Raw genomic sequence first — 221,893 nt, 5'->3', positions numbered from 1 at the left:
GAAGAGCCGGAACCAATAAATAATTGGCACTGACATTCATCGACACACTATTGAGTTCTCAAAGAACACACGCACACACATCCGAACCAGAAAAACTCCGGTGCTTCAGTGAGGCAACTTTTCCAGCTTAGCGCGTCCAGTCCTCCGGAACCAAATCCGAACTATGGCCGAGCCAGTGTGATCGCCAGGCGCTCCTCGTCCTACCTCGTTTCCCAGGCCACGCTGAACCTCTCGGCTCGGCGTCTCGGCTCCGGGTCGGTGTCCGTGTCGCTCTGACCTGGAATAAGTTACGCAGACACTCGCACCATGTCAAATCCCCAGGTAAAGGCGAGTTCTGGTGCGACCGGGCACTATCGGGCCGACCGAATCGGGCCCGCGAGGCCGACCCGAACAGGCCCAGGGGCGTCGCTGTATTCGCCGGACGAGAACTTTCCGGTTGCCGCCACCGGATCGCGAAATCGATATGTATCGGGCACATGCCCGAACCCGCACTTCACGCGGTATTCCCGGTAAGTGCTCATCGCTCGATCGAGCGGCTCGCGCCGATAGCTGACCGTCGAGAGCCCATCGGGTTGTATCCCGAAGGCGCGCAGTCGCCGAGCGGCTCACGCTCGGCGATGCCTATGGCCCCTGACAGGCCCGCGCCGGAGTACGTGGAGACGATCGGGGCGTTCGTGGCGGAGACGGAGGGATTTGAACCCCCGGTCGCTCTCGCGACGCTCGCTTTCAAGGCGAGTGCATTCGGCCGCTCTGCCACGTCTCCAGTGCAGCGATCTTAACGTGTCAGGCGGTCGGGGCGGCTGTGGTGCCGTCGACCCGGGTGAACACCTGGTGGATGGTGTCGAGTTGGTCGGCGTCGAGGAGGTCGACGAAGTGGCGGCGGACGGCGGCCACGTGGCCCGGGGCGGCGGTGCGCAGGATGCGCAGACCGATGTCGGTGAGCTGAGCGAGGACACCGCGGCCGTCGCGCGGGCAGGAGGAGCGGCGGACCAGCCCGCGTGACTCCATGCCGCGGATCTGGTGGGTGAGGCGGCTGCGCGAGGACTGGACGCCGTCGGCGAGTTCGCTCATGCGCAGGGCGTGGCCGGGTGCCTCGGACAGCAGGACCAGGATCCGGTACTCGCCGAAGGTGAGGTCGTTGTCACGCAGGAGCTGACGGTTGAGGGTGGCCATGAGACGTTGGTGGCCGTCCATATAGGCCCGCCAAGCTCGCTGTTCGTCCGCGGACAGCCAACGGGGTTCAGCAGCGGCGAGGTTCGACGGCTCGGGCACAGCGAGATTCTAAAACGGGCATAAGTCGCACTGTGTGAACAGGCCGGTCAGAACGGCGTGGTGAGCACGGAGCGGTCGAGGGCGGCGACGCTGGACCGGCCACACAGGCCGAGAGAGGAGTCGACGTCGGCGAGCAGCAGGCGCAGGGCATGGCGGACGCCGTCGCGGCCGGCGAGGGCCAGGCCGTAGGCGTACGGGCGGCCGTACAGGACGGCTTTCGCGCCCAGCGCCAGCGCGATCAGGACATCCGAGCCCGTGCGGACGCCGGAATCGAACAGCACGTCGGCGCGGTCGCCGATGGCGGAGACGACGGCGGGCAGGGCGTCGAGGGCGGCGATGGAGCCGTCCAGTTGACGACCGCCGTGGTTGCTGACGATCACGCCGTCGGCGCCCGCGTCGACCACGATGCGGGCGTCGTCGGGATGCAGGATGCCTTTGATCGCGATGGGCAGATCGGTCCATTCGCGCAGGCGGGTGATGTCGGCGGGGCGCAAGGTGTGATTGCCGAACAGGCCGACCCAGGTGAGGACGGCGATCCGCATCGCGTCCTCGCTCTGCTCCGGCGGCATGGGGAGCTTGGCGCGGAAGACCGGATCGGACAGGTAGTTGGCGATGCCCTTGCCCGCCAGAAACGGCAGATGGGCGAGTTCGAGATCCTGCGGACGCCAGCCGAGGGACGGGGTGTCGACGGTGACGACGATGGCCTTGGCGCCGGCGCGCTCGGCGCGTTCGACGAAGGAGCGGGCCAACTCGTCGTCGGCGGGCCAGTAGAGCTGATACCACCATTCGCCCGCGGCGGCGCCGACATCCTCGATGGTGCTCGAGGCGGCGGTCGAGAGCACCGAGCCGATGCCCAGTTCCTCGGTGACCTCCGCGACGATCACCTCGCCGCGCTCGTGTACCAGTTCCAGCACCCCGATCGGGGCGGTCAGCACGGGGGCGGCCAAGTGGGTGCCGAGCACGTCGACCGAGAGGTCGCGGGCGCCGGGGCCGGTGGTGCCACGCAGCATGCGGGGCACGATGCGGTGCTTGTCGAAGGCGGCGCGGTTGGCCGCGGCGGTGCGGCCGGAGGAGGCGCTACCCGCCACATAGGCGTATTCGGCGGCGCCGAGGACATCGCGGGCGCGCTGCTCGAGCCCGTCGGCCGTCATCGGCAGTTCGGGCAGTTCACCGCCCAGTCCGCGCAGGTAGATCTCGTTCTGGAAGTCGATGAAACTGCTCACGGGTGGAACGCTAGCCCGACGGCGTCGATCGCGCTGGGCGGATTCCGCAAATCGCCGGCCGACCTGCTCGCGGCGGATTACGCGGCTGCGACTCGACTCACACGGTGCCGGATCGCGAACGGCGGGTCGCAGCGTTCCGGGTTCGATCGCTACGGGCGCGGCGAACGGAGCAGTATGGAGAACATGCGTGCGATCGAACTGAACGGATTCGGCGGACCGGAAGTGCTGGTGTGGGGGAAAGCGCCCGATCCCTCGCCCCGGCACGGTGAGGTGCTGATCGACGTGGTGGCCGCCGGGGTGAACCGCGCGGACATGCTGCAACGGCAGGGCAAGTACCCGCCGCCCGCCGGGACGAGCGACGTGCCCGGCCTGGAGTGCTCCGGCGTGATCGCCGAACTCGGTGACGGCGTACGGGACTGGCGGGTCGGTGACCGGGTGTGCGCGCTGCTGTCCGGCGGCGGGTACGCCGAGCGGGTCGCGGTGCCCGCCACCCAGCTGCTTCCGGTCCCCGACGACATGGATCTGGGGGCGGCGGCCGGATTGCCGGAGGTCGCGGCGACGGTGTGGTCGAACCTGGTTTCCACCGCGGGCCTGCACGCCGGGCAGACGGTACTGATCCACGGCGGTGGCGGCGGGATCGGCACGCACGCGATCCAGGTCGCGAAGCAGCGCGGCGCGCAGGTGGCGGTGACGGCCGGCTCGGCGGAGAAGCTCGAGCGCTGCCGGGAACTCGGCGCGGAGGTACTGATCGACTACCGCGAACAGGATTTCGTCGACGTGGTGCGCGCGCACACCAACGGCCGAGGGGCGAACGTCATCCTGGACAACATGGGCGCGTCCTACCTCTCGCGCAATGTCGCCGCGCTGGCCCCGCACGGTCACCTGGTGATCATCGGCATGCAGGGCGGGGTGAAAGGCGAGCTGAACATCGGTGCGTTGCTGGGCAAATGGGGCAGCGTGCACGCCACCAATGTGCGCAACAGACCGGCGACGGGGACCGGGAGCAAGGCCGAGATCATCGCCGACGTGCGCGCCAGGCTGTGGCCGCTGGTCGAGGACGGATCGGTGGTGCCGGTGATTCACGCCGAGATCGACATCGCCGAGGCGGGCCTGGCGCACGAGCTGCTGGACTCCGGGCAGGTCGTCGGCAAAGTCGTGCTGCGCGTCCAGGAGGAGTGAACGGCGCCCCCGCGACCCACCCACTCCGGCCCGTAGGCCGGTGAGCCGTCGTCATCGGCGAGTGTTACTCCAGCGGGCCGCTATTCCAGCGAACCGAGTGCGCGGCCGAGCTGGTCGATCTCGAACTTCGTGGTGTAGGGCGCCAGCCCGACGGTGACCGCTCCACCCTCGTCGTTCACGCCCAGCGCGTCGAGCAGCCTGCTACCGCCGTGCACGCCGCTGAGCGTGCCGATGCGTGCGTCGGCCAGCTTGGCGGCGACCTTCTCCGCCTGCATTCCGGCCACCGTGAAACTGACGGTCGGGATGCGGGTGGAGGCGCGGCCGATGACGGTGAGGGCGTCGATCTTGTCGAGGGTGTCCATCAGGTGCTCGAACAGCGAGTCGTGATAATCCTGCAGCGAGGTGATGGAGATCTCCAGACGCTCGCGGCGGGTGCCCTCGGCGCCCTCGTCGAGACCGGCGAGGTAGTCGATCGAGGTGGTCAGCCCGGCGAGCAGGCCGTACTGGTGACCCCCCACCTCCAGTCGTTCGGCGCCCTTGGCATAGGGGTTCAGCGACATCGAGGGGATGCGGTCGAGGAAGGCCGGATCACGGAACACCAGCGCGCCGATCTGCGGACCGCCCCATGCCGGGGCGCTGACCGCGACCACGTCGGCGTTGAGTTCGTCGATGTCGATCAGCGCGTACGGCGCGGCGCCGAACGCGTCGGCGACCAGCAGACCGCCCACCTCGTGCACCCGGTCGGCGGCCACCCGCACCGCGGGCGCGGAGCCCACGATCGGCGAGGCCGCGGTGAGCGCGACGAGCCGAGCGGTGGGGCCGATCAATTCCTCGAACTGCCATGACGGCATCTCACAGGTCTCGATCTCGACCTCCGCCCAGCGCACGTGCGCTCCGTAGCGGTTGGCGATGCGCAGCCACGGCGCGACATTCGCCTCGTCGTCCAAGCGCGACAGCACGATCCCGGTGCCCAGACCCAGACGCGAACTCAGCGATTCCGCGAGCCAGGCCAACAGCACCGCTCGATCCGGACCGAGCACGACACCTGCCGGGTCGCCGCCGACCAGATCGGCGACCGCCTCGCGGGCGGCGTCCAGCACAGCCGCGCTTCGCCGCGCCGCCCCATGGCGTCCGACATGGGAGAACGACGTCGTACGGAAACCCGTTGAGACGGCACGAGATACCGAATCCGGGACAAGCATGCCGGCTTGCGGATCGAGATGAATCCAGCCGTCGCCCAGGGACGGTATAAGGCCCCGAACCCTCGCGACGTCGTAAGTCATATCGGCCACTCTAATCGGCGTCCACGCGGCTCGGTACGGACCCGGCGAACGCCCGGCGTCCGGCTCCGCACGCCGGAGGTTTAGCGCGTCCGGCGACAACGCGACATGATAGGGGTCATGACGCATTCGGACGAGACACCCGATTCCATCGTCGTGGTCGGCCCCGACGGGCAGCCGCTGGTGCTGCAGGCCGGTGCGAGCGACCGCGCCGATGCGGTGCCCGCCGACGACGAAGTCACCGCCGAGGACTCCGACGAGCGCGCCGAGCAGGGCGAATCGCTGGCCGACATGGTGGAGCAGCCCGCCAAGGTGATGCGCATCGGCACCATGATCAAGCAGCTGCTCGAGGAAGTGCGCGCCGCTCCGCTCGACGACGCCAGCCGCAGCCGGCTCAAGGAGATCCACCGCTCCTCGGTGCGCGAACTCGAGCAGGGTCTCGCGCCGGAGCTGCGCGCCGAGCTCGAGCGGCTGACCTTGCCGTTCGGTGAGGAGGCGGTGCCCTCGGACGCCGAGCTGCGCATCGCCCAGGCCCAGCTCGTCGGCTGGCTCGAAGGCTTGTTCCACGGTATCCAGACCGCGCTGTTCGCCCAGCAGATGGCCGCCCGCGCCCAGCTGGAACAGATGCGCCAGGGCGCGCTGCCGCCCGGGCTGCAGATGGCCGATCCCCGCGCGGGCCGCGGCGACCACGTCACCGGCGGTTCCGGCCAGTACTTGTGAACCCGGCGAGCGGCCAGGGTCGGATGCGTCCGATGAGCTGGGACCATCCCGACCGCGGACGCCTGCTCGAAGGGTAGTGTCGAGCACCGTGCCCGCCGCTGCCGCTCGCCCCGACTCCGAAGTGAGTGCGGTGCCTCCTGAACAGAGCTCGGTACCAACCACCGAGCAGAATCCGGCGACCTCGAAGAACACCGAGAACCCCGAGGCGAACGCAGCGGTGGCTTTCGTGTCCGACTCGCAGACCTTCCGGCGCGCGTTCCGGGATATGCGCGACGGCTTCGGGCAGCGCGAGCTGTGGCTGTCCCTCGGCTGGCAGGACATCAAGCAGCGCTACCGCCGCTCGGTGCTCGGGCCGTTCTGGATCACCATCGCCACCGGCGTGCAGGCCGCCGCCATGGGCATCCTCTACGCGACGCTGCTCGGTCAGCCGTTGCGTGAGTACCTGCCCTACGTGACGGTCGGCCTGATCGTGTGGAACGTCATCTCCGCCAGCATCCTGGAGGGCTCGGATGTGTTCATCGCCAACGAGGGGCTGATCAAACAGCTGCCCTCGGCGCTGAGCGTGCACATCTACCGGCTGGTGTGGCGGCAACTGCTGTTCTTCGCCCACAACCTGGTGATCTACCTGCTGCTGCTGGTCGGCTTCGGGGTGTGGGAGAACCTCAGTTGGGCGAGCCTGCTGGCGATACCGGCGATCGTGTTGATCTTCCTGAACTCGATGTGGGTGTCGATCCTGTTCGGCATCTTCAGCACCCGCTACCGCGACATCGCCCCGATCCTGGGCTCGATGACGCTGATGCTGTTCGTGCTGACCCCGGTCATGTGGACCACCAAGACCCTCGAAGACCAGATCGGCGGCGCGAGCGATCGGGCGCGGCTGGTCGAGATCATCCCGACCTTCCACTACCTCGAGATCGTGCGCGCTCCCCTGCTGGGCGAACCGCAGGAGCTGCGTCACTGGGTGATCGTCGGCACGATCACGGTGATCGGCTGGATCGGCGCGGTATTGGCCATGAAGCAGTACCGTGCCCGCGTGCCGTACTGGGTGTAGGAGCCGCACATGAGCAGTGTGAGTATCGATACCCACCACGCGTGGGTGGAGTTCCCCATCTTCGACGCGAAGTCGCGGTCGCTGAAGAAGGCGTTCCTCGGCAAGGCGGGCGGCGCGATCGGGCGCAACCAGTCCGATGTGGTCGTGGTCGAGGCGCTGCGCGACATCAACTTGAAGCTGCGCGAAGGCGACCGGGTGGGCCTGGTCGGGCACAACGGCGCGGGCAAGTCGACGCTGCTGCGGCTGCTGTCGGGCATCTACGAGCCCTCCCACGGCAGCGCCCGCATCCGCGGCCGGGTGGCGCCGGTGTTCGATCTCGGCGTCGGCATGGACCCGGAGATCTCCGGCTACGAGAACATCATCATCCGCGGCCTGTTCCTCGGACAGACCCGCAAGCAGATGCTGGCGAAGATCGACGAGATCGCCGATTTCACCGAACTCGGCGAATACCTGCACATGCCGCTGCGCACCTACTCCACCGGTATGCGGGTGCGCCTGGCGATGGGCGTGGTGACTTCCATCGACCCGGAGATCCTGCTGCTCGATGAGGGCATCGGCGCGGTCGACGCCGAATTCATGAAGAAGGCCAGACTGCGGCTGCAGGAGTTGGTGGCCCGGTCTGGCATCCTGGTGTTCGCGAGCCACTCCAACGAATTCCTCGCCCAGCTCTGCGATTCCGCGCTGTGGATCGACCACGGCCAGATCCGCGAGCGCGGCGGCATCGAGGATGTGGTGCGCGCCTACGAAGGCCCCGAGGCAGGAAATCACGTGGCGACCGTGCTGCGCGAGATGGAAGCCGAGCGGGCAGGCCGCGCGAAGGAATCCGCGGACGACAGTGCGAAAGAACTGGAGCAGAACACTGCATGAGCGGTCAGCGCCCGGAGGCGGAAGCTCGCGTAACCACGCAGGGCGCCCGCACATGCACGAAGGAAACAGCATGAGCGGTCAGCGCCCGGAGGCGGAAGCTCGCGTAACCACGCAGGGCGCCCACACATGCATGAGGGGAACAGCATGAGCCCGGAAGCTCGCCCCACCGCGGAGTCCGGCGCCGGTGACGCGACCGGGACGGGATCGCTCGGGGAACGCGAGGCGACGCACGCTGTTCCACCGCCGGTGAACTCACCGGAGGAGGGCGCCGCAGCGTCGGAGACCTCCGCCGCCGACGCCTCGGCGGGCACACGCGGTGGTGTCGAAAGCGGCGCCGGTACCGATGGATCCGACGGCGGCGAGAACTCTGACACCGTTGCCGCGGACAGCGCGACCTCGCGTGCGGACGAAACCGCGCGGCCTTCGTTCGACGGCTTCGAGATCGACCCCGTCGGTGGCGAGGCGATGTCGTATCTGCCCGAAGCCGGCACCGGGCCCGAGGCCCGGATCGTCGCGATCGTGGTCACCCACAAGCGGCGGGAGCTGCTGGCCGAGTCGCTGAAAGTGCTGACCTCGCAGACACGGCCGATCGATCACCTGATCGTGGTGGACAACGCCAACGAGGCCGAGGTCGCCGAATTGGTCGAGCAGCAGCCGATCGAGACGACCTACCTGGGTTCGGCCCACAATCTGGGCGGCGCGGGCGGATTCGCGCTGGGCATGCTGCACGCGCTGACCCTCGGCGCGGACTGGGTGTGGCTGGCCGACGACGACGGACGCCCGGACGGCCCGGAGGTGCTGGCCACCCTGTTGGATTGCGCCGGTCGGCATGGTCTGGTCGAGGTCTCCCCGGTGGTCTGCGACATCGACGAACCCGATCGGCTGGCCTTCCCGCTGCGTCGCGGCGTGGTGTGGCGGCGGTTGCGCTCCGAACTCGGCGACGACGATTTCCTGCCGGGCATCGCCTCACTGTTCAACGGCGCGCTCATCTCCGCCAAGGCGGTCGACGTGATCGGCGTGCCGGACCTGCGGCTGTTCGTGCGTGGCGACGAGGTGGAGGTGCACCGGCGGCTGGTCCGCTCCGGGCTGCCCTTCGGCACCTGTCTGCAGACCGCCTACCTGCATCCCAACGGCGCGGCCGAATTCAAGCCGATCCTGGGCGGGCGGATGCACACCCAGTACCCGGATGATCCGGTGAAACGCTACTTCACCTACCGCAACCGCGGTTACCTGATGTCGCAGCCGGGCATGCGCAAACTGTTGCCGCAGGAGTGGATCCGGTTCTCCTGGTTCTTCCTGGTGACCCGCCGCGATCCGGCCGGGCTGCGCGAGTGGTTCCATCTGCGCTCGCTGGGCCGCAACGAGCAGTTCGGCAAACCCGACTAGATCGCATCCGCGCAGGTGGAAAATCCTTTGCCGGATACGCGCGGGGCGTGCGAGAGTATCCGGCGTCGGTGTCGGAACGAGAGAGACGAGGAGGTGGAACACATGACGGATGTGCGGTTTGTCGTGCGCCGGGTCCCGGCCCGCGCCGCGGTGTTTCCCTCCCCCGGGGTGTTCTTCTCCCCCGAGGGCCTCCACAACTCTTAGCCGAGCCCCGCGTCGGGTTCGGCCCGACGAAGGATGCTCTGGAATGGTCGACCACGACCTGCTCGTTCCCTACGGCTGGACCGAGACCGTCGCCGCGCGGTACGCGGCATATCTGGACGAGGACTGCGTCCCCGCGCGCGTCCTGCGCATGGATCGCAGCGAATGCGATGTCATCACGCCCACCGGGCCGAGGCGAGCGCAGTGCCCGCGCGCGGACTCCCCGATCAGCGGGCTGTGCACCGGCGACTGGGTGAGCCTGAACGCCCGCGGCGAGGTGCGCGCGCTGTTGCCGCGCCACACCGCGATCGTGCGCTCGTCGGCCTCCGGCCGATCCACCGGACAGGTGCTCGCCGCCAATGTCGACACCGTGTTGATCTGCACGGCCGCCGACGGCGATGTGGATCTGGGCCGGATCGAGCGGATGCTCGCCCTGGTGTGGGAGAGCGGCGCGCAGCCGGTCGTCCTGCTGACCAAAGCCGATGCGGCGGGCGAGATCCCGCTCGACGAGGTGCGGGCGGTCGCGCCGGGGGCCACGGTGCTGGCGGTGAGCGCGAATGCCGGGTTCGGCCTCGATGTGCTCACCGCACTGCTGGACGGGACCGTCGCCCTGCTCGGCCCGTCCGGCGCGGGCAAGTCGACGCTGGCCAATGCCCTGCTCGGCCGGGAGGTGTTCGCCACCGATGAGGTTCGCGCCGTGGACAAGAAGGGCAGGCACACGACCGTGCACCGGGAACTGCGCCCGCTGCCCGGCGGCGGCACGCTCATCGACACTCCCGGCCTGCGTGGCGTGGGCTTGTGGGACGCGGCCGAGGGCATCGAACGCACCTTCAGCGATGTCGAGGAGTTGGCGGCGCACTGCCGGTTCACCGATTGCGCGCACGAGTCCGAGCCGGGCTGCGCGGTGCGCGAGGCCATCGAAGCCGGGGTGATCACCGAACGCAGGTTGACCAGCTATCGCAAGCTGGCCAAAGAGAACGCCTGGATGGCGGCACGCACCGACAAGCGGCTGCAGGCCGAGCGTGAGCGCGTGTGGCGCGGCATCGCCAAACAGCAGCGGCGGAATTACCGCGAACGCGACAACCGCCGCTAGCACATCGGATCCTGGGGTCTCCGCGCGTCACACCGACGCTCGGAGGCCCCGGGGCCGTGTCACGCGAGGCCGACCATCGGGTTGCCACCGCACGAGTGCCGCGAGGCACGGAGTCGTCCAGCGCGCCGGGGCACAGACGCGCGACCATCGGACACCAGTCCCTCGCGCACCCGGCGGCCGCCGGTATTCGGCTGTGCCTCGGCGAGTTGCGCGCCGACGCCGTGGGCGCCCGATCACCGGCGCCTTTCCGGATGGGACTATGCAACTGGTTGCATATCGTCGCCGACCCGCTTACGGTGAGAGACGACCGTCGCGGAGCACCGCACCGCACCGCGACACGAGGCGCGTCCGGGCGGGCGAGACCCGCGCGGGCGCTCGCGACGAAGGAGCATGTCGATGACGGAAAACAAGCCGCTCGCGGGTAAGACGCTGATCATGTCCGGCGGCAGCCGGGGCATCGGCCTCGAGATCGCCAAACGCGCCGCGGCCGACGGCGCCAACATCACCCTGATCGCCAAGACCGACCAACCGCACCCGAAACTTCCCGGCACCATCCACACCGCGGCCGCCGAGGTCGAGCAGGCGGGCGGACAGGTCCTGCCCTTCGTCGGCGACATCCGCGTCGACGAGTCGGTGGCGGAAGCGGTGCGCCAGACCGTCGAGCGGTTCGGCGGGATCGATCTCGTGGTGAACAACGCCTCGGCGATCGACCTCTCCCCCACCGACGCCCTGTCGATGAAGAAGTACGACCTCATGCAGGACATCAACTGCCGTGGCAGCTTCCTGCTGTCCAAGCTGTGCCTGCCGCACCTGCGCGAGTCCGCGCGCGCGGGCCGCAACCCGCACATCCTGACGCTGTCCCCGCCGCTCAACCTGGACCCGAAGTGGGCGGGCGCGGCCCTCGGCTACACCATCGCCAAGTACGGGATGTCGCTGACCACCCTCGGTTTGGCCGAAGAGCTGAAGAACGACGGCATCGGCGTCAACTCGTTGTGGCCGCGCACCACCATCGCCACCGCGGCTGTGCGCAACCTGCTCGGCGGCGAGGAGATGATCGCCACCTCCCGCACCCCCGACATCTACGCCGACGCCGCCTACCTGGTGCTCACCTCACCGGCGGAGAAGACCACCGGCAATTTCTTCATCGACGACGACGTGCTCGCCGCGCACGGCATCACCGATCTGGACAAGTACCGGGTGGTCCCGGGCGACGGGCCGCTGAGCACCGACCTGTTCCTCTGAGAGACCGCGGGCAGGCGGGCGCCGACGCCGCTGCCGGGCGCCACGCGGTCGGGCCCGCCCCCGCGACGGGCCCTCCGGACGACGAGAGGCCGCACACGTGGAGTGTGCGGCCTCTTCGTCACGCGGGGGTGTGCGGCGAGTTCAGTCCGCCTTGATCCCGTAGAGACGTTCCCAGTTCGCGCGGCTGGTGAGCTCGGGCATCGCGGCCCGGTACTGCGACTGCAGCGCGGGCAGCTCGCGGCGCAGTCGGCGCAGCACCCGGATGGTGCGCAGCAGCAGCGCGCGGGCGCGCGCCTTGTCGCGGCGGCGGATGCGGACGCCGGACTGCGAGGCGTCGGTGACCACCACGTGGTCGAACAGGGAGACGTGCCACCAGTAGGCGTCCTCGCGGGTGACGCCGATCAGCCCGTGCTGGGTGCGGCCGAACCACTGGTCGACGGCGCGCTTGATCAGGATCAGCAACGCCCGGCTCGGCTCGCCGCCCGCGCGCCGGACGGAGATGTCCGCGGCGTTCACCGGCGGGGTGGCGGCCGGGTGCTTGATGGTCTCCGGGTAGTCGGCGCGCTCGGCGCGGGCGGCGGCCAGCGCGGCGATGCCGCCGTCACGCAGGGTTTTTGGGCCGTCCATGAAGTCCTCGATGCCCTGCAGGGTGGTGTGCACCAGCCCGTACTGCATGGCCACCAGCTGCTCCGCGATATTGCGGAACAGCTGCTTGGTGATCTTCCTGCCGTCCAGGTCGGTGTGCATGGCGCCGACGATCAGCGAGTTACGGGTGGAGAAATACCTGGCCCAGTCGTCGTAGTCCTTCCAGTAGAAGTCCGCGTGCCAGACCGCCGCGTTCGGCAGGGTGACGGTGACGAACCCGTGTTCGCGGGCCCGCACGCCGTACTCGACGTCGTCCCACTGGAAGAAGATCGGGATGGGCAGGCCGATCTTCGCGACCACCTCGGCCGGGATCAGGCAGGTCCACCAGGCGTTGTAACCGGCGTCGACGCGGCGTTCCTGGTTCTTCTTGAGCATGGAGGTGTTGCGCAGCGCCTTGGGCACCCGCTGACCGTGGCGCAGTTCGCCGAGATGCACTTCCTCCGCCCCGACATTGAGGTAGTCGGGGTTGAGCAGGAACAGCATCTGCGCGCCGACCAGGGTGGGTTCCACGGTCATGTTGGCGAAGGCGTTCAATCGCAGCACGGTCTCGGGCTCACACAGGATGTCGTCGTCCATGAGGATGACGTCGGCGTGCTCGTTGACCGCGGACACCTCGTAGAGACCGCGGGTGAAGCCACCCGCGCCGCCGAGGTTGGGCTGGCGGATGTAGCGCAGCTTGTCGCCGAAGGCGGGCTCGACCTCTTGGTAGCGAGCGCGATCGGCGACCGGATCGGTGCCCTGGTCGACGACGTAGACCGCGTCGATGGCGGCCAGCACGGTGGGATCGCCCGCGAGCGCGGCGACCGTCTCGGCGCAGTCGGCGGCCCGGTTGAACGTGCAGATGGCGATGGCGACCGGGCGGATCCGCTCGGGAGCCGCGGCGGTCCAGACCAGTTCCTCGATGCCCAGCTCACCGCCGTCGGCGTCGAACTCCAGCCACAGCGCGCCGCCGTCGACGAACTGGTCCAGCGGTGCGCTCAGCGTGGCGACGCCGCTGGCGGTGGTGGTCAGGCTGTCGATGATGCGGCGGTGCCCGGCGATGTCGGAGGCGACCAGGCGCACGCGAGCGCGGCGGCCGACCTCGAGGGCCATCGTGACGGTCACCTCGGTGACGGTGGTCCAGCGTTGCCAGTAGCTGGCCGCGAACCGGCCGAAGTAGGTGTTGGTGTGGACGGTGACGCCCTTGTCCAGGCGCAGGGCCAAACGCTCGCGCGTCACCTTGCCGCCCTTGGCGACGGCGTAGAGCTCGTCGTTGATCTTGGCGGACGGGCCGGTGTAGATGCCGCGTTGCAGCACGAGCCGGTCGGGGGCTCTGTGGTCGACGCGCAGCGCGGCCGGAGCGGCTGCGGCGGTTCGGCGGTCGTCAGATTCGGAAACGGCCTGGATAGCCGACTGGTCCATGAAGTCCTCGAAATTCAACTTGGTGCCGACGGGGACGAACCACACGCCCCGGGATGCCGAGCGCGGCGTGGCGAGAATATCAACCGTCGAAGGAACATGCGTGTCAGCGACCGGTGCGCCCGGCGGGTCGGTCGCCACTGTCGGTGAATACGAACTTGTCATACGCCCAGTAACGGAACACCACCGCGAGGGCCTGTCCGACGAACAATCCGGCGATATTGTCCGCCAGCGGTGAGGACAGCCCGAGCACATAACGTGAAAAGCCGAGACAGCCCAGTTGCAGGCCGATCGCGGCCACATTGAACGCCGCGTAGAGCAGATATTGCCGGGCCGCGTTGCCCGGTTTCTTGTCCCGGTAGGTCCACCACTTGTTGCCGAAATAGGTGACCACGGTGGCCGCCGCGATGGCGATGACCTTGGCGGGCAGCGGGGAGTGGAACATCACACCTTCGCCACCCCAGAACACGAGCAGGTTGTAGACGCCGGCGTCGACGACGAAACCGATGGCGCCCACCACCAGGAACGCACTGCCCTTGCGCAGCGCCGCCGCGAGAGCGGCGGCGCGGCTTGCGGGCGCGGACACCCGGTCTTCCCCCGAGGCGGGTACGGAAGCGGCCGCCGATCGCTCGGCCGGTGGAACAACAGGGTCGGGGTAGGACACCTCGGCGACGGTACCCCAGACGTGTACCCTCCCCGATGTCCCCTTCGCCCCCCGAGATGAGGATTGTGACCCGGGTGGACTCCACCGACCTTCGCATCGCCGCAGTGGTCCCCTGCCACAACGAAGAGGCATCCGTCGCCAAGGTCGTCGCCGACCTGCGTGCCGCCGTGCCCGGCATCGTCGTCTACGTCTACGACAATCTCAGTACCGACCGGACCGCCGATAAGGCGCGCGAGGCGGGCGCGATCGTGCGTTACGAGCACACCAAGGGCAAGGGCAATGTGGTCCGGCGCGCTTTCGCCGACATCGAGGCCGACGTCTACCTGATGATCGACGGCGACGACACCTACGAGGCGTCCGCCGCCCCGCAGATGATCGAGACGCTGCTGGCGGGCCCCTACGACCACGTGCTCGGCGTGCGCAGACAGGACGAGGGCGCCTCCGCCTACCGGACCGGCCACGAGACCGGCAACAAGGTGCTCAACGGTGTCGTCGGCAAGGTCTTCGGCGAGAACGTCGAGGACATGCTCAGCGGGTTTCGCGTGTTCTCCCGCCGTTTCGTCAAGAGCTTCCCCGCCGTCTCGCGCGAATTCGAGATCGAGACCGAACTGACCGTGCACTCGCTGCACTTGCGCGTGCCGCAGACCGCGGTGCCGGTGGGTTTCCGCGACCGCCCGGCGGGCAGCGAGTCCAAGCTGCGCACCTACCACGACGGCTTCAAGATCCTGTCGCTGATCATCGGACTGGCCAGGCACGAACGCCCCGTCGCCTTCTACGGCCTGGCGGGCACCCTCGCCTGGCTGATCTCGATCGTGCTGACCGTCCCGATCGTCGTCGAGTTCACCCGCACCGGCGAGGTACCGCGCTTCCCCACACTCTTCCTCGGCTTCACGCTGCTGCTGCTGGGCAGCCTGGCCTGGACCGCGGGCCTCATCCTCGACGGCATCCGGCGCTCCCGCCACGAGGCGGCTCGCCTGGTCTACCTGCGCTATTCGGCGGCCGGAGCGGACGAATCGCCGCGGTTCGGACAGCGCGGGCGGGTGCTGTGCGATGACGAGGCCGCGCGTTGACCAGGTCCACCGATCGCGACACCGCGGTTCCGGGTGAATCCGATTCGACGGCAGCGGCCGACGCCGAGAATCCCGCGGCCGCCGAGATCGAGACACCGAATTCGGCCGCGGAGACGGATCCGGACTCCGCGATCGTTCCGGCTCCGGACCGGACAGCGCCCGTGGCGGAGCCGACTCGGCTCGACGGGACGGCGCGACAGGACACGACCGCGCAGGACGGGCGGGCGCGCAACGACGAGGCGGTGGCGCGCGCGCCCGGCCGCACCCGCGTGCTCGCCGGGCGCGCGCACCGGCGATTTGGTGGCGCGACCATCGCCTTCGTGGTGCTCGCGGCGATTTTCGGCGCGGTGTTCAGCATCATCACCCCGCCGTTCTGGGGTCACGACGAAATCACCCAATTCGGGCGCGCCTATCAGGTCGCGCACGGCGGATTCCTGCCGACCGAAATCGACGACGAGCGCGGCGTCGCCTACGGCCATGTCGTTCCCGTCGAAATCGACGACCTCATGGGTTACGCGATGGGCGACTATCGGGAGAACCCGGACGAGCCGGGCGCGATGGTCGCCGATCCGATGGTCTACGAGCGGATGCGCGCGGCCGAGGTCGGCGACGAACAGCGCACCCTGTGGTTCACCAATACCGCCGCCTACTCTCCCGTCGCGTATGTGCCCGCGGCCGTGGGCATCCGGGCCGGTGAAGCGCTCGGGCTCGATGTCGGCGGCATGGTGCTGCTGACCCGGCTGGCCGGGCTGCTCAGCTACCTGCTGGTCGTCGGTTTCGCGCTCTACGCATTGCGCGCGTACCGCATCCAGTGGCTGGCCTTCACCGTCGCCGTGCTGCCCATCGCGATCTTCCAGGCGGGCACCGTCACCGCCGACACCATGACCAACGCACTCGCGCTGCTGGTGTCGGCGCTGCTGGTCAAGGGCTTGTTCCTGGGCCGCGAGTACAGCAGGGCCGAGACACTGGCCTACCTGGCCGCGACGCTGCTGCTGCCGCTGAGCAAGCCGACCTACATTCTGCTGGCCATGCTCATCGTGCTGGTCCCGGTGCGCCGCTTCGCCTTCTTCGGCAAGGTCGCCGACAGCGGGTTCGACTGGCGGCGACTGGTGCCGTGGGCGTTCGCCGGCGTCGGCGGTGCGTCCTTCCTGGCCTGGACGGCGGTCGCCGCTCCCACCGGCGAGGGCATGGGGCTGATGCGCCCGCAACACCAGTGGTACACGGTGCAGCCGGACGAGCAGCTCGGCGAGATCCTCGGCGACCCGATCGGTTTCCTCGAGGTGTTCCGCGACAGCCTGATCTACCGCGACCAGCTCTGGTTCACCCAGTTCTTCGGCGAACTCGGCTTCGCCTACATCGAGGTGCCCGCCACCGCCGTGCTCGGCTGCCTGCTGGCGCTGGCCGTCGGTGTGGGCATCGGCGACCGGATGGACGCGGCCTCGGCCACCCGATGGCGCACCACGCTGATCGCGCTGACCATTGCGGCGGGCGTCGCGATGATCTACGTGACGCTCTACATGTCATTCACGCCGGTCGGCTACTACATCATCGACGGTGTGCAGGGCCGCTACTTCGTTCCGCTGGCCCTGCTGGCCTTCGCGGCGCTGCTGCGCTGGATGCCGTTGCGGCTCAGCGACGCACAGGGGCGTACCCCGGTCTTCGGGCCGAGCATTGTGGTGGTGTCGGCGACGACGGTCGCGCTGGTGGCCACGGTCGTCAAGTACCACACCATCGTCTGGGGCTGAGGCGTTCGCCGAGTCGGCCACCGGCGGGCCGGTCAGTCGTGCGGTGCGGCCACCGTCTGCTCCCCCGCGGCCGCGTAGGCCCGCTCGGTCGCGTCCTTGTGCGGCCGCCACCAGGACTCGTTCTCGCGATACCAGGCGATGGTGGCGGCGAGGCCGGCGCGGAAGTCGGCGTAGTGCGGCCGCCAGCCGAGTTCGGTGCGCAGCAGGGTGGAGTCGATGGCGTAGCGCTGGTCGTGGCCGGGGCGGTCGGTGACGTGGTCGAAATCGTCCGGGTCACGGCCGAATTCCTCGAGCAGCATGCGCACCACGGTCTTGTTGTCCAGTTCGCCGTTCGCGCCGATCAGGTAGGTACGGCCGATGCGGCCGCGCTCGAGGACGTCCCAGACCGCGCGATTGTGGTCGTGCACGTGGATCCAGTCCCTGATCTGGTGGCCCGCGCCGTAGAGGCGGGGCCGCACGCCGTCGATCAGATTGGTGATCTGGCGCGGGATGAACTTCTCCACGTGCTGGTACGGGCCGTAGTTGTTGGAACAGTTGGACAGCGTCGCCCGCACCCCGAACGAGCGGGTCCACGCGCGCACCAGCATGTCGCTGGCCGCTTTGGTGGCCGAGTACGGGCTCGACGGGTTGTAGGCGGTGGTCTCGGTGAACGCCGGCTCGTCCGGGGTCAGATCGCCGTAGACCTCGTCGGTCGAGACGTGGTGGAAGCGCACGTCGTAGCGGCGCACGGCCTGCAACAGCGAGTAGGTGCCGACGATATTGGTCTGCACGAACGGCCACGGCTCGGCGAGGGAGTTGTCGTTGTGCGATTCGGCGGCGAAGTGCACCACCGCGTCCACACCGCTGACCAATTCGTCGACCAGGTCGAGGTCGGCGATGTCGCCGTGCACGAAGCCGATGTGGTCGGCGACCGGATCCAGCGAGGCCCGGTTGCCCGCGTAGGTGAGGGCATCGAGCACCGTGACCGTCACGTCCGGTCGTTCGGCGACGGTCTGCTGGACGAAATTGGCACCGATGAAACCGGCTCCTCCGGTGACGAGCAAGCGCACCCGCGCGATACTACGTCGCCCGTCCGGTGCACCGATACACCCGGTGACGCCCGCGGTGTGCCGCGGCGGGAAATGACGGGCACCGACCGAGAGCCGGAAGCCGGCGCAAGAGCACACGCGATTCGGGTTTCCGATTTCTCACGATGAGCGCACCGAGAATATGCGCTGGAATTGCGGCAGTCGTCACGGAAGGTTCACTGTCCCTTAGCTGCTCTCGCTTTCGATCTACAAGTCCCTTCAGAAGCTTTCCGGATCGAGGAAATCGAGCATGCTCTTCAAGAAGTTCGCCGCCACTTCGGCCCTGCTGATCGCCGCCATGGGCATCACCGCGGGCACTGTCAACGCCGAACCCACACCCGCCGACAACGGCGCGATCAACTTCACGGCGCAGGCCGGCGACACTCAGTCGATCATCACGATCGACTCCGGCTCGCTGGTCGTCGAGGACAACGCGCTCAAGGTCAAGGCCGCCAACGGCGACACCGTCGCGGGCACCCCGCTGACCTTCCGTGTCGACGAGTTCGAATTCCCGATCGCCGCGGAAGTGGCCGATCGCACCGCCACGCTGACCCCGCAGCTGGACGTGGAGAAGGCCGTCTACAAGCCGGTCGCCCTGCCCTACGAGAACAAGGCCCCGTGGAAGAGCGAATACGACCGTGAGGTCGCCGCCTGGAGCCGGCTGACCAGCACGATCAGCATGGGCGCCACCGTGGGCACCTTGGTGGGCGGCCTGAGCGGCGGCGCACTGGGCTGCGTCCTGGGCGGCATCGCGGGCGCCACCGTGGCCTCGGCGACCATCGTCGGCCTGTTCGGTCCCTTCGTCCCGGCCGCCCTGCTCGGTTGCATCGGCGGCGTCCTGGCCGTCGGCGCCATCGGCACCCTGGCCGGTCAGATCCTGGTGACCGCCCCTGTCGCGATCGGCGCCGCCATCCAGTACTTCACCACCATCAACCAGCCGTTCACGCCGCCGGCCAAGTAACACTCCGGCCAGTCGACAGCGCGAACCCCGCTCCGGCGTCCCGGAGCGGGGTTCATCGACTCGTCCGGCCGAGCGAATCAGGCCGTCCGAGCCTGCTCCCCGGCGGCCAGACAGGTGCGCACGAAGCGGGCTGCCCGGCCGAGCGCGGCCCGGCTCTCCGGCAGCCCCGGCCAGATGGTGGTGAAAGCGTGCACTTGGCCACGCCACAGGTCCAGGCTGTGCGGGACTCCGGCGGCGGCCAGCCGCGCGACCATGAGCTCGGCGTCGTAGCGCAGCACCTCGTCCTCGGCGGCGATGAGCAGGACCGGGGGCAGGCCGGCGAGGATGCCGTTGACCGGGGAGAGCAACGGGTCCAGCACGCCGTCGATCTCCGCGCCGAGGCGCACCACCGCTTCCAGAGCCGACAACGGGATGTAGGGGTCGAGCGCCACGTTCATGTAGTCCCGCTTGGCGGCGTAGTCCAGGTCGAGCAGCGGGCTCAGGCCGATCAGGCCCGCGGGCGTGGGCAGCCCGAGTTCGATGGTGCGCAGGGCGGTGGCGAAGGTGAGATAGCCGCCCGCCGAGTCGCCCGCGAAAACGACGCGGGAGCTGTCGGCACCGTGCCGCAGCAGCCAGCGGTACGCGGTCAGGCAGTCGTCGATGGACTGGGCGATGCTGCGGCCGGGCAGCTGCCGGTATTCGACGTTCACCACGGCCAAGCCGGTGCGCCGGGCCAGGCTGGCGGCCACCGGCCGATGGGTCTCCAGACCACAGATCACGAATCCCCCGCCGTGCATGTACAGCATGGCGCCGTGGCGCAGAGCGCGCCCGGCCCCGGCCGGACGGATGATCTCCATGCGGAAACCGGGCATGGTGACCTGTTCGCGTTCGATGCCGCGCGGATGCGGGCGCAGTCGGGCCAGGCTTTCCACGGCCAGCGCACCGACGGGGATGGTGGTCCGATTGATCGGCGTGGCGCGCAGGGCGGGGCGGACCACGCCACGGCAGGTCGCCATCAGCAGCCGCGCGGGAGCGCTCGGCCCTCCCGGATTGAGCACATCCATCGCACACCGCCCTCGCCGCCGAGCCGCCGTCCCCCCAGCCGGTCGGCAGCAGCCGGCCGGACCGCGTATGCGACCGGGGTGAGCATCGGCGTCGACATCTCACACATTGTCATTTCAGAAGACCACGGAAATGTGACCCACGCAACATTTATCGCCCGGACACGCCCCAATGCGAAACCCCTGTGACGCAATCGTGCGTTACCCGGAACCTCACCGAAGCCCAGCGGGACCGGGACTGGCAGACTTCAGGGCATGCGCGGAATCATCTTGGCGGGCGGCACCGGTTCGCGGCTGCACCCCATTACGCGCGGGGTGAGCAAGCAGCTCGTCCCGGTCTACGACAAGCCGATGGTCTACTACCCGCTGTCCACGCTGATGCTCGCGGGCATCACCGAGGTGCTGGTCATCACAACCCCGGAGGACGCGCCTGCCTTCCGCAGGCTGCTCGGCGACGGCAGCCGGTTCGGCATCTCGATCGACTACGTGGTGCAGCCGGAGCCGGACGGCCTCGCGCGGGCCTTCGTCCTCGGCGCCGACCACATCGGTAGCGGATCGGTCGCCCTGGTGCTGGGCGACAACATCTTCCACGGCCCCGGTCTCGGCACCAGTCTGGACCGCTTCGCCGATCTGGACGGCGGCGCCGTCTTCGCCTACCGGGTCTTCGACCCCACCGCCTACGGCGTCATCGAATTCGCCGAGGGAAAGGCGGTGTCGATCGAGGAGAAGCCGAAGAAACCGCGCTCCAATTACGCCATCCCCGGCCTGTATTTCTACGACAACGACGTGGTGGAGATCGCTCGCGGGTTACGACCCTCCGATCGCGGGGAATACGAGATCACCGATATCAATCGGGCGTATCTGGAACAGGGACGGTTGCGGGTGGATGTGCTGGCCCGCGGCACCGCGTGGCTGGACACCGGCACCTTCGACTCGCTGCTCGACGCGGCGAACTACGTGCGAACCATCGAACAGCGGCAAGGACTCAAGATCGGAGTGCCCGAAGAGGTGGCCTGGCGGCGCGGGTACATCGACGACGAACAGCTCCGGGCGCTGGCCGAGCCGCTGGTGCGCTCGGGCTACGGCAGTTATCTGCTCGATCTGCTCGAACGCGGACGGGATTGGTGAGATGGACTTCCGGGAAATGACGGTCCCCGGCGCGTGGGTGATCACACCGCGGGTGCTGACCGACGAGCGCGGCGCGTTCGCCGAATCGTTCAAGGCCTCGGAGTTCGAGAAGGCGACCGGCCGCCCGATGGATCTGCGGCAGGTGAACGTGTCGGTGTCGGCGGCGGGCGTGCTGCGCGGCATCCACTACACCGACGATCCGCCCGGCCAGGCCAAGTACGTGACCTGCGTGCGCGGCGCGTTCCTCGACGTGGTGGTGGACCTGCGTCCCGGCTCGCCCACCTACGGGCGTTGGGACAGCGTGCTGATCGACGACGTGGACCGGCGCTCAGTGTTCCTGTCCGAGGGTCTCGGGCACGCCATCCTCTCGCTCGAGGACGAATCCACCGTCACGTACCTGTGCTCGCTGGAGTACACGCCGGAAGCCGACCACGACATCGACGCCTTCGATCCCGCGCTGGCCATCGACTGGCCGCGCGTGGGGCGCGACGGCGCGCCGCTGACCTACGTGCGTTCCCCCAAGGACACCGCCGCACCACGGCTGAACGACACCGCCGCACCGCGGCCGGTCTGATCAGTCGCACCGCGGCCGGTCTGATCAGTCGCACCGCGGCCGGAACGATCAGCCGCACCGCGGCCGGAACGACTCGGGCCGCATCGTGCGGCTCGGCGCAGCGGCGGCTCGACCGTCGGTCCCCTCCGGTCGGGTCGAGCTAGGCCAACGCGGTGACGGCGTCGTCGAGCAATTCGCGGGCGTCCACCGCGACCGAGGCGATATCGGCGAACGCCACCCGGTAGCGGGCGAAATCGGCCTCCTTGTCGAGGTACACCGGACCGGTGAACGTCTCGACGTAGACCACGGGCGGTTCGGGTGCGGTCGTGCCGTCGGCCGGGAATTCGAGGATGGCGAAGCGGCTGGTCTCCATGCCCGCGTGGTAGTCCGACCCGGCGGGGATCACCCGCAGCCGCACCGTCGGCAGGTCGCAGATCCGGCGCAGGTGATCGAGTTGTTCGACCGCGACCTGCCGGCCGCCGACGCGATGGCGCAGCACGGCTTCCGGGATCACCATGTCCAGCCGCAGCGGCGCGCCGGGACGGGTGAGCAGCAACTGCCTGGTGCGGCGCAGTTCCACCCGGCGCTCGATCTCGGTCGCGCTCGCCGCCGGACGGGCGGCCCGCAGCAGGGCGCGGGTGTAGGCCTCGGTCTGCAGCAGTCCGGGAATCAGGTCGGCCTCGTAACCGGCGAGCTGGCGGGCGGCCTCCTCGAGCCCGATGAAGATGTCGAACCCCTCGGCGACCACATCGGTGTAGGCGGTCCACCACCCCCTGGCCTTGGTCTCCTTCGCCAGCGCCGCCAGCGGAGCGACCACGTCGGCGGGCGCGCCGTAGACCTTGCACATCGCTTCCACATCCAGACTGCGCAGCGACGTCTGGCCGGTTTCGATCCGCCAGATCTTGGCTTCGGACCATTCCAGTTGCCGGGCGGCGGCCCTGGTCGTCATTCGCGCGCGCGTGCGCAGATCCCGGAGATTCCTGCCCAGCCGTCTTCGCGGCATCGTCGATCCGGTGGTCATCTGCGACAGAACCATGCGTCCCCCTATGAGCCCCTTGTCATATCTCGGGTGGCTCCGCGATGCCGCGGGTCACCCGAACGGCATTGTTTCACAACAGATCCCGCGCAGCGCAACACCGGATATCCAGGGGCGCAACGGGCCCTTCGGAACGTGGGGCAAGCTACGAACTCGCTACTTCCGGGAATTGCCGCGCCGGAATCTCCAGAACTGCACCGCGCGCACATCCTCGGAGAGCTGGTTGACCGGTTCGGCGACATCCGAGAGCGCCTGGAAGAGGTCGTCGGCAAGATCGCTGATGTGCTCGACTCTGGTCGCCAGCCGGGAAGCGTTGACCAGGAACTCGAGCGCCAGACGCACGACCGCGGCGATGGTCAGGCCCAACGGGATCGACACCAGCACGGCCAGGATGCCGAGCACGAAGGTGACCTTCCACATCACCACCACCATCGTGATCGGCACCGCGACGGCGACAATCAGACCGAGCAGGTAGGCCAGCGGCAACAGGGTCCGGGTCGCGGATCGTTGGAACTGCACGTCCAACAGCGCGCCGACGGCCTCGCCCACCCAGCGCCGGAAGTCGCCACGGCTGCCGAAGGGCCGCGCGGGCTCGTCGTCCGGGTCGGCCGCGCCGACCTCGCTCCCGAGGCGGCGCAGTGCCGAGGCTTTCCAGGTGATCCACCGGGATTCGGTGTCCAGTTCGCCGGGGCCGGGCCGCACGCCGTCGCTCGGATCCCCGTTCGCGCCGGAATCGCTCATGCTCGCATAGTGCCCCTCTTCGTCGACCGAAACCACCGTGGAGTAGAAGAGTTCACAACAACCGACCGACGCGCGGGCACCGGGTTGTGCGAACACCACGATCGAGGCGATACCCGATCTCGCCGAATGAGATGTAGTGCACATTCGAAAAATTTTTTCGAGAAGGCGTAACGCGCGCACACCCGCCTGTCGATACGCCCCATGAACACAGACCCCAGAGCTATCCGGGAATGGAGAACACAGTGCGCACCACGTTTCCGACTTCCGTCTCCGCGGCCGACATGGACGCCGCGGCGCAGGACTACATCCAGCGTGGATGGACGGTCGCAGAAACGGCCAACGGGCTGTGCCTGATCACCGACGACGAGATCTCGGCCATCGAGATCACCGGCGAACTGGCGGGCGAGGTCCGGCGCTTCCTGCGCGCGAACAACCTCAGCGGTCCGGTGATCGAGGTTCCCGGCACCGAGCGTCGTGAGATCCACCTGGTCACCGGGCTACGCAAGGCCGCGATGGCGCTGGAGGCGCTGCGCGAGGCAGGCGCGATCGTCTACACCGACGGCGCGGGCGTGCCGCTGCCGCCGAGCAAGCTGTCGGCCGGTTCGGCCCACTGGGGCGTCGCGCCGCACGAGGCCCGCTGGGTTCCGCCGGTGGTCGCGGTGGCCGCCGCGGTCCGCTCGGCCGCGAGCCGTCGCCGCGCGCAGCTGACCAGCGTCGCCTGCTGAAGCCGCACCCACCCGTCGAAAACTCCTGAGCGCAGCGGCGGCCCGCACTACCCCGCTGCCCCGACCGGCATCCGCGAGGCGGATGCCGGTCTTTCTCGTTGCCCGTCGCCGACTCGTCCGGCAAGAATTTCTTCGGTGAATGTTGCCGAGAGGGCTGCGTTCGTCGTCTTCCGCGACGAAGATTGCCGACATGACCTCCGGCCGGAACCTGCTGCGCACCTGCCCACTCTGCGAGGCGGTCTGCGGCCTCGAGATCGCCCTCGATGCCGACGACCGCGTGGTCTCGGTGCGCGGCGACAAGAACGACCCGTTCAGCAAGGGGTTCCTCTGCCCCAAGGGCGCCAGCCTCGGCCGCCTCGACGACGATCCCGACCGCCTCACCGCACCGATGATCCGCGACCGCGCCACCGGGCAGCGTCGCACGGTCGGCTGGGACGAGGCCCTGGACTACATCGCCGAGCGCTTCCCGCCGCTGGTCGCCGAGCACGGGGCGCAGGCCACCGCCATGTATGTCGGAAATCCGAACGCGCACACCGTCTCGGGCGCGCTGTATCTGCCGATGCTGATCCGGTCCCTGGGCACCAGGAATCTGTTCTCGGCCAGCACGGCCGACCAGATGCCCAAGCAGGTCGCCTCGGGGCTGATGTTCGGCGACCCGCTGACCGTCGCGGTGCCCGATCTCGATCGCACCGGCTATCTGCTGATGCTGGGGGCCAATCCGCTGGAGTCCAACGGATCGCTGTGCACCGCGCCGGATTTCCCCGGCAGGTTGTCGGCGCTGCGCAAGCGCGGCGGCCGGCTGGTGGTGGTGGATCCGCGGGCGACCAGGACGGCGAAGCTGGCCGACGAGCACTTGTTCATCCGCCCCGGCTCCGACGCCTACCTGCTGTTCGGCCTGGTCCATACGCTTCTCGCGGAGAACCTCACAGATGTGCGACTGCCGGTCGACGGCCTGGACGAGGTACGCGCGGCGGCGGCCGAGTTCACCCCGCAGGTCGTGGCCGCCCGCACGGGAGTGCCCGCCGAGACCGTCGTCCGCATCGCCAGGGAACTCGCCGCCGCGCCGACCGCCGCGGTGTACGCCAGGATCGGCACCTGCACCGCGGAATTCGGCACGCTCACCCAGTGGCTGGTGGACGTGCTCAACGTCCTCACCGGCAACCTGGACTGCCCGGGTGGCGCGATGTTCGCCGACGCCGCCGCGCTGGGCATCGTGCGCAGCAAGCCGTTCCGGACCGGTCGCTGGTCGAGCCGGGTGCGCGGGCTGCCCGAGGCGATGGGCGAACTCCCGGTGGCCACGCTCGCCGACGAGATCCGCACGCCGGGCGCGGGGCAGGTCCGAGCGCTGGTGACGGTCGCGGGCAATCCGGTGCTGTCGGCTCCCGGCGGTGCGCGCCTGGACGAGGCGTTCGCCGGGCTCGGCTTCATGGTCAGCGTGGACCGCTACATCAACGAGACCACCCGGCACGCCGACGTGATCCTGCCGCCGCCGCGCATCATGGCGGCGCCGCACTACGACTTCGCGCTGTTGCAGTTCGCGGTGCGCAATTACGCGCGGTACTCGCCGCCGTTGGTCGAGCTGGAGGAAGGCACGCCCTCGGAGATCGAGATCCTGGTGCGGTTGGCGGCGGCGCTGTCCGGGCGGGAGCACCGCGATACCGGTGAGCAGAGCCAGGTGGCGGCCGTGGACGAGCTGGTCATCGCGGGGATGCTGCACAAAGCGGGCATACCCGAGCGCCGCGACGAGCTGATCGGCGAGAACAGCACCGAGCAGCGCATCGACCTCATGCTGCGCCTGGGTCCGTACGGCGAGTGGAACGGCGGCACGCTGAATCTGCGCACGCTGCTGGACAATCCGCACGGCGTCGACCTCGGCCCGTTGACTCCCCGGCTGCCCGAGGCCCTGCGGACGGCTTCCGGGAAGGTGGAGCTGGCCCCTGAGCAACTGATCGGCGACGTGGACCGGCTACGGGCCGCGCTGGCCGTCGAGGCGCCGGAATTCGTGTTGATCGGCCGCAGGCATCTGCGTTCCAACAACAGCTGGCTGCACAATGTGGCGACGCTGGTGAGCGGCACGAACAAGTGCACACTGCAGATCCATCCGGCCGATGTGGACCGGCTCGGGCTCGGCGAGCAGGCGGTGGTCCGTTCCGCGGTGGGTACGGTGACGGTGCCGCTGGAACCGACCGAGGCGATCATGCCGGGCGTGGTGAGCCTGCCGCACGGCTGGGGTCACGGCGCGAGTCCGCAGGCTGTCGCGCAGGCGCACGCCGGTGTGAACGCCAATGCCCTGACCGATGATTCGGTCGTGGACGTGCCGTCGGGTAACGCGGTTTTCAACGGAGTTCCGGTGACGGTGCGACCGGTCTGAGCCGACGAATCCCGCACGGCGAGCATTTCGGCCCGCGCGAGAACAACCCGTACGGTTCGCACTGTTGTTGCAGGTCAAGGAGTTTCACCACAACGGAATCGCCACGGTCGGTACGACCATAACCCTTCGCCGCCGAAGATCCTCGCTTAGGATCGAACCCGCTTTCCGGTTTATTCGCAGTTTCAGCTTTTCGAGGTTCGGGCATGTGATCGACGCGGAGCAACAACGACGTTCGACGCGGAGCAGACGACGACGACCCCCGGACCCCCGACCACCTTCAGGGGGCAGGAATGACGGGCAGCGCCACGACGGGCGACCAGATCGGTAGCGACGGCGAACACGCCCTGCAGGAGCGCTACGGCACCACCGCGCGAGCCGAGCGCTTCTACAACGACCAGGTACTGGATCGGCTCAACGAGCAGATGATCGATTTCGTCGGCCGGATGGAGATGGCCTTCATCGCCACCGCCGACAAGAACGGCGAATGCGACAACACCTTCCGCGCGGGGCCGCCCGGCTTCCTGCACGTCGTGGACGATCGCACCCTCGTGTACCCGGAGTACCGGGGCAACGGGGTGATGGCCAGTCTCGGCAACATCGTGGAGAACCCGCACGTCGGCATCCTGATGGTCGACTTCGTCCGTGACCTGATCGGCCTGCACATCAACGGCTCGGCGCGCATCGTGGAGGATGCCGCCCTGCGGCGCAGCCTGCCCGACCTGCCCGAGGCCACCGCGGGCAAGATCGCCGAGCGCTGGGTCGTGGTCGACATCGAGGAGGCCTACATCCACTGCCGCAAGCACATACCGCACCTGGTTCCGGCCGAACGCGAGCAGCGCGAGTGGGGCACCGACAACACCCGCGCCAAGGGCGGCGACTACTTCGGCGCCAAGGCGCAGAAACAGGCGATCCTCACCGGGTCGTAGCCGCTCACCGGCTCCGGCCGGGGCTGGTCAGCGGATCTTGAAGATCACCAGACGCTGCACGGCGAAGTTGATCACCGTCGCGGTCCCCTGGGCGACCACGAACGCGGCGGTCACCGCCAGGAACTGTCTGCCGAGCAGGAGCACCATCAGCTGGTTGATGCCGACCTGCACCGCGAAGGTGGTCGCGTAGAGGGCGACCACCGCCAGGAACCTGGCCCGGCTCGGCGGGGCCTGGAAGGTCCACCGGCGATTGATCAGGTAGGCCGTCGTGGTGCCCGCGATGAAGCCGATCGACTTGGCGACCGCCACCGGCAGGCCGATCAGCTCGAGCAGCATCAGGTACAGGCCGAAGTCGACGATCGCCGACAGGCCGCCGGTCACCGTGAAGCGGATGATCTGCGTCTTCAGGTCGACCGTGCCTTCCGGGTCTCCGAGGTATTCGTCGACCACGGGCAACTCGACCGTGGGCGGTAACTGCTGTTCGGCGTGCACGGCGACGAGCCTAACGCCGCACCCGGGCAGCGTTGTGCCGTACCGGCGAGAACGTTGTGCCGTACCGGCGAGAACGTTGTGCCGTACCGGCGAGACCGTCGTGCCGTACCGGCGAGAACGGGTTGTACCACCGGCGCCGTACCGACGAGTACAGCGAGAACGAACCCGCGTCCGCGCGGGCATGTAGCCTGTGAGCCGATGTCCACGAAAGCTCCGACCACCACCACGACGACCGGCGACGACGAGTCCCCGAGCAGCACCGACGGCGGCGCCGAGCGCGCCGGGACGTTCACGCTGCCGACCCGGACCCGCTCGCTGTCCGGGTGGGGTCGCACCGCACCCACCTCCGCCGAAGTGCTCTCGACCAGCGATCCGGAAGTGATCGCCAAGGCCGTCGCGATGGTCGCCGAGGACAACGACGCCAAGCCCGCCCACCTGCGCCGCGGCATCGTCGCGCGCGGTCTCGGGCGGTCCTACGGCGACAACGCCCAGAACGCGGGCGGCCTGGTCGTCGACATGACCGCGCTGAACAAGATCCACCGCATCGACGCCGACACCCGGCTCGTCGACGTGGACGCGGGCGTGACGCTGGACCAGCTGATGCGCGCGGCGCTGCCGTTCGGCCTGTGGGTTCCGGTGCTGCCGGGCACCCGCCAGGTCACCGTCGGCGGCGCCATCGGCTCCGACATCCACGGTAAGAACCATCACAGCGCGGGCAGCTTCGGCAACCACGTGCGCTCGATGGATCTGCTCACCGCGGACGGCACCGTCCAGCACCTCACCCCGCGCAAGAACGCCAAGCTGTTCTGGGCGACCGTCGGCGGCTGCGGCCTGACCGGCATCATCCTGCGCGTCACCATCGAGATGACCCCGACCGAGACGGCGTACTTCATCGCCGACGGCGACGTCACCGCGAGCCTGGACGAGACCATCGCCTTCCACAGCGACGGCACCGAGGACAACTACACCTACAGTTCGGCGTGGTTCGACGCGATCAGCGCGCCGCCCAAGCTTGGGCGCGCGGTGATCTCCCGAGGCTCGCTGGCCACGCTGGACCAGCTGCCCAAGAAGCTGCGCAAGAACCCGCTCGGCTTCACCGGCAAGACCTTCCTGACCTTCCCGGACCTGTTCCCGAACGGCCTGCTCAACAAGCAGACCTTCACGCTGGCCACCGAGGTCTGGTACCGCAAGGGCGCCACCTACCGGCAGAAGCCGCAGAACCTGACCGCGTTCTACCACCCGCTGGACATGCTCGGCGAGTGGAATCGCGCTTACGGTTCGCACGGCTTCCTGCAGTACCAGTTCGTGGTGCCGCCGGAGGCCGTCGAGGAGTTCAAGCGGATCCTCGTCGACATTCAGCGCAGCGGGCACTACTCGTTCCTGAACGTGTTCAAGTACTTCGGTGAGGGCAACCAGGCGCCGCTGAGCTTCCCGATGCCCGGCTGGAACGTCTGCCTGGACTTCCCGATCCGGCCCGGCCTCAACGAGTTCGTCACCGAACTGGACGCCCGCGTCCTGGAATTCGGCGGCAGGCTCTACACCGGCAAGGATTCGCGCACCACCGCCGAGACCTTCCACAAGATGTATCCCCGGATCGACGAGTGGATCAAGGTCCGCCGCAGCGTCGATCCCACAGGCGTTTTCATGTCCGATATGGCCAGGAGGCTGGAACTCCAGTGATCAATGCCGTAGGCAACCCGCAAGCCATCCTGCTGCTCGGCGGCACGTCGGAGATCGGTCTGGCGATCTGCGCGGAGTACCTGAAGAAGGGCCCCGCCCGCGTCATCCTGGCCAACCTGCCCGGCGACCGGCTCACCGACAGCGCGGTCGAGCAGATGACGGCGGCCGGTGCGAGCGAGGTCGAGGTGATCGACTTCGACGCCCTGGACACCGACAGCCACCCCAAGGTGATCGAAGCGGCCTGGGCGCGCGGCGACATCGACGTGGCGATCGTGGCGTTCGGCCTGCTCGGCGAGGCCGAGGAGCTGTGGCGCGACCAGCGCAAGGCGGTCCAGATCGCCGGCGTGAACTACACCGCCGCGGTGTCGGTGGGCGTGCTGGTGGGCGAGAAGATGAAGGCGCAGGGCTATGGGCGCATCATCGCCATGTCCTCGGCGGCCGGTGAGCGGGTCAAGCGCTCCAACTTCGTCTATGGCTCCACCAAGGCCGGTCTGGACGGGTTCTACCTCGGCCTCGGCGAGGCGTTGCGGCCGTTCGGCCCCCGCGTGCTCGTGGTACGGCCCGGCCAGGTGCGCACCTCGACGACGCTGGCGCACTGGAAGTCGACCGGCACCAAGGAGGCGCCGTTCACCGTCGACAAGGAAGAAGTTGCCGCGCTGGCGGTTTCGGCGTCGGACAAGGGCAAGGAGCTCATCTGGGCGCCCGGCGTGTTCCGGTACGTGATGATGGTGCTGCGCCACATCCCGCGGCCGATCTTCCGCAAGCTGCCGCTGTAGAGCCGGACTCGCGCCACGGGCGTGAACAGGTCTCCGATACGAGGGCCGCGCATCCACCGGGTGCGTGGCCCTCGGTCGTTCCGCCGGCAGGGCTGCCGGACGCAACCACCCTTCGCGGCGGAGAAACGGGAGAAGGCGCGCGGCAGCCGCTGCGGCGGAACAAACCTCGGGCCAACGGGCGCGATGAGGCGGGTGCGTACCTCCACTAGGCTTGCCCCGACGTGAAGGCGGACGGACAAGGCCGGAGGTTGGCGCGCCGATGACGACGAGCGACGGAGGACGGCTGCGGCCGCTGGTGCGTCAGGCGGGCGGTGCGGCCGGTGAGGCGCTGCTCGCCGTGCTGGTGGCAGTGGCGGTGGCCGCGATCGGGCTGGTCGCCTTCTCCGTGGTCGAATGGCCCGCGTTCAACGCCTCGAATGTGACCCGGGCGCTGACCACGGTCGGGCAGGTCCTGGCCGCGGCCATGCTGGTGGCGGCGATCGTGCTGGTGCGCGCGCGCCGGGCCGGGTGGGTTTCGAAACTGCTGTCCTGGGCGGGTATTTCCGCTTTCGTGACAGTGACGCTCGGCATGCCGCTGGCCGCGACCGAGCTGTACCTCTTCGGTGTCTCGGTCGACCAGGAGTTCCGCACCGAGTACCTGACCCGGCTCACCGACAGCCCCGCCCTGCGGGACATGACCTACGCCGACATGCCGCCGTTCTACCCGGCAGGCTGGTTCTGGATCGGCGGCCGGTTCGGCGACGCGCTCGGCCTGGCCGGCTGGGAGACCTTCAAGCCCTACGCCATCGTCTCGCTCGCGGCCGCCGCCGCGCTGGCTCTGGTGCTGTGGACCTGGCTGGTGCGCGCCGACTGGGCCATCGCGGTCGCCGCCGCGACCACGGCCGTCACGCTGGCCTACGCCTCGCCGGAGGCCTACAGCGCGGTCATCGTGCTGTTGCTCGGCCCCACCCTGTTGCTCGCCTGGGGAGCGCTGTACCGGCCCGCCCCCGATGTGCCGCCGACGGAGTCCGCTGCCGCTCGGACCGGCATGACTGCCCACGCACCGCGCACCTCGAAGACCACCGCCGGCACCGATACGACGCACACGGGCACCACCGGCACGGGTGCCGGTGCCACCGATACCGCGACCGCGACCGCCGCAGGCGATACCACTGTCACGGGCAACGCCGATACCGACACGACCGGAGTCCGCCCAGGCACCGGCGCTGCCGAGACCGAGGCTGCGCGGGTCGGCACCGGCGACGGCACGGCGGGTGGCTGGGGCGCGGTCATCGGCGCCGGTCTGCTGCTGGGCCTGGCCGCCACCTTCTACACCCTCTACCTGCTGGTCGCCGCCTTCGCGGTGACGCTCATGGGACTGCTGACCGCCGGGCTCGCGGTGCGGGTGCGCGGGCGGGCAGCCCGGCCGGGACGCGGGCGGACTCCGATCGCCGCGGGTCCGGCGTGGCGGGCCGCCGTGCCACCGCTGCTGCGGCTGCTGGTCATCGCGGTGATCGCCGGACTCGTGGCGGCAACCGTGTGGCTGCCGGTGCTCGTCGAGATACTCACTACCACCACGCCGCGTTCGGGCACGGCGCTGCACTACCTGCCGCGTGCCGGGGCCGAACTGCCGCTGCCCATGACGCAGTTCACGCTGCTGGGCGGCCTGTGCCTGCTCGGCACGATCTGGCTGGTGGTGCGGGCTTCCTCGTCACGCCGGGCGCAGGCGCTCGGCATGGGCGTGGTGGCGATCTACCTGTGGTGTCTGCTGTCGATGCTGGCGACCGCCGCGGGCACCACGCTGCTGTCGTTCCGGCTGGAGGCGCCGCTGCTCGTCCTGCTCGCCGCCGCCGGGACCTTCGGCTTCGCCGAGGGCGCGCGCGCGGCCTACCAGGCGTTCAACGAGCCGGAACGATTCCCGCTCGCGGTGGCGGCGATCGCGCTGGTCGGCGCCCTGGCCTTCGCCCAGGACATTCCGCACGTGCTGACCGCGGAGATCAACACCGCCTACACCGACACCGACGGCGACGGCGAACGCGCCGACAAGCGCCCGCCCGGCGCGGCGTCCTACTACCGCGAGATCGACGAGACGCTGCGCGCGCAGACCGGCGAGCCGCGCGACGAGACCGTCGTCCTCACCGCCGACACCACCTTTCTCGCCTTCTATCCGTACTTCGGTTTCCAGGGCCTGACCTCGCACTACGCCAACCCGCTGGCCGATTTCCCGGCCCGCGCCGCGCTCATCGCGCAGTGGAGCGAGCTGGCATCGCCCGCCGAACTGCTCGCCGCCCTCGGGCAGAGCCCGTGGCGCGCCCCCGATGCCTTCCTCTTCCGCCGCAGCGGCGACGACTACACCCTGCGCCTGGCCGAGGACGTCTACCCGAACGACCCGAACGTGCGCCGCTACACCGTCACCTTCCCCGGCGCGCTGTTCGAGGACCCGGCCTTCACCGTCACCGACATCGGCCCGTTCACGCTTGTCACCGTCCAGCGCTGAGGGGTGCATCGCGTCCTCGGCGCGACAGACCCCCGGGACGCCTGCCTCCGGCAGTGGCAGACGAACGAACCCCTACCGGCGGCGGGAGCGCATGACGCCGCCCGATGCCCCGATGTCGGGGCGGGCCGGGGTCGGCGTTTCGCCGCACCGGCGATTTCCGGGCGGACCGGCGGTGGGGTGCGTTCGTGAGGTGGACCGCTGCGGGCCGGTGGCTAGCATGACTGATCGTGCGACCGGACCGAACTACTCGAGCGTTCTCCCGCTACCGCCTGATCGCCCTGGTGACGGGGCTTGCGGGCTTCCTGCTGGCATTGCTGACGCCGCTGCTGCCGGTGCGCCAGGAGGTGGCGACGCTGGACTGGCCCCAGCCGGACGCGTCGAGTGTGACCGCTCCGCTGGTGTCGTATGTGCCGCTGCGCGTGGACGCTTCGCTGCCGTGCTCGACGCTGACCTCCGGCGCGGGGACGCTGCTGTCGACGATTCCGGCGGCGTCCGGGGAGGCCACCGCCAAGGGCCTGGTCGTCTCGATCACCGACGACACCGTCTCGGTGATCCAGCGTGACGTGCCGCTGCTGTCGGCGCCGGTCGCGGAGATCGCCACGTGTGGCGCGATCGAGATCGCGGCCACCGACGCGGCGACGACGGCCGAGTTCACCGGGGTCGAGCGCGAGGACGGAACGCCGTTCGCCAACACCGTGACTCGCGACATCCGGCCCCAGATGGTCGGCGTGTTCACCGATCTCGACGCGGGGCAGCTCGACGGCGCACGGCTGCACGCCGATATCGACTCCCGGTTCAGCTCCTCGCCGAGCGTGCTGAAGCTGGCGGTGATGATCGCCGCGGCCGTGTGCACCATCGTCGCGCTGATCGCGCTGCACATGCTCGACACCTCCGACGGGCGCCGCGCCAGGCGGTTCCTGCCCGCGCACTGGTGGAAGTTCACCGTCGCCGACGGCACGATCCTGGGCACCCTGCTGGTGTGGCACGTGATCGGCGCCAACACCTCCGACGACGGCTACATCCTGAACATGGCCCGCGCGTCGGAGCATGCGGGCTACATGGCCAACTACTACCGCTGGTTCGCGGTGCCCGAAGCGCCGTTCGGCTGGTCCTACGAACTGCTGGCCTGGATGGCGAAGGTCTCCACGGCGAGCATGTGGATGCGGTTGCCGACGCTGCTGGCCGGCATCATCTGCTGGCTGGTGATCAGCCGGGAGGTGCTGCCGCGCCTGGGCGCGCGGGTGCGCCGGAACAAGATCGCGCTGTGGACGGCGGGGCTGGTGTTCCTGGCGTTCTGGCTGCCCTACGACAACGGCCTGCGCCCGGAGCCGCTGATCGCCGCGGGCGCGCTGCTGACCTGGTGCTCGATCGAACGCGCGGTCGCCACCGGACGCCTGCTGCCCGCCGCGCTGGCCGTGCTCATCGCGGCGTTCTCGCTGGCCGCCGGGCCCACCGGCCTGATCTGTGTGGCCGCGTTGATCGCCGGGTCCGGACCGGTCCTGCGGATCATCGTGAAGCGTGGGAGCGGCACGGGAGTACTCGGCTACCTCGCGCTGCTGCTGCCGGGTCTGGCCGCGGGCACGCTGGTGCTCATCGTGGTGTTCGCCGACCAGACGCTGTCGACGGTCATGGAGGCGACCCGGGTCCGCACGCTGGTGGGCCCGAATGTCGCGTGGTTCGACGAGCGGACCCGCTGGGACTCGCTGCTCATGCTGGCCCCGGACGGCTCGCTGGCGCGGCGTTTCGGCGTGCTCATGATGCTGCTGTGTCTGGTGGTGTGCATCCTGCAGGTGCTGCGCAAGGGCCGCATTCCCGGAACGTCGCGCGGGCCGTCGGTGCGCATTCTGGGCATCGTGTTCGCCTCGCTGCTGCTGATGATGTTCACCCCGACCAAGTGGACCCATCATTTCGGCGTCTACGCGGGCCTGGCCGGGTCGCTGGCCGCGCTCGCCGCGGTCGCGGTGGGCACGGTGGCGATCCGCTCGCCGCGCAACCGCGCGCTGTTCGCGGCGGCGGTGCTGTTCGTGCTGGCGATCACCTTCACCGGCTCCAACGGCTGGTGGTACGTGTCCAGTTACGGTGTCCCGTGGTGGGACAAGGCGCCGATGATCGCGGGCAAGGGCGTCTCGACGCTGTTCCTCGGCCTGACCGGCGTCGCACTGCTGTTCGCGCTGTGGCATCACTACCGGCTGCCCTATCGCACCCGGCCCGCCGGCACGGGCAACGGCTTCGATCGGCTCGCCGCCGCGCCGATCACCATCGCGGCGGCGCTGCTGGTGCTGTTCGAGGTGGCCTCGCTGGCCAAGGGCGCGATCGGCCAGAGCCCGGCCTACTCCATCGCCAAGTCGAACATCGCCGCACTGGCGGGCAACCCGTGCGCACTGGCCGACGAGGTGCTGGTGGAGACCGACACCGCCGACTCGCTGCTCGAGCCCTACGACGTGGCGCCGGCCGACGGACTGGCCGCCGACGTCGAGGGCTTCACCCCGGACGGTGTGGCCCGCGACCTCACCGCCGATGCCGAGGAAACCACGACGGGCGGAGCCAACACCGTCGACGGCGGCGAGGAGAACAAGACCACCGACACCACCGGCGCGGGCACCGGCGGCGGCGTCACCGAACAGGCGGGCATCAACGGCAGTTCGGTCGCGCTGCCCTTCGGTCTGGACCCCGCACGCACTCCCGTGCTCGGCTCGTACCAGCAGGGTGACCAGCGTCAGGCATCGCTGACCACCCACTGGTACCGCCTGGACCAGACCGCCGACAGCTTCCGCAACGACCCGGCCAACCAGGTGCTGATCATCACCGCCGCCGGTCGCATCCGCTCGATCGACGCCGACGGCGTGGTCACCTACGGCCAGGACCTGATGCTGGAGTACGGCGTCCGCGGCGCCGACGGCGAGGTCGAGGTGCTGGGTTCGGCGCTGCCGCTGGACATCGGGCCCGCCCCGTCTTGGCGCAATCTGCGGGTGCCGCTGGACCAGCTGCCCACCGAGGTGAACGCGGTGCGCCTGGTGGCCGTCGACAACGACATCACCGAACGGCACTGGCTGGCGGTCACCCCGCCGCGGCTGCCGCGACTGGAGACGCTGCAATCGGTGGTCGGCGAGACCGCGCCGGTGCTGCTCGACTGGCACGTCGGGCTGGCGTTCCCCTGCCAGCGGCCCTTCGACCATCACGCGGGCGTCGCCGAGGCGCCGCAGTGGCGCATCCTGCCCGACCGGGTCGGCTCGGATGCCTCCAACGCCTGGCAGGACCACATCGGCGGCGGCCCGCTCGGCTGGACCGAACTGCTGTCGAAGGCCGAGACGGTCCCCAGCTATCTCGAGCACGACTGGCGCAGGGACTGGGGCTCGCTGGAGCGGTTCACCCCCTACGACGCGACCGCCGAGCCGGCGAGTATCGGGATCGTCACGGTCACCCGTTCGGGAATCGCCTCCGACCCGCCCATTCGCGCGCGCTGACCGGCGCGGACGTCGAATACCGGACAAGCGTCCGGTATTCGACGCCGAAATCCCCTGCGCTACGCGGGGTTTCGATGAAATGACACCTTCGTAACCGAAGCTGCGAAAACGAGACATCCAATGTTTCGGAACGTACTGTGGAGGGTATGACAGGAGCCTTCGATGACATGGATCTCCGCGATCTCGTCGACCTGCTCACCGACGAGGAGAAGCGCGAGCTACGTCCCTCGGTGCTGCGTGTGCTGGACCGTCTCCCTGCCCAGGAGGTGCTGCGCCGGGAATTAGGGCGGCGCTTACTCGAGGTCTGACACCTTCTCCAGAGGCAAGCTCTCCCCACGAACGACCAAGGGCCGTGGCCGCGGAAATCCGCTGCCACGGCCCTCTCTGTGCGGCCGGTCGGTCTCTAGAACACCCGCATCTGCCCGGGCGACCACAGCCCGTTCCTGGTCTCGGTCGAGGTGGTCAGCTCGGCGGGCACCGCGTCGCGATCGTACTGGTCGTAGCGCTCCAGGGAGCCCCAGTCCCTGGCCCAGTCGTCGCGCAGGTAGGTCGGCAGCGTGGTCGAGCGCGCCAGCATCTGCGAGAAGCCGAGCGGGCCACCGAACTCCTGGGCCTGCCAGGTGTTGGTGGAGCTGATGGCCAGCGGACGGTCCGGCAGCACCCGGTACCGCGGCACCTCGGCGACGCCGTTCTCGTGGTAGAACGGCCGCTGGCACGGGAACTGCAGGCCCACGGCCCAGTCCAGCAGGATCGGCTGCTCGGTGCCGAGGTAGCTGTTCAGCGATTCCAGCACCGCGACGCGCGGCGGGGTGAACGCCAGCCACTGGTCGCCGATCAGAATCGGGTCGTTGGCCACGATGCGCACCGCGTCGGAGTCGGCGGCCAGCGCGTCCAGCGGCACGCGCAGATTGCGCCAGGACGGGAACGGGCCGATATCGCGCGGCAGGTACTCGCCCTGCTTGGACACGGTGCCGTCGGGCTGACGCTTGCCGTATTCGAGCTTCAGCTCCTGGCCGTAGTTCATCTTGCCGGTGTCGTCGAAGGACAGCACCCGGCCCGCGGCCGAGATGACGATCAGCGGGCGATCCGCCGAGCGCGCCGGCAGCTCGTACCAGCTCGACACCAGATTGGCGGGCTTCTGCACGCCCGGCTGGTAGCTGCCCATCACCGGGGTGACGGCCGGGTCCAGACCGAAGGGCAGGGCCACGGTGCTGCCGTTGACGCCGCGCACGCCCTGGCCGCCGCCGGTGCCCGCGCTCTCGCCCTCGGCGAAGTTCGCGCCGACCGACTGGCTGGAGGTGTTGCCGGTGCCCGGCTTGACCTCGACGGCGTCGGCGGACAGGTCGTCGGGCACGCCGTTGGGATCGAAGCCGACCGGGTTCACCCCGGCCAACGGATCGGATTCGGGCGGCAGCGCAGGATCGGCGATCGGGGTGAGCCTGCCCTGGTTGGGGTCGGGCTCGACCAGCACGTCGTTGGCCAGGCCACAGGAATCACCGGTGAGCGCGTCGACGTTCGAGCGCGCCAGCGAGTAGGCCGGGTACTGCGAGACCGCGCCCTTGGCCAGCGAAGCCACTTCGAGCAGCACCATCAACGCCGCCACCACGGTCAGCGGGATCGCGGCGAAGCGGCGGATCCGCCTGCCACGCACCGTCTTCGCCGAGGGCTGCGGCGCGGTGTAATCCTCGCGCAGCGTGAACCAGGCGACCAGGGCCAGCGCCAGCCCGAACAGGATCAGGGCGAAGGTGTTGGACTGGTAGCCGCTCAGCGAGATCGGCTTGTCGAACCACGGCACACCGAAGCTGGAGACGTACCAGTAGCCGTTGATGCCGGAGAACGAGACGGCCAGCACGAACAGCAGACCGGCCAGGAAGATGGCCCGGTTCTTGCGCGCGCGCAGCGCGGTGGCCGACACCGCGACCGCCGTGACCGCGGCCAGCGAACCGGCGATGCCCGCGTACGCGCCGAAGTGGTGCGTCCACTTCGTCGGGTTGAACATCATGAAGAAGATCGTGCCGAACACGATGCCCATCAACCGCCAGGTCGGGGCGCTGGCGATACCGGGCACCCGCCTGCGGCGCAGCAACACCAGCATGGTGGTGAACAGGCACAGCAGCATCACCAGGAACGCGAAGCGCCGCGACAGCGAGCCGTCCACGGTCTCCACGAACAGGTAGTAGTAGCGCAGGTAGTCCTCGTACCAGGCCAGGTTGGGGCCGGTGGCCTGGCGTACCCGGTTGGCCTCCATGATCCCGGCGAAGGTCTGATCGCCGAAGACCACGACCAGCACCAGGAGTCCGGCGGCCGCGATCGGGGCGAGCAGCGCCGTGGCGCCGTGCTCGCGATGACGGCGCACCACGATCCGCACCAGCGGTCGGATGCCCGCCAGCAGCGCCGCCACGCACATCAGGCCGGTCGGCGCGGCGGCCAACGTGAACGCCGCGATCAGGACCGCCACACCGGCGGGCAGCAGGCGACCGGTGGCGATGGCCCGCTCGATCGAGACCCAGGTCAGCAGCGCGCCCAACGCGACGATCGGTTCGGAGCGCAGGCCGTTGTCGAAGGGCAGCCAGAACGCCAGGAACACCAGGCCGCCGGTCCACAGCGCCACCTTGCTGGTCCGCACGCCGCGCCCGAGGCGGGGCACCACCTCGCGACTGATGACCATCCAGCACAGGATCGCGCAGAACAACGCGGGCAGGCGCACCCACGGGCTCGCCGTGGAGATCTCGGCGAACACCTGGATGACGTAGTAGTACCAGCCGAACGGCGCCTCCGGCACGCCGAACCAGCGGAAGTAGTTGGCCATGTAGCCGGACTCGGGAGCCACCCGGACCATGCTCAGGATGTAACCGTCGTCGGAGGTGTTGGCGCCGATGAAGTGCCACAGCACCAGGGTGCCGATCACCGCGCCGTCCGCGCCGGTCGGCCGGAACCACCCGCTGGGCAGGAACCTGCGGTGCCCGCGGCCGTCGCTGGCGTCCAGACGGGCCAGCGCGCCCAGCGCCAGCAGCGTGCACAGCACGGCGCCGATGATCGCGGTCAGCTTGATCCAGGTGGGGCTGGAGGAGAACCGGGTGTCCACGGTCACGTCGAAGGACAGCCCGGCCGGGACCGCGCCCTCCAGGTCGGAGAACACGCCGACCACCTGCGGGCGGAAGTCGCCCATCATCCGGCCCTCGGCGGGCACCTGGACGACCTCGGTGCGTCCCGGGTCGCCGTCGACCGGCCGCTCGACCTCCCAGAACATGCCGGGGAACGCGGCGCTGGTGCTCTGGTTGTCCGAGGTGATGTCGATCGAGGTGCACTCGCCCATCCGTGCGCGCTCGGCCGAAGCCACCACCGCATTGCGGTTCACCACGTCCACCGAGGTGTCCGAGACCCGGACGAACATCGCCTCCAGCGCCGCGCGGTCGCCCTGCGGCGGCGCGGTCGCCAGCAGCATGCCGCCCTCCGGCGGCAGCGTGTTCACCGACGAACACGGAATGCTCGCGGTCAGGTCGATCGGCACCTGCGACATCAGCGGCGCCTGCACGTTCTGCAAGGAATCACCCTGCGGCCAGCTCAGCACGGCCGTGGTCTGGGTGACGGGCAGGAACGGCACCGCCACCGCCAGCAGAGCGCCCAGCACACCGGCCACCACAGCGACAATTCGCGCGGTACGGAAATCGCGAGGACGGACCTCGGGAGCGGCGGGCGGCTTCGTCAAGACAGCAGTGGCGACGTCGGACACGGAACGCAATGCTAGCCGTTACCCGGAATCCCGGTAGCCCCGCCGCGACCGGCCGGGCGTGGCCGCCGACCACGGGGTTCGGCAGTGGTCCGGCAACTCGACCGCGACCCTCCGGCGAAAACTCGACCCGACTTGCAGACCGGTGCCGGGCGGGATGGAAAGGTGGGGGTATGACCAAGGTGAATCTCGAGACGAATTTCGGACCCATCGTTCTGGAACTGGACGAGGCCAAGGCGCCCGCCACCGTCGCCAACTTCCTGGAGTACGTCAACTCGGGCCACTACAACGGCACCATCTTCCACCGCGTGATCCCCGGCTTCATGGTCCAGGGCGGCGGCTTCGAGCCCGGCATGCGCCAGAAGGGCACCAACGCCCCGATCAAGAACGAGGCCACCAACGGCCTGAAGAACGACAAGTACACCGTCGCGATGGCCCGCACCAACGACCCGCACTCGGCCACCGCCCAGTTCTTCATCAATGTCGCCGACAACGCCTTCCTCAACCACACCTCCCCCAGCCCGTCCGGCTGGGGCTACGCGGTCTTCGGCAAGGTCGTCGAGGGCTCCGAGGTCGTCGACAAGATCGTCGGCGTGCAGACCGGTTCGGCGGGCATGCACCAGGACGTCCCCACCGAGGACGTGGTGATCACGTCGGCCACCGTGGCCTGATCGGCGAACAGCCGTGCTGTTCCGCCACCGTACGCGGTGGCGGAACAGCACGACCATGTCACTGCGGGGAAGAGATCAGGGCTGGATGAACATGCCCGGGATCAGATCACACCGGACGGGCAGGCCGAGCCGATCGTAGGAACCGGCCAGCATGCCGATGCCGGGACCGGTTCCGGTCTGGACGACGACCTCGACCCCCTCGTTGTATGTGACGGTCACCGGGCCGACGAACGGCGGCGCGAGCTGGAAGTACGTTCCGCCGATGGTGCCCGTCTTGGCGGCGTTCGGGTCCTTGATCGTGATCGTGCCCGGCCCGGCGAATGTGGCGGCGCCGGGGCAGCCCGAGGCGGGGTTCGCCGGAACAGCGGTATCCGCGCCGGCGATGCCGGGGGCGACCGTGGCCGCGCCTATACCGAGGAAGAATGCCGTACACAGCAGCCTGCGTGTCATGCCGATCCCTTCGTTCAGCTCACGGCCGATGTTTGCCGCGAGTTCACTGTGTCGATCGTCTGAGACTGTTCGTCCTGGCCGGACGGCCATTTCTCGCACGTGCTGGTAGTGAATACTGCGTGAGAGTCGCGAGGATGTAAAGACCGCCGCGCTCATGTTCCGAAGAGGCCACGGAGCCGATCCTGCCGCCCGCCCGGACGCGCTCGCGGCACGTCGGAAAGCGCCAGGACCGCCCGGCACTGTCGGGCGAGCGCGCGCATGCCATATGGCTCCCGCTGACGGGACAGGCCGACCTACAAGGGCAGCAGATGGTGCTTGCGCGGGTTCCTGTCCACTGCTTTGTCGCGCAGCAGGTGCAGGGCGCGGCGGATCTCCAGCCGGGTGGTGGACGGCTCGATCACGGCGTCGATGTAGCCGCGTTCGGCCGCCACCCACGGGGTCGCGACGGTCGCGTTGTAGAAATCGATCATCTGCTTGCGGACGGCGGCGCGCTGTTCCTCCGGCGCGGCTTCGATCTGTTTGCCGCCGATGAGACTGACCGCGCTCTCCGCGCCCATGACCGCGATGCGGGCGGTCGGCCAGGCCAGGTTGACATCGGCGCCGAGCTGCTTGGAGCCCATGACGGCATAGCCGCCGCCGTAGGACTTGCGGATCACCACCGTCACCTTCGGCACGCTGGCCTCGACATAGGAGAACAGGAACCGGCCGCCGCGCTTGATGACGCCGATCTTCTCCTGCTCCACGCCCGGTAGGAAGCCGGGGGTATCCACCACGAACACCAGCGGCAGTTCGAAGGCGTCGCACAGGCGCACGAAGTGGGCGGCCTTGTCCGATGCGCGGGCGTCGAGCGCCCCGGCCGAAACCATCGGCTGGTTGGCGACCACGCCGACGCTGCGGCCGTCGACACGGGCGAAGCCGGTGATGATGTTGCGGCCCGCGCTGGAGCCGACCTCATGGAAGTCGCCGTCGTCGAAGATGCGCAGCAGAATCTCGTGCATGTCATAGGCCGAGTTGTCGGAATCCGGCACGATCGAGTCGAGTTCGCGGTCGGTGTCGGTGATCTCCGGTTCCAGACCGGGATTGACGATCGGCGCGAGCTCCTGACAGCTGGTCGGCAGGAAGCTCAGATAATCGCGCACCCACTGGAACGCGGCCTTCTCGTCGGCGGCGACGTGATGGATATTGCCGTACTCGGCCTGGCTGCGCGCCCCACCGAGCTCCTCGAGGCTCACGTCCTCGCCGGTGACCTCGCGGATCACCTTCGGCCCGGTGACGAACATGTACGCCTCTTCGGTCGCCACCACCACGTCGGTGTTGATCGGGGCGTAGACGGCACCGCCCGCACACTTGCCCAGGATCATCGAGATCTGTGGCACCAGGCCCGACAGCGGCTCCTGCCTGCGCCCCAGTTCGGCGTACCAGGCCAGGGAGGTCACGGCCTCCTGCACGCGCGCGCCGCCGGAGTCGTTGATGCCGACGACCGGGCAGCCGACGCGCGCGGCGTACTCCATGATGTAGGCGACCTTGCGGCCGAACATCTCACCGACCGAACCGCCGTAGACGGTCTGGTCGTGGGAGAACACCGCGACCGGCCGGCCGTCGACCAGGCCGTGCCCGGTGACCACGCCGTCGCCGTAGAGCGCCGTCGGATCGCCGGGCTTGCGCACCAGTGCGCCGATCTCCACGAAGGTGCCCGGATCGAGCAGCATGTTGATCCGGTCCCGGGCGCTGGGAATCCCCTTCTGCGCCCGCTTCGCGACCCCCGCCTCACCCGCGGGCTCCTGCGCCTGTTCCAGGCGCGTGCGTAGGTCCGCGAGTTTCTCGGCCGTCGTGCTCACTGGTCCCCTTTCGCCTCCATTGCCACGAGCTTCGCGGCCAGGTCGGCACCGATCTTCCCGATCCGCGGTTCGTCGACGATCTGCAGATGATCTCCCGGAATATGCACGACCTGGAGGTTGGGAAGGTATTCGTCCCAGCCGCCGTTGGGCATGCGCTCGGCGAAGCGGGGCTCCAGTTCGATCATTCCGTCGTGGTAGCGATCAGCGAGGTAGAGCACCACGTCGCCGTCGTAGCGCGAGGGCGTGGTGCGGGCCAGGTGGCGGCTCTCCACCCAGGAGGTGCGCTGATGCTCGAGCACGCCGCCGGGAATCTTCGCACCGCTGATCTTGATCAGATCACTGATCATCTGGAACTGCTCTTCGTCGGACGCGGCGGCGAGTTCCTCGAGCTGCTCACGATCGAGTTCGCCGTCGACGCCGTAGGTCTTCTTCGCGAACGCCTGGTAGCGCTCGATGCGGCGCACCCGCTCCTCGGGGCTGTTGTCCTCGTTCTGCGTCGGGATGGCCAGGTCGATCAGACCGACCACGCGCACATCGGCGCCCTCGGCGCGCAGCAGTTGCGCGACCTGCAGCGCGAACACCGCGCCCAGCGACCAACCGTAGAGCACGAACGGGCCGTCGCCCTGGATGCGGCGCAGCTCGGGGATGTACTGCTTGGCGCGCTGCTCGATATCGCCCTCGACGCGCTCGAAGCCGTACATCGGTGTGTGCGCGGGCAGCCGCTTGAGCAGCGGCTCGTAGACCAGGGTGTTGCCGCCGGAGGGATGGAACACGAACACCGGCACGGCGTTCGAGCCTTCGGCACGCGGACGCAGCGGGCGGATGAAGCCCTCCACATCGTTGCTGTTGTCCTGCTGTTCGCGCACGATGTCGGCCAGCTGCTCGATGGTCTCGCAGTCGAGCACGTCGTCGACGGTGATCTCGGCCTTGATCCGTTCCGACAGCCGCGTCGCCAGCTTCTCGGCGACCTCCTCCTCGAGGATCGGCAGGGTGTTGAACACACCGCCCGCGGACTTGCCGGTGACGATCGCCCAGGTGGCGTAGGTGAGGCGTTCGGCGGCGTCGCGCGGGGGCACGTCGTCTTCGGAGACGTCGGCCAGCGCCTCACCGAAGGCGGCGGTCTCGGGATCGACCGGCAACTCCTCGACCACCGGTTCGACGGCGGCTGCGGCGACCGGCTCGGCGGCCACACCGGCAGCCTTCGCCACGGCGTCCGGACTCTCACCCGATTCGATCGCGGCGCGGGCGGTCTCGACGAAATCGGCGTCGATGACCACGTCTTCGCCCGCGGCCTGCCGCTCGGCGATGGCGGCGACCTCGTCGCGATGCTCGATCGCGTAGCGCAGCACCTTGGCGACCTCGGTGAGGTTCGCGTCGCGCACGGCCTGCAGTTGCAGCTGCGGAATGTCGAACTCGTACTCGACGCGGTTCTTGATCCGCATCGCCATCAGCGAGTCCAGACCCAGCTCCATCAACGGGATCTCCATCGGCAGATCCTCGACCGCGTAGCCCATGGACTCCGCGACGATCAGCGCCAGGCGGTCTTCGAGGGTCTGGGAACCGGTGGGGTCCCAGCGGTCGCCGTGGTTCTCGACGACCTCGGGCTCGGTGGACTGAGCGACGGTGGACTGTGCGACGGCGGACTCGGCGACCGGGCCCGAGGTCGGCAGCGGTGCGCCGGAGGTGACGACCGCGTCGAACAGCAGTCGGAACTGCCCGCCCTCGTTGGCGTGCACCTGCACCGAGGCGCCGCCGGGATGCGGGGTCAGCGTGGTGATCAACGTGCCCACGGCCGGGACCGCGGCGTGGGTGACCGACGCGCCGAGGCTCACCTCGGACAGCACCTGCGCGGCGGCGGCCCGCACCAAGGCGGCGGGATCGGTGACCGCGCCCGCCTGTACCTGCCACACGTGCCTGCCGTCGGGCAGCGCGACGTGCGCGCCCGGCGCCCGGCCCTCGCCACTGCCGCTCGACAGGCGGCTCTGGGGCCAGAACTCCTTGCGCACGAACCTGGTTCGCGGGACGTCGGCGTAGTCGCCGGCGGGCAGCAGCGAGGGCAGGTCGACGGCGTGACCGTGGACGTAGAGCTGGGCCAGCGCGGCGATCACACCGGCCGACTCGTCTTCCTTGCGCTTGAGCGTCGGGATCAGCTGGGCGTCGTGCAGACCCGCGGCGAAGGTGGTGCCGAGCACCTGCATGAGCGCCACCGAGTTCGGGGCCAGCTCGAGGAAGGTGGTGTGGCCGCTGTCCACCGCGAGTTTCACCGCGTTGGTGAAGTACACGCTGTGGCGCATGTTGGTGACCCAGTAGTCCTCGTCGTGCACGGGATCGTGACCGGCGCGGAAGAACTGCTCCTTACGCACGGTCGAGTACAGGCCGTGCCGCAGCTTCGTCGGCTCGATGCCCGCCAGCTCGGCGGCCAGCTCGCCCAGCAGCGGATCCATCTGCGAGGTGTGGCCCGCGCCGCGGGTCGGCAGGACACGGGCGAACTTGCCCGACTCCTCGACCTTCGCGACGATCGCCATCACCTGCTCGGACGGGCCGCCGATGACGGTGTTGGTCGGCGCGGCGTAGACGGCGACCTCGACCTCCGGGTAGTCGGCGAGCATGGCCTCGACATCGGCCGCGCTCAGCTCGACCAGCGCCATATTGCGCACGTCGGCGTCGGTGATCATGGCTTCGCCCTCGCCCATCAGACGCGAACGGGCGCAGATCACCCGCACGGCGTCCTCGAGGGTGAGGCCGCCGGCGATGTAGGCGCCTGCCACCTCGCCCATCGAGTGACCCACCACCGCGTCCGGCTGGGCGCCGTGCGCGCGCAACAGCGCGGCCAGGCCGATCTGGATGGTGAAGATGCCGACCTGCGAGGTGCCGACGTCGTAGTCCTGCGCGTCGTCGAGAATCATCTCGCGCACCGAGTACCCGGCCTCGTCCACGACGAGCTCGTCGACCTCGTCGACGGCCCGGCGGAAGATCGAATTCTCCTGGTAGAGCTGCTTGCCCATCTTCCGGTGCTGGGCGCCGAAGCCCGCGAGCACCCAGATCGGCGCCTGCGCGGCGGGGGCGTCGGCGGTGAACACGCCGGTGCCCGGCTTGCCCGCGGCGATGGCGCGCAGACCGGCGACGGCCTCGTCGTGGGTGGTGGCCAGCACCACGCCGCGCGAGCGCCAGTGGCTGCGCTTGGACAGCGAGCGGGCCACATCGGCCAGCGGCACGTCGCGACCGGCCTCGGACTCCAGCCAGTCGGCCAGTTCGGCGGCGGCGCGGCGGCGGCGCGAGGGCAGGTAGCCGGAGACGGCGAGGATCACCGGCAGCGGCTCGGTCCGCAGGGAGGACCATTCGGTGTTTTCGGCGGATTCGGCGGCGATCTCGGTCGCTTCGGCGACGACCTCCGCGGCCTCGGCCTCCACCTCGGAGACGATCTCGGTCACTTCGGCGAGCACATCGGTGCTCTCGGTGTCGGGGAGCTCGACGGCCTCGACAGCCGTGCTGTGCTCTACGGCCTCGTTGTTCTCCACGACCTCGGCGTTCTCGGCGACCGGCTCGGCGACGGCCTCGCGTACGCCCGCCGGCGTGTACTCCTGGAGTACGAGGTGGGCGTTCGTGCCGCCGAAGCCGAAGCCGGAGATACCGACCGTCGCGACGCCGCTGTAGCGCGGGTACTCGGTCGGGGTCTCGACGACCTTGAGGCGGGCCTGCTCGAACGGGATGTAGGGATTGGGGCCGGCGAAGTTGATGTTCGGCGGGATGACGTTGTGCTGGAACGACATCAGCACCTTCGCCAGGCTCGCCGCACCCGCGCCGGACTCCAGGTGACCGAAGTTGGTCTTGGCCGAGCCGAGCAGCGCGGGCTTGTCCGCCTCGCGGCCGCGGCCGACCACCCGGCCGAGCGCGTCGGCCTCGATGGGGTCGCCGATCAGCGTGCCGGTGCCGTGCGCCTCGATGTAATCGACGGTGGCGGGGTTGATGCCCGCGTCGCGGTAGGCACGGCGCAGCACCTCAGCCTGGGCGTCGGGGTTGGGGGCGAACAGGCCGTTGGAGCGGCCGTCGTTGTTGATCGCCGAGCCCTTGATCACCGCGAGCACCCGGTCGCCGTCGCGTTCGGCGTCGGCCAGGCGCTTGAGCACCACCAAGCCCGCGCCCTCGGAACGGACCATGCCGTCGGCATCGGAGGAGAACGCCTTGATGTGACCGTCCTTGGCGACCGCGCCGTTCTTCTCGAAACCGAGCGTGGCCACCGGGGACAGGATCATGTTCACCCCGCCCGCCAGCGCCAGATCGGCGTCGCCGTCACGCAGCGCGCGCACGGCCTGGTGCACCGCGACCAGCGTGGAGGAGCAGGCGGTGTCCACGGTCACCGACGGACCGCGGAAATCGAAGAAGTAGGACACCCGGTTGGCGATGATGCCGGTGGAGGCGCCCAGCAGGGCGTAGGCCTCCGCCGAGATCGGCAGGCTCGGGTCGCGATCGCCCAGGCCGAGCGCGGCGATGAGCTGGAAGTCCTGGGTGGAGGAGCCGACGAACATGCCGACCTGCGTACCCCTGAGCTCGCTGGCGGGGATGCGGGCGTGCTCGAGCGCCTCCCAGGTCAGCTCCATCATCAGGCGCTGCTGCGGGTCGACCCGTTCCACCTCGATCGGCGACATCGCGAAGAACTCCGCGTCGAAGCCCTTGACCACCTCTTGGTCCAGGTAGCCGCCGCGGGTGTTGCTCTCGGCGACCAGCTGGGCGGTGCTCGGATCGGACAGGAATTCCGACCAGCGGCCCTCGGGCAGCTCGCGGATCGCGTCACCGCCGTTGATGAGGAATTCCCAGGTCGACTCCGGGGTGTCACCCGCGCCCGGCAGCCGGGTGGACAGGCCGACGACGGCGATGTCGTGCGCCTCACCCGGGGTGTAGCCGGCGGTGTAATAGGCGTCCTCGCCCGCGCTCTCGGCAGGCTCGGGCTCGCCGTGCACGATCACCTCGGCCAGCGAGCCGATGGTCGGGTGCTGGTAGACGACAGTGGCGCTCAGCGTGACACCGGTGAGTTCCTCGATGTCGCCGCCGAGCGCCAGGGCGTCGCGCGAGGCCAGGCCGAATTCCTCCATCGGCCGGTCCACGGTGATGTTGTCCACCGGCTGCCCGGTGGCCTCGGCCACCCAATTGCGCAGCCACTCGCGCACCTCGGCCACCGACAACTCGGTGCGCGCGGTTCCCACCGCCGAGGCCGGCGCAGCGGCTCCGGTGGTCGCGGCGCGGTTCGTCTGCTCGGGCGTGCCCTCGTTGTCAGCCATCAATTCCTCAAGCTACTCGTCTGCGTACCAGGCGCGCCGCAAATCGGCGCTCGACCGGGACCGATTCCCCGCCGAGCGCCGACGACCAGCGGTCGAAGCTCACCCTTGCGAATTACTCTTCCGGTGCATCGGGGAAAGCCTGCTGGGTGTAACCACCCCGCAGCGTTCCCTCGAGATAAGCGGTCTTGCAGGCGCGGCGCGCGATCTTGCCGCTGGAGGTCCGCGGGATCGAACCCGCGGGCACCAACAGCACGTCACGCACGGTGACGCCGTGACGCTGGGAGACAGCCGCACGCACCGCGTCGCTGATCGGGCCGGGATCGGCCTTGCCCGCGCCCGGACCACGCTCGGCCACGATGACCAGCTGTTCGGAGGCGTCGTCGGCGTCGAAATTCAGACCCGAGTGGCTGCCGGATTCGAAGACCTCGGCGGGCAGCTGGTTGGCGGGCACCGAGAACGCGGCGACGAAGCCGGGCCGCAGCGCGTTGCTCGCCTCCTGCGCGGAGTACTCGAGGTCCTGCGGGTAGTGATTGCGGCCGTCGACGATGACCAGATCCTTCACCCGGCCGGTGATGTAGAGCTCACCGTCGAAGTACACGCCGTAGTCGCCGGTGCGCATCCAGTTCGCGTCCGCGGCGGTGCCCTCGGCGTGGCTGCCTTCGGCGACCCGCTCGGTGACCCGGTTGCGGAAGGTCTTCTGGGTCTCATCCGGGCGGTTCCAGTAGCCGATGCCCATGTTGTTGCCGTGCAGCCAGATCTCGCCGACCCGGCCGTCGGGCAGTTCGTGGCCGCCGCCGTCGCTCTCGACGGTCTCCGGGTCCACGATCACGGCCCACTGCGACAGCGCCACGTAGCCGCAGGAGACCTGCGCGATGGCGTTCTCCGCGCCCTGCTCCACCTTGACCATGCGACCCGCGTTGAGTTCGGCCCGATCCACGTAGGTCACCTTGGCCTCGTCCTCGGCCTTGGTGGCCGAGACGAACAGGGTGGCCTCGGCCATGCCGTAGCAGGGCTTGATGGCGGTCTTGGGCAGACCGTAGGGGGCGAACGCCTCGTTGAACTTCTTCATCGAGGACGTGGTCACCGGTTCGCTGCCGTTGATCAGGCCCAGGACGTTGGACAGGTCCAGGGTTTCGCCGTTGCGGGGCAGACCGCGCGCGGCGGCGTGCTCGAAGGCGAAGTTCGGCGCGGCCGCGAAGGTGCCCGCGCCGTCGGAGACCGCGGCGAGCTCCTTGATCCAGCGGTACGGGCGGCGCACGAACGCGCTCGGCGACATGATGGTGATGTACTTGCCGCCGACCGCGGGCAGGATCACCGTCAGCAGACCCATGTCGTGGAACAGCGGCAGCCAGGTGACCCCGCGCGAGTTCCAGTCCAGGTTCAGCGCGTCGACCATCTGCAGCAGGTTGGTGGCGACCGCCCGGTGGGTGATCTCCACGCCCGCGGGCACCCGGGTCGAGCCCGAGGTGTACTGCAGGTAGGCGATGTCGTCGATCGAGATGTCCGGGCGCACCCAGCTGTCCCCGACGCTGTCGGGGATCGCGTCCACGGCGATGATGCGCGGGCGCTGGGCGGCGGGCAGCGAGCGGAAGAACTGGCGCACGCCCGCGGCGGAGGAACCCGCCGTCAGGATGGCCGAGGGCTCGCAGTCGCCGAGCACGGCGTGCAGTCGATCGGTGTGGCCGGGCTCGTCCGGATCGAACAGCGGCACCGAGATGGCGCCGGCGTAGATGGCGGCGAAGAAGGAAACCACGTAGTCCAGGCCCTGGGGGGCGAGGATCGCGACCCGATCACCCGGCTTGGTCACCTGCTGGAGTCGGGCGGCCACCGCGCGCAGCCGGACACCGAACTGTTGCCACGTCAGCTCGTGCACCTCGCCATCGCGTTCTCGCGAATAGTCGATATAGCGGTACGCGAGCGTGTTCGCGTCGTTGCGGGTGTGCTTCTCGACGTGATCAACCAGGGTCTGACCCTCGGGAATAGTGATGTTCCCGGTTTCGTCCAGGTAGTCGTCGAAAGTCTCGTCCATTCCTTCTTCTCCTCCGAGGCACACGCAGCATGACGGCGACACCGCCGTTGGTATCTGTGGGGCCCCGACTCGCTTTCGCCCGCGGGTGCTCTATGTCGCAGAGTCAACCTGCAGATTTCATGCGGTCTGCGCGGTGACCGCCTTATCGGCTAGATGTCCTCAAACCAGGGTCATGTTACAGAGAAGACCCGCTCACTCATCCCTCAGCAGGGGGATGACAGGAGCGAATGCGTCCATCTGCGTGGGATAGATGCCGACGTAGGACATCGACGTGAGCTTGCGCACCCGTTTGATCTGCTCGGCGATCTCCTCGAAACTGCCGATCGCCACGTAGGGCGAGTCCAGCAATTCCTCGACCGTGAGCTTCACATCCACCTCGAGGTCGGGGGCCAGGCCCCGCTCCAGCGCGGACAATGCCATCTCGGCGGTCTTCTCCCTGTCGTCGGTGATGACGACTGCGGTGATCGCCCAGTTCAGTTCGATGTCGGCGAATCGGTCGCCTGCCGCTTCCCTGACCAGGTTCACCTTCTCGATCGCCTTCTCGAGGGTAATCCCCGAGAGCAGGCCCTTGCCGTTCTTTGTGGTCATCGGCACCACCGAGACGATGTCGGCGTGCTTGGCCGCCAGGCGCAGCATCTTCGGGCCGCCGCCGCCGGTGCACAGCGGCGGGCGCGGACCCTGCCGCGGGCGCGGAGTCCCCTTGACCCCGTCGACCTGGTAGTACTTGCCCGAGAAGGTGCACTCCTGGCCACGCAGCAGCACATCCAGGATGGTCAGGGTCTCGTCGAGCTTGGCCAGACGCACGCCCGGGGACTCGTAGGGCAGGCCCGCGGCGAGGAACTCGTCCTGCTTCCAGCCCGCGCCCACGCCGACCTCGAGGCGGCCCTTGGACAGCACGTCGATGGTGGCCAGATCCTTGGCCAGCACCACCGGGTGCCGAAAGCCGTTGGCCAGCACCGATGTACCGAGCCGGATCTTCTCGGTGGCCTGGGTCAGGGCGCCCAGCGCGGCGATCGGTCCGATCTGGTCGCCGAGGTGGTCGGGCACGACGAAGGTGTCGTAGCCGTACTCCTCGGCCTGCTGCGCCAGTTGAACGAACTTGCGAGCGCCGCCCTCCTGCTTGTTCCCTTCGCCCGCGGCCGCGAAACGAAACGGGCGCAGCGGCGTGCCCAAAGCGGTCAGCTCACCGGCCGGTGCGGCGGCTTGTGTCATGGATACATGCTCCTGGCTGTGCGGAAAATGCGGCTCGACGGCCTTCCCGGGATCGGGGGCCGGTCGCGATCACCAGCGCACTTTACAGCGTTCCGGTGATGTGTCGTGCGGTTGTCACCGCACCGGTTGGCCCGGCACAGAACCAGGGTTACCGGTGTTGTGTGAGCTCATGGTTGTGGTGGGTGGTCGAGGTTGTGCCGGTCGGGACTGCGGTGATCGGCGATGCGCTGGTCGGCAATGGCCTGATCAGGAATGCGGTGGATAGGGCGCGCCCTGGATCAGGCCGCTCGCCCAGTCCGCCGTCCACTGGGTGGCGGTCGTGCCGTTCTCGTCGACGGCGTAGGTGTTGTACAGCGCGTGCACCGGATTTCCGGCCGCGCGCACCAGGCTCAGCACGCTGGGAATCCAGTTCACCGGGCTCAGCGCCTGCCTGGGCGAATCGCAGATCATGTCGCCGGGCGCGCAGATGGTGTAGGTGCGCTCGGCAAGCTCGCCGAAGCCCGAGCGCGCGCCGGTCATGGTGATTCCCGGCACCTTCAAGCCGTTCAGCGCGACCTCGGCGCCCTCGCCCGGCGGCGGCGGGCCGATCTCGACGGCCTGACCCGGTCCGGACGCGCCGGTGCGCCTGCCGTCGGCGATCAGCGCGACGCCGAGCACCTTGTCGGCGGGCACCGGGCCCTCGCCCGCGCCGATCCGCTCGGCCACGTCGCCGACGATGACCGCGCCCTGGGAGAAGCCGGCCAGCACGTAGGTGGTCAAGGGACATTCCCGCGCCCGCTCGGTCAGCGCGGCGACGGTGCGCGTGGTGCCCTCGGAGCGGCTGTTGTTGTAGGACTGCTGCCCGTCCGGCGGGATCGCCACCGGATTGGAGAACTGGGCCACGTACGGCACGGTGTAGACGTCCAGGCGCTGCGCCGGGAACTGTTCGCGCAGCGGTCCGGTGACATTGAGCATCAGCGACAGCGGGTTGGCCGTCGGATTGCGCGGGTCGTCGGCGCTGCTGGATTCCCAGGTGCCCGGCACCGAGATGAGTTGCACGTCAGGGCAACTCGCCGGTTGACTGGTCGGCGGGCCGGGCGGCTGCGGTCCCGGACCGGGTACGCGCAGCCTGCCCGCCAGCAGATACCACAGCAGCACGATCACCGCGATCAGCAGCGCGGCGATCAACAGCACCGGCAGACATCCCACCGGCCGGAACCGGTGGGTGGTCGGCCGCCCGCGACGTGCGCTCACTGGCAGTAGGTCTGCTTGGCGGTGTCGATGTAGATCCGGCCTGCTTCCTCGACCGGCATCTTCGACGGATCGAAGGCCGCGTCCGAACCCGCCATCGCGTTGACGAAGGTGGTCAGGTCGCTCTCGGCGGCGCCCGCGGCCACACCCTGACAGACGTAGGTGGCGACGCTGAGCGCGATGTCCGGGCTGGAGGGCTTGATGCCCTTCTCCTCGAGCGCGGCCAGGTACTGCTTGTCCTTGTCGCTGAGGCCGGAGGTGTCGGCCTCGGGGATCTGCTCGTCCGGCACCGGCTGCGGCCGCTCGGGGGCGGCGGTGTCGGTCTGCTGCTCCGGCTGCTGCTCCGCCTGCTCCGGCGCGGGCGCGGGAGATTCGGGAGCGGGGCTCGCGGGCTCGCCCTCCGCGGAGCTGGAAGCGGCGGCCGACGAGGTCGCCGTGGTGCTCAACGTCGGCGTGCTCGACGCGGTCGAATCGTCATCGCCGCAGGCGGCGAGCAGACCGGTGGCCGCGATCGCCACCGCGACGCCGAAAACCTTTCCACGAATCCGGTGCATGTATGTGGTGTCCTCGATCTGTGCGCAAGGGGGTTCGGTCGGCCCCCAGGGTAGCGGCATCGACCGGAGCCGGTCAGACGGAGTGAATCTCCGCCTTGCCGTCGCGCACGGTGACGAACCCGGCCTGGAAGTTCTGCTGCACACCGCCGGAGACCGGGAATTCGTCACTGATCGGGAAACCGAGCCTGCCGTTCTCGAAGCCCTGGGACTGCCAGGCGTCCATGATCGGGCCGTTGCGCACCGCCCAGGCGCCCGACAACGGGCTCCAGTAGACGCTGCCGCCCTCGAACCGGCTGAACCGGCCCAGGTCCTTCAGCGGAGCCTCCTCCGCCGCGGGGAAGCCGAGCCAGCTGCTCTCGTATCCCATCTGCGCGAATTTGCCCAGGATCAGCCCTTGCACCCGGAACACCCCGGTGTTCGGGCTGTAGTAGAACGGCCCGCCCTCGAAGGCCTGCACCGCGCCCGCCTTGTTCGGCGTCTGGACCTCCGGACCGATCGGGTAACCGGCCGGGCCGCGCTCGTACCCCTGCTTGCCCCATTCGTCGAGGATCGCCCCGCGCACCACCTGCGCGCCGGTCTGCGGGGTCCAGTACAGCGCGCCGCGCTGGAAGGACTGCACCCGACCTCGGCCGTCGCCCAGATCGCGCTCACCCCCGGTCGGCAGGCCGAGCACACCGTTCGGGCCACCCGCGGCCTGGTAACCACCGCCGATCATGCCCGTGACCACGTGCGCGCCGCTCTCGGCCGAGAAGAACACCCGCCCGCCCCGGAAGTCCTGGGCCACCCCGCCGCGCACCACGTACTCGCTGGTGAGGCATTCGCCCAGCCAGCCGTTGCCCTGCACCACCTGCCCGATCGCGCCGCCGGGAGCGCACGCGGGCTTTTCCGGCTCCACGGCCAGCGCCGCCGCGGCCTGCGGCCAGGACTGCCGCATCTCGAAATCCCAGTACGGCCAGCTGTGGGTGCCGGAGGGGCGGTAGTTCACCGTCGCCGGGATCTTCAGCTCGCTCAGCCTGGTCACGAAGTTCTGGGAGGTCAGCCTGGACAAGATCTCCAGCCCGGTACCCGCGTAGTTGGTGCTCACGCCGGGGATGCCGGAGGCCTGGTCGAACGGCCCCGTGCTGCCGCTGCCGCTGGAGATGTAGAGGCTGACGCCCGCGAGCTTGTCGGCCAACAGATACGGGTCGTGCGCGGCCCACTCCGGGTTCGACGGCGGGCCCCACATGGCATCGGAGTCGAAACCGCCCGCGTCGCGCATGGCGAACCCGATGGCCTGCGGCATGCCCAGGGTCGTGGTGGTGAGGAAACCGGAGTAGGACGCGGCGTAGCGCGCGAACGACGGGTTTCGTCCGGCCAGGAACATCGCCGCGGTGCCGCCCATCGACAGCCCGGCCAGACCGCGTACGTCGGTGGCGCGCCACTGGCTCTCCAGCAGCGGCGGCAGCTCCTTGGTCAGGAAGGTCTCCCACTGGTAGTTGCGCCCGTTGTCCGGACGCAGCCAGTCGGCATAGAAGCTGGACTGGCCGCCCACCGGGAGCACCACGGTCACGTTCTTGTCGGCGAAGAACTCCGCGGCGCCGGAATCCTTGGTCCAGCCGCTCTCGTCGTCGTCGGCGCGCAATCCGTCCAGCAGGAACAGGACCGGAAACCTGGTGTCGGGCCTGGCATTCCAGTCGCGCGCGAGCAGCAGCTGCACCTGCACGGGGGCGCCCATGGCGGGCGAGGTGACCCACAGCGTCACCCGCCGGTCGTTCAGCCAGACCGCCTGCTGGACAGTTGCTGAGGAAGCCGCCGCCGTCGGCTGAGCGGCCGCTTTCCCACTCATCGGGGTCGTCGTGATCGCTGCCGGCAGCACAGTCAGCGCGGCGAGCAGGGCGAATCCACCGATGATCGACCGGACACCGCCACCGCGGCGCCGACTCGGCTTACTCCAAGCAAATCCGGCCACCCGCTGTTTGTACCCCGGTCGCAGCGGGATTCCGGGTAAGGCACGCCGCGTGTGAGCCAGCGGTGACCGGAACGGACACCTCCCGGAAGCGACGCGGCAGCCGCTCGTGTGGTGATATCACTCACAGCACGCGAGCGCTGCCTCCGCCCTCGACACTCGACGTCACCGGACGAACGAACGAGGCCGTCGCTTCCGAATTCGGAAGCGACGGCCTCGTGGTCTCGGCGGCCGGTCCACGCGGACCGGCCGATCTCAGACGGTGGGTGCGGTGGTCACCAGGCGCCGGTGGCGTCCAGGATGCCCTGACGCGAGTTCCACAGCTCCGACTCCCAGTACTTCCAGGAGTGCGTGCCGGTGGCCGGGAAGTTGAAGAACGCCGGGATGTTCAGCGACTTCAGGCGGACCTGGAAGGCGCGGGTGTTGACCAGCGAAAGCGCTTCCAGCGCCATCGCGTTGCCGGTGTTGAACACGCCGACGGCCGAGGCCGGGCGATCGTGCTGACCCGGCAGGCCGCTGGAGGCCGAGATGTACATCGGCAGGCCACGCAGCTGCGGCGCGAACACGAACGGGTCCATCCGCAGCCACTGCGGGCTCCACGGAGCGGCCATCGAGTCGACGTTGTAGCGGCCCGCGTCCAGCATCGCGATGCGGATCGCCTCACGCATGCCCGGCGCCGAGATGTTCAGGTAGCCGGAGTAGGACGCGGCGTACTTGAACTGATCGCGGTGGTAGGCGGCCAGTGCCAGCGCGGCGCTGCCGCCCATGGACAGACCGGCGACGGCGTTGTTGGTCTTGGAGACGCCGTATCCGGCAAGGAAATTCGGCAGCTCTTCGGTCAGGAAGGTTTCCCACTTGTAGGTGGTCTTCTGGCCGTTGGTGCTGGAGGGGGCGTACCAGTCGGTGTAGAAGCTGGACTCGCCGCCGACCGGCATCACCAGGGTGATGTTGGCGTCCTTGAACTGATCGATGGCGTTGGTCTCGAAAGACCAGGCGTTGCGGTCGTCGCGCGCCCGCATACCGTCGAGCAGGTACAGCGCGGCGCTGCCGCCACGCGAGGCCCACTGCACCTGGACCTTGATCGGGCCCATGGAGGAGGGGACCATCAGCTCTTCGTATCCACCGGCCGGCGCGCGCAGCACCGGGGCGTGCACGGGAGCGGCGGTCGCGACCGTCGGGGCCGCCACTCCGGCGGCGACCGGTAGCGCCAGCGCGGCGGCACCCACTGCCAGGATCCGATGACGCCAACCGCGAGGTGCGCCTCGCTTACCGGACGGGACTCTGTTCGGCGCGGCGGCCCTGCCGAATCGCATGAATGTGGCTCTCTTTCTGCTGTTGTGGTGTAGCCGCGCCGAGCCGACGCGGCACCACCCGTGCTGCCAACGAGACGCGCGTCACCACGCTCCGGCCCCGACAGTCCGGCGCTTGGTGACGGCGCTACAACGATCTGGTCACACTTGTGCTCGCGGAAGAATATTCGACCGGAGATTTCTCGGCAAGACCGAGATATTTCCGTTGGCCGATATCCCACAGCGCGAGCAGTGTGATCGTGCGGTGACCATACCGCGTTCGCGCCGCGATGTCGTATCGGATGCCGGATTGCGGTCGGCCCGATGCCAAGTCCCGCACCGGAATCCGCCGACGCGGGTGTAGCCGATCACTGTGCGCACGCGCCGAAACCGCTGTGCGCACGCGACCGAACCACTGGGCGCGCACGACGAAACCGCCGAGCGCCCTCGCTGCGCCCGGCGGTTGCCTCGCGTTGCGCTAACCGATATGCGCCGACATATCCGGCAACATCCTGGTGACCTCGTCACGCCAGTTGTTCCACGCGTGGATTCCGAATGGCGGGAACGAATACACCGCGTTACCTCCGCCCAAAGTCGCCATACGCAACTGGAACGAGCGAGTATTCGCCAGCGCGAGCGATTCGAGCATCATGCCGTTGAAGGTGCCGAAACTCGGCGGGTCCGAGGAGGTGGGCAGGCCACTGGCCGCCGCGATCCAGAGGCGGGTGCCGTTGTTCACCAGGTTGGGCGCGAACACGAACGGATCCATGCGCAGCCACTGCGGACCCCACGGCGGCGCCATCGAGTCGACGTTGTACCCGCCCGCGTCGAGCATCGCGGCCCGGATGGCCTCGCGCATGCCCGGTGCGGAGATGTTGAGGTAGCCGGAGAACGAACCGGCGAAGCTGAACTGATCCGGGTGATAGGCCGCCAGCGTGAGCGCGGCCGAGCCACCCATGGACAGGCCGAACGCGCCGTTGCGGTACGGGCTGAACCCGAGCCGGTCGCGCAGCGCCCAGCGCAGGTTGTCGGTCAGAAATGACTCCCAGGTGTAGCGATAGCTCTTGCCCGGACCACCGGCGAACCCGTTCAACCCGTTCGAACCCGTATTCGACCCGGTGCCCGCCGGAACGCCGAAGAATTCACTCGGCGCGTTCCAATCGGCGTAGAAACTCGACATACCGCCGACCGGCATCACCACATTGATGTTCCAGGAAGCCAGCAGCGCCGGGACATCGGTCTCGATTTCCCAGCCGTTGAGCGACTCCGGGGCGCGCATACCGTCGAGCGCATAGACGACGCGATTGGTATTGCCGTTCGCGGCGCGCAGCACCCGGGTTTTGATGGCGCCCATATCGGAATCGACCCAGAAATCGAACGCTCGCGGCTCGAACGCCGCCGAGGCCGCCGCTCCACCGCCTGCCAGCGAGACGCCGAAGGGCACCAGCAACGCGGTTGCCAGGCCGACCGCCCAGCCTCGCCGCCACGGAAGCGACGTGGACTCACGGTGCGCTCGGGACGCCCTCGGCGTCGCACGTTTCCAGCGGAGACCTCGCATACCATCGACCTTTCTCCGGGACGATCGGCAACTGCCGAGCTATCTTGCCGGTCGCCTCGTCCGCGTCCAGGGATGCGCCCGAGAGCGGATCGGACGTAGCGACCTCGGCACATTCTCTCCGAGTATCAATCGGCAACGAATGCTTACATGTTGCTGGAAAGTGATACCAGTCACAAGCAACCGACGCCGCCGCTACTGATTCGTTGCCGATCCGGTCACGGATTCCCCCGGTCGGAGGCATGAAAAAACCGCCCGCGGCGTGACGCCGCGGGCGGTCGTGGCCCCGCCCGCCGGGTTGCCGGGTGATCGCGCACCCGCCGCCCGGTGGTCGGGCAATCGGTCAGCCGATGTGCCCCGACAGATCGGGAATCATCCGGTAGACCTCGGTTTCCCAGTAGCGCCAGTTGTGCACGCCGACCGCCGGGAAATCGTAGGTGACATTGTTCGCGCCCAGGGTCGCCATACGGATCTGGAAAGCGCGGGTATTGGCCAGCGCCAGCGCTTCCAGCCCCATCGCGTTGAGGGTGCCGAAGCTCAGGCCGTCCTGCGCGGAGGGCAGGCCGCTTCCCGCGGAGACCCACAGGCGGGTGTTGTTGGCCTTCAGTCGGGGAGCGAACACGAACGGGTCCATCCGCAGCCACTGCGGACCCCACGGCGGCGCCATCGAGTCGATGTTGTAGCCGCCCGCGTCGATCATCGCGACCCGCAGCGCCTCACGCATACCGGGAGCGGAGACGTTCAGGTAGCCGGAGTAGGACGCGGCATAGCTGAACTGATCCGGATGGTAGGCGGCCAGCGTCAGCGCGGCCGAGCCGCCCATCGACAGGCCGAACACACCGTTGCGGTTCGGGTTGAACCCGAGCCGGTCGCGCAGCGCCCAGCGCAGGTTGTCGGTCAGGAAGGACTCCCACGTGTAGCGGGTGCTCTTGCCGGGACCGCCCGCCAGCATCTGCAGCGCACCCGAGCCCGACGAGGAGCCCGAGGCCGAGCCGCTGGAACCGCCGCCGACGCCCAGAATGGTGCTCGGGGCGTTCCAGTCGGCGTAGAAGCTGGACATGCCGCCGACCGGCATGACCACATTGATGTTCCACTTGGTCAGTTCGCGGGCGACTTCGGTGTCGATCTCCCAGCCGCTGAGGTCGTTACGCGCGCGCATACCGTCGAGCGCGTAGACCACACGGTTGGTGTTTCCGTCCGCGGCGCGGAAGATCCTGGATTTGATCGGACCCATGTCCGAATCCACCCAGAAGTCGAATCCGGACGGGTTGAACGCCGCCGAGGCGGTGGCTCCACCACCGGCCACCGTCACGCCGAGCGGCATCAGCACGGCAATCGACATCACCACCGCGCGCTTGAGCCATGCGCCGGCTCTTCGAGCTCGCATTTTCTTTTCGGCCTTTCCTTCGAGCGGCCGGACTCGACCGCGTCCGGCGACCCTCTGGCAGCCGGAATTGAACTAAGTCCAGATCACGCCCGCGGGCGTCGCGGACGAGCCTAACCCCTTGCGCCGCCTCGGACGTTACCAAACCGAGACAAAGAGGTATATCCCACTATCACACTGCAACCTCTGTGCCAAGAGTGCACGCTCGAGGCCGGTGTGACAAGCCGTGATGTTCACCGGCTTCGGCGGTCAGCGCGGCGGCTGCGGGAACGGGTCGATGAGACCGCATCGCGCGATCTCGTACTTGGGCACCCGATCGATGCGGTACTTCGCGAAATCCAGCGCGTTGCGCAGGTTGTGCCGGAACCGTTCGAAGGTGAGCGGGTCGCGCGTGGAGACCAGCAGCGCGTGGGTGTCGTTGCAGCTGAGCGCGGTCCTGGCCTGGGTCACCCACTTCTCGTCGAGGAACCACGGCATCCACGGCTTCTGATCGACCATGCCCGTGTCGACGACGACCCAGTCCGAGTACAGGCTCTTGTCGTGGCCGATGCGTCCGTCCACGAGCCGGTCGCTGTGCGCGGCCAGCGGGTAGGCCAGACCCATCGGATCGATGACCCGGACGTCGAGCGGGACGTTCATGCTCGTCATGCCCAGATTCAGGAAGTAGACCGTGTGCCCGGCCCCGCCCTCGGGGATGGGCTGCGGCGGCGGCGCGATGTACCAGAACATGAACGACGGCGAATTCAGCAGCAGGCCGCCGTTGGGGTTGCGCCTGATATCGGCGACCATCGCCCGCATGCGCGGATAGTCGAGATAGTCCTCGGCGCGGATCGGGTGGTCGTGGCCGGTGTTGAGCACGTAGTAGACGCGCTCGTCGACGATGCCCGACTCGCTGATCTTGGTGCCGGAGGTGATCGCGGTGGTGCCCGCGGCGAACAACGCCCAGCCCACGGTCGCGAGCCAGGCCAGCAGCACGAAGCCGAAGCCGCCTCGCGCGAGAGCCGACCCGGAGCGCGGCAACCGCAAGGGCAGCACCGAGACCGGCAACAGCAGCAGGAACACCTGTGCCAGCAGCATTCGCCCGTGCATGAAGTCGCCACCCACGCGCAGGGCGTAGACGGTCAGAATCAGGCCGCTGAGGATCACCAGCGTGACCACCGCCGCGGGCGAACGCAGCCACCGCCTGCTCCTCGCGAACCGGGAAGCGCCGACACCCTCGGCTCCGGGCGCGGGCGACCAGGCAGGCAGTCCACCGCCGCGCACGGCGACCACCGCCGCGGCCAGCAGGATCAGCAGTGGCAGCCACAGCAGGTACGGGCCGACCAGATCCCACAGGTAGGTGAAACCCTGTTCCCACTTGGCGCCGCCCGCGTCCTTGGCGACGGCGGTGTTCGGGTAGGGCAGGCCGTAGTACCCCATCCGCCAGATCTGGTAACCCAGCGGCACCACACCGGCGACCGCGACGATCCCGATCCGGGTGGCCACCGGACCGAACCGCCATGTCGGCATCGGCGCGAAGAAGATCATCAGCAGCGCCAGGCCGCCGACCAGAGTCATCTCGGGGCGGATCAGCGGCGCGAGCCCAGCCAGGAACACCAGCCAGGCCAGCCCACCCGGCCGCACGCGGTCGGCCTGCGCCCACCGCATCATCGACCACCACAGCACCGCCAGCCAGCAGATCACCAGGCCGGTTTCCAGGCCGGAGGTGACATAGTCGCGGGCGGGCGGCAGCGCGATGTAGACGAGCACACCCGCCGGCAGCAGCAACGACGATCCCGCGCCGCCCCACAGCCGGGCCGAACCGAGCATGGCGAACACGACCGCGATCAGCGAAAGGGTCAGCGCCACACCGAGAACCACGTACTCCAGGCGAACCTGGGTGAGCCAGCTGAAGAACCAGACGATGTAGGTCCAGGCGGTACTGGTGTTCGCCTCGACCCGCTCGTCCATGTTGAACACCGGGCCGTTGCCCGCGAGCAGGTTGCGCACCGTGCGCAGCACGATCAGGCCGTCGTCGGCGATCCAGCGACGGTTCCACCCGCCGATCGCGAACAGCGCGACGGTCAGCGTCATCCCACCGACGAAGAGGGCCGAAGACAGGCGTAGCGCCGACGAGACCGAACGCTCCTGCGCGGCAGGGCGATCCGTCTCGTCTTCAGTTCGCTCCGCTGCTTCGACCAACTTCTCGTCAGGTGAGATAGACAGCGACACCTACCGCTCCGATCCAGGCGATGGCGAGGAACTGCAGAATGCGGTCCCCCAAGGCGATCTCTTCCGGTTCCCCTGCCTCACCGCCGTCGACGTCGACCGCGTAGCGCAGGATGGCGATGGTAAACGGCACCATGGAGATCGCGAACCAGGTGGTGTCGTTGGCACGATCCTGCTCGAAGGCCCACAGGCCGTAGAAGACGACGACCGCGGTGGCCGCCAGCGTCCAGATGAAGCGCAGGTAGGTCGGTGTGTAGTACTCGAGGGACTTGCGGATCTTGGCCCCGGTGCCGAGCGCGATCTGCAGTTCGGCGTAGCGCTTGCCCGCCGCCATGAACAGCGAACCGAACGCCATGATCAGCAGGAACCACTGCGAGAGCACGATATTCGCGGCCGCGCCGCCCGCCACCGCGCGCAGCAGGAAGCCCGAGGACACGATGCAGATGTCGAGCACCGCCTGATGCTTGAGCCCGAAGCAGTAGGCCAGCTGGATGCCGATGTAGACAGCCATCACCACGGCCAGCTGCCAGGAGGCCAGGAAGGCCAGCAGCACCGAGGCGGTCAGCAGCAACACCGACAGGCCGAAGGCGAGGTTGACGGGCACCACGCCCGCGGCGATCGGACGGAACCGCTTGGTCGGGTGCGCCCGGTCGGCCTCGACGTCGAGCGCGTCGTTGACCAGGTAGATGCCCGAGGCCGCCATGCAGAACACGATGAAGGCGATGGCGACGTGCCCGAGCACGGTGAGGTCGCTGACCGTCTCCGGCCCGGCCGCCAGCGGGGCGGCGAGCACGAGCACGTTCTTGACCCACTGACGCGGCCGGACAGCCTTGATCAGTCCTCCGGCCAGCGACTTGGGCGGACCCTTGACGACGGCATCGGCCAGGTCGGCGCCGGTCGGCTCTTCACTCATCTCAACCAAGGCCTTTTCTCGAGCGGTCACTGTCTTCGATCTCGTCCGTGCTGTCTGCTGTGTCGCGCGGGGCGATAGGCGTGCGTTCGCACGCTACCGTCCCGCGGCCCGTCGCTCGCGCCGCTTCTCGACGGCGAGCAGAGCCGACGCCGACGCCGCGCCCAGCACGGAACCGGCCAGCACGTCGGAGGGGTAGTGCACCCCCAGTACGACCCGGGAGAGCAGCATCGGGGGGATCAGCACCGCAGGCAAGGGTAGCCCGGTGAGTTTTCCGAGCAACACCGCCGCCGCCGCCGTGGAGGTGGCATGCGAGGAAGGGAAGCTCAGCTTGCTCGGCGTACCCACGTTGACCTGCACCGACGGGTGATTCGGGCGCGGACGGCGGACCACCCGCTTGATCACGATGGACGCCGCGTGCGCGCCGACGGCGCCGACCGCGACACCTGCCCACTGCCGCCTGCGCGGCTTGTCGACCAGCCAGCCCGCCGCCGCGATGCCCACCCAGCCGAGCGCGTGCTCGCCGAAGTGCGACATGCCGCGCGCGGCCGAGACCACCGCCGGGTTCGCGCCGATGCTCGACTGCACGGCGTTGATGATCGCGACCTCAGGCGAGCCGGGGGCCACGCCGGGCTGCTCGACGGCGGCCGCGGATTCCGCGAAGGCCTCCGCGCGGGCGTTCGGGGACACGGTCTCACGCTTCCCGGCGTCGTTCCGGCCGCCGATACCGTTCTCCCTCAGAACACCGGTCTCAGTCGCGGCGCCGTTCTCGCTCACGGCACCGTTCTCGCTCACGGCACCGTTCTCGCTCACGGCACCGTTCTCGCTCACGGCGCCGGTCCGGCTCACACCGTCGTTCTCGTCCACAGCACTGTTCGGGTTCACCGGTTCTCGCCTTCGGTCTGCTCGATGCCGAAGACGTTCTCCCAGGCGGCGGTGCTGGTCAGCCGCGGATGGGCGGCCCGGTAGCGCTCGCGCAGCTCGGGGAAACGTTCGGCCAGTTCCTTGCGCAGCCGCATGGCCTCCTTGAACAGGGCCAGCGCCTGGCGCGGGTCGCGCTTACGGTAGACCACGCCGCGCCCGTCGGCGGTGGTCACGGTCACGCCGTCGACCTGCGAGAGCAGGTACCAGCGCGCGTCCAGGGTCGGCACGTTCAGCTGCGGGGTGTCGTGGTGTTCGGGGCGGGCCGGGCGGAAGTTGTGCACCACGCCCTTGACCAGCCTGCCGATCTTGGCGATCGGATTGGCCGGTTCGCCGACCGCGCCCACGTTCAGGTGCGAGGCCAGCGGCAGTTCGGTCGAGGAAGGCAGGATCACCGCGTCCGGGTACTGCTTGCGCAGCTCGTGCACCGCGCCCAGCGCCGAGGGCAGCAGCTGGAACAGCCGCTCCGGGCCCGCCAGGTAGTCGCGGATCGCCAGGTTCTGGATGGCGACGGTCGAGTATTCGAGGCACAGCAGGTGCTTGAGGGTGGCCTTGATCGTGCTGAGGATCAGGCCGCGGCCGTCGCCGGGCATGTGCAGGGAGGCGACCACCAGCCGGTTGCGCAGGTGGAAGTACGCCTGCCAGTCGATGGCGTCGTCCTTGTCGCTCCAGGCCATGTGCCAGACCGCCGCACCGGGCAGGGTGACGGTCGGGTAGCCCGCGGCCTTGGCGCGCAGACCGTATTCGGCGTCGTCCCACTTGAGGAACAGCGGCAGCGGCTGGCCGAGCTCCTCGGCCACCTGACGCGGGATCACGCAGGTCCACCAGCCGTTGAAGTCGACGTCGATGCGCCGGTGCAGCAGCTTGGAGTTGTCCCGGTCGCGCAGCGGGTACTTCGCGAAGTCGTGGTCGTACTCGACGTTGGGCGCCGCGCTCCACATGAAGATCGACCGGTCGACGACCTCGCCCATCACGTGCAGATGGGAGCGTTCCTGCAGGTTGAGCATCTGCCCGCCGACCAGCACCGGTGACTTGGCGAAGCGGGAGAAGGCCAGCGCGCGCAGGATCGAGTCGGGCTCGATCTCGATGTCGTCGTCCATGTAGACGATGAACTGGGCGTCGGTGGTCTTCAGCGCCTCGTACATCACCCGGCTGTAGCCACCGGAGCCGCCGAGATTGGGCTGGTCGTGGATCGACAACCGGTCACCGAGCACGGCGGCCGCCTCGGCGAAACCGGGTTCGTCGACGACCTTGCGGGTGCCCTGGTCGGGAATGATGACCGCGGCGATCTTCTCGAGCACCAGTGGATCGGAGCCGAGCGCGGCCAGCGTCTTCACCGCGTCGGTGGGCCGGTTGAAGGTGGGCATGCCGACGGCGATGCTGCCCTCCCCCGGCGCCTCGATCGGGGCGAACCAGCCGCCCGACAACAGGGTCACCGCGGTGTCGGTGGTGATGTCGAACCAGATCCAGCCACCGTCCTCGAACGGGGCCAGCTCGGTCTCGAACTCCACGGTGGTCGAGTCCGCGCCTGCCGCGACCGCGAACTCCTTGCCCTGCACGTGGATTCGCGAACCGTCGGCCTTGGAGCGGTAGACGTCCACCCGGCCGTGCCCGGCCAGTTCCAGGCGCAGCACCACCGAGGTCAGAATGCTCCAGCGGCGCCAATAGCTGGCGGGCAGCGCGTTGAAGTAGGTGCAGAACGAGACCTCCGACTCCGCGCCGATGGCCAGCGAGGTGCGGGTGGCCGCGTGCGCGCGCCGAGCGTTGGTCGCCGATTCCTCCAGGTAGAGGGTGCGCACATCCAGCGGCTCGCCGGGGCGAGGCAGGATGATGCGCTGGAGCAGCGATTTCGCTCGGGTCTCGGTCGTCATGTCTTCCAATATGGGGTGGGAGGTCGCTGGAGGAGTCATCGTGACTTTCGTTGTATGCGCCCCGGGTTCTCGGCTCAGCTCTGCTCGTCGACCAGCGGGGCACCGGTTTCCAGGTGCGGGCGCAGCACGTTGTCGAACATGCTCAGCGCCGAACCGATCGCCATGTGCATGTCCAGATACTGGTAGGTGCCCAGGCGCCCGCCGAAGAGCACTTTGGCCTCGGCGGTCTCGCGTGCGGCACGCTCCCGGTAGGCCAGCAGCTTGGCACGGTCCTCGGGGGTGTTGATCGGGTAGTACGGCTCGTCGCCGGTCTGCGCGAAACGCGAGTACTCGCGCATCACGACCGTCTTGTCCGTCGGGTAGTCGCGCTCGGGATGGAAATGGCGCGGCTCGATGATGCGGGTGTAGGGGACGTCGGCGTCGTTGTAGTTCATCACCGAGGTGCCCTGGAAGTCACCGGTCTCGAGCACTTCGGTCTCGAAATCGATGGTGCGCCAGCCCAGTTCGCCCTCGGCGTAGTCGAAGTAGCGATCCAGCGGGCCGGTGTAGACGACCGCGGCGTCCGGGTTCGCGGCACGCAGCTCGTCACGCACCTCGAACCAGTCGGTGTTCAGCCGCACCTCGATGAGCTCGGAGGCGGCCATGTTCTCCAGCCACTTCGTGTACCCCTGCGTGGGCAGGCCCTCGTAGGTGTCGTTGAAGTAGCGGTTGTCGAAGGTGTAGCGCACCGGCAGGCGAGTGATGTTGCCCGCGGGCAGTTCCTTCGGGTCGGTCTGCCACTGCTTGGCGGTGTAGTCGCGCACGAACGCCTCGTAAAGCGGGCGCCCGATGAGCGAAATCGCCTTCTCCTCGAGGTTCTGGGCGTCCTTGGTCTCGACCTCGGCGGCCTGCTCGGCGATGAGCGCGCGGGCCTCGTCCGGGGTGAAGTACCGGCCGAAGAACTGCGAGATCAGGCCAAGCCCCATCGGGAACTGGTAGGCCTGCCCCTTGTGCATCGCGAAGACGCGGTGCTGATAGTTCGTGAACTCGGTGAACTGTGTGACGTAGTCCCACACCCGCTTGTTGGAGGTGTGGAACAGGTGAGCGCCGTACTTGTGGACCTCGATCCCGGTCTCGGGTTCCGGCTCCGAATAGGCGTTGCCGCCCAGGTGGTAGCGCCGGTCGAGCACCAGCACTCTCTTGCCGAGCACGGTGGCCGTGCGCTCGGCGACGGTCAGCCCGAAGAAGCCGGAGCCGACGACGATCAGGTCGAATTGTGCGTGGGGGTTTGCGGAGCCGGGAGACGATGCGACGGTCACGGGAGCCCAGAGTATCGGAAGTCCGGCGCAGCGCAGGGTGCAGTCACGCCCAGACAGTGACCGCCCGGCCCTTCGCCGCTTTCCGCCCTGGTGAAGGCGGCTCTCACCAGCCCGGCGCGGGCTGACGCGGACCCGGCTGGTGGTACGGCGGATAGGTCGTCGTGGTTCCCTCTCGACAAGCGGACCGCACCTCACCGCCCGGCGCGCGCCACCCCGGGGTCGGCGCGCGCGAACCAGCGTGTGGTGGCCGGCGCGGCGGTGACCAGCACGACGATCAACGGCAGGATCACCGCGGCAGCGCTCGGGAGCCAGGCGCCGTGCACGAGGGCGTCGATCACGCCGGGCAGGCCGGCGGTGGCGATGGCGACGTCGACGGCGGTGCCGCCGGGCTGCGACCAGTGCACGCCGTAGTCGGACTCGTAGCCGGACAGCGAGGTGAGCAGACCGACGAGGGCGAAGGCGAGCCACGCGCCCGCGCCAAGCAGGACCGTCACGCGACCTTCCTCTTCCCCGCGGTACATCCGCAGCGCGCCGTAGGCGAACACACCGGCGAGCAGAGCCGCGCCGAGCACGGTGGACACCGCCAGGGAGTTGTCGTAGACACCGGAATCGGTGACGAACGACCCGCCCAGGACGAGCAGGCTGATCAGGTTCGCGGCGGCGGCGAGCACGGCGAACCAGACGGCAACCGTCGCGGCGACGCCGCCCGGCCCGGTGGAGCTGACCACACCCTGGCTCATGAGGGTTCCTCCTGATACGCGACGACGCAACGGCTCGGCTCCGCACGATGTCGGGCGCGAACGGACCAAGTATGCGCAACCGCAGGGCCGCGTGCGTCCGGGACCCGTGACGCAAACGGCGACGCCCGCGCGAGATTCCCGCGCGGGCGTTCTTGTTCACAGTCGGCTCCCGGTATCGATCGCCGGGACCGATCCGGTGTCACCGGACCGGCGCCCCTTCGACCGACACCGCCGCGTCCTAGCGCAGCACCGCCTCGGCGTAGGACTTCATGGCGTCACGGACATAGGCGGCCGTGCCCTCGCCGTGCCTGTCGTAGTTCGCGCCGAACCGGGGATCGGCGACGTACATCTCGCCCAGGCCGATGAACGCGTCCGCGGTCACTTCCCGGTGCCGCCAGCCCAGCCCGATCCAGTCGTGGTGGCGGGCGGTGATGGCGCGCACCTCCTCGCTGTCGACCGGCAGGCCCGCGGCGTGCGCCCTGCCGAAGTCGGCGGCGATATCGAGGCAGTCCTGCCCGAACCGCTGCTTCTGCTCGTCGGTCAACGATCGATACCAGGCATCGCCGCTGGTGTAGGCCTCTTCGCCCCAGCGTTCGATCACCTCGTCCTTGTATCGCGAGTGGTCGAAGCCGTCGAAAACCTCTGCTGCCACGAGTTGCTCACCTCTTTCCGTCTTGTGCAACGTGGTCCGCACCGAGTCGATCAGCCGCGCGATCCGCTCCTGTTCCTGTTTCAGCAGGCCCAGATGGGTGCGCAGCGCGGCGGCGGTGTCCTGTTCGCCCGCGAGGACCTCGGCGATGACCGGCAGGCCGAGGCCGAGTTCGCGCAGCAGCAGGATGCGTTGCAGCCGCAGGAGGGAGTTCTGGTCGTAATATCGGTATCCGTTGGCGCCGATCCGGCTGGGCGGCAACAGCCCGAGCTGCCCGTAGTGGCGCAGCGTCCGGCTGGTGGTGCCCGCCGCTCGTGCCAGGTTCTGGATCGACCATTCCCCGGTGCGGGTGTCCGTCGCCATGACCGGTTCTCCTTCCCCGATCTTCTCGGTGAAACCAGTCTGCAAATTGACGCTACGTCAAGGTCAAGCCTCTTTTCCTGGGTTCGCCGCATGCGCCGGGGCGGCGGGCCGATCCGGTAGCCGTCACGACCATGACCGCCGCTCGGCCACGCCGAGTCGCGATGCGGTCAGGCAGCGGGAACCGCACGCGAATCCGCCTGCTCGGGCGCCTCGCAGGGACGGACCGGATCAGCCTGCGGGAGGGGGAGACATCCGCGCGCCGGTCGGAGTCACCGCCTCGATCGGCGGAATGGCGAACCGGTTCTCCACCGGTACCGAACCCAGGGCCTGACCACTTTCCGCCGGACCGACTTCTCCCGGACCGACTCCCGCCGAGTCGGCCTCTGCCGGGCCGACCTGCGCCGGGCCTGCCCCGCCGGGAGTGACCTCGGTCGGTGTGTCCAGGAGGTCGGTGCCCGGGATCATCTCCAGCAGCGTGGTGAAGTCGACGACCTGGGCGCCGAGCAGTTCGGTCACGATGATCACACCGTTGGTGAACAGCCGGTAGGTGCCCGCGTGCTGCGGGAGTTCCCCCTCCGGGCCGAGCGGGTCGCCGAGGGAGCTCGCGGGACCACCGATGCGTTCGTATTCGATGTCGATCGCCGTCGGGCCCTCGGTGGTCACCGCGGCATCGGGGACGATGTCGCCGGGCCCCACCGGCGGGCGGACGATCTCGAGGTCGGCGGGGGCGGGCCCGACCTCGAAGGTCTGGATGTCGGCGGGACTGCCGCCGCCGGGCGCCGCCGAGTACTCCGCGCGCAGAATGTGCCCGTCGCGCAGGAGGACCCGACCGGCGGTGGACGCGACGGCGGCGCCCGAGCGCGGATCTTCCCGTTCGGTGCCGGGGTAGACCTGGCAGTCGGTGCTGTCACAGGTCTGCGCGTAGGGATAGCGCGTCTCGGCCAGCGCGTAGGACCGGGCCGCTATGGCCTGGGCGCGCAGGGCTTCGTTGGCGCCCTTGTCGGCCCAGTTCGCCTGCATCTCGGCGGGCACGACGCCCAGCAGGTAGTCCTCGACGTCGACCCGGTTCACCGTCCGGAACGCGCCGTCTTCGAGGGCCACGCCGAGCGCGCCCCGGTAAGCACCTCCTCCGCAGACGGTCAGGTGTTCCGCGGCCGGACGGGCCGGTTTCGGGTCGAGCGGATAGAGCCACGGATCCGATGTCGCCGTCTGCCAGACCTCGTCGCCGTCGCACCCGATGGTGACCACGACGTTCGCGCCGCCGTCGGGCAGCGGGGTCAGGTGCGCGACCTGCCCTGGTTCGAGGACTCGTCCGGCCACCCGGGCGCCCGCCTCGGCGTAGGCGTCCAGTGCCCTGTCGTCGAGACCGGTCAATCGCACCGCGAGGGTGGTGGGACCGATCGTGCCGATGGTCGCGCCGGGGTAGTAGTGCGCCAGGATCTGCTCCGCGGTACTGCCCTCGGTGGCGCTGTCGAAAGCACCCGCCTGACTCATGCCGCGGCCGTGTCCGGGACCGGACAGGGGTGAATAGTCATGTGCGGCAGGCGGATCGGTGGCGGCGAGCGCGCCGCCGATCAGCAGTGCCGTCGCGCCGGTGAGCACCACCGGTCGCAGTCGGATCGTCGGGGGTCCGCCCCGGTTCCGAAGTCGCGTTCGGCGCCGGGTCCGGACTAGCGGTCCACAGTCGTTCTGTTGTCCGTCACGCCCACTGCTACGCATCGTCACACTCCCACCTCGTCGGCATGTCTCCCGGACCGGCCGCACCCCAGGGGCTACATTCGAGCAATCACTAATCTAACCCTAAACCATAGGTTTATATTTGTGGTGAATGTGAACCAGTGTGATGGCTGTTCTTTCCGGACACAACCCCGATCCAGCGCCTGATCACTGTTCGATCCGATGGGAGAGACCTGTGCCGTACCCCAAGCCGAAACGTTCCTTCGTGCTACCGATGGTGACCACCCTGGCGGTCGCCGCCCCACTGGCAGCGCTGACGATGAGCGACTCGGCGGAGGTCCGCCCCGCCAACGGATCGGAGACGGTCGGGGTACCCGCCCAGCTGGCGCAAGTAGTCCTGAACCAGGCTGCCGACATCACCCTCCCGCTGCGCGAACTGAGCGGACTCGACCTTCCCGACCTCCGCCTGTCCGACCTCCGCGAACTCCCGAGAACCGCCACTGACCTGCCTGTTCCCGGTGCGGCGCCCGACCAGGCGGCGGCTCCGAAGGCCATCGCCGCCCCGGGCGACCTCCCCGAGGGCATCACGCCGGACTCGCCCGCGCTCGCGCCCGGCGTGTTGCCGCAGGAGTTGCTCGACCAGCTCGGCGCCCAGGTCAAGGAGCTGTCCAGGGAGACCCCGTTCAGCATGGTCGCGCTCACCGCGCCGGACCTGTCGGGCACCACCGCGATGATCCGCGCGCGCGGCGCCGACGGCGGCTGGGGCCAGTGGTATCCGGCCGAACCGGTGGACGCGGGCGCGGGCGCCGCGGCTGCGGCGAAGCCCACCAGCGGCACGGAGCCGATCTACGTCGGTGACACCACCTCGGTGCAGATCCTGGTCAGCCGCAAACCCGCTGCTATGGATCCGCAAACGCCAAGCAGCCCAGAGCGATCCGGTCCGGTCGCACCCATCGCGCATCCCGAGTTCGATCCGGCGCAGGCGATCGACGATCTCACCGCGATACTCATCGATCCCGGCCGCGGCGCGCTCGACGCCTCGCTGCACGAAGTCGCCGCCGCGCTGCCCGGCGGCGGACCGAACGTGATCACCCGCAGCCAGTGGGGCGCCGACGAATCCATCAACTGCCAGGATCCCACCTACGACGACGGCCTCGGCGGCGTCACCGTGCACCACACGGCCGGCCGCAACGACTACGACCGCGCCGAATCGGCGGGCATCGTCCGCGCGATCTACACCTATCACTCGCAGACGCTCGGCTGGTGCGACATCGGCTACAACGCCCTGGTCGACAAGTACGGCCAGATCTTCGAAGGCAGGCGCGGCGGGCTCGACCGCCCGGTGCAGGGCGCGCACGCGGGTGGGTTCAACGAGAACACCTCCGGCGTGGCGCTCATGGGCAACCACGAGTCGGTGCCGCCCACGGAGGCCGCGATCCAGTCGATCGGCTCGTTCATCGGCTGGCGCACCCGGGTCGCCGGGCTCGACCCCCTCGGCCACACCACTATGTGGTCGGAGGGCACCGAGTTCACCCCGTACGCGCGGGGCGAGGAGGTGGATCTGCCGATCGTGTTCGCGCACCGCGACGTCGGCTACACCACCTGTCCCGGCGATGCCGCCTACGGGATGATGGATCGCATCCGCGAGATCGCCGCGGGCACACCCGGCTCCTCCGAACCGCGGCGCGTCGGATCCGATCTGGCCGCGCTCGCCCAGCTCACCGCCCGGCTGCTGAACATGGTCAACGACAATCTGATCGCCAAGCACTACGCCGCCACCGGCGGCCCGGCGGGCCCCCTCGGCGAAGCCGCCTCCGAGCCGATGCCCGCCGCGCAGGGCCAGCAGTACGCGAAGTTCGTCAACGGCTACGTCTATACCGCCCCGTACGGCAACGCGGTGGAGGTGGCGGGCGCGATCCTCGACCGGTTCCTCGCCATGGGCGCGGATTCCGGCATTCTCGGCCTGCCGCTGTCGAGCCCCTACCCGGTGCCCGAGGGTCTGCGCTCGGACTTCCAGAACGGCTCGCTCATCCTGAATCAGCTGACCGGCATCGTCACCACGGTCTGGAAGACCTACAACGACACGCTCCAGGAAGAGATGGGCCGCCATCCCGACGCGGAACCCGAAGGCGCTCCCGCCCCGGCCGAGGCACCGCCCGCCGACGCCGCGCCCGCCCCAGCCGACGTACCGCCCGCCGACGCACCGGCTGCCCCAGCCGACGCCGCGCCGACGCCCGCGGACACGGTGCCGACGCCCGCCGATGCCGTGCCGACACCGGCTGCTCCCCCGGCACCGGAACAAGATCCCGCCCCAGCTCCCGCAGGCGCCGCTCCCCTGCCCGAGGGGCCGCTCCCGGAATCAGCACCCGACAGCGCTGTCCCGGTTCCCGGCGGGGACGGGCCCGTTCCCCCGACGGCCGGTCCCACAGCCGTCCCATCCGCCTAGCGCTGCCTTTCCCCGGCCGCCCGGTCCCACAGAACCTCGCGCCCGCCAAGCGCTGCCCTCGCCTCGGCCGCCGGTCCCCACAGAACCTCGCGCCCGCCTGTTGGTCCCGGCCTCGGAACGGCGGTCCACTTCCCGCCGGGCGCCTGGCACCTGCGGTCGGCACTACTGCGACGGGCAAGCGATCCTGCGCGTGGGCAGCACTCCGATCCCCCGCCGATCATGACGCGTACGCCGCCGCCAGCCGCGCCACGGTCGCGGGGTCGGGATGACGTTCGACCCGGTAGCGCTCCGGGAACAATCCCGGTACCGGCCGCAATGCCAGTTCGCGCGCCAGGTCCGCCCAGGCGACCTCGACGGCGGCGCCGGACTCCGCCGAGGTCAGCACCACGCGGTCGGCGCGCGGCAGCAAGGTCGGCACGGCATCGACCCACGGAGTCATGGTGGACTCGACGCCGTCCCGATCGCTGACATGCAGTAGTTGCCCGGGCAACAGGTCGGTGACCTCGGCCTCGAGGTCGGCGCGCAGCCCGCCGTACTGGTCCCGGTAGACCGAGGCGGCCAGCGTCGATTCCGCCGACCGGATCCCGAGCCAGGCCGGATGCCCGGGCGGCACCCGGAAGGGAACCAGCCGACCGTGCTGATCAGCGGTGTAAGGCACCGGGGAGACCGGCCGATCCGCCTCTTCGTACAGTTCTCGCGCGAATTCGACGAGCTCGGCGGCACGCTGCGGCGAGGTGACCGCACCGGCGAGGACACCGGTATTGCCCGCGACGAACGCCATCACCTCGCAGCCGTACCTGTCGCGCAGCGCGCCGATCCACCCGGGCAGCAGCGGCAACGCGCCCGCGTAGAGATCACCGTCCTCGTCGGCCAGGTACAGAATCGGGTCGTCCTTGGCCCCGAACGCTTCGACAGTGGCTCGGGCGAGGCCGGCCAGGTTGGCGCGGGCGGTGGCGAACACCGTCTCCGCGTCGACGCCCCAGGTGGTCAGATCGTGCGGTGTCACCGTGGTCATGGCCGCCGGGGCGTCGATGACCACCCGCTCCATCAGTCCCGCCACGACCGGCCGCCACAGCGTGTTCTCGGCGAGGCTGTACCCCTGGACCCGGGTCGAGAGGATGCCTGCCTGCCGCAGCACCGGACGCAGACGCGGCGCGAGAGCTTCCCAGGACTGCGCCGGGCCCGACCCCACAGCGGCCACCAGACCGCGCACGTAGGGCTCGAGCACCTGGTGGGCGGCGGCCCCCGTAGCACCACGACAGCGCCGGAACGGCGTGGTCAACCCCAGGTGGAACACCTGCCCGTCCGAGGTGCCGTAGCGGATCACGAACTCCCGCTCGTCGAACTCCGCTCCGGCGACACCGGGGAGGGCCCGCACGATCGACAACGCGAGTCGCCCGAACTCCCGCTGCGCGTCCCCGCCGCGTCCGCGCCTGCCGAACCAGCTGCCGATTCCCATCTCACCCTCGCTCCCGCCCCACCGGCCGTCCGCGGCAGAACCGCGGGACGTTACCAGAGCGCCGCCGCAACTGTGGGGGCCGAAACCGTTGGGGCACAGCGGGACCCCGGGATCGGGACTACGTCCACCACCGTTCGAGCACCCGGGCCACGCCGTTGTCGACGTTGGTCGCGGTGACCTCGTTCGCGGCGGCGATGGCCTCCGCGTGCCCGTTGGCCATCGCCACCCCGTGCCCGGCCAGTTCCAGCATCGGCACGTCGTTGGGCATATCACCGAAGGCGATCACGCCGTCCTGGTCGATGCCGAGCCGCTGCGCCACGGTGACCAGGCCGGAGGCCTTGGTGATGCCGGGCGCGGACAGTTCGATCAGGCCGTGTTCGGTCGAGTAGGTGATGTCGGCGCGGTCGCCGACGTAGGGGGCCAGCGCCGCGCGCATCCGACCGCTGTCGGCGCCGCGTAGCCGGATGAGCAGTTTGATGGCAGGCGCGGCGACCACCTCGTGCCGCGCGACCGCGGTGTCGTCGGGGTTGAGCCAGGCGTGTTCGTATTCCGGGGCGCTCACGAACTGCGGGGTCGCGGCGTCGTGAGCGGAGGCGCCGACCCGTTCGGCGGCCAGGCCGCATCCGGGCAACACCCGTTCGGCGATCTCGGCGACCAGGGCGAGGGTCTCGACGCCGAGGGTGTAGGCGGCCATGATCCGGTCGGTGGCGCTGTCGTAGATCACCGCGCCGTTGGCGCAGACGCACAGCGGCGCGTGGTCGAGGCCCTCGACGATCGGATCGACCCAGCGCGGCGGCCTCCCGGTGGCCAGCACGAACGGCACACCGTCGGCGACGAGAGCGGTCACGACCGCCTTGGTGCGGTCGCTGACCCGTTCGTCGTGATCGATCAGGGTGCCGTCGACGTCGGTGGCGACCATCTTGGGCGGAGGCATGTGCAGGCGGGTCACTTGTCCATACTGCCGGAAAAGCGTCTCGGACCGGTTGCGAAGCCGCCGGGCCGGACATGCCCGACCCGCGACAGTCCCGCACGCGCATCGGCCCTCGTCCCTATGATCAGGGTCCGATACCCGCATCCCCACCCGAACGAGTGAGCCAGCCCGGCGAAGGACCACAACCTGATGATCGGCTTCCTGCTGCGACGCGCCGCGAACTACGTGGTGTTGCTGCTGCTGGCCTCGTTCCTGACCTTCGCCGTCGCCGGCCTGACCTTCCGCCCGCTGGACAGCCTCGAACAGCGCAATCCGCGACCGCCGCAGTCGGTGATCGACGCCAAGGCCGCCGAACTGCACCTGGACGAGCCGATCCCGCAGCGCTATCTGACCTGGGTGAGCGGCGCGGTCCGCGGCGACTTCGGGACAACGCTCGCCGGGCAGCCCGTCGGCGAGGAGCTGGGCAGACGGGTGGGGGTGAGTCTGCGGCTGCTGGTCATCGGGTCGGTGCTGGGCACGGTGCTGGGCGTGCTGATCGGCGCGGCCGGCGCGATACGCCAGTACAAATTCAGCGACTACTTCACCACGATCGTCTCGCTGGTGCTGTTGAGCACGCCGATCTTCCTGCTCGCCACGCTGTTGAAATACGGTGCGCTGGAGATCAATTCGTTGACCGGTCAGCGCATCTTCCTCTACACCGGCGAGACCTCCGCGCATCGGATCGAGGGACTGTGGCCGCAACTGCTCGACCGGCTCCAGCATCTGGTGCTGCCGACGCTGGCGCTGGCGCTGGGCGCGATGGCGGGCTACAGCCGCTACCAGCGCAACGCCATGCTCGATGTGCTGGGCAGCGATTTCATCCGCACCGCGCGGGCGAAGGGCCTGACCAGGCAGCGCGCGCTGTACAAGCACGGCCTGCGCACCGCGTTGATCCCGATGGCGACGCTGTTCGCCTACAGCCTGGGCGGCCTGATCACCGGGGCCACCTTCACCGAGAAGATCTTCGGCTGGCACGGCGTCGGGGAATGGCTGGTCGACTCGGTCAACGCCCAGGACATCTACGTGGTGGTGACGGTGACAGTGTTCACCGGCGTGGTGGTGCTGGTGTCGGGACTGCTGTCCGACATCGTCTACGCCGTGCTGGATCCTCGGGTGCGAGTCGGATGAGCGGCCGGGGCGGCGAGCGCCGGGATACGAGAGGCGGGCCGAGGTGACCGAAGCCGAGATCATCGTCGCCGGAGCGCCACAGGCGGCCACCGGCAGACGCGCGCTGGTGTGGCGGCGCTTCCTGCGCAACAAGCCCGCGGTGACGGCGGCGGTGGTGCTGATCCTGCTGGTGGTCGCCAGTTTCGTGCTGCCGCATTTCCTGCCCTACGACTACCTGGACCAGGACCGCACCGCCCTGCGGCAGCCGCCGAGCCCGGATCACCCCTTCGGCACCGACCCGATCGGTCACGATGTGCTCGCCCAGACCCTGCGCGGCGCCCAGAAGTCGCTGATCATCGGGTTCTGCGTGGCGGTGTTCAGCACCGCGCTGGCCGCGATCGCGGGGTCGGTCGCCGGGCTGCTCGGCGGCTGGACCGACCGGGCCGTCATGTGGCTGGTCGACCTGCTGCTGGTGGTGCCCTCCACGATCATCATCATGCTGTTCGCGCCCAAGGTGAAGGGCGGCGGCGGGATCGCGTTGCTGGTGGTGCTGCTGAGCGTGTTCGGCTGGATGATCAGCGCACGCGTCGTGCGCGGCTTGACGATGAGCCTGCGCGAACGCGAGTTCGTGCGCGCGGCCCGCTATATGGGCGCGCCGACCCGCACGGTGATCGCCACCCACATCGTGCCCAACATCGCCTCGATCCTCATCATCGACACCACTCTCTCGGTGGGCGCGGCGATCATGGCCGAAACCGGTTTGAGCTTCCTCGGTTTCGGTGTGCAGCCGCCGGACGTGTCGCTGGGCACGCTGATCCGCGACGGCACCGCCTCGGCGCTGACCTATCCGTGGCTGTTCCTGTTCTCCGGCGGCTTCCTGGTCACGGTGGTGTTGTGCGCCAACCTCGTCGGCGACGGGCTGCGCGACGCGTTCGACCCGAGCGCCAAGGGCGCGCGTAAACGGAAGCGGGCGAAGGCATGAGCGACAGGACCCCCGAGGGCGGCATCCCCGAGGTCACCGCGGACGACACCGGAACCGGCGGGACAAGCGGCGACCGGGCGGGCGCACTGCTGGAGGTCAGCGACCTGCGGGTGTCCTTCCCCGGCGAGGAGGGCCGCATCGACGCCGTGCGTGGTGTCGATCTGACCGTCGGCGAGGGTGAAGTGCTGGCCGTGGTCGGCGAGTCCGGGTCGGGCAAGTCGGTATCGGCGCTGGCGATGATCGGCCTGCTGCCCGATCAGGCTCGGGTGAGCGGTTCCATCCGATTGCGCGGACGCGAGCTGATCGGCCTGGGTGACCGGCCCATGTCGAAACTGCGCGGCCGCTCGATCAGCATGGTGTTCCAGGACCCGCTCTCGGCGCTGACCCCGGTGTACCGGGTCGGCGATCAGGTGGCGGAGGCGTTGCTCGCGCACGGCCGGATGAACCGCAAGCAGGCCGCCGCGCGCGCGGTGGAGTTGCTGGATCTGGTCGGTATCCCGGACGCGGCGGTGCGCGCGAAGAGCTTCCCGCACGAATTCTCCGGCGGCATGCGCCAGCGCGTGGTGATCGCCATGGCCATCGCCAACGATCCCGCCCTGATCCTGTGCGACGAGCCCACCACCGCGCTCGACGTGACCGTGCAGAAGCAGATCCTCGACCTGCTGCGCACCGCCCGCGACATCACCGGCGCGGGCGTCGTCATGATCACCCACGACATGGGTATCGCCGCGACCCTGGCCGACCGGGTGGCGGTGATGTACGCCGGGCGGGTGGTGGAGACGGCCCCCGCCGCGGATCTGTTCGCCGAACCGCGCATGCCCTACACCGTGGGTCTGCTCGGCTCGATCCCCCGGATGGACAGTCCCGCGCGCAGCCCGCTCGTCCCCATCACCGGCGCACCGCCCGCGATGCACGCTCTGCCGCCCGGCTGCGCGTTCGCCCCGCGCTGCCCGGTCGCGATCGACGAGTGCCGCGCCACCGATCCGGTACTCACGGCGACCGGCGACCGCGGCTTCGCCGCCTGCATCCGCACCGGCGAGCTGACCGCCACCGACCTGTTCACCGCGTATCGCCGCGAGCTCGACCACACCGGCGACGGGCCGGAGGCCGCTCGAGGCCCCGAGATCAGCTCCAGCAGCTCCGGCACAGCCGTTTCCAGCACCGCTGACGCCGACACCGACGGCGGCGTGGATGCCGGGCGAGATCCCCGCGCCGCGACTTCTGGTACACGGACCGCAGCCGCGGCCCCCGCCTCAGCGGACCCCCACGCCACAGCGAGCGCGGCGGGCAGCGTGCTGTCGGCCCCGCCGGTAGTCCTGCGCGTGACCGATCTGGCCAAGACCTTCCCGCTCACCTCGGGGGTGATCCTGCGCAGGCGCACCGGCGAGGTGCGGGCAGTCGACGGGATCGACTTCGAGGTCCGCGCGGGCCGCACGCTGGCGCTGGTCGGCGAGTCCGGGTCCGGCAAGTCGACCACACTGACCCAGATCCTGGATCTGGTGCCGCCGGAGCGGGGCCGGATCGAGGTGCTCGGCCACGATGTCGCCACCCTCACCTCGGCGCAGAAGCGGCAGCTGCGGCGCAAGATGCAGATCGTCTTCCAGGATCCGACCGCGGCGCTGGATCCCCGATTGCCGATCTCGGACGTGCTGGCCCAGCCGCTGCGCATCGACGGGCGATCGCGCGAGGAGATCGCGCGGCGGGTGCCGCGACTGCTCGAGCTGGTGGGTTTGCGTCCCGAGCACGCCGAACGCTATCCGGCCGATTTCTCCGGCGGGCAGAAGCAGCGCATCAGCATCGCCAGGGCGCTGGCGCTGGATCCGGAGCTGCTGGTGCTCGACGAGCCGGTGTCCTCGCTGGATGTGTCCATCCAGGCGGGCGTGCTGAATCTGTTGCGGCAGTTGCAGGCCGATCGCGGGCTGTCGTACCTGTTCGTCTCGCACGATCTGTCGGTGGTGCGCAATCTCGCGCACGACATCGCGGTCATGCACCGGGGCAAGATCGTGGAATCCGGGCAGGCCGAGCAGGTGCTCGGCGACCCGCGGCACCCGTACACGCGAGCGCTGATCGACGCGGTGCCGACACCGGCGCTGTCGCGATAGGAGGTAGACCATGGGCAACCGCACATCGCGGCTCCTGGCCGGGCTGGCGGCGGGCGCGCTGTTCGCGGCCACCCTGGCGGGTTGTTCGGCGCAGGACCGATCCGCCGAGGGCCTGTCGGACGCGATCGGCAGTACCAGCGACATCAATCCGGTCGAGCGCGACCTGGTCGCCGAGGGCGGCAATCTGCGACTGTCGATCGCCGCCTTCCCGGCGAACTGGAACACCCTGTCGATCGACGGCAACGAGGGCGATATCGCCTCCATCACCCATGCGATGATGCCGCGTTCGTTCGTCTCCGACACGGCGGGCAGGCTCACTGTCGACACCGACTTCTTCACCGATGTCGCCCTGACGAACACCGACCCGCAGCAGGTCACCTACACGATCGACCCGAAGGCGGTGTGGTCCGACGGCAGCCCGGTGACCTGGGCCGACATCGCCTCCCAGGCCGCCGCGCTGAGCGGGCGCGACCCCCGGTTCCAGATCGCCATGACCAACGGCTTCGACCGGGTCGCCCGAGTGGAGCGGGGCGTGGACGAGCGTCAGGCGGTGATCACCTTCGAGCGGCCCTACGCCGAATGGCGCGGCCAGTTCGCCGGCAACGCGATGCTGTACCCGAAGTCGGTCACCGCCGACCCGCAGGCCTTCAACGAGAGCCTGACCGACGAGATGGGGCCGACCGCGGGCCCGTTCCGCATCCGCTCCACCGACCGGGCCCAGGGCCGCATCGTGCTCGAACGCAACCCGCTGTGGTGGGGCCGCACACCCAAGCTCGACACGATCACCTTCAGCGTGCTCAGCAGCGTCGCGCGCGTATCCGCCCTGCAGAACGACGAATTGGACGTCTCGCCACTCAACACCGTCGACGAGGTGCTGCTCGTCCGCGACACCGCGGGGCTGCAGGTGCGGCGCGCACCGGGCAATCGCTGGCGTCACATCACCTTCAACGGCGCGCCCGGTTCGATCCTGGCCGATCAGGGCGTGCGGGTCGCGATCGGCAAGGCGATCGACCGGCAGGCCATCGCCTCGGCCCTGCAGAACGGGCTGGTGGAATCGCCGACGCCGCTGAACAACCACATCTACCTGCAGGGCCAGGAGGGCTATCAGGACAATGCCCCCGCCTTCGATCCGGCGGCCGCCGAACGCGAACTCGACGCGCTCGGCTGGCTGCGCCGAGGCGACGTGCGTGTCAGAGACGGGCGCGAGCTGGTGATCCGCGACGTCATGTACGACGACCCGACCTGGGTGCAGATCGCGCGGATCATCCAGGACGATCTGGCGCGGATCGGGGTGCGCCTGCAGATCGACACCCGGCCGGGGGCGGGCTTCTTCACCGATGTCATCCAGCCCGGCGATTTCGACGCCGCCCAGTTCATCTTCCAGGGCGACGCCTTCCCGCTCAGCAGCGTGCCGCAGACCTACGGGCTCTATCCGGACAACACCCAGAACAATTTCGGGCGGATCGGTTCGCCGGAGCTCAACGAGCTGATCGAGGCCACGCTGTCCGAGCTCGATCCGCGGCGGGCGATCGAGCTGGCCAACGAGGTCGACCGGGCGGTGTTCGCCGAGGGTCACTCGCTGCCGCTGTACCAGTGGGACGGCAGTTACGGCGTGCGCGCCGATCTGGCCAACTTCGGCTCGCCGGGCCTGGCGACCTACGACTACACCGCCATCGGCTTCGTCCGGTGAGTCCGAACAGCTCGCGCACGGTGCGACATTCAGGGAGGCGACGATGAAGATACGGTCGGCCATGCGATTCGCGGGCCCGATGCTCGCGATCGGTCTGGTCCTGGCGGCATGTAGCGCCGACACCGGCGAACTCCTCGGCGAGTCCGCCGTCGGATCGACCAGCGACATCAACCCGCGCGATCCGGGCGAACTGCGCGACGGCGGCAATCTGCGGCTGACGCTCACCGCCTTCCCCGCCACCTTCAACACCTTGCACGTCGACGCCGACGGGGAAGTGGCCGATGTGCTGGCGCCAACGCTGCCCGGCACGGTGACCGCCGACGCGGCAGGCCGGCTCTCGGTGGACCGCAACTACTTCACCGACGTCCAGCTCACCGGCACGCAGCCCCAGCAGATCACCTACACCATCAACCCCGCGGCGGTCTGGTCCGACGGCACGCCCATCACCTGGGAAGATCTGCGTTCCCAGGCGAACGCGTTGAGCGGACGCGATCCCGTCTACCGGGTCTCGGCCACCCAGGGCTACAGCCGCATCGCCTCGGTCGAGCGCGGCGTCGACGACCGGCAGGCGATCGTGACCATGTTCGATCACTACGCCGAATGGCAGGGCATGTTCAACCCGCTCTATCCGAAGGCCACCACCGGATCGCCGGAGGCCTTCGAGAATCTGGACCGGCAGGCGCCGCGCGTGTCCGCCGGGCCGTTCCTGGTCACCGATATCGACCGCGCCCAGCAGCGCATTGTGCTGAGCCGCAATCCCTCCTGGTGGGGCGCCCCGCCGAAGCTGGAGACCATCACCTTCAGCGTGCTCGACTACGCGGCCCGGTTGAACGCGCTGCAGAACAACGAACTCGACGCCGCGGACATCTCCGGCCTCGACGAGGCGACCGCCGCCTCGCAGTCGCCGGGCCTGGTGGTGCGGCGCGCGCCCGCGCTGCGGTTCTCGCACATGACCTTCAACGGCGCGCCGGGCTCCATCCTCGAAGACGCCCGCCTGCGGGTGGCCGTCTCCAAGGCCATCGACCGCCAGGCCATCGCCTCGGCCATCCAGAACGGCCTCGTCGCCGACCCGAAGCCGTTGAACAATCACCTGTACCTCGACGGGCAGAAGGGTTACCAGGACAATGCGCAGGCGGTCGCCTTCGACCCGGCGGCCGCCGAGCGCGAGCTCGACGCCCTCGGCTGGGTGCGTGCGGGCGACGTGCGGGTCAAGGACGGGCGGCCGCTGGAACTGCGCATCGTCATGTACCAGCAGCAGACCTGGGTGCAGATGTCGCAGATCGCCCAGCAGAATCTGGCCCAGGTCGGCGTGCGGTTGAAGATCGAGACCTATCCGGGCAACGGATTGTTCACCGACGTCATCGATCCGGGCAACTTCGACATCGCGAACTTCGTCTGGGAGAAGAGCATCTTCCCGCTCGGCGCGCTGCCGCAGATCTACGCCTACGACCCGGCCAACCCGTTGAGCAACAAGGGCAGGATCGGCTCGCCGGAACTCAACGAACTCATCGACCGCATCATCTCCGAACTCGACCCGGACAAGGCGATCGAGATGGCCAACGAAGCCGACCGGATGATCTTCGAGCTCGGTTTCTCGCTGCCGCTCATGCAGTCCGTCGGCCTCGTCGCCCAGCGCACCGAACTCGCCAACTGGGGCGCGTTCGGCCTGCAGTCGCCGGACTGGACAGCAGTCGGCTTCCTGCCGTGATCTCCCGGACGGGCGGGCGGGCGCGCCCGCTCGCCTATCCGCTCGGCGTGACCGTTGCCGCGCTGGCCGTATGCGCGGCGGTACTGCCGTTCGGCGACACCGATCAACGCGCGGGGGCCGCGGCGGTGGCGCTGGTCGTGCTCGGCTACAGCGTGATTCGGCTGGCCAGGGCGTTCGGCGTCCTGCCGCACGGGCTGCCCGACGAGGTACGGAACTCGCCGGTTCCGGTGCGCCGTGTCCGTCAGCAGCATCGGCTGGCGAGCCGGTCGTGGCTGGAATTCGGCGCTTCCGGGCAGCGGGGCCGGTGGTGGCTACCGGTCTACTTCGCCCCGGAACTGGCGACCCTGACCGAATGCGGTGGGCTGGTGGACGCGCGACAGATCGAGGCCGGGGGCCTACGGATGTTCCCGGCCGGACGGGCGCGTGACACCGAACCCGTCGGCCGGCTGATCGACAACCCGGTCCGGCCCGCACCGGACGCCGAGCAGCGGGCTCGCACCGCGAACCGCCTGTCCCGGCGACTGCTGCTGGATGCCCAGCCCGCCGTCGCCGCCCCGATCGCCGCCCTGCTGTGGGTGTACCTCGACGGCGGCGGACTCGGCGCGTTCGTCGGCGCGCTCGGTGTGGCGGCGGCGGCCGCCGTGTGGCTGACCGCGATCCGGGGCTCCGACCCGAGCTGACCGAGCGGTTGCCGCAACCATTCGGAACAACTCGAAACAACGCAGATCACCTCGAAATATTGGTATTACCACTTGACCAGCTGACCAGTCCGGCGCAGAGTGAGCGCATGGCGTTGCAACCAGTGGTCAAACGATCGGTGTCGGCGGAGGTCTTCGAGCAGATCGCCGACGAAGTCCTCAGCGGTGAACGCGCCCCCGGTTCGGCGCTGCCCAGCGAACGGCAGCTCGCCGAGGCACTGGGCGTGTCCCGGCCCGCGGTGCGCGAGGCACTCCAGCGGCTGGCCGGAGCCGGGCTGGTCGCGGTCCGCCAGGGCGACACCACCACAGTGCTGGACTACCGGCGCGGCTCCGGCCTCGAAATACTGCCGCGGCTGCTGATCCGGCAGGGCACCGTCGACCCCACCGTGGCCCGCAGCATTCTCGAGGCCCGCCTGCACAATGCGCCGAAAGTGGCCGAACTGGCCGCGCTGCGCACCCGGCCCGCGGACCGCGAGCGCCTGCGCCGCACCCTCGACACGAGCCTCACCGCGCTGGCGAACGACACCGAGCCGATCGCCCTGCAAGTGCACGCGCTCGAATTCTGGGAGCACCTGGTCGACGCGGCCGACTCGCTGGTGTTCCGCTTGATGAACAACATGCTGCGCGCCGCCTACGAGCCCGCGCTCGCCGCGCTCGCGCCCCTCATGACACTCGAGGTGGGCAATGCCGCCGGGTATCGCGCGGTAGCCGAGGCGGTGCTGGCCGGCGACGGCGCCGCTGCCGCCGAGCGCGCGCACACCCTCCTCGCACCCGCGACCACCAGCCTGATCGCGGCACTGGACAGCGCCATCGCCGCAGCCGAGACCCCCACGTCCACACAATCCGCGTTCGCACAATCCGAAGACACGCACAGCGAGGTGCCCTCATGACCGCGACGACCACCCGCCGGGGGATGACCCTGCGCGCCGCCCTGACCGAATTCGCCCGTCACCCCTCCCCCTGGCTGATCGGGAGCACACTGGCCGTCACGTCGGTCGCACGCGTCGCGGTCGGCGACTGGCAGCCGACCGACGCGCTGGTGCCGCTGGTGATCCTGGCGGCGTTCCCGGTCGTCGAATGGGTGATCCACGTCTCGGTGCTGCACTGGCGGCCCAAGCGGATCGGGCCGGTCCGGCTGGACTACGAGCTGGCCCGCAAACACCGCGAGCACCACGTCGACCCGCGCGACATCCCGCTGATCTTCATCCCGACCCGCTCGCTGCTCGTCGTCGTCGCCGCGCTGGTGGCGATCGCGGTGTTCGCCTTCCCGCGCCTCGGCCTCGGCCTGACCTTCCTGCTCACCGTGGCGGCACTCGGGCTCTGCTACGAGTGGACGCATTTCTTGATCCACACCGACTACAAGCCGCGGCACGCGCCCTACCGGGCGATCTGGCGCAATCACCGCCATCACCACTACAAGAACGAGCACTTCTGGTTCACGGTGACCAGTTCCGGCACCGCCGACCGACTCTTCGGGACCTGCCCCGATCCCGCGAACGTGCCCACCTCCCCCACCGCGCGCCACCTGCACGGCGCCTCAATCCGCCTGTCCACCCAGCCCGGCGGCGCCGCCGCCGACATTTGACAAAATACCCCAGGGGGGTATCGTCGGAATCGACCGGCGGTACCGCCCGAATCATCGGGCCCCTCCGGTCGGACCAGTTCTCCGCCATGTATTTGGCATCGACCGAAGGAGTGTGCGATGCGCCCGCAGAGCAGCCCGAGGACCTGCGCGACCACGGCAGCCGGTGACCTCGCATGAACACCACCGCCAAATTCGCCGGCTTCGCCGCGGGGATCGCCGCGGTCTTCGCCGTCTCGCTCGGGATCGGCGCGCTGGTCGGCCCCACCGGCTCCACCACCGACTCCGACGGCCACGACACCCACGCCACGGCGGACGATGCGCCGAGCGCCGATTCCACGCCCGGCGGCCTGCTCGTCACCGACGCCGGCTACACCCTGCGACTGGAGCAGCCGCCCGCCACCGCCGGGGCGCCACTGCGGCTACGCATCCTCGACGAGAGCGGCGCTCCGCTCACCCGCTACACCACCAGTCACGACAAGGAACTGCACCTCATCGTGGTCCGCCGCGATCTGACCGCCTTCCAGCACGTGCACCCCGTGCTCGGCGCGGACGGCACCTGGAGCGTGCCGGTGGACCTGAGCCGCGCGGGCGACTACCGGGTGTTCGCCGACTTCGTGCCCGAGGGCGGCGAGAACCTCACGCTGGGCGCCGACCTGCACGTCGCGGGCGACTACGCGCCACGACCGCTGCCCGCCCCCGCGAACACCGCCACCGCGAGCGGCTACACCGTGACCCTGGACGGCACGCTCACCCCCGGCGCTGAATCGACGGTCACCCTCTCGGTCGCGCGCGACGGACGCCCGGTCACCGACCTCGAGCCCTACCTCGGCGCCTACGGCCACCTGGTAGCCTTGCGCGGCGCCGACCTCGCCTACCTGCACGTCCACCCCGAGGGACATCCCGGCGACGGAGCAACCCCCGCCGGCCCCGGCATCACCTTCGCCGTGACCGCGCCGAGCCCGGGTGACTACCGCCTGTTCCTGGACTTCCAGCACGAAGGCGTCGTGCGCACCGCCGAATTCACCGTGACGGTGCCCTTCGCGTCGCAGGACCGGCCGGTGGGCGCCACCGTCCCGACCACGCCGCCCCCTGGGACACCGAGCACCCTGCCGGGTGACCAGCACGGCGACCACGGCCACTGAGCCGCACCCGTGCCACATCGAACGGAGCACCCCATGAGCACCGCCTCCCTCACACTGTCGCAGCAGGCCCCCCAGCTGATCGAACTGCAGATCGGCGGGATGACCTGCGCCTCCTGCGCCAACCGCATCGAAAAGAAGCTCAACCGGCTCGAGGGCGTGACGGCCACGGTCAACTACGCGACGGAGAAGGCCGCCGTCGAGATCACCGGCGATCTGACGCCCGAGGACCTCATCGCCACCGTCGAGGCCACCGGCTACACCGCCGAGTTGCCCGCGCCGCCCGCCTCCGCCGCTTCCGCGCAGGCGCAGGCCGAACCCGCCGACCCCACCGACGCGCTCCGGCAGCGCCTGATCGTCTCGGCGCTGCTGAGTGTCCCGGTGATCGCGCTGGCGATGGTTCCACCCTGGCAGTTCGACTACTGGCAGTGGCTGTCGCTGACACTGGCCGCTCCGGTGGTGGTGTGGGGCGGGTTGCCGTTCCACCGCGCCGCCTGGGTCAACCTCCGGCACGGCGCGGCCACCATGGACACCCTGGTGTCGATCGGCACACTGGCCGCCTTCGGCTGGTCGCTGTACGCGCTGTTCCTCGGCACGGCGGGCACGCCGGGCATGACCCACCCGTTCGATCTCACCATCGCCAGGACCGACGGCAGCGGCAACATCTACCTCGAGGCCGCCGCGGGCGTGACCACCTTCCTGCTGGCCGGGCGCTACTTCGAAGCCAGGTCCAAGCGCACCGCGGGGGCGGCGCTGCGCGCGCTCCTCGAACTCGGCGCGAAAGAAGTCACCGTCCGGCGCGGGAAGACCGAACAGCGGATCCCGATCGAACAGCTCGCCGTCGGCGACGAATTCGTGGTGCGGCCGGGCGAGAAGATCGCCACCGACGGCGTGGTCGTGGAAGGCGCCTCCGCCGTGGACGCCTCCATGCTGACCGGTGAGTCGGTGCCGATCGAGGTCGGCGTCGGGGACGCGGTGACAGGGGCGACGGTCGATGTCGGCGGCCGGTTGGTGGTGCGCGCCACCAGGATCGGCGCCGACACCCAGCTGGCCCAGATGGCGCGGCTGGTGGAGCAGGCACAGACCGGCAAGACCCAGGCACAGCGGCTGGCGGACCGGATCTCCGGGGTGTTCGTACCGGTTGTCATCGCGCTGGCGGTCGCCACGCTCGGCTTCTGGCTGGGCACCGGCGGCTCGGTGGCTGCGGCGTTCACCGCGGCGGTCGCGGTGCTGATCATCGCCTGCCCCTGCGCCCTCGGTCTGGCCACCCCGACGGCGCTGCTGGTCGGCACCGGTCGTGGCGCGCAGCTCGGAGTGCTGATCAAGGGGCCCGAGGTGCTGGAATCGACCCGGCGGGTGGACACCATCCTGCTCGACAAGACCGGCACCGTCACCACCGGCAAGATGACCCTGCGCGAGGTGATCCCCGCCGAGGGCGAGGACGCCGACCAGGTACTGGCGCTGGCGGGCGCGCTGGAGCACTCCTCGGAACATCCGATCGCCCGCGCCGTCGCCGACGCCGCCCGCGAGAAGACCGGCGAGCTCGAACAGGTACGCGACTTCGCCAACCTGGCGGGCCTGGGCGTGGAGGGCGTCGTGGACGGGCGCCGGGTACTGATCGGGCGGGCCCGGCTGCTCGCCGATCGCGGGGTGCCGCTGACCGGTGAACTCGCCGACGCGCTCACGGCCGCCGAGCACAGCGGCGGCACCGCCGTCGCGATCGCCTGGGACTCCCCCGCGGGCGGCCTCGCGCCGCGCGGTGTCCTGGTGGTCGCCGATGCGGTGAAACCCACCTCCGCGCAAGCGATCTCGCAACTGATCGACCTCGGCCTGACGCCGGTCATGGTGACCGGCGACAACGCGTCCGTGGCGCGCGCCATCGCCGACGAGGTCGGCATCGAGGAGGTGATCGCCGAGGTGCTGCCGCAGGACAAGGCGGAGGTGGTGCGGCGACTGCAGGACGAGGGCAAGGTCGTCGCGATGGTCGGCGACGGGGTCAACGACGCCGCCGCGCTCGCGCAGGCCGACCTGGGCCTGTCCATGGGCACCGGCACCGACGTGGCGATCGAGGCGGGCGATCTGACGCTGGTGCGCGGTGACCTGCGCGCCGCCGTCGACGCCATCCGGCTGTCGCGGCGCACCCTGGGCACCATCAAGGCCAATCTGTTCTGGGCCTTCGCCTACAACGTCGCCGCGATCCCGCTGGCGATGGCCGGGCTGCTCAACCCGATGCTGGCGGGCGCGGCGATGGCCTTCTCCTCGGTCTTCGTGGTAAGCAACAGTCTGCGCCTGCGCGGCTTCACCTCGTCGGGCAGCGCACACTGAACTCGCCGACCGGGCCGGGGGCAGCTCGGTCGCGGTCGGTGCCGGTCGCGGTCAGTCGCGCAATGCCTGCTCGCGCAAGCTCTTCAGCGTGCGCGACAGGATGCGCGACACCTGCATCTGCGAGCAGCCGAGCTGCTTGGCGATCTGATCCTGCGACATCGATTGGAAGAAGCGCATTTCCAGCACCAGGCGCTCGCGTTCGGGCAGCGCCGCGATGAGCGGTCGGACCGCGAGATAGTTCTCCACCGTGCTGTATTCGGGGTCTTCCTCGCCCAGCGTCTCGGCCAGCCCGGGCATCCCGGATTCCTCGCTGCTCGCCGAACCGTCGATCGAGGAAGTCTGGTAGGCATTGCGCGCGACCAGCGCTTGGGTCACCTCGGCGATGTCGACATCGAGTTCCTCGGCGATCTCCCGCGCTCTCGGGACCCGCCCGAGCCGCTGGGTCAGCGTCTCGATCGCCGGGTTCAGGGTCGCCTGCAGTTCCTTGAGCCTGCGCGGCACCCGCACCGACCAGGTGTGATCGCGGAAGTGCCTGCGCACCTCGCCCATGATGGTCGGCACCGCGAAGGCCAGGAACGGCGCGCCCTGCGTCGGGTCGAAGCGGTCCACCGCCGCGACCAGGCCGACCCGGGCGATCTGCAGGAGATCCTCGAAGTTCTCCCCGCGGCCGCTGAACTTGCGGGCGATGTGCTCGGCCAGCGGCAGGCAACGCTCGATCAGATCCTCGCGCAGCGCACGGTGGCGCGGATCATCCTCCTCGAGGGCGGCCAGCTCGGCGAACTCGGGTTCCAGGTCCTGGTAGCCCCTGACCTCCGGCTCCGCCGGATCGGCAGGAACGGCGTCAGGCATCGGCGCGACCGCGCGACCAGCGGAACCGCACGGTCGTGAGATAACCGCCGGAGACGTCGCGGGGGCCGGTGTCGATCGACACCGATTCGGTGAGGGTGGTGAGGATGTGCCAGCCGAACCCCGTGCGGTCCGGGCCGTCCTCGGTGCGGGTGCGGGCGGTGACGGAAATGTCCATCGATGCCTCGCCGTAGGCGAGCGAACAGTCCAGATCGGTGCCCGGTACCGCGTCCTGCATGAGCGCGGTGGCCACCTCGTCGAGCGCCAAGCGGATGTCGGCGACCTCGTCGATGCCGAAATCGGCGATCAACGCGACGGTCTCGGCCAGGGCGCGCAACATGACGAGCTGGTCGTACCGCGCTGGCACGCGCACGCCGATGGTGGTGGTTCGTGTCGCCGCCGAGGGGAACACCTTCTCGCCCTTACCCATAGGAGTACTCCTGGATGCGCTGCTGTCGAGCCCGGACCGTCAGCGTACCGCTGCGATGATTGCGGAGGTGACGCGGCCCACGGCACGTCGAGGAGAAACTGCTCCGGTGGAGCGGATGACGGGATTCGAACCCGCGACCCTCACCTTGGCAAGGTGATGCGCTACCAGCTGCGCTACATCCGCGTGCCCGGCCGCTACGGCCGTGCGATCGAGAACTCTAGCCGTCCGGCGGCCGGGCACAAAATCGCCTGGTCACCGGGCGGTGGACGGTGGCGGTGACAATCAGTCGCCTGCCGCGGCCCGCTTGGCATGGCGTTCGGCGATCTCGGCGGCGTCGAGCGCGTCGGCCTCGGCCAGCGTCGGCGCGCTGCCGCCGAGCCGGGCCGGTACCCAGTAGGCGCCCGGCTCGTGGGTGTAGCTCTCCTGCAATCCGGCCAGCAGCCGCTGCATGGTGGAACGCAGCACCTCGGTCAGCTCCGCGGGCGGCAGGTTCGGCGCGATCGGCTCGCCCACCGCGATCGAGATCGGAGTGTTGGTGCGGCCGAGACGCTTCGGATGCCCCTTGGTCCAGACCCGTTGCGCGCCCCAGATCACGATGGGGATGATCGGCACGCCCGCTTCGATCGCCATGCGCGCGGCGCCGGACTTGAACTGTTTGATCTCGAAGCTACGGCTGATCGTCGCCTCGGGGTAGACGCCGACCAGTTCACCGCGCTTCAGGTAGTCGACGGCGGCGAGGTAGGAATCGGCCCCCGCCACCCTGTCGACCGGAATGTGCTTCAGCGCGCGCATGATCGGGCCGGAGATCGCATTGTCGAAGACCTCCTTCTTGGCCATGAACCGGACATAGCGCTTCACCCGGCGCGCGGGCAGGCCCGCGTAGGTGAAATCGAGATAGCCGGTGTGGTTGATCGCGATCACCGCGCCACCCCGGGCCGGGATGTGCTCGGCGCCGGTGACGGTGAACTTCAGGCCTTGGGCGAAGAAGACGGTCCGGGCCAAGCCGATGATCGTCCGGTAGACGGGTTCCACAATTCCGCTAGCGTAGTCGCAGCATCGCCCGACCGGAACGGCCGCCGCCGAACCCGCGCCGACGCGCCGCCCACCGGCTGTCGTCCGCACCTGCCAGCGAAAGAGGATCGTCGAAGTGGAACGTGCCCGTCCGCACGCGAGTGAACACGACCGGACAGCAGCGAGCGGAGCGGGCGCGCCGCGCCGCGGCGCCCGCGTGCTGTCCTGTGGTCTGGCCGCGGCAGCCCTGTTGCTCGCCGGCTGCGACTCGGTGTCGGGTATCCCGGTCGACGACGTGCCGTCCTCGTCCCCGGCCTCGGTGGAAACCGCCGCCGCGGCGGGCACGGACGACGCGGGCAGCTCGGGGATCGCACCGACCCCCGCCGCACCTGCCCCCGCGCTGCCGCCGGTGCCCGAGGACGCCCCCGAGGTCGGCGCGGTGCCCGGCGTGCCCGAGGCCGTGCCCGCGCTGCGCCGGTGGGCCGCCGATCTGGAGAACGACACCATCGCCGACCTCCAGGAGAAGTGCTGGACGCTGGCTCCCGGCAATGTGACGCAGATGTACCAGTACCCGCAGGGCGTGCTCGCCGCGCTCGCCGAGCCGGGCACGGCCACCGCCGACACGGTGACCTGGGAGAGCGGCACGCTGTCGGTCACCGTGGACCGCGCGGCGCTGGCCGACGGCTACGCCTGCCCGCGGGTGGGCGCAGCGGGCGCGAGCGTCCAGTACAACGACGCCGATGCCAGGCACACCGTGCGCCGCTACCTCTCGCGCCTGGTCGGCGAACCGCTCGACCCGGCCGACACCGAGGACACCCACCCGCTGATCTGCGCCGCCTCCCCCGCCGACTGGGACCCCACCGGCAGAGGCGAGTCCGTGGCCGCCCCGCTGGCCGCGAATCCACGCAAGCTGGGCGATGTCACCGCGTTCACCGGCGAGCAGCTCACCTCGGCCTGGCTGTCGGCGGACTACATCACCGTCGACGTCCCGGTCACCGACGACGACGGAGTCACGCAGGCCCGCACCTTCACGCTGACCCAGCGCGAGACCGATGCGGGCAATTCGGCCGGCTACTGCATCGGCGACGTCACGACCTCGTAGGACCGAGGTCACCACCCGGGGCAGCCGCCTTCGGCACTCATCCGCCAGCCACTACCCTGGGTGCTGGCAACGGTCAGGAGGAACAGCTCGTGCAGATCACCAGCGTCGGACACGCCGGTTTCCACATCCGTACCGCGGCCGGGACGATCCTGTGCGATCCCTGGGTCAACCCGGCGTACTTCGGCTCGTGGGTCCCCTTCCCGGACAACAGCGGGCTGGACTGGGACGCCCTCGGCGACTGCGACTTCCTCTACGTCTCGCACCTGCACCGCGACCACTTCGACGCGAAGAACCTCGCCGAACACGTCAACAAGGACGCCACGGTACTGCTGCCGGACTTCCCGGTGCCCGACCTGCGCCGTGAGCTCGAGAAGCTCGGCTTCCACACGTTCTTCGAGACCGAGAACTCGGTCAAGCACACCGTCACCGGCCCCGGCGGCGAGCTCGACATCATGATCATCGCGCTGCGCGCGCCCGCCGACGGGCCGATCGGCGACTCCGGGCTGGTCGTCTCCGACGGCGAGACCACCTGCTTCAACATGAACGACGCCCGGCCGGTCGACATGGATGTGCTGCACGAGGCCTTCGGGCACATCGACATCAACCTGCTGCAGTACTCCGGCGCGATCTGGTACCCGATGGTCTACGACATCCCTTCGCGCACCAAGACCAACTTCGGCAAGCAGAAGCGTCAGCGCGGCATGGACCGTGCCCGCAGCTACATCGAGCAGGTCGGCGCCACCTGGGTGGTGCCCTCGGCCGGTCCGCCGGTCTTCCTCGACCCCGAGCTGCGCCATCTCAACGACGACCACGGCGACGAGGGCAACATCTTCCCCGACCAGATGGTCTTCCTCGAGCAGATGCGCATCCACGGCAACGAGGGTGGGATCCTGATGATCCCCGGCTCGGTCGCCGATGTCCGCGGCAAGGAACTCGAACTCACCCACCCGTTCGATCCGGACCGGATCTACGGCGACAAGGCCGCCTACATCGAGGACATGGCCCAGCGCTTCGCGCCAGCGCTGGAGGCAGAGAAGGCCACCTGGGCCACCGGCGAGGGGTCGCTGCTGGAACCGCTGAAGGCGCTGTTCGAGCCGATCATGGCGCAGAGTGATCTGATCTGCGACGGCATCGGATACCCCGTCGGCCTGGTGCTCGGCGAGGAGACGGTAGTGCTCGACTTCCCCAAGCGGGTCGTGCGCGAACCGATCGAGGGCGAGGGCCGCTACCGCTACGGCTTCCGCATCGCGCCGGAGCTGGTGCGCACGGTGCTGCGCGACAACGAACCGGACTGGGTCAACACCATCTTCCTGTCCACCCGGTTCCAGGCCTGGCGCATCGGCGGCTACAACGAATTCCTCTACACCTTCTTCAAGTGCCTCACCGACGAGCGCATCGCCTACGCCGACGGCTGGTTCTCCGAGGCCCACGACGACTCGGCCACCATCGAACTGGACGGCTGGCAGGTGCAGCGCCGGTGCCCGCACCTCAAGGCCGACCTGTCGAAATTCGGTGTGGTGGAGGGCAATACCCTCACCTGCAATCTGCACGGCTGGCAGTGGGATCTGGAGTCCGGTCGCTGCAAGACCTCCCGGGGTCACGAATTGCGTTCCAGCAAGCTCTGATTCGCGTGCCGTCCTCGCGTGCGCGCCGGGCGGCGGCGCGGGCGCGAGGACGGCATCGGTCCCCGCTCATTACGCGGCTCGACCCCCGCATTCGCGTGCTCGTTCGGCGCGGTCCTCGCGTTCGCGGTCCTCACGTTCCCCGCTCCGCGCGGTTCTCGTAATCGCGGCCATCACGTTCCCCGCACGGCGCGGTTCTCGCGTTCGCCTTCGGCTCGGTTCGGACGCCGCATCGCCAGGACCAGCGCGAGCAGGACGAGGGCGCAGCCGACGATCGCCCGGGACCGCAGGCCGGGACCGCCGGGGACGAGCAGGTCCAGCAGGACCGAGGCGACGAGCTGGCCCGCCACCGAGGTGAGCCCGAGCAGCAGGACGCCGATCCAGCGCACCGTGACCGCGCCCAGCCCGATGAACGCGACCCCGATGGCGCCGCCTAGGTAGAGCCACGGCTCCGTGGGCAGCGGACCGAGCCCGCTCACGGTCAGCAGTACCACCGACTCCACCGCGCACAGCGCCGCGAACCCGACAGCGAAATTGATCAATGTGGCCGGGGCCGGACCGCCCACCGCCCCGACCCGCCCGTTCACCGCCTGCTGCCAGGCCAGCCCGATCCCCGCCAGCGCGGGCAGCGCGATCAGCAGCACGTCGGGCGCCTCACGCAGGGACTCCGGCAGAGCCAGACCGGCGGGCGCTGCGCCGGAGCGCCCGCCGGACGCCAGAAACACCGCGCCGACGGCGATCACCGCGGCCGCCGCGCGCAACGGCGTCACCGGCGTGCGCCCGCTCGGCGCGAGCCCCAGCCGATCCACCACCAGACTGCTCACCAACTGCCCGGCCACCACCGCCACCGTGAACGCGGTCACCCCGATCGCCGCCACCGTCAGCCCCTGGCTCGCCACGAAGAACGCCCCGCACAACCCGCCGAGCAGCTGCCACCCGCGTAACCGTCCGTCCCCGACGGCGGCCCGCACCTCCGCCAGCCCGCCCCGCAAGCGGCCGCTCAGCGCGAAGGCGATCACCAGCAGCACCAGCCCGGTACCGAAACTGATGACCGCCGCGGCGATCCCGTCGTGCAACCGCGCTCCCAGCGCGCCGTTGATCCGTGCCTGCACCGCCACACCCGCGCCGATGCCGAACCCGCACGCCACCCCCAGCCTCATCCGCGCGGTCATGCCGAAAACCGTACCGTCCGGCGCGATGTCCCCGGCGTCCACAGCACTCGGCAGGCACCGCATCAGCCCTTGCGGCGGGGCAACCACGCGGGCATCACGGCCGCGATGACGAACATGGCCGAGCCGAGGATCGCGAGGGTCGTCGACATGGACAGCCAGGTGCCTGCCAGCGCCGCGACGCCGACGACACCGAGCGCGACTATCTCCGCGAGCAGGCCGGACACCGAGGTCACCGTGGCTCGGGCAGGTCCCTCGATCGCGTCCTGCAGCCGGGCGTCGGCGACGATCTCGGCATTGAGCACCGCGCCGTAACCGATCCCGATGGCGACGAATCCGGCGACGGTCAGCGGATACACCCACTCCGGCCTGTGCACGGCCGCCCCGGCGACCAGCGCGCCACCGACGAACAACACCGCGCCCGCGGCGACCATCCAGGCCAGGGAACGCGCCGACAGCGAACTCGTCCGCCCGGCCAGCAGCGTGCCCGCCATCGACCCGGCCACCGTCACGCCGATCAGCACCGGCACCACCGTCGTCGAGACGCCCGCCGACTGCGCCAACAGCGGGAAGTACTCGTCATAGGCGGTGATGCCGAACAGCAGCGCCCCGAGCAGCACGCCACGCCGCACGCCGCGCACCCGCAACGTCTCTGCGACACCGGCTCGCAGCATCGCCAGATAGCGCGCCACCATCGGCTCGGCGCCGGGACGATCGCGCGCGGCGATCACGGGGCCCGGGATCTCGCCCGCGGGCACGGTGCCCGCAGGCACGGCAGGCACAGCGCCCGCAGGCACCGTGGCGAAAGGCCCAGCCGCGACCGGAGCAGTGACAACCCCCGGCCCGACAGCACCTACAGCAGTAACCGTCGTCGCTCCGGCGGCCGCAGCCGCCGCTGGAGCGTCGTCAGCCACAGCCGGTCCGGGCACGACGGGCACGAAAACGTGTCCGATGGGAACCTGGCCGTCCGGGACTCCCGCCTCGCGCGGCGCGGCGTATGCCTGCGGGTCCCCGCGCCCCGGCTCGCCCGCTCCGGGCGCGTTCGGCAACAGCAGACAGATCGCGGTGTGCCCGACCGCCGTCGCCACGCTCACCCAGCCGACCAGCGCGTAACCGCCGAGGACGTATAGCGGGGCGGCCGCGAGGATCGCCACCAACACGGTGATCTCGGCGGCGGCGCGGGTGTAACCCATCAGCCGGGCGTAGGCGCCGGCCTGGTCGCGAGCGGCGAGTTCGTCGTACATCAACGCCTCGAAGGTGCCCGACTCCAGTGCGCCGGACACGCCCCACAGCACGAAACCGAGGGCGAATCCGAGGTAGGACGGTGTGGCGGTCCAGAGCGTGAAGGCGGCCGCGACCAACCCGCCGCTGAGAACGAGCAGCCCGCGTCGGGAGACCGTGTCCGCCCATGCGCCGGAGGGCACCTCGAGCAGGAACGAGGTCACCGACCAGAGTGCGAGCAGCGAGGAGATCTGCGCGGTGTTCAGGCCGTGGTCGGCGAACAGCAACGCGTAGAGAGCGTAGAGCGGGACGAACTCCCGCGAGCCCTTGAACAGCACCGCTCGCAGGGCCAGGTTCGACAGCGAACCGGGGCGGCGCGCACGCGGTGTACCGGAGCTGGGATCGGGTCAATAACCACTGAAGCGAATGCTCATGACTGCCAGCTTCGTCCCGGACCTCGTCGGGCGTCAAGCGGATTTCCGAAGGCCCAGGGTCCAGCGCGGTCAGTTCAGCGGCACCCAGCCGTTGGAGGCCACGGCGTCCTCGCGTTCCACGCTGCCGCCGATGCGGCCCTGCCCCTGATTGAGGTCGTTGATCAGCTCCGAGACCGGATGCGAGTCGCTGTAGTGGTAGCCCTGCGCCAGCGCGAAACCGAGTTCGGTCAGCACCGCGGCCTGGTACTCGGTCTCCACGCCTTCGGCGATCACCTGCAGATCCAGCGCGGAACTCAGGGCCGCGATGACCCCGAGGAGCGGCGGAGCGGGGGAATCCGAGCGGATGGCGGCGACGAAGGACTGGTCGACCTTGAGGATGTCGCTGGGCAGGGTCGCCAGCCGGCTCAACGAGGAGTAACCGGTGCCGAAGTCGTCGATGGCGATGCGCACGCCGCGATCGCGCAGGGCGTGCAGGTTGGCGATGGCGGTCTGGGATTCGGCGGCCAGCTCGCTTTCGGTCACCTCGAGCACCAGCTGATCGGCGGGCCACCCGGTCGAGGAGAGGATTTCCCACACCCGGTCCGCGTAGCCGGGTTCAGCCAGTTCCAGGCCGCTGACATTGACGTTGAGGGTCAGGTCCAACTGGGCGAAGGTCTCCTGCAACCGGGCCGCGTCGGCGCAGGCGCGACGCAGCACCAGCTCGTCGAGGTCGGAGATCAGGTCGTATTCCTCGGCGACCCGGATCAGGCCCTCGGTGGTGACGTCCGGCTGGGCGCTGGACGACCAGCGCAACAACGCCTCGACGCCGACCGCCTTGCCGCCGCCCTCGGTCAGGCTGACGATCGGTTGGTAGTGCACGTCCAACGCGCCCCGGTCGATCGCCTCGCGCAACTCCACCGCCAGCGGCAGCTGCCGCGAGGACTCCAGCACCGTGCGGTTGCGGCCGGCCTGCTTGGCGCGGTACAGGCCGACGTCGGCGCGGCTGACCAACAGCGAACCGGACTCCCCCGGCTGCCAGGAGGTCACGCCCGCCGAGCAACCGGTGGTGACCGCGGCGCGCAACTGCTCGGTGAGCAGGATGGCGGCCTGTTCGGTCACATTCGGCAGCAGCAGCGCGAAGGCGTCACCGCCGTAGCGGGCCAGGCGCTGGTCGGGTGCCAGCAGCTTCGACCAGGTGTCGCCGACCCGCTGCAGCACGGCGTCACCGGCGCGATGGCCGAGGTGATCGTTGATCTTCTGGAAGCGGTCGAGATCGACCAGCACCAGCGAGAGGCTCTGCCCGGTGCGGTTGGCCTGGGCGATCGCCGTGTTGAGCGCCCGGTCGAAACCCCGCCGGTTCAGCAGACCGGTGAGCACGTCGATATCGGCTTCCGAGGCCATCCTGGTGAGGATGCCGACGACCACGCCGACACCGAAGGTCACCCCGGCCGGGATGATGCCCGACCACCAGGGCAGATCGCGGGTCGGCAGCGCCCACAGGCACATGACCACCGCGAAGGCGATGTGCGCGTTCGCCTGGATCCACCGGAAGAACAGCGCGGCATCGCAGGCCACGAAGACGTAGAACGCGGCCAGGCTGATGGCACCCACGGTGTTCGGAAAGGCGTAGACCGCGATGGTGATCAGGATGGTCGCGATGACGACGTACCCGTGATGGATCACGTGCGGCAGGCGCGGACCCCACGCGAGCAGCGTCAAGCCCAGCAGCAGCGCGATCGCCGCCGCGGTACCGACCAGCGGCCGATTACCCTCGTCACCCGGGGCGACCGCGGTGATCACCAGGCCGAGCACGCCACCCATGACGTAGAACGCCCCGGTGGTTCTCGCCATGACCATTGCCGTCGCCAGCGCCGATGCCGCCCGCACCCGGGTTCGGGTATCGCCGCGCGCCCCGATTCCTCGCACGCCCCACAGCCTAGACACTGCACAGCACACTGGTCGCCACATCCCACAATTCCGGCGCCGGCGACCTGTCGGTTATCCCGATCGCTCAGCTCGCGGGCCGCAGCACGTCGGTGCCGACGAAGGGCACCAACGCGGCCGGAACCCGTACCGACCCGTCGGCCTGCTGATGGTTCTCCAGGATCGCCACGATCCACCTCGTGGTCGCCAGCGTGCCGTTCAGGGTCGCCGCGATCTGGGGTTTCCCGTTCTCGTCGCGGTAGCGCACCGCGAGCCTGCGGGCCTGGAACGTGGTGCAGTTGGAGGTGGAGGTGAGCTCGCGATAGGTCCGCTGGCTGGGCACCCAGGCCTCGCAGTCGTACTTGCGCGCGGCCGAACTGCCCAGGTCGCCTGCCGCCACGTCGATGATGCGATAAGGCACCTCGACAGCGGCGAGCATCTCGCGCTCCCAGTCCAGCAGCCGCTTGTGCTCGGCCTCGGCCTGATCGGGAGTGGTGTAGACGAACATCTCGACCTTGTCGAACTGGTGCACCCGGATGATGCCCCTGGTGTCCTTGCCGTAGCTGCCGGCCTCCCGGCGGAAGCACGACGACCAGCCCGCGTAGCGCTTGGGGCCCTTGCTCAGGTCGAGGATCTCCTCGGCGTGGTAGCCGGCCATCGGCACCTCCGAGGTGCCCACCAGGTACAGATCGTCGTCGGCCAGGTGATAGACCTCGGCGGAGTGCTGGCCCAGGAAGCCGGTGCCCGCCATGACCTCCGGGCGCACCAGCACCGGCGGGATCATCATGGTGAAGCCGTTGGCGACGGCCTTCTGCGCGGCCAGCTGCAGCAGGCCCAGTTGCAGCATCGCGCCGTAGCCGGTGAGGAAGTAGAAGCGCGAACCGGACACCTTCGCGCCGCGCTCCATGTCGAACAGACCCAGCGATTCGCCGATCTCCAGGTGGTCCTTGGGCTCGAAACCGAATTCCGGGATCTCCCCGACGGTTTCGAGCAGCACGAAATCGTCCTCGCCCCCCGGGGGGACGTCGGGCAGCACCACGTTGGAGATCGCGCGATGCGCGGCGTCCAGATCGGCGTCGGCGGCGGACTGGGCCGCTTCGGCCTCCTTGACCTTGGCCGACAGCTCTCCGGCGTGCGCCAGCAGAGCGGGCCGGTCCTCCTTGGCGGCCTTGCCGATCTGCTTGCTCATCGCCTTCTGCTCGGCGCGCAGGTTGTCGGCGGAGGCGACCGCCGCACGCCTGGCGGCGTCGGCCTCGAGCAGCGCGTCGACCAGAGCCGGGTCTTCACCACGCGCGCGCTGCGAGGCGCGCACCACGTCGGGGGCCTCCCGCAGGAGTCGGAGGTCGATCATGGGCAATCAGCCTAGTCGCCGCGATGTGGGCCGGTCACACCGATTACCACCAGCGACCCCGCCGGGCTCGTGACACCGCGCGAACGGTCCTGCCATGATGGAGCGCGATGTCCACCGATGATGTGCCACAGACGCCTGCGCCCGCGGACGCCGCCTCCGGCGACGCGGTTTCCGCGGACACCGCCGAGCAGGCCGGGTCGCGCGGAACGAGCCTGTCGGCGCCCAAGCTGCGCTGGGGTCTGCTGGCGACCGCCGCGGGCGCGGTGGTGGCCGCCCTGGTGACCCTGGCGGTGAGCGGGTTCGACAACGAGTCCGGCCTGGAGGTGCACAATCCGGCGGCGCCCGCGCACACCCTGCTGGACAAGGAGTTCGGCACCGCCTCCACCGGCGACTGCCTGAGCTGGAACAAGGCCGATCGCAGCGATCTGGTGAAGGTCGACTGCGCCAACCGTCACCTGTTCGAAGTGGCCGCCGACATCGACATGTCCCGGTACCCGGGCGTCGAATTCGGTCCCGGCTCGCGGTTCCCGGATTCGCTGCGGCTGACCGAGCTGAAGGAAGAGCACTGCGTGCCCGCGGTGCAGCGCTACATGAACGGCAAGTTCGATCCGCGCGGGCGCTATGTGGTGGGCCTGATGTACCCGAGCGCGGACGGCTGGTCGGCAGGCGACCGCACACTGCGCTGCGGCCTACAGTTCTCGGCCAGTACCGGTAGCCCGTTGCCGACCACCGGCAGCGCCGCCGAGCAGGACCAGTCCAAGGTCTTCGAGCCGGGCACCTGCCTCGGCATCAACCAGAATCTGCCGACCGACCCGATCGACTGCGCGCAGGAGCACTCGGTGGAGATCGTCTCCTCGGTCGATCTGGCCGCGCACTTCACCGGCGGTCCGCCCGCGAAGGCCGACCAGGACAAGTACGTCGAGGAGCAGTGCACCGAGGCGGTCAACGCCTATCTCGGTTCGCCGGAGGCCATCCGCAACAAGACGCTGACGCTGTTCTTCGACTACGTGGACGCCGCGAGCTGGCTGGCGGGCAGCCGCAAGCTCGACTGCATGATCGGCAAGGGTACCGACCGCGAGGGCTTCGCCCCGATCGTCGGTTCGGCCAAGGGCGACATCCTGATCAACGGGCAAGCCCCTGTGCCGCCGCCGAATTCGGGTCGCTCGACGCCCGCGCCGCTGCCGGGGGCGGCGCCGCTGCCCCCGCAGCCCCGGTGACGGGCGACCGGCCGTGACGGTGGCCATGTCCGAGGAGCGCTTCGAGGAACTCGTCGCCGATGCCCTCGACCTCATCCCCCCCGAATTGACCGGCGCCATCGACAATGTCGTGATCCTGGTCGAGGCGCGCGACCCCGACGAACCGAGCCTGCTCGGTCTCTACCGCGGCATCGCGTTGACCGAGCGCGACAGTCATTACGGCGGGTCGCTTCCCGACACGGTGACCATCTACCGCGAGGCGATCCTGGACATCTGCTCGAACGAGGAGCAGGTGGTCGAGGAGGTCGCGATCACCGTGATCCACGAGATCGCACACTATTTCGGCATTGACGAGGACCGGCTTCATCAGTTGGGATGGGGTTAGGTCTCGGGGCAGTCGCCGCACCCACCTGTACCGGTGGTGATCGGGGGGCGAGTAGGGCGACTGGCAAGATCTGACGAAGGAGGGGATTCGATGGAACCGATCGCGGTGCTGTCGCGTCCAATCAGTCGTAGGGGGAATTCTCGTGGTTCCGCCGAACTGTCTGCATCAGCCGGACCGCCACCAGAAGGAGTCGAGTAATGGTCGGCCACGTTTCTATCTCACCCGAGCTCGTCCTCGCCGCAGCCGCCGAGCTCGATCTGCTCGCCGAGCGGCTGGCCGGGGCCGCCGCGTTCGCCGGTCCCGCGACCCACGTGCTGCCCTCCGGCGCCGAAGAGGTCTCGCTGCTCGCGGCGAACCATTTCAACCGGGCCGCGGCCACCCATGACCATTCCATCGCCCAGGCCGTCCTCGAGTTGCACCACGCGGCCGCGGTGCTGCGCCTGCAGCTGGGCACACACGTCGCCGAGGACGTGGTCAAGGCAGGCGTGATGCAGGCCGTCGCCGGAACCATCGGGGCCTGACGGCTCACGCGATCTTCGACACAGGGGAGACACAAGCATGACCGCAGGTATCACCGGGGTGTTCTGGCTGCCCCGCATGGCAGAAGCCAATTCCATCGCGCTCAATGCGGGAGCGCACGCGGTGCCGATCTCCGCGGCCGCGACCTCGTGGGGTGGGCTCACCGCCGCCTGGACCGACGCGACAGCCACCGTCGCTCGGGTGATCGCCGAGCTGGGCGTCGGAATGCAGGGCGTGAACGGCATCGCCGCGCTTTCCCGGCTGGTCCCGTTCACCACGTGGGCCTACGAGCAGAGCGTCATGGCCGCCACCATGAGCAGCAAGGCCGCCGCGAACGCCACGGCCTACACCGTCGCCTCGCTGGCGATGCCCAGCCTGCCGGAAATCGTCGCGGTGAACGCCGCGGTCGTCGCCTCGGCCAATCCGCCGGGCGCGGTTTCGGGAGCCTTCGAGGCGGCCGAACTCGCCAAGTCGGCCATGGATGTGCGGGCCGCGCTGGTGATGGAGACCTACGAGGCCGCGACGACCGCCACGGTGATGACGCCGGGCGAGTTCCACGCCCCGCCACCCATCGCCGACGGCGCGGGCACCACCGATGTCGGCACGGCTGCCGAGAGCTCGTTCCAGGGCGATCCGCTGAGCACCGCGGTCGCTGGCGCCGTGTCGGCCCTCAACAATCCCGGCGTGGTCGGTGTGGTCAACCAGGTCGCCGGTGTGGCCGGCACCGTCGCCGGCGGCGGCGCGAGCACCGTGGGCAACCTCGGGGCAGGCATGATCGCGGCCGCGTCGACCACCGCTCCGGCCATGGCCGCCACCCCGGCGGGCATGACGGGGGCCGGCCCGGCCGCGGGCGGCGCAAGCCTCACGACGGCGACCCACTCCGCCACCGTCGGCCTCGGCTCCTCGGGCGCCCTGCAGCACGGATCGATGCAACTGCCACAGGGCTGGGGTTCGGGCACACCGGCCGCCGCGCCCGCCGCCGCACCGGTGACCGAGGTCGTCACCCGCGTCGATTCCGCCGCCGCCCGACCTGCGTCCGCCTCGGGCAGCCCTTTGCTCGGCCGCACGGCGCAGTCGGACGACGATGAGACCGATCACAAGGCTGCCGAATACCTGCGCGACGACCATTTCGGCGACCACCGCTTCGCCGCCGACGGTGTGATCGGAGCGGCGCCGACGGGGTCGGCCGAGTGAGCGTACTGGGAGCGGCCGGTGGTCCGTCGACGCTGGGGAGCGTTTCGGTCGGCCTCGACGAGATGCAGTTCCTGCTGGAGCGGTTGCAGTTCGACGAGTTGCCGGTTGTGCTCCAGGCTGTCGGACGCTACGACAACGAGGCCGATCACGACGCGGCCATGCAGGTCGCCGAGCGCGCGCTGATCGATCGTGGTTTCCTGATCGACGGCGTGGTCCATCGGGAACTCGAGGACCGGCTGCGCACCCTGTATCGCCCGCGCTGGGTGCTGGCACTCCGGCTGGTGGTGAACGGCCAGATCAACCGACTGGCGCTGGCACAGGGCGACGATCTCACGGTCGTGGCGCTACGCGGGCCGTTCTCGTACGTGCTCGACGAGGTGGACGAGGATCTGCCCGGCCCGCTGATCGCCGCCCTCGGCCCGGCCGAACCACTCGATATCGAGAGCATGAACGCCGAAACCGAACTGCTCGCACCGGTTTTCGGTGACACAGGTGATGCGGCGACCACCGCGAACCGGCTGGCGAAGATCTGCACACCCGCGCGTGATGCTCAGGCCTTGGCCTCCGCCCTGGTCGAGATTCATTCGCATTCCCAGATTTCCGCGGTGGTATACGGCGACGGCACTCGCGAGATCGCCGACAGTCACATCGCGGTCTTCGACACGAGGGGTGGACGGATCGTCCTCACCGCCGCCGTCGCCGACGACGGCACGAAGTGGACATCGATCAGCAGCGGTTCGACGGCGCGGTTGCGCACCGCGATCAAGGACCTGATCAGCTCACTGCCCGAACGCGAGGAGTTCCCGCCGCAGATGGCGCCGCAATCGCTCTGATTCGGGCGTTTCGCTCGGCACTTCGGCTCAGCCCATGGTCGGCTGAGCCGAAGTCGCTTTCGCGTAGTCGAACGGTGGGACGAACCGGCCCCACCGCACGCATTCCCAGCTACCGTCGGCACGGGGTACCAGCTCGATGGTCTCGGTGTTGTCGAGTCGGTTGGTGGTCGCGAACGGCGGCGCGATGCCTGCCAGCGTGCGGGCTACCAGGCGCATGGCGGCGCCGTGGTTCACCATCAATACGTCGCCGGTGTGCGTCAAGGGGTCCAGATAGCGGTCACGCAGATCTTCGATCACCGGCAGGAACCGGGCCAGCACGTCGGCGCCGGATTCGCCGCCGGGGACCGTGACGCTCAGATCGCCCTCATGCCAGGCGCCGTAGATCCGCTGGAACGTCTGGTGGGCGTTGTCGTCGGCAAGACCTTCCAGATCGCCCGCCTGCACCTCGTGCACGTCCTCGAGCGCGGTCGCGGGTACGCCGGTGACCTCCTCGATGTAGCTCGCGGTCTGTCGCGCGCGCAGCGCCACCGAACTCAGCAACACCGTAGGCGCGGCGGTCAATCGGGAACCGAACGTCTTGGCCTGTGCCGCACCGCGTTCGGTCAGCGGCAGGCCGGGCACCCTGGTGTCGAGCAGCCGGGCCACATTGCCCTCGGTCTCACCGTGCCTCACCAGGATCAATTTGCCCACGGTGCCCGGCGTCGTCATAGATCCGCCACTCCTTTTCGTAACTGCGTCAACCATTGTGCCGCTTCCTCGTCCGACGGCGGCGGCGTTCCTGCCTGCGACACCGTGGGCCAGGAACCTAGGAACCTGATCCGGGACGTACGGTGCAGCGCCTTGAGCGCCTCGGCTACCGCGGGATCGTCGAGGTGGCCGACGCAGTCGAGATAGAACCGGTACGTGCCCATGCCCGTTCGAGTGGGGCGGGATTCGATGCGCGTCAGATCGATACCCCTGGTGGCGAATTCGGCGAAGGCCCGCATGAGCGAACCGGGCACGTTGGGCAGTTCCAGGACGATGGAGGTGCGGTCGGACCCGGTAGGCGCGGGCGCCACGCACGGGCGCCGGACCAGCACGAAGCGGGTCACGGCCTGATCGTGATCGGCCACGCCGGAGGCCAGTGAACTCAGGCCGAGCCGTCGGCCCGCCAGCGTCGTGGACACCGCGGCGTCGGCGTGACCGGCGACGACGTCCTCCGCGGCCGCCGCATTGGACGCCGACGTGTAGATCCGCACTCCCGGCAGCGTTCGCCCGACCCACTCGCGCACCTGCCCCAGCGCGACCGGGAAGACCGCCAGGGTCCGCACATCGGAGACGGTCGTGCCCGCCGCGGCAAGGATCTCGAAGGTCACTTCCATCTCGGTCTCGGCGACGATCTGTAGCCGCGGGCCGACCGCCAGCGAATCCAGTGTGGTCGAGATCGAGCCCTCGATCGAGCTCTCGATCGGCACCACCGCGCCCTCGACCTCGCCCCGGCGAACCATCTCCAGCGCGGCGGGCGGCGACGGGGCCGGTACACGCTCGACCGGCCCGGCGATGACATTCGCGGACTCGAGTTCGGCCAGAGCCATCTCGGTGAAAGTTCCGGACGGTCCGAAGTAGGCGATGTGCGGCACGCCTTCGACTGTATTTGTTTTCCCCGAATCGTGTCTGCGCGATATTTGCCTCGCAGGTCCGACGCAGTCCTCGAACTCCGACCGGGCCGAGGTGGACCGGTCAGGGTGCCAGGGCCGCCAGCGATTTCCGGAGCGGTTCCGGGCGGTCGGTCTCGATCGCCAGCAGTACGGCGCGCACCGCTTCCACGGCAGGTGGTTTCAGCGCCGTCAGGAAGGCGATGTCGGGCTGCTCCAGGGCAGCGCGAATATCCTCCCCACACAACGCCGCGACAGTGGCCGCGACGACTGCCAGGGCGCGAGCGCCGTCGGCGGTGCGCGCGATGTAGCCGGTGTCCGCATGGGCGATGGCGGCCAGGAAACCGGCCACTTCGGCGTCGGTGGCGTCAGCGTCGAGCACGGGTTCCGTGGGGTCCGGAGTGTACGGGCGCACCAGTCCGGCGACGAGGCTGCGGCGCGCGGGCGTGCTGAGGGTGACCAGGACCGGTTCGTGCGCGGGTCCGTCCGGAGTGGGGAGTGCGTGTGCCACCGGATCACGGTATCTCGCGAGGACGGCACGCTGACGTGCCGGTGACCGCCCGCGCCGCCACCCCGGCGGCCGAGCCGACTGCCCGTTCCTCGCCGCGTGCGGACCTGGTCGCCTCCGATATCGCGGAGCGCCTGCGGCTCGCTCGAGGCGACCCGTTCGGCGCGAACATGTCGAGAGGGCGCGAGCATGTCGAGAGGGCGCGAGCATGTCGAGAGGACGCGAGCATGTCGAGAGGTCGACGGATATCGGTGGTGGCCGACGTGCTCGCTCAGGATGCCGGAAACGCGACGGCCGGTCATCGACCGCGACGGCAGGGTTGCGGATCACACCGCCGTGACTTAGCTTAGGTTTACCTAATTAGCGGCTCCGAAATGCCGCCGCAGCCCCCGGAGGTTCCGCATGCCGACGAAACCGACCACCGCGCCGAGCGCCGCCGAACGTGTGCGCAATGCCTGCGCACACGCCGAGACCTCGGTGCTCGCGCTGCCCGGCATCGAGCCCACGCCCACATCGGTGCACCATCTGCGCCGGTGCGGCGACGTGGTGATCGCGGTGCCGACCGGCTCGGCGGCGGCGGCGCTGACGGCGAACTCCGGTCCGGCGGGTACGGCCGCGGTGCTCGAACTCACCGACAACGCACCGCTGCCGCTGCGCGAGCCGGTGCGCGCGTTGGTCTGGCTGCGCGGCGTGGTCCGCCCGGTGCCGGAGAACGCCCAGCGGGCGCTGGCGGGCGAAGTGGCCGCGGAGCTCCCGCACCCGCAGCTGCTCGACGTGGGCCACGGCGCGACACTGCTGCGCCTGGTGATCGGCACCGCCGTGCTCGCCGACGCGACCGGCGCCGAATCGGTCCCCGCCGCCCAGGTGCGCTCGGCCCTGCCCGATCCGTTCTGCCAGATGGAAGCGGCCTGGCTGCACCACCTCGACGCCGACCACCCCGATATCATCGAACAACTCGCCCGCCGGCTGCCGCCCCGCCTCCGGACCGGCGACGTGCACCCGCTGGCCATCGACCGCTACGGCCTGACCCTGCGGGTCGAGGGCCACGACGGAGACCACGACGTCCGCCTGCCCTTCACCGCCCCGGTCGACGACGTCGAATCGCTGAGCCGGGCCGTCCGCACCCTCGCGGGCTGCCCGTTCCTGAACGGCCTGCGCCACAGCTGACCAGCGCACGACGCACACCACCGCCGACCGCCACGCCCGGACGCACGCACGCACGCACGGCATGTCTCAGCCGACGCCCACGCCGGCGACTCCGCCTAGATTCGACGACATGTCAGCCGACTCGGACGCGCGCCACCACCGGACCGACCTCACATCGCCCGACCCCTCGCACCCGACGCCCGGCACCGGCGAAACAGCAGCCCCCAGCCTCCCGGAGCCGGCCTCGACAACGGGCGAAACAGCATCGTCCGACTCCGGATCGGCGCCCACCACGGACGACTCGCCACCGCCCGCCCCGGCACCCACCACAGACGACTCGCCACCGCCCGCCCCGGCACCCACCACAGACGACTCGCCACCGCCCGCCCCGGCACCCACCACAGACGACTCGCCACCGCCCGCCCCGGCACCCACTCCCAGCGGATCGGCGCCGCCGGAAAGCGCCGGACCCGAGCGTGCGGGCCGACGGTTACGGAGGCTGCTCATCGCGCCGCCGCAGCCGGTGCCCGAGTTGACCGCACGCGAGCGCCTGGGGATCCGGCTCGAGATCGTGGTGGTGCTGGTCGTCACCTTCGGCCTGCAAGGCGTGAGCGCCGCGCTGTCGCTGATCGACAGTGCGCTGTCGCCGGAAGGCGTGAGCGGTCGAACGATCGCGCTCAATGCCTCGCGTTCCGATCAAGCGTTCATCGATCTGCTGTATCAGCTCATCGGCGTGGCGAGATTGGCCGGTTGGGCGGCGTTGGGCTTGTACCTGTTGTGGCGCAGCGGGATCGGGCCGCGGGTGATCGGTTTCGCCAGGCCGAGAATGCGCGCGGATCTACCACCCGGTCTGGCACTGGCCGCGCTCATCGGTGTGCCCGGCCTCGGGCTGTACCTGATCGCGCACGCCTCGGGTTTCAGCGTGACCATCGTGCCCAGCGCCATCGACGACCACTGGTGGCGGCTGCCGGTGCTGATCCTGTCGGCGTGCGCGAATTCGGTGGCCGAAGAGGTCCTGGTCGTCGGCTACCTGCTGACCCGATTGCGCGCACTGGGCTGGTCGCCGAATTCCTCGCTGCTGGCCTCGGCGTTGCTGCGCGGCAGCTACCACCTCTACCAGGGCGTCGGCGGCGGGCTCGGCAATGTGGCGATGGGCCTGATCTTCGGACGCTACTGGCAGCGCACCGACAAGCTCTGGCCGCTGGTGGTGGCGCACGCGGTCATCGACGCGGTGGCCTATCTCGGCTACGTCGCGCTGCGCGGGCGGGTGGGCTGGCTGCCCTGAGCCGCGCGAACACGATGTCGCAGGTCGGTTGCTCCGGCTCCCCACCCCATCCGGCGCCGCGCGACACCGGCGACGACATGCCGATGCGGGTAACGCGTGAGCCCGGTTACGGCGATCCGGTGTAGACCCCTTTTCCACCCCCGAACAGTAGAGTCGACATCGATGAACGGCGACGACCCCCGCATTGCGCGGACACGCCGGGTGCCGCCGCAGGCAGGTCCCGGAGTGCCCGCTACCCCGCCACACCGCCGGGATCCGCGCGGGCGCGATCCCCACGGCCCCGGCCCCGCCGATCCCCGCGACTCGGCCCCACCGCACGGTGGCGCTCCGCAGCGCGGGCGGCCACAGCAGCACGGGAGTCCGCCACAGTACGCGAGCCCGCAGCGCGGCGCGCACGATCCGCGCCGCGGTGATCCCCGCGGAGCCGGTCCGCATCCGCAGGCGGCGCGCAGGCAAGCGGGCCCGGATCATCCGCAGCAGGCCGCCGCCCCTGCGCGCCGCGTCGAACCCACCAAGGTGCTGCGACGCGACCAGAATGCCGCCGCTGGACCACTGGCCTACTCGCAGGCGCAGGAGGAGTCGCCCACGCTGCACCGCGGTCCCCGGTACGCGCCGACGCAGCGGCCGGAACCCTTCGCCGACGAGCGCCATGTCGAGCGGGCCCGCGGACCGCACCGCACCGCACCGCCACCGCCTTCGGCTCCGCCGCGGCGCAACGATCCGGCCCCGGGTCCGGCTCGCCGCAGACGCAAGCGGCATCCCTTCCGCTGGTTCCTGGTGTTCCTGCTGGTCCTGCTGATCGGTTCGGTCGCGGGCCTGATGAATCTCGACGGCAAGCTCACCAGGATCGACGCGCTGGCCGATTACCCGGATCGCGTGGGCGACACGCCGGGCACGAACTGGCTGCTGGTGGGCTCGGACGGGCGCTCCGGGCTGACCGCCGAACAGGAGCGCGAACTCGCCACCGGAGGCGAGGTCGGGCCCGAGCGCACCGACACGATCATGCTGGTGCACGTCCCGAGATCCGGCGCGACCACGCTGATCAGCCTGCCGCGTGACTCCTACGTCAGCATTCCCGGTCACGGTCGCGACAAGCTGAACGCCTCCTTCGCGCTGGGCGGACCGCAACTGCTGGTACAGACCGTCGAGGTCGCCACCGGCTTGCGCATCGACAACTACGCCCAGATCGGTTTCGCCGGTTTCGCCGACGTGGTCGACGCGCTCGACGGAATAGACGTATGCCTGCCGCAGGCGATCGACGACCCGCTGGCGGGCATCAACCTCCCCGCGGGCTGCCAGCACCTCGACGGCCCGGAAGCGCTCGGCTTCGTCCGCACCCGCGCCACCGCGCTCGCCGACATCGACCGGATGAACAACCAGCGCCTGTTCATGTCGGCGTTGCTGCAGAAGGCGACCAGTACGGCGACGCTGGCCAATCCGCTGCGGCTGTGGCCGCTGGCCTCCGGCACGGCGAAATCGCTGAAGGTCGACGAGGGCGACCACCTGTGGGACCTGGGCAGGCTCGGCTGGGCGATGCGCGGCGAGACCATCGCGACCACCGTGCCGGTGGGCGGATTCGACGATGTGTCCGGCAGCGGGAACGTGCTGCTGTGGGACAAGGACAAGGCGGTCCCCTTCTTCGAGGCCCTGGCCGACGACAAACCGATTCCCGAGAACCTGCTGACGCGGTAGCGTTCAGCTATGACCGACAGCACGCTCGCCGACGTGTTCCCGGTGTCGTTGCGCGAACACGTCCGGCGCGGGTTCGCCATCGCCCAGCAATATCTCGCTGCCGCGGTCTATTTCGATGCACAGCGATTACCGCAGCTGGCCGCGCAGTGCTATCGACGCCACACCCGGCACCGGGAGAACGCGCTGCGCGTCGTGCGATATCTGCTCGACCGCGATCTCGAGATACGGGTGGGCGGCGTCGACGAGCCGCGCTCGGAATTCGAGTCCCCGCGCGCGGCGGTGGAGATTCTGCTCGACGCCGAGCGCGTCTTGACCGACGCCTGCACCATGCTGGTCGACACCGCCCGGTCCCAGCGGGATTACCTCGGTGAACAGTTCGCCACGTGGTTCCTGGCCGAGCAGGTGGAGAACGTCGCCGCCATGACCACGCTGCTGGATGTCTTCGACCGGGAGAACGGCACACTGTTCGACGTCGAGGAGTTCGTCGACCGCGATATGCCCGCCCCGGGAAACGCTGATCCGGCTGCTCCGAGAATAGCGGGTCAGGCCCTCGGCGATTAGGTGAGACTACCCTCGGAACAATGTCGGAGACGCTCGCCGGAGCGGCATCACCTGGGTAGGGAATACTAACCTCAATAAGGGTGCACTTGGATGACAGTCGTTCTGACCAGCACTAATGTCTGGAATATGTCCAGTCATTCGGAGAGCCCGCACAGCAAATTCCACAGTCTGCTGCACGATCAGATTCGGAACGAGTTCAATGCCGAACATCAGTACATCGCCATCGCGGTGTGGTTCGACAACGCAGATCTGCCGCAGCTGGCGAAACGCTTCTACCGGCAGTCGGTGGAGGAGCGCAATCACGCGCTGATGATCGTGCGCTACTTCCTCGACCGCGACATCAGTGTCGAGATCGCCGGCATCGACTCGGCGAAATCGCACTTCGAGACCGCGCGTGAGCCGATCGCGCTCGCGCTCGCCCATGAGCGCACCGTCACCGAGCAGATCGTCCGGCTCGCGAGCACGGCCCGCGAGGAAGGCGACTACCTCGGCGAGCAGTTCATGCAGTGGTTCCTCAAGGAACAGGTCGAAGAGGTGGCCGCCATGACCACCCTGCTCAACATCGCCGATCGCGCCGGGTCGAACCTGTTCGATCTGGAGGAATTCGTGGCCAGGGAGATGAGCGGCGTAGGCGATACCTCGGGCGCACCCCCGGTGGCCGGCGGCTCGGTGGGCTGAGACGCTCGCTCGGGATCGCCGCTCGGTCGGCGGCCATCCGGGCGACTCCCGGCAGGACCCGGACAACGAACAGGCCCGGCTCGTGGTGGCGAGCCGGGCCTGTCGTGTTCGACGAATCGAATGTCACTCAGCGCTCAGGGAGCTGAGCAGACCGGTGAGCAGACCGAGAATGATTTCCATGGTGGATCCCTACTTTCCTCATCATCCCGGGTCCAGAGGTTTCCTGTCCCGGCGCCTCCTTGCGGCGACGAGATGAACCTAACCCAGAGCCGATGAGAAAAAGGGCGTTTTCACAAAACTTCTCGCACCGATTTCAGCGCAGCGTGACCTGGCGGGACCGCAGCCCGTCCCTGGACCTGCGCTCGTCGGCGGTCAGCTCGGTCCCCGCGGCCAGCGCCTCGACCAGTCGGGCACCGAAATCCCTTGCGGGCGATTCCCACTCGCTCGGATGACGCTCGGGATCGAGATCGAAGACCGGCACCAGCAGGCCGTGCGTACGGAACGAACCGGCGAAGCGCGAGCCCTCCCCCAGATGCAGTCCGCCCGCCGCGTGCAGCCGCGCCAGCGCCGCCATCAGCTCGTCCTCGTCCTCTGGACGCACCCAACGCACGTGCGCCTTCTCGCCCGCGTCCACCCACCAGGCCGCGCCGATCGAATCCGTGCCCAGCGCCAGCCGCGCCGAGGGCATGATCGCCTGCTTGGCCTGCTCGATGGTGGCGGCCACCTGCGGGTCGGGGGTCACGCCCTCGGGCACCCACCAATCGAAGTCCTGATGGACGGTGAGCTCGAGGCTCGCTGTCGGGTCGAGCACATCGGCCAGCTTCGGTCCGCCCGCGACGCTCTCCACCGAGGTCAGCGAATCGCCCGGCTCCGCCGACTGCGTCCACAGAATCGACGCGGCCAGATCCGAGCCGGGATCGGCGCCGGCGAACTGCACCTGCGCACCGACATAACCCACCGGCGGCTCACCGGCGCGCACCAGGGCCGCGACCGCGCCCGGCAGCACCGTGCCGAGCACGACCTCGCGCTCGGCGGCCACCGAGTCGACCAGCGGCAGCGTGGCCGTCGCGGACGGCACGAATTCACGCAGGGCGACCAGATCGCATTCGGCGGCCAGGCCCTCGAACGGCCGGGTCACGCTCTGGGCCGCCTGCTCCAGCGCTGCCTTGCGCTCGGCGAGACGCTGCGCCCGGTTCCCTCCGGGCTTCGGACTGTTGCGCTTGCTCTTTCCCACGAGCGCCCAAACTACACCGCAGCCGCCGTGACGCGGACAACGCGCCCGGCGTGCCGATCAGGGGTCGGTCAGCAGCGACTTGGTGCGGCCGGGATGGTTCGTCGCCACCCAGCTGACGCCCAGGTCGGCGCACAGTTCGACGTCGGCGGCCTCGTCCACGGTCCAGCAGTAGGTGGCCCGCCCGGCCGCCGCCGCCTTGTCCACCAGTTCGGGGTGCTCGCGCAGCGTCTTGACCGAGGGGCCGACAGCCGTGGCGCCGACCGTCGTTGCCGCGCCGCCACCGAGATAGCGCGAGGACTCACCCAGCAACACGGTCGGCAGCAGCGGAGCGGCCCGGCGGATGCGCCACACCGCGGTCGCCGCGAACGACATGACGACCGCGCGGGAATGATCGGCCGAGGCCGGGGTCGCGATCCCGTAGCGCTGGAGCTCGGCGAGCACTTTGTTCTCCACCAGCCCGCCGTAGCGGACCGGGTGCTTGGTCTCGATGAACAGCTTGGTGGGTCTGCTGCGCCAGTCGAGAACGAGTTCGATGAGTTCGCCGAGGGTCAGCACCGAGGCGGGTTCGCCGTCGGCGCCGAAGTCGAGATTCTTCAGCTCGTCCAGGGTCAGCTCGCTGACCAGGCCCGTGCCCGAGGAGGTACGGTCGACAGTGCGATCGTGCACGCAGACCAGATGTCCGTCCCTGGTGAGCCGGACATCGCATTCCACACCGTCGGCCCCCTCGGTCAGCGCCAGCTCGTACGCCGCGAGGGTGTGTTCGGGCCGCACCGCCGACGCCCCCCGGTGCGCGACGACGAACGGCGCGCGATTACCCCGGCTCACTTGGCCACGACCTCCTTCCGCAGCCGATCCTGCTCGTAGGACCGGTCCTGCTCGCCGTTGTCGATCCGTCGATCCTCGGTCATCGCGTCCTCGTCCGCATCCCGGGGTTCGGAACCGGCCTGCACCGGCGCGATGACCGGCACCGCCGGGTCGACGGTGACCACCCACCGATGGGCCATCCTGGCACGACCGCGCAGATCCCGGCCGTCGAAGTGCCGCACCACGGCCAGCGTCAGCACCGCGACCCCGGCGGCGAATGCGTCGGTGAACGCCGTGAAAGCGACACCGTCGGCCTGCACCTGCAGCGAATCGGCGGTGCGCCACAGCAGCGCGGCCGCCACCAGCAGCCCGTCCGCCACCCAGGCGAACCACCAGATCCGCACCGCACGCGCCAGCCGAGGATCCTCATGGGCGCCGGCGGCTTCGATGAGGTATACCCCCGGCCACAGCAGATTGACCACCGGCACCAGACAGCCGAAGGCGATGGCGATCGGCGAGCGCGGGTCGGTGGCGCCCGAGCGCGCGTAGGCGCGTCTGCGCAGGCGTACCAGCCAGCCGGTCAGTGCCACCGCGGCGGTCAGCGCGGACACCGCCGCGCCGATCGAGCAGATCCAGACGAGGACATCGGAGACGGCGAGCACCGTGGGGTCGATCAAGCGGGTCCGGTTACGCAGCAGGACGAGATAGCGCACGGTCTCGGCGAGCGCGGCCGCGCCGAACAGCGATGCGGTGATCAGCAGCAGCCGTTCGGCCCTCGGCGCGTAGCGCTCCACGCGGTGGTGGCTCGCCGGCGCGGCTGCCGCGGGGACATCGCGCAGGCCCCAGCGCGGGATCTCGCGATAGCGCGGCGTCGGCCCGAGCGATCGGGGCCGAGCGGATCGGTTCGCCTGACGTGCGGACCGGTGATCCGGTTTTCGTGCGACCCAGCGGTAATTGCGGCGCTGCGCGGGCGCGTCGATGGGCCCCGGCGAGAGCAGCACGCCGCGACAACGCGGGCACCAGTGCATCGGCGCCGTCTGGACCGCCCATCGCGCACCGCAGCGCGCACACGGCTGAACTACCGAACTCACCGCACCACCGAACTCACTCCCACTGGACTCACCGCGCATTCCCGCCCTTCGCCATCGGTAGACCGCTGTCAGTACATCGCTGTCAGTAAACCGCTGTCAGTAGACCGCTGTCGGTCAGTAGATCGCTGTCAGGAGATCACTGTCGCGAAGATCGCCGTCAGTAGATCTTCGCCTGTCGGTCTCCCTCCGCGACCAGCGGGCGACCGATCTGCTGCCAGGCCACCATGCCGCCTTCGACCTGCACAGTCTCGAAGCCGACATGGGCCAGGTACACGGCGACTTCGATCGAGCGTCCACCCTGACGGCAGATCACGTAGATCTCGCTGTCGTAGTCCAGTTCGTCGACGCGCGCGGGCACATCGACCATCGGGATGTTGACGGCCCCCGGCGCGTGGCCCGACTGCCATTCGTCTTCCTCGCGCACATCGAGCAGGATGGCGCGCCGTCCGCCCGAGTGCTCCGAGGGGACGGGCGTGTCGAATTCGCCGGGCACCTCGGCCACCTGGGCCGACGGAATTTCCGAGCTCCTCACAGTTCGATCCTGCCATGTGTCCCGCCGCGCGGGGAGATACCCGGGCCGACCGGGAGCAGCGGTATCCGCGCAAACCATTTTCCCGACCTGTGGTCTGTTTTCTCCGCCATGGCCGGTCCGTGCCCTGTTCGCTGTGGCCTGTGCATATCTTCGTCGAAGTTATCCACATAATCCACAACCTGATCCACAGGCGGCAGCTATCGCCGGACCGGGATTCACAGGGGCGAACTATAAGCAAACCCGCGATGAACGACGGTGCCCGGAAGCCGGATCACCGAGCGCCGGGAACGGGCGTCGCGGACGATCGATCCGGGACTCCCCTCCTAGAACATCCCGGAGCGATCGCCCGCCGACGCCTCGGAATCCGGCGGCGCAGCCCCTCACCCGCGGGCCGGGTGGCCGCGGGCCCGGCGCCGCCGCGGCATCCCGGCACCGGTCGGCCCGTACGGAATCCGACAACTACTTGGACGCGACGATCGCCGGATCGGTTCCATCCGAGCCACGACGTAACGAAAAGGCGAAATCTCGCATCAAGGCCCCCTGTCTCGCTAGCCTGGGCGCATGACTCAGACCAGGGGGCTTCGCGATGGATTCGATGCCGACGGACTCAACACCGCGCTCGCCGAGGCGGTCTGCCTCAATGCCGATGTCGACCCGGCCGCGGCACGATTGGTGCTCGACCTCGGCGTTCCGGTGCTTCCGGAGAACGGCGACGCCCCCCGCGAACGGCCACTGCGCCTGACCTTCAGCGGCGTCACCCGCATCGCCGCCTCGCTGCGCGTACACGCCTGGGGAGACGCGCCGCCGGACGTGCTTCCGCTGACCATCGACGGCCTGGCCAGGGCGATTCGCAGTTTCGGCGGCGGCCGCCTGCACGGCTGGGAGTACATCGACGTCGACGACAGCGGCTGGGCCCTGTGGCGCGAGCTGCTCAGCTTCGACACCGTGGTCGAGGACAGGGTGAGCGCCCACGTCCTGGAGTTCTCCCAGGAAGAGGGCACCAATCCGCGTGAACTCGACGTGCGGGTGTGGTTCGACGACCTCACCATCCACGACCGGTCGGGCACCGAGATTCCGCTGGCCGACTTCATCGCCAACGGCGCGCGGTGGTGGCAGGCCCACGACAAGGGCGATCCGCGCACGCTCGAGTTCGAGATCATCCCGCCGCTGTGACCGGGAGTGCGTGAAATCGGCCACATGACGGTCGGATCCGCATGACAACGATGTCCACATCGGTGTCATTGACATCGTTCATGCCGGGAACCAAGATCAGCTCGTCCCGGCGGGTAACGCCTGTTCCGGCGACACCGACGCCGGTTCGGGCAACCGCACCCGCCCGGCCCCGCCCGCGGCCGGGCCACCCGCTCGGATCGCGGTGGACGGCGGAATCGCGCGGTTGCCCGTCGATCACCCGATCACGGGCGGAACACCGGGGCGTACGGGTGAGTTGGTACCGAGCGGGTGTACGAATGATGGCTGGGGCGCCCACAACCGGGCGCCACAGCCCGACATCGAGGAAGGGACATCGTGGCTGAGTACACGCTGCCAGATCTGGACTACGACTACAGCGCTCTGGAGCCCCATATCTCCGGGCAGATCAACGAGATCCACCACTCCAAGCACCACGCGGCCTACGTCGCCGGTGTGAACACCGCGCTGGAGAAGCTGGAAGCCGCTCGCGAGGCCGGCGACCACAGCGCCATCTTCCTGCACGAGAAGAACCTGGCCTTCCACCTCGGCGGCCACGTCAACCACTCGATCTGGTGGAAGAACCTGTCCCCCAACGGTGGCGACAAGCCGGTCGGCGAGCTCGCCGCGGCCATCGACGACCAGTTCGGCTCGTTCGACAAGTTCCGCGCCCAGTTCACCGCCGCCGCCAACGGCCTGCAGGGCTCGGGCTGGGCGGTGCTCGGCTACGACACCCTCGGCCAGAAGCTGCTGACCTTCCAGCTCTACGACCAGCAGGCCAACGTGCCGCTGGGCATCATCCCGCTGCTGCAGGTCGACATGTGGGAGCACGCCTTCTACCTGCAGTACAAGAACGTCAAGGCCGACTACGTGACGGCCTTCTGGAATGTCGTCAACTGGGCCGATGTGCAGGATCGCTTCGCGCGCGCCGTCGGCCAGGGCAAGGGCCTGGTCTTCTGATCCGGTAGCACCCGCCCGGTGGCAGCCGGAGCACACATGGCCGCGGTCTCCTCACCCGAGGAGGCCGCGGCTTCGTCGTTTCGTACCTCATCTGGCACTCACTGGTACTTGTGTGCCAAATGACGTATCGGTCATTCTCGGGATCCAGACATTTCGCGGATGGGCACCGCCGCCCCCGGTAGCCGGAGTTCGGGAGGCACAGACATGACGATCGGCGACTCCATCGGTATCACCCCGTTCCACGCCCACGGCAGCCTGCGTGGGTTCATCATCTCCGGGCGCTGGCCCGACACCACCAAGGAATGGGCGCAGGTGCTGGTGCTCGCGGTGCGGGTGGCCTCGCTGCCCGGCCTGCTGCCGACCACGACGGTCTTCGGGGTACGCGAGGAGTTGCCCGACGATCCGCGTCCCGGCACGGTGGGCATGGTGCTGGCCGAGGGACCGGTACTGGGAGAACAGGCCCTGGAACCGGGCGCGTTCGCCGCGCACATTCCGCCCGCGCTGCTGATGCTGCACCCGCCTGCCGAGACCAGTCCTTCGCTACCGGAGTGCGTGGGCGCGGCCTCGGGCTGCGTGCTGCTGCCCGGGGTGCCGCACCTGGGGCTCGAACATCGCGCGGCCTGGGCGGAGGCGGAGGCCGACGGCACGGTCACCTCGCTGGTCAGCCGGGTCGGGCTGGATCCGATCAGCGATCCGGATACCGCGGTGCTGGCCATGCTGCTGGCCGCCTGAATCTTCGCCCTCGACGCGTGCGGGGGCGCGCTGCCGGATAGCCTGTGTCGGTCGAAAGGAATCCGGCAGACATGTCCAGTATCCCGCTGCCGGCGGCGAAGACATGGGATCTGGCCGCCGAAGGCTACGCTTCGTACTCCCGCAGGCAGATGTCGACCTATTCGGCGCGAGCGCTCGAACTCGTCGGCGTCGACGCCCGATCCCGGGTGCTGGATGTGGCCGCCGGGCCCGGCACACTGACGCTGCTCGCGGCGCCGCGGGTCGCCGAGGTACAGGCGGTCGACTTCTCCCCGGAGATGGTGCGGCTGCTGCGTGAGCAGGCCGAGGCCGCCGGTTTCGGCAACGTCGAGGTTCGGCTCGGCGACGGTCAGCACCTGCCCTACGCCGACGCGTCGTTCGACGCCGCCTTCTCGATGTTCGGCCTGATGTTGTTTCCCGACCGCCGCCGTGGCTTCGCGGAGATGTTCCGGGTGTTGCGGCCCGGTGGTGGCGCGGTCGTGTCCAGCTGGGCGCCGGTCGCGGAGTCCTCGCTGATGCGGACGGTGTACGCGGCGCTGTGCGCGGCCGGATCGATCACCGAAGAGCCCGCGCCGGTCTACTCGAGCCTGGAGAATCCGGAGGTCTTCGCGAGCGAGATGCGCGATGCCGGCTTCGCCGGGGTCTCCATCCAGCGCCACACCAGCACGGTGACATTCCCGAGTGCCGTCAGCTTCCTCGAGCACATGCTGCGGGGCAGCGCGCCGCTGACACTGATGCGTCACGAGGTCGGCGAGGTGGAGTGGCGACGGCACGCGGAGATCATGTGCGCCTACCTCGAGGAGAACTACCGGCCGAACGCCCCGCTGACGACGACCGCCTTGCTGGGAATCGGTCACCGTCCCGAGGACTGACCCGGTCGTCGGCGACGCCGGGGGCACGAACGGGCCGCCCGACTGTTGCGCACCGGGCGGGCATTCCGGCGCGGGAACGGCGAAGGCCGCCGCCGAATCGAGTTCGGCGACGGCCTTCGCGGGTGCGGAGCGGTGTTCGGGCGATCAGCGCGGCGCCATGCGCAGCGCGCCGTCCATCCGGATGGTCTCGCCGTTGAGGTAGTCGTGTTCGACGATGTACTGCGCCAGCTGCGCGTACTCGTCGGGCCGGCCCAGGCGCGAGGGGAACGGCACGCCTGCCTCGAGGCCCTTGCGGTACTCCTCGGTCACGCCGGCCAGCATCGGGGTGTCGATGATGCCGGGGGCGATGGTGTTCACGCGGATGCCGAACTGCGCCAGGTCGCGCGCGGCCGGAACCGTCATGCCGTGCACGCCGCCCTTGGACGCCGAGTAGGCGATCTGACCGATCTGGCCCTCGAAGGCCGCGACGGAGGCGGTGTTGATGACGACGCCGCGCTGGCCGTACTCGTCGACCGGCTCGGTCTTGGCGATGGCGTCGGCGGCCAGGCGCATGACGTTGAAGCTGCCGAGCAGATTGACCGTGATCACGGTGCGGAACAGTTCGAGGTCGTGCGGTCCGTTCTTGGACAGGATACGACCCGCCCAGCCGACACCGGCGCAGTTGACCACGACGCGCAGCGGCACACCGGACTCGACGACCTGCGCGACGGCGGCGGACACCTCGTCGTTGCTGGTGACATCGGCCGGGATGAGGGTGACGCCTGCAGGCACATTGTCACCGGCGCGCTCGATCGACGCGGGCACATCCAGGCCGAAAACGGTGGCGCCCAGCTCGGCGAAACGCTTGGCGGTAGCGGCGCCCAGGCCGCTTGCGCCGCCGGTGATGATGGCGGCGGAACCCGAAATCTCCACGATGGTCCTCTCGTTCGTGACAGCCAGTTGGCCCTTCGTCAATGGCACCCTAACCCGTGCCACTCGAGCCCCCACCCACGGCTCCCTCGAACACAGCGGGGAAAATCGAGGTATGCAGCGAAAGGCAGGCAGCGCGCGCCAGCTCCCCCGGGGACGCCACGGGCTGCCCAGGGAGCAGGTGATCGCCTCCCAACGGGACCGGATCCTGGACGCGATGGCCGATGCCATGGCCGCGCAGGGATATGTCAATACCTCGGTGGCGGCGGTGCTCAAGCGGGCGGGCGTGTCACGGGAGACCTTCTACGAACAGTTCCGCTCGAAGGAGGACTGTTTCGAAGCCGCCTACGCCCGCGCGGTGGAGCGGCTCGTCGCGCGGATCGCCGCGGCGGCGGACAGACACGAGGACGCACCGGTCGACCGGCCCGATCTGGAGCGGATGGACCGGCTGGTGACCGCCTATCTCGAGGGTCTGGTGGAGGATCCCGCCTATGCCCGGCTGTACCTGGTCGAGGTGTACGCGGTCGGATCGAAGGCGTTGGCCACCAGGGCGCAGTTGCAGGCCTCCTTCGTGGCGCTGATCGCGGAGGTGCTCGACGCCCGGACCGACGCGCAGCGCTTCGCGTGCATCGCCTTCGCCGCGGCGGTGGGGGCGATGGCGACGGCCCGCATCGCCGCCGACGACCTCGACGGTTTGCGGCGATTGCGCGAACCTCTGCTGGATATGGTGCGCCGGGGCGGCGCGCTCTACGGCGGGCCGCCGACGCAGGATTGAGCGCTCAGCGGGCGGCGGGCAGGGTGTCGGTCTCCGCACCCGCAGGCGCGAGCACATCCATCGCTTCCGCATCCGCCGGAGGCGCTGGGTCCACGGACGCCGGGGTGCGGCGGCCGCGCAGCAGCGGTCCGGCCGCGACACCGGCGACGAGCGCGACGACCGCCGCCACGATGGCCGCCGCCACCAGCGGCGCGACTGTCAGCGCGGACAGCAGCGTGACGGTGCCGATGACCGTGAACAGCACGCCCGAGACCACGCCGATGAGCCGTTCGGGCAGATGCTTGCCCACCAGGATGCCGACCGCGATGGCCAGGCCGTCGGCGGCCACCATGCCGATGGTCGAGCCGAGCCAGACGCCGAACCAGTGGTTGTCGGTGGCGAGTGCGGCGGTGGCGAACATTGTCCGGTCGCCCAACTCGGCGAGCAGGACGGCGGAGAGCACGACCAGGAACGGCGCGGCGGTGCTGCGGGGGGCGGCGGGCGCTTGCTCCTCGTCCGCGGACAGGTGCTCGCGCAACGTCCAGAGTCCGACCGCCAGGAAGGTTGTCGCCGCGACGAAGGCGATCGCGGTGGTGGGCAGGGACGCGCCGAGGAAGTAGCCGATCGCGACCGAGATGACGTGCACGCCCGCGGTGGCGGCGGCGATCGCGCCCAGCACGACCCACCACCGATAGCGCAGCGCGAAGGTCAGCGCCATCAGCTGGGACTTGTCCCCGAGTTCGGCCAGAAAGACGATGCCGATACTCAGTGCGATGGTGGCGGTCATGGTCGGTGATTACTCCCCTGCTCGGGCTCGTCGACTGCCCGGCCTCCGAGATTACCTCGAGCAAACCTTCCCTGCCACTGCCCTCATCTCGAAAAACCAATGCGCGCAATAAGTTTGGATGCCCAGTAGACGAAGTTCGGCTACCCTTACGCAACTGTCGGCAATCCCGGCGAGCAGGGGCACGCGCAGACGAAAGCGGCCCCCTCCCGCCGAAAGCGGAAGGGGGCCGGTGGTTTCGCGCCGCGGCTAGAGCGTGCGTGTCAGCCGTTCGGTGAGGATCTGCGCGAAGCGCGCGGGGTCCTTCAGCTCGCCGCCCTCGGCCAGCACCGCCGTGCCGTACAGCAGTTCGGCGGTCTCTGTGAGCTCGGGCACCTTGCCCTCGTCGGCATCGGGCTTGCGCTGGTCGTAGGCGTCGCGCAGGCCGGTCACCAGCGGGTGGGTCGGATTCAGTTCCAGGATTCGCTTGCTCACCGGCAGCTCCTGGCCGGACGCGCGGTACATGCGCTCGAGCATGGGCGTGAAGTCGAAGACATCGCCGACCAGGCAGGCGGGCGAGGTGGTGAGCCGGTTGGTCAGGCGCACCTCCTTGATGTTCTCCTCCAGGGTGTTGCCCAGCCAGGTCAGCAGGTCGGCGAACTCCTTGTCCTGCTGCTCGCGCAGCGCCTCGGAGGCCTTCTTCTCGTCCTCGGACTCCAGGTCGACCTCGCCCTTGGCGATGGACTGGAAGCGCTTGCCGTCGAACTCCGGCACCGAGCCGACCCACATCTCGTCGACCGGGTCGGTCAGGATCAGCACCTCGCGGCCCTTGGCCTCGAAGGCCTCCATGTGCGGCGAGCGCTCGATCTGATCCCTGGACTCGCCGGTCATGTAGTAGATGACGTCCTGGCCCTCGGGCATCCGCTCGACATACTGCGCGAGCGTGGTCGCCTCGGACTCCGAATGCGTCGAGGCGAACGAGCTGACCTGCAGGATGGTCTCGCGGTTGTCGAAGTCCGAGAGCAGGCCCTCCTTGAGGACGCGGCCGAACTCGCGCCAGAAGGTCTGGTACTTGCTCTGGTCCTCGGCGCCCTGCAGATCCTTGACCGTGGACAGCACCTTCTTGACCAGGCGCTTGCGGATCATCTGGATCTGGCGGTCCTGCTGCAGGATCTCGCGCGAGACATTGAGCGAGAGGTCCTGGGCGTCGACCACGCCCTTGACGAAGCGCAGGTACTCCGGCATGAGTTCTTCGCAGTTGTCCATGATGAACACCCGCTTGACGTAGAGCTGCACGCCGCGCTTGTGCTCGCGAGTGAACAGGTCGAAGGGCGCCTGCGAGGGCAGGAACAGCAGTGCCTGGTATTCGAACGTGCCCTCGGCCTTGAGCGGAATGATCTCGAGCGGCTCGTCCCAGGCGTGGCTGACGTGGTGGTAGAACTCCTTGTACTCCTGCTCGGAGACCTCCGAGCGCGGGCGCGTCCACAGCGCCTTCTGCGAGTTGAGGGTCTGCTCTTCGACGAGGGTCTTCTCCTGCTTCTCCTCGCCCTCGCCTTCGGTGACGGTCCGCTCGACGCTCATACGGACCGGCCAGGCGATGAAATCGGAGTATTTCTTGACGATCTCGCGGAGCTTCCACTCCTGCGTGTAGTCGAAGAGGTGATCTTCCTCGTCGGCCGGCTTGAGATACAGCGTCACGGCGGTGCCCTGCGGGGCCTCGTCGAGATCTTCGATGGTGTAGGTGGAGCTGCCCGCCGCCGACTCCCACCGGGTGGCCCCGGTCTCGCCCGCCTTGCGGGTGGTCAGCACGACCTTGTCGGCGACCATGAAGGTGGAGTAGAACCCGATACCGAACTGGCCGATCAGCTCCTCGGTGGCGGCCTCGGACTTGGCCTCGGCGAGTTGCTTGCGTACCTGCGCGGTGCCGGACTTGGCCAGCGTGCCGATCAGGTCGACGACCTCCGCGCGCGACATGCCGATGCCGTTGTCCCGGACGGTGAGGACGCGCTGATCCTTGTCGACTTCCAGCTCGATGTGCAGGTCGGAGGTGTCGACCTGCAGATCCTTGTCCTGGAAGGACGCCAGTCGCAGCTTGTCCAGTGCATCGGACGCGTTCGAGATCAGCTCGCGAAGGAACGTGTCCTTGTTGGAGTAGACGGAATGGATCATCAGCTCGAGCAGCTGATGGGTTTCTGCCTGGAACTCGAGTTGTTCGACGTGCTCTGTCACGACGACAGGGTACCGCCGCCGCCGAGCGGAATCGCCGCGGGCACGTGCGTGAAATCGGCCAGCGAGGGCACCTGCGCCACCGCGCTGTGCGGGTTGGCCACACGGGGCGCCATCCACTCCCGCAGCGTCATGGTGGCGCGCACATCGTCCTCGTTGTATTCCAGCAGGCGGGTGCGCTGGCCGAGGTCGGGTGCACCGTCGTAGCCGACCGCGAGCCGATACCAGCTCATCGACGCCTCGCCGCTCGCCTCCGGGTCACGCCAGGAGAACCCGGCCACCGGGGCGACCTTCTTGAGGCCCTTGCCGTTGGGGCAGATGAACTGTTCGGTGACCGCCTGGAACATGTCCACCCACTCGGGCCCGTCGACGAAGGCGCGCACCTGTTCGACGGTCGGCACCCCCGCCATACCGGCGAACCGCTGGGCCGACTCGTACAGCCATTTGTCCTCGGCGGTACGCGAATAGCAGTAGGCCGCGAAGGTCTTGCCCGCCGCGTGCGCCTGGGCGCGCACCGTCATCAGCCAGGTCCAGAACTCGCCGAAGGAGCGACCCTCGTCCCTGGTGGGCAGCGGATCCCAGGTCACGAACGGACGGTACCGCCCGTCGAGCAGCGTGCCCCACAGGTAGGCGCCGTATTCCTGGTAGCTCTCCAGATCGACGTCGACCTCGACGTCGGCGCGGCGCACCTGCACCCGGTCGAAGCGACGCACCAGCGGAGCGCCCGCCAACCAGGCGCGGGCGGTGACCACGGCCTCGTCGAAGGGGCCGTGCTGCCAGTCCTGCGGATCCTCCCCCGTCCACGCGGCGAGTTCCTCGATGGTGGCGACCCCGTGCCCGCGCAGCACCTCCGCTCGCGACCCGGGCGCGACCAGGCTGACATCGCGGCGCTCGGTCAGCCATTGCTCGCAGCTGGGCCCCTCGATTCCCCGTGTCCACCACGGACATTGCCTGCACTCGGGCACCTTGGCGGGTGCGGTGGGCGATTGGCCGCGCACCACGGCGATGCGATCGGCGTAGCGGCGGTCGTAGTCGTCGAGCATCACGGCGATGTCGTGCACCAGGATTCGGTCGGACTGCAGGCCGATCACACCGCCGAGCAGGCTCGGGCTGGCCAGGCCGTGGCGCTGCAACATCCGGTAGAGATGGGCCAGGCGCTGCTGGTCGCGCGGCTGCTGGCGCAACTTGCGGGACTTGTCCGGCTGCGGATCCCAGCGCACCGGGTCCGAGGTCAGGGGGTGGAAGTCGGCCGGACCCGGCCTGCGCGGATCGGTGACCTTGTGGTTGACCACGATGATCGGGATGTACCCGCCGCGCTCGGTGTCGCGCATCAGGATCTCCGAGCCGCCGCGCCTGCCCGTGTCGGGTTCCTGCGGCAGCAGCCCGCCCCAGATCCATTGCGCTCCGGCCGTCAACGCGCCCACGGTCGCCTCGGCGCGCTCGCCCGCCCGCAGCGCCGGATCCACGATCACCCACTGCGACGGGGCCGCCGCCACGAGGGTGTCGCGTACCGAGGCGCGGTGCGCGGCGGCGGCCTCCCGGCGCTGGCGCACCCCGGAATCCTCGATCACACCGGTGAGTTCACCGCCGTGCGCGGCGTCCATGCGCAGCCGGTGACGGCAGCCGATCAGGGCGCGCGCATCGAGATAGCCGGTGACCGCCTCGGTGAAACCGGTGGGCGTTTCGGGCACGTCGATCCCGGCCGGCCGCACCGCGGCCGAGCCCTCGTCCTCGCGACCGTGGCGGTCGCCGCTGCCCGAATTCACCTAAGCAGTATGGTCCAGACCCCCGACACCCCCGCGCACCGCATGAATCCCCGGGCACCGCGCGATCCGCACCGCGTATCCGCACCGCGTGATCCCGGCACCCGGCGAACACGCGCCTGCCCGGCACTATCGCAGCACCGCGCGCCGACCGGATAAGGTGGGCGCGAACCGCGTGGTACAGGGGCGGACGACGCACTACGGCGACGCGCTCGATGGCAGAACGGCATGACGGAGGGCCTTTTCCGATGGGGTTGTTCACGAAACGCACACGGCGCCCGAGCCGCAGGGCCGAGGCCAAGGCCCTCAAGCACAAGGCCGGGTTGGAAGCCAAGCTGGCCGCCAAGAACGATCGCAAGTCCCGCCGTGCCGAGCAGCGCCTGCAGCGCAAGGTCGCCAAGCAGCAGGTCGCCACCCTCGAGGCCGAGGAGAAGGCCGCGCTGAAGATCGCCGCCAAGGCCGAACGCGACCCGTTCAGCGCCGGCCAGGTCAAGAAGTACATCGGTGTGGCCAGGGTGCTGATCCCGGTGCTCGCGCCGCTGGCCTACCGGGGCGCCACCTTCGTGCGTGGTCAGCTCGACACCCGCCGAGCGCAGCAGCTGGGCATCGGCATCGAGCAGCTCGGCGAATACACCGGGCACGGCGCGAAGCTGCAGGCCAGGATCGCCAACACCGAGGCAGCGCTGGATCGAGTGCAGGACCCCGGCGGCGATTTCGTCGCCGCCGCCAAGGACCGGCTGGCCGGCCTCGGCACCGCTGTCCGCACGGCCGAGCAGATGCCCCCGGCGCGCAGGCGCGGGGTGCACGCCTCGATCTCCCACGAGCTGTCCGGTATCGAGGCCGAGGTGCTCGCGCGCCTCGGGGTGCGCTGATCACCATGCCGAAACACCTCACGCGCGCCCTGATCACCGCGCTGCTCGCCCTGGGCATGGCATTGACGGCGAGCGGGGTCGCGACCGCGCATTCCGGAGCGGTCGGCAGCGTGCCCGAAGACGGCGCGCGGATCGATGCCGGACCGGAGCGGGTGGTCGTGATGTTCAACGAGGAACTGCAGCCCGGCTTCCCCTCGCTGACGCTGGTGGGACCGGACGGCAATCTCTGGTCCAAGGGTGAGCCGACGATCGAGGGCAAGTCCGTCAGCGTCGCCGCGGGTGAACTCGGTCCGGCCGGTGAGTACACGATCGCCTTCCGGGTCACCTCCGCCGACGGGCATGTGGTGAGCGGGACGCGCACCTTCACCCTGACCACTCCGGGCCAAGGCGTCCCGGGGGAGCGCGCCGACGGCAAGAGCGCCGACGCCGCCGAGGAGGACTCCGGGTTCCCGTTGTGGCTGCTGATCGTCGGCGTCGTGGTGTTGCTCGGCGTGGGACTCGCCGTGGTGCTCTTCGGCTTCCGGGGCCGAGACAACCGCGCGTGATACCGCGTCCTGGCACGAGGCGGGGTCGGCACGCGAGGCGCGCCGCGAGCGTGCGCGCGCCGCTGCGGTGAGCACGCCGACCACCGGCCGGGATGCGACCGCCGTGCTGGCGGTCGTGCCCGCCGGCCTGCTCGGGGTCGGCCTGGCCTGGTCGCTCGCCCGGCCCGACGTCGCGCTCGTCGCGGGCACAGTGCGGGTACTGGCCGACTGTGTGGGCGCGACGGTGCTCGGCCTGGCCGCGCTGCCCCGGCTGCACGACCGGTTGCGCACGCCGTGGCTGCTGCTCGCGGTGCTCGGCGGGATCTGGTGGGCCGCCGAGGTGGCCGTACTGGTGTCCGCGGCCGCCGAGGTGGTCGGGACGGCGGTGTCGGATCTGAGCGCCGAGCAGTTCACCACCTACTCGAGCGAGGTCAGCGGTGGCCGGATCGGGCTCGCGGTGCTGATCGGCATCGCCGCGCTCACCGGGTACTCGGCGTTGGCCTTCCGGCGCGACGCCGACCTGTCCGCCGATCTGGTGCTGGTGTTCGCGGCGGTCGCGTTGGCGTTGCGGCCCATCACCGGGCACATGTCCCAACAGCCGCTGGGCTCGGTGCTGGCGGCGGTGCACGCGCTCGCGGCGGCCACCTGGCTCGGCGTGCTGGTGGCGCTGGCACTGGTGGTGCGCGGCCGCGGTGAATGGGCGGCGGCGCTGCCGCGCTATTCGGCGATCGCCCTGCCGTCGGCCGGGGTGGTCGCGGCGACCGGAGCGTTGAACGGGGTGATCCGGCTCGGCGGCCCGGCCGAGCTGTTCGACACCGGTTACGGGCGCATCCTGGCCGCCAAGGCGACGGTGCTGCTCGGCCTGCTGGTGCTGGGCTGGTGGTGGCGGCGGTACTGGGTGCGCCGCGCGCGCGGGCACCGGATGAGCGCGGCGGACTCGCTGCGCCGGGCGGTGCTCGACGTGGCGCTGATGGCGGTCGCGTTCGGTCTTGCCGCGGCGCTCGCCGTCACCGCCTGATCCACCGGTATCCGCACCGATACAGTGACGCCATGACCGCTGTGAAGATCGCAGGCCCAGCGGCGCGGACCGCTGCGAGGTCGACGCCATCGTCGACTACCGGGTCCCCGGCGGACTGGCGGGCAAGGCGCTCGGACGCACCATCGAGCCGTTCGTGAAGGTCGCGGTCAAGCGCACCACCGACAACCTGCTACGCGAGATCGCCGCGTTCCATTCCCGGCGTTCGGCCTGAGACGGGCATCGCGCACGACGAACACGATGACGGGCCGTGGGATGCTGAGTGCATGAGCGAACGCACCACTCCGACCCTCGTGCAGCGGATCGGCTACATCTGCGGCAAGACCCTGCCCGCATCGATGTCGGACTGGGTGCTCGACGATGTGACCGGTCCGGGCGCGACCAGGCGCTACCTGACCCGCTTCCTCGTCCCGATCCTGCCGGTGCTGTGCCTGTTTCTGTTGCTGCCCGGCCCGGCGTGGATGGGACTGTCGATGATGGCGCTGCTGTACCTGCCGCTGATCTACTTCACCATCGCGCTGATGTACGTCTATCGCAGACATCGGCTGATCAAGCACGGTCTCGACCCCTCGCTGGCCGATGCCGAAGCCAGGGCGCGCGGACGCGCCGAGCGCCTGGACTACGAGCGCAGGCACGGCCGCGCCTGAGCCCCGGCCGCACCCGAAAGGTCGGCGACGAGCCCGCGGGCGATAATCGAACCATGTCCGAGCCTGTCGACGTCCCCATTTCCGATGACCAGATCAAGCTCGGCCAGTTCCTCAAACTGGCCGATCTGATCGAATCCGGCGCGGAGGCCAAGACCGTGATCGCGGCCGGACTGGTCCGGGTCAACGACGAAGTCGAACTGCGGCGCGGACGGCAACTGCAGGCGGGCGACGTGGTCACCCTGGCGGGACGTCAGGTCCAGGTGTCCGGGGCCTGAGTATCCGGCCCCGGAGGCCGGCTCACTGCGCGCGGACCACCACGCCGTCGTGATCGCTGTAGAGCATTTCGCCCGGCACGAAGGTCACGCCGCCGAATTCCACCGGCACATCGCGTTCGCCACTGCCGGTCTGGGTGCTCTTGCGCGGATTGGTGCCCAGCGCCTTCAGCCCGATGTCGAGGGTGCGCAGAATCGCCGAGTCGCGGACCGCGCCGTTCACGACGACGCCTGCCCAGCCGTTGTCCACACCGCGTCCGGCGATGATGTCGCCGACCAGGGCGGTGTGCACGCTGGCGCCGCCGTCGACGACGAGCACCTTGCCCTCGCCCGGCTCACCGAGGGTCTGCTTCACCAGCAGATTGTCCTGGAAGCAGCGGATCGTGGTGATCCGGCCGGAAAAGACGGCACGGCCGCCGAATTGGATGAACTGGGTATCGCAGCTACGGATCTCGGGGCCGATCTCGTCGGCCAGATCCGCCGTCGCGATCTCGGTGGTCGAATCGACATTCGCTGGTTCGGACATGAGTAGATTGTCCCCCGCCCACGCGCACCGGTTCCCCCGACCCCCGTCCGAGCGCGGCGCGGACCTGGGCGAACCGGCGTGGCACCTCCGCGATTCGTACCCGGATGCGTCCACACTGTTTCGGTGACTTCCTCGCCAGAGCGTCCATCTCCCGCCCCGGCTCACGAGGCACCGGCGGCATCCGTGCCACACCGCGCCCACGGCGCGCTGCGTGAGGTGCCACACCGGGCGGGTCTGGCGCTCGGCGTCTTCGCGGCGGCCTGCCTGCTGTGGAGCCTGTCACCGACGCTGCGGTATCTCACCGGGCCACCGCGCCGCTATGTCGACGACTACTACTTCGACGCGCCCGACACCAATGTCATGTGGGCATTGATCGTGGGTCTGCTGGCGGGGGCGGTCGCGGCGCGCAAGCGGATCGCCTGGTGGTTGCTCACCGCCTATCTCCTGGTGTTCGCGGTGTCCAACGCGATCGAATTCGCCGACGACCGCGATGTGAACGCTCTTGCGGCCATGCTGGTGCAACTGGCGGTCGTCGGCGTGCTGATCGCGGCCTGGCCGCAGTTCTATACGCGGGTCCGGCGCGGCGCGGGCCTGCGGGCACTGGGGGTGCTGATCGGCGGCCTCGCGGTGGGGTGCCTGCTCGGATGGGGGCTGGTCGAACTCTTCCCCGGCACGTTGCCGCCGGGCTGGCAGCGACCCGGCTGGGCGGTCTATCGGGTGACCGCGGCGATCTTCGTGGAGAACGAGCATTTCGACGGGCGGCCACGGGCTTTCGTGAACCTGTTGCTCGGCGTGTTCGGCGCGGTGGCGCTGTTGGCGGCGGCGATCACGCTGCTGCGGTCCCAGCGCGCGACCAACGCCATGACGGGCCTGGACGAATCGGCCATCCGCGGACTGCTGGAGCGCTCGGACGTAGCCGATTCGCTGGGCTATTTCGCCACCCGCCGGGACAAGGCGGTGGTCTTCGCACCCAGCGGCAAGGCGGCGCTGACCTACCGCGTCGAACTCGGCGTGTGCCTGGCGGGCGGCGACCCGATCGGCGTGCACGAGGCCTGGCCGCACGCCATCGACGCCTGGCTGCGGTTGGCCGACCACTACGGCTGGACCCCCGCGGTGATGGGTGCGAGCGAGGCGGGCGCGAGCGCCTACCGCCGGGCCGGGCTCTCCGCGCTGCGACTCGGCGACGAGGCGGTGTTGGAGACCAAGGGGTTCTCGCTGTCCGGGCCGGAGCTGCGCCAGGTACGACAAGCCGCCAACCGGTTGCGCAAACACGGTGTGCGCGTGCGTATCCGGCGGCACCGCGAGATACCGGCCACCGAGTTGCCGCACATCACCGCGCGCGCGGACGCCTGGCGTGACACCGAGACCGAACGGGGTTTCTCGATGGCGCTCGGCAGGCTCGGCGACCCGCTCGACGGCGACTGTCTGCTGGTGGAGGCGGTGAACGGGCAGGACCGGGTGCTGGCCATGCTCTCACTGGTGCCGTGGGGGCGCACCGGGGTCTCGCTGGAGCTGATGCGGCGTGACCCGCAGAGTCCCAACGGCGTGATGGAGTTGATGATCTCGCAGCTGGCGCTGAACTCCGAGCAGTACGGCATCACCGAGATCTCGCTCAACTTCGCGGTGTTCCGTTCGGTGTTCGACGAGGGCGCACGTATCGGAGCGGGGCCGGTGCTGCGGCTGTGGCGCGGTGTGCTGCTGTTCTTCTCGCGCTGGTGGCAGCTCGAGGCGCTGTACCGCTCCAATATGAAGTACCACCCCCGCTGGGTGCCGCGGTTCTTCCTGTTCGAAGAGCGCAGACACCTGCCCAGGGTCGCGGTGGCGAGCGCTCTGGCCGAAGGCTTCCTGCCCCGCTGGGGCGACGCGCAGGACGCGAGCACCCACACCGGCGACCGCAGCGCCGTGCCCGCGGGCATGACCGGACTGCACGCCGACGGCAGCCCGCCGGACTGGCCGAAACCCGAACTGCTGGCATCGGGTCCGCGCAGGCCGGATCAGGTGCGGGTGCGCCTGGACAAGCTGGACCGGATGACTGCCGCGGGCCTGGAGGCCTACCCGGTCGCCTATCCTCCGACGCACACCGTCGCCGCCGCACGGCATTCGCCGCGCGGCACCACGGTGCGGGTGTGCGGGCGGATGCTTCGCCTGCGCGATCACGGCGGCGTGATCTTCGCCCAGTTGCGCGACTGGTCCGCCGACATCCAGCTGGTGCTCGACCGCGAGCGTACCGGCGCGCAACGGATGGCCGGCTTCGCCGAGTACTGCGATCTGGGGGATCTGGTCGAGGTCAGCGGCCGGATCGGGCGCAGCCGCAGCGGCGAACTCTCGCTGCTGGTCGCGGACTGGCGGATGCTCGGCAAATGCCTGCACCCGTTGCCGGACAAATGGAAGGGCCTGGCCGATCCGGAAGCGCGGGTGCGCAACCGCTACGTGGACATGGCGATCAACCCCGAGGCCCGCGACCTGCTGGCCAAGCGCAGCGCGGTGGTGCGCTCGCTGCGCGACTCGCTCAACGCCTGGGGCTATCTGGAGGTGGAGACCCCGATCCTGCAGCAGGTGCACGGCGGGGCGAACGCCACCCCGTTCACCACCCACATCAACGCCTACGATCTGGACCTCTATCTGCGCATCGCCCCCGAGCTGTACCTGAAACGGCTGTGTGTGGGCGGGATGGAGAAGGTCTTCGAGCTCGGCCGCACCTTCCGCAACGAGGGCGTGGACTTCAGCCACAACCCGGAATTCACCATCCTCGAGGCCTACGAGGCACACAGCGACTACCTGCGCATGATGGACATCTGCAGGCAGCTCATCCAGAACGCGGCGATGGCCGCGCACGGATCCGTGGTCGCCATGCGGCCGGGGACAGACGGCATCGCGATTCCGGTCGACATCTCCGGCGAGTGGCCGGTGCAGACCGTGCACGCCGCGGTCTCGGCGGCCGCGGGCGCGCGGGTGACTCCGAGGACCGGCGAGGACGAACTGCGCGTGCTGTGCGACAAGCTCGACATCGCCTACCAGCCGGGCTGGGACGCCGGTCAGATCGTGCTCGAGATGTACGAGCACCTGGTGGAGCACCGCACCGAGGAACCGACCTTCTACATCGACTTCCCGACCTCGGTGTCCCCCCTGACCCGCGCGCATCGCAGCACCCCCGGCGTCGCCGAGCGCTGGGATCTGGTCGCCTGGGGCGTGGAACTGGGCACCGCCTACAGCGAACTCACCGACCCGGTGGAACAGCGGCGCAGGCTCACCGAGCAGTCCGTGCTCGCCGCCAACGGCGACCCCGAGGCGATGGAACTCGACGAGGACTTCCTCCGAGCCCTCGAACACGCCATGCCGCCGACCGGCGGTCTCGGCATGGGCGTGGACCGCATCGTCATGATGATCACCGGCCGCAGCATTCGCGAGACGCTGCCCTTCCCGTTGGTCAGGCCCCACTGAGGGAAACGCCACCCGGGGATCACCGCAGGACACGCGGAGGCCGGTTAACAGCGTCGGTTCGCGCGCGATAACCTGTCGGGTCCGGCCGGGAGGAGCCGGGAAACTACACACGGAATGGGGGGCCATGTACGTCGACGTACTGACCACCACGGGCCTGCTCGACCACACGGTCTGGGCGAACCCGGAAACACTGCTCGCCTCGAACGACTACGCACAGGCTGTCGAGTACCTGGCCAAGAAGCGCAACCGCGGCAGCGGCTCGGGAGGCGGCGGCTACATCATCGGTGGCATCTGCTGCCTGCTGTTCGTCATCGCCCTGGTGGTCGGCATCTATCTGCTGACCAAGAAGAAGAACAACGACCGAGCGGGGAACGGGCAACCACCTCACGGTGGTTCCGCACAGCCGCCCTACGGTGCGCCCGGTGGTCAGCCGCCCTACGGTGCGCCCGGTGGTCAGCCGCCCTACGGTGCGCCGGGTGGTCAGCCGGCCTACGGTCAGCCCTACGGTCAGTCGACCGGCGACCAGCCCCTCGGGGGACAACCCTACGGTCAGCCCCCGTATCCGGGTCAGCCCCCGTACGGTGCACCCGGTGGTCAGCCGCCCTACGGCCCGCCCGGTGGTCAGCCGCCCTACGGTGCGTAAAGCGGTCGGCCGATCCGTGGTCGGCCACCGCACGGTGGGTCCGGGCCCGAGGGCGGGCCGGCGCTCCGCACGGAGGTTCCGCCCGGTCGCGCCGGAGCTGTCCGGCACCGGCTCGACGGGCTCCGGCATTCGACCCCGTCGGCGCGCGGGTTCCCTCGACCCGCTCCTCGACCACGTCGGCCGCACCGCCGTACCCGCCCTGCAGAGCGGGCGGACCACTGCGGACCTCACCCGGCATGCGCGGACCCGTCTCCGTGCCGGGTGCGGCCCCGCGGTGGTCTCCACGAGTCTGCAAGGACGGCAACGTCTCCTACGACGTGCCTCGGCCGTGGTCGTGCACGCGGATCGCCTCGCGGCCGTCACGGTGAACGCCCGCCTCGCCCCTGCCGCACGCCCGGCCTCACCGGTGCGGCACAGTGAACGGGTGCAGTTGATCCTTGTCCGCCATGCCCAGCCACTGCGGCTGACCGCCACGTCCGGTCCCGCCGATCCGGATCTCGCGGAGATCGGACGCGAACAGGCCGCTCGGGTGCCCGCCGCGCTCGCTCACCACCACCGGATCAGCCGGGTGCTGAGCAGCCCGCAGGCACGGGCCCGTCAGACCGCCGCCCCGACCGCCGACAAGCTCGGCCTGCCGGTCGACATCGTCGACGATCTGGCCGAATACGACCGGGATCTGCCCGCCTACATCCCCGTCGAGGACGCCAAGATCGAGTTCCGCGACGCCTACGAGCGGATCAAGGCCGGGCACCTACCCGAGCAGATCGACGAGACCGCGTTCGTCGCCCGGGTGCTGCGCGCGGTCGACGAGATCGCCGCGGGCACCGAGCCGGACGACACCGTGGTGGCGTTCGCGCACGGCGGCGTGGTGAACGTGTTGCTGCAGCATGTGCTCGGCCTGCCACGCCCGCTCACCTTCCCGATCGACTACTGCTCGATCACCCGCGTGCTGTTCTCGCGTACCGGCCGCCGCAGCGCGGCCACGGTGAACGAGAACGGCCACGTCTGGGACCTGCTGCCCCGCAACCAGGGCCGCTGACCGGCGCTCACAGCGAATCCGGAGGCCGGTCGCAGAACCGCCGATCACCCCGGTCAGCACGGCCCGCACTATCCGTTCCCCTTGCCCGCTGTGCCGCAGCACCTTCCGCTGCCGTCCCCCGGTTCCGCGGGCTGACGCGCCGACGGCCCGTCCCCCAGGGCGGGGGAACGGGCCGTTGCGTCCGTGGCGACGTCCGGTGAGAACAGCCCGGGCTCAGGCCATCCCGGCAATCCAGTTGTGCATCCAGCTGATCGCGGTCTGCCCACCACCGACGGAGTAGCTGCCGTAGGCCGTGTGCGTCTGCGACTTGTAGAAGCGCTCGATGTCGTCGACGCGCTTCTGATTCGCCGGCTCCGAAAGCTGTGACTGCAGCACCGACACGCCGCCGTGGGCCATCAGATCGTTGATGATCGCGCCTGCCTCCAGCTGGTAGCGCCAGACGTTGGCCGGGTTGGCATCCGAACTCTGCGCCAGGAAACCGGCGAACCGGGTGACGAAATCGTCGGTGGCCGTGGCGCAGTAGAGATCGTCGACCGCGCAGATCGTGCGCACCCGGTCGGAGACCCAGCCGAAGCCACCGGGCCGCGGGCCGCCCGCGCCCGCACCGGGAGCGATCGGGCCGACCTGGACGTCGGTGGGCGAGCGCCGCGGATCCGAGATCAGGCCGACGCCCGCGATCCTGCTCGCGGGCACCGCGCCGAGGCCGGTACCGATCTCGGCCGCCAGATCGCCCGCGGCGTCGGCGCCCTGGCTGTAGCCGACCACCGCCATCTTGGTCTCGCCGCAGCGCAACGCCATCCGGCTGAGCAGGCCGCGCGCATTGACGACGGCTTCCCTCTTGGAATTGCCGTACGCCTCGCCCTCCCACGGGAAGGCGGTCGCCGCGTAGGTCACGTAATCGACCTCGACGGAGCGGGGCAGCCCACGGGTGACACCGGACAGCATGCCCGGCTGGGGCTGCTTGTCGTGGCCGGTCTCCCACGTTCCCGGGATCGCCACGACATACAGACTCGGGCACGGCGCGGCCACCGCCGTCGCCGCGCTACCCACCATCAGACCGGAGGCAATCGCCGCCGAGGCACCCAGCCCGGCGACCGCCTTCTTCCACCGCATACCGCTCCAGTTCGACCTGTGCCCCACGCGGGAGCAGCCCCGACAAAGTTCGCGCTGATCATGCTGGACCCTGCGGATTTCGCGTCGGTGAACACACGGTTTCTTCCGGCCACCCACTCCGGGATCGCAGTTCAATCGTCCTCACCTTAGGGCGCGCACCGCGCGCCCGCCATTCGGACCGGCGATTCGGCGACGAATTGCCCTACCCATCCATCGGCGACCTGGCGGAACAGGCTGTGCCACGCCGACGAAAAGCGCCCGTGGACGAGTCGTCCACGGGCGCCTGAGGTTTCGCGCGGGCGATCAGCCGCGCGGTGGTCAGCTCAGCGCTGGGCCACCATGGTGGGGGTGATCGGCGCGGGCAGCGCGGTCTCGCCCTCCAGGTACGCATCGACCGCCGAGGCCGCGGCGCGGCCCTCGGCGATGGCCCACACGATCAGCGACTGGCCGCGGCCCATGTCGCCCGCGACGAAGACGCCGGGCACATTGGTGGCCCAGCCCTTGTCGCGCTGCACATTGCCGCGCTGGTCGTAGCCGACGCCCAGATCGGTGAGCAGGCCGCCCTTCTCGGGGCCGACGAAGCCCATCGCCAGCAGCACCAGATCGGCTTCGAGGGTGAAGTCGGTGCCCGCGACCTTCTCGAAGCGGCCGTTGACCATCTTCACCTCGTGCGCCTCGAGACCGGTGACGTGGCCGTCCTTGCCGACGAAACGCTCGGTGTTGACCGAGAACACTCGCTCGCCGCCCTCCTCGTGCGCCGAGGACACCCGGTACATCAGGGGGTAGGTCGGCCACGGGGTCGAGGCGGCGCGCTCCTCCGGCGGACGCGGCATGATCTCGAACTGGTGCACCGACACCGCACCGTGCCGGTGCGAGGTGCCCAGGCAGTCCGCGCCGGTGTCGCCGCCGCCGATGATGACGACCTTCTTGCCCTTGGCGTGGATGGGCGGCAGCCCGTCGGCGTCGGTGACCGGATCACCGTGCTGCACCCGGTTGGCCCAGGGCAGGAACTCCATCGCCTGATGGATGCCGTCCAGCTCACGACCGGGGATCGGCAGGTCGCGGGCCTGGGTGGCGCCACCGGCCAGCACGACCGCGTCGAACTGCTCGCGCAGTTCCTCGGCGGTGATGTCCACACCGACGTTCACGCCGGTGCGGAAGATGGTGCCCTCGGCCTCCATCTGCGCCAGACGGCGGTCGATGAAGCGCTTCTCCATCTTGAATTCCGGGATGCCGTAGCGCAGCAGGCCGCCGATGCGGTCGGCGCGCTCGAACACCGTGACGGTGTGACCGGCGCGAGTCAGCTGCTGCGCGGCGGCCAGACCGGCCGGGCCGGAGCCCACGACGGCGACCTTCTTGCCGGTCAGGCGGGTCGGGTAGACCGGGGTCACCCAGCCCTCGTCGAAGGCGTTCTCGATGATCTCGACCTCGACCTGCTTGATCGTGACCGGATCCTGGTTGATGCCGAGCACACAGGAGGCCTCACACGGCGCCGGGCACAGCCGCCCGGTGAACTCCGGGAAGTTGTTGGTCGCGTGCAGCCGGTCGATGCCCTCGCGCCAGCGGTCCTTGTACACCAGGTCGTTCCACTCGGGAATCAGATTCCCCAGCGGACAACCGTTGTGACAGAACGGAATACCGCAGTCCATGCAGCGGCTGGCCTGGGTCTGCAGGGTCTCGTGCGAGAACTTGTCCTCGTAGACCTCTTTCCAGTCCAGCAGCCGCAGCGGAACCGGGCGCCGGGCGGGCAGCTCCCGCTTGGTGTGCTTCAGAAATCCCTGTGGGTCAGCCACGAGCGGCCTCCGTCTTCTCGCCTCTCAACAACTCGCCGGCGTCTTGACCGCGTCTCACGTCAGCCACGAGCGGCCTCCATGATCGCCTCGTCGACATCCTTCCCGGCCTTTTCGGCCTCGGAGATGGCGAGCAGAACCTTCTTGTATTCGCGCGGCATGACCTTCACGAAATGATTCACCTGCTGGGACCAATCGCTGAGGATGCGATCGGCGACCGCCGAACCGGTCTTGTCGCGGTGTTCGGTGATGATGTCGCGCAGCCAGGTGAAATCGTCGCCGGACAGCTGCTCGAGCGCCTCGCGCTGCTCCGGGCTCACCTGGGTGACGAACGTGGCATCGGGGTCGTAGACGAAGGCGACGCCGCCGGACATACCGGCGCCGAAGTTACGCCCGGTCGCGCCGAGGATCACCACGCGGCCACCGGTCATGTACTCGCAGCCGTGGTCGCCCACGCCTTCGACGACCGCCGTCGCGCCCGAGTTGCGCACCGCGAACCGCTCACCGACCACGCCGTTGATGAACGCCTTGCCGCTGGTCGCGCCGAACAGGATCACGTTGCCGGCGATGATGTTGTTCTCGGCGACGAAGTCCTCGGGGGCGTTCGGCGCCGGGCGGACCACCAGGTGACCACCCGAGAGACCCTTGCCGACATAGTCGTTCGCGTCGCCCTGCACCCGCAGCGTGATGCCCGCGGGGACGAAGGCGCCGAAGCTGTTGCCCGCCGAACCGGTGAAGGTGATGTCGATGGTGTCGTCGGGCAGGCCCGCGCCACCGTAGAGCTTGGTCACCTCGTGGCCGAGCATGGTGCCGACCGTCCGGTTCACGTTGGTGATCTTGGTTTCGATCTTGACCGGCTTGCCGAGCTCGAGGGCGTCGCGCGCCTCGGTGATGAGCTGCTGATCCAGCGCCTTGTCCAGGCCGTGGTCCTGGGTCTTGGTGCAGCGGCGGTCCTGGAACATGAACGCCGTCTCGATGTCGTCGAGGATCGGCGAGAGATCCAGCTTGCTGGCCTTCCAGTGCTGCTTGGCCTTGGTGGTGTCGAGCAGGTCGACCCGGCCGATGGCCTCGTCCAGCGTGCGGAAGCCCAGCTGCGCCAGCAGTTCACGCACCTCTTCGGCGATGAACTCGAAGAAGTTCACCACGAACTCCGGCTTGCCGGTGAAGCGCTCGCGCAGCACCGGGTTCTGGGTGGCGACGCCGACCGGGCAGGTGTCCAGGTGGCACACGCGCATCATGATGCAGCCCGAGACCACCAGCGGAGCGGTGGCGAAACCGTACTCCTCGGCGCCGAGCAGCGCGGCGATCATCACGTCGCGGCCGGTCTTCATCTGGCCGTCGACCTGCACCACGATGCGGTCGCGCAGGCCGTTGAGCAGCAGCGTCTGCTGGGTCTCGGCCAGGCCGAGCTCCCAGGGGCCGCCCGCGTGCTTGAGCGAGGTCAGCGGCGAGGCACCGGTGCCGCCGTCGTGACCGGAGATCAGCACCACGTCAGCGTGCGCCTTGGAGACGCCCGCGGCGACGGTGCCGACACCGGGCTCGGCGACGAGTTTCACGTGGATCCGAGCCTGCGGGTTCGCGTTCTTCAGGTCGTGGATCAGCTGCGCCAGATCCTCGATCGAGTAGATGTCGTGGTGCGGCGGCGGGGAGATCAGGCCGACGCCCGGCGTCGAGTGCCGCACCTCGGCGACCCACGGGTACACCTTGTGCGCGGGCAGCTGGCCGCCCTCGCCCGGCTTGGCGCCCTGGGCCATCTTGATCTGGATGTCGGTGCAGTTGGTCAGGTAGTGCGCGGTCACGCCGAAGCGGCCGGAGGCCACCTGCTTGATCGCGCTGCGCCGCCAGTCGCCGTTGTCCTCGGCCTCGAAGCGCGCCGGATGCTCGCCGCCCTCACCGGAGTTCGAGCGGCCGCCGATCCGGTTCATCGCGATCGCCAGCGTCTCGTGCGCCTCCGAGGAGATCGAGCCGTAGCTCATCGCGCCGGTGGAGAAGCGCTTGACGATCTCGGAGACGGGCTCGACCTCGTCGATCGAGATCGGCGCGCGCGCACCGGACTTGAACTTGAACAGGCCGCGCAGCGATGCCAGCCGCTCGGACTGGTCGTCGACCAGCTTCGTGTACTCCTTGAAGATCGAGTACTGACCCGAGCGGGTCGCGTGCTGCAGCTTGAACACCGTGTCCGGGTTGAACAGGTGGTACTCGCCCTCACGGCGCCACTGGTACTCACCGCCGACCTCGAGTTCGCGGTGCGCGCGCTCGTTGCGGTTCTCCAGGAAGGCGACCCGGTGCCGGGCGGCGACGTCGGCGGCGATCTCGTCGAGACCGATGCCGTCCAGCGGCGAGCGCAGACCGGTGAAGTACTCGTCGACCAGGCTCTGCGACAGACCGATGACCTGGAACAGCTGCGCGCCGTTGTAGGAGGCCATGGTGGAGATGCCCATCTTGGACATCACCTTCAGCACGCCCTTGCCCGCGCCCTTGATGTAGTTCGCGACGGCCTTCTCGTAGTCCGTGGCGACGCTGCCGGTGCCCAGCTCGAGCGCGCCGCGCTCGATCATGTCCTCGATCGTCTCGAAGGCCATGTAGGGGTTGATCGCGCCGGCGCCGAAGCCGACCAGCATGGCCATGTGGTGCACCTCGCGGGCGTCACCGGCCTCCACGATCAGGCCGACCTTGGTACGGGTGCGCTCGCGCACGAGGTGGTGGTGCACCGAGGAGGTCAGCAGCAGCGACGGGATCGGAGCCAGCTTCTCGTTCGACTCGCGGTCGGAGAGCACGATGAGCTTGGCGCCGCCCTCGATGGCGGCCGAGACCTGGGTGTTGATGGCCCGCAGCGCCCGGCGCAGCCCTTCGCCGCCGTCCTTGACCTGGTACAGGCCGCGCACGACCACCGAACGCAGCTCCGGCTGGGAGCCGTCGTCGTTGATGTGGACCAGCTTGGCCAGCTCGTCGTTGTCCAGGATCGGCTGCTCGATGGCGATCTGCTTGCACGACTCCGGGCCGGGGTGCAGCAGGTCGGCCTCGGTGCCGAGGTTGCGCTTGAGGCTGGTGACGACCTCTTCCCGGATGGCGTCCAGCGGCGGGTTGGTGACCTGCGCGAACAGCTGGGAGAAGTAGTCGAACAGCAGCCGCGGGCGCGCGGAGAGCACGGCGATCGGGGTGTCGGTACCCATGGAGCCCAGCGCCTCGCCGCCGGTCTTGGCCATCGGCGAGATCAGCAGGCTCAGTTCCTCGTTGGTGTAACCGAAGATCTGCTGGCGGATCAGCACGCGATCGTGCGACATGTGCACGTGCGGGCGGTCGGGCAGGTCGGCCAGCCGGGTGACGCCCTCGTCCAGCCACTGCTGGTAGGGGTGCTCGGCGGCGAGCTGGGTCTTGATCTCGTTGTCGTCGACGATGCGACCCTGCGAGGTGTCGACCAGGAACATGCGACCCGGCTGCAGGCGGGCCTTGCGGACCACCTTGGACGGATCGATGTCGAGCACGCCGACCTCGGAGGCCATCACGACCAGGCCGTCCTCGGTCACCCAGACGCGGCTGGGGCGCAGGCCGTTGCGGTCGAGCACGGCGCCGACCACGGTGCCGTCGGTGAAGCAGACCGAGGCCGGGCCGTCCCACGGCTCCATCAGCATGGAGTGGTACTCGTAGAAGGCGCGCAGCTGCGGGTCCATGCTGTCGTGGCGTTCCCATGCCTCGGGAATCATCATCAGCACGGCGTGCGGCAGCGGGCGACCGCCCAGGTGCAGCAGCTCGAGGACCTCGTCGAAGCGAGCGGTGTCGCTGGCCTTCGGGGTACAGACGGGGAAGATCTTGGCCAGCCGGTTGTTGCCCGCGGAGTCGGTGCCGAATACGTCGCTGTTCAGCAGCGCCTCCCGCGCGCGCATCCAGTTCTCGTTGCCGGTGACGGTGTTGATCTCACCGTTGTGCGCCACGCGGCGGAACGGATGGGCCAGCGGCCACGAGGGGAAGGTGTTGGTGGAGAACCGGGAGTGCACGATGCCCAGCGCCGACTCGACACGGTCGTCCTGCAGATCCAGGTAGAACGCGCGCAGCTGCGGGGTGGTGAACATGCCCTTGTAGACGAAGGTCTGCCCGGACAGGCTAGGGAAGTAGACCGTCTCGCGGCCGGTCGCACCCTCGCCGGCGCCCTGGTTGCCGAGCTCGTGCTCGACGCGCTTGCGGATGACGTAGGCGCGCCGCTCCAGATCCATGCCGGAGAGCTGCTCGGCCGAATTCTTCGGAGAGGCGATGAAGATCTGCCGGAAGGTGGGCATGGCGTCGCGCGCCAGGGCACCGAGCGAGCTCTCGTCGATCGGCACCTCGCGCCAGCCGAGAACCTCGAGGCCCTCTTCCTTGACGATCTTCTCCACGCCGTAGGACGCGCGGGCGGCCTCACGCCGCGCCTGCGGCAGGAAGGCGATGCCGGAGGCATAGGATCCCTCGGGCGGCAGCTCGAATCCGGCCACGGCACGGAAGAAGCGGTCCGGAATCTGGATCAGGATGCCCGCGCCGTCGCCGGAGTTCGGCTCGGCGCCCGCGGCACCGCGGTGTTCCAGGTTCAACAGGGCCGTGATGGCCTTGTCGACGATGTCGCGGCTACGACGGCCGTGCATGTCGACGACGAATGCGACGCCACAGGCGTCGTGTTCGTTCGCCGGGTCGTAGAGACCGATGGGTCCAGGTGACCTGTGGCCAGGAAGTTGCGTCATGCCTCTGCCTTCAAGAAAGTGGCCTTCGGAGAAAGACCTCGAGGAAAACGGTCTTTCGTTGAACGCCTCCGTCAAGACTGCGCCCGTACGATCCGGAAACCAGCCGCGCTGATGGTCTTCGGCGTGCAGTCACGTCTCCAGTTGTCCACCCGCTGGTTCATACAAGTGGGTGCTCGGCGGTAACGGAACGCTTACACGTTCCTTACCTCCGCGCGGGTGCTCGCCCACTACTGTGGGCACCGGCTTCGAGAGCCCGAGCAGGCGAGGTGCCGAACGTTGTGGCGTTCGGCGTAAGAGCAAACGATAAGTCAGGTCCGGGGCCCAACAAACTTAGGTAGTACTAATCACCTGGTCTAGCTGGGCTTCTTCCAATCGGTCCTCCACGTGTGCGCGTTGTCCAGTGTAAAGCAGGCCATCGGCCCCGATCGATCCCCGGGCACCGGGTGCCAGGGGCGCGAAGGAGGGCGGTCGAGCGGGCGGGCGCGGCGCCCACCGAACCTCGGAAGCGGCCGCTACCTGCATCGAAGATGATTTCCCAGCGCTCCGCAGCGGCAAACCAACGTCGTCGCGGCTAACTCCCGGGCCGTCCGGTGAGACATTTCCGACACCGGGTGCGACAGGCCGTTAACCTGATCCGACCGTCCGGGTTCTTTTTCCCACCGTGCGCTGCAGCACACTTCTGGCAACCGCTTCGCTATCGCACGGTTTCCGCCTCGCGAGCCGTTGCTCGCCGAACCCGTTGCGGCCCTGCGACGAAATCATCGGCCGTGGGTTCCGACGATCCGCGCCCCTTCCCGGGCAGCCCTCCCACCTCGATGAAAAGGGCGGCCGCCGAGGCGGCACGGTGGCGTAGCGGACGCCACGATGTGAGCCTGCCCACATCCATGCGGGCACGCTCGGTGTGTCGGGCTACGGCCTGTCACTCTGGCTCTCCGAATATCCGCTCGAATGTCCCGCGCCGCCACCCTCGCCTGACCGACGAATCCGGAGGAAGTGCAGTCCATGTCCGTCACCGGAACGCTCATCCGGCTCGGTGGCGCGCAACCGAGTGCGCTCGGCGAAGCGTACGAGCGCGCAGGCTATGCCCTCACCGGGGCGGCGGTCGCGGTGGCGGCGCTGGTGGCCGGCGGTGTCGCCGCGGCCGCGAGCGCACCGATGTGGCCGGTCGCCGTGGTGGCGGCCGTCGCCGCCGCGGTGGCCGCGGTGGCGGGGGTGATCGCCAGGGCACTGGTCTCCTCGCCGGGCACCGCGCCGCGCAGACTCTGGTTCCTCGGGCGGGTGCTGCTCGCCCTAGCCCTCGGCGCGTTCCTCGGCGAAGCCGCCACCGTCGTGGCCGAGGATGCCGCCATCGATCGCATCCTCGACGAAAAGGCGCACGCCGCTGCGCAATCCGCGCCGGGCGTGATGACGGCCCGCACCGCCCTCGAGCGCGCTCTCGCCGAGCGGGCGTCGCTGGCGGGCACGATCGCCGACGCCGAGGCCGAGGCCGATCGGGCGCTGGTCACCGCGCGCTGCGAGTTCAATCCGACCGAACAGTGCCCGGCCACCAGGATCACCGGTGTCCCCGGTGACGGTCCCGAGCACCGGACCGCACAGGCCGTGCTCGACGACGCCCGCGACCGGCTCTCCGCCGCACGCGACCTGGCCCCCGAACTGGATCAGCGCGTCCGGGCCGCCGAACAGAGCCTGTCCGCGGCGTACGCCGCGGCCGAACTGACCGGCGATCGCGGCCCCGGCGCGCGCTGGGCGGCCATGCACCAGCACACCACCGCCTCGGCCACCGCACTGCTGCCCCGCCTGGCCGCACTGCTCGCCGGCCTGGTGATCGCCCTGCTGCCGTTGGCGGCGCGCCGCTGGCTGGGGGTGACCTCACTGGACCGCCACGCCGCGGCACGCGCGGCCGTGGACGCCGCCGAACGCGATGCAGAAACCGCCATCGCCGTGCAGCGCGCCCGGTTACGCGCCGCCGCCGCAGAAGTGCGTGCCGAACGCGAACTCGCCGCGGTCCGGCTGACGACCGCGGTCCCCACTACCGCTGCCCTGCCCGCGCCGGGCGAGGCTCTACCGGCCGCCGCGGGGACCCGATCGCCCGCAGTTGACGGATCACCTTCCGGATGGGGTGATTCGCCGTCGGTGGCTTCCGCGACAACCGCCGGAGTGGCCACAGCGGCCCCGGTCGCGACGGAAGCGGGCCCCGGCGCGAGCACCCCGGCGGTCGAGGGTTTCGGTGACGGGAAGCGCCATACCCGGGTGATCGCCGCGATCGGCGGACTGGAAATCGGGATCACCGAGTTCGCCCGGCCGGTCCGAGCCGTGCGGGAGCAGGACGGGTCCGATCTGCCCGTCCTGGGGAACCTGCCGTTCGCCGGATGGATCGGACCGCTGATGCCCTCGTTCGTCGTCGACGTCGTGGAGACCGCGACCCGACCGCTGCGGACCGCGCGCCGAGCCATCGATGAGGTCGAGGAACTCACCTTCACCCTGCGACACAACCGCACGATCACCGTGGCCGTGCGGGAGACAGCCCCCGAGGCGGGGATCTGGTCCGACCGTGCGGTCGGCGCGACGGTTGTGGACGTGGAACCGATGGTCGACGTGGAGCCGACGGTCGAGGCAGATTCCGGCGCCCACTCCCCCGGAACACGTTTCCACTAGACTCCGATCCGTGCTGCCAGCCGTTGATCCGGCCGGCGTCACCGGGGCGGGGGACGAACCGGCGCCGGGGTCGCCCGGACCCGTTCCCGTTCGCCCCCTCACCTTTCGTGAACTGCTGGATCTGCCGTTCGCGTTGATTCAGGCGAACCTCGCCACCCTGGCGCTTCTCGGCGGCGGGGCCGTCGCGCTGGCCGAACTCGCCGTCGCGCTGCTCACCGTGAGCGTCGCCGAACTCACCGGCGGCTCCGACGATGCCATCGGATGGACAGCGGTGCTGACCACGCTGGCCTGCGCCTGGATGATGCGCGCCGTCTTGCGCGGCACCGTCGTCCCGATCGCGCTGGCGTCCGTCTTCGGGCAGCGGATGCGCCCGCGCGCGGCGCTGGCCGCCCTGGCTACCCACGCCGTCCCGGCCCTCACGGCGCATCTGGTGTTCACGCTGGTGGGGGTCGGGGTGCTCGCGCTAGGCATCCTGCTGATCACTGTTCCGTTCGTCGTGGTCTGGCTCGGCTATCTGCGCGCCGGGCGGTTCCCGCTGCCCGCGGTGCTCTATGCCGAGCCGGTCTCCTATCGCGACGGGGTCGCCCGGACCAAGGTGCTCGCCTCCGGGGCGCAGTGGCGGCTGACCGGATTGTGGCTGCTGCAGCGCGGCTTGTTCGCGGTGTTGACGGTGCCGCTGTTCGGCCTGGCCATGTACGTCTCCGATGTCTCCGGCACCCGTATGTGGCCGGTGATCGTGTTGCTCACCTCGATGTCGCTGCTGCTGGCGGCATTCGCCGAGATCGTCGAATCCTGCTCGCGCGTGGTCCATTACATCGACGCGCGGTGCCGCAGGGAGGGGATGGACATCCGGGTGCCCACCTCCGGGCGGGATGGGTGGCGGACATGACCGAACACGATCGGCGAGCCCCCGAGCCGCCGCTGCTGGGAGCCGCGGCCGAGCATCGCGCCGCCGCCGAGGAGGCCGCCGCTCGCCGCGACTTCGACCGTGCGCTGCGGGAACGGTTCCGCGCGGTACTGCGCGGGATGGAACAGCGCGGCGTGCTCGAGACGCGCCGGTCGCGCACCGCCGACGAGACCGCCGCCGACGCCTCCACTGTGCTCCCGCTCGAGGTGTCCACCGAACTGGAGCCCGCCGCACGCACTTTCGACGAGGTCGTCTACGGCGGGCGCGGCGCCACCGAGGACGAATACCGCAGGCTCGAATACGCCGACACGTTCTCCGCGTCCGCGCCGCCACCGCGGCCCGAACCGGAGGTGCGCGAGGTCGTCGAGAAGGTGCCGCGCACCCGTCGCGGCGTGCTGCCGCTGCCCGCGCTGCTGCGCAGTCCCAGATTCTGGGCCGGTCTCGCGTCCGTGCTCGTGCTGGGTCTGCTGCTCTACGCGGCGCTGCATTCCTGCGCCGCGCCGACCGCGCCGCCACCCCCGCAGCCGCCGACGGATCTGCCGACGCCGCCCGACGACCCCGACCTGCCGCCGATCGAGGGCGAGGACTCGATCTTCTCTCGGCTGCCCGCGCCGCTGGCTTTCGGTGGACTGCAACTGCTCATCGCGTTCGCGCTGCTGATCTGGTGGCGGGCCAGGCGGCGCGGCGCGCTGGTGCGCGAGCCGCGCCCGGTGGAGGTCGCGGCCAACGAGCTGCTGGCCGGACAGGCCGCGCTGTACCGGCGCGGCGGCGACCACGACTACGTCGCGGCGAAACTGCGCGCCGCCGCACTGCGCCGGATCAGGCCCGAGCTCGGCGTGGCGGCCGACGCCGATCACGATGGGCTGGTGCGCGCGGTCGCCACCCGCACCGGGCTCGATCCCGGCCTGGTGTACGCGGCCATGTTCGCCCCGGTGCTCGACGCGTCCGCGCTGCGCGTGGTCGCCGCCCAGCTGGATCTGATCGAGACGGAGGTCCGATGACCACGGACATGACGAAATTCCCGGACGCCCCCGCCGGCTCCGCCCCGGCCGGCGGCGACCCGGCCGGCTCGGCACCGACCGCGGAGCAGGCGCTCGCCGCGCTCGCCGCGCTGCGCGCCGAGATCGGCAAAGCCGTCGTCGGCAACGACAACGCGGTGCTGTATCTGGTGCTCGCGCTGCTGTGCCGAGGCCACGTGCTGCTCGAGGGGGTGCCCGGTGTCGCCAAGACACTGCTGGTGCGCGCGCTGGCCACCTCGCTGGATCTCGAGCACGCCCGCGTGCAGTTCACCCCCGACCTGATGCCGGGCGATGTCACCGGATCGCAGATCTACGACCCGCATTCGGCCGAGTTCACCTTCCGTCACGGCCCGGTGTTCACCAATCTGCTCCTGGCCGACGAGATCAACCGCACCCCGCCGAAAACCCAGTCCGCGCTGCTGGAGTCGATGGAGGAACGGCAGGTCTCGGTGGACGGTCGGCCGCGGCCGCTGCCCGATCCGTTCGTGGTGATCGCCACCCAGAACCCGATCGAGCAGGAGGGCACCTACCCGCTGCCCGAGGCACAGCTGGACCGCTTCCTGTTCAAGGTCGATATCCAGCTGCCCGGTCGCGACGACGAGTTCCGTGTCCTGCAACGTCACGCCACCGGATTCGACCCGCGCGATCTGGCCGCTGCCGGTCTGCGCCCGGTCGCCGGGCCCGCGCATATCGCCGCGGCCCGCGCGGCCGTCGGCACGGTGGCAGTCAGCCCGGAAGTGCTCGCCTACATCGTGGATCTGTGCCGGGCGACCCGCAGCGCGCCCGCCGTTCGGCACGGTGCCTCCACCCGTGGCGCGACCGCCCTGATGTCCGCCGCCCGAGCATTGGCCTGGCTGAACGGGCGCGGCTTCACCACCCCCGACGACGTGAAGTTCGTGGCGACGACGGTGCTGCGGCACCGCCTGCAGCTGCGCCCGGAAGCGGAGTTGGACGGCGTCACCGCCGAGGCGGTGCTGGCCGGGCTGCTGCACTCGGTCCCGGTTCCGGTGTAGCCGTGGTCGTCAGCGGTCGACTGGTCACGGTGGCGGCGCTGCTGGCGCTCGGCGTCGCGCTCGTGCTGCCCTCCTGGATCGGCATCGTGGCGGCCACCGCGCTGCTGGTGGCGCTGGCGTGCGCGGATCTGGCCGCACTCGCGCGGCCAGATGACCTCACGCTGTCCAGGCAGGCGATGACCACCGTCCGGCTCGGCCGCGAGGCCGACATCGAACTGACCGTGCTCAACACCGGCACGCGCACCGCGCGGGGCATGCTGTGGGACGACTGGCCCGACAGCGCGGGTGCCGGGCATCGGACCCGCCGCTTCGACTTGACGCCGAACACCGCGCTGCGACTGCGGACCACGCTGACCCCGCGCTACCGCGGTGATCGTGTCGCCGGTCCGGTCACGATCCGGCTGTTGGGCCCGTTCGGCCTGGCGGGCAGGCAGTTCCGGCGCACGGCCGAGGCCAGGCTGCGCGCGCTGCCCGCCTTCCGCAGCGAGTATCTGCTGCGCTCGAAGGTCGCCCGGCTGCAACACCTGGAAGGCCGCAATGTCGCCAACACTCGCGGTCAGGGCAGCGAATTCGACTCCTTCCGCGAATACGTGGCCGGTGACGACGTGCGCTCCATCGACTGGCGCGCCACCGCCCGCGCCGACGATGTGCTGGTGCGGACCTGGCGTCCGGAACGCAATCGGCATGTGCTCATGGTGCTCGACACCGGTCGGATCGCCGCGGGCCGCGTCGGGGACGGCACCCGTCTCGACGCCGCCATCGAGGCCGCGCTGCTGCTGGGCGGACTGGCCGCCGCGGCCGGTGACACCGTCGACCTACTCGCCTACGACCGCGCGGTGCGCGCCGAGGTGCGCGGCGCGGCGGGCAATCGTCTGCAGCCCCAGCTCATGCACGCCCTGGCCGGCGTGGTGCCCGCCATGATCGACACCGACAGCGCGGGCTTGGTCCGCGCGGCCCTGGAACGTGCCAGGCGGCGCTGCCTGGTCGTCCTGTTCACCGGCCTGGATGCCGCTGTGGTGGAGGAGAATCTGCTCCCCGTGCTCCCGGTGCTGGCCCATCGTCACCGGGTACTGGTGGTGTCGGTGGTCGATCCGGAGATCGCCGAGGCCGCCGCCGCCCGGGACAGCCTCGGCGACCTCTATCTCGCCGCCGCTGCCGAGTCCGCGCTCGCCGAGCGGTCGCTGGTGCAGGAATCGTTGCGGCGTAAGGGCATCGACGTGGTGTCGGCGTCACCCGATCGGCTGCCGAACGCGCTGGCCGACGCGTATCTGGAGCTCAAGAAGTCCGGCTCGTTATGAGACGCGCTGTCCGTGCCACCCTGTGCCGTACCGGAATACGACAGCCGCGCGATGTCGCGCGCCACCGTGTGACGACCGTCGGCACCCCACCGGGTCCGGGTCCGGGTCCGGGTCCGGGTCCGGGTCCGGAGGCATTGTCGGACCGCCGCGCCGGGGACCCGTCCACGCGCCCCGAGCGGACGGGGCACTCGCGAGGGCCGAAGCGGTGGCAGCCGGACGGGCCGTCGCGACGATCCGGGCTGTCCGCACCACCCGGGCGACCACGGGGGCACAGGCAGCCGGAGCGGCTCGGTCGATCAGAACGTCCGGAGCAGTCCCGGGCCGCCGGGGGTCAACGCGCGCCGCTGGCGTTCGGCGAGGATCGCGCCGAGAATCTGCACCGGTGGGTACCCCGGTGGCCGGGCCACGGGCAGCCGGGCACAGACCGCCTCGGTCAGCTGGTGGCCGAGGCTGTCCTGTGCCTGCGGGGTGAGGGTCGGCAACCGGGTGAGGTACTGACGCACGGCGAGCCCGAGATCCTCCGGGATGCCGGACAGATCCAGACGCGCCGCCCAGTCGGACAGCCAGGGTGGCGTACGGGCCATCGCGGGAGCGGGCAGCGGCGCCTCGGCGTGCACGACCACGGTGCCCGCGAGCACATCGCCGACCCGGCGGGCCGAAGGCGAACACAGCGAGGTGAGCAGCGCGATCACGCCGAAACCGCCGAACATCCAGAAATCGACGATCGCGCCCGCCAGCCCGCGGGTGACCGCGTGCCGGAAGTCGATCGGTCCGCCGTCGGCGCGCAGCACCCGCAGGCCCAAGGCGGCCTTGCCGGGGGTCCGTCCGCGCATCAAGGTCTCGCAGGCGACCGGGTAGCCGACCAGCACGGCGACGATGATGACGATGGTGGCGGTATCCAGCCAGGCGGAATCCACGCCACTGTCGACCACGAGGACGGCGAGGGCCAGGAACAGCCCGAAGGCGCACGTCACCTGGACCACCACGTCGATGAGGAACGCGGCAGCCCTGGTGGGGATGCGGGCGATCGGAAGCTCGAGGGCGACCGCTTCGCCGGTGGTGAATTCAGCCATCTCGTCAGCATTCTCTCGACCGGCGGCAGTGGAAGGCAACCGACATGGACGTAGACGCCTACAGTTACGCACACCGGCGGGCCTGGTTCCGACTCGACCAGCTCGCGCGCAAGCGCAAGCTCAGCGGGGCCGAGGCCGACGAACTGGTCGTGCTCTACCGGCGGACCTCCCAGCAGCTGGCGCGCCTGCAGACGCACAGCCCGGATCCCCAGCTGGTGGCGGGATTGAGCGCGATTCTGACCAGGGCGCGGGTCCGGGTGGCAGGCACCAGGTCAGATACCTGGGCTCAGATCGGCCTGTTCTTCAGCCACACTTTCCCGGCGGCGGTATACCGGGCCTGGCCGTGGTGGGCCGGGGTGGCGGCGACATTCCTCGCGGTGGCCGCGGGTCTGGGCAGCTGGATCGAAGGCTCGGGCCGGGCCAGGGAGTTCTTCGGCGTCCCGGACGACCACGAGGCGCTGACCGCGCCGGGCGGCGCCTTCGAGACCTACTACACCGAACATCCGAACGACGCCTTCGCCGCGCAGGTATGGACCAACAACTCGTGGGTGGCCGCGATCGCCCTGTTCACCGGCGTGCTGATCCTGCCCGCGGTGTACCTGCTGTTCATGAACGCGCTGAACGTCGGTATCAGCGCGGGCCTGATGGCCGACGCGGGCAGGCTGGACGCGTTCTTCGGGTTCATCCTCCCGCACGGCACGCTGGAACTGACGGCGGTGTTCGTGGCAGGCGGCGCCGGACTGCAGTTGGGCTGGACACTGATCGATCCGGGCCGGCTCGGGCGGCTGGAAGCGGTGGCGCGGCAGGGCCGGACGACCGCGGCGATCGCGCTGGGGCTGGTGGTCGTGCTGTTCGTCTCCGGCCTGCTGGAGGGCTTCGTGACCCCCAGCGGGTTGCCCGCGCCGGTGCGGGTGGCGATCGGCTTCCTGGCCGAGGCGTTGTTCCTCGCCTACGTCTTCGTGCTGGGCCGCCGCGCGACGCCGGCTTCGCCTGGCGCGGGCGCGCGCGCTGCGATCGATGCGCACGCCGCCGTGCCGGGTTCTTCCCGTACGGCGATCGACGCAGGCGCGGTCAGCGCGGGCACAGTCAGCACGGGCACGGGCAGCGCGGGCACGGGCAGCGCGGGCGTGATCGCCGCGCGGTGGGGTCTGTCGAGTGCGGCTGTCTCGGCTTCGGATGTCGGCGAGATGAACGAGCAGACAACGGTGAGCACACCGGGTCCGCGATGAGGCGGGATAATAAACAGCAACCGCGTCCTGCTAATTAGCTCGCGGCGTCCCCCATTTGAGTTCCGCTGGCCGCAGCGAGTCCAGCTCAGCTGCGGCCAGCGTTGCCGTTGACTCTACACAATCGTTACCCCCATGCAACCCCTTCTCGGCATTGTCAAACGGTTTGATCACGATCCAGTTAACCCTTGCCGAGCTTCCGTGACCCCACATTCAGCTAACCCTCAGCGCCTGCCGCGGCTGCCCGTTTCACGGCATCCGGCACAAGGTTGAACGTTTGCGCACCCGCACGCGCAGCGCCATGCCATAGACCTCTCCATGGACGCGAACGGAAATAGCCGTACCCAGCCGAGAAATTCGGTATGTCTGCCAATTGGCGTGTCTGCCAGGACTTTTGCGGACGATCGACGAGTTGCCGAAAGTTTCTGGGCCGAAAAAAGACTTGCAGTCTGTTTAAGCCGTGATTTCAGTCCCCACATACCGTTCGGACGGTTCACACATCACGTGCGCCGGTATTCCCGGAAGGTAACCAGTGACACCCCTCCCGAGTGCGAACCTTTCGCCTCAGCAGCACCCGCGCAACTGGATACCCAAACTGTGATCTTCGCTACATAGAAGCGGCGACCTGGGTTTTTGCGACCGCACGGCCGTGCCCGGCCGACCTTTCCGAGTCGGCCGGGCACTGGGTCACATCGCCGTTTCCACGGCTCACCATTCCGCGGCGGCGATCACGCTTCGGCCAAGCCGAACCGCGCGTGCACCAAACGCAACGGACGGGGCGCATACCAGGCCGCGCGGCCGAGCAGGCGCATGGTGACCGGAACCAGCACGCCGCGCACGAGGGTGGCGTCGATCAGAATCGCCAGCCCCGCCCCCAGTCCGAAGAATTGGATGAACCGCACGTCGCTGGTGACGAAGGCGAGGAAGCTGATGGAGATCAGCGCCGCCGCGGTCGTGACCAGCCTGCCGGTGCGCGCGACGCCCTCGACCACGGCCGTCTCGGTGCTCGCTCCGCCGTCGTGCAGTTCCTTGATCCGGCTGATCACGAACACCTCGTAATCCATCGACAGGCCGAAGGTGATGCAGAACAGCAGCAACAACATCGACACGTCCAGCGGCGCCGGAGTGAACCCGAGCGGACCCGACAGGAAGCCTTCCTGGAACACGAGCACCATCAGTCCCAGCGTGGCCGCCAGGCTCAGCGCGTTGGACGCCAGCGCCCGCAGCGGCTGGATCACGCTGCCGGTGAACAGGAACAGCAGCACGAAAGTGGTCAGCACGATCCAGGCGACGGCGGCGGGCAACCGGGAACCGATGGAGGCCAGACTGTCTCGCAGTTCGGCCGCCTCACCGCCGACCAACGCGGTGGTCCCGGCGGGCGCGGGCACGGCGCGCACTCGGTCGACCAGTTCACGGACCTCGGAGGAATCGCGGTCGAGATCGGTGCGCACGTCCAGCCGCTGGGCGTCGGGGCGGGCGAAGCGCAGATCCGCCGGAGAGGTCGCGACCAGCGCGCCGTCGGCGAATGTCCCGGCGGCGGAATCGACCTGGCCGACCCGGTCCACCCGGGAGAGCGCGGCGGCGTAGTCGGCCAAGGGCTGCCCGGTGACCGGTGACGCGATCACCACCGCGAGCGCGCCCGACTCCCCGCCGCCGAACTCCTCGCGCATCGCGTCGCCGACCTGCCTGACCTCGGTGGCGGTGGGCAGCACCCGATCGTCGGGCGTGCCGAAGCGCACCCCGAGCAGCGGCGCGGCGGCCAGCAGCAGGATCAGCACCACCGGCACGCCGGTGAGCAGCGGCCTGCGCATCGCCGTGCGCGCCACGCGGGCCCACGACGGCGCCGCGTCTCCGCGCAGGCCACGCACGCGGGGGATCGGCAGTGCGTCGGAACGGTCGCCGAGCACGGTCAGCAGCGCGGGCAGGGTGAACACCGCGGCGACCGCGGAGATCGCCACCACGCCGATGCCCGCGTACGCGAAGGAGCGCAGGAAGTACTGCGGGAAGATCACCAGCGAGGACAACGCCGCCACCACGGTCGCGGCGCTGAACGCGATGGTGCGCCCCGAGGTCGACACCGCCAGGACGACCGCCTCCCCGGTGGGCGCTCCGTCGGCCCGGCGCTCACGGAAGCGGCTGACCATCAACAGCCCGTAGTCCACAGCCAGCCCCAGCCCCAGCGCCGTGGTCAGGTTGACCGCGTAGATCGAGACATCGGTGAGCGATCCGAGCACCGACAGTTCGGCGAAGGTGCCCAGGATCGCGATGCCGCCGGTGAGCAGGACGAGCAGGGCCGCGATCACATTGCCGAAGGCCAGCACGAGCAGCGCCAGGATGATCGGCACCGCGATCCCCTCGGCCAGGCCGAGATCCTTGCCGATCTGCGAGCTGATGGCGTGGAAGGTCGGATCGAAGCCGCCTACCTGGACTCGGGCGACCGGCCCGTCGCCGCGATAGTGGGCGATGATCTGCTCGGCGTGCTCGGAGGCCTCCGCCTCCGGGTTGCCCGCCAGGATCACCGCCGCGGCCCCGTCGGTGGATCGCATCGCGGGGGCACCGGTCTCCCAGTAGGACACGATGTCGGTGAGCCGGGCGTCGGCCCGGAGTTCCTGGGTGAGGTCGCGGCCGAACTCGGCCACCTCGGCGCTGTCCACATCACCGTTGCCCGCCCGGACCAGGAACACATAGTCGGTGCCCGCGCCGTAGTGCTCGGTGAGTGCCGCGGCCGCCCGGCTGGCCTCGGCGCCGGGATCCTCTTGGCCGCCCGAATCCATCTTCGAGAAGGCGGTGACGCCCAGCGCCGCGCCGGCGACGAGCGCGAGAACGCTGGCGACGAGGATCCAGCGGGCTCGCCGGACGATGAATCTGCCCAGGGTGTCGAACATCTCGAGCCTTTCGATCGGATATGTTTACGTGTGACAACTTTGCAGGCGTTAACTTGCCACCACATGTGCACAGGTGTCAACATCGAAAAGGTGACGACTTCCGAAAAGGCACGCCCCTACCACCATGGAGACCTACGGAACGCCCTGGTCACAGCCGCTGCGGAACTCGCGGAGACCGGCGGCCCGGAGGCGGTCACTGTGCGCGCGGCGGCCCGGCGTGTCGGCGTCACGCCCACCGCCGCCTACCGGCATTTCACCAATCACGAGGAGTTGCTCGACGCCGCGCAGGAGCAGGCGCAGCAGACCCTGTTCGCGGCCATGGGCGAGGTGCTCGCCGGGCTGGCACCCGAGGCCGACGCGGTGGCCCGGCTCTCGGCGATCGGGCACGGCTACATCACCTTCGCCCAGCGCGAGCCCGGCCTGTTCCGCACCGCGTTCTGCAGCAAGCCCGAACCCACCGGCCCCGGCGAATGGAACGCCCCCGCCTTCAAGCTGCTCTCGGCGGTGCTCGACGAACTGGTCGAGATCGGCTTCACCGATCCAGCGCACCGGCCCGACGCCGAATACGCCGCCTGGGCCGCGGTGCACGGGATGGCCTCGCTCATCGTCGACCGGGCGGTCAGCCATCTGACCGCGGACGAACGCGCGGCCGCCATCGCCCGCACCCTGGACCTGGTGCGCTTCGGCCTGGCGACCGGACCGAACGCCTCGGCGCTGCTGGCCGCGGCGGCGCCGGTCGGACGAACGCGAAACGGGTGACCCCGCGGCGGCGGAATCACCCGTGGCTCGTCGGCGGACTCACATGAGCGCGCCGCCGTCGACGCGAATCTCACTGCCGGTCATGTAGCGGCCGTCGTCGGAGGCGACCATCGCGACCACGCCCGCGATGTCCTCCGGCGAGCCGAGCTTGCCGCCGTCGAGCCAGCCGACCTGGCGGGCGTAGAGACTGAAATCGGCCCCGTCGGGCTGATCCATGATCGATTTCGTGGTGATCCCGCTGGTGATGCCCGCGGGCACGATGTTCACCGCGCGCAGACCGTCCTTGGCGTACTCCAGCGCGATGGCGTGGGTGAAAGCGTTGACGCCGCCCTTGGAGGCCGCGTAGGCCGCGAGGTAGGGCGCGGCGCTGAAGGCCGAGGTGGAGGAGAGATTCACCACCACTCCGCGCCCGGACTCCACCAGCGCGGGCAGCGCGGCCTGCGTCACCAGGAAAGTGCCGGTGAGGTTCACGGTGATGACCTGGTTCCACGCCTCGAGCGGCATTTCGTGGGTGCGGGCCGGCTTCAGGATGCCCGCGGCGTTGACCAGGACGTCGAGTCCGCCGAGGAATTCGCGCGCGCTCGCGAGGGCGGCGGCCACCGATTCCGGGGCGGTGATGTCGATGTGCACCGACCGCAGCCGGTCGGCGTCCTCGCCCGCCTTCTCGGCGGTGAGCTCCAGCCCGGCGGAGTCGATGTCGGCGGCGACCAGCTGCGCGCCCTCCGCCAGCAGCCGCAGGGCGATGCCCTGTCCGATGCCCGAGCCCGCACCGGTGACCAGGACGCGACGACCGTCGTATCTACGCATGAGGAAAAACTAGAACAGGTTATCGTCCAGGGCAACAGTGCGACGAATGTCACGCTCGCCCCCCGCCCGGTTCCCGAGGGCCGTCAGGTCGTAGTCCACGACCACCGGCGCGTGATCGCTGATCCGGCGGTCCGGCGCGGGGTCGCGATCGGTTCCCGCACGGACCGAGGCGCGCGCGAGGGCCGGCGTCGCGAGGTGGTAGTCGATGCGCCAGCCGACGTCCTCGGCGAAGGACCGCCCGAGCCAGGACCACCACGAATACGGTCCGTCGCTGCCCGGATGGTGCAGACGCACCACATCGACGAGGGTGCGCGCGGACAGGATCGAGTCGAACCACGCCCGCTCTTCGGGCAGGTACCCCTCGACCTGATTGCTTCGGCGCCAGTTCCGCACATCGTGCCGGGTGTGCGCGATATTGAGGTCACCCATCAACAGCAGCTCCCTGCCCTGCGCACGAGCGGTGCGCCGCGCCCTGGTGAGCTGACGCGCGTACGCGTCGAGGAATCGCATCTTGCGGTGATAGCGGGCACCCCCGTCCGGCGCCTCCCGCATCCGGCCCGGCTTCTGCAGGTGCGCGGGCAACCCGCCCTTGGGCAGATACAGCGACGCCACGGTGATCGGCGCGTCCGCGAGCTCGACCTCGACATAGCGGCCCTGATCGGCGAACTCGCGCAGCCCCCGCGCCAACGGGACCGGGTCGAGGTCCACCGTGTCGACGTGATCGCCACCGGGTTCCCGCAGCAGCGCCGTGCCGCTCCACGAACGCACCGCCCGCGGCGGGTGGCGGGTCAAAATCGCGACGCCGTTGCGTCCTGGCACCGTTCCCTGCTCGTAGGTGAGGTGGTACGCACCGAACACTCCGGCCGGAATCGCCGCGGCGGAAGCACGGACCTCCTGCAACGCGACCACATCGGGTGCTCGGTCACGCAACCACCGCTCGAACCCACGGCGCTGCGCCGCACGAATCCCGTTGATGTTGAAGGTCGCGATGCGCACGATCGGCGAGTCTAGATTCGATATGTCCGGCTTCCCGAGGCGGTGCCCGATCGGGCCGGAACGCAGATGAGGCCGGGACCTCGGTGGGTTCCCGGCCTCATCTCTCACAGTTCACCGAACTGCTCTCTGTGGGCGAAGGGGGACTTGAACCCCCACGTCCTTTCGGACACTGGCACCTGAAGCCAGCGCGTCTGCCATTCCGCCACTCGCCCGAGCGACTCGAAGACAGTAACACGCCGATCTGTGAGACATGAAATCGGCAGCTCAGCGATGGTTGTACGGTCCTGTGTGCGGCCCGAACGACGATACGGGAACCCTGTGGGGTTTCCGTGAGTTACCGATGTAGCGAATCAGCGGTGCCGGTTCGCGGATATCATGCAGTGGACGTGGCCGTTCGACGACACGCCCGATGCGCGTGTCGTTGTTATCAAGCTGGGAATGACCGAAGGAAGACGCTCACCGAAGGGAGGCCGGCAATGGGCATCGTTTCACGGTTCGAGCGTCGTCTGCAGGGCGCCGTGGGTGACGTGTTCGCCCGGGTCTTCGGAGGCAGCGTCGTGCCCCAGGAAGTCGAGGCTGCGCTGCAGCGCGAAGCCGCCGACAACGTGCAGGACGTAGGTGGCGGTCACCTGTTGGCCCCCAACAGCTATGTGATCACCATCAACTCCGCCGACCACCAGCAACTGGACGCCGACCACGACCTCACGACCCGCGCGTTCGCCAAACATCTCCAGGACTACATCCGTGATCAAGGGTGGCAGACCTACGGCGAAGTACACGTAGCGTTCGAGGCATCACCTACGCTGCACACCGGACAGTTCAGGGCGAGCGGCCGCGTCGATCCGGACGTCGGTCGCCGGGGCTCCCCGGCCCCGAGCCCAGAACCCACGCCACAACGACCTGCACACCCGCACCCAGGAGCTGGCCCCATGACGCAGAACTCTGGCTACGACCCGAGCCGTGAGCCCGCGGAGTCCGATCCACGTAATCGCGGGTACGCTCCGCCGCCCGCGGGCCGTCCCGCCGTCGGCCCGAACGGCGCATACCCCGACGAGTACGGCCGCGGTGGCGCGCCGTACGGCGGCGGCGATTACCGCGCGCCGGAGTCCGGTCAGGGATACGGCGAATACCAGAACGGCTACGACTACCAGCAGGGTGGCGATTACCAGCAGGGCGCCGACTACCAGCAGGGCGGCGCACCCGGCTACGGACAGCAGGGCGGCGGTTACGGTCGGCCCGGCTACGGCGACCAAGGCTACGGCGACCAGGGCTACGAACAACCGGGATACGGCGGCGACCAGGGCTACGCCCAGGGCGGCGGCCAGCAGGCCTATGCCGATCCCGGCTACGGCCAGCCGGGGGCGGGCCAGCCGGGCGCCGGCCAGCCGGGCTACGCCGATCCGGGCGGTTACGGGCAGGGTGCGGGTTACGGCGGTCAGCAGGGCGGCTACGGCGACCAGGGGTACGCCGAGCCCGGCTACGGTCAGGGGCAGAGCGCGCCCGGCTACGGCCAGCCCGGCTACGGCGATCCGGGCTACCGCGATCCCGGTTACGCCGAACCCGGTTACGGTGCCGACGAGCCGGGCGCCGGTTACGGCCAGCCCGCTCCGGCTCCCGCGCCGGGCGGCGGCTACCCGCAACAGCCGGGCTACGGCCAGCAGGCCGGCTATGCCGCGCCCGCCTACGGCGGCGCCCCCGCCGCCGGTTCCGGCTACTCGGCCACCCTTCAGCTCGACGACGGCAGCGGCCGCACCTACCAGCTGCGCGAGGGTTCGAACATCATCGGCCGTGGTCAGGATGCGCACTTCCGGCTGCCCGACACCGGCGTCTCGCGTCGCCATATCGAGGTCCGCTGGGACGGCCAGACAGCCATGCTCTCCGATCTCGGCTCGACCAACGGCACGTTGGTCAACGGGTCACCGGTGCAGGACTGGCAACTCGCCGACGGCGACGTGATCCGGGCCGGACATTCGGAGATCCTGATCCGGATCGTGTGATCCCGTAAGCTCGCGGTCATCGAAAATCGGCCGACAGCCCTATGATGCTGCCTACGCGCGGCTCCGCACGGAGCCTCGCGGCAAGCAGTTGTGTGGGGGTCGGCCGATCCGCACCGATGGCACCGGAATACCCAAGGTCGAAGCAGGAGGTGGAACGCCGTGCAGGGATTGATCCTGCAACTGACCCGCGCGGGGTTCCTGCTGTTGCTGTGGCTGTTCGTCTGGGCGGTGCTGCGGACTCTGCGCAGCGACATCTACGCGGCATCCGGCATTCGGATCCAGCCCAGGGCCGCGCGCGGTTCCGCGGTGCTGCCATCCCTGCGTCGAGGCCAGAAGGGCGCCAAATATCTTGTGGTGACTCAAGGTTCACTCGCCGGCACCCGCATCACGCTCAGCACCCAGCCGGTGCTGATCGGACGTGCGGACGACTCGACGCTGGTACTCACCGATGACTACGCCTCCACCAGGCACGCACGACTCTCGCCGCGGGGTGACGACTGGTACGTCGAGGATCTCGGCTCGACCAACGGCACCTATCTGGATCGCGCGAAAGTCACCACCGCCGTCCGCGTTCCGCTCGGTACTCCGGTCCGGGTCGGTAAGACAGTGATCGAGCTCCGACCGTGACACTTGTTCTCCGCTACGCAGCGCGCAGCGACCGCGGTCTCGTCCGAGGCAACAACGAGGATTCCGTCTACGCCGGCGCGCGGCTGCTCGCTCTCGCCGACGGCATGGGCGGACACGCGGCGGGCGAGGTCGCCTCGCAGCTGATGATCGCCGCGCTCGCCCACCTCGACGACGACGAACCCGGCGACGATCTGCTCGGCAAGCTCGATCGCGCGGTGCGCGAGGGCAATGCCGCCATCGCCGATCAGGTCGAGGAAGAACCCGAACTCGACGGCATGGGCACCACGCTCACCGCCGTTCTGTTCGCGGGCAAGAAACTCGGCCTCGCCCACATCGGCGACTCCCGCGCGTATCTGCTGCGCGGCGGCGAACTGAACCAGATCACCAGGGACGACACCTTCGTGCAGTCGCTGGTCGACGAGGGCCGGATCACCGCCGAGCAGGCGCACACCCATCCGCAACGGTCGCTGATCATGCGCGCGCTCACCGGCAACGAGATCGAGCCCACGCTCATCATGCGCGAAGCCCGCGCCGGTGACCGCTACCTGCTGTGCTCGGACGGGCTGTCGGACGTGGTGAGTGACGAGACCATCGCCAACACCATGCGCGAGGGCACCACCGACGAGTGCGCCGACCGGCTCATCGAACTAGCGCTGCGCAGCGGCGGACCGGACAACGTCACCGTCGTGGTCGCCGATGTCATCGATCTGGACTACGGACAGAGTCATCCGATCGTCGCGGGCGCCGCCTCGGGCCAGGACGACGACACCCCGCCGCCGAACACCGCCGCGGGCCGGGCCGCCGCCATGCGCCCGCCGCGCGCCACTCCGCCGCGTCGCGCCGCCACCCCGGCCGAACCGCCGCCGCCCGCGAAATCGCACAAGCTGCGCTGGGTGTTGCTGGCGATCGGCCTGATCGTCGCGGTCGTCGCCGGTCTGCTGGTGGGCTACAAGATGATCCGCAACAACTACTACGTCGGCGCGGACGACGGCCAGGTGGTGATCCTGCGCGGTCTGCCCGGCTCGATCTTCGGATACTCGCTGCACGAGGTCCACACCGTGGGCTGCGTGAACCCCGACGGCGAGCTGACCACGCTCGCCCCCGGTGAGCCGCTGCCCGCCGAGTGCCGCAAGCTGCGCGTCGACGATCTCGTCCAGACGGGCCGGGACAAGGTCGAGGCCGGCCTGCCCCCCGGTTCGCTGGACAAGGCGCAGGAGCAGATCAGCGTGCTCGCCGAGCACGAACTGCTGCCGCCGTGCCGCACGGAGCCCGCCACGCCCGCACCCGCCACGCCTGCCCCCGCACCCCCGGCGCCCGGGCAGCCCGGTGCGCCCACCGGCGAGCCGGCACCCGGCGGCCAACCGGTGCCCGGCGCACCGGCACCCGCGCCCGCCGAGCCCGCACCCACACCCGCACCGCCCGCATCCGAGCCCGCCCCCGCTCCTACCGCTCAGCCCGCGCCCGAGACCGGCGTTCCCACGCCTGCGGCGACTCCGGCGCCGAGCCCCCAGACCGCGGGGGAGAACTGCCGGGTGACGGACTGATGTCCGCACCGGCACCGCCGTCCGCCGGGGCCTTTCCGAGTCCGCCGGGTGGTTTCGCGCCGGCACCGCCGCCGTCGACCCGGCGCAATGTCGAATTGCTGCTGCTCGGATTCGCGGCTGTCCTGGTGACCGCCGCGCTGTTCTTGGTCGAAGCCAGCCAGGAACAGTCGATCACCTGGGACATCGCCAAGTACGGCGCGGCCTTCCTGGCTCTGTACGCGGTCGCGCACGTGGCGGTGCGCCGGTTCGCGCCCTTCGCCGACCCGCTGCTGCTGCCGATCGTGGCCGTACTCAACGGTCTCGGGCTGGTGCTGATCCATCGCCTGGACCTGGGCGCCGCGCAGGACGCGGTGTTCAACTCGGTGGCGATCCCCTCTCCCGACGCCAACCAGCAGATCCTGTGGACGGCGCTGGGCATGGTGGTGTTCGTCGCGGTCCTCGTGGTGTTGCGCGACTACCGCACGCTGGCCCGCTACAGCTACACCCTGGGCCTGATCGGCCTTGTCGCGCTGATGATCCCGGCGCTGCTGCCCGCGAGCATGTCCGAGATCAACGGCGCCAAGATCTGGATCAGGCTGCCCGGCTTCAGCGTGCAGCCCGGCGAGTTCGCCAAGCTGCTGCTCATCATTTTCTTCGCCTCGGTGCTGGTCTCCAAGCGTGATCTGTTCACCGTGGCGGGCAAGCACTGGCTGGGCATGGATTTCCCCCGTGCCCGCGACCTCGGCCCGATCCTGGCGGTCTGGCTGATCTGTATCGGGGTGCTGGTGCTGGAGAAGGACCTGGGCACCTCGCTGCTGATCTTCAGCACCGTGCTGGTGATGATGTACATCGCCACCGAGCGGGTGGGCTGGCTGATCATCGGATTCAGCTTGCTGCTGGCCGGTTTCGTCTTCGCCTACCAAGTCTTCGGGCATGTGAAGGTCCGCGTCGACACCTGGCTGGATCCGTTCGCCGACTACAGCAACACCGGTTACCAGATCTCCCAGTCACTGTTCGGACTGGCCACCGGCGGGCTGGCGGGCACCGGGCTGGGCAGCGGACGCCCGAACCAGGTGCCCTTCTCCAAGACCGACTTCATCGTCACCACCATCGGCGAGGAAATGGGACTGATCGGCCTGACCGCCGTGCTGATCCTGTTCCTGGTGCTGATCGTGCGCGGACTGCGCACCGCGCTCGCGGTGCGCGACAGCTTCGGCAAGCTGCTCGCCGCAGGCCTGGCCTTCACCTTGGCCATCCAGATCTTCGTGGTAGTCGGCGGTGTCACCAAGCTGATTCCGCTGACCGGCCTGACCACGCCGTTCATGTCCTACGGCGGCTCCTCGCTGCTGTCGAACTACGCGCTGCTCGCGCTGCTGATCAAGGTGTCCGACGCGGCCCGCGCCCCGGCTCCGGTGCGCAAACGCGAACCGGCCCCGCCGATCGCCGAGGCGCAGACCGAGATGCTCCGCCGTCCGGAGACGAGGCAACCGGAATGAACACACCACTACGACGGGTAGCGGTCGCGGTGATGGTGATGGTCGTCGCTTTGCTGATGAACGCCACCTACGTGCAGGTCATCAAGGCCGACGACTACCGCGACGACCCGCGTAACTCCCGGGTGCTGCTCGACGAGTACTCCCGCCAGCGTGGGCAGATCGCCGCGGGCGGGACGGTGCTGGCCTCCTCGATCGAGACCGACGACCGCTACAAGTACTTGCGCGTCTATCCGACCGATCCGCAGGCCTTCGCCCCGGTCACCGGGTACTACACGATGCAGAACGGCAGCGGCGGGCTCGAGCGCACCGAGGATCCGCTGCTCAACGGCTCCGACAGCCAGCTGTTCGGGCGCAGGCTCATCGACCTGGTCTCCGGTCGCGATCCGCGCGGCGGCAATGTGCTGACCACCCTCGATCCCGTCATGCAGCGAGTCGCCTACGAGCAGCTCACGGCGAAGGGCTACACCGGCTCGGTGGTGGCCATCGAACCGAGCACCGGCAAGATCCTGACCATGGTCTCCACCCCCAGCTACGACCCGAACGTGGTGGCCGGGCACGACGCGGCGCAGACCACCGCGGCGCTCGAGGAGCTCCAGTCCGATCCGGACAAGCCGATGCTCAATCGCGCCCTGTCGCAGACCTATCCGCCCGGTTCCACCTTCAAGGTCGTGGTCACCGCGGCCGCGCTGGCCAACGGCGTCGCCACCCCCGATACCCGGCTCACCGCCGCGCCCTCGATCACGCTGCCCGGCACGTCCACCTCGCTGGAGAACTACAACGGCAATCCGTGCGGCGGCGAGCCGACCACCACGCTGGCCAACGCGTTGCGACTGTCGTGCAACACCGCTTTCGTGGAGCTGGGCATCGATGTCGGCGCGTCCGCGCTCGAGGACACCGCGGCGGCGTTCGGCATCGGCGAGCACCCCGGTATCCCGCTGGATTGGTACGAGAGCACGCTGGGCAGCATCCCCGACGACGCGGCCCTCGGGCAGAGCAGCATCGGGCAGCGCGACGTGGCACTCACCCCGCTCGACAACGCGGTCATCGCGGCCACCATCGCCAACGGCGGGGTCCGCATGCAGCCGTACCTGGTGGACTCCAGGCAGGGCCCCGATCTGAGCGAACTGTCGCAGACCAAGCCGGTCTCGGTCGGGCAGGCGGTCAGCGCGGGCGTGGCCTCCCAGGTGACCGCCATGATGATCGAGTCGGAGAAGAACACGACCGGCGGCGGGCGGTCCGGCTACACCATCGCGTCCAAGACCGGCACCGCCGAGCACGGTTCCGATCCGCGAAACACCCCGCCGCACGCCTGGTACATCGCTTTCGCACCGGCGCAGAACCCGAAGATCGCCATCGCGGTCATCGTCGAGGACGGCGGCGATCGGTCGCTCGCGGCGACCGGCGGCTCGGTGGCGGCGCCCATCGCCAGGGCCGTGCTCGACGCCGGTCTGCAAGGGGGCTAGGAATTGAACGTGCGAGGAGAGGTTCGGGGGCCCCGATGCTGAACAACGGTGCGCTGATCGCCGACCGCTACCGACTGCAACGCCTGATCGCCACCGGTGGCATGGGCCAGGTCTGGGAAGCGCTGGATACGAGGTTGAACCGCCGGGTGGCGGTCAAGGTCCTCAAGGCCGAGTTCTCCGCCGACCCCACCTTCCGGCAGCGGTTCCGGACCGAGGCCCAGACCACGGCCCAGCTGAACCATTCCGGTATCGCCGGGATCTACGACTACGGCGAGACCTACGATCCGAGCGCGGGCGAGACCTCCTACCTGGTGATGGAACTGGTGCAGGGCGAGCCGCTCAACGCGGTGCTCAGCAGGCTCGGCAAGCTCTCGGTCAATCAGGGCCTGGACATGCTCGAGCAGACCGGCCGGGCGCTCGAGGCCGCGCACGCCGCTGGTGTCGTGCACCGCGACGTCAAGCCGGGCAACATCTTGGTGACGCCGACCGGTCAGGTGAAGATCACCGATTTCGGCATCGCCAAGGCGGTCGACGCCAGCCCGGTCACCAAGACCGGCATGGTGATGGGCACCGCGCAGTACATCGCGCCTGAGCAGGCCGTGGGCGAGGACGCCACCTCGGCCAGCGACGTGTACTCCCTCGGTGTGGTCGGCTACGAGGCGCTGGCGGGCAAGCGTCCGTTCACCGGCGACGGCGCCATCACCGTGGCGATGAAGCATGTGCGCGAGACCCCGCCGCCGCTGCCGCCCGATGTGCCGCCGAATGTGCGCGAGCTCATCGAGATCACTCTCGGCAAGGACCCGCAGCAGCGCTACGCCAGCGGCGGCGAGTTCGCCGACGCGGTGGCCGCGGTGCGCGCCGGACATCGTCCGCCGCCGCCCAGGGGCGCCACGGGGCCGGTGGAGGACGCCACCCAACTGTTGCCGCCCGGGCCGACGGTCGCGATTCCCACCGGTCAGGCCGACGGGCCGACAGTGCGCTACAGCCGGCCGGCGGCGGCCGCCGTAGGCGCGGGTGAGGCCGACGCGCCCGCCACCATGATGAGCGATCACAACGGGGGCAGGTACAACGGCACCGGGCCGAACGCCGCACCGAGCCACTACGGTCCACCCCCGCAGGGCGGCGGCCGGGCATGGACGAGCACGCAGAAGATGATGGCCGGGCTCAGCGTGGCCGCGCTCGTGCTGGCGGGCGCGGTGCTGTGGCTGCTCTTCGGCGGCGACACCAACCCGGATCCGAAGAGCCCGCCTGCTACCACGACGGTCGCGCCGCCGCAGCCCACCACAACCATCGCCGAACCGACCACCACGCGGTTCGTACCACCCGAGCCACCGCGGACCAGCGATCCGGAGCCGGTCACGACCATCCCCCAGCCGACCACCACAACCGTCGAGCCCACCACGACCACGGTGGCGCCGACGACCGAGACGCCGACGACGACCCAGGAGCCGACCCGGACGACGACCCGGCGCACGACCACCACTCGCACCTTGTTCCCGACTTTCGACCTACCATTCCCGGAGAATTCCGATTCCGGTGCCGGAGGTCCGACGGCCACTCCCAGCGCGCCCACCACACCTGAGCAAGGACAACAATGACGACCCCGAAGAATCTCTCGTCGCGCTATGAACTGGGCGAGATCATCGGATTCGGCGGGATGTCGGAGGTACACAAGGCCAGGGATCTGCGGCTGAGCCGTGATGTGGCGATCAAGGTGCTACGCGCGGATCTGGCCCGCGACCCCACGTTCTACCTGCGTTTCAAGCGCGAGGCGCAGAATGCCGCCGCGCTGAACCACCCCGCCATCGTCGCTGTCTACGACACCGGCGAAGCCGAGATCGACGGCGGCCCGCTGCCCTACATCGTGATGGAGTACGTCGAGGGCGACACCCTGCGCGACATCGTGCGCGGCAAGGGCCCGCTCGCACCCAGACGCGCCATGGAGGTCGTCGCCGACGTCTGCGCCGCGCTGGACTTCAGCCACAAACACGGCATCGTGCATCGCGACATGAAGCCGGCCAACATCATGATCAACCGGTCCGGCGCGGTGAAGGTGATGGACTTCGGCATCGCCCGCGCGATCGCCGACGCCGCCAACCCGATGACCCAGACCGCCGCCGTCATCGGCACCGCCCAGTACCTGTCCCCCGAGCAGGCCCGCGGTGAGACCGTGGACGCGCGCTCGGATGTGTACTCGGTCGGTTGCGTGCTCTTCGAGATCCTCACCGGTGAACCGCCGTTCAGCGGCGACTCACCGGTCGCGGTCGCCTACCAGCACGTCAAGGAGGATCCGCGGCTGCCCTCGCACGTACACCACGGGGTGCCGCGCGAACTCGATTCGATCGTGCTCAAGGCGATGAGCAAGAACCCGGCCAACCGATACCAGACCGCCGCGGAGATGCGCGCGGATCTGATCCGGGTGCTGGGCGGGCAGAGGCCGAGCGCGCCGATGGTGATGACCGACGAGGACCGCACCAGCTTCCTCGACGACGAAGCCCCCGCACCGCGCGGCTACCGGCACCATCCGAGCGAGGAGAACGGTGCCCCCGCCACCGCCGAACAGGAAGCCGCCGACCCGGCCGGTGGACGGCGGACCGCCTACCTGGCCTTCGGCGCCGCGGCGGTGCTGGCTGTCGCGTTCGCGCTGTTCTGGGTGTTCCTGGGTCCGGGCAGCAAGCCCGACCAGGTGGCTGTGCCCGACCTGTCGAACAAGACGTCGCAGCAGGCGCAGGACACCCTGCAACGGCTCGGTTTCTCGGTGGCGATCCAGCAGAAACCCGACAGCAAGGTCGCCGCGGGCAATGTCATCGCGACCCAGCCGCTGGGCGGTTCCCGCATCGACGAGGGCAGCACCGTGACCGTGCAGGTGTCCTCCGGACCAGCGCAGGTGCAGGTCCCCCGCCTGGACGGCTTGACGGTGGAGCAGGCGCAGCAAGAGCTCAACGCCGTCGGTCTGCGGATGGACCCGAACGTGGTGCGCAAGGAGTCCAGCGTCCAGGACATCGACTCGGTGATCGGGACCGAGCCCGCGGCAGGCTCGCGGGTCGACATCGATCAGGCGATCGTGGTGTGGGTCGGCAAGGGACCGGAGAAGGTCCGGGTACCCAGCGTGGTCGGCCAGGACATCAGTGTGGCCGAACCCAACCTGGTCGACAGCGCCGGCTTCAAGATCAGCATCGAGGAGGTCGATTCGGCGCGGCCGAAGGGCGAGGTGGTCGGCACCAACCCGGCGGGCGGCACCAGCGCCGATCGTGGCTCGACGGTGACCGTCCAGGTCTCCACCGGTGACAACATCACCATGCCGAGCCTGGTCGGGCTGACCCCCTCCCAGGCGGTGGACCGCCTGCGCCAGGCGGGGTGGACCGGCACCTCCGCGCAGATCAGCCAGTCCACGGTCGGCACCTTCGACACCGGCAGCGTGGGCCGCATCGTCAGCCAACAGCCGCAGGCCGGTTCGTCGGTCTCGAAAACCGGCACCATCACCATCACCACGGGTGTGCTCGGCCCACCCTGATCGCTCGGCCCTCTCCTCGCTCGGCCCGGCCACCCGATCGTTACCCGAATGACGGGCGCGATCGGGTGGCCGCGGCGTGAGAATGGGCAGGTCTTCGTCGGACGAGAAGACCGTCCGGACCAACACCCCCGCAGGGAAGAGGAGATGAACCCATGACCACAGCCAGGGACATCATGAAGCCCGGCGCACAGTGGATCTCCAAGAACGACACCGTTGAACACGCGGCCCAGCTCATGGCCGAGCTCAACGTCGGCTCGCTCGTCGTGGCCGACGAGAACGAGCGGATGTGCGGCATCATCACCGACCGCGACATCGTGCTGAAGTGCGTGGCTCGCGGCGGCTCGCCCGCCGAGACGCACGCCTCGGCGCTGTGTGAGGCGACACCGCGCTGGGTCTCGGCCGACGCCGATGTCGAGGACGTGCTCGACGCGATGGAGAATCATCAAGTCAAGCGGATGCCCGTGATCGACAACAAGCGGCTGGTCGGCATGATCAGCGAGGCTGACCTGGCCAGGAATCTCGACGACAACCAGCTCGGCGAATTCGTCACCGCGGTCTACGGCAGGCCGTAGCCGCTCCGATCCGCTCTCCGCAGCCGGTCAACCCAGGTCGAGGTGGCGATTCATCGCCATCGCCGCCTCGGCCAGCTCGGGGATCTCGACCACCTCGACGCCGTTGTCCCGCAGTTTCTCCACACCGACGCAATTGCCGACGAAGGTCGCGGGCTCACGCCAGGCGATGACCGCCCGGCCGATACCCGCAGCCAGAATGCGGTCGGCGCACGGAAGCCGGCTCGCGGTCGCGCGCTGCGAGCACGGTTCCAGTGTGCTGTAGATGGTGGCCCGCGCCAGGCGCGGATCGGCCGGATCGAGTTTGCCCAGCGCCGACTCCTCGGCGTGTACCTTCTCGTCGGTCTCGCGGGAGTATCCGGTGGCGATCTCCACACCGTCGGCGACGATCACCGCGCCCACCGAGAAGGCCGTCGGGCTGGGCGGGCACGCCTCGGCCAGCTCGATCGCCCGGCGCAGAAACCTCCGGTCCCGATCGGCGACGGATTCCGCACGCAGCAGATATCGCAGCACCGCCATATCGCCGACGCGGGTGATATCGGCCAGTACCGACCGTCGCTCGGGAAAGGCGGCCGGATCCACGAACCGCGGCGCGTTCGCAGCTCCCACGAGCAGCGGCGCGACGGCCAAGCGCAGTTCGTCGGCGAGATCACCGGCCAGGAACGCGGTGTGGATCCTGGTCCCGCCCTCCACCATCAATCTTTCGATTCCGCGCGCGCCCAGGTCGTCGAGCAGCGCGCCGAGATCGACCCGCGGGCCCAGCACGATCACCTCGGCCAGCCCGGACAGCGAATCACCGATCGCCGCGGCGCCCGCCTCGGTGGTGTAGACGAGTTTCACCCCGCCCTCGCGCCACACCCGCAGCCGCGGATCCAGCCTGCCGCTCGCGGTGACGGTGACCTTCGCCGGGAATTCCGTTCTGCCCGCCGCGAGCCGAGCGCGCCTGCGGGACTCGTCGGCCACGAGCAATCGTGGATTGTCCGAACGCAGGGTCTGGGCGCCGACCATGATCGCGTCGGATTCCGCGCGAAGTCGATCGACACGGTCGAAATCCGCGGCGTCGGAGAGCAGCAGACGGTGCGGGCTGTCGTCGTCGAGGTAGCCGTCAAGGCTCATCGCGGCCGAGAGCAGCACATACGGCCGGGCGGGTGCGCTCACCGCAGCACCAGCGACGCGACCTCCGCCTCCAGCTGCTCCACCAACCCCTCGGCCGGCCGCTCGCCGCACACGCCCAGCCAGTTCGCCAGCATTCGGTGCCCACCCTGGGTGAGCACCGACTCCGGATGGAACTGGACGCCGTGGATCGGCAGTTCACGGTGGCGCATCGCCATCACCACACCGGATTCGGTGCGTCCGAGCACCTCGATCTCGGTGGGCAGGGTGTCTTCGAGCACGGTCAGCGAGTGGTACCTGGTGGCGGTGAACGGGTCGGGAAGCCCGGCCAGCACGCCGGCGCCGATATGGAAGACCGAGCTGGTCTTGCCGTGCAGGAGTTCGGGAGCGCGGGTGACGGTGGCTCCGAATGCCTCGCCGATGGCCTGGTGTCCCAGGCACACGCCGAGCAAGGGGGTCCCGGTTGTCGCGCAGGCACGCACCAGATCGATGCTGGCGCCCGCACGGTCGGGGGTGCCGGGGCCCGGGCTGATGAGAATGCCGTCGAATTCGGCGGTCACGGCTCCGGCATCGGCGAGCCGGGGATCGTCGTTGCGCCAGACGACGACCTCGGCTCCCAGCTGGCCGAGGTACTGCACCAGGTTGAACACGAAGCTGTCGTAGTTGTCGACGACCAGAACACGCATGGCATCGACATTAGTGCAGGTTCGCCGGGGTGCCCCATCGATTACCTGTTGGGATAGCCTGGACAGCGACCGCCCTCCGGTCCACCGTACGCCGATACCGAGGATGTCATGCCGAAGTCGAAGGTCCGCAAGAAGGCCGATTACTCGATCAACCCCGCCAGCCGTACCCCGGTGAAGGTCAAAGCGGGCCCGTCGCCGGTCTGGTACGTCGCGATCATGCTCGGTTTCATGCTCGCCGGGCTGCTCTGGCTGCTGGTGTACTACCTGGCCGCCGAGCAGATCAGCTGGATGAACGACCTCAACGCGTGGAACTTCCTGATCGGCTTCGGCCTCATGGTGGTCGGTCTCATCATGACCATGCGCTGGCGCTGACCAGCGCCTCTTATCGCCGAGGTCGGTTAATTACACACGTGTCATTCATGCACACCCTGTGGATGAGCCTGTGGACAACTCGAGGATGAATGGGGACAGCGCCACGTGAACCCGGAATCGATGAACCCGGAATCGGCGTCTCGCCTCACCTGGTCCACCCCCACCCCGGCCCTCGTCGCCGTCGGGATCGGCGGTGCGGTGCTGGCGATCGCCGCCTTCTTCGCCGGTGACGCGCCGAGCAAGCTGATCGTGGGCGTGGCCGCGGCGGGCCTGCTCGGACTCACCGCGCTCGGCGTCCGGCAACGCCCCCGCCTGGAAGTCCGCCCCGGCGCCGAACCTCGCCTGATCGTGCGCAGCTTGCTGGGCCCGACCGAGTACCGCCCCGACGAGCTGACCCGGGCCCGGATCGTGAGCTACCGCAGGCTCGGCCGCCGCACCCCGATGCTGGAGATCGACGTCCGCCACGGCGATGGCGACCGATTGCTCATCTTCGGCCGCTGGGATCTCGGCACCAACCCCGAGAACGTGTTCGAGGCGCTGGTGGTGCACCGCCTCGCCTTCCTGCGCGACTGACGGCGCAGCCGCTTCACGCGACGTTTCACGTGAAGCAATCACCTTCTGGAGCAATCGCCCACTGCCGGTCAGCTCAGCAGCGCAGTCGCCACCAGAGTGACGACGATGGAGGCCGCCGCGACCGCGGCGATCGATGCCCAGCCGATCTGCCGCGCGGTCGTGGCGTCGCGTACCCGCAGCCACTCCGGCAGGAACAGCACGCCGATCGTGGCCAGCGTGCCCGCCACCAGGCCGCCGAGGTGCACCCACAGCGAAATACCCGGCAGGCTCAGGCTGAGGAACACATTGATGCCGATGACGACCAAGATCTGTGTGGGGTTCATCCGCAACCGGAACATCACCACCGCGATCATGCCGAACATGCCGTAGACCGCGCCGGACGCGCCTGCCCCGATCGAGTTCGGCGCCTCCAACAGCATGCCCGCGGCAGATCCGCCGATCAGCGAGACCAGGTAGAGCGACAGCAGGCGCCAGCGGCCCAGGACCGGTTCGATCTGAATACCGATCACGTAGAGCGCGAACATATTGAGCGCCAGATGCAACGGCCCCCAGTGCAGGAAGCCCGCCCCCAGCAACCGGATCCACTCCCCGTCGGCGACCAGAGACGGGATCAGCGCCAGCCGTAAGAACAGCGAGGAGCGGTAGTTCTCCATCAGGCTGCCCGACTGCAGCACGGTGATGGCGTAGAACACCAGATTCACCGCGATCAGACCGTAGGTGACATAAGGGGTCGCGGTCTGCGTGACCGGCGCACCCGCCACCGTCCGCACCGGGCGGATCTGCGCCTGCCCTTCTCGCACGCAATCCACGCAATGCTGACCGACGGCCGCGGGCCGCAGGCACTCCGGGCACGCAGGCCGCCCACAGCGCGTGCACGACAGGCCGGTCGCGCGATCGGGGTGTCGGACGCAGGTCGGCGCGTACGGGTGAGCACTCATCACCCTCGCCATGCTAATCAGATTCGGACAATCGGCCCGTTGACCGCTGCCCGGCTCGGCATCCACCAGGGCTTTCTGCATCATGTGCCGCGTTGTGCGAGAGTGGACCGATGACCACGAGGCCCTCGATCCTCTCCCCTAATTCCCGTAACCGGCTCATCGCCGCTGCCCTGCTCGGCGCGGCGGGCGGCGCGGCCTGGATCGTGCGCAGCAAGCGACCGGTGCCACCGGAACCCGCCCCCGAGCCCCCGCGTATCGGCTACACCCGAGACCTCCCCTCGGCCGACGGCGCCGCGCACTGAGCCGGCGCCGCCGCACGTCCCCAGCCGACGGCCCGCTCAGCGGCTGACGGTCCGCTTGTACTGCCGCAGGGCCAGTGGCACGAACACCACCAGGATCACGACCACCCAGATCAGCGTGGTCGCGATCGGATGCTGCATCGACCACGCGTCGGACTGCGGTGCGAGCCCGCCGGTGTTGCCGAACAGCTCGCGGGTCGCGGCCACCACCGCCGAGACCGGGTTCCACTCCGCGAACACCTTCAGCACCGAGGGCAGATCCTCGATCGGGACGAAGGTGTTGGCCAGGAAGGTCAGCGGGAACATCACCATGAAGCTGGCATTGTTGAACACCTCCGGCGAGCGGACCAACAGGCCGACCACGGCCATGACCCAGGACAGCGCGTAGGCGAACAGCAACAGCAACAGGTACGCCAGCACCGCGTCCAGGAACGATCCGCGGATGCGCCAGCCGACCAGCAGACCCGTCACCGACATGACCGTCAGACTGACGATGTTGATCACCACATCGCTGACGGTCCGGCCGATCAGCACCGCCACCGGCGCCATCGGCAGCGAACGGAACCGATCGATGATGCCTTTCTGCATGTCCTCCGCCAGGCTCGCGCCGGTGAAGGACGCGCCGAACACGACGGTCTGGGCGAAGATGCCCGCGATCAGGAACTCGCGGTAGCCGCCCTCGAGCCCGGGCACCTGGATGGCGGTGCCGAACACGTAGGCGAACAGCAGCACGAACATGATCGGCGAGAGCGTCGAGAAGATCAGGACATCGGGTACACGCTTGATCTTGATGACATTGCGTTTGGTGACCGTGATGCTGTCGGTGACGACCATGGCGATCCGGTCGGCCAGGCCCGGTTCCGCCGCGGGGTCGAACGCTGTCGGTACCGAGGTCATCGAGAGATCCCTTCCGTCGCTTCGCTCACGCCCGGACCGGACGGGCGTTCTTCGGCCTCGTGGCCGGTGAGGGTGAGGAATACGTCATCGAGCGAGGGTCTGCGCAATCCGACGTCATGGATCTGCACACCCGCGCCGCCGAGCAGACCGACGGCGTCGACCAGCGCCTGCGAGCCGTTGCTGACCGGCACGATGATGCGCCGCAGGCCCGGCTCGAGGTGGATGTCGCCGTCTGCCAACGGCTTCAGCACGCGCTCGGCCGCGGGCAGCACATCGGCCGATTCCACGGTCAGTTCGATGCGGTCGCCGCCGACCATGGTCTTGAGCTCGTCCGCGGTGCCGCGCGCGATGACCGTGCCGTGGTCGATCACCGCGATGGCGTCGGCCAGCCGATCGGCTTCGTCCATGTACTGGGTGGTGAGCAGCAGCGTGGTGCCGCCCGCGACCAGTTCCTCGATCACGTCCCACAGATCCAGTCGCGCCCGCGGATCCAGGCCGGTGGTCGGTTCGTCGAGGAAGAGCACCGGCGGGTTGGCCACCAGCGCGCCCGCCAGGTCGAGCCTGCGTCGCATACCGCCGGAGTAGCCGCGCACCGGTCGGTCGGCGGCGTCGGTGAGCCGGAACCGCTCCAGCAGTTCGCGCGCGCGTTCCTTGCTGCGTTTGACGCCCAGGTGGTAGAGCCGCCCCACCATCTCCAGGTTCTCGAACCCGGTGAGGTATTCGTCCACCGCGGAGTACTGCCCGGAGGCACCGATCCGGGAGCGCAGCGCCTGCGGATTACGCAGTACGTCGATACCCGCGACGGTGGCGCGACCCGCGTCGGGGATGAGCAGCGTGGTGAGCACGCGGACGGTGGTGGTCTTCCCCGCGCCGTTGGGCCCGAGCAGGGCGGTCACGGTGCCCTCCGGCACCCTCAGGTCGAGGCCGTCGAGGGCGACCAAACGGCCGTAACGCTTGACCAGCCCCTCGGCGACTATTGCGTCGGGCATGATTCTCCTGACGTAGACGATTGCTCGTTCTGCGATTCTCGGCGCCCGTTGCACGCCGGTGCCAGTATCGGCCCGTCGCCCGCCCACCGCAGCCCATTTTTCGCGCCTGCCGCGGCAGCTCTCGGATCTGTTGTCACACCGGCCTCCCATGACTTTCGATCGCCATCGCGCCATCCTGGCACCGGGGTACGACATGTTCGGCCGTGGAGATCGGCGGCGCGGGCTCATGCGTCTTCGGGGCGATCGGTCGCGATCACGGAATCGGACGTAACCGGGCGAATGCCACGGCCGGTCGGCCGGGCACCGTACCGGACAGGCAGCGGCGGAAAGCCGGCGTCGACCCGCGGCTGGACACGTCGAGAATGTGGGCGAAATTGCCGCCGTGCCGCGCACACAATCAGCCGCTTATCGCGTAGGATCGTTGGCGTCGGCCCCTCCCCCCCGGGCCGACCTTACGCGGGCCTCGGCTAACTCCCCCCCTTCGCCGAGGCCCGCTCCATGTCCGCAGCAGGTCGAAACAGCCGGCTCAGTCCGCCGCCCCGACCGCTCGCCAGGCGGTTGCCAGTCGCAGATCGCGCGCCCGTCCGGCGACGCCGAGCAGCGGACGATCCCGCTCCCAGCGCGCCCGCGTCCGGTCCTCGACCAGAGACCACAACGGTTCGATGTCCGCGAGCAGCCGTTCGACATCGTCGAACACGCCGGCGAGGGCGACGTGCACACCGGACGACAAGGGTGGGCATGCGCCCAGCCCGCGCAGCGCCGCGACGAGGCCGAGCAGCCGTTGCAGCACCGGCGGTGGCCAGTTCGCCTGCCTGCCGACCCGCGCCAGCCACCCCAGCGCCGCGGCGGTCACGTGGATGTCCTCGATCGTGCGGAACGGTTTGAGCACGTCGGTGTAGCCGTCGCCCGGCAGCGGCGTCGCCCGCGCGTCCTCGAAGGTGACCACGGCGTGCGGGATCTCGGGTGCGAAAGCGAGCGCGGGCCGGTCGGCGATCGTCACCGCGGATTCGGTGACATCCACGAGCACGGCCGCCAGCCGATTGCGACCGTCGCGCCCCGTGCCCTGGCTCGCGACCACCACCAACCCGCGGGCCAGACCGGCCAGCGTCGTGAACGTCTTGGTCCCCCGGACCGTCCACACGCCGTCCCGCTCGCTCACAACGGTCCGGATCGCCGCCGGGTGTCCACCGCCCTGCTCCGTCGCCGCCAGCGCGTACGCCCGATCCCGCGGCAGGTCCGGCAGTAGCGCCACGATCGCGGCCTGATACCCGGCCAGGAACGCATAACCCAGCCGGTCCGCCGCGAAACCACCGGCCACCGCCGCATCCACCGCGTCCGGGAACCGTCCCGACACCACGCGATACCGCTCCCACGCCTCGTTCATCGACGGCGTCGGCTCGCCCGGCTCCTCGGTCAGCAGATGGTCGAACACTGTGCTCATGCCTGCACGCTAGCCGGGGGCGATCACCTGCCGGTCGCGGACGGTGATTCGCCGGAAGACATCAGCTCGTAGACAGGCACCGGCCGTCCGGCCTGTTCACTCGCGCTGCGCGCCCGTCGCCAGAAATCTTGGGCTGCACGGGAAAGCGTGGCGTCCACACCGACCTCGACGCTCGCGTCGATGATGTGCTGCGCGCCGGCCTCCATCATGAGGAAGGCGGAGCGATCGCCCCAGCCGCCCGCCTTCGCCGCCGCCGCGTACTCGGAGACGAAGAACGGATACGCCTGACTGGAACGCTGCGCGTAGGGCAGGAATCGTTCGATGTCGTGCCCTGATCGCGCGATCAGGGCGAATGCCTGGTCGAGGGCGACCATCCACGGATGGAACGGAATCAACAACGCCTGGTAGAAGACCTGGGCCAGACCGTCGTCCTCGCCCAGATACTCCTGCGGGCTCAACGGCCGCAACAGATCCGCGTGGGCGTCGAAGACCTCGCGCGGCCCGCTGTAGAAGATGTAGGAGGCGGGATGAGAGATGTTGTCACCCGCCGACATGAAGCCTCCGCAGAGGAATTCCGCGCCGTGCGAGCGCACCCAGGCAGCTCCCTCGCGCGCATTCTCCGGCGAATCCGAGGACAGATTCACGATCACCTTGCCCGGCAACCGGTCGAGCGCCTGACCGAGCACGTCGTACATCGCCGCGTAGTGGGTCAGACTGACGACGGTCGCCGCACCGGCCTCCAGCGCCTCCCCCACGGTCGCGGCCCGCTTCGCGCCCGCTTCGACCATGGCCTCGACCTTCTCCGGGCTGCGGTTCCACACGGTGACCTCGATCCCCGCGGCCAGGAAAGCTCGTACCATCGCCTGCCCCATCGGCCCCAGTCCGATGACACCGACGGATCGTCTGTCGTGCTGCGCAGACATGTGTTCTCTCTTCCGGTAGTCGAGATATTCGGTTTCGGCGCCGGAATCGATGCTCGGCCAGGGGGGTACCGCCGGACAAGAACGTACGTTCGAATAGGGTTGCTGACGACGAGGTGAGCAAAGAGGTCAGGAGTCCGCGATGACCATTTCCCGTGATACAGATCACCAGGTGTGCGGTATGTCGCTGGCCATCGATGTGGTCGGCGGCAAATGGAGAATGCATCTGATGTGGGTCCTCGGCGCGGAGCCGCAGCGGTTCGGGCAGATCCGCCGAACCCTCGCCGGCGTCAGCGAGAAGGTGCTGAGTGAGAATCTGCGCGGACTGGAGGCCGCCGGGGTGGTCCGCCGCGAGGTGTATCCCGAGGTGCCGCCCCGGGTCGAGTACTCCCTGACTCCGCTCGGCGAGGATCTCGCCCGCGCACTGCGCCCACTGGAGGAATGGGGCGACCGGAACCGCGGCCACCTGATCACGATCGGTGATTGATCGACCGCGCTGAACGAAAAATGCTCCCGCCCTGTGGATCAGGGTCGGGAGCATTTCTGGTGTGGAGCCTAGGGGAATCGAACCCCTAACCCCTGCCTTGCAAAGGCAGTGCTCTGCCAATTGAGCTAAGGCCCCGAGTCACCGGAATTCGGTGCCGCCGCGGGAATCAGCGAGCGGTGACCTCGTGCCAGTGATCGGCTTCTTCGCGCTTGCGGAGTTTGGTGATCCCGATCAGAACGGCGAGAACGACGCCGACCGTGAGAACAATCTTCATGATGTCCACCCTACTGTGCGGTTCGGGGAGTAGGAGTGGGCCTAGGAGGACTTGAACCTCCGACCTCTTCGTTATCAGCGAAGCGCTCTAACCGCCTGAGCTATAGGCCCGTATCCGGTCTCGCACCGTATCGGGCGAACCGAGGATAAAGGTTACCCGACATCGCGAGAACAACCAAAACGGCTGGTCAGACGGATATTCGCGGTAAGGAACATGGGTGGGGAAAGCGACGGCCGACAACGCCTCGGTAGAGACGATTGCCGGCCGTCGCGTCGTGGCTGCCGATCAGCCCACCGTGGACTAGTCCGGGTCGGCCAGGGTCACCTGGATGCCGCCGACCAGATCGCAGCACTGGTTGTAGATGAACGTGCCGACCGTGCCGAGCGCGGTGAACAGCACGACATTGATCAGGCCGATGACGCCCGCGTAACCGAACACCGTGCCCGCGTCGATGAGACCGGACGTGCCGCCGTCCTGCGACACCATCTCGGTGAAGGTGTTGTTCAGCCGCTCCCACACCCCCATGCCCTCGAGCACGATGTAGAGCAGACCGACCGCGAGCATCCACACGAAGAACAGCGCCACGCTGATCACCAACGAGATCTTCAACGTCGACCACGGGTCGATGCGGCGGATCTGCACGGTGGCGCGCAGCGGGTCGCCCGCGGACACGGCAGCGGCCATCGCCACCGGCACCGCGGTCGGCAGCGGTGACTGCGGGGACGTGCCGGGGGCGGCCTTGTCCGCGGGCGGCAGCGGGTGGCGGATCTCGGACAGATCGGGCATGTCCTTGATCAGTTCGGGGCGGGCGATGCTCCGGGTCGGTCCGTCGATGCCGACGGACTTCACCATCGCCGCCTCCTTACGCGCCGCCTTGGCCGCGAGGTCCGCGGTGGTACGCGCGTTGGAAGCGCCGCCCAGACCGCCACTGCCCAGACCGCCGCCGAGCCCGCCGCCGCTGCCGGGTCGACCGGTCACCGGCGACTGTCCGGGCCGGTACAGGTTCGACTGCGGCTCCCGCTGCGGCAGCTGCGACCAGCCCTCCTGGAACTGATTCTGACCACCCGGATTCTGACCGCCTGCCCCCTGAGCGGGACCGCCCTGCTGCGGGCCGCCCGGCCCTTGGCCGGGACCGCCCTGCCCGGGCGCGCCGGGCGCTGGGGCGTTCTGCGGCTGTCCGTTCTGAGACTGTCCGTTCTGCGGCTTGCCCCCGGCGGGCGCGGAGTCCTTGCCCGCCTCGGGTCCGCCCTTGGGCTCTCCGGAACCCCCGCCGATCCGGGCGGTCTCCTGATCGAAACCGGGCTTGCTGTCGGGCGCGGCCTTGCCGGACTGCTGGGCACCGCCTTGCTGCGCACCGAAACCGCCCTGCTGCTGGGGCTTTTCGTGCGACTGGCCGCCCGGGGTGTTCCCACCCTGAGGTCCGGACTCGGCCGAGCCGGGCCGGGGAGCCGGCCGCGGCGGAATCGGGGACGGTGCGATCCGCTCGGTCACACCGTTGTTCTGGTGCCCGTCATTCGGCTGATTCGGAGTGGTCAATGGGAATCCTCAGATCCGTTCGTTGCCGCCGCTGTGGAGGGGTTTCTCGCTGTGTGTCTACTGCTGAGAGGAACCGGCGTCATCGCCACCGTCGACCACATCGGGCTCGTCGGCGTTACGCGCGATCGCAAGCAAGGTATCGCCCTCGCCGAGGTTCATCAATCGCACGCCCTTGGTCTGCCGACCCGCCTTGCGGACCTGGTTCGCCGCCGTCCTGATGACGCCACCGCCGGAAGTGATGGCATACAGCTCGTCGTCGTTGTCGACGATGAGCGCGCCCACCAGCGTGCCACGCCTGACGTCGAACTGGATAGTCAACACACCTTTACCGCCACGGCCCTGTGCGGTGTACTCCTCGATGGCCGTCCGCTTGGCGTAGCCACCGGAGGTGGCGACCAGCAGATAGGTGCCTTCGCGGACCACGTTCAGCGAGAGCAGTTCGTCATCGGCGTTGAACCGCATGCCCTGCACACCGGAGGTCGCCCGCCCCATCGGACGCAGCGCCTCATCGGTGGCCGAGAAGCGGATCGACTGGCCCTGCGCGGAGACCAGCAGCAGGTCGTCCTCGGCCGAGCAGAGCACCGCGCCGACGAGCTCGTCGTTGTCGCGCAGGTTCACCGCGACGATGCCGCCGCTGCGGTTGGAGTCGAAGTCCGACAGCCGCGACTTCTTGACCAGGCCGTTGCGGGTGGCCAGCACCAGGTACGGCGCGTCCTCGTAAGTCCTGATCTGGATGATCTGGGCGATCTTCTCATCCGGCTGGAAGGCCAGCAGGTTCGCCACGTGCTGACCGCGCGCGGTGCGGTTGGCCTCGGGCAGTTCGTAGGCCTTGGCCCGGTACACCCGGCCCTTGTTGGTGAAGAACAGCAGCCAGTCGTGGGTCGAGGTCACGAAGAAGTGCTTGACGATGTCGTCCTGCTTGAGACCCGCGCCCTGCACGCCCTTGCCGCCGCGCTTCTGCGAGCGGTAGAGGTCGGTCTTGGTGCGCTTGGCGTAGCCCGTCTCGGTGATGGTGACGACCACGTCCTCGCGGGCGATCAGATCCTCGTCGGCGACGTCGCCGTCGGCGGAGACGATCTGGGTGCGTCGCTCGTCGCCGTACTTCTCGACGATCTCGGCCAACTCGTCGCGCACGATCGCGCGCTGACGCTCCGGCTTGTCGAGAATGTCCTTGTAGTCGGCGATCTCGGCTTCGATCTTGGCCAGATCCTCGATGATCTTCTGCCGCTCCAGCGCCGAGAGGCGACGCAGCTGCATGTCCAGGATCGCGGTCGCCTGGATCTCGTCGATCTCGAGCAGCTGCATCAGGCCGGTGCGCGCGGTGTCGGTGTTGGCCGAGCGGCGGATCAGCGCGATGACCTCGTCGAGCGCGTCGAGCGCTTTGACCAGGCCGCGCAGGATGTGGGCGCGTTCCTCGGCCTTGCGCAGCAGGTACTTGGTGCGCCGGATGATGACGTCGAGCTGATGATTGACGTAATACCGGATCATCTGGTCCAGCCGCAGCGTGCGGGGCACGCCGCCGACGATGGACAGCATGTTCGCGCCGAAGCTGGTCTGCAGCTGGGTGTGCTTGTACAGGTTGTTCAGCACGACCTTGGCGACCGCGTCGCGCTTGACCGTCACCACGATGCGCAGGCCCACACGGTCGGAGGACTCGTCGTGGATGTCGGCGATGCCCGCGATGCGGCCGTCCTTGACCTGCTCGGCGATCGCGTTGACGAAGTTGTCGGTGTTGACCTGGTAGGGCAGCTCGGTGATGACGATCGTGGTGCGGCCGCGATTGTCCTCTTCGATCTCCACCACGCCGCGCATCTTGATCGAGCCGCGCCCGGTCGTGTACGCGTCGTGGATCCCCTGGGTGCCCACGATCAGGCCCGAGGTCGGGAAGTCGGGGCCCTTGATCCGCTCCATGCACGCGGCGAGGGTGGCCTCCTCGTCGGCGTCGTGGTTGTCCAGCGCCCAATAGATCGCAGAGGCCAGCTCGGTGAGGTTGTGCGGCGGGATGTTCGTGGCCATGCCGACGGCGATACCGTTGCTGCCGTTCATCAGCAGGGCGGGCACGCGGGCGGGCAGGACCACCGGCTCCTGCGTCTTGCCGTCGTAGTTGGGGATGAAATCGACTGTCTCGTGGTCGATTTCGCGCAGCAGCTCCATCGCCAGCGGCGTCAGACGGCACTCCGTGTAGCGCATCGCGGCCGCGCCGTCGTTGCCCCGGCTGCCGAAGTTGCCCTGGCCGTCGACCAGCGGGTACCGCATCGCCCACGGCTGGGCCATACGCACCAGGGTGTCGTAGATGGCCGAGTCACCGTGCGGGTGATAGTTGCCCATGGTGTCCGACACCGGGCGCGCGGACTTCACGTAGCTGCGATCGGGTCGGTAGCCGTTGTCGTGCATGGCGTAGAGGATGCGGCGATGCACCGGCTTGAGTCCGTCGCGCACCTCGGGCAACGCGCGGCCCACGATCACGCTCATGGCGTAATCGATATAGCTGTTCTGCATCTCCAGCTGGATGTCCACCGGTTCGACGCGGTCGCCCGCACCGTCCGGAGGCAGCGTGATGTCGGTCATGAAATCTCCTTAACGGGCTGACATGCGAAAACGTCCGCGGGCGCCGCGAGGTGTCCTCGCGGCGCCGCGGGTTCACACGTCGAGGAAACGGACGTCCTTGGCGTTACGGGTGATGAAGCTGCGGCGGGCCTCCACGTCCTCGCCCATCAGCACGCTGAACAGTTCGTCGGCCGCGGCCGCGTCGTCCAGCGTCACTTGACGAAGCACCCGGACACTCGGGTCCATGGTGGTTTCCCACAGCTCCTTCGGATTCATCTCACCCAGACCCTTGTAACGCTGGATGCCGTCGTCCTTGTTGATCTTCTTGCCCGCGGCCAGGCCGCGTTCGAGCAGGCCGTCGCGCTCGCGGTCGGAGTAGGCGAACTCCGGTTCGCTGCGCTGCCACTTCAGCTTGTACAGCGGCGGCTGCGCCAGATAGACGTGACCGTGCTCGACCAGCGGGCGCATGAAACGGAACAGCAGGGTCAGCAACAGGGTCGAGATGTGCTGGCCGTCCACGTCGGCGTCGGCCATCAGCACGATCTTGTGATAGCGCAGCTTGGCGATGTCGAACTCGTCGTGGATGCCGGTGCCGAAGGCGGTGATGATCGACTGGACCTCGTTGTTCTTGAGGACCTTGTCGATACGCGCCTTCTCGACATTGATGATCTTGCCGCGCAGCGGCAGGATCGCCTGGTACATCGAGTCGCGTCCGGACTTGGCCGAGCCGCCGGCGGAGTCGCCCTCCACGATGTAGATCTCGGACTTGCTCGGATCCTTGGAACGGCAGTCGGCCAGCTTGCCGGGCAGACCGCCGAGGTCGGTGGCGGACTTGCGGCGCACCAGCTCGCGTGCCTTGCGGGCGGCCACGCGGGCCTGCGCCGAGGACACCGCCTTCTGCACGATGGTCTTGGCGTCGGCCGGGTTGGCCTCGAACCAGTGCGTGAGGTGCTCATTGCAGGTGCGCTGCACGAACGACTTCACCTCGGTGTTGCCGAGCTTGGTCTTGGTCTGGCCCTCGAACTGCGGCTCGGCGATCTTCACGCTCACGATGGCGGCCAGACCCTCGCGGATGTCGTCGCCGGTGAGGTTTCCTTCCTTCTCCTTGATGAGCTTCTTGTCCCTGGCGTACTTGTTCACCACGGTGGTCAGCGCGGCGCGGAAGCCCTCTTCATGGGTGCCGCCCTCGTGGGTGTTGATGGTGTTGGCGAAGGTGTGCACGGACTCGGAGTAGCCCGAGTTCCACTGCATGGCGACCTCGAGCTCGTGACCGGTGCCCTTGCCGGTGAAGCCCACCACGGAGTTGTGGATGGCCTGCTTGGTGCGGTTGATGTGGCGGACGAAGTCCTCCAGACCACCCGGGTAGTGGTAGGTCCTGGCCTTGACCTTGTGCTCGGCCGGCTTCTCGGCGGTCTCGCCCGGCTTGGGCGCCTCGGCGGTCTCGCTGACCACGTCCTCGGTGACGTCGGAGTCGGAGACCCGTTCGTCGGTCAGGGTGATGGTCAGGCCCTTGTTCAGGAACGCCATCTCCTGCAGACGGCGCGCGACCGTCTCGAAATTGAAGGTGGTGGTCTCGAAGATCTCCGGATCGGCCCAGAACCGGACGGTGGTGCCCGTGCGCTTGGTCGGCTCGCCCTGGACCAGCTTGCCCGGCTTCGAGTCCTTGTAGGTCTGGGACCAGTGGTACCCGTCGACGTCGATTTCCACCTCGACGCGCGAGGACAGCGCGTTGACCACCGAGATACCGACGCCGTGCAGACCGCCGGACACGGCGTAGGACTCGCCGTCGAACTTGCCGCCCGCGTGCAGCTGGGTCATGACGACCTCGACGGTCGGGATGCCCTGGGCATGCATCTCCACCGGGATGCCACGGCCGTCGTCGACGACTTCCACGCCGCCGTCGGCGAGCAGGGTGACGCCGACCGAGGTCGCGTATCCCGCCATCGCCTCGTCGACCGAGTTGTCGACGACTTCCCAGATCAGATGGTGCAGACCGCGCTCACCGGTGGAGCCGATGTACATGCCCGGGCGCTTGCGAACCGCCTCGAGACCTTCGAGGACGGTGATGGAGGAGGCACCGTAGTTTTGGCCCGACTTCTTGCTCGAGCCGGATTCGTTGGAGTGCTTGGCAGCCACTGGTCGGTAGCTCTCCTTACTTGCTGACCTCGACGCGACGAGCGCACAGCACGTCGATGGCCCGAAGTCCGACTGGTCGAGATACGGGCCCACCGACGGGGCTGAGCAGAGCGCGCCGAAGGATCGCCGCTAGTTACTCCTCCATCCTACTGGTAGGCCTGAATCAGAATGCACCTACGACACCCCTGACGGGTCCGTGAGTGCGAGAAACGGACCGGCGACGAGTCCGGTCCGCCTCCTGAACGTCTCCGGGACGCTGAGCCGGTTCTCCGCCCCGGCGCCGCGGACAGTCCGCGATCGGTGCTTCTAGCCCTGGCCGTCTGAGCCGTCGGAACCGGCGCAGGCGTCGCCGGCGGGGACGGCATGCGCTTCGTCGGCACGGGCAGCGACATAGGCGGCGAAGCGGCCCGCCACTTCCTCCGGATGCGAGATCGGCGACCAGTGCCGCGCGTCGAACACCGTGGTGGTGAGGTCACGCACCCAGCGCGAGGCCTCGCTGTTGACGACCGGACGGACCGCGCGGTCACCGGAGGCGACCAGCAGTTGCACCGGAATCTCGATCGGCCGCGGGCGTGGATCACGCATCCGCGGGCGGATATTCGCACGGTAGAGCGCGAGGCCGGTGAGCATGTCCACAAGCAGCGTCGGCGCGGGCGAGACGCGATCCGCGTCCAGGCCGTCGAAGTAGGCCAGGAACTTCGGCCAGCGCCGGGCGAGCAGTCGCAGCACCGGTTCCGACATGCCCGGAATCTGGAACGCGACCGTATAGGCCGAAGCGATCCCCTGTTCCAGAGTGCCTCGCAACCGTGCGAGCGAGAACGGGCCGCGAAGGTACGCGCCGAGGAAATCGAGATTCGGCCCGGACAGCGCGGTGAAGGAGGCGATTCGCTTCGGAGCCCGCGGGTCCGCGGCGACCTCCCAACCGAGTACCGATCCCCAGTCGTGTCCCAGGACATGCACTCGCTGCCCGGGCGCGACCGCATCGAGAACCGCGAACACGTCGTCGGCGAGTTCTTCGAGTCGATAGTCCGCGACCGAGTTCGGGGCGCTACTGTCGCCCGCTCCCCGATTGTCGAAGGCGATGACACGCAAGCCCGGCGCGAGCCGGGCCGCCACCTCGGCCCACAGCAGATGGGTGTCCGGCCAGCCGTGGATCAGCAGAACCGGCACACCCTTCGGATCTCCGCACTCGAAGACAGCGAGAGCGACCCCGTCGCGATGCACGCGATCCCGCGGAGTGAAGACGGTGTCCACAGCTGTTCCTGTCATCGGCTCGAGGCTCCCCTGAGGTCGGCGTTCCACGTGAAACCTGCGTCGCACGTGAGCGGTACCAATTACCGTAACAACAAGTATCAGCAATTTTCGGGTCTTTCGCTCCCCGGCCGACGCCGACTCACCCGTAGGTGTCCCGTGGCCCCCTGCCCTTGATGTGCCGCTCGCCCTTACGCCAGCTCGGCGCGGTCGGACCGGTGATCTTGAGCTGGCGAACGACACCCGGCCCCACCGCGGCCGCGATCTTCGCCAGGATCTGCGGTTGCAGCATGCGCAGCTGTGTGGCCCAAGCGGTCGATTCGGCGGCGATGCCGAGGACTCCGTCCTGCAACGAGACGGGGGTCGCGTGCGAGGCGATGTCCTCGCCGACCACGCCGGCCCACCGCCCGAACACCGTGCCCTCGGCGACCTTGCCGTCCCACCCGCGACTTCTGGCGATGCGGGTGGCCAACTGGGAGAGCAGCTGGGGATCACGGTCGTCGGGCCGGGCGCCGGACCAGCCGCGCCCGCCCCCGCGGGCGCGCAGTTTGCGGACCGGAGAGGCACGCCCCTGCCCGACCGACTTACCGTTGGCCCGGGCGGCCGCCCTGGCCTCTTCGAGCGCGCGACGAGCCAGATCGATGCCGCGCAGCGGTTCATTTCCCGGCTCTTCGCCCATCGACTTCCTCTCCCAGCGGCCCGCTTCAGGCGGGCTTCACGCGCGCGTTCGTCCCCTGTTCTACCGCAATCCCGCGACGCCCATAGCGTGTCACGACGGCCGTGTCGGTAACGCCACACCGGCGCGACCAGCGCAATCCACACGGCTCGAAAGTTATCCACAGGTTCTGTGGACAACCTGTCGACAAATCCCCCGAAAACCCGGTCCGAGCAAACTTTACGCTGCTCGGAGGTGGTCCCACGGCACGGTCACGACGCGGTCACCGGACCGACATACCCCCAGGAAAAGGCCTCGAGCGGGGATAACGGCAAGGTTGTCGAGTACTCGGCGCGGACCTCGCGGGCCCCGTCCCAGCAATCGATGCACCAGCCTGTGGATAACTATGACGATTCTGTGTACATCTTCGGTTTCGCCTGGTCATCCGGCGGACCAGGCACGATGTAGGAGGTGCGCGCCGAGGCCGTGCCTCGGGTCTCGACCCGGACGGGGGTGGCCTCGAGTTCGGCGGGTACGTCCTCGGGGACCGCGGCGGTGATCAACACCTGCTCGGCCCCCGCCGCCACGGCCGCCAGCGCCGTCCGCCGGCGCCGGTCCAGTTCGGCGAACACGTCATCGAGCAACAGCACCGGCTCGGCCGAGGTGGCCCGCAGCAATTCGAAGGAAGCCAGCCGCAGCGCCAGTGCGAACGACCAGGATTCGCCATGGCTGGCGAATCCCTTGGCGGGCGCGTCGCCGAGCATCAGTTCGAGGTCGTCGCGGTGCGGGCCGACCAGGCAGACGCCCCGCTCGAGTTCCTTGCGCCGGGCGGCGCCCAATTCGCGCAGCACGATCTCGGCGAGCTCGGTCTCCTCGGCGGCTCCCGGCGTCCGCGCCGGGTCCTGGAATTCCACAGGTAGACACGAACTCCGATAGGCGATGGACGCCGGGCGCGATTGCGGCGCCAGCGAGCGATAGGCCTCGGCGAGGTAGGGGTGCAGGTCGTGCACCAGGCGCAGGCGCTGGGCCAGCAGCACCCCCGCGTGCTGCGCCAGGTGCCCGTCCCATACGTCCAGGGTGCTCAGATCGGCCGAGGAGCGGTGCCTGCCCGCGGTTTTCAACAGGGCCGAGCGCTGCCGCAGCACCCGGTCGTAATCCGAGCGCACGCCCGCCAGCCTGGGCAGACGGGCTGTGCACAACTCGTCGAGGAACCGCCGACGCTCCCCTGGATCGCCGCGAACCAGCGACAGGTCCTCCGGCGCGAACAGCACGGTGTGCAGAATCCCCAGGATGTCGCGGGTCCGGCGCACCGGCGAGCGATTGACCTGGGCGCGGTTGGCTGCGCCCTGCTTCAGTTCGACGTCGATGCGCAGTTCACGCCCGGCGTTGACGACATTGGCGCCCAGCAAGGCCCGCTGGGCACCCGCCCGGATCAGCGGGGCATCCGATGCCACCCGGTGCGAACCGAGAGTGGCGAGATACCCGACCGCCTCGAGCAGATTCGTCTTCCCGTTGCCGTTCGCCCCCAGGAACACCGTGCGGCCTGTGGACAACTCCAGCTCGAGGTGTTCCCAGGACCGGAAGTCGCGCAGCGACAAAGCCCGGACGAACATCGGCTACCGCGCCCACGACGATCGGCGCGGCGACACCCGATCACCCACGCGCGCGATCAGCCCGGCAGCCGCACGGGCATCAACAGGTAGGTGTAAGCGCCGGTCAGCGCAGCGAAGGACCCGGATTCCAGGGTTCGCGGCTCTTCCTCGCTCGCGGGCAGCAGGACCGCGGGCCTGCTGGGCGTGGTGAAACCGAAGCTCACCCTGTCCGAATGCAGCGCGGAGAGGCCGTCGACCAGATAGCCCGGATTGAACGCGATGGTCAGCGGCTCGCCGCGGAAGTCGGCGACCAGCCATTCCTCGGCGCGGCCCGCGTCATCCCCACCCGCCGACAGCAGCAAACCCTCTGTGGAGAACTCCAGACGCACCTGTGCACCGCGCTCGGCGACCAGCGCGACACGCTTGATCGCCTCGGTGAGCGCCGCGACCTCCAGGGTGGCCACCGAGGTGTGCTCCTTGGGGAGCAATTGGCGGAACTTGGGGAATTCGGCGTCGAGCAGCCGCGTGGTGGTGCGACGGCCCGCGTTGACGATGCCGAGCAGCCCGTCCGCGCCCGCACCGGAGCCCAGGGAGAGTTGGACCGGCGCGTCCGAGGCGCCGAGGGTCTTGGCGGCTTCGGACAGCGTGCGCGCCGGGATCAGCACGGCGGTCTCGATATCGGCGCGTGCGGGCTGCCATTCGATGTGGCGTACCGCGAGCCGGAACCGGTCGGTGGCCGCGAGCACGACATGCGAGCCCTCGATCTCCACCCGGATGCCGGTGAGCATCGGCAGTGTGTCGTCCCGACCGGCGGCGACGGCGACCTGGCCGACGGCCTCGGCGAAGATGTCCACACTCAGTTCACCGGTCTGCTGGGGAACTTCGGGAAGCTGTGGATAATCCTCGACCGGCATGGTCGGCAGCGAGAACTTCGCACTGCCACAACTGATCAACACGCGCGTACCGTCCACGGAGACGTCGACCGGCTTGTTCGACAGCGCCTTGGTGATGTCGGCGAGCAGCCGGCCGGAGACGAGGACTTCACCCGGTCCGGCGACCTCGGCGGCCACCCGCATCTGTGCGGAGACCTCGTAGTCGAATCCGGAGACGGTCAGCCCGTCTTCGTTGGCGACCAGCAGCACACCACCGAGCACCGGGACAGGCGGCCGGGACGGCAGGCTGCGCGCGACCCACGCGACGGACTCGGCGAAGTCCTCTCGGGCAACTCGAAACTTCATGCTCGAAAGCTCCATCGCCCGATGTGTCCTCTCCCGGTTGTCGTGTGGATGGTTCGCGACCCGATGTGGCCGACAGACCTAGAACCGTACCCGCGTACAGCGGTGGAACCTAGCCCGGGCTGTCCTCCGCGCGTGCCGTGTCCACTCCTTCGCCGAGCCATCGCCTCGTCCTCCTCTGCCCTGTGGACGCGATCCCCTCGGCTGCCGAGCGCTCCGGCGGACTTTTCCACACACCCTGTTTTCAAGAGACATCTTCTAGAAGAAGAACTGAAGTAGTAATAGGGCCTGTGGAATCTGTGGATTCGACGTATCAGCGCAGGTCACAGGGTGTGGCGGGATGGGGATGGATGGTGAGTGACCGGTGGATGAACTGTGCGTGGCTGTGGAGAGTCCAGATCTATCCCACATCTATCCACCGCTCATCCTCGAGTTGTTCCACCGTTTCGGGCCACTTGTGCACACTGTGCACCGACTCGAGGACAACCGGTGGATTCCTCGAGGATTCCACAGGGATTCCTCGAGGAATCCACAACTGTGAACAGCCATGCGGGCAGGTCAGGCCCTGTGCACGGATTCGGCTGTGGAAACTGTGGACAACTGCCTGTGCACCGACGCGGCCGATGGCCTGTGCACCAACTCGAGGACAACCTGTGGATTCCTCGAGGATTCCACAGGGATTCCTCGAGGAATCCACAGGGCGAAAAAATGCACCGCCCCTGGTCAGGAGCGGTGCGAGGGGTGTGGATGGATTCAGCGCGAGCGCTGCTTGATCCGGGCTGTGAGTTCTTGGACCTGGTCGTACACGCGACGGCGTTCGGTCATCTCCTTGCGGACCTTCTTCTCCGCGTACATCACCGTCGTGTGATCGCGCCCGAACGCCTGCCCGATCTTCGGCAGCGACAGATCGGTCAGCTCGCGGCACAGATACATCGCGATCTGGCGGGCCTGAGCGAGCGGACGCGCCTTGCCCGGACCGGTCAGCTCGTCGAGGGTGGTGTTGAAGTACTCCGCGGTGACCGCCATGATCGTGGCCGCGTTGATCTCCAGCGCCGCGGTGTCGGGCATCAGGTCGCGCAACACCACCTCGGCCAGCGAGATGTCCAGCGGCTGACCGTTGAGCGAGGCGAACGCCGTCACCCGGATCAGCGCGCCCTCGAGTTCGCGGATATTGCGCTCGACCCGGCTGGCGATCAGTTCCAGCACGTCATGGGGCACGTCGAGTCGATCCATCCGTGCCTTCTTGCGCAGGATCGCGATGCGCGTCTCGAGTTCGGGCGGCTGCACATCGGTGATCAGGCCCCACTCGAACCTGGTCCGCAGCCGCTCCTCGAGAGTGGCCAGCTGCTTGGGTGGGCGGTCGGAGGAGACGACGATCTGCTTGTTGGCGTTGTGCAGTGTGTTGAAGGTGTGGAAGAACTCCTCCTGGATGCCTTCCTTGCCCTCGATGAACTGGATGTCGTCGACCAGGAGGATGTCGGTCTCGCGGTAGCGACGCTTGAACGCCACCTTGCGGTCGTCGCGCAGGCTGTTGATGAAGTCGTTGGTGAACTCTTCGGTCGAGACGTATTTGACGCGCATCCCCGGGAACAGCCGCTGGGCATAGTGGCCCGCGGCGTGCAGGAGATGAGTCTTGCCGAGTCCGGAAGCGCCCCACACGAACAGTGGGTTGTAGGCGCGCGCGGGCGCTTCGGCGATCGCCACGGCCGCCGCGTGGGCGAATCGGTTGGACGCGCCGATGACGAAGGTCTCGAAGGTGTACTTGGCGTTCAGGCTGGCGCCGGAGCTCGACGGTGCCGGAGTCGGCTCCTGGTTCTTGGCGAAGTAGGTGGGCCAGGAGTCGCGGATGCTCACGACCGGTTCGTCGTCGCCGCGCTCGGTGTGCGGGCCGTCGGTGCCGGGTTCGCGGACATCGCGGTCGGCGCTCGGCTCACGTAGCGGAATGCGACCGGGCTCCGGAGAGAACAACGACTCCTGTCCGGGCGGGGTGCTGTCGCGGCGCGGCGGAGCGGGCAGGTCGGACAGGTCGGGCCGTACCCGGGGGGCGTCCTCCGCCGAATCGGCGTAGGACGGGTCGTCGAACCCGCCCGGCGGGATGCGGAAAGACGTGGTCGGGAAATCCGAGGCCGGGTATTCGGGTTCGGGCGTGTAGCCGGCGGACGGCGCATAGTCCGATCCCGGATAGGTGTCCGGAACCGGATAGTCGTTCGGGAACGGCGCGGGTCCCGGATATCCCGAGTCGCCGCCCGGCTCGGCGGAGCGGCCGTAATGCGGCGCGGGCTCGTCGGGGCGCTGCGGTTCCTGGCCGAACCCGCCCGCGGGGCGCGCCGGTCGGGGCTGTTCGGGGCGGCTGGTCATCCTGGCGTGGCGCGCGCCCGCGGCCGGACCATCGCCGGTAGAGGTGACCGGGGCGGCGATCCGCACGCCGAGTCCCTCCACCTGGGGACCGAGCATGCGCCCGAGGGAACGCAGGATGGGTTCGCGCAGGTCGCGTTCGATGGCTTCCTGGGCCAGCGACGACGGCACCGACAGCAGGGCGAAACCCTGCGCGACGGTGATCGGCTTGACGAGCTTCAGCCAGGCCTGCTGTGCTCTGGTGACCGCGGGGATGCTCCCGTCGGCTGATCCGGTGGTCAGCTCGGCGATCACCTCCGGCCAGACAGTGGCCAGCACGTTCTGCTCGTCGTCCATGCAGTTTCCTCCCCGGAAGTAGGTCGATTGGAGCAGACCGCCGGGGCGCGTGAGCGGTGGCGGGAAATTGGGCTATCCTGTGATCTCGCCTACGTTCCCGGCTACCTTCCCGGCCGGTTCGCCGGCCGCCGGGTCCAACGTCGCCCGGTGGGTCGAATATGCCACTCCAGGGGTCTTTCCACACAATTATCCACAGATGTGGAAAACCCTGGGGAAATGTGGAATGCCGGTGCAACGGCCCGGTGCGGCGTCTGGACCTGCGGTTCTGGGGCAACAATGTAGCAACTCTGTGGTTCGGGCTCTCGCTCGACCCGCGGCGGTGTGCAGATGTTCACGTTCGCACTGTTCCTCCCGGGCGCCTCGTCCCGCGATGTGCCAGGTCGCGGCCGGTACGGCGGTGCGGGGGGCGGGTTTGACCCGTCTCTGGCGGGTCAGTACTCTCTTACAGTCACCCCTTGGTGCGGTGGCGGTCTCGTGCTGACCGCGTCTGGTCGAGTGCAGCGGACCGCGTCCGGTCGCTAACGACCACGGTGCGCCAGGGACGTATCACCGAACAACTTCGGGTGTCGAACGACGCCCACCTACTCGAGGAGTGTTGACCGTGGCCAAGGGCAAGCGGACGTTCCAGCCGAACAACCGTCGTCGGGCGCGCGTTCACGGCTTCCGTCTCCGGATGCGTACCCGTGCGGGTCGCGCCATCGTCTCGGCGCGTCGCCGTAAGGGCCGCGCTTCCCTCACTGCCTGATCCTCGCCTTCGGACGCTCGGGTGTTGCCTGAGCCGTATCGGTTGCATCATCGTGCCGACTTCTCCCGGACGGTGCGCCGAGGCCGGCGAATCGGGAGGCGAGATGTCGTCGTCCACGCGTTCGTGCACAGCTATGACTGGGCCCGAACCGGCTGGGCACGAACCGACGACGAGATCTCGGACGCGACAATCTCCAGCGACCCGGTAGCGGCCGGGTCGCTTGTCCGCGTCGGTGGGCCGAGGTTCGGATTGATCGTCAGCAAGGCGGTGGGCTCCGCGGTGGTTCGACACCGGGTGGCCCGCCGCCTGCGTCATATGTGCGCCACGATCGTCGACGAACTTCCCGCCGACACCGACATCGTCATCCGGGCGTTGCCCGGCGCGGCCACCGCCGACCAGGCGGAGCTGGCGCGTCAGGTGCGCAGCGGGCTGCGCAAGCTCGGACTCACCGCAGGCGCGGCCGACGCGCCCGCCGGGCGTTCCCGGGTCCCGGCCGGCGCGCGCTCGCGAGCGGATCACCGCTCATGAGATCCGCCGCTGCCGCCGTCACCCGGCTGCCCGCCCGGGCATTGATCTTTCTGATCGAGCTGTATCGGACCTACGTCTCCCCCACCCGGATGCCGGTGTGCCGTTTCACGCCGACCTGCAGCGAGTACGCGGTCACCGCTCTGCGCACCCGTGGCTTCGTCGTCGGCCTCGGACTGGCAGCCGTGCGACTGCTCAAGTGCGCACCCTGGCACCCTGGTGGGTGGGATCCCGTTCCGGAGCGCCATGCGCGGCGCCGGAGCGAGGCTGCCGCCGACGCGCCGTCGGCGCCACATGCTTGTAAAGGTTCGCCGCACGCGGTGACGAACGACGGGAGTACATAGAGCCGTGCTCGACTTCATCTATTGGCCGGTGTCCTGGATCTTGTGGTTCTGGCACCGCGTGTTCGCCGCTGTTCCCCTGCCCGGATTCGGCAAGGACAGCGGCCTGGTCTGGTCGTTGGCCGTGGTGTTCCTCGTGTTCACCCTGCGCATCGTGCTCTACAAGCCGTTCGTCAAGCAGGTGCGCACCACCAAGCAGATGCAGGAGTTGCAACCCCAGATCAAGGAGTTGCAGAAGAAGTACAAGAACGATCGCCAGAAGATGGCGGTCGAGATGCAGAAGCTTCAGAAGGAACACGGCTTCAATCCGCTGATGGGCTGCCTGCCCGTACTGGCCCAGGTGCCGGTCTTCCTCGGTCTCTTCCACGTGCTTCGTTCCTTCAACCGAACCGGTCATGGGATCGGTCAGCTCGGCATGACTCCGGAGGAGAATGCCAATACCGCGAACTACATCTTCAGCGCGGCCGATGTTCAGTCGTTCCTCAGCGCTCGCATCTTCGGCGCTCCCATCTCGGCGTTCATCACCGCGCCGCAAGCCGAGTTCCTGGCGTTCGAGGACTGGGGTGGGATTCCCAGCCGACTGAGCATTGCCCTGGTCGCGATCCCGCTGATGGTGATCGCCGGTCTGGCAACCCACTTCAACGCTCGGGCCTCGGTGGCGCGTCAGACGCCGGAGGCCGCGGCCAACCAGCAGGCCGCCCTGATGAACAAGCTGGCGTTGTGGGTGTTCCCGCTCGGCGTGCTCGTCGGCGGTCCGTTCCTGCCGATCGCCATCCTGCTCTACTGGGTGTCCAACAACATCTGGACCTACGGGCAGCAGCATCTCGTCTTCGGTCGCATGGCCAAGGAAGAAGAGGCCAAGAAGCAAGCGAAGCTGGAGCAGCGGGCGCAGAACGCGCCCAAGCCGGGAGCCAAGCCGGTCAATATCAAGAAGCAGCCGGCCACCGCTGTCGCCGCCGACGAGTCGGGGGAATCGGGTACTACTGCCGATGACGCTGCGCGGGCCAATGGCACGGCCTCGGCGAACGGCACGAAACCGCGACCTGCCAAGGCAGGCGGAGCGCGTAAGCAGGGCGGGCAGAAGCGCAACCCGAACCGGGGCAGGCCCAACCAGAAGCGCCGCCGCAGCTGACCGTCACAGCCACCCGTGAGATTGAGGAAGACGACATGACTGTTGAAACCGACGGAGTGAACGCCGACGCCGACGAACTCGTCGGCGATGCCGAGGAAGCGCTGATCGAGGAGGGCGAACTCGCCGGTGACTATCTCGAGCAGCTGCTCGATGTGCTGGACTTCGACGGCGATATCGATCTGGATGTGGAGGGCGACCGCGCGGTCGTCAGCATCGACGGTGGCCGGGATCTGTCGAAACTCGTGGGACGCAACGGTGAGGTGCTCGACGCGCTGCAGGAACTGACCCGGCTGGCTGTCCAGCAGGCCACCGGTGTGCGGAGCCGCCTGATGCTCGATGTCGCCGGTTGGCGCGCCAAGCGGCGCTCCGAGCTGAGCGCGCTGGGTACCGAGGCGGCCAAGCGGGTGGCGGCCTCGGGCGAGCCGGAAGCCCTCGCCCCGATGACGCCGTTCGAGCGCAAGATCGTGCACGACGCGGTCGCCGCGGTCGACGGCGTGAGCAGCGAGAGCGAGGGCGTCGAGCCCAACCGGCACATCGTGGTGGTGCCCGCCTGAGGCGGTGACCGACCGCGGGTTTCCCGCAGGGGGACCGCTGGTGATTGGATAGGCCTCTGGTCTTCGGACCGGGGGCCTTCTCCATCTCACGCACTCCCCGGCGGCAAGCCCTCCCGGCCGTCGTCGGAACCGAGCACGGAAGGACGTTTCACGTGGAACCAGATCTCGGTGGAAGCGCCGCGCGATCCGAGTCGGACGCGCCGCCCGCGGCCGCGCTGGTCTTCGGCGACCGGCTCGATATCGCACGTCGCTATTACGACGCACTCGCGACCGATGGCGTACAGCGAGGGCTGATCGGGCCCCGCGAGGTTCCGCGGCTGTGGGAGAGGCACATCCTCAACTGCGCGGTGATCACCGAACTCATCCCGGAAGGGGTGAGTGTCGTGGACGTCGGAAGCGGCGCCGGACTGCCCGGCATTCCGCTCGCCATCGCCCGCCCGGATCTGCGCATCACTCTTGTCGAGCCGCTGTTGCGCCGCACGGTGTTCCTCAGTGAGTTCATCGAGGCGGCGGGTCTCGGCATCACCGTCGTGCGCGGTCGCGCCGAGCATTCGGGGGTCACGAAGGAAGCCGGAGGCGCCGATATCGTCACCTCTCGTGCCGTGGCCCCGCTCGCCAAACTCGCCCATTGGTCGTTGCCGCTGCTTCGCGACCACGGCCGGATGCTCGCGCTCAAAGGAGCCAGCGCCGCCGAAGAACTCGAACGCGACCGAGAGGAACTCGTTCGTCTCGGTGCCGGAAATTTCGAGGTGCTCGAATGCGGCGTCGGCATCGTCGATCCGCCCACCGTCGTCCTGAGTGCGGAACTCCTCCCCCGGGCCGAACGTCCCTCGCGCCATCGCGAGAAGCACGTCCGTCGCCGGGAGCTCGGAGACAAGCATCGAGACACGGTCGTCGACAAGGTGCGTCGACGGGCGGGCAAGTCCACGCGCGACGGCGGCTAGTCCGGCGCCGTCGCTGTAGCAGCCATTCCGACGCCTCGTGGTCTCGCGACTCACGGGGCGTCGGTTCTTTGTGTCGAATGCCGCTGGGATTCCGCTGGGCATGACGCCGGGGCGATCCCAGCGCATCCGCCAACCGGCCCAGCCCATGCTTCACGCACCGCAGCCGACATCCCGGACTCGCCACTTCCGGAAGTGTGACCGAGAGATGTGGTGCGCAGGCCTCACCGTTCGGGGTGGGGTTAGTACATTCGTTCGATGCGGGTGGGTGTGGCGTGTGAGGTTGGCGTCATGGGGCGGGTGGTGAAGCGGGCGTATAAGTATCGCTTCTATCCGACCCCTGAGCAGGTTGAGCAGTTGGCCCGCACGTTCGGTTGTGTGCGGTATGTGTACAACCGGGCGTTGGCGGAACGTTCCCGCGCCTGGGCTCGGGAGCAGCGCCGCATCTCCTACGCGGAGTCCGACAAACTGCTCACGGCATGGAAACGCGACCCGGGCACGGTGTGGTTGACCGAGCCGTCGAAGGGGCCGTTGCAGGCGGTGTTGCGGCATCTGCAGGGCGCGTTCGAGAAGTTCTGGCGCAAACAAGCCAAGTATCCGCGGTTCAAGAAGAAGGGCCGGTCGAGGGATTCGGCGACCTATTTCTCGAATTGTTTCACCTTCCGCGACGGCCGGTTGAAGCTGGCCAAGCAGTCGCAGCCGCTGGACATCCGCTGGTCGCGGCCGCTGCCGGAGGGGGCGGTGCCGTCGCAGGTGACGGTGTCCAAGGACGCGGCGGGCCGCTACTTCGTCTCCATCCTGGTCGAAGAGACCGTCTTGGAACACCCAGCCACGGATGCGGTGGTGGGGGTGGATGCGGGGATCACCTCGCTGTACACGTTCTCGACCGGGGAGAAGATCGGCAATGCCCGGTACGAGAAGCGCGACCGTGCCCGTCTGGCGAGAGCCCAGCGGGTGTTGTCGCGTAAGCAGAACGGCTCGGCGAATCGGGCGAAGGCCCGGCGGGAAGTGGCGCGTGTTCATGCGCGGATCGTGGATCGGCGTCGCGATCATCTGCACAAGTTGTCGTCTCGGTTGGTGCGCGAGAACCAAGTGATCGCCATCGAGGACTTGTGTGTGCGGAACATGCTGCGCAACCGCTCACTGGCGAGGGTGATTGCGGATGCGAGCTGGGCGGAGTTCCGGTCGATGCTGGAGTACAAGGCCGCCTGGTACGGGCGCACGGTGATCGCGGTGGATCGGTTCTATCCGTCGTCGAAGACGTGCTCGGTGTGCGGGCGGATCACGGACAAGCTGCCCCTGCACATCCGGGAATGGACCTGCCCGTGCGGTGCGGTTCACGATCGGGATGTGAACGCGGCGAAGAACATACGCGCGGCTGGGCTGGTCGTGCTGGCCTGTGGAGATGGTGTGAGTCCGTCCCGCAGTTGATGTGGGAAGGCGGCTGTCGGTGAAGCAGGAAACCTCGGGCGCGAGCCCGGGAATCCCCCGCCTTCAGGCGGGGGAAGGAAGTCAACCATGTTTCATGTGAAACATCGCGGATGGGCTCGCGGCCATGGCGCATGGCTGCCACCCGTGAGAGCAGGGGGCTGCACCGCGAACCGTCGCCGATCCACGTCGGAGGAGTCCGAAATAGCGACGGACCCTGCGACGCTCCCGCGGCGCGCATGGTGGCCGGGTGGCCGAGAATTCGACGCGCCGCGTTTCACGTGAAACGAATCGCCGATGTTTCTCGGGTCCGATGCGTTGCACCGCGATTCAACTTTCCTCACGCGCTCGGTGCTGGCAAAGTATGTGGCGTCGGGCGTGAGCAGAGGTGCCACGGAGCGATTCGAGTGTGCGGGCGTTTTTCCGCCCAGCCGACCGGGTGTCGTCACCCGGTTCGCGCATCGGGGTCGCGCCGACACACGGCGGTTTGAGGCACGGCGACGACACCCGGTTTGTCGCGCGGTCTGTAGTTCTCGGGTTAGGAGCTGTCTATGTCGAGCGGTCCGGCGAATGTTTCACGGGAAACAACGTCGCGTGTGCCGGGGATGCTGGACTCCAGCAACGTCGATGCAGACGCATTCGGTAGCACGCCCTTCGGGCACATCTCCCCCAGCGAGACCCCGATCGCGGCCGAGGCTCAGCGAGCCAGCCGGATGCTACATCCAGGAAAGGTGGACGTGCCGAAACCTCGCGAACAACGAATCATCACCATCGCCAACCAAAAGGGCGGTGTGGGCAAGACGACCACCGCGGTGAATCTCGCCGCGGCGCTCGCTCATCAAGGCATGAAGGTGCTAGTGATCGATCTCGATCCGCAGGGCAATGCGAGTACCGCGCTGGGCATTCCTCACCACTCCGGCGTGCCCTCCAGCTACGAGTTGCTCATCGGTGAGGTCAGTGTCAAGGACGCGATCCAGGTGAGTCCGCACAGTGAGCGTCTGCTGTGCATTCCGGCCACGATCGACCTGGCCGGTGCGGAGATCGAATTGGTCTCGATGGTTGCCCGCGAGGGTCGCCTGAAAGCCGCCATCCAAGAGGCGAACATCGCCGGGTACGACATCGACTACGTGATGATCGACTGCCCGCCGTCCCTGGGCCTGCTGACCGTCAACGCGATGGTTGCGGCCAAAGAAGTCCTCATTCCCATTCAGTGCGAGTACTACGCGTTGGAGGGAGTGGGGCAGCTGATCCGCAATATCAGTCTCGTCCAAGCGCATCTGAATCCCCAATTGCACGTCTCCACGGTGATCCTCACGATGTACGACGGACGGACCAAACTGGCCGACCAGGTCGCCGAAGAGGTCCGCGGCCACTTCGGAGATGTGGTGCTGCGCTCGGTGATTCCGCGCAGCGTCAAGGTCTCCGAGGCACCGGGCTACGGAATGACGGTGCTCGATTATGATCCAGGCTCCCGGGGCGCGATGAGTTATCTCGATGCCGGACGTGAGATCGCGCAGCGGGCGATGGCGCGTCAGCTGGCGAGCGGCGCGGAGTGATCCGCGTCGGTACGACACGGTGTGATGGCGAACTAGCGAAGGGATCGGTGAGCCGATGAGTCAGGCGAAGAAGGGTGGACTGGGGCGCGGTCTTGCCGCGTTGATTCCCACGGGCCCGGAGACGGTCCCCAACGGGCTCGGAACCATTCCCGCTGGGACCGGGACCGTTCCGAGCGGGCCGGCTCCGGTTCGGCCCGCTCCCGCCCGACCCGCGTCCAACGGGTCCGCCACCAAGGCGCTCGGCGTCACCCCGAATGGACTCGGCGTGGCGGCGGCCAACGTCATCATCGGCCTCGATCCCGCCGATGCGCAGGCGTCGTCACCGCTGCCCGACACCATCGACAGAAACGCCGACGGGGATCTCGTCCTCTCCGCCGGCGCGGTCTATCGAGAGATTCCCCCGGACCAGATCGAACCGAATCCCAAACAGCCTCGTCAGGTTTTCGAGGACGAAGCCCTGGCCGAGTTGGTCCATTCCATTCGCGAATTCGGACTGATGCAGCCGATCGTGGTCCGCCGGCTGGAGCCGGGCGTCGACCGCTTCCAGCTCGTCATGGGCGAGCGGCGGTGGCGCGCCTGTCAGGAGGCCGGGCTCGAAACGATTCCCTCGATCGTCCGGGAGACCGCCGACGATTCGATGTTGCGTGACGCGCTGCTGGAGAACATCCATCGCGTGCAGCTCAATCCGCTCGAAGAAGCGGCGGCCTATCAGCAACTGCTCGAAGAGTTCGGGGTCACCCACGAGGAACTGGCGACTCGGATCGGCCGGTCCCGTCCGGTAGTCACCAACATGATCCGACTATTGAAGCTGCCGATCCCGGTGCAGCGACGGGTCGCGGCGAACGTGCTGTCGGCCGGCCATGCGCGGGCGCTGCTCGGGCTGGAGGGCGGCGCCGAAGCTCAGGAGGCGCTGGCCGCGCGGATCGTCGCCGAGGGCATGTCGGTGCGTGCCACAGAGGAAGCCGTCACCCTGGCCAATCGCGATCCGGACGCCGCGACCGCTCCCCCGGCGCCCAAGCGCAAGCCGATTCACATGCCGGGTCTGCAAGATGTCGCCGAGCAGTTGTCGAACTCCTTCGACACCCGCGTCACGGTGAGCTTGGGCAAGCGCAAAGGCAAGATCGTGGTCGAGTTCGGCTCCGTGGAAGATCTCGAGCGGATCGTGGCGCTCATGCAGCAACAGCAGGAACTCCAGCTGTGACACGAGTGACGAAATCGGGCCCGAAAAGCCGATGAGCCGACCCCCAGCGCCGAAACGTCACTGTGACGGTGCGCTGAGGGGGCCTTGACCGACAACAGCACAGAGACGTGGAATGAGGCAGGTTCTAAGATGATCTGTGATGCGGCGTGAGCGTGGATGAATCCGACAGCTGGAGGCTGAACAGAGCGGTGTCGACCAGCGTCACAGCACTGACCCTCGACGGGTTGGACAAACTCCCCACACACGCCAGGCGATGTGTGTTCTGGGAGATCGATCCCGCCGTCGCCGCGGACTCCCACAGCTTCAGTGATCCGGTCTTCGAAAAGGAGGCCTGGCTCTCGACAGTCATGCTGGAGTGGGGTTCCTGCGGTCAGGTCGCGCACCTCGCGGGCAAGCCGGCCGGCTGCGCACTGTACTCGCCGCCGACCACCGTGCCGCGCGCCGGGTTGTTCCCCACCTCCCCGGTGAGCCCGGACGCCATCCTGCTGACGACCCTGTACACCGAACCCGCCTACCGCGACGAGGACATCGCTCATCGCCTGCTGCAGGCTGTGGTGGCCGATCTGGTGCGACGTGGTGTGCGCGCGCTGGAAGCCTTCGGGCTGCGCTCGGGCCCCACCTTCGAACCGCTGTCGGATCGGCTGGCCGGTTCGATGCGGTTGATGGAGCGCATCGGCGCTCCGGTGCGCGAGAAGTCCTCCTCCCCCGCCGGGTGTTCCCCGGAGACCTGCATGATCGATGCCGACCTCCTGGAGGGCTTCGGATTCGAAGTCGTCGCCGACCATCACCGCTTCCCGCGACTGCGCCTGGAACTCGACTCCGACCACGGCTGGAAAGAGGACGTCGAGCGCGCCCTCGATCAGTTGCTCGCGGCCGCTTCGATGGCCGTGCCGACCCGTGCCGGTGCCCACTAGCAGCAGATCGCACCGATACCGCAGAACGATCTGTCCCCGCCGAATGGTTCTCCGGCGGGGACAGATCGTTCTGGGTCGAGTGAGAAAGCGCGGCTCAGCTGCGGTCGGCGGCCGCCAGCTCCTCGGCAAGCAACTCGGCGAAGGTGTAGGTGCCGGTGGGCTGGTCATCCTGGCCCAGCAGGTACAGCCGCTTCACCGAGATCAGGATGGCCTCGGCGATCACATCGCGCATCCGCGGGTTGGTGAGTACGGAGGCGTCATATTCGTTGGTCAGGTAACCGATGTCGACCTGAACGGTCGGCATCTTGGTCAGACGCAGCAGATCCCAGGTGCGCGAGTGGGTACGGCAGTCCTGCAGCGAGGTCCGCGCGACCACTTCCCGCTGGATGAAGCCGGCCAGCACCTGCCCGATCATGGAGACCGAGCCGTGTGAATTACCGAAATGGAAGCTGGCCACACCGTTTGCCGCCGGGCTCGGATTGGTCGCGCAGCGCAGCGAGATCATCAGATCGGCGTCGAAAGTGTTGGACGTCTCCGCACGTTCGGCATCGGTGGGATTGGCGCCCCACGGCCGCGACAGGAAGGTCTCCATGCCGGTGGCGGCCATCCGGCCTTCCAGCCTGCTGGCCAGATCCCAGAGGATCTCCGACTCGTAGACGTCACCGAATTCCGAGGGCACCGCGTGACCTTTGTCGGGGCCGCCGAGACCGGGATCGATGACGATGCGCTTGCCGGTCAGCTGCGGCCCGGCCCGGTGCACGACTTCTTCCTCGGCGATGCGATGGGGATTGCCGCCGGTGACGCGGGCGCCGAGCAGATCCAGCGAGCGCAGCGTGTCCGGCCCGCAGATCCCATCTGCCGACAGGCCGATCTCGCGCTGGAAAGCGGTGAGCGCCTCATGGGTGTGCGGGCCGAAATAGCCGTCGACCCGGTGCACGTAGAAGCCGAGATCCTGCAGCCTGCGTTGCAGGCTGGCCACGTCGTCGCCGTAGAGCGGCGCGGACAGCTGGTAGATCAGCGTGCGCGCGCCCAGCCGGTAGGAGGCCTCCTTGAGGGCCCGGTAGGTCGCCGGACCGACCACGCCGTCGACCAGCAGCCCGCGATGCTGTTGGAACGCGCGGACCGCGGAGTCGAGGTGGTGGTCGAAGGAGGCCGCTGTGTCCTTCCAGTACTCGGGCGAGTCCGAAGTCTGCGAGACGCCCGGCGTCGGTGAGTTCCCGGAGTGCGCGTGCAGGAAGCCGAGACTTGCCAGGGTGTTCCGGACCTCTGCTACGGCGGGTCCGGTATCCCCGTGACGAAGTCGGTGCATGCGTAAGAGCCCTTTCCTTCCGTCCACCGGGATACCCACCCGTGTGATGGCGCACACCACCTCCACACGATGCGGAACATGGTCGATTGTCTCAGACCTGACTCCGCTTTCGGCAATTACCCGGGTGCAGGCATCCTACGGCGCGTCGGCAGTGCCCGCGTCGAATGTCACCGGTTCACGGCGTCAGAGGACGTCGCTCAGCTCGCGCAGCAGGGCGGCTTTGCCCTTGGCCCCGACGATCTGCTTGACCGGCTTACCGCCGCGGAACAGCATCATAGTGGGCAGCGACAGGACTTGATAATCGCGCGCGGTGCTCGGGTTGGCGTCCACGTCGAGCTTGGCGACGGTCAGCTTGTCGGCGTGCGAGCCCGCGATTTCCTCGAGGACGGGTGCCACCATCTTGCACGGGCCGCACCAGGTGGCCCAGAAGTCGACCAGCACAGGCTTTTCGCTCAGCAACACCTCGTCGGCGAAGGTCGCGTCGGTGACGTCGACCGTCTTGCCGTTCTCGGCCATGGATACTCCTTGTGTCTATCTCGGGGCGATCGCGATCAGGCGAGCGAGATCAGTTGGCGTGCAGGGCGACCGGCTCACCGGCGGCGGCATGCTCGGTCCCGGTCGCGCCATGGTGGGCCAGCCAGCGCTCGGCGTCGATCGCGGCGCGGCAGCCGGTGCCCGCGGCGGTGATGGCCTGGCGGTAGGTGTGATCGACCAGGTCGCCGGCGGCGAACACGCCGGGGATGGCGGTGGCCGTCGTGGGGTGCTCGACCAGCACGTAGCCCTCGTCGTCCAGTTCGACCTGGCCACGCACGAGTTCGCTGCGCGGATCGTGACCGATCGCGACGAACAGCCCGGTGGCGGCCAGTTCGGAGGTCTCTCCCGTCCGGGTGTCGCGCAGCACCAGGGAGGTCACCGAGGTGTCGCCCTTGACCTCGGCGACCTCGGCGTTGAGCACGAACTCGATCTTCTCGTTGTCCCTGGCGCGGTCGAGCATGATGCGCGAGGCGCGGAACTCCTCGCGACGGTGCACGATGGTGACCTTGGAAGCGAACTTGGTGAGGAAGGTGGCCTCCTCCATCGCCGAGTCGCCGCCGCCGACCACGACGATGTCCTGACCGCGGAAGAAGAAGCCGTCACAGGTGGCGCAGGCGCTGACGCCGCGGCCGAGCAGCCTCTCCTCACCGGGCACACCCAGGTAGCGTGCCGCCGAACCCATCGCCAGAATGACGGCCTTGGCCAGATAGGTGTCGTCGCCGACGGTGACCTTCTTCACCGAACCGGTGAGATCCAGGGCGTCGACGTCCTCGGTGCGGATGTCCGCGCCGAATCGCTTGGCCTGCTCGCGCATCTCCTCCATGAGATCGGGGCCCATGATGCCGGCGCGGAAGCCGGGAAAGTTCTCGACCTCGGTGGTGGTCATCAGCGCACCGCCGAACTGGGTGCCCTCGAACAGCAACGGCTGCAGGTCGGCACGTGCCGCGTAGATGGCGGCGGTGTAGCCGGCCGGGCCGGAGCCGACGATGATCAGGTCGTGAACTGACGTGCTCATGAGACCCTTCCGAAAGATCTGGCGGGGGAACGTGATGGTCAACAACAGCCTAAACGCTGTTGTTCCCCACCAGGAGGCAGCGTTGCCCCGGTCACGCCCGGGGCCGCCCGAGGTTCGGAAGACCGCCCGGGGCGGGGGACTCAGCCGATATCGGTGATGTCGAGCACGCGGGGATCGTCGGCGCCACAGCCCGGCTCCACCACGAGCGCGGTGATCTTCGGCGTTCGCGGCCCGGCCACCAGGATCAGTACCGCTTCCGAACCCCGGTAGGTGATGTTCATCGCGCCGAGCACGGGGCGGTCCACCCCGGCGGCGCGGACGCAGCTCTCCAGTGCAGCGGAATCACCGAGCGGTCCGCTGACCTCGTGACGCCCGAGCGCGGCCAAGGCCGCGGTGGCGTCGATTCCCTGGCCGCCGTCGACGGTCGGTGTCGGCTGCGCGCTCGGGGACGGTTCGGTGCCGGTGTCGAGGATACGTAGACCGACCCCCGCGCCTGCCAGGACAGCGACCGCGGCGGCCGCTGCCGCAGCCCACCGCACAACGGAGGCTCTGCGCGGACGCAGCGGGATCGGTGCGATCGGACGCTCGGCCGGTGCGGCGGTGCTGCTCGGGCCTGCGGCGCCATGCGCCGGCACGCCCGAGATCGGACCCGAGACGCCGTTCCCGAGTGGGCGCGGCCGAGGCACCTCGGTGAGACGTGCTGTCGGTTCGTCCCCCGCCACCTCGTCGCGGGCGTCCACATCGTCGAGGAACGCGATCAGCCGATCGGCGACATCGCCGGGCATCCGGTGCACGATCAGATCCTCGGTGCCGAGCGCGCGCACCCGTGCGGTCACCTCGTCGAGATCGCGCAGATAGTCCGTGGCTTCCGCGTCGGCACGGACCACCGGCCACAGCCGTGCGGCGAGGTCGGGGTCGATGTTGTCGGCGTGCAGGTCGGCGAGCAGCTCCGCTGAGAAGGGAGGCTGCGGTACGGACCGGGTCGCCATCGCACCTCCGTCTTTCCCACTGGACATCTGTGTCTTTTCGCCTCGGGGGTGGTCACCGCCTGGTGGGTGGTTACCGCCTCGGGTATGGTCACTCGCCTCGGGCATGGTCACCGTCCGGCATGGTCACTGTCCGGCATCGTCACTGTCAGCCACCACCGCTGTTTTCGGGTGCGGCCTCGGTGAGGTCGCGTTGTGATCATCGCCTATCAGCTCTTCACTGTTAATGACGCGCCACGATTACTTTCGGTTCCCCGGATCGCGTAGAAAATCGAGACGCTCCTGCAAACGCTGCCTGGCGCGGGCACACCGGCTCTTGACGGTGCCCACCGGAACGCCGAGCAGCGCGGCCGCATCGGCCACGCTGTACCCCTCGAGATCGACCGCGACCAACGCGGTGCGCTGGTCGGGCGGCAGCGAGAACAGCGCGCGATCGACCACGATGGACAATTCCAGCTCAGCGTAGTCGTCGCGCACGACGGTCGGTTCCGGCAGGGATTCGGGTGCGATCGCGATCGCGCGGCGGGTCTTGTTGCGCCGTATCCGGTCCAGGCAGGCGTTGACCACGATGGCGTGCAGCCAGCTGCGCACCTCCGCCTCGGCGCGGAACGAGGCGGCCGTGCGATGTGCCGACAGCAGCGCGTCCTGCAGCGAGTCGGCGGCGTCTTCGCGGTTGTAGGACGTGCGCAGGGCGGTCTGCCAGAGGTGGTCGTTGTGCCTGCGCAGGAGTTCGGCGAAAGCATGCCGCCGCCCGGCTACGTGTTCGTGCAGGAGTTGGACGTCGGTGAGCTCCGCGAACGCGAACGAGCGCCCGCCGTCCGCTGCATTCGGCCGCGAACGTCCCCCCACGGAATCCTCGTTCACTTCGGACGACAAAACCAACCCCTTGGACAGTGCTCACCCGGTTCCGGTCATCGGCGACCGACGTCGGAGATGATCTCCGCGGCATCCGGGCCGATCACACGAGAACCCGGGAACTCCCCCGCCGAGAGCGCCAGCCGATCATATCGGCAGGGTCGAATGAGCAGCAAGCAGAGGATATTTCGCAGCCCGAGTGGCGAACCGCGTCAGGGGGTGGCGTCGAACCGCAGGTCGGCGATCGAGGACTGGAACTGGCTTCCCTCGTTGCCCAAGCCGGTGATCCACACCAGGACGTAGCGTGCCGATTGTCCGGCACTGACCGGAATTTCGGTGAGGCCGTCGGCCAGCACGCCGGAGCCGATCAGCTGGGTCTGATCCAGGGTGGGTGAATTCGTCGGCGCGGTACGGATTTCCACCGAGGTGCCGGGCGTCGGCGAGACGATCGAGACGTTGCTCAGTTTCGCCGGGCTCGGCAGGGTCGCGATCAGGCCGACCCCCTTCTTGAGGGCGGGGAACTGCTGGAAGTACTGATCGGTGCGCCACACGGTGGCCGGATCGTTGTCCAGCACCGCGGCCACCGAGTTCACGCCGTCCGGGGTGCCCTGCGGAGAAAACACGTCGACTTCGGTGACCGGAACCGGGACTCCGCCCGTGACCGGCTTGTTCGGCGCGGCGCCGGGCGATTGCGGTGCGGGCGCGGGCGTGCTCTCGGTGGTCAGGCCGATATTGCGCTGTTCGTCCAGCGGCTCGTCGGAGGCGCCGGGCGCGAAAATGCTCACCATCCACCAGATCACCACGCCGACCACCAGCGCGGCCAGCACGCCGAGCCCGACCATCACCCACAGCATCCGCTGCGAGCGCTCCCGCTCCTGGGCCAGCAGTTCCGGATCGGCCAGCGAATCGTCGCCGAGCGGCTGCTGGCGCTGGCCCAGGCGCAGCACCGGGATGAAATCGGTCTTCTGGTCGACCACCGAGGCCTGTTCGAGGACGTGCTGGACGGTGGCGGCGGTGCGTACGCCCTTGTTGGACTCCAGCGAGCGCACCGCGACCGCGGAGATCTCGAAGGGCACCTCGGGGCGGATCTGGCGCGGTTCGATCGGCGTGCCGTCCGGGCCGAAATCGGCCAGGTGCAGCCCGCCCACCGTCGCCGCGTTGCCGCTGACCCCGCCCGGGCGAAGCGGCCAGCGGGCGGTGATCAGCGCGTAGAGCATGGCGCCGAGACCGCGCACGTCGGACTGGGCGTCGGCGTCGGCGAGCGTGCCGGGGAAGGCGAGCACGGCGTCACCGGAGGCGCTGATGCGCACCCGGTCGGGATGGTCGATGGACAGCGAACCGCCGCCGCGATGGGCCAATTCGGCCGCCGAGGCCAGCGCGCGGATGGCGCGGGCCGCGCCGATCGGCGAGGGCACCGTCTCGGCCATCTCACGCAGGGACCGGCCGGGCGTCCATTCGGCCACCACGATGCCACCGGAGCTGCCGCGCACCACGTCGAGCACGCGGGCCAGGCCGGGCGAATTGATCCGGCCCAGGCGCAGCGTGCGCGACAGGATCGCCTGCGGTCCGTCGTGACCGGAGTTCTCGGCGGCCCGCTGATCGGCGTCGACGAAGGTCAGCGCGACCTCGCGATCGAGCTTGATGTCCAGCGCCTGCCAGAACTTCAGCCCGCGCGCGCCGCCGTGGCTCGCCAGCAGACGGTAGCGTCCCCCGGCCACCGAAGCACCGGGCATGAGCTTGGGACCGCGCTGCACCCGCTTGGTGGTTTCGTCGTCGACCGGGGGCGGCAGCTGACGGGGAGGGATCGGGATCATGCCGGTGTCGTACATCGGGTCGCGCGGCGGCGCCTGATGCCGATCGTCGCGTGGTCCCGGTGTGGACTGGTTCTGCTGGGCGGGTTCCGGGCTCGACGGCTCCCCCGTGGCAGGGGGTTTGTCGGTCGACACCCCTGCCGTCGGCGGCGTGGAAGAACCCGCGGCCGGGACGCCGCCCACCGCCGCGTCGTCGCTCACCCTCGTGCCTCCTTCGCCCAGCTTGATGGTCTCGTCATCGAATGCCGAAAGATCGGCCTCGCCGCTTATCCCCTTCTGCCGAACAGGGTACGGGAACGGGACCCGGACGGTCGGGTCGACAGGTTCCGACCGGATCACGGGTAGCACCATCGTCTGCGCGTCCATGACCGGGTCGAAGCCGGTGTAGATGTAGCGTTCCGGCCTGCGCAGCACCTGGGTGGCGTGTTCCTCCTCGACCGGGCCGTCCAGATCGAGGTCGGGCGCGGGCGGTGTGATGCCGAGGCGGCGGGAGACAGCGACGGTGATCGCGACGACTTCGGGGATGCCCGCCAGGCGCATCAGGCCGAAGGCCACCGTGAACAACACGACGCCGTCGATGGCGACCCGGATCAGCGAGCCGGGCCCGCCCATCGATGCGGAGAGCCGGTCCAGTCCGAGCACGATGTCGACGATCCACATGACCGCGCCCGCCGCCACCGAGGACAGCAGCACCCGGGTGATGGTCCGCCCGACATTGGCCATCCGCAGATCGCCCAGGCTGCGATGCAGCAGATAACCGCCGATCAGCGCGCCGACGCCGAAACTCACGCCGTTGACCACGCCGAGCACCAGCACCACCTGGTCCGGGGAGCTCGCGATGGTCGGGGCCAAGGCGGAGAGACTGATCTTGACGCCGGTGATGCCGAGGATGATCCAGGTCGGCGTCCAGGCCTGTTCCCTGGCGTAGAACACCCGCAGGTGGATCAGCACCATCGCATAGGGGATCAGCGAGAACGCCGACCAGGCCAGGGCCTGACCGAGACGTTCGGCATCGCCTGCGAATCGCGCGTAGCCGAACAGCGCCTCACCGACCTGCGTGCCCGCCAGGGTGAAGAAGGTGACCACCGGCAGCAGTGCGATCATCGTCAACCGGGTGGCCACCGACAGGTCGTCGACCACCGCGGGGGTGTCGTCGGCGGCGGCGTTGCGACTCAGCCGCGGCATGATCGCGGTCAGCAGGGTCACGCCGAGCACGCCGTAGGGCAACTGCAGCAGCAGCCAGGTGTAGGAGTAGATCGCCGGGCCGGCTTCGTCGGACTTGGAGGCGATGTTGTTGGCGAAGACCAGCCCGACCTGGCTGATCAGCACGTAGAGGATGATGGCCGCGCCCATGGTGCCGAACTGCTTGAGCCGATCGTCGAGGCCCCACAGCGGGCGTAGATCGATGCCCTCACGCCGGATCGCGGGCAGCAGCACCATCGCCTGGGTGACCACGCCGAGAGTGACGCCGACACCGAGGACCAGCAATTTCGGATCACTCATCCGCACCGGATCGAGGCTGATCTCACCCGGGGTCAATGCGTAGGTGGCCAGCACCACCAGGACCACCACATTGTTGAGCACCGGCGCCCAGGCGCCCGGCTTGAAGTTCTGCCTGGTGTTGAGCACCGCGGTGAACAGCGCGGACATGCCGTAGAACAGGATCGCGGGGACCAGCAGGAAGGTCAGTGCCGTGGTGAGCGCGGTGTCGACCTTGCCGTCGGAGTCGACGAACACCCGGGTGGCCAGGATCGGGGTGGCGGCCAGGGTCAGCGTCGTCGCGATGGCGAGCACGGTGAACGCGGCGGTCACCAACCTGCGGACGAACGCCCGGCCGCCGTCGAAGTCCTCCTGTTCGGCGCGCACCAGCGTCGGCACCACGATCGCGGTCAGCACCGCGCCGAGCACCAGTTCGGCGATCATGTTCGGGATCAGGCTCGCCGAGGTGAACGCACTGGCGATCTCCGGGCCGAGGACGGCCGCGAGCATCAGCACCTTGGCGAAGCCGGTGATCCGGCTGACCAGCGTGGCCACCGCGATCGACCCGGAATCGCGCAGCAGTCGCGCCGCCGCGCTCTTCTTCATCTCCTCCGGGCTCTGCTCGGCTTCGCTGTCCCACTTGCTGCTGGGCCGGTTGTTCCTCGGCTGGGGTGGCGGGACGAATCGGCTCGGCGCGGGACGTTGCCGACCGCCGCCCGCCGCCACCGGTTCGGGCGCGCCCGCCCGCGCGGGTGCGGGCGTGACCGGACGCGCACCGTACGCCGGGGTCGGGGCGGGGCGCCCGCTCGCGGGCGGCTGCTCGCCGGGTCGGCGCGGGGGGATGCGAGTCGGCTGGGCCGGACCCGGCCTCGGCGCGCCCTGCGGGCCCGCGAGGGGATATGTGGCCTGCCCGGGGTGCGGTGCGGGAGTCGCCGGTCCGCCGGGGTGCGGCATCGGCGGCTGCTCTTGGGCCTGCCCACGGCGCGGTCCCGCTCCGTGGGCAGGAGGCACGGCCGCGGAGCCGCCGGGGGCACCACGCTGTTCGGGGAAGCCGCCGGGCGGTCCGGCCGGACCCGGCCGACCGGCCGAGCCCGGCTGTCCGTGGCCCGGGGGCACGGGAGCGGGTGCGGGCTGTTGCCCGGGTCCGGAGGCGTTCGCCCGCCCGCCGGGGAACGCACCGGGGCGAGCGGGCGCCGGACCGGGCGGAGCCGCGGGGTCGTGCTGCGCGGGGAACGGCCGCGACGGCGGCGGCATGGGACCGGTGGCCGGTCCCATGCGGCGCCCCGGCGGCATCTGCGGCCTGCTGACCTGCGGGATACGCGGAGGCGGACCGCCCTGCGGATCGCGTGCCGTCATGCCGGGCCGATCCCGCGGTGCGGGACTGCGCTCCCACGGTGCGGATGGGGTCCGGGCAGGGGGAGCGCCGTGTGGCCGGTCCTCGGACAGCTCCTCGGACGAGCGGCCGACTGCCTGCCGCTCGTCGCGCTGCCGGTCGGGGCTGTGACGGTCGCCGGACTGCGGCCGATGAGCGGAGAGGTCATCGTCGCTCATCATGCCTCCTGTGTCGTCCCTGACCCGTGCCCGACGGCCCGGTCCGGCGTTTCGCCGACCGGGCATCTTCCCCCGCCGCACCCCCGGATGTCGAACCCGTGGCCACGCCCGGACGAGGTGTTGCGGGGTAGTGCGCCTCGAGCTGCGCGGATCCGCCGATTCCCTTCGATTGTTCCTTACCGCGCGGGGGTACCGGGGCCCGACTCACTCGTCCGCCGGATCCGGCCTGCCACGGAACCGGTGGTACAGCCTGCGACCGGCCAATCCGAACAGCAGCAGCGCGGCGCACGCGGTGATGATGGCCAGGATCTGGCCGTAGGCGTTGGATCGCACCGAGACCGATGTGGCCTCGCCCAGCAAGATCCCCTCGGCCGTGGTGACCGAGATGGGGATCACCAGTTTGCGGCTGTCGTTCACCTCGGTGGGCACCCGGAACGAACGGGTGCCGTTCGGCGGCAGCTGCTGCTCGCCCAGGTCGGTGATGTTCGCGCCCGGGGGCGCTTCGATGCGGAACCGGATCCGGACCGCCACCGGCAGATCGTTGCGCGCCACCAGCAACAGCGGGCTCTGCTCGGTGGCCAGGGTGTAGACGCCGCCCGGCGGCAGCACGGTCACAGAGCGGTACAGCTCGTCGAGAGTGCGCGTGGTCTGGTCGAGGCGGCGCTGAGCCCAGGTGTCGGGCTGGCCGAAGGTGCCCGACCGGCGGTCCGACAGGGTGAGTACACGCAGTAGGTCGTCGCGTAGCGGAGTGAGGAACTCGCTCGGGGTCGGTTCCAGCTCCGGCACCGAGACCAGCGAGGCGAACAGGTCGGTGATCCGCCTGCTCTGCACCCTGGTCGGCTCGATGAAGCGGCCGGGCACGGCGTCGCTCGCGGCGCGCGCCGAATAGTCCACCTCGTAGGGCACCGGGTCGGGCGCCTGCGCCACCAGATCGGTGAGCGCGCGCGAGGTGGCGAGCCCGGTCCGTATCAGCGTTTCGACCTGGCGCAGCAGCGCGGTCGCCTCGTCACCGCTTGCCCCCCACTGTTGCGGCGGCATCATCAGCAGCGAGCGGGCACCCGGGGCCTGCGGATTCAACGCCCGCCAGGTGATCGCGCCGAGCGCGTCCTGCAGACGTGCGGTTCTGGAATCGTTGGTGACCTCGTAGCGCACGCTGCCCGGCGTGAACGACGGGGTCGAGGGGTTCGAGCCGACCGCGGCCAGCGCCGTCGCCGACCAGATGTCGAAGGTCGTCACCCGCAGCGCCGAATCCTGGGGTATCACCGGCGCCGGGGCCGCGGCCGGCGATTGCGGGGCGCCCGCGGCGGGCGGGCCGTCGACAGCGGGCGCCGTGCCCGCGGCGGGCTCGGCGCTCACCCCGGGCAGGCGCACCACATCGGGCGCGGGCGCGGGATCGCCCACCGCCCACGAACCGCCGTAGGAATAGTCGAGATCGCCGACCGCGGACCCGGCGCCCGCGCTGCCCTCCGGCGCGGCGGCGGTGCCCGCCAGCACCGCGGTCCCGTAACCGTGGCCGCGCAGCATCGCCGCGCCCGCGGCGTCGAGGGCGCCCGCGTCGGGCAGGGCGAGCCCGCGCACCGATTTCACAGCGAGTGTCGCGTCGATAATCTCGGCGGGCTCGGCCAGCGCGCGTGCCGTCAGCGCCGGATCGCCCACCGCGGCCAATGCCGCCGGATCCACCTGCGCGAAAGGCAGGGCCACCGTGCACAGGGTGGGCGCCAGTGCGCGCAGCCGGTCCAGCCACGTGGCGGCCTGTTCTTCGCCGATCCCCTGCCTGGTCGCGCCTTCGGGGTCCGACGGGCTGGCCAGCACCCGGTAGCCGGCGGTCATCGCCTGCACCGTCAGCAGCAGGTCCGGGTCGACGGCCAGGCAGATCGACGAGGCCAGGCGGCGATCTCCGGCCGTCCTGGTGACCGTCTCCAGCGCGCCGAGCAACTGGTCGAGCCTGCCGCCCTTGCCGAGCGAACCGGCCAGCTCGTCGTCGGTCAGCACGGTGGTGCTGTCCACCGAACCGGTGGCGCCGGCCACCAGCCTGGGCCGGTCGGCCAGCGGCCACACCACGGTCGTTGCCACCGGTGCGGGCGAGGGCGCCGGTTGCGCGCCCGGATCGGCCTGCGGGACCCCGAGCACCGGCAGCAGGAAGCGCGCGTCGTCCAGCCGCGCCTGTCCGCCGTAGGCCGGGGTTCCGTTGACGTTCAGCAGCACCGGATACACACCGGGCTCACTGATCTGCAGCGACGCCTCCGCATCCGAGAGCAGCGGGATGCTCACCGTGAACTGGCGCCGCTGGCCCGGACTCAGCTCGTCGACCACATCCTCGAACGGACCGACGAGGTCGTAGCTCACCTGATCCAGCTGCAGGGTCGAGCGCAGCTGTGAGGGCTCGGTGACCGCCGCCGCGCGCTGCACACGAACGCTGACGTCCTCCACGGGACGATCACCGATATTGGTCACCGTCCCCGCCACCGTCAGCACCGGATCCGAGGAGGGCGTCACCGTCGACGGGGTGACCGAATCCACCGCCAATTTCACGAATTGCGGGGTCGTGGAATTGCTCGATCCACTCGGCTGAGCCTGTGCGGGTGTGGCAGGAGTCCCCGCCACCATCGCGACCGAACCCAGCAGAGTCAGGACCGCAACGAATAACCGGAACAGCCCACGCGTCATTGCTTGCCGGTCTCCATCCGGTCGATCAATCGATTCGCCACCTCCGCCAGACGTCGTTCGTCCGCGTAGGCCAATCGTGAATTCAACTCCGTCAACGGAACCCACGCCACCTGCGTGACCTCCACATCCGCATCGGACAATTCACCGCCCACCGAACGCAGCAGGAAATGATGCACCGTCTTGTGCACCCGGCGTCCCTCCGTGACGAACCAATAGTCGATGTCGCCGAGCTCGGCAACCACGACACCCTGGATGCCGGTTTCCTCGGCAACCTCGCGGATCGCGGTCTGCTCGGCCGTCTCCCCTTGCTCGATATGCCCTTTGGGCAGCGACCACAGCAGGCGTCCGCGCCGGTCGGTGCGCCCGATCAGCGCGGCGCACCGCTGCTCGCTCGGACCGTCCAGACCGTCGACCACCAGCCCCCCGGCCGATGTCTCCCGTACGGTGCGCATGCGAGGTTTCGCCACATCGCCCGGAGTGGCCGCCGAACCGCGGCGCCGAGGCTGGCGGCGTCGACTGTTCGCGCGATCGGCCGGAGACACCAAGCAAGCTTACTGTGTCATTTCAGCGCTCCCGCGCGGCGGCGCAGCAGCGGGTGGCCTCCGCGTCGCGATATACAGTTCGTTCGTGGTTTCGCCCGAGTCCGGAGATGTCGTCGTGTCCGATCAAGTCGCCTTGGCCGTCGAGGAGAGGCGTACCCGGTTGCTGGCCTCGGCGGCGGTCACCCTCGGCAGATTGGATGATGTGCTGGCTCCGCTGGGCGCGTTGTTCGCCGCTCGCGGCCATGAGCTGTACCTGGTCGGCGGCAGTGTCCGCGACGCGGTGCTGGGCCGGTTGGGCACCGATCTGGACTTCACCACCGACGCCCGGCCCGAGCAGGTGCTCGAGATCGTGCGCGGCTGGGCCGACCACGTCTGGGACACCGGCGGGCTGGCCTTCGGCACGGTCAGCGCGGCCAAAGCGGGTCAGCAGGTGGAGATCACCACTTTCCGCAGCGACAGCTACGACCGGGTCTCGCGCCATCCCGAGGTCACCTTCGGCGATTCGCTCGAGGGTGACCTGGTGCGGCGCGATTTCACCGTGAACGCGATGGCCGTACGCATAGCCGCGGACGGCTCGCTGGAATTCGTGGACCCGCTGGGCGGAATGGACGCGTTGCTGGCCGGCGTGCTCGATACCCCGGCCGCGCCGGAGGATTCCTTCACCGACGACCCGCTGCGCATGTTGCGGGCCGCCCGGTTCGTCTCCCAGCTCGGCTTCGCACTGGCGCCCCGGGTGCGTACGGCGATCATCGCGATGGCGGAGGAGATCGACCGGATCACCGCCGAGCGGGTGCGCACCGAACTGGACAAGCTCATCGCCGGCGATCACCCGATCGACGGCATCGACGTGATGTGCGAGACCGGGCTGGCCGAGCGGGTGTTGCCCGAAGTGCCCGCGATGAAGCTCGAGATCGACGAGCACCATCAGCACAAGGACGTGTACTGGCATTCGTTGACGGTGTTGCAGCAGGCCATCGACCTCGAGGACGGCGATCCCGACCTGGTGTTGCGCTGGGCGGCCCTGCTGCACGACATCGGCAAGCCCGACACCAAGCGCAACGAGCCGGGCGGCGGGGTCAGTTTCCACCACCACGAGGTGGTCGGGGCCAAGATGGTGCGCAAACGGATGCGCGCGCTGAAATATCCGAAGCAGTTCACCGAGGATGTCGCCCGCCTGGTGTTCCTGCACCTGCGCTTCCACGGCTACGGCAAAGGTCAGTGGACCGATTCGGCGGTGCGTCGGTACGTCACCGATGCCGACGACCTGCTGCCCCGGCTGCACAAACTCGTGCGCGCGGACTGCACCACCCGCAACAAGCGCCGGGCCGCCGCCCTGCGCGCCACCTACGACGACCTGGAAGCCCGCATCGAGCGGCTGCGCGAGCAGGAGGATCTCGCCAAGGTCCGCCCCGATCTCGACGGCAACGCGATCATGGAGTTGCTGGATCTGCGACCGGGCCCCGATGTCGGGCGGGCCTGGAACTTCCTCAAAGAGCTGCGCCTGGATCGCGGTCCGCTCACCCGCGACGAGGCCGAGGCCGCCCTGCTGGAGTGGTGGACGTCCCAGCGGCAGGGGTGATCGTCCCCGCCGGACGACCATCGGTCAGAAGATGATCAGCGTGGTACCCGCGACCACCGCGTCGCGGATCTGCGCCAGGTCGAACGAGGCCGTGTTCTCGGCCAGCTCCAGGCGGAAGCGCACCAGGTCGCCCTCGCGTGCGGCCCGCGCGATCCGCAGGCCGTGCGGCAGATCCGACAGCAGCACGCCCGGCGGGGCGGGTGTCATCCGCCGGGGCAATCGGATGCCGCGCCACCACGCTCGCTCCACGCGCATGGTCAGGCGGTCGTCGACGATCTGTCCCTCTACCAGCGCGGTCACCCTGCGAGTGCGATGTCTGACCAGCAGCCTGCCGTCCGCGTGCACCTGCGCCCGCCAGTCCAGGCCGAGCGCGTCGATCCAGCTCGCCAGCTCGGCGACGGTGAGGGTGCCGGTCACGACGACGCCCGCCACACGCACCTTGGTCGGCACGCCGGGAATCAGCCGCACCCCATGCGCGACAGCGGTGACCGTCTCGAAACAGCGACCGTCCCAGTCCAGTTCGGAGAGCACCGTCTGGGCTTGGAAGTGCGCGCCGCGCCTGCGCACCTTCAACACCCGCAAGGTGGCGCGCAGTTCGTGACCCATCACCGTGACGGCGATGTCCTGACCGCCGAACCGGCTGAGGATGCCTTCGCTGAGCATGGTCAGCAGTACGTCGGGCAGCAGCGCGGTGACGGTGCCCGAGCCCAGGTCGACCACCGGATCCACCCATGCGCTGCCGGCGGCGAGCCACTGCTCCAGCCAGGACTGGTCGAACAGCCGTCGGCCGATCTCGACGGCCCGCAGCGGAGACCAGGAGGTCGGATCGAAGTACGCGGCCATGGCTGTTCGAGCGTACCGCCGGGCGCGCGTCGACACCGTACGTGCGCCGCGTCGACAATGGAGGTGGATACGCCGACGCAGGCGTAGGCACCGGGTGGAGGGAGAGACGATGCCGCTGGATCTCAACAGCGATCTCGGTGAGGGTTTCGGTCCGTGGGCGATGGGCGACGACGCCGCCATGCTCGATCTCGTCACCAGCGCCAACATCGCCTGCGGCTTCCACGCCGGTGACCCGTCGATCATGCGCCGCACCTGTGAACTCGCCGCCGAACGCGACGTCCGGATCGGCGCGCACGTGGGTCACCGCGACCTGGTCGGCTTCGGCAGGCGCACCATCGACATCGCCCCCGCCGAACTGCGCGACGAGGTGCTCTACCAGATCGGCAGCCTCGACGCCTTCGCCCGCGCGGCGGGCAGCCGGGTCAGCTATGTGAAGCCGCACGGCGCCCTCTACCACTCGGCCGGCGCCGGCCGCGATCTCGCCGACGCGGTGATCGCGGCGATGATCGACTTCGACCCCGCCTTGGTCCTGCTCGGCCCGGCGGGCACCGAACTCGAGCACGCCGCGGTCGCTGCCGGTGTCCGGTTCGTCGGTGAGGGGTTCGCCGACCGCGCGTACACCGAGACCGGCGGGCTCGCTCCCCGCCATGTGCCCGGTGCGGTGCTTCCCGCCCACGACGCCGTCGAACAGGCCGTGTCGATCGCCACGACCGGCGGGGTCAGGATCTTGCGGATGTCGTCGGTGACGGTGCGCTCGGTGACGTCGGTCCGCCCGCATGCCGGGGACGCCGGGAACACGGTGGACACCACCTCGGTGCGCATGACTTCGGCGATGAGTGTGTCGTCGGTCGCGGCGATCCCGATGGATCCCGTGCTGCTGGAGCCGGTTCTGGTCGACCCCGCCATGGTGAATCCCGTTCCGGTGACCGGACCGGCGGACGGTGGTCGCGCGGCCCGGGAAGCGTCGCGTGTCGAGGGCGGGACAGCCGAGACCGGCGCGGGCCGCGGTGAAGCCGACCCGATCGACGAGGCCGTGCCGGTGCGCGCGCGAAGCCTCTGTGTGCACGGCGACAACCCGGCGGCGGTGGAGATGGCCCGCCGCATCCGGGCCGCGCTCGACGAGGCGGGCGTGGCGGTCGAGGCGTTCACATGAGCACGCGGATCGTCGGCCGCTTTCGCCGGGGAGATGCGCTGCGCGGCCGTGACGGACATGCGCTCTCGCGGGGACGGCGGGCGGAGGTGGACCGTCGGGCGCGGGCGCGGGTGTCCCGGGGACGACAGGCGTGTGTGGACTTCGGTGGGCGGGTGCGGGTGTCGGGGCGAGGCCGGGCGTGTGCGGACTGCCCGGGGCGGGTGCGGGTGTCTCTGGGGCGAGGTGCGGACGCGGGCCGTCGGGATCGAGCGGGGACGTCATGACGGGATCGGACGGCGCGACGGACCGGGGGCACATCCGGGCCGCGGGCGATCGGGCCTGGCTGATCGAGCCCGGACCGTCGATCGGTCCAGCCGAGTTCGCTCTCGCGCTGCGCCACGCCGGGATCGCCGGTATCGAGGACGTCCTGCCCGCGGCCGCGACCGTGCTGGTGACCGTGGTGTCGCCCCGCGCTGCCGAATCCGTCCGCCGGGCGGCCGGTGATCTGATGCGCGCGCTGACTCGCGCCGGTGGCGCGCACGATGCGGTGCTCGACGGGACGACAGGCGAGGGGACCGTCAGCGGGACGCCGGGCGGTGGGACGACGGGCGGTGGGACGACGGGCGGTGGGACCGGCAGCGGGACGACGAGCGACCGAAGGACGGAATACGCGGCCGGTGCCGGGACCGCCGCGGTGAGCGGCCGCGCGTTGTCGAGCGGTTCCCCGACGGTCGATGTTTCCCGTGGAACAACCTGTCGCACTTCGGTGACGGCCCGCGCGAACTCCCCCGGCGCGGCGGGCCCCGACCCGGTGGTCATTGCTGTCCACTACGTCGGGGAAGACCTCGCGCAGGTCGCGGAACTGCTCGGGACGAGCGTGCGAGCGGTGATCGACCGGCACACCTCGACCCTGTGGCGATGCGAATTCGTCGGCTTCGCACCGGGATTCGGCTACCTGCGCGCTCCGCACGAGGCACTGTCGGTTCCCCGGCGGGAGCGGGCGCGCACATCGGTGCCGGCGGGCGCGGTCGCTCTGGCCGGCGGCTATTCGGCGGTGTATCCGCGTAGTTCGCCGGGCGGCTGGCAGCTGATCGGGTACACCGAGGCCGTGCTGTGGGACGAACGCCGCGATCCGCCCGCGCTGATCCGGGCCGGCGGCGCGGTGCGGTTCGTGGAGGCCGGGCGATGATGCGGGTGCTGGCGGTGGGTCCCGCGACGACCGTGCAGGATCTGGGCAGGCCGGGATGGTTCGACTCCGGGGTCGGCGTGGCCGGCGCCGCGGATCGCGCTTCGCTGCGGTTGGCGAATCGGCTGGTCGGCAATCCGGAACACGAGGCGGCGCTCGAGGTGCTGCTCGGCGGATTGGTGGTGCGCGCCGAGGATCGGCACATCGTCGCGGTCACCGGCGCCTGCGTCCCCGCGTCCGTCGACGGCATTCCGGTCGGTCACGCGAGCGTGCTGCGACTCGAGCGGGGACAGATCCTGCGGCTCGGTCAGGCCGCGAACGGGTTGCGGGCCTACGTGGCGATCCGAGGCGGGGTGGCGGTCGAGTCGGTGCTCGGTTCCCGCAGTCGCGACACGCTGGCAGGCATCGGACCCGAGCCGCTGCGTCGCGGTGACACGATCCCCATCGGACCGCCGCCGCGCAGCTGGCCTCCGGTCGACTTCGCCCCGGTCGCTCCGGCCGCCGAGGTCGTGGAGGTCCACGCGCTGCCGGGGCCGCGGGCGGATTGGTTCGCCGAGCCGGACGCGCTGTTCGCCGGGGAATGGGCGGTGGCGCCCGAGACCGATCGAGTCGGCGCCCGGCTGCATCGGCTCACCGGTCCGCCGCTGCGCAGGGTGATCACACGGGAATTGCGCACCGAGGGCATGGTGCTGGGGGCGGTGCAAGTGCCGCCGAGCGGCGAGCCGGTGGTATTCCTGGCCGATCATCCGATCACCGGCGGCTATCCGGTGGTCGCCGTGGTGCGCAGCGGTGATGTCGACCGGGTCGCCCAGGCCAGGCCGGGACAGCGCCTGAAATTCCGCCGCGTGCCGTGATCCTCAACTGCCGGGGAGCGCTCGACGTGCCGGGAACTCAGCGTCCGCGCACCTGCGCGCGCATGAGATAGACGTTGTAGCTGTCCCAGGCCGACATGGTGAAGTACAGCTCGTCGCTGCTGGACCAGGGGTGGATGAACCCGCCGTAGGCCTTCGGGTAGTCGGCGGTCGACAGCAGTGGAGCGGCCTCGCTCCACGCACCCTGCGCGGCCGCGGCCTCGCGCAGGACGATCGCCCCGCGCGCGGAGTCCAGGTAGGCCATCTGCCAGCGTCCGGCGCTCTCGTCGTAGCGCACCGACAGCTCGCCGGCGATACCGAAGAACAGCGGCGTGGCGTTGTTCTCGGCCGTGGGCCGCCAGGTGCCGTCCACCCAGTACTGATAGGCGGACTTGTTGAGCACGTGCTCCTTCGGCACGCGGGCCAGGCCGACCACGCCGATCCGGCCGTTGGGAGTGCCGAACATGTAGACGTATTCGCCCTGCGGCACCATCGCCGCCACCTGGAAACGGCCGAGCCCGAACATGTTGTCCCACTGGGCGTGCTGATCCTTGGTCCACGTCGAGCCGTTGTCGTCGGACCAGGCGATGCCGCCGTAGTTGGTCCACCACATCCCCGGCACGGTGCTCCAGCGGTTGACCGACATGTAGCTCATGTACTGCCTGCCGTCGAGCGCGAAGCCCGAGGTGGGGATGACGGTCGTCTCGAAGTTCTTGATCTTCCGGCTGGACAGCAGTTCGGCCGCGTGACAGCGGCTGTCCTGGACCATCGAGTCGATGGTCAGGCCGTCGGACAGATCGGTGTCGGCGCTGTAGCCGAGCACGTTGGAACGCCAGTCCGAGCCGTTCGCGCCGCCGTAGGTCCAGCCCTCGCCGAAGGTGTCGCCGAAGGCGACGGCCACCTCGCCCGGCGCGGTCTCCCACATGATGCCCAGGTCGGTGCCGTTGACCTGCCAGCGCACATCGGTGCGGTTCTCCGATCCGTGGCCGGTGACCTGCCCGACCATCTCCGTCGCGCCGATCACCGGGGTGACGGGCGCCGGGACCTGCGCGCCCGGCTCGGCGTCCGGTGCCAGCTCGGGCGGTGCCGGCTGCGGATCGGTGGGCGGCCCGCCGGGTACCGGGATGGGGATCGGCTCGATCTGGGGGCGGAATTCCAGCCGGGGCAGCTGAATTCCGAAGACACTGCTGCCCACGCTGCTGCCGCCGGCCGAGCCGCTGCTCGACCCGGTGCCCGCCGAACCGGGACCGGGCAGCGCCGATCCTCCCGATCCGGTACCGTCCGGCATGGCGGGCTCGCGCAGATCGGGACAGGGATCCCCGCACGGATCAGCCGGTGGGGGGTCTGCCGCGACACGTACATCGTGCTGCGGCGGGCCCGGCACCGGGACGAAGGTGAGTTCCGGCAGCGGGAAGAACAACTCGATCTCTTCCGGCAGCCGCAGCGGGGCGTTCGGTTCGCTCGGCAACGGCACCCGCGCCAGCGGATCGAATCCGGTTTCGCCGCAGCTGTTCACGGGGGCGGGCGTCCACGGATGGGGTGCGGCGGATGCGGGTACGGTCGCGGCGCCTACCAGCCCGGTCACCAGGAATCCCAGAAGTACCGGGGCCGGGGCCTTCCTCGGCGCGTCGGTCACCGGCCGACCACCCTGCTCGTCACCACAAGATCAACTTACCCGTTCTGTCACCCGTTCGTCCTGGTTACGGAACCGGATCCGAAGCTGTCGCGTCCAATCCGATATGACCGACATCGAGTATTCGTTCGGCACCGGCGACGGCGTCGTCCACGACTGGTCGAGCCCCGCGGATCCGGACCTGGCGGGTACCGGCCTCCTCGATGCCGTCCGCCTGGATTTCGACGGCGACGGATCCGCCGACGACGCGCTCTGGGACTCCACCGGCGACGGAGTCGCCGATATCGCCGCGCTCGACCTCGACGACGACGGCCTGCCGGACCACTTCTACACCGATCCGACCGGCCAGGGCACCTGGGATCACCAGGTGTCCGGCGCTCCCGCGGATTCGGTGAACGAGCCCCTGGAGTGGATCGTTCGTACCGGCCCCGCCCCCGGCGCGGAGGTGCCCCCTGATCCAGGTTCCTTCTCCGACAGCACCGTGGTCTGCGATATCGCCTTCGGCACCTCCGGCTATGCCCTTCCGCCCGAGACGGGCGAGTATTCCGGCCGCCCGGGCGATCAGAGAATCGAGCGCCCCGCCGCCGGGACGGCGACGGAGCCTCCGGTCACCGAGGCGCCCGAATGACTTCCTGACCGGCCTCGAACTTTCGGAAGTTCGCAGGCGCACACCGGGCGGTGGGCGATCCCGCTCCCGGCGCGCTCGCCTCGATTCGCTCGGCGCTCGCTGAGCCGCCCGTGGCGCGAGGCCACCGGGACGCCGAGTGCGCAGCCGGTCTGCCGAGTCCTCGAATTCGCCACGGTGGACACGCCTTTCGGCCGCAGTGTGGTGATGCCGCTCGTCATGTGTTCGATCGACCGTGATCCCGCGTCCGCCCGGCTCGCCGGGAGTTCAGCACGACGACCACGATCGCGAGCGCGTACCCGGCCGCGCCGACCAGCACGACCGGCGCGGAGCGTCCGTCTTCGGGAATCACCAGCGCGGTGACCACGATCGACAGGACGAAGGCGATATTGAACACGGTGTCCTGCAAAGCGAACACCTGCCCGCGCCGCATGTCGTCGATGTCGATCTGCATCGCCGCGTCGCCGGTCAGCTTGATGAGCTGCCCCGCCAGCCCGAACAGGAACGCGCCCGCGAGCAACAGCGGGTGGGCTCGCTCGCTCGCCTCATCCGACACGGCCAGCGCGGTCGGCATCACCATGGTCAGCTGTACGAATACCGCCGCCACCAGCCCGGCGAGCACAGTGCGGGTCCGGCCGAGCCGCGGAATCACCCATGGCGCGAGTGCCGCCGCCGTCAACATGCCGGTGGCGCTGGCCGCGATCGCCACCCCGAAGCCGATCAGTCCCCCGCCTACCGCCCCGCTCTCGCTCGGCTGACGCAGCACCAGCACCATGATCAGCGTGTTTGCCCCGAACACCACTCGATGCGCCCCGATTCCGACCATCGCCGTGGTCACCTCGGGTGCGCGCCACACGGCCCCGGCCGCTGTCGACAGCCCGCCCGCGATCGCCCGCCACGCACTCCGCTCCGGCCGATACCCGACAGCCGCCGCCCGTCGGCCGTCGCGAGGGCGTCGACTTTCTCGGTCGACCGCGGCCGATCGGTCGACTGCTTCCGATCGGTCGGCCGCCTCCGGTCGGTCGAGCGGAGCGCCAGGCGAAGCCGGCCCGAGCACGTGTGGCCGGAACCCGAAGGCCAGTACCGCACCGATCACCGATCCCACGGCGCTGCACGCGACCGCCGTCGCGGAACCGGCGTCGCCCGCCCCCGCCAGGCCGATCACCAGCACGGCCGCCGCCGCCCCCGCGCCGGCGAACCCCGAGGCCACCGTGGCGAGGACGGAGTTCATCGCCACCAGCCAGTGCTGTGCCAGTACGCGGGGCAATGCGGCCGAGACCCCTGCCGCGACGAACCGGCTCACGCCGACCGTCGCCAGTGCGAGCAGCAGCAGCGGGGTCTCGTCGACGCCGGCCGCCAGCACCGCGGCGGCGGCCAGAATGAGCCCGACGCGCAGCAGATTCGCCAGCAGCAGCACCATGCGCCGGTCCCATCGGTCCAGCAACGCGCCCGCGTAGGGGCCGATCACCGAATAGGGCAGCAGGAGGACGGCGAATCCGGCGGCGATGGCGAGCGGGTCGGTCTCGCGTTCGGGGTTGAACAGGATCGCGCCCGACAGCGCCGCCTGGAACATGCCGTCGCCGAACTGTCCGGCGAACCGGACGATCGCCAGCCGGGCCACGCCGGGACTCTCGCGCAGCGCGGTCCGCAACGGTGGCCGGTTCTTCGGATCCGAACGTCTCTGCGGCTCACCGTCTGGCACCGGTCCGATTCTGCCGTGCCTGCCGGTGGCGGCTGCCCTCCGGGATCAGTGCCCGGGAAACAGCGAGCGCACCGCCTCGCGCGTATCGGGCGTCATCGGCAGGGTGTCCAGAGTGTTCATGTCGGTCCAGACGAAGG

Annotated in this window: 177 protein-coding genes, 5 tRNA genes and 1 pseudogene (1 of these 183 only partly in view); 92 read left to right on the top strand and 91 right to left on the bottom strand. The window is 69.2% G+C overall.

Features of this window, described 5'->3' with window-relative positions:
* Positions 1-675: 675 nt before the first annotated feature.
* The 3 genes from IU449_RS20615 to IU449_RS20605 all read right to left on the bottom strand — a co-directional run bounded on the left by IU449_RS20615 (position 676) and on the right by IU449_RS20605 (position 2,495).
* Positions 676-763: transfer RNA gene (locus IU449_RS20615), tRNA-Ser, on the bottom strand.
* Between the two features lie 20 nt (positions 764-783).
* Positions 784-1,194 carry a MarR family winged helix-turn-helix transcriptional regulator gene (locus IU449_RS20610; RefSeq protein WP_195003785.1) on the bottom strand — a complete coding sequence of 137 codons (411 nt, stop codon included), beginning with the start codon at positions 1,192-1,194 and terminating at the stop codon, positions 784-786.
* Positions 1,195-1,319: 125 nt separating this feature from the next.
* The gene (locus IU449_RS20605; RefSeq protein WP_195003719.1) at positions 1,320-2,495 is read right to left on the bottom strand and encodes a lactate 2-monooxygenase; all 1,176 of its coding nucleotides are present in this window, start codon (positions 2,493-2,495) and stop codon (positions 1,320-1,322) included.
* 183 nt (positions 2,496-2,678) lie between these two features.
* Here IU449_RS20605 and IU449_RS20600 point away from each other — a divergent pair, with 183 nt between their 5' ends.
* Positions 2,679-3,674 carry an NAD(P)H-quinone oxidoreductase gene (locus tag IU449_RS20600; protein ID WP_195003718.1) on the top strand — a complete coding sequence of 332 codons (996 nt, stop codon included), beginning with the start codon at positions 2,679-2,681 and terminating at the stop codon, positions 3,672-3,674.
* Between the two features lie 80 nt (positions 3,675-3,754).
* On the opposite strand, the gene IU449_RS20595 is transcribed toward IU449_RS20600, so the two are convergent.
* Positions 3,755-4,957, bottom strand: a complete 1,203-nt coding sequence (locus IU449_RS20595; RefSeq protein WP_195003717.1) for a cysteine desulfurase-like protein — start codon at positions 4,955-4,957, stop codon at positions 3,755-3,757.
* A 117-nt stretch (positions 4,958-5,074) separates the two neighbouring features.
* On the opposite strand from IU449_RS20595, the gene IU449_RS20590 reads away from it, so the two are divergent.
* The 6 genes from IU449_RS20590 (at position 5,075) to IU449_RS20565 (ending at position 11,514) form a co-directional block, all read left to right on the top strand.
* Positions 5,075-5,674: a bacterial proteasome activator family protein gene (locus IU449_RS20590; RefSeq protein ID WP_195003716.1), complete on the top strand. Its 600-nt coding sequence runs from the start codon at positions 5,075-5,077 to the stop codon at positions 5,672-5,674.
* 265 nt (positions 5,675-5,939) lie between these two features.
* Positions 5,940-6,725, top strand: a complete 786-nt coding sequence (locus IU449_RS20585; RefSeq protein WP_228805444.1) for an ABC transporter permease — start codon at positions 5,940-5,942, stop codon at positions 6,723-6,725.
* A 9-nt stretch (positions 6,726-6,734) separates the two neighbouring features.
* Positions 6,735-7,592: an ABC transporter ATP-binding protein gene (locus IU449_RS20580; RefSeq protein WP_195003715.1), complete on the top strand. Its 858-nt coding sequence runs from the start codon at positions 6,735-6,737 to the stop codon at positions 7,590-7,592.
* Between the two features lie 465 nt (positions 7,593-8,057).
* The gene (locus IU449_RS20575) at positions 8,058-8,978 is read left to right on the top strand and encodes a glycosyltransferase (RefSeq protein WP_195003783.1); all 921 of its coding nucleotides are present in this window, start codon (positions 8,058-8,060) and stop codon (positions 8,976-8,978) included.
* 247 nt (positions 8,979-9,225) lie between these two features.
* A complete protein-coding gene (gene rsgA, locus IU449_RS20570) occupies positions 9,226-10,272 on the top strand; it encodes a ribosome small subunit-dependent GTPase A (RefSeq protein WP_195003714.1) in 1,047 nt (348 codons plus the stop codon).
* 396 nt (positions 10,273-10,668) lie between these two features.
* A complete protein-coding gene (locus IU449_RS20565) occupies positions 10,669-11,514 on the top strand; it encodes an SDR family oxidoreductase (RefSeq protein ID WP_195003713.1) in 846 nt (281 codons plus the stop codon).
* A 141-nt stretch (positions 11,515-11,655) separates the two neighbouring features.
* Here IU449_RS20565 and IU449_RS20560 read toward each other — a convergent pair whose 3' ends face one another.
* Together IU449_RS20560 and IU449_RS20555 are read right to left on the bottom strand one after the other, a co-directional pair.
* Positions 11,656-13,560: a glycosyltransferase gene (locus IU449_RS20560; protein WP_195003712.1), complete on the bottom strand. Its 1,905-nt coding sequence runs from the start codon at positions 13,558-13,560 to the stop codon at positions 11,656-11,658.
* A gap of 103 nt (positions 13,561-13,663) precedes the next feature.
* Entirely contained in the window at positions 13,664-14,143 is a 480-nt protein-coding gene (locus IU449_RS20555) for a GtrA family protein (protein WP_195003711.1), read from the bottom strand.
* A 134-nt stretch (positions 14,144-14,277) separates the two neighbouring features.
* On the opposite strand from IU449_RS20555, the gene IU449_RS20550 reads away from it, so the two are divergent.
* Both IU449_RS20550 and IU449_RS20545 read left to right on the top strand, forming a co-directional pair.
* Entirely contained in the window at positions 14,278-15,291 is a 1,014-nt protein-coding gene (locus IU449_RS20550) for a glycosyltransferase (RefSeq protein WP_228805227.1), read from the top strand.
* Entirely contained in the window at positions 15,288-17,036 is a 1,749-nt protein-coding gene (locus IU449_RS20545) for a DUF2142 domain-containing protein (protein ID WP_195003710.1), read from the top strand. Before IU449_RS20550 ends, IU449_RS20545 begins: the two co-directional genes overlap by 4 nt.
* A gap of 32 nt (positions 17,037-17,068) precedes the next feature.
* On the opposite strand, the gene rfbB is transcribed toward IU449_RS20545, so the two are convergent.
* Positions 17,069-18,085, bottom strand: a complete 1,017-nt coding sequence (gene rfbB, locus IU449_RS20540) for a dTDP-glucose 4,6-dehydratase (protein ID WP_195003709.1) — start codon at positions 18,083-18,085, stop codon at positions 17,069-17,071.
* A 268-nt stretch (positions 18,086-18,353) separates the two neighbouring features.
* Here rfbB and IU449_RS20535 point away from each other — a divergent pair, with 268 nt between their 5' ends.
* Positions 18,354-19,064, top strand: coding sequence for a hypothetical protein (locus IU449_RS20535; RefSeq protein ID WP_195003708.1), 711 nt, complete (start codon positions 18,354-18,356; stop codon positions 19,062-19,064).
* A 77-nt stretch (positions 19,065-19,141) separates the two neighbouring features.
* On the opposite strand, the gene IU449_RS20530 is transcribed toward IU449_RS20535, so the two are convergent.
* Positions 19,142-20,107 carry an alpha/beta hydrolase gene (locus IU449_RS20530; RefSeq protein ID WP_195003707.1) on the bottom strand — a complete coding sequence of 322 codons (966 nt, stop codon included), beginning with the start codon at positions 20,105-20,107 and terminating at the stop codon, positions 19,142-19,144.
* 252 nt (positions 20,108-20,359) lie between these two features.
* Here IU449_RS20530 and rfbA point away from each other — a divergent pair, with 252 nt between their 5' ends.
* Both rfbA and IU449_RS20520 read left to right on the top strand, forming a co-directional pair.
* Complete coding sequence (rfbA, locus tag IU449_RS20525; RefSeq protein ID WP_195003706.1) at positions 20,360-21,232, top strand: glucose-1-phosphate thymidylyltransferase RfbA; 873 nt, start codon at positions 20,360-20,362, stop codon at positions 21,230-21,232.
* Between the two features lies 1 nt (position 21,233).
* Positions 21,234-21,806 (top strand): dTDP-4-dehydrorhamnose 3,5-epimerase family protein, encoded by a 573-nt coding sequence (locus IU449_RS20520; protein WP_195003705.1) that lies wholly within the window; start codon positions 21,234-21,236, stop codon positions 21,804-21,806.
* Positions 21,807-21,945: 139 nt separating this feature from the next.
* Here the strand turns inward: IU449_RS20520 and IU449_RS20515 are convergent, their stop codons facing one another.
* Both IU449_RS20515 and IU449_RS20510 read right to left on the bottom strand, forming a co-directional pair.
* Positions 21,946-22,821: a helix-turn-helix domain-containing protein gene (locus IU449_RS20515; RefSeq protein ID WP_195003704.1), complete on the bottom strand. Its 876-nt coding sequence runs from the start codon at positions 22,819-22,821 to the stop codon at positions 21,946-21,948.
* A 156-nt stretch (positions 22,822-22,977) separates the two neighbouring features.
* Positions 22,978-23,562 carry a DUF4282 domain-containing protein gene (locus tag IU449_RS20510; RefSeq protein WP_195003703.1) on the bottom strand — a complete coding sequence of 195 codons (585 nt, stop codon included), beginning with the start codon at positions 23,560-23,562 and terminating at the stop codon, positions 22,978-22,980.
* Between the two features lie 242 nt (positions 23,563-23,804).
* On the opposite strand from IU449_RS20510, the gene IU449_RS20505 reads away from it, so the two are divergent.
* The 3 genes from IU449_RS20505 (at position 23,805) to IU449_RS20495 (ending at position 27,584) form a co-directional block, all read left to right on the top strand.
* Positions 23,805-24,287, top strand: a complete 483-nt coding sequence (locus IU449_RS20505) for a hypothetical protein (protein WP_324188346.1) — start codon at positions 23,805-23,807, stop codon at positions 24,285-24,287.
* A gap of 190 nt (positions 24,288-24,477) precedes the next feature.
* Positions 24,478-26,658, top strand: a complete 2,181-nt coding sequence (locus tag IU449_RS20500) for a molybdopterin oxidoreductase family protein (RefSeq protein WP_195003701.1) — start codon at positions 24,478-24,480, stop codon at positions 26,656-26,658.
* A gap of 290 nt (positions 26,659-26,948) precedes the next feature.
* Positions 26,949-27,584, top strand: a complete 636-nt coding sequence (locus IU449_RS20495; protein WP_195003700.1) for a pyridoxamine 5'-phosphate oxidase family protein — start codon at positions 26,949-26,951, stop codon at positions 27,582-27,584.
* A gap of 27 nt (positions 27,585-27,611) precedes the next feature.
* On the opposite strand, the gene IU449_RS20490 is transcribed toward IU449_RS20495, so the two are convergent.
* Positions 27,612-28,076 (bottom strand): GtrA family protein, encoded by a 465-nt coding sequence (locus IU449_RS20490; RefSeq protein WP_416382196.1) that lies wholly within the window; start codon positions 28,074-28,076, stop codon positions 27,612-27,614.
* 198 nt (positions 28,077-28,274) lie between these two features.
* Between IU449_RS20490 and IU449_RS20485 the strand changes: the two genes are divergently transcribed.
* From IU449_RS20485 to IU449_RS20465, 5 genes are all read left to right on the top strand, one after another.
* On the top strand, positions 28,275-29,756 hold the full coding sequence (locus IU449_RS20485; protein WP_228805225.1) for an FAD-binding oxidoreductase: 1,482 nt from the start codon (positions 28,275-28,277) through the stop codon (positions 29,754-29,756).
* Positions 29,753-30,532 (top strand): decaprenylphospho-beta-D-erythro-pentofuranosid-2-ulose 2-reductase, encoded by a 780-nt coding sequence (locus IU449_RS20480; RefSeq protein WP_195003699.1) that lies wholly within the window; start codon positions 29,753-29,755, stop codon positions 30,530-30,532. Before IU449_RS20485 ends, IU449_RS20480 begins: the two co-directional genes overlap by 4 nt.
* A 259-nt stretch (positions 30,533-30,791) precedes the next feature.
* Complete coding sequence (locus IU449_RS20475) at positions 30,792-33,008, top strand: arabinofuranosyltransferase (RefSeq protein WP_195003698.1); 2,217 nt, start codon at positions 30,792-30,794, stop codon at positions 33,006-33,008.
* 227 nt (positions 33,009-33,235) lie between these two features.
* Positions 33,236-36,472, top strand: coding sequence for an arabinosyltransferase domain-containing protein (locus IU449_RS20470; RefSeq protein ID WP_195003697.1), 3,237 nt, complete (start codon positions 33,236-33,238; stop codon positions 36,470-36,472).
* A gap of 146 nt (positions 36,473-36,618) precedes the next feature.
* Positions 36,619-36,780 (top strand): hypothetical protein, encoded by a 162-nt coding sequence (locus IU449_RS20465; RefSeq protein ID WP_169811631.1) that lies wholly within the window; start codon positions 36,619-36,621, stop codon positions 36,778-36,780.
* Positions 36,781-36,875: 95 nt separating this feature from the next.
* On the opposite strand, the gene IU449_RS20460 is transcribed toward IU449_RS20465, so the two are convergent.
* On the bottom strand, positions 36,876-40,205 hold the full coding sequence (locus IU449_RS20460; protein ID WP_195003696.1) for an arabinosyltransferase domain-containing protein: 3,330 nt from the start codon (positions 40,203-40,205) through the stop codon (positions 36,876-36,878).
* Positions 40,206-40,375: 170 nt separating this feature from the next.
* Between IU449_RS20460 and IU449_RS20455 the strand changes: the two genes are divergently transcribed.
* Positions 40,376-40,873 carry a peptidylprolyl isomerase gene (locus IU449_RS20455; protein ID WP_195003695.1) on the top strand — a complete coding sequence of 166 codons (498 nt, stop codon included), beginning with the start codon at positions 40,376-40,378 and terminating at the stop codon, positions 40,871-40,873.
* 75 nt (positions 40,874-40,948) lie between these two features.
* On the opposite strand, the gene IU449_RS20450 is transcribed toward IU449_RS20455, so the two are convergent.
* The 19 genes from IU449_RS20450 to IU449_RS20360 all read right to left on the bottom strand — a co-directional run bounded on the left by IU449_RS20450 (position 40,949) and on the right by IU449_RS20360 (position 70,200).
* Complete coding sequence (locus IU449_RS20450; RefSeq protein WP_195003694.1) at positions 40,949-41,323, bottom strand: hypothetical protein; 375 nt, start codon at positions 41,321-41,323, stop codon at positions 40,949-40,951.
* A 293-nt stretch (positions 41,324-41,616) separates the two neighbouring features.
* On the bottom strand, positions 41,617-43,161 hold the full coding sequence (locus IU449_RS20445; RefSeq protein WP_195003693.1) for an acyl-CoA carboxylase subunit beta: 1,545 nt from the start codon (positions 43,159-43,161) through the stop codon (positions 41,617-41,619).
* Positions 43,158-48,437, bottom strand: a complete 5,280-nt coding sequence (pks13, locus tag IU449_RS20440) for a polyketide synthase Pks13 (protein WP_195003692.1) — start codon at positions 48,435-48,437, stop codon at positions 43,158-43,160. Before pks13 ends, IU449_RS20445 begins: the two co-directional genes overlap by 4 nt.
* A gap of 112 nt (positions 48,438-48,549) precedes the next feature.
* Positions 48,550-50,466, bottom strand: coding sequence for a long-chain-fatty-acid--AMP ligase FadD32 (gene fadD32 / locus IU449_RS20435; RefSeq protein WP_195003691.1), 1,917 nt, complete (start codon positions 50,464-50,466; stop codon positions 48,550-48,552).
* A 192-nt stretch (positions 50,467-50,658) separates the two neighbouring features.
* On the bottom strand, positions 50,659-51,678 hold the full coding sequence (locus IU449_RS20430; RefSeq protein WP_195003690.1) for an LLM class F420-dependent oxidoreductase: 1,020 nt from the start codon (positions 51,676-51,678) through the stop codon (positions 50,659-50,661).
* A 246-nt stretch (positions 51,679-51,924) separates the two neighbouring features.
* A complete protein-coding gene (locus IU449_RS20425) occupies positions 51,925-52,917 on the bottom strand; it encodes a cutinase family protein (protein WP_228805436.1) in 993 nt (330 codons plus the stop codon).
* Positions 52,908-53,462: a DUF732 domain-containing protein gene (locus IU449_RS20420; protein ID WP_195003688.1), complete on the bottom strand. Its 555-nt coding sequence runs from the start codon at positions 53,460-53,462 to the stop codon at positions 52,908-52,910. The genes IU449_RS20425 and IU449_RS20420 overlap by 10 nt, the downstream gene beginning before the upstream one ends.
* Before the next feature lie 73 nt (positions 53,463-53,535).
* Complete coding sequence (locus IU449_RS20415) at positions 53,536-55,287, bottom strand: alpha/beta hydrolase-fold protein (RefSeq protein ID WP_195003687.1); 1,752 nt, start codon at positions 55,285-55,287, stop codon at positions 53,536-53,538.
* A gap of 395 nt (positions 55,288-55,682) precedes the next feature.
* The gene (locus tag IU449_RS20410) at positions 55,683-56,720 is read right to left on the bottom strand and encodes an alpha/beta hydrolase (protein ID WP_267468365.1); all 1,038 of its coding nucleotides are present in this window, start codon (positions 56,718-56,720) and stop codon (positions 55,683-55,685) included.
* A 454-nt stretch (positions 56,721-57,174) separates the two neighbouring features.
* On the bottom strand, positions 57,175-58,254 hold the full coding sequence (locus IU449_RS20405) for an alpha/beta hydrolase (protein WP_195003686.1): 1,080 nt from the start codon (positions 58,252-58,254) through the stop codon (positions 57,175-57,177).
* 340 nt (positions 58,255-58,594) lie between these two features.
* Positions 58,595-59,638 (bottom strand): alpha/beta hydrolase, encoded by a 1,044-nt coding sequence (locus tag IU449_RS20400; RefSeq protein WP_195003685.1) that lies wholly within the window; start codon positions 59,636-59,638, stop codon positions 58,595-58,597.
* Positions 59,639-59,884: 246 nt separating this feature from the next.
* The gene (gene zomB, locus IU449_RS20395; RefSeq protein ID WP_195003778.1) at positions 59,885-61,816 is read right to left on the bottom strand and encodes a flagellar motor control protein ZomB; all 1,932 of its coding nucleotides are present in this window, start codon (positions 61,814-61,816) and stop codon (positions 59,885-59,887) included.
* Positions 61,817-61,823: 7 nt separating this feature from the next.
* Entirely contained in the window at positions 61,824-62,756 is a 933-nt protein-coding gene (locus IU449_RS20390) for a decaprenyl-phosphate phosphoribosyltransferase (RefSeq protein WP_195003684.1), read from the bottom strand.
* 93 nt (positions 62,757-62,849) lie between these two features.
* Positions 62,850-63,380: a phosphatase PAP2 family protein gene (locus tag IU449_RS20385; RefSeq protein WP_195003777.1), complete on the bottom strand. Its 531-nt coding sequence runs from the start codon at positions 63,378-63,380 to the stop codon at positions 62,850-62,852.
* A 254-nt stretch (positions 63,381-63,634) separates the two neighbouring features.
* Positions 63,635-65,545 (bottom strand): glycosyltransferase, encoded by a 1,911-nt coding sequence (locus IU449_RS20380; protein WP_195003683.1) that lies wholly within the window; start codon positions 65,543-65,545, stop codon positions 63,635-63,637.
* A 74-nt stretch (positions 65,546-65,619) separates the two neighbouring features.
* The gene (gene glf, locus IU449_RS20375; protein WP_195003682.1) at positions 65,620-66,843 is read right to left on the bottom strand and encodes a UDP-galactopyranose mutase; all 1,224 of its coding nucleotides are present in this window, start codon (positions 66,841-66,843) and stop codon (positions 65,620-65,622) included.
* 191 nt (positions 66,844-67,034) lie between these two features.
* Positions 67,035-67,583, bottom strand: a complete 549-nt coding sequence (locus tag IU449_RS20370) for a hypothetical protein (protein WP_195003681.1) — start codon at positions 67,581-67,583, stop codon at positions 67,035-67,037.
* Positions 67,584-67,821: 238 nt separating this feature from the next.
* On the bottom strand, positions 67,822-68,595 hold the full coding sequence (locus IU449_RS20365; RefSeq protein ID WP_195003680.1) for a MerR family transcriptional regulator: 774 nt from the start codon (positions 68,593-68,595) through the stop codon (positions 67,822-67,824).
* 228 nt (positions 68,596-68,823) lie between these two features.
* Positions 68,824-70,200 (bottom strand): SpoIID/LytB domain-containing protein, encoded by a 1,377-nt coding sequence (locus tag IU449_RS20360; protein ID WP_324188345.1) that lies wholly within the window; start codon positions 70,198-70,200, stop codon positions 68,824-68,826.
* Between the two features lie 307 nt (positions 70,201-70,507).
* Here IU449_RS20360 and IU449_RS20355 point away from each other — a divergent pair, with 307 nt between their 5' ends.
* Positions 70,508-72,718: an N-acetylmuramoyl-L-alanine amidase gene (locus tag IU449_RS20355; protein WP_324188344.1), complete on the top strand. Its 2,211-nt coding sequence runs from the start codon at positions 70,508-70,510 to the stop codon at positions 72,716-72,718.
* A 217-nt stretch (positions 72,719-72,935) separates the two neighbouring features.
* Here IU449_RS20355 and IU449_RS20350 read toward each other — a convergent pair whose 3' ends face one another.
* Both IU449_RS20350 and IU449_RS20345 read right to left on the bottom strand, forming a co-directional pair.
* A complete protein-coding gene (locus tag IU449_RS20350) occupies positions 72,936-74,177 on the bottom strand; it encodes a hypothetical protein (RefSeq protein ID WP_195003678.1) in 1,242 nt (413 codons plus the stop codon).
* A 118-nt stretch (positions 74,178-74,295) separates the two neighbouring features.
* Positions 74,296-75,111, bottom strand: a complete 816-nt coding sequence (locus tag IU449_RS20345) for an HAD family hydrolase (protein WP_195003775.1) — start codon at positions 75,109-75,111, stop codon at positions 74,296-74,298.
* Positions 75,112-75,297: 186 nt separating this feature from the next.
* Here IU449_RS20345 and IU449_RS20340 point away from each other — a divergent pair, with 186 nt between their 5' ends.
* The 10 genes from IU449_RS20340 (at position 75,298) to IU449_RS20290 (ending at position 88,483) form a co-directional block, all read left to right on the top strand.
* Positions 75,298-76,275 carry an ABC transporter permease gene (locus tag IU449_RS20340; protein ID WP_195003677.1) on the top strand — a complete coding sequence of 326 codons (978 nt, stop codon included), beginning with the start codon at positions 75,298-75,300 and terminating at the stop codon, positions 76,273-76,275.
* 43 nt (positions 76,276-76,318) lie between these two features.
* Positions 76,319-77,236 (top strand): ABC transporter permease, encoded by a 918-nt coding sequence (locus tag IU449_RS20335; protein WP_195003676.1) that lies wholly within the window; start codon positions 76,319-76,321, stop codon positions 77,234-77,236.
* The gene (locus IU449_RS29180; RefSeq protein ID WP_228805220.1) at positions 77,233-79,338 is read left to right on the top strand and encodes an ABC transporter ATP-binding protein; all 2,106 of its coding nucleotides are present in this window, start codon (positions 77,233-77,235) and stop codon (positions 79,336-79,338) included. Before IU449_RS20335 ends, IU449_RS29180 begins: the two co-directional genes overlap by 4 nt.
* Before the next feature lie 10 nt (positions 79,339-79,348).
* Entirely contained in the window at positions 79,349-81,028 is a 1,680-nt protein-coding gene (locus IU449_RS20320; RefSeq protein WP_195003675.1) for an ABC transporter family substrate-binding protein, read from the top strand.
* Positions 81,029-81,071: 43 nt separating this feature from the next.
* Entirely contained in the window at positions 81,072-82,736 is a 1,665-nt protein-coding gene (locus IU449_RS20315; protein WP_195003674.1) for an ABC transporter family substrate-binding protein, read from the top strand.
* On the top strand, positions 82,733-83,416 hold the full coding sequence (locus IU449_RS20310) for a hypothetical protein (protein ID WP_195003673.1): 684 nt from the start codon (positions 82,733-82,735) through the stop codon (positions 83,414-83,416). Before IU449_RS20315 ends, IU449_RS20310 begins: the two co-directional genes overlap by 4 nt.
* Before the next feature lie 107 nt (positions 83,417-83,523).
* Positions 83,524-84,324, top strand: a complete 801-nt coding sequence (locus tag IU449_RS20305) for a FadR/GntR family transcriptional regulator (protein ID WP_195003672.1) — start codon at positions 83,524-83,526, stop codon at positions 84,322-84,324.
* Complete coding sequence (locus tag IU449_RS20300; RefSeq protein ID WP_195003671.1) at positions 84,321-85,019, top strand: sterol desaturase family protein; 699 nt, start codon at positions 84,321-84,323, stop codon at positions 85,017-85,019. The genes IU449_RS20305 and IU449_RS20300 overlap by 4 nt, the downstream gene beginning before the upstream one ends.
* 173 nt (positions 85,020-85,192) lie before the next feature.
* A complete protein-coding gene (locus tag IU449_RS20295) occupies positions 85,193-86,161 on the top strand; it encodes a hypothetical protein (protein WP_228805218.1) in 969 nt (322 codons plus the stop codon).
* Positions 86,162-86,194: 33 nt separating this feature from the next.
* On the top strand, positions 86,195-88,483 hold the full coding sequence (locus IU449_RS20290) for a heavy metal translocating P-type ATPase (protein ID WP_195003670.1): 2,289 nt from the start codon (positions 86,195-86,197) through the stop codon (positions 88,481-88,483).
* Positions 88,484-88,534: 51 nt separating this feature from the next.
* Here the strand turns inward: IU449_RS20290 and IU449_RS20285 are convergent, their stop codons facing one another.
* The 4 genes from IU449_RS20285 to IU449_RS20270 form a co-directional block, all read right to left on the bottom strand.
* Complete coding sequence (locus tag IU449_RS20285) at positions 88,535-89,332, bottom strand: RNA polymerase sigma factor SigF (protein WP_195003669.1); 798 nt, start codon at positions 89,330-89,332, stop codon at positions 88,535-88,537.
* The gene (locus IU449_RS20280; protein WP_195003668.1) at positions 89,325-89,759 is read right to left on the bottom strand and encodes an ATP-binding protein; all 435 of its coding nucleotides are present in this window, start codon (positions 89,757-89,759) and stop codon (positions 89,325-89,327) included. The genes IU449_RS20285 and IU449_RS20280 overlap by 8 nt, the downstream gene beginning before the upstream one ends.
* Before the next feature lie 107 nt (positions 89,760-89,866).
* A tRNA-Gly gene (locus IU449_RS20275) sits at positions 89,867-89,942 on the bottom strand.
* 99 nt (positions 89,943-90,041) lie between these two features.
* The gene (locus IU449_RS20270; protein ID WP_195003667.1) at positions 90,042-90,791 is read right to left on the bottom strand and encodes a lysophospholipid acyltransferase family protein; all 750 of its coding nucleotides are present in this window, start codon (positions 90,789-90,791) and stop codon (positions 90,042-90,044) included.
* Positions 90,792-90,906: 115 nt separating this feature from the next.
* Here IU449_RS20270 and IU449_RS20265 point away from each other — a divergent pair, with 115 nt between their 5' ends.
* Both IU449_RS20265 and IU449_RS20260 read left to right on the top strand, forming a co-directional pair.
* Positions 90,907-91,872 carry a hypothetical protein gene (locus IU449_RS20265; RefSeq protein ID WP_324188343.1) on the top strand — a complete coding sequence of 322 codons (966 nt, stop codon included), beginning with the start codon at positions 90,907-90,909 and terminating at the stop codon, positions 91,870-91,872.
* 89 nt (positions 91,873-91,961) lie between these two features.
* Positions 91,962-93,497, top strand: a complete 1,536-nt coding sequence (locus IU449_RS20260) for a Rieske 2Fe-2S domain-containing protein (RefSeq protein ID WP_195003666.1) — start codon at positions 91,962-91,964, stop codon at positions 93,495-93,497.
* 170 nt (positions 93,498-93,667) lie between these two features.
* Here IU449_RS20260 and IU449_RS20255 read toward each other — a convergent pair whose 3' ends face one another.
* The 4 genes from IU449_RS20255 to serS all read right to left on the bottom strand — a co-directional run bounded on the left by IU449_RS20255 (position 93,668) and on the right by serS (position 99,571).
* Complete coding sequence (locus IU449_RS20255; protein WP_228805216.1) at positions 93,668-94,666, bottom strand: DMT family transporter; 999 nt, start codon at positions 94,664-94,666, stop codon at positions 93,668-93,670.
* Positions 94,667-94,728: 62 nt separating this feature from the next.
* Entirely contained in the window at positions 94,729-96,222 is a 1,494-nt protein-coding gene (locus IU449_RS20250) for an MFS transporter (RefSeq protein ID WP_195003665.1), read from the bottom strand.
* A gap of 165 nt (positions 96,223-96,387) precedes the next feature.
* The gene (locus tag IU449_RS20245) at positions 96,388-98,223 is read right to left on the bottom strand and encodes a putative bifunctional diguanylate cyclase/phosphodiesterase (protein WP_324188342.1); all 1,836 of its coding nucleotides are present in this window, start codon (positions 98,221-98,223) and stop codon (positions 96,388-96,390) included.
* Positions 98,224-98,308: 85 nt separating this feature from the next.
* A complete protein-coding gene (gene serS / locus IU449_RS20240) occupies positions 98,309-99,571 on the bottom strand; it encodes a serine--tRNA ligase (RefSeq protein ID WP_195003664.1) in 1,263 nt (420 codons plus the stop codon).
* Between the two features lie 107 nt (positions 99,572-99,678).
* On the opposite strand from serS, the gene IU449_RS20235 reads away from it, so the two are divergent.
* The 5 genes from IU449_RS20235 (at position 99,679) to IU449_RS20215 (ending at position 103,698) form a co-directional block, all read left to right on the top strand.
* The gene (locus IU449_RS20235) at positions 99,679-100,788 is read left to right on the top strand and encodes a septum formation family protein (protein ID WP_195003663.1); all 1,110 of its coding nucleotides are present in this window, start codon (positions 99,679-99,681) and stop codon (positions 100,786-100,788) included.
* A 13-nt stretch (positions 100,789-100,801) separates the two neighbouring features.
* Complete coding sequence (locus IU449_RS20230) at positions 100,802-101,152, top strand: metallopeptidase family protein (protein ID WP_195003662.1); 351 nt, start codon at positions 100,802-100,804, stop codon at positions 101,150-101,152.
* A 197-nt stretch (positions 101,153-101,349) separates the two neighbouring features.
* Positions 101,350-101,673, top strand: coding sequence for a PE domain-containing protein (locus IU449_RS20225; RefSeq protein WP_195003661.1), 324 nt, complete (start codon positions 101,350-101,352; stop codon positions 101,671-101,673).
* A 37-nt stretch (positions 101,674-101,710) separates the two neighbouring features.
* The gene (locus IU449_RS20220) at positions 101,711-102,865 is read left to right on the top strand and encodes a PPE family protein (RefSeq protein WP_195003660.1); all 1,155 of its coding nucleotides are present in this window, start codon (positions 101,711-101,713) and stop codon (positions 102,863-102,865) included.
* Positions 102,862-103,698 carry an ESX secretion-associated protein EspG gene (locus tag IU449_RS20215; RefSeq protein ID WP_195003659.1) on the top strand — a complete coding sequence of 279 codons (837 nt, stop codon included), beginning with the start codon at positions 102,862-102,864 and terminating at the stop codon, positions 103,696-103,698. The genes IU449_RS20220 and IU449_RS20215 overlap by 4 nt, the downstream gene beginning before the upstream one ends.
* Positions 103,699-103,725: 27 nt before the next feature.
* Here the strand turns inward: IU449_RS20215 and IU449_RS20210 are convergent, their stop codons facing one another.
* The 3 genes from IU449_RS20210 to IU449_RS20200 form a co-directional block, all read right to left on the bottom strand.
* Positions 103,726-104,406: a histidine phosphatase family protein gene (locus IU449_RS20210; RefSeq protein WP_195003658.1), complete on the bottom strand. Its 681-nt coding sequence runs from the start codon at positions 104,404-104,406 to the stop codon at positions 103,726-103,728.
* Entirely contained in the window at positions 104,403-105,317 is a 915-nt protein-coding gene (gene pheA / locus IU449_RS20205) for a prephenate dehydratase (RefSeq protein ID WP_195003657.1), read from the bottom strand. The genes IU449_RS20210 and pheA overlap by 4 nt, the downstream gene beginning before the upstream one ends.
* A gap of 100 nt (positions 105,318-105,417) precedes the next feature.
* Positions 105,418-105,843 (bottom strand): hypothetical protein, encoded by a 426-nt coding sequence (locus IU449_RS20200; RefSeq protein ID WP_195003656.1) that lies wholly within the window; start codon positions 105,841-105,843, stop codon positions 105,418-105,420.
* Between the two features lie 399 nt (positions 105,844-106,242).
* On the opposite strand from IU449_RS20200, the gene IU449_RS20195 reads away from it, so the two are divergent.
* From IU449_RS20195 to IU449_RS20175, 5 genes are all read left to right on the top strand, one after another.
* Positions 106,243-107,007, top strand: a complete 765-nt coding sequence (locus tag IU449_RS20195) for a DUF2470 domain-containing protein (RefSeq protein WP_195003655.1) — start codon at positions 106,243-106,245, stop codon at positions 107,005-107,007.
* Positions 107,008-107,509: 502 nt separating this feature from the next.
* Positions 107,510-108,271: a CPBP family intramembrane glutamic endopeptidase gene (locus IU449_RS20190; RefSeq protein ID WP_324188341.1), complete on the top strand. Its 762-nt coding sequence runs from the start codon at positions 107,510-107,512 to the stop codon at positions 108,269-108,271.
* Positions 108,272-108,433: 162 nt separating this feature from the next.
* Positions 108,434-109,963 carry an LCP family protein gene (locus tag IU449_RS20185; protein ID WP_416382195.1) on the top strand — a complete coding sequence of 510 codons (1,530 nt, stop codon included), beginning with the start codon at positions 108,434-108,436 and terminating at the stop codon, positions 109,961-109,963.
* Between the two features lie 9 nt (positions 109,964-109,972).
* Positions 109,973-110,524 carry a ferritin gene (locus IU449_RS20180; RefSeq protein WP_195003654.1) on the top strand — a complete coding sequence of 184 codons (552 nt, stop codon included), beginning with the start codon at positions 109,973-109,975 and terminating at the stop codon, positions 110,522-110,524.
* Positions 110,525-110,650: 126 nt separating this feature from the next.
* Complete coding sequence (locus tag IU449_RS20175; RefSeq protein WP_195003653.1) at positions 110,651-111,202, top strand: ferritin; 552 nt, start codon at positions 110,651-110,653, stop codon at positions 111,200-111,202.
* A 313-nt stretch (positions 111,203-111,515) separates the two neighbouring features.
* On the opposite strand, the gene IU449_RS20170 is transcribed toward IU449_RS20175, so the two are convergent.
* From IU449_RS20170 to IU449_RS29175, 4 genes are all read right to left on the bottom strand, one after another.
* The gene (locus tag IU449_RS20170) at positions 111,516-112,436 is read right to left on the bottom strand and encodes a DUF5926 family protein (RefSeq protein ID WP_195003652.1); all 921 of its coding nucleotides are present in this window, start codon (positions 112,434-112,436) and stop codon (positions 111,516-111,518) included.
* 57 nt (positions 112,437-112,493) lie between these two features.
* Entirely contained in the window at positions 112,494-113,261 is a 768-nt protein-coding gene (locus IU449_RS20165) for a glycerophosphodiester phosphodiesterase (RefSeq protein ID WP_195003651.1), read from the bottom strand.
* Positions 113,258-114,331 carry a DUF4328 domain-containing protein gene (locus tag IU449_RS20160; RefSeq protein WP_195003650.1) on the bottom strand — a complete coding sequence of 358 codons (1,074 nt, stop codon included), beginning with the start codon at positions 114,329-114,331 and terminating at the stop codon, positions 113,258-113,260. The genes IU449_RS20165 and IU449_RS20160 overlap by 4 nt, the downstream gene beginning before the upstream one ends.
* Before the next feature lie 157 nt (positions 114,332-114,488).
* Positions 114,489-114,863, bottom strand: coding sequence for a rhodanese-like domain-containing protein (locus IU449_RS29175; RefSeq protein ID WP_416382194.1), 375 nt, complete (start codon positions 114,861-114,863; stop codon positions 114,489-114,491).
* A 561-nt stretch (positions 114,864-115,424) separates the two neighbouring features.
* Between IU449_RS29175 and IU449_RS20150 the strand changes: the two genes are divergently transcribed.
* The 4 genes from IU449_RS20150 (at position 115,425) to IU449_RS20135 (ending at position 118,633) form a co-directional block, all read left to right on the top strand.
* Positions 115,425-116,036, top strand: coding sequence for a hypothetical protein (locus IU449_RS20150; RefSeq protein WP_195003648.1), 612 nt, complete (start codon positions 115,425-115,427; stop codon positions 116,034-116,036).
* Between the two features lie 354 nt (positions 116,037-116,390).
* The gene (locus IU449_RS20145) at positions 116,391-117,011 is read left to right on the top strand and encodes a superoxide dismutase (protein ID WP_195003647.1); all 621 of its coding nucleotides are present in this window, start codon (positions 116,391-116,393) and stop codon (positions 117,009-117,011) included.
* Positions 117,012-117,215: 204 nt separating this feature from the next.
* The gene (locus IU449_RS20140; RefSeq protein ID WP_195003646.1) at positions 117,216-117,743 is read left to right on the top strand and encodes a peptidase; all 528 of its coding nucleotides are present in this window, start codon (positions 117,216-117,218) and stop codon (positions 117,741-117,743) included.
* A gap of 71 nt (positions 117,744-117,814) precedes the next feature.
* A complete protein-coding gene (locus IU449_RS20135; protein ID WP_195003645.1) occupies positions 117,815-118,633 on the top strand; it encodes a class I SAM-dependent methyltransferase in 819 nt (272 codons plus the stop codon).
* Between the two features lie 144 nt (positions 118,634-118,777).
* Here IU449_RS20135 and IU449_RS20130 read toward each other — a convergent pair whose 3' ends face one another.
* The gene (locus IU449_RS20130; RefSeq protein WP_195003644.1) at positions 118,778-119,545 is read right to left on the bottom strand and encodes an SDR family NAD(P)-dependent oxidoreductase; all 768 of its coding nucleotides are present in this window, start codon (positions 119,543-119,545) and stop codon (positions 118,778-118,780) included.
* A 112-nt stretch (positions 119,546-119,657) separates the two neighbouring features.
* On the opposite strand from IU449_RS20130, the gene IU449_RS20125 reads away from it, so the two are divergent.
* On the top strand, positions 119,658-120,317 hold the full coding sequence (locus tag IU449_RS20125) for a TetR/AcrR family transcriptional regulator (protein WP_195003643.1): 660 nt from the start codon (positions 119,658-119,660) through the stop codon (positions 120,315-120,317).
* Positions 120,318-120,321: 4 nt separating this feature from the next.
* Here IU449_RS20125 and IU449_RS20120 read toward each other — a convergent pair whose 3' ends face one another.
* The 3 genes from IU449_RS20120 to IU449_RS20110 form a co-directional block, all read right to left on the bottom strand.
* On the bottom strand, positions 120,322-121,083 hold the full coding sequence (locus IU449_RS20120) for a TMEM165/GDT1 family protein (protein WP_195003642.1): 762 nt from the start codon (positions 121,081-121,083) through the stop codon (positions 120,322-120,324).
* A 246-nt stretch (positions 121,084-121,329) separates the two neighbouring features.
* Positions 121,330-123,288: a molecular chaperone HtpG gene (gene htpG / locus IU449_RS20115; RefSeq protein ID WP_195003641.1), complete on the bottom strand. Its 1,959-nt coding sequence runs from the start codon at positions 123,286-123,288 to the stop codon at positions 121,330-121,332.
* A complete protein-coding gene (locus IU449_RS20110; RefSeq protein WP_324188350.1) occupies positions 123,285-124,976 on the bottom strand; it encodes a TM0106 family RecB-like putative nuclease in 1,692 nt (563 codons plus the stop codon). The genes htpG and IU449_RS20110 overlap by 4 nt, the downstream gene beginning before the upstream one ends.
* A gap of 320 nt (positions 124,977-125,296) precedes the next feature.
* On the opposite strand from IU449_RS20110, the gene IU449_RS20105 reads away from it, so the two are divergent.
* The 5 genes from IU449_RS20105 (at position 125,297) to IU449_RS20085 (ending at position 128,402) form a co-directional block, all read left to right on the top strand.
* On the top strand, positions 125,297-125,920 hold the full coding sequence (locus IU449_RS20105) for a DUF6474 family protein (RefSeq protein WP_195003639.1): 624 nt from the start codon (positions 125,297-125,299) through the stop codon (positions 125,918-125,920).
* 5 nt (positions 125,921-125,925) lie between these two features.
* Entirely contained in the window at positions 125,926-126,465 is a 540-nt protein-coding gene (locus IU449_RS20100; RefSeq protein ID WP_195003638.1) for a copper resistance CopC family protein, read from the top strand.
* A gap of 67 nt (positions 126,466-126,532) precedes the next feature.
* Positions 126,533-127,462 carry a CopD family protein gene (locus IU449_RS20095; protein ID WP_195003637.1) on the top strand — a complete coding sequence of 310 codons (930 nt, stop codon included), beginning with the start codon at positions 126,533-126,535 and terminating at the stop codon, positions 127,460-127,462.
* 284 nt (positions 127,463-127,746) lie between these two features.
* Positions 127,747-128,127 (top strand): DUF5313 family protein, encoded by a 381-nt coding sequence (locus IU449_RS20090; protein WP_195003636.1) that lies wholly within the window; start codon positions 127,747-127,749, stop codon positions 128,125-128,127.
* A gap of 53 nt (positions 128,128-128,180) precedes the next feature.
* Positions 128,181-128,402 carry an RNA-binding S4 domain-containing protein gene (locus IU449_RS20085; RefSeq protein WP_195003635.1) on the top strand — a complete coding sequence of 74 codons (222 nt, stop codon included), beginning with the start codon at positions 128,181-128,183 and terminating at the stop codon, positions 128,400-128,402.
* Between the two features lie 22 nt (positions 128,403-128,424).
* Here the strand turns inward: IU449_RS20085 and rraA are convergent, their stop codons facing one another.
* The gene (rraA, locus tag IU449_RS20080; protein ID WP_195003634.1) at positions 128,425-128,925 is read right to left on the bottom strand and encodes a ribonuclease E activity regulator RraA; all 501 of its coding nucleotides are present in this window, start codon (positions 128,923-128,925) and stop codon (positions 128,425-128,427) included.
* A 123-nt stretch (positions 128,926-129,048) separates the two neighbouring features.
* Between rraA and lysX the strand changes: the two genes are divergently transcribed.
* The 3 genes from lysX (at position 129,049) to IU449_RS20065 (ending at position 134,048) form a co-directional block, all read left to right on the top strand.
* On the top strand, positions 129,049-132,366 hold the full coding sequence (gene lysX / locus IU449_RS20075) for a bifunctional lysylphosphatidylglycerol synthetase/lysine--tRNA ligase LysX (RefSeq protein WP_195003633.1): 3,318 nt from the start codon (positions 129,049-129,051) through the stop codon (positions 132,364-132,366).
* A gap of 124 nt (positions 132,367-132,490) precedes the next feature.
* Positions 132,491-133,009, top strand: coding sequence for a hypothetical protein (locus tag IU449_RS20070; protein ID WP_195003632.1), 519 nt, complete (start codon positions 132,491-132,493; stop codon positions 133,007-133,009).
* A gap of 424 nt (positions 133,010-133,433) precedes the next feature.
* On the top strand, positions 133,434-134,048 hold the full coding sequence (locus IU449_RS20065) for a histidine phosphatase family protein (protein ID WP_195003631.1): 615 nt from the start codon (positions 133,434-133,436) through the stop codon (positions 134,046-134,048).
* A 213-nt stretch (positions 134,049-134,261) separates the two neighbouring features.
* Here IU449_RS20065 and IU449_RS20060 read toward each other — a convergent pair whose 3' ends face one another.
* From IU449_RS20060 to gltB, 3 genes are all read right to left on the bottom strand, one after another.
* Positions 134,262-135,161 (bottom strand): cutinase family protein, encoded by a 900-nt coding sequence (locus tag IU449_RS20060; RefSeq protein WP_195003630.1) that lies wholly within the window; start codon positions 135,159-135,161, stop codon positions 134,262-134,264.
* 323 nt (positions 135,162-135,484) lie between these two features.
* Positions 135,485-136,954, bottom strand: a complete 1,470-nt coding sequence (locus IU449_RS20055; protein WP_195003629.1) for a glutamate synthase subunit beta — start codon at positions 136,952-136,954, stop codon at positions 135,485-135,487.
* A 59-nt stretch (positions 136,955-137,013) separates the two neighbouring features.
* Positions 137,014-141,660, bottom strand: coding sequence for a glutamate synthase large subunit (gene gltB, locus IU449_RS20050; protein ID WP_195003628.1), 4,647 nt, complete (start codon positions 141,658-141,660; stop codon positions 137,014-137,016).
* Positions 141,661-142,662: 1,002 nt separating this feature from the next.
* On the opposite strand from gltB, the gene IU449_RS20045 reads away from it, so the two are divergent.
* Genes IU449_RS20045 through IU449_RS20025 form a run of 5 tightly spaced genes read left to right on the top strand, consistent with a single transcriptional unit; the run spans position 142,663 to position 148,552 of the window.
* Complete coding sequence (locus tag IU449_RS20045) at positions 142,663-144,315, top strand: DUF4407 domain-containing protein (protein ID WP_195003627.1); 1,653 nt, start codon at positions 142,663-142,665, stop codon at positions 144,313-144,315.
* Between the two features lie 10 nt (positions 144,316-144,325).
* A complete protein-coding gene (locus tag IU449_RS20040; RefSeq protein WP_195003626.1) occupies positions 144,326-145,204 on the top strand; it encodes a hypothetical protein in 879 nt (292 codons plus the stop codon).
* Positions 145,201-146,223, top strand: a complete 1,023-nt coding sequence (locus IU449_RS20035; protein WP_195003625.1) for a DUF4129 domain-containing protein — start codon at positions 145,201-145,203, stop codon at positions 146,221-146,223. Before IU449_RS20040 ends, IU449_RS20035 begins: the two co-directional genes overlap by 4 nt.
* The gene (locus tag IU449_RS20030; RefSeq protein WP_416382193.1) at positions 146,220-147,254 is read left to right on the top strand and encodes an AAA family ATPase; all 1,035 of its coding nucleotides are present in this window, start codon (positions 146,220-146,222) and stop codon (positions 147,252-147,254) included. Before IU449_RS20035 ends, IU449_RS20030 begins: the two co-directional genes overlap by 4 nt.
* A 2-nt stretch (positions 147,255-147,256) precedes the next feature.
* Positions 147,257-148,552: a DUF58 domain-containing protein gene (locus tag IU449_RS20025; RefSeq protein ID WP_195003624.1), complete on the top strand. Its 1,296-nt coding sequence runs from the start codon at positions 147,257-147,259 to the stop codon at positions 148,550-148,552.
* A 296-nt stretch (positions 148,553-148,848) separates the two neighbouring features.
* On the opposite strand, the gene IU449_RS20020 is transcribed toward IU449_RS20025, so the two are convergent.
* Entirely contained in the window at positions 148,849-149,625 is a 777-nt protein-coding gene (locus tag IU449_RS20020; protein ID WP_195003623.1) for an RDD family protein, read from the bottom strand.
* Positions 149,626-149,669: 44 nt separating this feature from the next.
* Between IU449_RS20020 and IU449_RS20015 the strand changes: the two genes are divergently transcribed.
* On the top strand, positions 149,670-150,854 hold the full coding sequence (locus IU449_RS20015; protein WP_228805210.1) for a stage II sporulation protein M: 1,185 nt from the start codon (positions 149,670-149,672) through the stop codon (positions 150,852-150,854).
* A 725-nt stretch (positions 150,855-151,579) separates the two neighbouring features.
* Here the strand turns inward: IU449_RS20015 and IU449_RS20010 are convergent.
* Complete coding sequence (locus tag IU449_RS20010; RefSeq protein WP_195003622.1) at positions 151,580-153,736, bottom strand: MMPL family transporter; 2,157 nt, start codon at positions 153,734-153,736, stop codon at positions 151,580-151,582.
* A gap of 90 nt (positions 153,737-153,826) precedes the next feature.
* Here IU449_RS20010 and IU449_RS20005 point away from each other — a divergent pair, with 90 nt between their 5' ends.
* Positions 153,827-154,495, top strand: a complete 669-nt coding sequence (locus IU449_RS20005) for a TetR/AcrR family transcriptional regulator (protein WP_195003621.1) — start codon at positions 153,827-153,829, stop codon at positions 154,493-154,495.
* 39 nt (positions 154,496-154,534) lie between these two features.
* On the opposite strand, the gene IU449_RS20000 is transcribed toward IU449_RS20005, so the two are convergent.
* The 3 genes from IU449_RS20000 to IU449_RS19990 all read right to left on the bottom strand — a co-directional run bounded on the left by IU449_RS20000 (position 154,535) and on the right by IU449_RS19990 (position 156,510).
* Positions 154,535-155,302 carry an SDR family NAD(P)-dependent oxidoreductase gene (locus IU449_RS20000; RefSeq protein WP_195003620.1) on the bottom strand — a complete coding sequence of 256 codons (768 nt, stop codon included), beginning with the start codon at positions 155,300-155,302 and terminating at the stop codon, positions 154,535-154,537.
* A 9-nt stretch (positions 155,303-155,311) separates the two neighbouring features.
* Positions 155,312-156,298: an exodeoxyribonuclease III gene (locus tag IU449_RS19995; RefSeq protein WP_195003619.1), complete on the bottom strand. Its 987-nt coding sequence runs from the start codon at positions 156,296-156,298 to the stop codon at positions 155,312-155,314.
* A gap of 129 nt (positions 156,299-156,427) precedes the next feature.
* A tRNA-Leu gene (locus IU449_RS19990) sits at positions 156,428-156,510 on the bottom strand.
* Between the two features lie 264 nt (positions 156,511-156,774).
* Here IU449_RS19990 and IU449_RS19985 point away from each other — a divergent pair.
* From IU449_RS19985 to IU449_RS19950, 8 genes are all read left to right on the top strand, one after another.
* Positions 156,775-158,295: an FhaA domain-containing protein gene (locus IU449_RS19985; RefSeq protein WP_195003618.1), complete on the top strand. Its 1,521-nt coding sequence runs from the start codon at positions 156,775-156,777 to the stop codon at positions 158,293-158,295.
* A 159-nt stretch (positions 158,296-158,454) separates the two neighbouring features.
* Entirely contained in the window at positions 158,455-158,922 is a 468-nt protein-coding gene (locus IU449_RS19980) for an FHA domain-containing protein FhaB/FipA (RefSeq protein WP_195003617.1), read from the top strand.
* Complete coding sequence (locus tag IU449_RS19975; protein ID WP_195003616.1) at positions 158,919-160,466, top strand: PP2C family protein-serine/threonine phosphatase; 1,548 nt, start codon at positions 158,919-158,921, stop codon at positions 160,464-160,466. Before IU449_RS19980 ends, IU449_RS19975 begins: the two co-directional genes overlap by 4 nt.
* A complete protein-coding gene (locus IU449_RS19970; RefSeq protein ID WP_195003615.1) occupies positions 160,466-161,941 on the top strand; it encodes an FtsW/RodA/SpoVE family cell cycle protein in 1,476 nt (491 codons plus the stop codon). The genes IU449_RS19975 and IU449_RS19970 overlap by 1 nt, the downstream gene beginning before the upstream one ends.
* Positions 161,938-163,404, top strand: coding sequence for a peptidoglycan D,D-transpeptidase FtsI family protein (locus IU449_RS19965; protein WP_195003614.1), 1,467 nt, complete (start codon positions 161,938-161,940; stop codon positions 163,402-163,404). The genes IU449_RS19970 and IU449_RS19965 overlap by 4 nt, the downstream gene beginning before the upstream one ends.
* Before the next feature lie 35 nt (positions 163,405-163,439).
* Positions 163,440-165,002, top strand: a complete 1,563-nt coding sequence (locus tag IU449_RS19960) for a protein kinase domain-containing protein (RefSeq protein ID WP_195003613.1) — start codon at positions 163,440-163,442, stop codon at positions 165,000-165,002.
* The gene (pknB, locus tag IU449_RS19955) at positions 164,999-166,918 is read left to right on the top strand and encodes a Stk1 family PASTA domain-containing Ser/Thr kinase (RefSeq protein ID WP_195003612.1); all 1,920 of its coding nucleotides are present in this window, start codon (positions 164,999-165,001) and stop codon (positions 166,916-166,918) included. Before IU449_RS19960 ends, pknB begins: the two co-directional genes overlap by 4 nt.
* A 152-nt stretch (positions 166,919-167,070) precedes the next feature.
* Entirely contained in the window at positions 167,071-167,490 is a 420-nt protein-coding gene (locus IU449_RS19950; protein ID WP_195003611.1) for a CBS domain-containing protein, read from the top strand.
* Between the two features lie 27 nt (positions 167,491-167,517).
* Here IU449_RS19950 and IU449_RS19945 read toward each other — a convergent pair whose 3' ends face one another.
* Together IU449_RS19945 and IU449_RS19940 are read right to left on the bottom strand one after the other, a co-directional pair.
* Positions 167,518-168,645: a dihydrofolate reductase family protein gene (locus tag IU449_RS19945; protein ID WP_324188340.1), complete on the bottom strand. Its 1,128-nt coding sequence runs from the start codon at positions 168,643-168,645 to the stop codon at positions 167,518-167,520.
* On the bottom strand, positions 168,642-169,286 hold the full coding sequence (locus IU449_RS19940) for an aminodeoxychorismate/anthranilate synthase component II (RefSeq protein ID WP_195003610.1): 645 nt from the start codon (positions 169,284-169,286) through the stop codon (positions 168,642-168,644). The genes IU449_RS19945 and IU449_RS19940 overlap by 4 nt, the downstream gene beginning before the upstream one ends.
* A gap of 108 nt (positions 169,287-169,394) precedes the next feature.
* Here IU449_RS19940 and crgA point away from each other — a divergent pair, with 108 nt between their 5' ends.
* On the top strand, positions 169,395-169,658 hold the full coding sequence (crgA, locus tag IU449_RS19935; RefSeq protein ID WP_195003609.1) for a cell division protein CrgA: 264 nt from the start codon (positions 169,395-169,397) through the stop codon (positions 169,656-169,658).
* A gap of 120 nt (positions 169,659-169,778) precedes the next feature.
* On the top strand, positions 169,779-170,231 hold the full coding sequence (locus IU449_RS19930) for a PH domain-containing protein (protein ID WP_195003767.1): 453 nt from the start codon (positions 169,779-169,781) through the stop codon (positions 170,229-170,231).
* A gap of 68 nt (positions 170,232-170,299) precedes the next feature.
* Here the strand turns inward: IU449_RS19930 and IU449_RS19925 are convergent, their stop codons facing one another.
* A complete protein-coding gene (locus IU449_RS19925) occupies positions 170,300-171,181 on the bottom strand; it encodes a rhomboid family intramembrane serine protease (protein WP_195003608.1) in 882 nt (293 codons plus the stop codon).
* Between the two features lie 98 nt (positions 171,182-171,279).
* Here IU449_RS19925 and IU449_RS19920 point away from each other — a divergent pair, with 98 nt between their 5' ends.
* Positions 171,280-171,471 (top strand): hypothetical protein, encoded by a 192-nt coding sequence (locus IU449_RS19920; RefSeq protein ID WP_195003607.1) that lies wholly within the window; start codon positions 171,280-171,282, stop codon positions 171,469-171,471.
* Positions 171,472-171,507: 36 nt separating this feature from the next.
* Here IU449_RS19920 and IU449_RS19915 read toward each other — a convergent pair whose 3' ends face one another.
* From IU449_RS19915 to IU449_RS19900, 4 genes are all read right to left on the bottom strand, one after another.
* Entirely contained in the window at positions 171,508-172,302 is a 795-nt protein-coding gene (locus IU449_RS19915) for an ABC transporter permease (protein WP_228805375.1), read from the bottom strand.
* 59 nt (positions 172,303-172,361) lie between these two features.
* On the bottom strand, positions 172,362-173,354 hold the full coding sequence (locus tag IU449_RS19910) for an ATP-binding cassette domain-containing protein (protein WP_195003605.1): 993 nt from the start codon (positions 173,352-173,354) through the stop codon (positions 172,362-172,364).
* A gap of 526 nt (positions 173,355-173,880) precedes the next feature.
* On the bottom strand, positions 173,881-174,795 hold the full coding sequence (locus IU449_RS19905) for an acyl-CoA dehydrogenase family protein (RefSeq protein WP_195003604.1): 915 nt from the start codon (positions 174,793-174,795) through the stop codon (positions 173,881-173,883).
* Between the two features lie 23 nt (positions 174,796-174,818).
* Positions 174,819-175,769: an NAD(P)-dependent oxidoreductase gene (locus IU449_RS19900; protein WP_324188348.1), complete on the bottom strand. Its 951-nt coding sequence runs from the start codon at positions 175,767-175,769 to the stop codon at positions 174,819-174,821.
* 88 nt (positions 175,770-175,857) lie between these two features.
* On the opposite strand from IU449_RS19900, the gene IU449_RS19895 reads away from it, so the two are divergent.
* Positions 175,858-176,202, top strand: coding sequence for a winged helix-turn-helix transcriptional regulator (locus IU449_RS19895; protein ID WP_195003602.1), 345 nt, complete (start codon positions 175,858-175,860; stop codon positions 176,200-176,202).
* A 62-nt stretch (positions 176,203-176,264) separates the two neighbouring features.
* On the opposite strand, the gene IU449_RS19890 is transcribed toward IU449_RS19895, so the two are convergent.
* The 11 genes from IU449_RS19890 to dnaA all read right to left on the bottom strand — a co-directional run bounded on the left by IU449_RS19890 (position 176,265) and on the right by dnaA (position 190,119).
* Positions 176,265-176,337, bottom strand: a tRNA-Ala gene (locus IU449_RS19890).
* 31 nt (positions 176,338-176,368) lie between these two features.
* On the bottom strand, positions 176,369-176,476 hold the full coding sequence (locus IU449_RS29170) for a DLW-39 family protein (protein ID WP_218018222.1): 108 nt from the start codon (positions 176,474-176,476) through the stop codon (positions 176,369-176,371).
* 36 nt (positions 176,477-176,512) lie between these two features.
* Positions 176,513-176,586 (bottom strand) — tRNA-Ile (locus IU449_RS19885).
* A 190-nt stretch (positions 176,587-176,776) separates the two neighbouring features.
* Complete coding sequence (locus IU449_RS19880; protein WP_195003601.1) at positions 176,777-178,012, bottom strand: DUF3566 domain-containing protein; 1,236 nt, start codon at positions 178,010-178,012, stop codon at positions 176,777-176,779.
* Positions 178,013-178,069: 57 nt separating this feature from the next.
* A complete protein-coding gene (gene gyrA, locus IU449_RS19875) occupies positions 178,070-180,580 on the bottom strand; it encodes a DNA gyrase subunit A (RefSeq protein WP_195003600.1) in 2,511 nt (836 codons plus the stop codon).
* A gap of 72 nt (positions 180,581-180,652) precedes the next feature.
* The gene (gene gyrB, locus IU449_RS19870) at positions 180,653-182,695 is read right to left on the bottom strand and encodes a DNA topoisomerase (ATP-hydrolyzing) subunit B (protein WP_195003599.1); all 2,043 of its coding nucleotides are present in this window, start codon (positions 182,693-182,695) and stop codon (positions 180,653-180,655) included.
* 306 nt (positions 182,696-183,001) lie between these two features.
* Positions 183,002-183,964, bottom strand: coding sequence for an alpha/beta fold hydrolase (locus tag IU449_RS19865; protein ID WP_195003598.1), 963 nt, complete (start codon positions 183,962-183,964; stop codon positions 183,002-183,004).
* Between the two features lie 124 nt (positions 183,965-184,088).
* Positions 184,089-184,625 (bottom strand): DUF721 family protein, encoded by a 537-nt coding sequence (locus IU449_RS19860; protein WP_195003597.1) that lies wholly within the window; start codon positions 184,623-184,625, stop codon positions 184,089-184,091.
* A gap of 380 nt (positions 184,626-185,005) precedes the next feature.
* Entirely contained in the window at positions 185,006-186,214 is a 1,209-nt protein-coding gene (recF, locus tag IU449_RS19855; protein WP_195003596.1) for a DNA replication/repair protein RecF, read from the bottom strand.
* Between the two features lie 56 nt (positions 186,215-186,270).
* Positions 186,271-187,446, bottom strand: a complete 1,176-nt coding sequence (gene dnaN / locus IU449_RS19850; protein WP_195003595.1) for a DNA polymerase III subunit beta — start codon at positions 187,444-187,446, stop codon at positions 186,271-186,273.
* Positions 187,447-188,181: 735 nt separating this feature from the next.
* Entirely contained in the window at positions 188,182-190,119 is a 1,938-nt protein-coding gene (gene dnaA / locus IU449_RS19845; protein ID WP_195003594.1) for a chromosomal replication initiator protein DnaA, read from the bottom strand.
* Positions 190,120-190,720: 601 nt separating this feature from the next.
* On the opposite strand from dnaA, the gene rpmH reads away from it, so the two are divergent.
* The 10 genes from rpmH (at position 190,721) to IU449_RS19795 (ending at position 199,456) form a co-directional block, all read left to right on the top strand.
* Positions 190,721-190,864: a 50S ribosomal protein L34 gene (rpmH, locus tag IU449_RS19840; protein WP_006550910.1), complete on the top strand. Its 144-nt coding sequence runs from the start codon at positions 190,721-190,723 to the stop codon at positions 190,862-190,864.
* Between the two features lie 21 nt (positions 190,865-190,885).
* Positions 190,886-191,392, top strand: coding sequence for a ribonuclease P protein component (rnpA, locus tag IU449_RS19835; RefSeq protein ID WP_195003593.1), 507 nt, complete (start codon positions 190,886-190,888; stop codon positions 191,390-191,392).
* The gene (gene yidD, locus IU449_RS19830; protein WP_195003592.1) at positions 191,389-191,733 is read left to right on the top strand and encodes a membrane protein insertion efficiency factor YidD; all 345 of its coding nucleotides are present in this window, start codon (positions 191,389-191,391) and stop codon (positions 191,731-191,733) included. The genes rnpA and yidD overlap by 4 nt, the downstream gene beginning before the upstream one ends.
* Positions 191,734-191,737: 4 nt before the next feature.
* Entirely contained in the window at positions 191,738-192,862 is a 1,125-nt protein-coding gene (gene yidC, locus IU449_RS19825; protein WP_195003591.1) for a membrane protein insertase YidC, read from the top strand.
* A 35-nt stretch (positions 192,863-192,897) separates the two neighbouring features.
* Positions 192,898-193,416, top strand: a complete 519-nt coding sequence (locus tag IU449_RS19820) for a protein jag (RefSeq protein ID WP_195003590.1) — start codon at positions 192,898-192,900, stop codon at positions 193,414-193,416.
* Positions 193,417-193,568: 152 nt separating this feature from the next.
* Positions 193,569-194,360 (top strand): 16S rRNA (guanine(527)-N(7))-methyltransferase RsmG, encoded by a 792-nt coding sequence (gene rsmG / locus IU449_RS19815; protein ID WP_195003589.1) that lies wholly within the window; start codon positions 193,569-193,571, stop codon positions 194,358-194,360.
* Between the two features lie 255 nt (positions 194,361-194,615).
* Positions 194,616-195,788, top strand: a complete 1,173-nt coding sequence (locus IU449_RS19810; RefSeq protein WP_228805204.1) for an RNA-guided endonuclease InsQ/TnpB family protein — start codon at positions 194,616-194,618, stop codon at positions 195,786-195,788.
* A gap of 602 nt (positions 195,789-196,390) precedes the next feature.
* Positions 196,391-197,341, top strand: coding sequence for a ParA family protein (locus IU449_RS19805; protein WP_228805369.1), 951 nt, complete (start codon positions 196,391-196,393; stop codon positions 197,339-197,341).
* A 55-nt stretch (positions 197,342-197,396) separates the two neighbouring features.
* Positions 197,397-198,542: a ParB/RepB/Spo0J family partition protein gene (locus IU449_RS19800; protein ID WP_195003587.1), complete on the top strand. Its 1,146-nt coding sequence runs from the start codon at positions 197,397-197,399 to the stop codon at positions 198,540-198,542.
* Positions 198,543-198,730: 188 nt separating this feature from the next.
* Positions 198,731-199,456 (top strand): GNAT family N-acetyltransferase, encoded by a 726-nt coding sequence (locus IU449_RS19795; RefSeq protein ID WP_195003586.1) that lies wholly within the window; start codon positions 198,731-198,733, stop codon positions 199,454-199,456.
* Positions 199,457-199,550: 94 nt separating this feature from the next.
* On the opposite strand, the gene IU449_RS19790 is transcribed toward IU449_RS19795, so the two are convergent.
* From IU449_RS19790 to IU449_RS19755, 8 genes are all read right to left on the bottom strand, one after another.
* Positions 199,551-200,765, bottom strand: coding sequence for an N-acetylmuramoyl-L-alanine amidase (locus IU449_RS19790; protein WP_195003585.1), 1,215 nt, complete (start codon positions 200,763-200,765; stop codon positions 199,551-199,553).
* Positions 200,766-200,948: 183 nt separating this feature from the next.
* Positions 200,949-201,281, bottom strand: a complete 333-nt coding sequence (trxA, locus tag IU449_RS19785) for a thioredoxin (protein WP_195003584.1) — start codon at positions 201,279-201,281, stop codon at positions 200,949-200,951.
* 49 nt (positions 201,282-201,330) lie between these two features.
* Positions 201,331-202,314: a thioredoxin-disulfide reductase gene (gene trxB, locus IU449_RS19780; protein WP_195003583.1), complete on the bottom strand. Its 984-nt coding sequence runs from the start codon at positions 202,312-202,314 to the stop codon at positions 201,331-201,333.
* 140 nt (positions 202,315-202,454) lie between these two features.
* Positions 202,455-203,303: a hypothetical protein gene (locus tag IU449_RS19775; protein ID WP_195003582.1), complete on the bottom strand. Its 849-nt coding sequence runs from the start codon at positions 203,301-203,303 to the stop codon at positions 202,455-202,457.
* Between the two features lie 237 nt (positions 203,304-203,540).
* Positions 203,541-204,149, bottom strand: a complete 609-nt coding sequence (sigM, locus tag IU449_RS19770; protein WP_324188338.1) for an RNA polymerase sigma factor SigM — start codon at positions 204,147-204,149, stop codon at positions 203,541-203,543.
* Between the two features lie 218 nt (positions 204,150-204,367).
* Positions 204,368-208,051, bottom strand: a complete 3,684-nt coding sequence (locus IU449_RS19765) for a murein biosynthesis integral membrane protein MurJ (protein ID WP_195003766.1) — start codon at positions 208,049-208,051, stop codon at positions 204,368-204,370.
* A 1,149-nt stretch (positions 208,052-209,200) separates the two neighbouring features.
* Positions 209,201-211,663 (bottom strand): DUF6049 family protein, encoded by a 2,463-nt coding sequence (locus IU449_RS19760; RefSeq protein WP_195003580.1) that lies wholly within the window; start codon positions 211,661-211,663, stop codon positions 209,201-209,203.
* Positions 211,660-212,205 carry an NUDIX hydrolase gene (locus IU449_RS19755; protein ID WP_195003579.1) on the bottom strand — a complete coding sequence of 182 codons (546 nt, stop codon included), beginning with the start codon at positions 212,203-212,205 and terminating at the stop codon, positions 211,660-211,662. The genes IU449_RS19760 and IU449_RS19755 overlap by 4 nt, the downstream gene beginning before the upstream one ends.
* Before the next feature lie 133 nt (positions 212,206-212,338).
* On the opposite strand from IU449_RS19755, the gene IU449_RS19750 reads away from it, so the two are divergent.
* Positions 212,339-213,784 (top strand): CCA tRNA nucleotidyltransferase, encoded by a 1,446-nt coding sequence (locus tag IU449_RS19750; RefSeq protein WP_416382200.1) that lies wholly within the window; start codon positions 212,339-212,341, stop codon positions 213,782-213,784.
* A 24-nt stretch (positions 213,785-213,808) separates the two neighbouring features.
* On the opposite strand, the gene IU449_RS19745 is transcribed toward IU449_RS19750, so the two are convergent.
* Complete coding sequence (locus tag IU449_RS19745; protein ID WP_195003578.1) at positions 213,809-214,627, bottom strand: hypothetical protein; 819 nt, start codon at positions 214,625-214,627, stop codon at positions 213,809-213,811.
* Between the two features lie 109 nt (positions 214,628-214,736).
* Between IU449_RS19745 and IU449_RS19740 the strand changes: the two are divergent.
* The 4 genes and pseudogenes from IU449_RS19740 to IU449_RS19725 form a co-directional block, all read left to right on the top strand.
* Positions 214,737-215,480, top strand: a pseudogene (locus IU449_RS19740) (5-oxoprolinase subunit PxpA); the annotation flags it as partial.
* The gene (locus IU449_RS29885; protein ID WP_416382199.1) at positions 215,460-215,780 is read left to right on the top strand and encodes a LamB/YcsF family protein; all 321 of its coding nucleotides are present in this window, start codon (positions 215,460-215,462) and stop codon (positions 215,778-215,780) included. The pseudogene IU449_RS19740 and the gene IU449_RS29885, both read left to right, overlap by 21 nt.
* A 259-nt stretch (positions 215,781-216,039) precedes the next feature.
* On the top strand, positions 216,040-216,948 hold the full coding sequence (locus IU449_RS29525; RefSeq protein ID WP_324188336.1) for a 5-oxoprolinase subunit B family protein: 909 nt from the start codon (positions 216,040-216,042) through the stop codon (positions 216,946-216,948).
* A complete protein-coding gene (locus IU449_RS19725; RefSeq protein ID WP_195003577.1) occupies positions 216,945-217,799 on the top strand; it encodes a biotin-dependent carboxyltransferase family protein in 855 nt (284 codons plus the stop codon). Before IU449_RS29525 ends, IU449_RS19725 begins: the two co-directional genes overlap by 4 nt.
* Positions 217,800-217,836: 37 nt before the next feature.
* Here the strand turns inward: IU449_RS19725 and IU449_RS19720 are convergent, their stop codons facing one another.
* Positions 217,837-219,432: a DUF4185 domain-containing protein gene (locus IU449_RS19720; protein WP_195003576.1), complete on the bottom strand. Its 1,596-nt coding sequence runs from the start codon at positions 219,430-219,432 to the stop codon at positions 217,837-217,839.
* A gap of 103 nt (positions 219,433-219,535) precedes the next feature.
* Here IU449_RS19720 and IU449_RS19715 point away from each other — a divergent pair, with 103 nt between their 5' ends.
* A complete protein-coding gene (locus tag IU449_RS19715; protein ID WP_195003575.1) occupies positions 219,536-220,057 on the top strand; it encodes a hypothetical protein in 522 nt (173 codons plus the stop codon).
* A 214-nt stretch (positions 220,058-220,271) separates the two neighbouring features.
* On the opposite strand, the gene IU449_RS19710 is transcribed toward IU449_RS19715, so the two are convergent.
* Positions 220,272-221,756 (bottom strand): MFS transporter, encoded by a 1,485-nt coding sequence (locus IU449_RS19710; protein ID WP_324188335.1) that lies wholly within the window; start codon positions 221,754-221,756, stop codon positions 220,272-220,274.
* Between the two features lie 45 nt (positions 221,757-221,801).
* A protein-coding gene (locus IU449_RS19705) for an NUDIX hydrolase (RefSeq protein WP_195003574.1) crosses the window boundary here: on the bottom strand, positions 221,802-221,893 show its end. The gene runs 370 nt beyond the window's last position; the window shows 92 of its 462 coding nt (coding positions 371-462); its start codon lies off the right edge, out of view; it ends in the stop codon at positions 221,802-221,804.

Source organism: Nocardia higoensis (assembly GCF_015477835.1).
GTDB classification, from domain to species: domain Bacteria; phylum Actinomycetota; class Actinomycetes; order Mycobacteriales; family Mycobacteriaceae; genus Nocardia; species Nocardia higoensis_A.
The sequence above is the reverse complement of the archived record's forward strand: the minus strand, read 5'-3'. Positions and strand labels throughout refer to the sequence as shown.

Excerpts from the sequence above, each read along its gene's own strand:
- crgA (WP_195003609.1), top strand. The coding sequence starts at position 169,395 with ATGCCGAAGTCGAAGGTCCGCAAGAAGGCCGATTACTCGATCAACCCC.
- IU449_RS19725 (WP_195003577.1), top strand. The coding sequence starts at position 216,945 with ATGATGCGGGTGCTGGCGGTGGGTCCCGCGACGACCGTGCAGGATCTG.
- trxA (WP_195003584.1), bottom strand. The coding sequence starts at position 201,281 with ATGGCCGAGAACGGCAAGACGGTCGACGTCACCGACGCGACCTTCGCC.
- IU449_RS20125 (WP_195003643.1), top strand. The coding sequence starts at position 119,658 with ATGCAGCGAAAGGCAGGCAGCGCGCGCCAGCTCCCCCGGGGACGCCAC.
- IU449_RS20495 (WP_195003700.1), top strand. The coding sequence starts at position 26,949 with ATGACGGGCAGCGCCACGACGGGCGACCAGATCGGTAGCGACGGCGAA.
- IU449_RS20035 (WP_195003625.1), top strand. The coding sequence starts at position 145,201 with ATGACCGAACACGATCGGCGAGCCCCCGAGCCGCCGCTGCTGGGAGCC.
- IU449_RS20185 (WP_416382195.1), top strand. The coding sequence starts at position 108,434 with ATGAACGGCGACGACCCCCGCATTGCGCGGACACGCCGGGTGCCGCCG.
- IU449_RS19940 (WP_195003610.1), bottom strand. The coding sequence starts at position 169,286 with ATGCGTGTTCTGGTCGTCGACAACTACGACAGCTTCGTGTTCAACCTG.
- IU449_RS20000 (WP_195003620.1), bottom strand. The coding sequence starts at position 155,302 with ATGCGTAGATACGACGGTCGTCGCGTCCTGGTCACCGGTGCGGGCTCG.
- IU449_RS19910 (WP_195003605.1), bottom strand. The coding sequence starts at position 173,354 with ATGCCCGACGCAATAGTCGCCGAGGGGCTGGTCAAGCGTTACGGCCGT.
- IU449_RS19810 (WP_228805204.1), top strand. The coding sequence starts at position 194,616 with ATGCGGGTGGGTGTGGCGTGTGAGGTTGGCGTCATGGGGCGGGTGGTG.
- IU449_RS20370 (WP_195003681.1), bottom strand. The coding sequence starts at position 67,583 with ATGAGCCAGGGTGTGGTCAGCTCCACCGGGCCGGGCGGCGTCGCCGCG.
- IU449_RS19765 (WP_195003766.1), bottom strand. The coding sequence starts at position 208,051 with ATGAAGAAGAGCGCGGCGGCGCGACTGCTGCGCGATTCCGGGTCGATC.
- IU449_RS20070 (WP_195003632.1), top strand. The coding sequence starts at position 132,491 with ATGTACGTCGACGTACTGACCACCACGGGCCTGCTCGACCACACGGTC.
- IU449_RS20235 (WP_195003663.1), top strand. The coding sequence starts at position 99,679 with ATGTCCACCGATGATGTGCCACAGACGCCTGCGCCCGCGGACGCCGCC.
- IU449_RS20595 (WP_195003717.1), bottom strand. The coding sequence starts at position 4,957 with ATGACTTACGACGTCGCGAGGGTTCGGGGCCTTATACCGTCCCTGGGC.
- IU449_RS20210 (WP_195003658.1), bottom strand. The coding sequence starts at position 104,406 with ATGACGACGCCGGGCACCGTGGGCAAATTGATCCTGGTGAGGCACGGT.
- IU449_RS20580 (WP_195003715.1), top strand. The coding sequence starts at position 6,735 with ATGAGCAGTGTGAGTATCGATACCCACCACGCGTGGGTGGAGTTCCCC.
- IU449_RS20060 (WP_195003630.1), bottom strand. The coding sequence starts at position 135,161 with ATGCGGTGGAAGAAGGCGGTCGCCGGGCTGGGTGCCTCGGCGGCGATT.
- pknB (WP_195003612.1), top strand. The coding sequence starts at position 164,999 with ATGACGACCCCGAAGAATCTCTCGTCGCGCTATGAACTGGGCGAGATC.
- IU449_RS20015 (WP_228805210.1), top strand. The coding sequence starts at position 149,670 with ATGGACGTAGACGCCTACAGTTACGCACACCGGCGGGCCTGGTTCCGA.
- IU449_RS20510 (WP_195003703.1), bottom strand. The coding sequence starts at position 23,562 with ATGAGCGATTCCGGCGCGAACGGGGATCCGAGCGACGGCGTGCGGCCC.
- IU449_RS20085 (WP_195003635.1), top strand. The coding sequence starts at position 128,181 with ATGTCCGAGCCTGTCGACGTCCCCATTTCCGATGACCAGATCAAGCTC.
- IU449_RS20475 (WP_195003698.1), top strand. The coding sequence starts at position 30,792 with ATGACGACGAGCGACGGAGGACGGCTGCGGCCGCTGGTGCGTCAGGCG.
- fadD32 (WP_195003691.1), bottom strand. The coding sequence starts at position 50,466 with ATGGACGAGACTTTCGACGACTACCTGGACGAAACCGGGAACATCACT.
- IU449_RS20500 (WP_195003701.1), top strand. The coding sequence starts at position 24,478 with ATGACCTCCGGCCGGAACCTGCTGCGCACCTGCCCACTCTGCGAGGCG.
- IU449_RS20520 (WP_195003705.1), top strand. The coding sequence starts at position 21,234 with ATGGACTTCCGGGAAATGACGGTCCCCGGCGCGTGGGTGATCACACCG.
- IU449_RS20295 (WP_228805218.1), top strand. The coding sequence starts at position 85,193 with ATGAACACCACCGCCAAATTCGCCGGCTTCGCCGCGGGGATCGCCGCG.
- yidD (WP_195003592.1), top strand. The coding sequence starts at position 191,389 with ATGAGATCCGCCGCTGCCGCCGTCACCCGGCTGCCCGCCCGGGCATTG.
- IU449_RS19800 (WP_195003587.1), top strand. The coding sequence starts at position 197,397 with ATGAGTCAGGCGAAGAAGGGTGGACTGGGGCGCGGTCTTGCCGCGTTG.
- IU449_RS19920 (WP_195003607.1), top strand. The coding sequence starts at position 171,280 with ATGACCACGAGGCCCTCGATCCTCTCCCCTAATTCCCGTAACCGGCTC.
- IU449_RS29180 (WP_228805220.1), top strand. The coding sequence starts at position 77,233 with ATGAGCGACAGGACCCCCGAGGGCGGCATCCCCGAGGTCACCGCGGAC.
- IU449_RS19905 (WP_195003604.1), bottom strand. The coding sequence starts at position 174,795 with ATGAGCACAGTGTTCGACCATCTGCTGACCGAGGAGCCGGGCGAGCCG.
- IU449_RS20560 (WP_195003712.1), bottom strand. The coding sequence starts at position 13,560 with ATGGACCAGTCGGCTATCCAGGCCGTTTCCGAATCTGACGACCGCCGA.
- gltB (WP_195003628.1), bottom strand. The coding sequence starts at position 141,660 with ATGACGCAACTTCCTGGCCACAGGTCACCTGGACCCATCGGTCTCTAC.
- IU449_RS19930 (WP_195003767.1), top strand. The coding sequence starts at position 169,779 with ATGAACCCGGAATCGGCGTCTCGCCTCACCTGGTCCACCCCCACCCCG.
- IU449_RS19790 (WP_195003585.1), bottom strand. The coding sequence starts at position 200,765 with ATGCACCGACTTCGTCACGGGGATACCGGACCCGCCGTAGCAGAGGTC.
- IU449_RS20455 (WP_195003695.1), top strand. The coding sequence starts at position 40,376 with ATGACCAAGGTGAATCTCGAGACGAATTTCGGACCCATCGTTCTGGAA.
- IU449_RS20575 (WP_195003783.1), top strand. The coding sequence starts at position 8,058 with ATGTCGTATCTGCCCGAAGCCGGCACCGGGCCCGAGGCCCGGATCGTC.
- IU449_RS20175 (WP_195003653.1), top strand. The coding sequence starts at position 110,651 with ATGTCCAGTCATTCGGAGAGCCCGCACAGCAAATTCCACAGTCTGCTG.
- IU449_RS20565 (WP_195003713.1), top strand. The coding sequence starts at position 10,669 with ATGACGGAAAACAAGCCGCTCGCGGGTAAGACGCTGATCATGTCCGGC.
- IU449_RS20290 (WP_195003670.1), top strand. The coding sequence starts at position 86,195 with ATGAGCACCGCCTCCCTCACACTGTCGCAGCAGGCCCCCCAGCTGATC.
- IU449_RS19895 (WP_195003602.1), top strand. The coding sequence starts at position 175,858 with ATGACCATTTCCCGTGATACAGATCACCAGGTGTGCGGTATGTCGCTG.
- IU449_RS19950 (WP_195003611.1), top strand. The coding sequence starts at position 167,071 with ATGACCACAGCCAGGGACATCATGAAGCCCGGCGCACAGTGGATCTCC.
- IU449_RS19715 (WP_195003575.1), top strand. The coding sequence starts at position 219,536 with ATGACCGACATCGAGTATTCGTTCGGCACCGGCGACGGCGTCGTCCAC.
- IU449_RS19915 (WP_228805375.1), bottom strand. The coding sequence starts at position 172,302 with ATGGTCGTCACCGACAGCATCACGGTCACCAAACGCAATGTCATCAAG.
- IU449_RS20390 (WP_195003684.1), bottom strand. The coding sequence starts at position 62,756 with ATGAGTGAAGAGCCGACCGGCGCCGACCTGGCCGATGCCGTCGTCAAG.
- IU449_RS19970 (WP_195003615.1), top strand. The coding sequence starts at position 160,466 with ATGTCCGCACCGGCACCGCCGTCCGCCGGGGCCTTTCCGAGTCCGCCG.
- IU449_RS20465 (WP_169811631.1), top strand. The coding sequence starts at position 36,619 with ATGACAGGAGCCTTCGATGACATGGATCTCCGCGATCTCGTCGACCTG.
- IU449_RS20030 (WP_416382193.1), top strand. The coding sequence starts at position 146,220 with ATGACCACGGACATGACGAAATTCCCGGACGCCCCCGCCGGCTCCGCC.
- dnaA (WP_195003594.1), bottom strand. The coding sequence starts at position 190,119 with ATGGACGACGAGCAGAACGTGCTGGCCACTGTCTGGCCGGAGGTGATC.
- IU449_RS20280 (WP_195003668.1), bottom strand. The coding sequence starts at position 89,759 with ATGGGTAAGGGCGAGAAGGTGTTCCCCTCGGCGGCGACACGAACCACC.
- IU449_RS20105 (WP_195003639.1), top strand. The coding sequence starts at position 125,297 with ATGGGGTTGTTCACGAAACGCACACGGCGCCCGAGCCGCAGGGCCGAG.
- IU449_RS20140 (WP_195003646.1), top strand. The coding sequence starts at position 117,216 with ATGACGATCGGCGACTCCATCGGTATCACCCCGTTCCACGCCCACGGC.
- IU449_RS20285 (WP_195003669.1), bottom strand. The coding sequence starts at position 89,332 with ATGCCTGACGCCGTTCCTGCCGATCCGGCGGAGCCGGAGGTCAGGGGC.
- IU449_RS20100 (WP_195003638.1), top strand. The coding sequence starts at position 125,926 with ATGCCGAAACACCTCACGCGCGCCCTGATCACCGCGCTGCTCGCCCTG.
- IU449_RS29525 (WP_324188336.1), top strand. The coding sequence starts at position 216,040 with ATGACGGGATCGGACGGCGCGACGGACCGGGGGCACATCCGGGCCGCG.
- IU449_RS20420 (WP_195003688.1), bottom strand. The coding sequence starts at position 53,462 with ATGCACCGGATTCGTGGAAAGGTTTTCGGCGTCGCGGTGGCGATCGCG.
- IU449_RS20255 (WP_228805216.1), bottom strand. The coding sequence starts at position 94,666 with ATGACCGCGCGGATGAGGCTGGGGGTGGCGTGCGGGTTCGGCATCGGC.
- IU449_RS19860 (WP_195003597.1), bottom strand. The coding sequence starts at position 184,625 with ATGGGCGAAGAGCCGGGAAATGAACCGCTGCGCGGCATCGATCTGGCT.
- IU449_RS20415 (WP_195003687.1), bottom strand. The coding sequence starts at position 55,287 with ATGAGTGGGAAAGCGGCCGCTCAGCCGACGGCGGCGGCTTCCTCAGCA.
- IU449_RS20305 (WP_195003672.1), top strand. The coding sequence starts at position 83,524 with ATGGCGTTGCAACCAGTGGTCAAACGATCGGTGTCGGCGGAGGTCTTC.
- IU449_RS20430 (WP_195003690.1), bottom strand. The coding sequence starts at position 51,678 with ATGACACAAGCCGCCGCACCGGCCGGTGAGCTGACCGCTTTGGGCACG.
- IU449_RS20400 (WP_195003685.1), bottom strand. The coding sequence starts at position 59,638 with ATGCGAGCTCGAAGAGCCGGCGCATGGCTCAAGCGCGCGGTGGTGATG.
- IU449_RS20045 (WP_195003627.1), top strand. The coding sequence starts at position 142,663 with ATGTCCGTCACCGGAACGCTCATCCGGCTCGGTGGCGCGCAACCGAGT.
- IU449_RS20410 (WP_267468365.1), bottom strand. The coding sequence starts at position 56,720 with ATGCGATTCGGCAGGGCCGCCGCGCCGAACAGAGTCCCGTCCGGTAAG.
- IU449_RS20340 (WP_195003677.1), top strand. The coding sequence starts at position 75,298 with ATGATCGGCTTCCTGCTGCGACGCGCCGCGAACTACGTGGTGTTGCTG.
- IU449_RS20535 (WP_195003708.1), top strand. The coding sequence starts at position 18,354 with ATGCTCTTCAAGAAGTTCGCCGCCACTTCGGCCCTGCTGATCGCCGCC.
- rfbA (WP_195003706.1), top strand. The coding sequence starts at position 20,360 with ATGCGCGGAATCATCTTGGCGGGCGGCACCGGTTCGCGGCTGCACCCC.
- IU449_RS20225 (WP_195003661.1), top strand. The coding sequence starts at position 101,350 with ATGGTCGGCCACGTTTCTATCTCACCCGAGCTCGTCCTCGCCGCAGCC.
- IU449_RS19775 (WP_195003582.1), bottom strand. The coding sequence starts at position 203,303 with ATGGCGACCCGGTCCGTACCGCAGCCTCCCTTCTCAGCGGAGCTGCTC.
- IU449_RS29885 (WP_416382199.1), top strand. The coding sequence starts at position 215,460 with ATGAGTGTGTCGTCGGTCGCGGCGATCCCGATGGATCCCGTGCTGCTG.
- IU449_RS19820 (WP_195003590.1), top strand. The coding sequence starts at position 192,898 with ATGACTGTTGAAACCGACGGAGTGAACGCCGACGCCGACGAACTCGTC.
- IU449_RS20135 (WP_195003645.1), top strand. The coding sequence starts at position 117,815 with ATGTCCAGTATCCCGCTGCCGGCGGCGAAGACATGGGATCTGGCCGCC.
- IU449_RS20515 (WP_195003704.1), bottom strand. The coding sequence starts at position 22,821 with ATGGTTCTGTCGCAGATGACCACCGGATCGACGATGCCGCGAAGACGG.
- dnaN (WP_195003595.1), bottom strand. The coding sequence starts at position 187,446 with ATGGAGCTTTCGAGCATGAAGTTTCGAGTTGCCCGAGAGGACTTCGCC.
- IU449_RS20550 (WP_228805227.1), top strand. The coding sequence starts at position 14,278 with ATGAGGATTGTGACCCGGGTGGACTCCACCGACCTTCGCATCGCCGCA.
- rraA (WP_195003634.1), bottom strand. The coding sequence starts at position 128,925 with ATGTCCGAACCAGCGAATGTCGATTCGACCACCGAGATCGCGACGGCG.
- IU449_RS20180 (WP_195003654.1), top strand. The coding sequence starts at position 109,973 with ATGACCGACAGCACGCTCGCCGACGTGTTCCCGGTGTCGTTGCGCGAA.
- rsgA (WP_195003714.1), top strand. The coding sequence starts at position 9,226 with ATGGTCGACCACGACCTGCTCGTTCCCTACGGCTGGACCGAGACCGTC.
- IU449_RS19805 (WP_228805369.1), top strand. The coding sequence starts at position 196,391 with ATGCTGGACTCCAGCAACGTCGATGCAGACGCATTCGGTAGCACGCCC.
- IU449_RS19760 (WP_195003580.1), bottom strand. The coding sequence starts at position 211,663 with ATGACGCGTGGGCTGTTCCGGTTATTCGTTGCGGTCCTGACTCTGCTG.
- IU449_RS20350 (WP_195003678.1), bottom strand. The coding sequence starts at position 74,177 with ATGGGAATCGGCAGCTGGTTCGGCAGGCGCGGACGCGGCGGGGACGCG.
- recF (WP_195003596.1), bottom strand. The coding sequence starts at position 186,214 with ATGTTCGTCCGGGCTTTGTCGCTGCGCGACTTCCGGTCCTGGGAACAC.
- gyrA (WP_195003600.1), bottom strand. The coding sequence starts at position 180,580 with ATGACCGACATCACGCTGCCTCCGGACGGTGCGGGCGACCGCGTCGAA.
- IU449_RS20450 (WP_195003694.1), bottom strand. The coding sequence starts at position 41,323 with ATGACACGCAGGCTGCTGTGTACGGCATTCTTCCTCGGTATAGGCGCG.
- IU449_RS20610 (WP_195003785.1), bottom strand. The coding sequence starts at position 1,194 with ATGGACGGCCACCAACGTCTCATGGCCACCCTCAACCGTCAGCTCCTG.
- IU449_RS20120 (WP_195003642.1), bottom strand. The coding sequence starts at position 121,083 with ATGACCGCCACCATCGCACTGAGTATCGGCATCGTCTTTCTGGCCGAA.
- pks13 (WP_195003692.1), bottom strand. The coding sequence starts at position 48,437 with ATGGCTGACAACGAGGGCACGCCCGAGCAGACGAACCGCGCCGCGACC.
- IU449_RS20530 (WP_195003707.1), bottom strand. The coding sequence starts at position 20,107 with ATGGATGTGCTCAATCCGGGAGGGCCGAGCGCTCCCGCGCGGCTGCTG.
- IU449_RS20010 (WP_195003622.1), bottom strand. The coding sequence starts at position 153,736 with ATGTTCGACACCCTGGGCAGATTCATCGTCCGGCGAGCCCGCTGGATC.
- IU449_RS20585 (WP_228805444.1), top strand. The coding sequence starts at position 5,940 with ATGCGCGACGGCTTCGGGCAGCGCGAGCTGTGGCTGTCCCTCGGCTGG.
- IU449_RS19960 (WP_195003613.1), top strand. The coding sequence starts at position 163,440 with ATGCTGAACAACGGTGCGCTGATCGCCGACCGCTACCGACTGCAACGC.
- IU449_RS20300 (WP_195003671.1), top strand. The coding sequence starts at position 84,321 with ATGACCGCGACGACCACCCGCCGGGGGATGACCCTGCGCGCCGCCCTG.
- IU449_RS20365 (WP_195003680.1), bottom strand. The coding sequence starts at position 68,595 with ATGGCGACGGACACCCGCACCGGGGAATGGTCGATCCAGAACCTGGCA.
- IU449_RS19985 (WP_195003618.1), top strand. The coding sequence starts at position 156,775 with ATGGGCATCGTTTCACGGTTCGAGCGTCGTCTGCAGGGCGCCGTGGGT.
- IU449_RS20320 (WP_195003675.1), top strand. The coding sequence starts at position 79,349 with ATGGGCAACCGCACATCGCGGCTCCTGGCCGGGCTGGCGGCGGGCGCG.
- IU449_RS20090 (WP_195003636.1), top strand. The coding sequence starts at position 127,747 with ATGAGCGAACGCACCACTCCGACCCTCGTGCAGCGGATCGGCTACATC.
- IU449_RS20485 (WP_228805225.1), top strand. The coding sequence starts at position 28,275 with ATGTCCACGAAAGCTCCGACCACCACCACGACGACCGGCGACGACGAG.
- IU449_RS19865 (WP_195003598.1), bottom strand. The coding sequence starts at position 183,964 with ATGACAGGAACAGCTGTGGACACCGTCTTCACTCCGCGGGATCGCGTG.
- IU449_RS20315 (WP_195003674.1), top strand. The coding sequence starts at position 81,072 with ATGAAGATACGGTCGGCCATGCGATTCGCGGGCCCGATGCTCGCGATC.
- IU449_RS19745 (WP_195003578.1), bottom strand. The coding sequence starts at position 214,627 with ATGGCCGCGTACTTCGATCCGACCTCCTGGTCTCCGCTGCGGGCCGTC.
- IU449_RS20020 (WP_195003623.1), bottom strand. The coding sequence starts at position 149,625 with ATGGCTGAATTCACCACCGGCGAAGCGGTCGCCCTCGAGCTTCCGATC.
- IU449_RS19925 (WP_195003608.1), bottom strand. The coding sequence starts at position 171,181 with ATGGCGAGGGTGATGAGTGCTCACCCGTACGCGCCGACCTGCGTCCGA.
- serS (WP_195003664.1), bottom strand. The coding sequence starts at position 99,571 with ATGATCGACCTCCGACTCCTGCGGGAGGCCCCCGACGTGGTGCGCGCC.
- IU449_RS20150 (WP_195003648.1), top strand. The coding sequence starts at position 115,425 with ATGACTCAGACCAGGGGGCTTCGCGATGGATTCGATGCCGACGGACTC.
- IU449_RS20590 (WP_195003716.1), top strand. The coding sequence starts at position 5,075 with ATGACGCATTCGGACGAGACACCCGATTCCATCGTCGTGGTCGGCCCC.
- IU449_RS20600 (WP_195003718.1), top strand. The coding sequence starts at position 2,679 with ATGCGTGCGATCGAACTGAACGGATTCGGCGGACCGGAAGTGCTGGTG.
- IU449_RS20220 (WP_195003660.1), top strand. The coding sequence starts at position 101,711 with ATGACCGCAGGTATCACCGGGGTGTTCTGGCTGCCCCGCATGGCAGAA.
- IU449_RS20405 (WP_195003686.1), bottom strand. The coding sequence starts at position 58,254 with ATGCGAGGTCTCCGCTGGAAACGTGCGACGCCGAGGGCGTCCCGAGCG.
- IU449_RS19965 (WP_195003614.1), top strand. The coding sequence starts at position 161,938 with ATGAACACACCACTACGACGGGTAGCGGTCGCGGTGATGGTGATGGTC.
- IU449_RS29170 (WP_218018222.1), bottom strand. The coding sequence starts at position 176,476 with ATGAAGATTGTTCTCACGGTCGGCGTCGTTCTCGCCGTTCTGATCGGG.
- IU449_RS20380 (WP_195003683.1), bottom strand. The coding sequence starts at position 65,545 with ATGACGACCGAGACCCGAGCGAAATCGCTGCTCCAGCGCATCATCCTG.
- IU449_RS20195 (WP_195003655.1), top strand. The coding sequence starts at position 106,243 with ATGCCGACGAAACCGACCACCGCGCCGAGCGCCGCCGAACGTGTGCGC.
- IU449_RS20345 (WP_195003775.1), bottom strand. The coding sequence starts at position 75,111 with ATGCCTCCGCCCAAGATGGTCGCCACCGACGTCGACGGCACCCTGATC.
- trxB (WP_195003583.1), bottom strand. The coding sequence starts at position 202,314 with ATGAGCACGTCAGTTCACGACCTGATCATCGTCGGCTCCGGCCCGGCC.